Origin of the sequence: Streptomyces sp. NPDC101194 (assembly GCF_044767885.1) — a bacterium.
Lineage (GTDB): Bacteria > Actinomycetota > Actinomycetes > Streptomycetales > Streptomycetaceae > Streptomyces.
Window position 1 is genome coordinate 371,201 of the sequence record NZ_JBIWOS010000005.1, and the last position, 230,686, is coordinate 601,886.

Sequence of the window (230,686 nt, forward strand, 5' to 3'; positions counted from 1 at the left end):
GGCTCCTTCGGATGACGGAGGAACGAGCCTGCGAAGTGCCACCATCAGACCGCTTGGGGGGTATGACGTCAATGGTGTTGTCATAAGAGCTCAGCCGGCCTCCGGCCTCGGGGCACAGCGGTACAGCGGTCAGGCCGACGGGCGCTTGGCGCGGGCGGTGAGGCGTTCCCGGATTCGGCCCGCCGGAAGAGGGCATCGCGGCCCAGATCGTCCACGCCACCGCCGGCGGCGCCGTCCTGACCTGGCTGTCCGTGTCCGAGCCCGAACGAGACCCGGCACTCCTCGTCGCACTGCGCGAATCGGTGATCACCACCATCACCACCCGGGAACCGGCTGTGCAGGAACCCGGGCCGGCCGGCACAGCCCGTGCCCTGCGCGCAGCACTGCCCGGCCAGAACACCCTCAGCCACGCCGAACAGCAACTCCTGATGGAGTGGCTCCGGCGACTTGTCCGTACAGCCGCTCGGTCAACGGGCAAGGCGCCGGCAGCGAGCCGCCTCAACAAGCCGGACCGGGCGAGCACCGGGTGCGCCGGCCCATCGAAGTGGCCCCGGCCGCGCACCGGCAGCAGCCGCGGGCGTTCGGGGCGGCTCGCCGGGTGGCGATCGTCGCGCACGGTGATTCTCATGAATGTTCATCCGCGAGAGTTCTGCGAGAGCCCTGGAGTGATCACGCTTCCGCAGGTCGCCGTTCGCAACAGCCCTCTCGAGACCTGCATATCGTGCGAGACACCTCCGAGAGGCTTGAACGAGGTCCGCCCCCTCTCCCGTGCGGGTCGGCGCGAAGGTTCGCGCCGCACCCTTGGCAGGGTCGTATCCATGGCAGAGCTCAACGGCGGGGTCGAGGTCGTCGTCGACCTGACCGTGGAGATCGACGGCCCATGGAAGCCCACCTGCGTCGCCCAGGCGGTGCACAGGTTCTGTCCCTGGTCGCACGACGAGCTCGCGGGGCACCCACCGAAGCCCGCTCGGGCTCGCTCACCCCCTCACCGCTGCTCCCCATCGGCCGTGCCGCCGCGTACAGCATGAGCTCAGGGGCGATGGTGCAGCCACTGTCCGTCACGCCGGCGCTGAGCCTTATGACAACAGCATTGACATGTCATTGGGAACCTCGATTGCATGACCGTTCGACACACCCTCCCTCCCGCTTCGGAGCACCTCATGGCCAAGCCCGATCTGATCTTCACCCGCGGCCCCATCCACACCGGCGACCCCGCGCGCACCCGCGCGAGCAGCCTGGCCGTCACCGGGGAACGCATCACCGCCGTCGGCCATGACGAGGTGCGTGAACTGATCGGCCCGGACACCGAAGTCATCGATCTCCGAGGCAAGTTGCTGCTCCCTGGATTCCAGGACTCCCACATCCACGCCGTGTTCGGCGGAATGGAACTGGCCAAGTGCGATCTGACCGGCACGGTGGGCGTCGACGACTACCTCACCCGCATTCGCTCCTACGCCGACGCGCACCCGGACCACGCGTGGATCACGGGCGGCGGCTGGTCCATGGAGAGCTTCGACGGCGGACTGCCCACCCGGCAACTCCTGGACTCGGTGATCCCGGACCGCCCCATCCTCCTGACCAACCGCGACCACCACGGCGCCTGGGCCAACACCCGGGCGCTCGAACTGGCCGGTGTCACAAGGGAATCCGCCGATCCTGTCGACGGCCGGATCGAGCGCGAGCCGGACGGTACTCCGAGCGGAATGCTGCAGGAGGGCGCCACCGCCCTGGTCTCCCGGATCGTGCCGCCGAGCACGCCGGCGGAGCGCCTCGCCGGTCTGCTGCGGGCCCAGAAACTACTGCATTCCCTCGGCATCACCGGCTGGCAGGACGCCCTGCTGGGCGTGTTCGGCGGCAATCCGGACCCGTCCGACGCCTATCTGACGGCCGCCCGTGAAGGCACTCTCACCGCCCGGGTGACCGGGGCCCTGTGGTGGGACCGCGAGCGGGGGGCCGAGCAGATCGCCGAGCTGCTGTCCCGGAGGGAGCAGTTGAGCCACGGACGATTCCGGGCCTGTGCGGTGAAGATCATGCAGGACGGCATCGCCGAGAACTTCACGGCGGCCATGACCACCCCCTACCTCGACGGCTGCGGTTGCGCCACCGCCAACTCGGGTCTGAGCTTCGTCGACCCCGTCGCCCTGCGCTCGTACGTCACCGAGCTCGACGCGCACGACTTCCAGGTCCATTTCCACGCGCTCGGCGACCGGGCGGTTCGCGAGGCCCTGGACGCGGTCGAGGCAGCCGTCGAGGCCCATGGCCGGCGTGGCAACCGCCACCATCTCGCCCACCTCCAGGTGGTCCACCCCGACGATCTGCATCGCTTCGCGCGGCTGGGCGCCATCGCCAACATCCAGCCGCTCTGGGCCGCACACGAACCCCAGATGGACGAGCTGACCATCCCCTTCCTCGGACCCGAACGGGCTTCCTGGCAGTACCCGTTCGGCTCCCTCCTGCGCGCTGGAGCCACCCTGGCCGCAGGCAGCGACTGGCCCGTCAGCAGCCCCGATCCGATCGCCGGAATCCATGTCGCGGTGAACCGGATGGAGCCCGAGGCCACCGACAGGCGGGTCTTCCTTCCTGAGCAGCGCCTCGACCTCCCCACCGCGGTCGCCGCCTACACCGCCGGCTCGGCACATGTGAACGGGAACGACGACACCGGCACCCTGCTCCCGGGGCACCTGGCCGACCTGGTGGTACTGGACCGGGACATCTTCACGCTGCCCCCGGAGGAGATCGCCGAGGCCCAGGTCCTGCACACCTACGTCGGCGGCACGCCGGTGCACTCCGCCTGAGGAGGGCTACAGCCGCCGGGTTCGGGGTGCAGCCGCCCACGGCCGACCGGGGCTGTGATCAACGAAGGCCGGTCGGCGATCCAGCAGGGGCGATACTGCCCGCGCTCGCGCCGTCCGCGTGCTTCGCTGACCGACGGCTCAATACCGCGGCTGCACCGCGGGGCGCCTGGACCGTTTGTCGCCCGGACGCCTCTGCGGCAAGGAGCCTCGACATCCGCGCATCGTCACATGTACAACTTCGGGGCCGGCCCGGACAATGGGCTGCCCCTGAGCCGTCTCGTCATGGTGACGACGGTACGAGGCAGCGATCCGGCAACTCGCGAACAGCGCCATCCCCTCATCCGTTCACTGTCCTCCGGAGGACGCAGTGAGATGAACCCTGTTCCCGGCACTGCTGACAGGGGCGCTGCTCCTCGGTGCGCTCGGAGCCGCCACGGCGGCTGCTTCCACGAGCACGCTGCCCACGACCCGCATGCCGGCCGCAGGCAGCACGAACAGCCTGGCCAATGCGTGGAGCGCGCCCTTGAGTACCCGTGGCCGGTACGTCGTCGACGCCTCGGGCAACCGCTTCGAGCTCAAGTCCGTGAACCGCCACGGTACACAGGGGGCCTGGAACAGTTCCTGAGAGATCAACGGCCCGGCGAACATCATGACGGCGGGAAGAGCGATCAGATGCCGCTCGGTCTGGACCGCGCGCCGCTCAAGGCGATCCTCTCCGATTTATTTCCACGAGCCGAGCATCAACATCCGTCTGTCGTTCTCGAACGAGATACCAAGACGGACCGCATCGACAACGGGATCCGCCGCCACCTCACCGCCCGTGGGTGGGCGATGCAGCGCACCTTCCACTCCAAGCGCGGCTTCCTGCCCGAAACCGTGACGGACCGGCCGGGTGGGGCGCAGTCGCCCCGCCCGACCGACAAGGCGGGAGGCTGACCTTGACGGAGACCACGAACCAACTGCCCATGGGGAACGACGAAGGGTCTGGCGGCCCCGCAACGTACAAGTCCCCGCATGCCTACTGGGAACCGTTGTGGGCACAGGGACGCCGATACCGACAGCTCGACGACGCCGAGACCCGATTGCTGGCCGAGCACCTCGGCCCGGGCCGGGGGCGCCCCGCCCTCGACATCGGCAGCGGCGACGGCACCCTGGCCCGTCACCTCCACCACGGCCTCGGCTACCGCACCACCGGCATCGACTGCTCCCCCAGCGCCATAGCACTCGCCGCCGCCCAGGACACCGGGCCCGGCCCCCGTCCGGCCTGGCGATCCATGGACATCACCGCCGATGACCCCGGTTCCTTGCCCGACGCGGCGTACGCGGTCATCACCTGCCGCCTGGTCTACCGATGGATCGCCGACCAGCCCGCCTTCGTCGACCGCGTCCGCCACCTCCTGGCCCCCGGCGGGACCTTCTGGGCTGTCACCGAGATCGCGGGCCGCCGCGAGGACACCAGCCCCCTCCAGGACCTCGGAATCACCGCCGCCCAGGCCGAGACCCTCACCGCGGGCTGGTCCGTCGTCCGAACCGCCGACCTCGACGTCCTCCGCTGCTACGCCCTCCGCCCCTGACCGTCCCCTCTCTGCCGGAGTACCTGATGCTGGACATCGAGAAGCAGAACGTCGCCGCCTGGACCGCCTACGGCGAGCATCACAGAACCCGCGGCACCGAAGTCCCGGAGGTCGAGCGGTTGGCGTGGGGATACTGGCCGCAGGTGGGCCCGGGCGAGGAGGTCCTCGGCGACCTGGTCGGCTGCCGGGTCGTGGAGCTCGGCAGCGGGGTGGGGAAGTTCGCCGCCCACCTCGCCCGCCGCGGCGTCCGGGTCGACGCCGTCGAGGCGTCGTCCTCACAACACCAGCGGGCCGTCGCCCGCTATGACCGGCAGATGGCCGGCCTCCGGCTGATCCATGCCGACGCCGTCGAGCACCTCGGCCAAACCGAGCCGTACGACGTCGTCTATTCCATCCACGGCATCCCCTACGTCGCCCCTCATCGGCTGCTGCCCGCGCTGATTGCTGCCCTCCGGCCAGACGGTCGGCTCGTGTTCTCCGGCCTGCACACGAACTCACTCGGTGAAGGCCCGTCGACCACTGTTGCTGCCCGGCCCGAGATCCTCACCCTGGCCGGCGCCGCCCCGGTCACCGTCGGGATGTGGGTGCTCACCCCTGCCCTCTGGGAAGCCCTCCTCGTCCAGCACGGCTTCTTCGTCGACCGGATGGACATCCTCACCGCGCCCAACGGCGACAGTCCGCTGTCCTGCACGCTCGTCCGGGCCCAGCGCCGCTGACCTTGCCCCGCTCACAGACCCGGCACCCCCACGCATGCGAGCCGTCATCGGGGAACCGGACACTCGGGGGCCGGTGTGTGCGACTCCCGGCCTGTCTCGTACTGGGATGCGTCTTGTCCGTGACGCTGTACGTCCCGCCCCCGTGCCGGGGCCTCGTGAGCGTCGCTCCGAGGGTTCAGCTCTTCTTCGTCGTCCAGGCCCCTGATGAGAGATTGCCTGTCCGTCGGATCCATCGACCGGGCGCACCGGGCGTACTGGCAAACTGCTTGGTCATGAACGGACGTGAAATCGGCGGGCGGGGCGTCGACGCCGGCGTGACTCTCGGGTTGCTGGCTGCGTGGGCCGTGCATGACGCGGAGGAAGTGGTCCTGGTGCCGCGCTGGACTCGTGCCAGGGTGCCCGAGCTGCGGCGACAATTCCCTCAGGTTCCGGATCGGATATGGCAGCGTCTGGAGTCCATTGATGCGCACGAGTTCGCGACGGCCGTCGCCGGTATGGCCTTCGTGGTTGCCGCAGCGGCTGCCGACGGGCACCGCACCGGCGGGCGCTCCGCCTTCTACCAGGGGGCCCTCAACGGTTTCGGGCTGCACGGCCTGGTGCATCTGGCGCAGGCTGCGGTGGTGCGCGGCTGCACACCGGGCTCGGTCACCTCGCCGTTGGTGGTCATTCCCTTCACGCTTTGGGCCCGCCACCGACTGCGGCGGGCCGGCGTGCTGCGTCCCGCGCGTCCACGCGATGCCGTGCAGGGCCTCACCCTTGCCGCAACAGCCACGGTCGGGGCGCATTTGATGGCACGTCAGGTCGTCCGCCGGTACCGAACGCCGTCTCGATCTTGACCACCGGCTGGAGATGCGCCGGACGCGGCCACGACTTTCGCCACATCCTGCGCTCCGAGCAAAGGCACACCCGACCGGCATGAAGGCCGGGAAATGAGCCCGTCGCCCGACGATGCCCGGCAGGAGGCGTTCGCCGTGGCGTCGCGCTTCCGGGACGAGCTGCTTCGACTTCCCGCCCGCGCACGGGCGTTGCGCGCTGCCGCGCCCGGCCCGGGGAAGTGCGCCGGGCACAGCAGGCCTCCCCGGTCCGCGACCTCTTCCAGCACACGGCGCCGGCTTTCCCGCGCGCGAGGTTTTTCCTCTTCGAGGCCGGAGCAGTCGTCCGGCTCCGCAATCCGAAACCGTGCTCCCGCGCCGGAGTGGATGATTCGGAAGGCACGGAAGCGAGCAGGCGAGAACCATGGACTCCACTCCGCGAAACATCACCCCACCGTCCGCACGATCCTTCCGCCCGCGCGGGCGCGGGCCGTCCGCCAGGAAGCGCGGACTCCGCCGGCACGCCCTCGCCCCGTTGGCAGTCGTGTTCTTCGCCGCCGGCGCCGCCGGCTGCAACGACGACTCCTCCCCTTCGGCCGAACCCGCGGGATCGAGCAGGTCGGCCGACGACAGCACCTCCCCGGCTGCGCCCATCGCGCCGGGTGAGCACGCTCCCGCCGGAACCGCCGCTCCGAGCACCCCGAGCGCCCCGAGCGCCTCGGCCGCCACGTCCGCCCCGGCCACCGGAAGCGGGCCGGGGCGGTGCACGACCGAGGCGCTGACCATGAGCCTGAGGCAGGGCGACGCGGGCGCGGGCCAGATCCACTACCGGCTCACGCTGGTGAACAAGTCCTCGGACTCCTGCACCCTCACCGGCTTCCCCGGGGTCTCCCTGATCAGGCGCGACGGCAGCATGATCGGCGAGCCCGCCGACCGGGAGGGCGCCGCCGGCCGGGTCACCGTCATCCGGGCCGGGGACTCGGCCGAAGTCACCCTGCACACCCTCAACCGCGGGATCAAAGGCTCCGGGTGCTGGGACCGGCCCGACTATCTCCGGGTCTACCCGCCCGGTTCCCGGGAGGCCCTGACCCTGCGCACCTCCCAACCTCTCATCTGTGGCGGCCTCTTCAGGACGACTGCGGTGAGCGGCTGACGGAAGGGCGCCCGGCCGGGGCGGCGACATCGAGACACCCTCCCGGCCGCCGCCCCGGCCACGGACCACGACGGCATCGGGATCCGACGGTTCAGCCTTCCGCGTGGCGCCCCTTCCCGCACCCCGGGTCGGGCCGCACCCCCGATCCCTTCACGAAGGCGCCGGGATCGGTTCCGCCCCGTTCTCACTCTGTGGTCCGATTTGACATTAGCTCGCCTTATGGAGGATAAAGAGGATCCTTTGGGTTGAAGTTCACGCAGCGTGACATTCGTGGCGTGGCTACCGACGAACGTCTACGTGAATGAGTAATGCCGTGTCCCACGCCGCCGCAGTCCCTGACCAGCCGATCGACCCCGCCTCGGACTGGGAGGCCTGGCGCGCCGAGCGGCGGCGCTCCGTCACCTCGGCCACCGGGAATCTCGCCCTCGTCGAAACCCGCTGGGCCCCGGCCGGCGAGCGTCCCGACCTCGATGCGGCACGTGCCGGACAGTCCGATTCCGTGACCGTCACCACAGTCGAGCGCACCGACTTCGTCACCGGCCTGCCCGAGTACGGTCTCCGCTTCTGGGACGCGCAGTCCCCCGCGATCAAGAACTTCGACCGCACCGATGTCTTCCCGTACGACCCGGCCTGGGTGCTGGAGGCCTCGTACACCCCGGTGCCCGGTGCCAGGCGGGTCGGGTTCGAGCACATCCGGGACAACGGCGGCACCCGGGATCTCGTCGTGCCGGGAGACATCGAGCTCACCCTGGACGGCCGGGACTACACACTGAGCGCCTTCGACGACGACGGCACCCTGCTGCTCGTCTTCGGTGACCCCACCAACGGCGACGTCACCTACGGTGCCGGGCGCTTCCTCTTCGTCACCCGCACCGGCGAGGGCCGCGTCCTCCTCGACTTCAACCGTGCCTTCGTGCCGCCCTGCGGATTCTCCGACCAGTACAACTGTCCGATGCCGCCGCGGCAGAACCGTTTCCACCTGCCGGTCGAGGCCGGAGAGAAGCGCCCCGTCTTCCGCGACGGCTTCCCCGCGCAGCACTGATCGACCCCGCACTCCCCCGTCTCGTAGCACGAAAGCGCGTACTCCTCATGAGCATCAAGAAGACCTCCCTGTACAGCGGAGCCACCGCCGCCGCCCTCGCCCTGACCCTCACGGCCTGCGGCGGAGGCTCCCACACGGGCGGCGCCGGCGGAGGGGCGCACGACAAGAACGCCACGATCAACATCGGTTCGCTCTACGAGCCGCAGAACCTCGACAACACCGCGGGCGGCGGCCAGGGCGTCACGGAGGCGCTCAACGGAAACGTGTACGAAGGGCTGTTCAAGCTCACCGACGCCGGCAAGGTCGAGAATCTGCTCGCCCAGGACTACAAGGTCAGCGGCGACGGGCTCACGTACACCTTTACCCTGCACGACGGTGTGAAGTTCCACAGCGGCAAGAAGCTCACCAGCCAGGACGTCAAGTACAGCCTGGAGAAGGTGCTCGCGAAGGACTCGCAGTCCGCACGCAAGAGCAATCTGGAGGTCATCAGGTCCGTCGAGACGCCCGATGCACGCACCGTGAAGGTCCAGCTGTCGAAGAAGTCGATCTCCTTCGTCTACAACCTCTCCTACGTCTGGATCATCAACTCCGAGGCGAAGGGTCTCAAGACGACCGAGGACGGCACCGGCCCGTACAAGCTCGACAAGTGGACGCGCGGTTCCGCACTCAGCCTCGACCGGTTCGCCGGCTACTGGGGTGACGCCGCCGCCAACAAGCAGGTCGTCTTCCACTACTACAAGGACGCGACCGCTCTGAACAACGCGCTCCTGACCAACGCGGTGGACGTCGTCACGAGCGAGCAGTCGCCCGATGCCCTCGACCAGTTCAAGAGCAACCAGAACTACAAGGTCAACGACGGCAACTCGACCACCAAGCTGCTGCTCGCCTTCAACGACAAGGCCAAGCCGTTCACGGACGTCAAGGTCCGCCAGGCCGTCTCCTCCGCCATCGACGACAAGAAGCTGCTGGAGTCCGTCTGGGGCGGCTACGGCAAGCCCATCGGCTCCATGGTGCCGCCCACCGACCCGTGGTACGAGGACCTCACCGAGGTCAACGCCTACGACACCGCGCGGGCCAAGAAGCTGCTCGCCGAGGCGGGATACGCGAAGGGCTTCTCCTTCACGCTCGACACCCCGAACTACGACCCGCACCCCACCGCGGCGACCTTCATCAAGTCGCAGCTCGCCAAGGTCGGCATCACCGTCGAGATCAACACGATCACGCCGGACGAGTGGTACACGAAGGTCTACAAGAACCACGACTTCACGGCCACGCTTCAGGAGCACGTCAACGACCGCGACCTGGTCTGGTACGGCAACCCCGACTTCTACTGGGGCTACGACAACAAGCAGGTCACCCGGTGGGTCGAGGAGGCCGAGCAGGCGTCCACCACTGCTGAGCAGACCGAAATCCTGAAGAAGGTCAACCGCAAGACCGCCGAGGACGCGGCCAGCGACTGGCTGTATCTGTACCCGCAGATCGTCGTCGCCAACAGCAAGCTGTCCGGCTACCCGGTCAACGGTCTGAACTCCCAGTTCTTCGCCTACGACATCAAGAAGGGCTGATGGGCCGGTACCTGCTGCGCCGCCTCGCCTTCCTGTTGGTTTCGCTGGCGCTCGCGAGCGTCGTGCTGTTCGTACTGCTGAGGATGCTGCCGGGCGACCCCGCGAACGCACTCACCTCGGTGGGCGCGAGTCCCGAGCAGATCGCGGCGGCCCGGCACTCCATCGGCTCCGACAAGCCGCTGCCCGCACAGTTCATCCACTGGATCGGGCAGTTGGCGAGTGGTGACCTCGGTACGTCGTTCGTCAGCTCGCTGCCGGTCGGGCCCGAGATCAGCTCCCGGCTGAACGTCACCGTCCCGCTCACACTGGCCGCGTTCGCCCTGGCGGTTCTCATCGCCGTCCCGGTCGGCTTCCTGGCCGCACACCGACGACGGACCTGGTACGGCGCCCTGCTCAACGGAGTGTCCCAACTGGGCATCGCCGTACCCGTGTTCTGGCTCGGCATGATCCTCATAGCCGTCTTCGCCCTGAACGCCGGCTGGCTTCCCGCGGGCGGCTTCCCGCAGGACGGCTGGGCACAACCGGCCGAGGCGATCCGCTCACTCACCCTGCCCGTCGTCACCATCGCCCTCGTGATGAGCGCCTCGCTGATCCGCTACGTCAGGTCGGCCGCACTCGACGTGCTGGGCAGCGACCATCTGCGTACCGCACGAGCCATGGGCTCGTCGTTCGGACGGGCCATGTGGCGGCACGGGCTGCGCAACGCCTCCGTACCGGTGATCTCGATCCTCGGCATCGAGCTGGCGTCCACACTGCTGGGCGCGGTCGTCGTGGAGTCCGTGTACGCGCTGCCGGGTCTCGGCTCGCTGCTCGCCACCGGAATAGCGCAACACGACTATCCGGTGATCCAGGGTGTGCTGTTCGTCTCCACGCTCGCGGTGCTGATCATCGGCTTCGCGGCCGACTTCACACAGCGGATCATCGACCCGCGGCTGCGCGGCAGGCTCTCGGGAGGTGTCCGATGAAGCGGTCGGCGAAGCGCTCGTACACATTGACCATCGGATGCGTCCTGGCCGGCCTGATCGCCCTCCTCGCGCTGGTCTCGCTCTTCTGGCTTCCGTACGCCGCCGACGACACGTCCGGCGGACGGCTCACGGGCCCCGGTGCGGGCCATCTGCTCGGCACCGACAAGCTCGGCCGCGACCTGTTCACCCAGCTGATGACCGGCTCCCGGATCGCCTTCGAAGCGGGCCTGGGCTCGGTCCTCATCGCGGCCGCCCTCGGTGGCGCGTTGGGCGTGCTCGCGGCGTTCGCGCAAGGGTGGCTCGACGATACGTTCTCCGCGTTCCTCGACATCCTGATCGCCTTCCCGACGCTGCTGCTGGCGATGCTCATCGTCGCCGCCCGCTCGGCCACGCTGGGGTCCGCCGTGCTGGCGATCGGCCTCGCCCAGAGCGCGGTCGTGGCACGGCTGGTGCGGATCCTGGTCAAGCGGGTCCTGGCGCAGGACTACATCACGGCCGCGCGCACCTCGGGCACGTCGTGGGCGCGGATCGTGGCCGGGCACGTGCTGCCCAACATCTGGCCGACGCTCGTGGTGAACCTGGCCCTCCAGTTCGGCCTCGCGGTGCTGGCCGAGGCCGGTCTGTCCTACCTGGGGCTGGGGGCGCCGCCGCCCAACGCCTCGTGGGGCCGCATGCTCCAGGAGGCGCAGGCCACCTTCACCACGGCACCGGCAGGCGCGCTGGCCCCCGGCATCCTGCTCGTCCTGCTCGTCATCGGCGTGAACCTCGTCGCCGACGGACTGCGCGACACCCTCGACCCTGCGACCCGCCGGAGGAGCGCATGAACGTCCTCGACGTACGCGACCTCACGATCCGTGCGGCCGACGGGCGCGCCCTGGTCGACGGTCTCTCGCTGTCCATGGCCCCCGGTGACCGCCTGGGCCTCATCGGTGAGTCGGGCTCCGGGAAGTCGCTGACCACCCTCGCCGTGCTCGGCCTGTTGCCCGACGGCATGACGGCCACCGGCAGCGTCGAGCTCGTCGGCACCCAGATCGTGGGCGCGAGCGAGAAACAGCTCACGGGTGTACGCGGCCGGGACGCCGCCATCGTCTTCCAGGAGCCACTCACGGCACTCGATCCGCTGATGCGTGTCGGCAGGCAGATCGCCGAACCGCTGGCCGGAAGGCGAGGGCTGAAGGGCGCCGAGCTGAAGCGGGCCGTCGCCAAGGCGCTGGAGCAAGTGCGGCTGCCCGAGCCCGACCGCATCGCCCGCGCCTTCCCGCACGAAATCTCCGGTGGACAGCGACAACGCATCGCGCTCGCCATGGCACTGGCCTGCGAACCGAAGCTGCTCATCGCGGACGAGCCGACCACCGCTCTCGACGTCACCGTGCAGTCCGACATGCTCGACCTGCTCGACACCCTCGTCCGGGAACGGGACATGGCCGTCCTCTTCGTCAGCCACGACCTCGCGGTCGTCTCGAAGGTCGCCGATCGCGTCCTGGTCATGAAGGACGGTCGCGCCGTCGAGGAGGGCGACGTCCGCGAGATCGTACGTACCCCCCGCGAGGAGTACACCAAGGCGCTGGTGGGAAGCGCGCGGCAGCTGGAATCGGCTCTGGACCTGAGGAGTGCGCGATGACGCCGGTACTGGAGCTGAACGGAGCCTCCTTCAGCTACCGAGGACACACCGCGCCCGTCGTCGAGGACATCTCCCTCGCCGTCGAGACCGGGCAGAGCCTCGCTCTGGTCGGCGAATCGGGTGCCGGGAAGACGACTCTGCTGCGGTTGCTGCTCGGACTCGCCCGGGCAACCTCCGGTACCGTCCGGTTCGACGGCGGGGAGCTGAATCCGCGCGACAGCGAGCAGATGCGGCGATTCAGGCGCAGTGTGCAGTGCGTCTTCCAGGACCCGTACTCGTCGCTGGACCCGCGTCAGCGCGTCGGCAGCATCGTGTCCGAACCACTGCGTTCCCTCGGTATCGACAGCCGGGTCACCGCCGTGCCCAAGGTGGCCGACGCCCTGCAGCGGGTCGGACTGCCGGCCGATGCGGCGGAACGCTATCCACACGAGTTCTCCGGCGGCCAGCGTCAGCGCATCGCGATCGCCCGCGCGACCGTCTGCGACCCACGAGTGCTGCTCGCCGACGAGCCCGTCAGCGCACTCGACGTCACCACACGTGTCAAGGTCGTCGACCTGCTCGACGAGTTGAAGCAGGAGCAGGGACTGACTCTCGTCATGGTCTCCCACGACTTGTCGGTGGTCGCCTCGTTGTGCGAACGCACCGCCGTTCTGGAGAGCGGTCGCATTGTCGAACAGGGCAGTACCGCGCAGGTGCTGGGCGCTCCCGAGCACCCGTACACGCGTCGCCTCGTCGAGAGCGTGCCGCGACTGCCCGCTTGACCGACCGGTCCGCACCCCCGCTCCTCACGCGGCCGACCGCGGATCCTCACGCCCACGCGGTGTACCCCGATGTGCGGGCCGGCTCAGACCTGGCGCACCACGGGCACGGAGGCGAAGCCGTGGAGACCGGCGTCCTTGCGGGCCGTGCCCGGCGATGTCCCGGAGCCCACCACCCGACCGTCGATGACGGCCAGCCAGTCCCCCTCGGACGGCTGTGTACTCAATTCCTCCGCTCCGGCCGGTTCGAGTGCCCGGAGGATCTCGGGGTCGGGTTCCGTCGACACGGTGGCCGATGCCGGGCGCGGTGTTCCGGCCCGCCACTCGGCCACGGTCCGCTCACCGCCCCTGGCCCGCGCCCAGAACAGGTGTTGCAGCACGATCAACGGCCCCAGCGCCGTCAGCAGCGGGAACGCCCCGGTCAGCGCTCCCAGTCCGAACAGCAGGCTGACGGCACCGGACACCGCCAGCCCGACCCCGGCCGCGACCAGTCCGGCGACCCGCCCGAACGCCTTGACCGCCGTGAGCGGGAAGAGCACCAGGAGCAGCAGGTCACCCAGTCCCAGGGCCACTGGTGGGTCTCCCCGTGTCACGGCGAGCAGCGGGGCGAACGGCAGCCCCATGACCTGGTCGGCGAACCGGTCCATGAGCGAGGTGAGGCCGGTGGCCACCAGGTCGTAGCAGGCCAGTGCGCCCGCGAACCACGCCGCGTGGGCGGACCGCATGCCGCTCTGCACCCACATGTTGGCCACTCCCACCACGGCCACCGCGAGGAGTACGTCGGTGAGCACCATCACGGCGAGCGGCCGGTGCGCGACCGCGAGTCCTGCCGTGGTCGCGACCGAGGCCGCCGCGACCGCCCAGGCCCGGCCCCCGCCGGTCAGCGGTGAGAGGGTGAACTGCAGTGCCGCGCAGAGGAGCAGGCCGAAGACGGTCGCCACCGCGGCCCGGGGAAGCACCAGGTAGAGCAGCGGAGCAACCACCACCACGGCGTACATCACAGCGACATCGGGCAGTTCGTACCTGCCGACCGGCGGGCGTGGCATCCGTACCCGGGCGAAGTAGACGGCGCCCGCAGCGGTCACCGCCAGGACGCAGCAGTTGAGGCCCACCAGGGCGGCCGCGTTCATGCCGGGCTCGCCACACGCACGGCGGCCGGACGGGCCGACTCGAATGTGTGCTCTCGCAGGTCGGCGCGGACCGGCCCGGTCGGCGGAAGGCCGGCCGGATCGTCGTGGAGCACGATCGCGGCCAGCGCCAGGCCGGCCGCGGTGGCCCGGTCCTCCAGCCTGCCGAGCAGGGCGGCGCCGGGCAGTCGGCGGACCAGGACATGGAGCAACGGACCCTGTCGGCCTTCCTCCAGGACATAGCGGGCCGGCAGCGGGACGTCCGGCTCCGCCTCGAGCAGGTCCAGCAGCGAACGAGTGGGGACCGAGCGGCTCAGCGGCCCCGACCAGCGGCCGAGGACGGGCGAAGTCGCGGGCAGGTGCGACAGTTCGCACTCCGGCTCGGTCTCGGGCCGTCGGACCAGGTCACCGGTGGCATACCGCAGCAGCAGGGTGCAGTCCCGGTAGGGGACGTAAGGTGTCTGGACGATGGTGCCGACGCCGCCCGGCGGCGTCGGCTCGTGTGTGACGGGGTCGAGTACTTCCAGGTGCCCGAACTCGGTGGTGTGGTGCAGATGCCCCTCGGTGCACGACGTGCCGCCGGAGGGCACTGTCTCGGTCATCATGTAGGTCGTGGAGATCCTGGCCCCCAAGGCGGCCGCGGCCCGCTCCTTCAGGGGTTCGGAGAGCACTTCCCCGCCGACACCGATGAACTCCAGGCCGAAGTCCGAAGGCCGCCAGCCGCTTCGCTCCACCTCCTCGACCAGGGCGGACAGGTAGGACGCGGAGATCGTCAGGTGGGTGATCTGCGGGGCCTTGCCCCGCAGCCCGAGCGGGGCGGCGAGCCGGTCCAGCGCCACGGCCGGGTCCACGGTGCCGATCTGGACGAACGAGGCGCCGATCCGGGTCACCGACTCCTCCACGTTGAGCAGCGGCAGGGTCGCCCGCGAGCAGCCCGCGTACGCCATGGTGTGCCGGGGCCGCAGACCCAGTCCGAGCACGGCCGAGACGGTGCTCATGGCGACTGCTGTCTCCACCTCCGCCCGGGAGTACCAGACGGTGGTGGGAGTGCCACTGGTCCCCGTGGTGAGCGCCATGAGCGCGGGGACGGACGCGGCGGAGACGAAGGCGGCCGGCAGGCCGCGCAGGGCCGACTTGGACGTCACCGGGACCTGGTCCCAGGTCTCCGGGGTGAGCGTGACCGGGTCGAGGCCCAGGCTGTCGAAGGTCCGGCGGTAGTACGGCGTGTGCCGTGCGGCGGCCCGTGCGGTGGCTCGCAGGCTGCGCTCGGTGACGGTTCGTCGTACGGCGGGGTCGATGGCCCCGGCCTGCCCCGGCAGCAGTGCGGAGTCCGCTCCGGGCTCGCCGAACTCGGCCAGGGTCGTGACCAGGTCACGGGCGATGCGTTCGAGGTCCTGTGGGCGGATCCGCCGATTGCGCAGGATCGCCAGGCCGTACCGGAGTTGACTGAGGGCGGTGCCGAACACGTTGGCCTCCTGGTGCCTGGACCGGGGACGGAATTCCCGGTCCAGGCCGGGGCCGGTCGTCAGACCATGCTGGCGAACATCGCCGCGGTGAGCGTGCTGAAGGCGTACTTGATGTAGTGCTTGACCATGTTGGATCTCCCTTTTCCGGGCCGCCGACGGGCAGCTGGGCTCCTGGTTGCGCACTCCCGGCCGAAGTCGGCCGTTAGGTGAACGAGAGACTAGGGCAAGAGAGTTGATGCCTCAATGGCCTGCGCCGACCGCTTGACCTCCGGCCCGCGGACCGCACGCGGTCCCTCACCCCACAGTCCGGTGCCCCGGTCGAGCGACGTGTCCGCGATCCGGATGTTCGGCGCGCAAGCACCTTCCCCGGCGGGGCCGTCCTCACCGGGGCCGAGAGGGAGCGCGGACGGCCGGTCGTGGGGCATGGGACTGTGGTGGACGGGACCGGCGCTGCCGGGCCACGGGCGTTCGCCCCCGGGGCGAACCGGCCCACCGGCACGCGGATGCGTGCCGCCGTCCTCCACCCGGCGTTCGGCTTCCTCGGCGCCGGACAGGTCGCCTCCACCGCGTTCGCCTGTCCTGCCACCGCGGCAAGCACCGGGCTCGCGTTCACGTCAGGTCGACCCGCGGCGCGGAGGCGTCGTCGAGGAAGCCGCCCGACTGGTGCTGCCACAGCTTCGCGTAGGCGCCGTCCGACGCGAGCAGTTCCTTGTGCGTGCCCTGCTCGACGATGCGACCGCGGTCCAGGACGACGAGCCGGTCCATGGTGGCGACCGTGCTCAGGCGGTGCGCCACCACGAGCGCCGTCCGCCCCTCCATGAGCCGCCACAACGCCTCCTGGACGAGGATCTCGCTCTCGGAGTCCAGGGCACTGGTCGCCTCGTCGAGCAGCAGGATCGGCGCGTCGCGCAGGATCGCCCGCGCGAGCGCGACCCGCTGGCGCTGTCCGCCGGACAGCTTCACACCACGCTCGCCCACCATGGTGGCGAAGCCGTCCGGCAGCGCGTCGGCGAACTCCGTGACATGCGCCGCCTCGGCGGCACGGCGGATCTCGGCGTCGGTGGCGTCCGGCCGGGCGAACGCGATGTTGTCGCGCAGCGTGCGGTGGAACATCGCCGGGTCCTGGGGCACATAGGCGATCAGGCTGCGCACGTCGGCCTGGCGCAGTCTGCTGATGTCCTGACCTCCGATCAGAATCCGGCCGCCGTCGATGTCCGTCATCCGCAGCAGCAGTCGGCTGAGTGTGGTCTTGCCACCGCCGGACCGGCCGACGAGGCCGATCTTCGCCCCGCTGGGCACGGCCAGGTCGAGGCGCTCGAAGAGCGGCTCCGCACCCGCGTGGGTGAAATTCACCTGCTCGAAGCGGACATCCGAGGCCCGGGACAGCAGCGGCTCCGGCGACGCCGGATCGAGCACGGTCGGTGGCGTCAGCAGCAGTTCGGTGAACTGTGCGGCCTCCGTCATCGAGCTCTCCAGGCGGCGATAGATCTGGTTGAACTCGAACATGATCCGCGTCGCGTTGGTGTAGTACGTGAAGGCGAGGACGACCGTCTCCACGCCGTGCCCGCCCCCGCCGAGAGTGACCGCGAGCAGCAGGCCCATCGCGTTGGTCAGCACGGACATCGGCGCGACCAGCGTGTCGATGCGCAGATTGCCGTAGTCCCAGGAACGCAACGAGAGCCGCCGCGACTCCGCGACGCGCGACCGGTGCTCCGCGGCCTCGCGGCCCTCGGCTGCGAACGCCCTGACCGTGTCCATGTTCATCAGGCTGTCGGAGACGTGGCCCGACACCTGGGCGATCGCCTCCTCACGCTGGTCGACGAGAGCCTGGCGGCGGCGGATGAGAGGCGCCACGCACAGCGCCGTCAGCGCGATCATCGCCAAGAGCCCTACGACGAGAAGCGGTTCGTAGCGCCACAGCACCACCGATCCGAACACCAGCGGAACGAAGCTGCCCACGACCGAGAACGTCAGCGTGTCGACGAACTCCTCGAAGCGGGAGGCGAAGCTCAGGACTCGTTTGGTCAGCGACCCGGCGAAGTTGTCGTGGAAGAACGCGGCGTCCTTGGCGAACAGCTCGTCCATGCCGATCACGTACAGGTGCTCGATGCCGAGGGCATCGAGGCGGTTCAGGAAGTGCAGGCCGACACGCCACAGCGTCTCCGCGAGGAGGAGAACGCCGGCGAAGCCGAGGACGTACGGCAGCGTCGAGCCGATGGTGGTGGCGCCGTCGTCGGCGATTCGGCCGACGAGCTTCGCGACGACCAGCGGCGCGACGTAATTGATGCCGATGTTGCCCAGCGCGGGCAACAGCATCGCAGGCCCCGTCAGCCAGCGGAGCCGGGTCAACTCCCTTCCGTAGTATCGAAGTGCGAGCAGCACCGGACCCCTGCCCGGTGCCCTGTGCGATTCAGGCGATCCCATACCAACCCTGTGTGGTCGTGCGACAGCCCGCCATGTGCTTCTGCGGGGAGAGGCCGTTGCCTCACTGGCTGCGCGGAGCTTCGGTTTCGATCGAGCGCCCTCGCTCGGACCGGCTTGCGGCAAGCGGGGCACGACGGCAGAGCCCCGCGCAACTCGTGGCAACACATACGTGCGCGTAGGAGGAGGCGGGGCCGGGGACCCCAGTGTCCCGCGACGGCGCCCGAGGAGTCCAAGCGTTTTCTCGGCCATCGGCGAGCCCGCCCATGGCCGGGTCGTGACTTCGAACCGGCTCGTTCGGCCGGAGGCCGGACCGTACGGCGTCCGGCGCGTGCGATCCCAAGGCGACGCATCGTCCTCGTGCCGGACGTACGCGGGCTCGGGCCCCTCGTTCGGATCATGCCGCGCCCGCATGTCCCGTTGTTGTCAGCAGCCCCCGCCGAGAACGTCGCCGCCCCGTACGCAGAGCTCACGCCGGAGGACGTCGCCGTCCTGGTGGCACCGTGATCCCCCGCGGTCCCGGCAACGCTTCGCCGCCACGCCCCGGAGGAGGTTCGTGAGGCACCGGACGAACGGCGCGTTCGCTGACTGCAACGGCTCGGAGGTAGCCTGAAGCGAACCCGATCCCGTCCCAGCGCCGGGGAGGTCACATGATCACCGGTGACAGCCTCCGCCCCTGCAGGGCCGACGCGCCGCGCTACATGCCCATCGCCGAGCACGGATTGATCGGCGACCTGCGCACGGCTGCCCTCGTCGGTACGAACGGCACCATCGACTGGTACTGCTGCTCGCGGTTCGACGCGCCCAGCGTCTTCGCGGCGATCCTGGACGCCGACCGCGGAGGGGCGTTCGAGCTCGCACCGGATGTGCCCGCTCGGACGAAGCAGTTCTACTTCCCGGACACCAACATACTGATCACCCGCTTCTTCGCGGACGACGGCGTCGGCGAGGTCCAGGACTTCATGCCGATCGTCGACGACTCGCGCGAGGCGGACCGCCACCGCCTCATCAGGCGGGTTCTCTGCGTGCGCGGATCGATGCCGTTCACCGCGCGCGTGGCTCCCCGGTTCGACTACGGCAGACGTACGCACACTGTGAGTGCACAGCACGGTCACACCGTGTTCGACTCGCCGGATCTCACGTTGTCGCTGACCTCCAGCGTTCCGGTCGAGATCGACGGTCGGGACGCCGTTTCCTCATTCACTCTCGCCGAGGGACAGTCCGCAGTCTTCGCGCTCGACCGGATCGGCGGCAAGGTGGAGCCGCGGTCCTGCGCGGTGCTGGAGGCGGAGGAACTGTTCGGCGCCACGGTGCGGTATTGGCGCACATGGTTGTCGCACTCGCGCTACCGAGGGCGATGGCGGGAGATGGTGCACCGCTCGGCGCTCACCCTCAAGCTCCTCACATACGCGCCGACCGGCGCCATCGTGGCCGCCCCTACGACCAGCCTGCCCGAGCAGATCGGCGGCGAGCGCAACTGGGACTACCGATACGTGTGGGTGAGGGACGCCGCGTTCTGCATCTACGCGCTGCTCAGGCTGGGTTTCACCGACGAGGCCGAGGCCTTCGTGCGCTTCCTGTCCTCGAACATCTGCCTGAAAGAGAGCTCCAGCGGCCCGTTGCAGATCATGTACGGCATCGACGGCCGCAGTGAACTCCCCGAACAGGAGCTCCGCCACCTGGAAGGCCACCTGGGGTCGGCTCCTGTCCGGATCGGAAACAATGCCGTCAACCAGCTCCAACTGGACATCTACGGGGCCCTGATCGACTCGCTCTATCTCTACGACAAGTGGGGACAGCCGCTGACCAGTGACCACTGGGACGCCATCGGCATCGTGGTCGACTGGGTCTGCGACAACTGGGACCAGCCGGACGAGGGCATCTGGGAGACCCGCGGCAAGATCCAGAACTTCCTGTACTCGCAACTGATGTGCTGGGTGGCGATCGAACGGGCGATGCGTATCGCGACCCATCGGGGCCTGCCCGCGGACATGCCACGATGGGCCCACGCACGCGACGCGATCTACCGGCGGATCATGCAGCGTGGCTGGTCCACCGAGCGGAAGGCATTCGTCCAGCACGAGGGCGAAGACGTCCTCGACGCCGCCGTACTCATGATGCCGTTGGCGAAGTTCATCTCTCCGACGGACCCGAAGTGGCTCTCCACGCTGGACGTCCTGGGCGAGGGGCTGGTGTCCGACTCCCTGGTCTACCGCTACGACCCCCACAGCAGCCCGGACGGACTGCGGGGCGAGGAGGGCACCTTCTCGATCTGCACGTTCTGGTACGTCGAGGCACTCTCACGGGCCGGCCGCGTGGACGAGGCCCGGCTCGCTTTCGAGAAGATGCTCACCTATGCCAACCACGTCGGGCTGTACGCCGAAGAGATCGGCCGCACCGGCGAACAGGTCGGCAATTTCCCCCAGGCCTTCACTCACCTGGCACTCATCAGCGCCGCGTTCAACCTCGACAAGGCACTGGGCTGAGTCGCGCCGTACCCCCCGGTCCTCGACGCGGTACGGAGTCGGCGGCACGGTTCCCCCCGTGTACCCGATCGGCCTCGTCGGACCCGGAACCGGCGGTTTCGCGGCCGGGCCGGACGTCGGCACGCCGCTCGGCGCGCATCCCCCGGGCGCGACCGCCCGGAGCCGTCTGCCGAACGGTCGGGGACGGATCACGGGCGGCGCCCCCACGCGGAGATCATGGGGGCGGTGGCAAGGTCGAGGCGTCCGGTGGCGACGTTCGCCAGGTGGCGGTCGATCTCCGCGTCGGTGGCGAGCCCTTCCGCCACCAGACGACGGCGGATCTGTCGCACGGTGGCGGCCTCGAGGACGGCACAGGCCGGCGAGGTGATCGGGAAGTACGCGTCGGCCCGAACGTCCTCGAGCCCGGCCTCGCGCAGCAGCCGGGGCAGGGTTCGACCGTAGGCGAGGTCAGCGCCGCGTGACGCCATCAAGGCGCGGAAGCCGGATCGCAGCCGGTTCGCGAGCTGCTGTGCGGGACCGGACTCGTCCGGACACAGCAGCGGCTGCAACCCCGGGTCGGCATCCTCCAGGAGCAGCCAGCCGCCGGGGCGCAACGCCTGGACCATCCGACGCAGCGCCTCGGCGCGATCGGTGACGTGCACCAGGACCAGCCGGGCGTGCACGAGGTCGAAACCGCCGGGCGGCGGCGGGTCGGCCGCCACATCGTGCCGCAGCACCTCGATCACGCCGCCCTCGACGTCCTGGGTCCAGGACACGTCGACATCGGTGGCGACCACCTCGCCGCCCGGGGCGACTCGATCGGCCAGCCCGAGGGGTACGGAGGGACCACCGGCGCCGACCTCCCAGCACCGCATGCCGGTACCGATGCCGAGCCGGTCGACGTGCTGGAACGTCACCGGGTCGAACAGCTCGGCGAGGGCGCCGAACCGGATACCCGCCTCCGACTGTCTGTTGTCCAGCAGGTAGCCGGGGGTGATGTCGTGGTCAGCCATGTGGCGATTCTGGCAGACGGGCGCGAGCGGGCCGGGCCGGTCCCGGCCCGAAAGGCACGAGCCGGAACGCGGCGGGGTTCGGTCAGGGGTGGGCCGGGGACACGCAGGGAAGGCGGAGGCGGCAGTCCGGTCGCCGTGGCCGTTGTGGCGGGACACCTGCGGGGATCCGCACAGGTTGCGGGTGAGCTGTTCACCGGGGGCGTCGCGCAGGGTGGCGGGCAGGGTCCGGGGGGCCTTGCCGTGTTCGACCCAGGCCCTGAGCGCACCGAGGTCGTCGACGGTTGCGCCGCTGCCGTTGTTGAGGCCGCAGTGCGGCGTACCCGGGGCGAGGAAGAGGCGGTAGAAGTCGTCGACCGTGGTGCCGGCCGGGGCCTTGACGGATTGCGGGGAGCAGATGAGCCGGGGGGAGACGGAGGCGGGACCGCGCTGCGGCTGCGCGGACGCGGCCGACAGGCACACCGCCGCCATGACCAGCGGTACGTCGGTCGCCAGGACAGCCGGAAGTCGTCGTCCCATGGACGATTCCCCGATCAATGAGTACGGGTGTGCCGTTCACGGAGCGGAGGCGTGCCGTGTCGTGCGGGCACGTGCGTGCCCGGTGCCGGACGGTCGAAGGCGCTTGTTGGGGATCCGGTGCCGGTGATGCCGCTCGGCTCAGGGCCTGACGTGTCCCGTTCGCACTCCGAGCGAGATCCGTGGACGGTTGCCAACACGTGGTGCCGTCCGACGAGTCGGCTCACAGGGCCGTGGAGAAACAGGCGGTGGTGATCGCGCACAGCAGCATCGGTCGACCGTCACACCATCCCATAGTCACCGCCTTAACAGGTGACGACGTTGACATGAGTGCAATCGGGCTGTCAACGCATGCGGCCGGAGCGCGGTGATCGACGGGAGCGGAAATTCAGGGCAGGCCGGAGCGATGGGCTGTTAAGCTGCGAACAGCGATGGGCTGTTAAGCTGCGAACGACGTTGACCGTGTATCGAGGAGTCGCAGACGTGGTGGGTGACGACGACATCTCCGGGTGAGATCCGGATGTGACGGCCACCGGACGCGCCGAGGAGCGCCGCCGGAGTGGCCCGTTCGTCGTACCCATTTTCCCCATGTCTGCCCGGGGCGGAGCTGTCTTCGCTCCCAGCCCCTCTTGAGGTCATTTCCATGTCCGACGCCACCATCGTCTGCTCGAACCTGTCGTTCGCCTGGCCCGACGACACTCCTGTCTTCCACGACCTGTCCTTCACCCTGACCACCGGCAGCACGGGCCTGGTCGCCCCCAACGGCTCCGGCAAGAGCACCCTGCTCAAGCTGATCGCCGGTGAACTGCGGCCCGCCACCGGGTCGGTGTCCGTCAGCGGCACGCTCGGCTATCTGCCGCAGAGCCTCCCTCTGACCAGTGACCTCACCGTCGCCGAGGTGCTCGGCGTCGCCGCGGTGATCCGCGCCCTGGACGCCGTCGAGTCCGGCGATGTGGGCGAGGAGCACTTCGCCACCATCGGCGACGACTGGGACATCGAGGAGCGCACCCGCGCCCAGCTCGACCGTCTCGGGCTGACCGGCCTGGCCCTCGACCGCAGCCTGAGCACCCTCAGCGGTGGCCAGGTCGTGTCGCTCGGCCTCGCCGCACAACTGCTGAAGCGTCCAGACGTCCTGCTGCTCGACGAGCCGACCAACAACCTCGACCGGGACGCCCGGCACAAGCTGTACGACGTGTTGGCGGACTTCAAGGGACTTCTGCTGCTGGTCGCCCACGACCGCGCTCTGCTGAACCGCATGGACGGCATCGCCGAACTCGGCAGCTCACGACTGCGCTTCTACGGCGGCAACTTCGCCGCCTACGAAGAGGCCGTGCGCGCCGAGCAGGAGGTCGCGGAGAAGAACGTCCGCAACGCCGAGCAGGACCTGAAGCGGGAGAAGCGGGAGCTTCAGCAGGCCCGTGAACGCGCCGAGCGCCGCGCGAGCAACGCCGCCCGCAACCTCAAGAACGCCGGGCTCCCGCGCATCTTCGCCGGCAACATGAAGCGCGGCGCGCAGGAGTCCGCGGGCCGGGCCGGCCAGATGCACGCGTCCCGGGTCGGCGAGGCCAAGGCCCGTCTCGACGAGGCCGGGCGCGCACTCCGCGAGGAACAGCGCATCGTCCTCGACCTGCCGGACACTCAGGTGCCCTCAGGACGCAATCTCTTCCTCGGCAAGGGGATGCAGGTCCGCCACGACGGAAGGGACGTGTTCGTCGAAGGCGGCGTCGACCTCTCCGTGCGCGGGCCCGAGCGCATCGCCCTGACCGGGCCCAACGGCGCCGGCAAGACCACGCTGCTCCGGCTGATCACCGGCGGACTCACCCCGGACAGCGGGGAGATCATGCGCGGCGACGGCCGCGTCGCCCATCTCTCCCAGCGCCTGGACCTGTTGGACCAGGACCGCACGGTTGCGGAGAACTTCGCGGCGTTCGCACCCGAGCGGCCCGAGGCGGAGCGGATGAACCTGCTCGCACGCTTCCTGTTCCGTGGCCCCCGCGTACACCTGCCCGTCGGCGTGCTCTCCGGCGGCGAACGGCTGCGTGCCACCCTGGCCTGCGTCCTGTGCGCCGAACCGGCCCCGCAGCTGCTGCTGCTCGACGAGCCGACCAACAACCTCGACCTGGTCAGCGTGGGCCAGTTGGAGAGCGCGCTCAACTCCTACCGGGGCGCGTTCATCGTGGTCAGCCACGATGAGCGGTTCCTCGCCGAGATCGGGGTGAACCGCTGGCTGCGGCTGGCCGAAGGGACGCTCGCCGCGACGGGAGCCCCGGCGGTGTGAACCGTCGGCGTGTGCAGCGGCCCGCGTCCGAGGCCCCCGTGCCCGGCGGGCGTACCACCGATCACCTTTGGATGGCTCCCTGTGCCCCAGCCCGCTCTGCTCGCCCATGACCTCGTCCGCGACCTGGGCGGCCGCCGCGTCCTCGACGGCGTGTCACTGACCGCGTCCCCCGGCCACCGCATCGGCCTGATCGGGGAGAACGGCGCCGGCAAGTCCACCCTGTTGCGGGTGCTGGCCGGCGTGGACGAACCCGACGCCGGGAGCGTGTCGCGCCCGGTGGACCTCGGCTTCCTGCACCAGGAGATGCCGTTCGGCCCCGAATCCACCCTCGCCTCGGTACTGGACGAGGCCCTGCGCGAGGCCCGCGAGGACCTCGCGCAGCTCGAACGGCTCGGCGAGGCACTGGCCCGTGTCCCGGAGGACGACCCGGGCCACCCGGACCTGCTCGACGCGTACGGCAAGCTGTTGGAGCGCGCCCAGGACCGGGAGTCCTGGGACGCCGACCGCCGGGCGGCCCTGGTACTCGACGGCCTGGGCCTCGGCACGCTCGGCCGCGACCGGACGCTCGGCTCGCTGTCCGGCGGGCTGCGCGGCCGGCTGGCCCTGGCGGCGCTCCTCGTGCGGCGGCCGTCGGCGCTGTTGCTCGACGAACCGACCAACCACCTCGACGACGGCGCCGCCGCCTTCCTGGAGGAGCAGCTGCGCGGCCTGCCCGGGGCCGTGGTCGTCGCCAGCCACGACCGGGCGTTCCTCGACGCCGTGTGCACGGACCTGATCGACCTCGATCCGGCGGTGGACGGACCGGTCCGCTACGGGGGCAACTACAGCGCCTACGTGAGCGAGAAGCGCGCCGACCGGGAGCGCTGGGAGCGCCGGTACGCCGAGGAGCAGGAGGAGATGGAGCTTCTGCGGCACGCCGCGGGGGTGACCGTTCACAGGGTCGCCCCGGACCGGGGGCCGCACGACAGCGAGAAGATGGGCTACGGCCACCGGGCGGGCCGCGTGCAGAACCAGATCTCCCGCCGGGTGCGCAGCGCGAGCCGGCGGCTCGACGAGCTGGAGCGCACCCGGGTCGCCGAGCCGCCGCCCCCGCTGCGGTTCGCGGCGCCACGGCCGGCCACGCACACGCCGGGCGGGCCGGAACCCTTGGTGTCCCTGCGGGACCTACGGGTGCCGGGGCGGCTCCGCCTGTCCGGCCTGGAGCTGTCGGCGACCGAACGGCTGCTGGTCACCGGCGGCAACGGGACGGGCAAGTCGACCCTGCTCTCGGTGCTCGCCGGACTCCTCACGGCCGAGGGCGAGGTGCGCAGGCGGCGCGGGATGACGGTGGGGCTGCTCACGCAGGACACCGTGTTCGATCGGCCCGACCGCACGGTCCGGGACACCTACGCGCTGGAGCTGGGGCCGGAGCGGGCCGAGAAGGTGCCGCTGGTCCGCCTCGGTCTCCTGGCCGAGGCGGACCTGGACAAGCCGGTCGGGCAGGTGTCGGTGGGGCAGCGCCGCCGGCTGGCACTGGCGCTGCTGATGGCCCGGCCGCCCCAGCTCCTGCTGCTCGACGAGCCCACGAACCACCTCTCCCCTCGACTGTGCGACGAGCTGGAGGCCGCGCTGGGCAGCGGACCCGGAGCGATCGTCGTGGCCAGCCACGACCGTTGGCTGCGCCGCCGGTGGCAGGGCCGTGAGCTGCGGCTGGAGGGGGGACAGGGGTAGCCGGGAGGGGGCGGGAGCGCCGGTCCGCAGGGGTGAGCTCCGGCGGACCGGGGCGATACGCACCCACCACCGGGTGGAACGGTGACGAGCCTTGCACCTCACGATTGTCACCTGTCAGGATAGTGATGTGAATCTTGACCATGTCTTCGTGTGCGGGCACCCGGCGCTCGACTTCGCGGCCACCCTGCGCGCCCGGCGTTCGATCCGGTTCGAGATGTTCGTGACGCCGGACCGGCTCAACGCCTGGTACCTGGAGTCCGGGCTCGTGGACACGATCACGCCCGGCGAGGAGAGCGACGTCCGAGAGGCGGTCGCGGCGCGCGAGGCCGTCTACCGGCTCATCACCGACCGCCGCCTCGGCGAGGACTTCGACCGTGAGGCCCTCGCGGTACTCAACGCAGCCGCGCGCCGGGTCCCGGTCACTCCGCAGCTCACCCGGGCCGGCCGGCACACCGACGCGACGCCCGGGCAGGCCCTGGCCACCGTGGCCCGGCAGGCCGTCGAACTGCTCAGCGGCCCGGACGTCCCCCTGCTCAAGGAGTGCGGCAACCCCGAGTGCACCCGCGTCTACATCGACCGCTCCCGGGGCATGCGACGGCAGTGGTGCGGCATGGAGTCCTGCGGCAACAAGATCAAGGCGGCGGCCTACCGCGCCCGCAAGAAGACGGCGCCCATCGCGGCCGGGAAGTGACCCGGCGACGACATGTCGCCACCGGCCGGGATCCTGGGCGCCGCCGCCGTTGAACGGTACGCAGGTCTTGCGGCCGCGCTCCAGCCGCCCCGTCCCGGTCGACGCAGGGCGAGCCCCGCTGCCACGGCGACGTCACGCACGCCGACCACTGAACGGAGGCAGGCAGGCCGGTCCCCGCGCGGCAGTCTCCCGACGCAGCCGCTCCGCACCGCCGGCATCACGGCCGGCGACGTTCCGTCGCGTACTGCCAGGTGAGGCCCCGGCCGGGACGGGCCGGGCCAGGCACGTCGGCGGCTGCCTACAGCCCCAGGTCGAGGGCGAGGCACGAGTGGTACTTCCATGAACTCTCGGAGTCGTACGAGGCATCGGCTCCGGTCGGCAGGCCCTCCACCTCCTCGGTCATGTCCTCGAAGCGAACGCGCTCGGGGAGGCTGCCGTAGCGTGCGCGCCGCGCCGCCGCCGCGGCGGCGTCCGCCGCGATTCCCTTGTCCATGACCCATGCTCCACTTCATCGATCTTCTTCTGCCGAGCGGACCGCGCTGTGCCGTCGCCCTCGACATCCATCAGCGTGCACCTTCGCGCGTCACCGGTCAAGATGGTGACGCATAAGAGGTAGCCGACCGTCGCACCCTCGCCCGTGGCGCCGGGGCGCTCGACTCCGTCCGGAAACCCCCGACGAAAAGCCGGCCATGGACGATCAAGCGCCCCTCTCCTCCGGATCACCGGCCCTTCATCGGAGACGGTCGGCGTCGACAACGGCCTGCGCGAAGGCGGCCGGCGCCTCCTGCGGCAGGTTGTGGCCGACGTTCGCGACGGCTCGGTACTCGTAGGGGCCGGTGAAGTGGTGGCGGTGGGCGGGGCCGTCGCCGGGCGGGGCGAAGGGATCCAGGGCCGGGTCGAGGGCCACCGTGGGGACGGGAACGGGCGACTTGGCGGCGAGTTGCGCCTCATCACGGCCGCAGCGGTGGCCCCCCTCGATCAGGCCGATGTGCCAGCGGCAGTTGTGGAGGACGACGGCCGCGAAGTCGGGGTTCCTGAAGGCCCCGGCGGTGCACCGGAAGGTGGCGTCGTCGAAGTCCCAGTCGGGCGAGACGAGGGTCCACACGTAGCGGCACAGCGCGATGCGTTCGTCGACGTCCTCCATCGCCTTCTTGCCCCGCTCGGTCGCGAAGTACCCCTGGTACCACCAGTTGCGCTCGACGACTGCGGCGGCGGGTTCCAACTGCGCCGCTCGCTCGGTGATGACGTAACCGCCGGTCGAGACAAGGGCCTTGACGCGTTCGGGCCACAGGGTCGCGATGATGTCGGCGGTGCGCGAGCCCCCGGTCGAATCCGGCGAGCACCGCCTTCTCGATCTCGAGTGCTTCCATCAGGGCGACGATGTCGAGCGCGACGGCGGACCGTTCGGCGGTGCGAGGGGTGCGGCGGGACAGGAAGCGCGTACTGCCGTGGCCTCGCAGGCAGGGAACGATCACGCGGTATCCGAGGTCGACGAGGAGCGGGGCGACGTCGACGTGGCCGTGGATGGCGACCACGCGCCCGCCCTGCGCGGCCCGGACGTCGCGACACACCACACCGCTGCACGCACCCCCGCGGATCCGTCGATCCCGATCAGGGGCCACAGGACCCCGACTCCCCCTCGGCAACCCGCGGACGACCCGCGGCCCGTGACACGCATGCACCCACAGGGGCGCCACTCATCACCCTCTTGACCGGTGACGAAATTGCTTGCCATGATGTCGTCACCGCCTCAACCGGTGACGAACTGACAGACGTTCCGGACTTGAGGCCGTTCGAAGCCTTCGACCCGGATGGGGAGCACGAGCCATGGCAGTCACCTACACCGCTCATGTCGATGTCGACGGAGAGGGCCGCAACGGCGGTCGTGTCCGCTCCTCGGACGGTCTCCTGGAGGCCCGGCTCGCCATCCCCGAGGAGTTCGGCGGCGCCGGCGGCGCCACCAACCCCGAGCAGCTGCTGGCCGCCGGCTGGGCCGCCTGCTTCCTCGGTGCCCTGCGCAGCGCCGCCGCCACCCGCAAGATCCGGCTCACCAGCACCAGCATCACCGCAGGGATCACACTCACCCATGGCGACGACGGCGAGTTCTCCCTCGCCGCAGTCCTCAGCCCCGTCCTCGGCGGCGTGGATCAGGCAACCGCCGAGGAACTCGCGCACGCCGCCCACCAGATCTGCCCGTACTCCAAGGCCACGCGGGACAACATCCCCGTCACGCTCAACGCCTCCGGCACCGCCGGCTGACCCAGCCGCCGACCGCGGGTCCCGCGCCTTCCCCCGGTGCGGGTCCCGCCCCCCACTCGCTTCAGACGGGAACGGACGAGAACATGCTCCCGACGATCCACAACCCCGACAGCCCCATCGACGTACCCCCGCACACCACTTCCGTTCGCGCGTCCCCCGATCCCGCGGCCGTCGGGCCGCTGCCCAATCCCTCCGACCGGGAAGGATCGACCGGCACACAGGTCTGGACCTGGTCGTGGACCGTGGTGCTGTCGGGGTACGGTCCGGTGGCTCCGAGGTTCATCTGACGGCGACCGCGGAAACCCGGCCGGGGCCACGGCGTCCCCTGCGGAACTTGTTCTCCAGGTCCCCACCGGACCATGCCGAGCGCACGGTGAACCGTCGGCCCGCGGGTGGCCATCCTCCGCTGCGATGCCCCGACCGGCGCGCCACGCCGACCAGGATCCGGGCCATCCCCGGTCCGGCCTCCGGCCGTCCCTTCCGCTCCATCGCCGTGTTCGCCGATCAACGGCAGTGCGACCCCTGCACCACCAGCGCAGGAAGAAGCTGGTGGTCTCGTACCCGCCGAAGAAGCCGGGCTTCTTCCAGGCACGGGAAAAGGGCGCCGACCGGAGCAGATGCCCGTCGGACGCCCTTCCCGGCCGACGCCGCAACGTCGGCCTCGCTCTCCAGGACCTGCCGATCGATCCATCGGGACAGCCCTTGGGGTGCTGCGACACGATGAACCCGACCGTTCACCCCGATCAGTGCGGACCGTCGGGCGAACGGCACAGGGACGAGCCGTCGGCATCCGATATCTCGCACGAAGGCGGGAGAAGTCGCGGATCAGGACGATCCGCGCCCGACACGAGTCGCGCCCGGAGTTCGCACGCCTCCTGATGCAGCACGGCTCAGGCCGGTTCGGGTTGCGGTTCCGGCTGTCGCGCCGGTTCGGCCTTCGGCTCCCACAGTTTGGTGGTCCGTACGTAACCGCGCATCACCGATGCCATCGCCAGAACAAGAAGTGGCCCGAACACCCACGGGTATTCGGCCATCTCCATCGACAGATAGCGATATGACACCAGGAGCCCGGCAAAGACCGTTGCACCGTAGGCGACCAGCTGGATTCCCGCCCGGTCCCAGCCGCGTTCGTGCGAGCGCAGCGCCACCTCGATCGTGAGCGTGAACACCACACCGGCAATGATGTCCGCACCGTAGTGGTAGCCGAATCCCAGCGTCGCGCCGAGCGTGGCGATCAGCCAGAAGGTGCCTGCGAATCGCAGAACCCGCGGGCCCTTGCGGGAATGGAGGAAGATCGCGGTAGCCCACGCCGTATGCAGGCTGGGCATGCAGTTGCGTGGGGTGATCTCGTCGAAGGGCATGTGGTGCGGAGTGGTGACCGGCGGCGGCGTGCCCGGCCACAGGTCCGCCACCGCCCAGTGCCCGCCGTCGGCACCGTAGGCGAAGATCGGTCCGACCACCGGGAAGATCATGTAGATGGCCGGCCCGAGGAGGCCGATGACCAGGAAGGTGCGCACCAGATGGTGGCCCGGGAAGCGGCGCTCGACCGCCACGTGACGCAGCTGGTACATCGCGACGACGACCGCGGCCACCGGAAGCTGGGTGTAGACGGAGTCGAGAAAGAAGTCGCCGATCGAGCCGGTGGCCTCGACGATCCGGCCCACCAGCCACGACGGGTTGCCCAGCGCATGATCGGCCGTTGCCACGTACTGGTCGAGCACCGCCGGGCGGGTCTTCGACGTGATGAGCAGCCAGGTGTCGCCGGTCTTGCGGCCGGCCACCAGCAGCAGACCCAGCCCGACGCCCTTCAACAGCAGGACACGTTCCTGACCGGTGCGCCGCGTGACAGCGATGACCGTATAACCCAGAATCACCCACAACGCACCATTGCCGAAGGGGTGACCTTCGGTCACCTTGATATCGGCCGCCCACCGCACCAACAGGAAGGCGACGTCGATACCGATCGCGACACCAGCCGCGATGAACCGTTCCCGCCAGGTGAGCACCAGCATCATCAGCGCCATGCTGGCGTACAACAGGAAACCCGATTTGGGGGCGACCAGCACCTCTTGCGCCTGGCTGACGATCGGCCCCGGCAGACCGTAGTGACGTGCGGCGATCTCCAGCGCGACGAGGAAGCCGAGGACCACCACACCCGCCGTGGCCCACAGTATCGCCCGTGATCGACGCCCGGCGGCGAACGTAGTTCTGCTGCTTATTCGCGAAAGCGTCCGCGTTATTGTAGATATCAATTGTTTGGCCGATTTGTTAGACATTGGTTGCGTAGGGCGCTCTTCGTGCCGGATTGCATCGTTTTCCGGCGAGGGACGGCAATGAGGGTGTTCGTCGTAAGTTCGATCATGCTATCGGAGCGGTGCCGTGGGTTCACGGGTCACGGGTGGCGAGAAGACCGGTCGATCCCGGCTCGACGGTCCAGCGCTTCGGGAATGACCATGAAACCCCCGACGCCCGGCGGCGTCGAGGGCGGCACGGGTTGCCCGGCCGGATCCGGTCATGCATCACGGATTCGCCTGCAGAGCCTCCGGTGAATCCATCGGTCGGCACCATCCGCCGGCTGTCGTACGCCTCAGACCCTGCCGCCCGACGCCGTGTCCGACGACAGTCGTTGAGCGACGTAGATCGGAATCACGGACAGCAGGACGAGCAGCGCCGCGACCACGTTGACCACCGGGGCCTGCTTGGGCCGGGTCATGTTGTTGAAGATCCAGATCGGCAGGGTCTGGACACCGGGGCCGGCGGTGAAGGTGGTCACCACGATCTCGTCGAAGGACAGCGCGAAGGCCAACAGCCCGCCCGCGAGCAGCGCCGACCGCATCAGGGGGAACGTGACGTCGGCGAAGGCGCGGAAGGTGTGGGCGCCGAGATCCATGGCGGCTTCCTCATAGCTGCCGGGCATCCGGCGCAGCCGAGCCACGACGTTGTTGAAGACGACGACGATGCAGAACGTGGCGTGGCCGACGACGACCGTGAACAGGCCGAGGCCCACGCCCAGCGGCTCAAGCATCGTATGGAAGGCCGAGTTGAGAGAGATTCCAGTGACGATGCCGGGCAGCGCGATCGGCAGGACGACGGCGAACGAGATCGCTCCGCGACCGAAGAACGCGTGGCGCTGCACGGCGAGGGCGATCAGTGTGCCGAGGACCAGCGCGATCGCTGTGGCCGCGAGGCCCGCCTCGACCGAGGTCCGCAGGGCGGACCGCGCGCCGTCGCTGCGCCAGGCCGCGGCCCACCAGTCGAAGGTGAGACCGGATGGTGGCCAGCCTGAACTGCGGTCCGGATTGAGGGAGTTCAGCAGAACGAGCAGGAGCGGAAGATAGATGACCGCAAAGCCCAGCCCGGCGGCGACACGCACCATGATGCGGGCGGGGCGGGAGAGTCGCATGGCATGGGCTCCTCGTAGCCGGCGGTGGTCGGAGACGGCTGTGGCTGCCGTGATCAGAAACTGCTCAGCGCACCCGAACGGCGAACCGCGAGCAGGTAGAGCACGATGATGATCACCGGGACGGTGCCGACCGCCGCGGCCAGGGGCAGGTTCAGCGTCACGTTGGAGTAGACGAGATTGCCGATCAGCTGGGTCTTGCCGCCGACGATCTGCACAGTGATGTAGTCGCCGAGGCTGAGCGAGAAGGTGAAGACCGAACCGGCGGCGACCGACGGCAGCACCATCGGCAGCACCACGGAGCGAAAGGTGCGGGCGGTACGGGCACCGAGGTCGGCGGAGGCATCGAGCAGGCTGTCGGGCAATTGTTCAAGTCCCGCGTGGATCGGCAGGATCATGTACGGCAGCCAGAGATAGGTCAGGACGATGACGGTGGCGGGCAGGCCATAACCCGGCCCGCTGAGACCGAGGGGCCTCAGCAGCCAGTCGAGCGGCCCGCCCTCGGAGAGGATCAGCCGCCAGGCGTACACCTTCACCAGGTAGCTCGCCCACAGCGGCGTGAGGATCGCCACCACCAGCAGTGGCCGCCACCTGGGTCGGGCCACCCGCGCCGTGCAGAAAGCGACCGGGAAGGCGATCACGGCGCACAGGACGGTGACGCAGAGCGCCACACCGATGCTGCGCAGCGCCACCTGCCGGTACAACGGTTCCGTGAACAGCGCCGCGAAGTTGTCGGTGGACCAGACTTTCACGACGTTCGAGGTGAAGGGATCCGTGGTCCAGAACGCCGACAGGAACAGTGCGGCCAAGGAGCCGAGATAGGCGAGGACGAGCCACAGCAGTGGTGTGGTCAGCAGCAGGGACAGCCGCAACCGGGGCCGACGGTGCAGGGCCCCGGCGACCTTACGGACAAGTCCGGCGGCTGCGACGGAATCGGTCATGAGGTCAGCCCTCTGCTCTGCTTCATGGCCGGGTTCGCCCCGTGATCCGCGTCGTCATCGGCTTCAGCCCTTGATCTCGTTCCAGGCCTGCACCCACTTCGCGTACGGGACGCATGTGACGTCGGTGCGGCCGTCCAGGCACTGCGGGATGGGCGTGTTCCAGTAGTGGACGTTCTTCCAGTACGCCTCGTCCGCGGCGTGGAAGATCGCGCAGTGGTTCTTGTCGGCGGTCTCGGCGCAGGACTTCGCATTGGACGGGGCCTCACCGAAGTACTCGGCGACCTGGGCGTTCACCTTGGGTGAGATGATCCAGTCCAGCCACTTGTAGGCGCAGTTGGGATGCTTGGCTTTGGCTGCGAGCATCCAGGTGTCGGACCAGCCGGTGGATCCCTCTTCGGGGAGGACTGCCTTCACCTCGGCGCCTTCGGACCGGGCGAGGTTGGCGATCACCTGCCAACTGGTGCCCACCACCGAGTCACCGCTCTTGAAGGCGGAGATCTCCTTGAGGTAGTCGCTCCAGTACTCGCCGATGTTCGCGTTCTGTTTCTTCAGCAGGTCCACGGCCGCGTCGAACTGCTTCTGATCCAGGGCGTACGGGTTCTCGATGCCGAGATCCGGCTGTGTGGCCTTCAGGAAGAGCGCGGCGTCCGCGATGTAGATCGGTGAGTCGTACGCGGTGACCTTGCCCTTGTGCGCGGGCGCCTTGTCGAAGACCGCGGACCAGGAGTGGGGGGCGGGCGTGACCTTTTCCGTGTTGTACATGAGGAGGTTGGCGCCGCGGCCGTGCGGGATTCCGTAGGAGACGCCCTTCACCGAGTTCCAGTCCTGGTTCTTCAATCCCTTGAAGACGTCCGCGTAGTTGGGCACGAGCTCGGTGTTGACGGGGGCCGCGTCCCCGGAGGCGATGAGACGCAGCGAGGCGTCCCCGGAGGCGGACACGGCGTCGTAGCCGCCGGTCTTCATGAGGCTGACCATCTCGTCGGAGGTGGCGGCCGTCCTGGCATTGACCCGGCACCCCGTCCGCTTCTCGAAATCGCTGACCCAGTCGGCCTTCGGGTCGTTCGATCCGTCCTCGACGTACCCGGCCCAGGCGATCAGATCGACTTGTCCCTCCGTCCTGCCGATCTTCGACTGCGCCTTGAGGTCCGGGGGTTCGAGTCCGGTCGAGGACCGGCCGCCGCCCGAGTGCGAGGAGCCGCAGGCGGTGACCAGGAGCAGTGCGCCGATGGCGACTGCGGCCTTGAGGGGTCGGTTCGGGCGCACGAGTCCTCCATACGTATGAGGGCGGATCGGGACGGGACGTGCGGGCCGTGCTGTCATCTCACCGGGGCATGCGGTGTGGTCCTGACGGTGTCGCCGCCGGGTTGCGGTCGCTGCGCCTCGGGAACCCGGAACGTGTGGTGGTCGTGCCACAGCAGCCTGACCCGGGCCCCGCGGCAGGCCGCCACGTCCTCGGAGGAGGTCTCCAGGTTCTGCTGAAGGACGGTGAGGCTCCCTCCGGCATCGAGGTCCACCAGGAACCGGGTGGCGTCGCCGAGATAGAAGACTTCTGCGACGGTGCCGGTCGCGGTGGAGTGCTCGGGTCCGTCCGGCGCGGCGGACTCCTCGAGCATGCGGATCTTCTCCGGTCGGATGCTGTACGTACCCGAGGAGCCGACGACCCGTTCGGCGGCGTCTCCTGCGAGCAGATTGGAGATGCCGACGAAACCGGCGACGAAGGGGGTCGCCGGCCGCTCGTAGATCTCGGCGGGCGTACCGGTCTGCTCGATACGGCCCTGTCGGAAGACGGCGATCCGGTCGCTCATCGTGAGGGCCTCCTCCTGATCGTGGGTGACGAACACGAAGGTGATGCCGACATCCCTTTGGATCGCCTTGAGTTCGACCTGCATCTGCTCGCGCAGCTTGAGGTCCAGGGCGCCGAGCGGTTCGTCGAGAAGCAGCACGCGGGGCCGGCCGACCAGGGCCCTGGCGAGAGCGACGCGCTGACGCTGGCCGCCGGAGAGCTGTGAGGGCCGGCGTGCGCCGAGGCCGTCGAGCCGGACCTGCGCGAGGGCTTCTCGGGCCCGGTGCAGCCGTTCGTGTCTCGGCACCCTGCGGATCTTGAGGGCGTAGGCCACGTTCTGCTCGGCCGTCATGTGCGGGAAGAGCGCGTAGTCCTGGAACACCGTGTGCACGTCGCGCTCGAAGGGGGCGAGCCGGGTGACATCGCGGCCGGCGAGCTCGACGATGCCGGAATCGGGCGCCTCGAATCCGGCGATCATTCTCAGCACCGTGGTCTTGCCCGACCCGGACGGGCCCAGCATCGAGAAGAACTCACCGTCGGCTATCTCCAGGTCGACCCCGATCACCGCCTCGGTCCGGCCGAAGGTCTTGCTCAGCCCATGCAGTCGGATCGCCGTTCCTCCCATGGGCGGAAACCTCTCGTGTGCCGTTGAGCGTCGGTCGGGCGCCGCGCATAAAACATAAGAAGCCGTGGTTCAGATCTCAATGCCGCCATCCAGCGGAGAACGCGTCAACACACGAGCTTTACAAGGTGGTTGCCGTTGAAACCCGTGAGGCCCGAATTGCGCGCTACGCGAAGAGCCGTTTCCGCGCCGGCCCGACCCCGGGGACCGGCGTGCGCGCCGGTGAGCGGTTGATCGAGGGCGTCGGCAGGCTCCGCCTACGACATCGACCACTCGACGAGGCCCGCCGTCGGGCCTCGCCCGTACCCGTGCCCAAGGGCTGCCCCCTTGCACCTGACGGGCGCACGACCGACGGCCACGGCACCTCGCCGCGTTGTCGGCATGGTCGGCCCAGTGGCCCTCCCGAGGGCGCAGGGGCCGTTTTCGGCTGTGCCGCTGCCCCGAGGCGCATCGGACCCCGGGGCAGTCGGCCCGTCGCGACGACGTCGGCGTTACGGACCGGTCCGCCGCGCCGTGCCCGGGCGTTGCCGGTCCGCAGTCGTTCGATCCGGCGGGTCCGGCACCAGGCACCTGCTGCGACGCTCTCAGCCGGCGAAGCGGGCCATCCACGCCTCGACTTCGTCCGCCGACCGCGGCAGGCCCCCCGACAGGTTCTCGTGTCCGTCCTCGGTCACGACCAGGTCGTCCTCGATCCGGACGCCGATGCCGCGCCACTCCTCGGGCACGGTGAGGTCGTCCGGCTGGAAGTACAGACCGGGCTCGACGGTGAGCACCATGCCCGGCTCCAGCACGCCGTCGACGTATTCCTCGTGCCGGGCCTGCGCGCAGTCATGGACGTCCAGACCGAGCATGTGACCGGTGCCCGCCATGGTGAAGCGACGCTGGAGGCCGAGTTCGTACGCGCGGTCGGCCGGGCCTTCGATGAAGCCCCACTCGACCAGCCGGGCCGCCAGGTGGCGCTGGGACGCCTCGTGGAAGTCGCGGTACGCGGCACCCGGCTTGACTGCGGCCATGCCGGCCTCCTGGGCCTCGTACACCGCGTCGTACGCCTTGCGCTGCAGAGGCGTGAAGGTGCCGCTGATCGGAAGCGTGCGTGTGACGTCGGCGGTGTAGAGGGTGTGCGTCTCCACGCCGGCGTCGAGAAGGAGCAGGTCCCCCGGGCGCACCGGGCCGTCGTTGTCCGTCCAGTGCATGATCGTGGCGTGCTCACCCGCGGCACAGATCGATCCGTACCCCACGGAGTTCCCTTCGAGGCGTGCACGGCGGAAGAACGTTCCCTCGATCCACCGCTCGGACGACGCGACCGCCCGGGAGAGCTCACCGATCACATCGGTGAATCCGCGCACGGTGGAGTCCACGGCCTTGCGGAGCTCGGCGATCTCCCAGTCGTCCTTGACGAGGCGGAGATCACTGAGAGCCTCTTCGAGTTCGGCGTCACGCTCCTCCTCGGTGGTGACGACGGCCTCCAGGGACGGGTCGAGACCGCGGACGATCCGTGTCGGCGTACCGGAGGCGACGGCCAGGTCGTCGGCCGCCGTGCGGACGTCTCGGCAGGGCAGGCCGAGCACGAGCTCCGACTCGGCGAGGGAGCGGCGTCGGCCCATCCACAGTTCCGCCGTGGCGCCGACCCAGAATTCGTCGTTGTCCCTGCTGTCCCGCGGCAGCTGGAAACAGTAGGCGTCATGGCCGCCGTCGGCACGGGGTTCGAGGACGAGCGCGCCGTCCCGGGCCCGGTCTCCGGTCATGTGCACATAGCCGGAGTACGGGCGGAACGGGTAGGTGTCGTCGTTCGAACGGACCTTGAGATTCCCCGAGGGGATCACCAGGCGTTCGCCGGGGAAGCGTGCGGAGAGTGCGGCGCGGCGGCGGGCCGCGTACGGAGCCTGCTCGCCGAGCCGCAGGTCGTGCCGTTCGGTGTCCGCCCATCCCGTCCGCATCAGAGCGGACAGTTCCTCGGAGATCCCTGAGTAGAGACCGTTCTTTCGTGCTTTCGCCACGTCATACACCTTCTTCTGGGTGGGTTGCTCGGCGACGAGGGGCAGCGGGAGCCCAGCGGACGGGGCGAGCCCCCTCCCGGTGCGGCCCGGACACCCTCACTGCCGCCGGTCGCCGGCGGCTCTCGGACGGTAACCCGCACGACACGCTCTTGGTGCCGAAGACCGCCACTGGCACAGATCGGCCACGGTGTCGCGAGGAGTCGTCGATAATTCGGTGTATGACGAACGCGAAACTCGGCGAGGCCCTTCGGCTGCTGGGCGTCGGCCAGGATGCGGTCCAGGTCTATGTGGCGCTGCTGGAGCTGGCCCCCGCTCCGTTGAGTGCGATCGGGTCCGTGGCCGGTCTGCGCGGTGCGGAACTCGCCGCGGCGTACGACGTGCTGGTGGACGCCGGTCTGGCCAGTGCCGCCGAGGAGGGCGGGGACGTGGTGGCCCCGGTTCCGCCCGCCGCGGGCCTGGAGATCCTCGCCCGGCACCGGGCGGCCGAGGTCGAGGAGTCGCGCATCACCGTCGGGGGCGCGTTCGAGTCGTTCCGGCGACAGCGGCTCGCCGCGTACAACGACAATCTGGTCGAGGTCGTCACCGGCGACGCCATCGGTCCCAGGATCCGTCAGGCTTGGGCGAGCGCCCGCGAGCAGATTCGGCAGTTCGAGTCACCACCGTATTTCCCGTTGTCCGGGGCCACGGAGGACGCGCTGGCCACGCTCGCCCGCGGGGTGACGCAGCGTGTCGTGTACTCGCGGGAGTCGCTGGAGCATCCGGGCCATCTGAAGGACGTCATCGAGCCGTGCATCAAGGCCGGCGAGCAGGCCAGAGTGGTGCCGTCGGTGCCGGTCAAACTCGTGATCATCGACGAGGCGTACGCGCTCGTGTCGTTGTCGATCAAAGAGGCCGACGTACACAACACCATGCTGGTCGTGCAGCCGTGCGGCCTGCTCTCCGCGCTCGTGGCACTGTTCGAGCAGTCCTGGCAGAGCGCCCTGCCGTTCCACGGCCGCACCACCCGCCCGGGCGGCCTGCCGCCCGCCGACCGCCGCGTGCTGTGGCTCCTCGCGGGTGGAGCGAGCGACGACGTCATCGCCCGTGAGATGGGAATCAGTCGCCGCACGCTGTACCGCCGCCTGCAGATCCTGATGGCTCAGCTGGGCGCCGAGAACCGCTTCCAGCTGGCCCTGCAGGCCCAGCGCAGCGGGTGGTTGTGACCGGCAGCCGGTGGACCCCGCGCGCCACCGCAGAACCCACGCTGCCGCGTCCACGGCCGAGCGGACTCGGCCCGCCGGTGAGGACCCGCCCTGCGACGATCGGGCGAACGTCTTCCGCCGTCCCGCCCACCAGCACGGGGCGAGATCGCGGGGCAGTGAAGTCGGTCCGCACCGCGCCCGGCGAGAATTCCGCCCTGGGGCGTTCGCCGGGTCCGCGTGGGCCACGAGGCAGACGCCCTCCGTCCCCGGCGACGGGCCGCCGGTCGCCGCCGCAGGAGCGGCGGCGACCCCACGACGGACGAGCCTGCACTACCGGGCCGTGGTCCCCCTCGCCTGTTTGCAGCTCCGGCTCCCGTGACTCTGCGGACACTGCCCGGGTCCGTGCTCCGTCCTCGGCACGTCGTCGGTCCGGGAGCGGCCGCGTCGGTGCTGGTCCTTGCGGTCCACGGCGGACACGGTCCAGTGGTCGAAGTCGTAGACGACGGATGTGCCACCCACCGAAGCGGTGAACGTCGCGCCCCGCTTGTCCTGCTGCAGCCACGGGGTGTCGAACAGCTTGAACGCGTCGTAGTCGACCGGTGAGCCGTTCACGAGATGGGTGGTTCCGGGCGCCTCAGCCGCGGAGTCGAAGGTGATGTCCAGGTCGTCCCCGCTCAGGCTGTGGTAGACGAGCCGCGGATTCGCCTCGTCGACATGGCTCACATCCATGCTGGTGGTGGTCGTGAGCGCGCGCGCGAACGCGTCGAGGTCGGCGTACTCGGACGCGTCCGCCGACTCCAGCACCCAGCCGTTGCTGTCGGCCTGGCTGCGCAGAATGTCATAGCTGTAGCTGAGGGTGGCCGTCGGATGGTTCTGGGCTGTCTTCTTCACCTTGTCCGCGGGGTCGTTCGGTGTCTGGTGGTACCAGGTTCCGGGCTTCGCCAGCTTGTACGCGAAGTACATCGGCCCCGTGTCGGCGATCGTCCATCCGTCGACCTCACGCCGTTCCCGAATGGAACCGTTGGCGGGGAACAGTGCGTTGATGTAGTTCGAGGTCTGGTCGCCCGACGACTTGTAGACGCCGACCGCCGTGGGACCGTCCTGCATCACCCGCTGGTTGGCGGGTTGGTCATAGGCGCCGATCGAGGCGTTGCCCTGATCGACCGACAGCCGGAACAGCGGATTCGCGGCGTCGGAGTGCCAGCGGAGCACGACCGGCAAGTCCTCGATCCAGTTGTCGACGCGCCGGTAGTGGACCTCGGTGCCCAGGCCCCAGGTGGGACGCACGTAGCTGGTGCGGTAGATGTCCATGGCGTGGCCACTGGAGTTCTGGAGGTTGGTCTTGTGCGCGGTGTAGGACTTGTCGGTCTTCCGGCCGATCTCCACCGCTGCCGCGGGCGGTGTGTACTTCGTCCCCGGCCAGGCCACGAGGCCGGCGTACTCGAGGTTCGGACGGTACGCCGAGGGTGCCGGGTTGTCGGATTCGCCGACACCCTGCTGTGCACGGTGGGCGCCGAAGTACGTCCAGGCGAGCGTCGAGTGGTCGGCGGGCCGCCAGGTCGGATCGTTGACGGAGGACAGGTCGCCCTTGGCGCGGCTCTCCGACGAGATCATGTAGCCGTCGATCCAGTCGTTCGCCCACTCGAACCACATCACGTCCATCGCCATCCTCACCTGCTGGCGCAGTTGGGCGTCGTCGGCCCACTGGTACAGGGCGTTGAGGCAGAAGTACGTCATGAAGGTGTACTCCGGGCTCTGGTACTCCGCCCATCCGCTGCGCACGCCCGCGTTCACCATCTCGAGGATGTTGGCCTTGTTGGCGGCCTTCAGCTGTGCCCCGGAGTTGCCGTTGAGGTCGGCGAGGTCGGGGAAGTACTGGCCGACGAGGTACCCGGTGACGTAGTTGCTCATCCGCAGGTTCTCGGTCTGCGAGAGCTTCCCGTAGCCGTACGAGGCGAAGTAGCTGCGCACGTGCGCCAGCATGTCCGGGCTGAACCGGTCTCCGACCATGAGGTAGGAATACATCTTCGCCACGGTCTTGTACTGCTCGTAGTCGTAGCTCTGGAACTGGGCGTCGAGCTTGGAGAGGTTCGTCGTCACGTTCTCGTGGTCGGCGAGCTGCGCGGTGTACTGGGCCACGTTGACGGCCCCGCTCTCCTCCTTCATCGCCTTCGTCTTGTTCCACAGCCACTGCGTCCGGGTCTCCTGGGTGCCGGGGTAGGGGGCGGGCGACTCGGGCACGTACGGGCCGGTCGATGTCTTGAGCGGCGTGCTCAGCGCGCTGATGTTGCCGCTCGCGTCCCTGGCCCGCACCGTGAAGTCGTATCGCGTGGCGGGCATCAGGCCGGTGACGACGGCCGAGGTGGTGGTGCCGCTCACGGAGGCGACCTGGTAGCCGTCACGGAAGACGTCGTAGCCGGTCACACCGAGGTTGTCGGTCGAGGCGGCCCAGCCGAGCGAGACACTGCCGGAAGTCACCCCGGCGGTCAGCCGGGTCGGGGCGGTGGGGGGTTCCGTGTCGGTGACGCCCCCGGCCACCTCGTAGACGCCGAGGTTGTCGACGGTGATCGCCTCGTCGGTGCTGCCGGTGTCGACGCGCACCGAAAAGCCCAGCTCCACCGTGGAGATGAGCCGCTGCCCGCCGTTGGGAACGATCGTGAAGCGGTACGCGGGGAGGGCGGTGTCGTCGACCCGCGACAGGTGGCCGGAGGTACCGGTGTACGCGGAGGTGGTGGTGATGCTCACCGCGGGCACCGGAAATCGCGGCACGAGGTTGTTGTCGAAGTTGCCGAACTGGATCTGCGCGTAGATGTCCTTGGCGACGGGCTTGTCGCCGGCCGCGCTCCGCGCCAGGTCGTACTGGAGGACGAACTGCCGGGCGGGGCTGCCGACCGGCTCGCTGTAGACGGCGTTGATGCGGTCCTTCAGCGTGCCGGTGGACCACCGGTGGTAGAAGTAGCTGGAGAGGTTGGTGCCCTGGGAGGCGTCGCGGAGTTCGAGGGCGTTGTCGCCGTCGACCTGCACGATCTGCTGGGTGCCTCCCGATGTCTGGCTGGACATGGTCAGCGGACTCCTGCCGCTGTCGAATCCGGTGTCCAGGTCCGCCGCGAGCAGGTTCGTCGGCGGGTCGTCGGCTGCTACGGCGGTGGTGCCTGGTACCGCCAGCAGAAGAGCGACACACACGACTGTCACTCTTCGCGTCAGGATGTTCATGGATCATCCTTTCGGGGTGAATGGGCTACTTGACGGCTCCCGTGACGAGGCCCTTGCTCCAGAACGACTGCAACGACACGAACATGGCGACGACGGGCACGACGGACACCAGCGCGCCGGTGACGACGGTGGTGTAGCTGATGGGATAGCCCTGGAGCTCGCGCCAGCCGACGAGGCCCACCGTCACCGGCTGGAGCGACCTGTCGGCGAGCATGAGCGAGGGCAGGAGAAAGTTCGTCCAGATCGCAACGAACTGGAACAGGAAGATCGTGACCATCGCGGGTGCCATGAGCCGGGCGCACATCGCGAAGATGCGCAGCTCGCCTGCTCCGTCGATGCGGCCCGACTCGATCAGGGCGTCCGGTATCGAGGACGATGCGTAGATCCGGCTGAGGTACACGCCGAAGGGACTGACGATGCTCGGGATGAACACGGCCCAGAAAGTGTTGATGGTCCCCGTGTAACTGAACACGAGGTAGAGCGGGATGGCGAGCACGGGTGGGGGCAGCAGCACGGCTGCGAGTACCGTGCCGAAGACGGCCTCGCGCCCCAGGAACGGGAACTTGGCGAGTGCGTAGCCGCACATGGACGCCAGGACCGTGGAGACGATCCCACCGCCGACCGCGTACAGCAGCGAGTTGAGCAGCCAGCGCGCGTAGATCCCGCCCTGGGCCTCGAACAGGGTCCGGACGTTGTCGAAGAGGGCGAAGTGCCCTCCGAACCAGAAGCCGTTGCCCGAGAAGATTTCTCCGGTGCCCTTGGTGGCGGAGACGACAAGCCACCACACCGGGAGCAGGAAGTAGACGGCGAAGAGGGTCATGATGCCCAGCACGAAGAGGCGCGATGCCGGGTTGACCGTCGTGAGGGCCCCCGCCCGGGAACGCCGTGGCCTCGGTTCCCGGGCCACGGGCGCGGTTCGGGTGGGCGATTGCAGAGTGGCGGTCATCAGTCGACGCTCCTGGCCGATGCGCGGAAGACAAGGACGGACAGCACGCAGATCAGCGCGCCGAGTACCACGGACTGCGCGGCGGCGTAGTTGAAGTCGTTGGCCGACAGCGACCGCAACGCGGCCATGATCGGTGTGTAGGTGGACGACAGGTTCGGCGCCACGGACTTCATGGTGGCCGGCTCGTTGTACAGCTGGAACGTGCCGATGATGGAGAAGACGAGAGTGAGCAGCAGGGCCGGTCGGATCTGCGGCACCTTGATGAGCAGCGCGGCCTTCCAGCCGGAGCAGCCGTCGAGCGCGGCGGCCTCCATGGTCTCCTCGGGCACTGCCTGCAGGGCCGCGAAGAGCAGGATGGTGTTGTAGCCGGTCCATGCCCAGGTCAGGATGTTGGCGATCGAGAAGGGCAGGGCGCTGTCGGTGACGAAGCTGAAGTGGAGGCCCATCGATCCGAGGTATCCGGTGATGGGGCTCAGCGAGGGCGCGTACAGGAAGGACCACACCAGGCCGGCGATCACGCCGGGCAGCCCGTAGGGGATGAAGTAGGCGATCCGGAAGAATCGGCGCCCCTTCGTTGCGGACGAATCGATGAGCAGGGCGAGGAAGAGTGCGATGGCGAGCATGACGGGCACCTGGATGACACCGATGAATGCCACTCGGCCCAGGGACGAGATGAAGTCCGTGTCATGGAAGACCCGGATGTAGTTGTCGAAGCCGGCGAAGACGGACTCGGCTCCGGACAGGCCGAGGCCGGAGCGTTTTTCGGCGAAGAGGCTCTGGACCACGGAGTACCCGGTGGGGACCAGGTAGACGATCACGAAGAGCAGGAGGAATGGCAGGACGAAGGGCGCGGCTCGCCTCAGTTCACGCAGTCGGCGCCGCCGGATCGTCGAGGGGGGCATGGTCACGTCTTCCGTGGGGTGGCGGGTGTGCGGATCCAGCGGGGGCCGCGTCGGCGCGGCCCCCGCGCGGGGCTACTTGCTCACGGAGAATCCCTGGGACCGCAGGGCGGAGACCGTGCCCTTCTGGGTGCTGTTCAGAGCGTCCTGGATGGTGCCCTTCTTGGTGTGCACCTTGCCGAGGCCGTCACCGAGCGTCGTGGCCGTGGTGGACATGACCGGGCCCCACTGCCAGTCGGGGTTCACCTTGGCTGCCTCCTCACGGAACAGCTGGTAGATGGGGCGGCCGCCGTAGTAGCTCTGAGGGGCGTCCAGTGCCTTGTTGGCGAGCCCGGACTTGGAGGCGGGAAGGATGGCCGCGGAGTCGATCAGGTTCGAGACCGAACCGGAGTCGGTCGACATCCACAGGGCGAACTCGGTGGCCTCCTTCGGCCTCGCGCAGTCCTTCATCACGGCCGTGGCCGAGCCGCCCGAGTTGCCGACGGCGTCCTGTGTGCCCCACCGCGGCATGGGAGCGATGTCCCACTTGCCCGCGGAGCCGGCGGCGTTGTCCCGGATGAGGGAGGCGGACCAGACCGGGCCGACCTCCGCCCAGACCTTCCCCTTGCTCCATGCCGAGTACAGCGCGGCGTCGAAGGCGGGATGGGAGGTGACGAGGTTCTTGTCGAAGAGTCCCTGCCAGTAGTCGGCGACCTTGCCGTTCGCCGCGCTGTCCAGCGAGACGGACCAGGCGTCGTTCTCGGTGCCGAACCAGGGGGCACCGTCCTGCCAGGCGAAGCCGGCGTAGAGGTAGGGGTCGGTGGGGAGGTTCATGATGCGCGACGACGGGTCGGCGGCCTTCACCGCCGCTGCGGCGGTGGTGAACTCGTCCCAGGTCCTGGGGACTTCGATGTGCGCCTTCTTGAAGAGGTCGGCGCGGTAGAACATCGCCATCGGCGCGGTGTCGACCGGGATGCCGTAGGCCTTGTTGTCGACGCCGACGTTGCCCCACACCCAGTCGGCGAACTCGTCCTTCCGCGGTTTCACGTAGCCGCTGACGTCCTGCAGGACGCCGGCGGCGAGGAAGCTCGAGAAGGTCTCGTAGCCGACCTGTGCCAGGCAGGGGGCCTTCCCCGCCTTGGCGGCAGTGAGCATCTTGTTGTAGCCGCCCGCGCCGCCGTTGGTGATCGCCTCGTACTTCACGTGGATGTCGGGGTGCGACTTGTTCCACAGCTCGACGGACTTCTCGTAGCCCTGCGCCCACCCCCAGAAGGTGATCTCGGCCGGTCCGCCGGTGCTCGCTTCGGTACTGCCGCCGCCACTGCACCCCGAAAGCATGATGCCGGTGGCGGTGATGATGGCCGCCGCAGCGAGTCTCGCCTTGCGCATGACCATGACGTCCTCTCAATTCGGCTCTGTACAGCGCTGTTCGTTTCACTGAATGGATCGAGGGTGTCCTCGCGAACGGCCGGGGGCGTGCCCGGCTGGTCTTGCGGGACGTTCTGGCCTGCGTCGAGTACGTCGGGGGGTTCCCGATCCCGTGCCGGCGGGCGGGCGGCTGTGAAGCCCGCCCGGAGGGGCATGGTGGACGTACTGGCACATGGCCGGGCGCGGACGAGTCGTCCGCGGGGGCCGGATGACGGCTTGCGGTCCGAGGCCGGTCGAGCAGGCAACGGACTTCGGCGCGAAAGGTGTTCGCGCACTGTGCGGGCTCACCGGAACCGCGGTCGTCCACGCGTGTTCCGGCAGCTCGACGGAAGCCGCTCGCGAAGAGGTACGGCTCCGGTCTCCGAGGGGACAGGGTCACCGGGCCTTCCCGCGGTCGCGGCCGTGGCACTGCCTCCCCGTACGGGCACCTGGCCCGGATTCCGCCGCCGCATTCGCCGGACGGGAAGGAGTCTCACGCAGGGTCCTACGGTGACGGGTCTCGCGCGTCGGCGCACACGGTGTTTCCCTTCCCCGACGAGTGGGTCGATGGTGGGGATACTTGCATACAAGCATACGGCGTGCAACGATCATTTCGTGAATACCCCTCAACAACCCAGCATCCCTGAACGGGCGTTGGCCGGGCGCGATGCGGGACTGGCCCCGATCACCCGGGACGGGGCGCGGACCCGGACGTCCGACCGCGTCCACGAGGAGTTGGTCGCCGCGATCCGCGAACTCCGGCTCGCCCCAGGAGCATCCCTGTCGGAGACCGACCTGGCCGGACGACTCCATGTCAGCCGCACCCCTGTGCGCGAAGCCCTCGCGAGGCTCGTCGACGCGGGGCTCGTGCGGGTCGTGCCACAGGTCGGCACACGGGTCGGCCTGATCAGCCTGCGCGACGTCGAAGAGGCGCGCTTCGTGCGCGAGAGCCTGGAGGTCTCGGCCTTCGAAGTGGCCTGCGCCGACCCGACAGTGGACGTCACCGTGCTGCGTGAACTGCTCGAACGGCAGGAGAGCAGCTGCCGTGCCGAGGACTACGACGCGTTCTTCCTCGCCGACGAGGCGCTTCACTGCGAGATCTTCTCGCTCAGCGGCTATCCCGGGGCGTGGCAGGCGGTGCAGCGGATGAAGCTGCAACTGGACCGGCTTCGCCGGCTCTCCCTGCCGGACTCCGCCGCCATGCGCGAACTCATCGACGAGCACCGCCTGATCGTGGACGCTCTGGAGAACGCCGATCTGCCCGCGGGCCGCGCCCTGATCAGCCGGCACGCCCGGCGCGCCCTGGAACGCGGCCCCGCGCTGCGCGTCGAGTACCCGGGCTACTTCACCGATTGACATCGATCGGTTCACACGGCCGGACCGCCATCACGGCACGCCCACGGGCGTGGCGTCCTCCGGCCCTTTCCCTACCTGAAGGAAGGCGACGTCATGGACTTCGAGAACACGGACGGGCACGGCCGGCATCGGGTCGGGCAGGCATGACCATTCGGCTCTCCCTCGGCCACATCGACACCTACGACGCCCGGGTCGCGACCTTCGCCCACCAACTGGGGCTCACCGGTGTGCAGTTCCACACGCCGGATCTGCTGCCGGGGGCCGAAGGCTTCTGGAGCCTGACGGAGCTGCGGAACCTGCGGGACCGTTGCGACGCCGACGGACTGGCGATCGACGGCATCGAGAACGTCCCCCTCGCCCATTTCTGGAAGATCCAGCGCGGTCTGCCCGGCCGCGACGAGCAGATCGAGAACTACCGGAAGACCATCCGCAACCTCGCCGCCGTCGGGGTCGACATACTCGGCTACAACTTCCTCGCCACCTACGTATGGCGCACGGACATGGCGGCGAAGGGCCGCGGCGGAGCCAGGGTCACCGCCTTCGACCTGGCCGACGTCCCGGCGGGCAACGCGCTCGCCGGCTACCGGCTGACCCCCGACATGGCTCCGGACGAGCCGATCAGCGCCGAGATGATGTGGGCGAACCACCAGTACTTCCTGGACGCCGTACTGCCGGTCGCGGAGGAGGTCGGTGTGCGGCTCGCCCTCCATCCGGACGATCCGCCCACACCACAGCCGCTCGGGGGCATCGCCCGCATCTTCACCTCTCCGGCTGCCATCGGACGGGCCCGGGACCAGGCCGGTGGCAGCCCGTCATGGGGGCTGAACCTCTGCCTCGGCACCGTGTCGGAGATGGCCGGCGAGCAGAGCGTCAACGAGGTCATCGACCTGCTGGGACCGGCCATCTGCTACGTCCACTTCCGGGACGTCCGCGGCACGGTGCCGCGCTTTCGCGAGTGCTTCCTCGGCGAGGGCAACTTCGACCCGGCACGGGTGATCCGCCGGCTCGACGCCTCGGGATTCGACAGCTTCCTGATCGACGATCATGTTCCGGCCATGATCGGCGACTTGGACACCTGGGGGGACACGTCGTCGGAGGCGTACTGCAGCCGGGGCCGGGCGCACGCGATCGGATATCTGCAAGGTGTCCTGAACGGCCTGTCGCTCGACGAGTCGGCCGGATCACGCGCGATACCGGCGAACGGCCGACGGTCGGTGTGACCCCGTGATGTTCGCCCGGCCCGACCGGGGACACCCCGGTCGGGCCGCGCACGCGGCACGCCCTGCGCCGGGCACCCGTGGCGGGTGCGGCCGCTCCCCGGCGGTCGCCCGGCCCGCGGTCACGTCGACGGACCGCTCTTTGAGGGGCCGTCTTCCGGATCCGGCCTCTCGGACCCCCTGAGGACGAGCCGAGTGGGAAACACTCGGGTGACGAACTCCGAGCTGCCGCCGTTGAGTCGGGCGATCATCAACTCGGCGGCCGTACGCCCCATCAGCTCGATGTCCTGACTCACCACCGACACCGGAGGACTGCCGAGCAGCGCCGCCTCGAAGTCGTCGAAGCCGATCAGCGGCAGCCGCCGGCCGGCCTCCCGGAAGGCCAGCAACGCACCTATCGTCGCACGGTTGTTGGCCGCGAAGACGGCGTCGGCCGAGCCGTCGTGCAACAGGGTGCCCACCGCCCGCTGCGCCTGCTCCCTGGTGTGGGCCGTGGTGATCGCGGGCGAGTCCGCCATCCGGATCCCCTCCTCGGCGAGCGCCGCGGCGTATCCGGCGTGCCGTTCGCGCATGGTGTGGATCCCGGGCGAGTCGCCGACATACGCGATACGCCGCGCACCGGCGCGGCAGAGCGCCGAGGTCGCCTCGCGGGCTCCGCCCCCGTTGTCGGCGAGAACCGTGTCGGCGGCCGGGTACGACGCCGGCCGGTCGAGAAAGACCAGTGGCGGGATGGGCGAGGCGACCTCGGACCAGTCTCGGGCCGAGTGCTGCGGCGGCACGACGATCAAGCCGTCCACCTGCTGCTCCATGAGCCGGTCGACCAGACGATCGTGCCGCGGCCCCTCCTCGTTGGAACTCGCGATCGTGACGAGGTAGCCCGCGGCATCCGCCACGCTCTCGACGGCTCCGGCGAGTGTGGAGTAGTACGGGTTGGCGAGATCACTGATGACCAGGCCGATGGTCCTGCTCGTCCGGCCGGGCCGGATGCTCGCCGCCGAGAGGTTGCGGCGGTAGCCCAGCTTCACGATCGCCGCGCTGATCCGGGCCGCGAGTTCAGGATCGATGTTCGTCGCCCCGTTGACGTGACGCGAGACGGTCTTCAGGCTGACGCGTGCTTCGCGGGCGACGTCGTTCATGGTGGGATTGCGCGACACTGCTCTCTCTCCAGCCGACGGCAGTTGGCGGTCGATCGTACTAACGACTCGGGGAGCGATGGTTCGGCAGCTTGTGGCCCTGACGTGAGGGGATGTGCGTCGGGTGTGCGGGTCGGACCACAGGCCGCGCAGTCAACACCGGCTGGAAGAAGCGCCCCTCCTCGGCACCGTGCCACGTGACGTTGCCGAACCCGCGCTCTCGCACGAGTTCCGCCAACTCCTCCAGTGCCCAGGCCCGCGACGTCGCCCGCCGGACCCGTACCTGCCAGGTGTCGCCGTCCGGCAGCAGTTGCACGTGATCGAAGTCGTAGACGCCGTCGTCGTGCCAGTGCCAGAGCTGGAACGTGACCACCTGCCCGGCGTCGCTGTCCGTCACCTGCGGAACCGTGGACTGCCGCCGAGCCTGTCGGGCGTCGCCGTAGTCCTTTGCCGAGAGCACCAGTAGCCCGCCGTCTCGCACGACTCGACGCATGTTGTCCACCGCACGGCGGACATCGTCCTCGGTCAGCATGTGCGCCAGCGCGTTGTCCGCACTCAGCACGACGTCGAACGAGGCGTCGGCGAACGGCAGCGCGCGCATGTCCGCCGCCAACGTCGCTGCTGCCACACCGCGCCGCTGCGCTTCCGCAGCCGCTCGAAACGCGGCAGCCTGACTCAGATCGCTGCCCACGATGCGGTGTCCGTGCTCGGCCAGGCCGATCGCCTGCGTCCCGATCCCGCATGAGCAGTCCAGGACGTCCAGCGGCTCGGCACCGCCCAGATGCCGCCGGATCAGCGCGTCCAGGGCATTCCCCTGCCGCGATACCGACTTCGACCAGTCCGCGTAGATCAGGTGGTAGTCCTCGGTGAGCTGGTCATAGAAGTCCTGCGCTGAGTGGGAGGCCATGGCGGAGAACACTACAGCTGACGGCCTGCGGCCGTAACGTGAACATGGCCGCGCGGGTCGGGAAGTGCCGTAGCTGTCGTCGCGCGCCCGCCGGGGATTGCGGGACGGCCCTCAGGCCGTGCCCTCGAACCGTCGTCTGCCGTGCCACGCCCGGCAGACACGGCCCGGCCTCCGGCCCAACGACGCCGGTTCGAGACCACGCCCCAGGGTCTTGCGTTCGGATCAGGGCCGATGGACTCGCCGAGCGCGCCCGGCCGGTCCGGCCCGTCGCGCTCGGCGAGCCCGCCGTGCGGCCGGAACCGCCCGTGCGCCGAGCGGGCCGGGAACCGTACGGCCCGTACGCCCGAGGCGTTCAGCGGGCCCGTCTGAGGACCCGCGCCCCGCCCGCCGGCACCGTGACCCCGTCCTCGTGCACCGATCCGTCCAGCAGGTCCGTCCCCCCGCCGGGGACGGTCGTGTCGGTGTCGCCGTGGTTGATGAGGAAGACGTAGTCATGACCGGCCGAACGGCGCGTCACGGCCTCGATGCCGCTTCCGGCCGGAACCACCGTCCCCGCAAGCCGTTTCACGAGCCGCCCCACCAGGGACACCCGCGCGTCGTCGTCCAACTCCACGCCCACGTACCAGGCTTCCCCCTCGCCCCGATGCGCGCGGGTGATCGCCGGTGCCCCCGCGAAGTCGCCGCCCTCGTACCGGCAGACCGCTTCCGCGTCGGTGAGGTCTATCCGCTCGCTCCAGGTGGCCACCCGTACCGGTCCCGTGACCCCGTCGATGTCGACGAAATCCCCGTCCACCATCGGCGCGAACTCCTCCACGCGCACGCCGAGCAGTTCGCGGAAGGCTCCGGGATAGCCGCCGGGCCGCACCCGGTCGAGCGGATCGACGATCCCCGAGAAATAGGTGACGAGCACGGTCGCCCCCGCGTGCACGGCGGCGGTGAGCGCGGCCACGTCCTCGTCGCGGACCAGGTAGAGCATGGGCACGATGATCAGCCGGTAGTCCGACAGTTCGGCCGATGAGGGAACGACGTCGACGGTGACGCCCGCGTCGCGCAGACTCCGGTACCACCCGAGGGCGGACTCCATGTACGACAGGCCGTTGTGCGGATGCGACTCGCGGTCGGCCGCCCACCACGACTCCTCGGAGAAGAGCAGCGCGCAGTCCGCCGCCACCCGGCTGCCGAGCACCTCGGCACAGCGTGCCAGCTCCGCACCGAGCGCCTTCACTTCCCGGAACTTCCTGCTGCCGGACCCGGCATGCGGGAGCATCGCGGAATGGAACCGCTCGGCGCCCGCACGCGCGGCCCGCCACTGGAAGAAGCAGATGCCGTCGGATCCGCGGGCGAGGTGGGCCAGTACGTCCCGCCGGAGCTGCCCCGGGCGCTTCGCGGGGTTGACCGGGCGCCAGCTCGTGGCGCCGGTGGCCGTCTCCATCAGGAGCCACGGCCTCCCCCGAGACAGTCCACGGGCCCGGTCGGCCGAGAAGGACAGCTCTGCCTGGGCGTCGGACGTCGGTCTCAGGTAGTGGTCGCTGGCGACGAGATCCACATCGTCGGTCCACGAGCTGTAGTTCATGTTCTTCCCGGCGTCGAAGAGCACCAGGTTCGTGGTGACCGGCACGTCGGGCGTGACCCGCCGCAGGACGGCCGTCTCGGCCCGCAACTGCTCACGCAGCTGATCGGAGCCGAACCGGTCGAAGTCCAGCACCTGCGTCGGGTTCGAGTCGGTGAATGTCAGCCGCGGCGGCTGGATCTCTTCCCACGTCGAGTACGTCTGGCTCCACGCACTGGTCGTCCACGCGGCGTTCAGCTCGTCGAGCGAGTCCCCGTAACGGTCCCTCAGCCAGCTACGGAAGGCCACGGCGCTCGCTTCCCCGTAGCACCGGGAGTTGTGGCCGCCGAGTTCGTTGGAGACGTGCCAGAGCGCGAGCGCCGGGTGCTCGCCGTAGCGCTCCGCCATCTTCTCCACCAGCGCGAGCGAGTGCTCGCGGTAGATGCGTGACGACGGTGACCAGGCTTGACGTCCGCCCTGCGCCATCGTCCGCCCCTGCCGGTCGACGGGCAGCACCTCGGGGAACCGCGTGGTGAGCCACGGCGGGGGCGACGCGGTGGCCGTGGCGAGATCGACGGCGATGTCACCCTCGTGCAGCAGGTCGAGCAGCCGGTCCAGCCAGCCGAAGTTCCATCGATCGGGCTCCGGCTGCAACGTCGACCAGGCGAAGACACCCACGGTGACCAGATTGACTCCGGCCTCACGCATCAGCCGTACGTCCTCGGGCCACACGCTCTCGTCCCACTGTTCGGGGTTGTAGTCACCGCCGAACGCGACGGGCTCACCGCCGAACCGGGCAATGACGTTGGCGGGCCATCTGATCCACTCTGTCGTCACGAGCTTCTTCTCCTCACCGCCCGACGAACGAGCGCCCACGCGAAGGACCCCGACACGGCGTCGAGCGGCATCCGGGCGCGGCCCAGGAGCACCGCCCGAAAGTGCGCCGGAGTGCGGAACGGCCACAGACTAGCGGGCTGAGACAACGTTGTTTAGAGTGAAGTCGACGTCGCCGGAACGCAGTTCGCCCGGCCGTCCGTGCGGTGGTCGTCGACCGGAACCGCCCGTCGCAGCTGCCCCTGGATCATTTCGACGGCGGGGCTCGGCCAGGTATGAGGCCCAGGACCACATCGAGGGAGGGGAACGTGGCGGAGTTCGACGGCAAGGTCGCCATCGTCACTGGTGGATTCAGCGGCATCGGAGGTGCGACGGCCCGGGTGCTCGCCGCGCGCGGAGCCACCGTCGTGGCGGCCGGCATCCCACCGGAAGGCACGCACGAGGAACTGGCCCCCGGCGTCGAGCGCGTCGAGGTCGACGTCACCGACGAGGCCGCAATCGCTCGACTCGTCACCCGGGTGGCGGCGGCACACGGCGGGCTCGACATCCTCGTCGCCGCAGCCGGGATCCAGCGCTACGGCGTCGCGGCGGAGACCGGCGCCGACGAGTGGAACGAGGTGCTCGCGGTCAACGTGACCGGCGCCTTCCACGCCGTCAAGCACGCGCTCCCCCATCTGCGTGCCCGTGGGGCGGGCTCGATCGTGATCGTCTCCTCCGTGCAGGCCTTCGTCACCCAGACCGCCGTCGCCGCCTACACCACCAGCAAAGGGGCGCTCAACGCGCTCGCCCGGTCGATCGCCATCGACGAGGCGCAGAACGGGATCAGGGCCAACGCGGTCTGTCCCGCATCGGTGGACACCCCGATGCTGCGCGCCTCCGCCCGCGCCTTTTCCGACGGCAGTGACCGGGGCACGCAGGAACTCGTCGAGTCCTGGGGGCGGATGCATCCGCTCGGCCGGGTGGCACGACCGGAGGAGGTCGCTGAGGCGATCGCCTTCCTGGCCGGTGACCGAGCGAGCTTCATCACCGGCGTCTCGCTGCCCGTCGACGGCGGGCTGCTCGCCAACGCCGCGGTAGTGCTTCCCGGTTGATGGCGGACGTCACGACCGCAGGCGACGACGGAGGACTCCCGATGACAGCCAGGATCGCGATCCCCGGCAGAGCCAGGGTGGGTGAGGGACCGGTCTGGGACGCCCGGCTACGGCGCCTGCACTGGGTGGACATCCCCGCCGGGCACATCCACACCAGCGACCCGGTCACCGGGCGGACCACCAGTCTTCGGCTGCCGACACAGGTCGGCGCCGCGGTGCCGCGACGCAGTGGAGGCTTCGTGGTGGCGACGGCCGAGGGATTCGCGAGCGTCGATGCCGCCGGCGCGACGACGGCCCGGCACACGTTCCTGTCCGACGGCGAGCGCATGAACGACGCGAAGTGCGACCGGCACGGGCGGTTCTGGGCCGGCAGCACGGCGATGGACTTCCGAGAGGGCCGCGGCGCACTGCACGTCCTGTTGCCCGACTGGACGAGCCGTGTGGTCCTCGAAGGGCTCACCCTGCCCAACGGACTCGGCTGGAGCCCCGATGGCCGCACCTTCTATCTCGCCGACTCGGTGGCGGGCGAGATCCACGCCTTCGACACCGCTGACGAACACCCGTGGATAGGCCGTCGGCGCACACTTTTCCGGCTTCCCTCGCACACGGGCATGCCGGACGGGCTCACCGTCGACGCGAGCGGATGTCTGTGGGTCGCGGTGTGGGGCGGCGCGCGCGTGGCCCGGATCTCCCCCGACGGCGACCTGCTCGGCGAGATTCCGCTGCCCGTGCACCAGCCGTCCTCGTGCACGTTCGGCGGACCCCGCCTCGACGCGCTGTACATCACCTCGGCCCGGGAGGGTCTGGAACTCTCGGGCGACGACCCGGCGGGGTCCGTCTACGTCGTCGACGAAATGGGCGGCGCCGTCGGCATGCCTTCGGCCATGTTCGCCGGATGAGTGGATCGACCGGCCGAGCAGGGCCGGGGTGCGGGGTGACCGACGACCGCACGGGCACGATCCCCGCTCGACGGCCGGACGCGGTCGCGAACACTCCCGGCCCGGCACGTCCACGGCCCGACCTGCCGTCGAATCCTCCGTCACCCCGGCTCGCCCGACTCACCTCATCCGGGACGACGTTGCCTGCCCTCACAGCGCCCGGCCTCGATCGGTCGGCCCTCCGGTCGTCAGCCGAGCGGCATCGTGCAGAAGCCGGCACCGACGCGGAAGTTGCGGGGGCGGGCGGGATCGAGGTCCGTCGGGCCGAAGGTCCCGGAGCCGAGGATCGACGCCAGATGGTGTTCCGCGTCGTCCTCGGGGCGGTACCCGATGGCCTCCGCCTCCTCCAGTGACCACCATCGACGTGTGTTGCGGGAGATGCCCCACAGGACCCGGAACGCGGCGGGCTCGGCCTGCAGGCATGCCTCGACGAGCCGGGCCGCGTCGCCCGGCGACAGCCAGGCGGCCAGGTCCTCGGGGGCGAGCGGGCGCGGCCGGAAGGCGCCGATGCGCAGACACGTGACGTCGATGGCGAACCGGGAGTGGTAGAGACTGCCCAGCGCCTCGATCGCGGCCTTGCTGACTCCGTAGTAGGTGTCCGGGCGCGGTGATACGGCTGCGGGCAGGACTCCGTCGACCGCTTCGTCCCGGGTGCGGAACCCCGCGGCGTGAATGCTCGACGCGAGCACCACGCGGCGAACGCCCTGCCTCCGTGCGGCTTCGAGGACCCGCCGGGTGCCATCGATGTTGATGTCGGCGATCCGCTCCCACGACGTCTCCCCCGCCAGGCCACCCAGGTGCAGCACCGCGTCGACGTCCTGGCAGGCCGCGTCGATCGCGTCCTGGTCGGTGAAGGACGCCCGGACGGTCTCCACGTGCTCCTCCGGTCCGGCCGGCCCGGTCTCCGCGACATCCAGGAGACGCAGGGTCCGGCCTTCGCGGGCCAGGCGCGGGCGCAGCTCGCGGCCGATGCGTCCCGCGGCCCCGGTGACCAGGATCCGTTGCTCGATCACGGCGCCTCCCCTGCCCGGGGGTCGACGGCCGGCGTCTCCGGGGCCGGAACCTGATGGCCGTAGGGGCGGGGGGTCGCGGACGCGGGCACGTAGGGCGGCTGGTTGTAGGTGTGCTGTCGGCGGAAGGCGAGATCCGTCGGTGGACTCCAGTGCCGCCAACTTCCCGGATCCGTGTCCACGGCAGCGGACCTCGGGCCGACGCCGTTGCCGTTCTCGGCCGCGACGGCGTACTCGTACACGGTCACGTCCGCCGGGCGGGCCCGGCCCGGCTCGTCGCCCCCGGGAACGACCCCGGGCACGTGATCGACGTGTCGGAACCCGAATCCGGCGAAGACCTCGTGGTAGCTGGTTTCGCCCTTGCGTCGCCGGTGGAGCCGGTACCCGCCGGCCCCCAGCACCTCGCCCCATGTGGCGGTGACCGTGCCGAGGCCGAGCCGGAGCCTGAGCCCGTCCGGCGGATCGGGCGCCAGGCGGCTCGGGTGAACGGGATAGTCGGTGCCCGGAGCGGCCTGTCGCCGACCGTTCCGGGCGATGACGCGGACATGGCGTTTCTCGCCCTCGGCAAGACCGGTCAGGTGGACGGGGCTTCGTTCCGTCTCCGCGGCCGTCGCCCAGGTGCGGCCGCCGTCGGAGCTGAGCTGGACGGTGTAGCGGTCCGCGGCGGCTGCCGAGGAGAAGTGCACGAGCACGCCGTCGCCGACGGTCTCGGTCCGTACGACCTGCGAGGGTGGCGGCTCCGGCTGTCCGCCCGTCAACTCCCAGCGGTGGCGGCCTCGGGGCAGGGCCACGGTGATCGTGTCCTGCGACACGGTGAGAAGGCGTGCCGGCTCGCCGTCGATGTGGAAGCGGGCCGCGGCATCGAGGCCGCCGGGCACGTGCAGGCTCACCGAACTGTCCGACGGGGCGTGGTAGACGCCCCGGGCCTCGGCGGGGTCCCGGTAGCCGAGACCGATACCGAGTTCGTCGTCCTCGGTGGTCAGGACGAGTTCGGCGGTGCCCACGGCGCTTCCGCGGAAGAGGGTCAGTTGCCGCAGGCCGTCGTCGAAGAGCCGGATGGTCCCCGCCGTCCCCGAGAAGCGCAACCCCTGCTCGGCGAAGTCGACCGTCTTCGGCTCGTAGTGCACCGACGCCTCGTGCCGGAACACGAAGTCCAGGCTGTGCGGGGTCCGGATCCGGGTGCCCCAGGGGGTCGAGTGCGCGGGGGCCACTTCCAGGTCGTCGCGGTGGCTCACGACGGCCAGCGTGTTGCCGTTCGCGCCGTCGGCCCTTCCTTCCAGCCGCACGCCCCGGGACACGTCGGTCACGAAGGCGCCGTCGAGAGCTCCGTCCGTACGCACGCCGCGGACCACGTGGATGAACGGCAGCCGCTCGGCGAGGTGCGGGAAGCTGTTGGCGTCGTGGCCGGTGGCCTCGGTCAGCGCGGACCATGTCCACACCATGCGCTGGCCCGCGGCGAACGCGTCGTAGGTGACGAGGTAGTCGCTGCCGACGAGCAGGACGCTGCGGCTCAGATAGAGGCCGCCCACCGGGCCGTCCGGATCGGAGACGATCTCCGCGTACTGCGCGCAGCCCAGGTCGTGGAGGGGCCGGTCCAGGGTGTTCTGGCCGATCGAGCGGTACGCGCCGTCCTTCCAGACCGCGCAGGAAGTGGCGAAGGTGGCGTCGGGGGCCCTGCGGTCCCCGGCGTCCTCGGGGCCGTGGCCGCTGTAGGAGTGCCCGGCGGCGTAGTAGTAGATGTGCCCGCTGCCGTTGTCGTCGGCTGTCCCCCAGCGGTAGTTGGGGCCGCGGTCCACCTGTTGGAGGAAGACCGCGACCTCGCCGGACCGGTCGACATCGGCGCGCAGCGTGACGCCGTATCCGGTGTACTTCGTGCTCCTCAGCCGCGGATTGGTCCCCCGATCGCCGGCGGACCGCACCATGACCCGCCACGGGTCCGGTGCACCGGGCTGGCTGTCGAGCCGGTGGGCGGACTCGTCGCTCCCCCACAGCAGATGCTCGGCGAGAAGCGGACGGTAGCGTCGCAGGGCCTCGCCGAGGAGTCGCATCTCGACGGGCGGGCGCCGGGGCCAGAAGGCGTGGGCCCCCTGCGCGGGGTGCAGGCGGCGCAGTTCGCCGTCGGCGCCGGTCTCGACGGGGGCGGTCAGGGCGTTCACCAGCCATTCGCCGACGGCCGCGAACTCCGGTGTGGCCAGGCGGTTGCGGCCGTCGGTCAGCCTGCCGAGGAAATTGCCCTGGGTGACCGGGCGGAGGAAGGCCCACACGTAGGTGGCCAGGCTCTCGGTCCAGCGGCCGGCCCGCGACCCGTGGGCCGGCAGCGCCGGTCTGGTGTGGAAGACGCCGGCCAGTTCCACGAACTTCTCGAACTGGTCGAGCCACTGCGGTGCCGCCTCGTGGTCGGGGAACAGCCAGGCGAGGCAGGCGAGCGCCGCCTTTCCGTCGGCGAGGAAGTTCGGGTGGCCCGCGATCATGCGGCGCAGCGGTCCGATCTCCTCACCGGCCGAGACGTGAGCGGTCAGCAGCAGCAGCGCGTCGGCTCGTTCGCGGTCCGTCGCTTCGAGCCGGTCGGCGAGACGGTCGTAGCCGTCGAGCAGCCGGTCGTAGAGCGGACGTTGGCCGATGTTGAGGTAGCCCGGATGTTCGTTGATCCCGTGGGCGATGAGACTCGGTCCCTCCGCCCCGGTGAGGAGCGCGGCGACGAGATCGTCGGGCGAGGCCAGTTCGCCTTCGGAGCACAGCGGGGCGGGTCGCCTTCCCGAGTAGGTCAGACTCCAGTCCTTGACCCGATCCAGGCTGAGTGTGCCCTGCCAGTGGTGGAGGTGGCGCACGTACGAGGACGGGTAGCGCGTGCCCTTCTGGTCGCGCAGTACTTCGCGGTCGCGTTCGTGGTCGTAGAAGGCGATCGCCGTCCGGCGGGTCCCGCTGCGCAGGGGCCAGGTCCAGCGGAGCACGCCGTCGTGGCGAAACCGGAGTTGGAGGTGGTCCGCGGAGGCCCAGGACGCGTAGACGCGGTCGTCCCACCGGGCGTGGTCGCGGAGGAAGACACCCATCGCATCGCTTCCCCCGGCGTCCCAGAACGTGGCGTGCGGGCGGATGTTCCACGCGTGGCTCGGGGCGTACGGGCCGACGGTGAAGGCGAAGTCGATGTCCGGCCTCTCCCTGCCACCGGGTCCGGAAAACGACGGGTCCTCCCCGCTGTCGCCGAGCACGATCGGCTCGTCGATGCCGAGCCAGTGGTAGAAGTCCGGTGATTCCGGGGCAGCGTGGTCGTCGGGGGTCTGCGAGAACGGCCAGGTGGACGAGAAGCGGTGGGTCGGTGCCACGCCGTCCCAGCTCAGTTCCCATGCCGTCGTGCCGGAGTCGAGCTCCGCCATCTCCTCGGTCACGTCGATGAATTCGCAGCCCTGGAAACAGCCGACGGACGCCGTGTAGGAGGCCCCGCCGGTGAAGTGGTAGCGAAGTTCGTGGGTGACGAACAGCGGACCGGCTTCCACGAGACGTACTTCCAGGTGTTCGAGCCGCTCGGTGCCGCAGCGCACGGTGGACCCTCCCACCCAGCCGCGCCCTCGGTCGAGTTGGAGGACGGGGCCGGGCACGGCGTCGGGGGCGAACCGGCCCGAGGAGGGCAGCCGGATCCGGAGCGCTCCTCCGTCGACGACGGTGGACGTGTCGTCCTCGGTGATCCGGACCGGTCGCGGAACATGGGCCGTCGGCACCGACGGGTCGGCGCACAGAGTGAATTCGCGTGTCGCTCCGGAGGGCAGGTCGGCGAAGTAGCACACGACTGCGTACGTCAGGTGGCCGTCCGCCGTACTCACCCGCGAGAGCTGAAAGGGCACCGACCGGCCCGTCTCGTCGACCAGCCGGAGCTGTTCGGCGCGGAGCGACGGGGCGGCCCAGCGCACCGGATGGCGCAGCAGGGTCCTGGGCCAGGCGAAATCCGGGTGGCGCAGCGGGTCGGTGAGCCGGAACCGCACCCGGTCGCCGCCCGCGGGCCAGGAGGTGACCGGGCCGGTCATGATCCGTCCCCCTCCTCGGCCGGGACGGCGGGCGCTCCGCTGACGCCCTGCGTGCCGAACGCCGCGCCGCCGGCGACGCCTTCGACGAGGTGGCGCTGGAGCACCACGAACAGGAGCAGGATGGGTGCGGCCACGATGAACGTGCCGGCGGCGATGAGCGGCCAGTTCTGCGTGTACTCGCCGAAGAACGAGTACAGCCCGCGGGTGACCGGCCACAGGGCCGCGTCGGACAACATGACCAGCGGCAGAATGAGGTTGTTCCAGGCGTGGACGAAACCGAAGATGGCGAAGGTGGCCAGGGCGGGCTTCATCTGCGGCATGATGATCGTGAAGATGAACCGGACGTAGCCGCAGCCGTCCAGCGCTGCGGCCTCGTCGATCTCGCGCGGGATGCCCTTGATGTAGCCGACGAAGAAGAAGAACCCCGCGCCGGACAGGCTGGTCAGGATCAGGTACCCGGCCATGCTGTTGTACAGGTGGAGCGAGCGCGCTTCGATGAACAGCGGGATGAGGCCGCCGGGCAGGAACCCGGAGAAGATGAAGAATGTGTACAAGAGGTTGGAGCGCTTGAAGTAACCGCGCGAGATGGGGAAGGCCAGGAAGACTCCGAGGATCAGTGTGACCGTGTCGGGGATGACCGCGTAGATCAGGCTATTGATCATCTGCCGTCCGAAGTCGCCCTGACTCCACGCCGTCGAGAAGCTCTCCGTGGTCCACGGATCCGGCATCCCGGTGGGGTTCTGGAGGAACCCGGTGTACGTCTTGAACGCCTGCAGCAGCATGTACACGAGCGGCAGGGCGAACAGCAGGGCGGCGATCGCGAAGCAGAGCAGGTTCACCCCGGCGGCCTTGGCCGCCTTCGTGGACAGCAGTGGCACCTTCGGCTGCGGCGTACTGCTCCAGGCAGGGCCCTGATCGGTCCGGTCCAGGACAGCAGGAGAGGCCTTCACAGCGAGATCTCCCGTCGGCGCAGAGTCAACAGCAGTCCGCCGCCGATCACGACGGTCAGGACGAACTGCAGCATGGCGAGCATCGAGCCGTAACCGAGTTGGCTGTCGCCCCCGAACGCTGACTGGAACATGTACAGCCCGAGGGTCTTGGTGCCGAAGTTGCCACCGGTGAGGACCATGATCAGCGCGTACTCGCCCAGCGTCCCCATCGCCGTGAGGAACACGGTCACCGTGGTGGCCGGGGCCAGCAGGGGCCAGGTCACGTGCCGGAACACCCGCAGGCGTCCGGCGCCGTCCATGGCCGCCGCCTCGTAGACCGCCGGTGGGATGTTCCGCAGCCCCGCGATGTAGATGAGCATCGTGTAGCCGGAGAACATCCACACGTTCACCAGTATCACCAGCGGCAGGGCCAGCGAGCTGGACCCGAGGAACGCCGAGGTGGTGCCGAACATGCCGTGCATGACCTTCTCCACCGGGCCCGAGTAGGGGTCCAGCATGAGCGCGAAGACGGCGCCGACCACCGCGACCGAGAAGATCTGCGGCATGAAGATGATGGCGCGGTAGAGGGTGTAGGAGCGTCCGGGCCGGTTCAGCAGCAGGGCGAGGCCCAGACCGATCGCGGTCTGCAGTACGGTCACGCCGAGCACATAGGTCAGCGTGACCCGCACCGCGTCCCCGACCACGGACGACAGCGATGTGAAGGCCGCCGAGTAGTTGCACAGACCGCAGACGTTCAGAGGCGTGCCCGGGAGCCCGGAGTACCGGGTGAAGGAGTATCCGATGGTGGCGAGCGACGGATAGAGCCCGAACAGCAGCCACCCGGCTCCCGGTATCGCGATGCTGGCCCAGGGGATGAACCGCCGCGTCCGTTGGTTTCCGAAGGGACAGCGTGCCACGCCGAGCCTCCTTTCCGAGAGTGCGTTCGTTACTTGCCGACCGACTTGCGGTAGGCCGACGCCGAGGCGGACAGGAGGCTGTCGATGCCGTCGCTGCCGATCGGCTTCATCTTGTACAGGTCGGGACCGCCCGCCTCGATGGGCGCCCCGGCCGGGATCCACGGGTTGGTGAGCTGCGGGAAGGCGTCACTCATGTGACCGTTCAGCCAGTCCATCCAGGGCAGGCCGGTGTTCTGCAGCGCCGGCTGGGTGGAGATGGAGCCGGTCTTCTCCAGCCACTTCTTGTAGTTGTCGGGCTCGGAGAACATCGCGAGCCACTGCATCGCCAGGTCCTTGTGCGGCGCGGTGGTCGGAACCACCCAGGTGAGGTCGGGCTTGAACGCCACACGGTTGGCCGCCGGGTCGTCGGTGCCCGGGAGGGCGAAGAACCCGAGGTTGAGCTTCGGGTTGGCCTGCTGGATGGTCAGCCCGTCCCAGGAGCCGTCGAGCAGGAACGGGTAGTCGTCGGCCTTCGTGGCCCAGACGCCGGGCGCGGTCTGCTGGGACACGCCCGAGGCATTGGGCTCGATGTACTGCATGACCTCCGTGTGCCGCTGGGAGATCTCCTTGTAGACCGGGTCGGTCCAGGACTGCGTGCCCTTCCAGAATGCGGTGGCCCGGTCCTCGGACACCTTGACGGACTCCGAGGGCTGATGCCCCTTCATGATCATCTGATTCGCGATGCCCTGCCACACGCCGCCGTGCATGCCGCTCTGCGCGGACACGAAGATCGGTGTCATTCCGGCCTTCTTGAGCTTGTCGCAGGCGTCCAGGAATTCCTGGTACGTCGTGGGAATGGACAGGCCGTGCTTCGCGAGCAGGTCCTTCTTGTACCAGATCGCACCCGCACCGACGTACTCGGCGGCCATGACGCCGTAGACGCCGCCCTTGTATCCGACCGCGGCGGCCTGGACCTCCGGGTCGTACTGCTTCATGAACGGCTGGTCCTTGAGGTCGGTCAGTTGACCGGACGTGATGAGTGCGGCCGCCCCTCCGGGCTTGAGGTTGGTGTAGCCGGGGGCGTAGCCCTGCTGGGTCGGGGGGAACTGGGCCAGGACGTCGAGGGACTTGGACTGCAGCATGCTGTTCCACAGCTGCTGCCAGGCTCCGTTGGCGTTCGGGGCCGTCTGCAGCTTGACGGTGACTCCCGGGTGCGCCTTCTCGAACTTGGCGTTGAGCTCCTTGGTGAACTCGACCGCGCCGGGATTGGTCCACTCCGCGACCGTCAGCGTGACGTTCTGCTTCGTGCCGCCGCCGCTTCCGGAGGACGGGGTGGTGCAAGCGGCGAGGACGCCGCTCAGGCAGACGGACGCGGCGAGGATCGTGAAGGGGGTACGGGATCTCATGGGTCGGGCTCCTTCGGATGGTCGGTCAGGGGCGTTGGAGGGCACCGTCGGCGCGGCGCGGCGGCTTCCACGCACCACCGGGGGCGGGGAACCGGGGCGGGTACTTCAGGGCGAGGCGTTCGTCGAGGTCGATGCCGAGTCCGGGTGCGGTGCTCGGCCACAGGTGGCCGTCGCGGATCTCGGGGCAGCCGGGGAACACCTCCTGCGCGGCGGACCCGAACAGGTGCTGTTCCTGGATCCCGAAGTTCGGGCAGGCCAGGTCCAGGGCCAGGTTGGCGGCATGGCCGACCGGCGAGACGTCACCGGGGCCGTGCCACGCGGTCCGTACGCCGAACAGTTCGCAGGCGTTCGCGAGCCGCCAGGCAGGGGTGATGCCGCCGATGGCGGAGATGTGGACGCGGATGAAGTCGCAGAGCCGCTCCTGGACCACGGGCCGGTACTCGGCGGGGTTGGTGAACAGTTCGCCGATGGCGATGGGCGTCACGGACCGGCTGCGCAGGGTCCGGAGCCAGTCGATGTCCTCCGGCGCGACCGGGTCCTCCAGGTAGAACAGGTCGTACGGCTCCAGATCCTTCGCGAGCCGTACGGCGTCGGTGGGGTGGACCCGCTCGTGGACGTCGTGGATCAGCTCGACCTCGGCGCCCAACTCCTGGCGCAGATGGCCGAACAGCTCCCGGACGGTCCGCCGGTACGCCGCCGGGTCCCAGGCGTTCGGGGTCAGGGACGGGCGGGAGCCGGCCGGGGCCGCGGCGGCCGGCGCCCCGTAGGTGCCCGCGCCGGGTACCGCCACCTGACAGCGCACGTACCGGTATCCCTGGGACATCAGGTCGCGTACGTCGTCGGCGACCTCCTCGGCGTCCCGCCCCTGGGCGTGCGCGTACAGGGGCACCGCGGTACGGCACCGGCCGCCGAGAAGCTGCCACACCGGGAGGCCGGCCTGTTTCCCCTTGATGTCCCACAGCGCCATGTCCACCCCGGACAGCGCGTTGTTGAGCACCGGACCCGAGCGCCAGTAGCCGCTGACGTGCAGGGTCGACGCGATGTCGGTGATGTCCGCGGGGTCTCGCCCGATCAGCTGCGGCGCCAGGTAGTCGTCGACCGCGGTGGCGACCGCCGCCGCCCGTTGGGTGAAGGTGGCGCAGCCCAGTCCGTACAGGCCGGGTTCGCTGGTGTCGACCCGGACGACGACGAGCGTCGTCCCGGCCGGTGCGGTGAGGATGGCCCGGACCGAGGTGATCCGGACGCCGGAGGGCTGCGCCCACGGCGGCTCGATGGGTTTGTCGGGGGTGTCGCTCACAGGTGTGGCTCCTGGTTCTGGCCGGCGCCCGCCACGAGTGCGAGCGCCGGGTCGACGAGTACCGCTTCTCCACGCCGGGCCCGGTTCCCCGGCCGGGGAAGCAGGCCGTGTTCGTTCCGGTTCCTCGACCGGGATCTCTGGCTGTGCGTGCGGGGCCCGCGGAGCGGGCGGGAGTCCTGCACCGGCGGCCCGGCCGCCGGACTCCCGTCGGGCGGGCGCCGCGTACGGCCGGGCGCGGCTCAGCGCCCGATGCCCCACCGGGAGTCGACACGCCCGCCGGTGAACTGCGCGCCGGTGCCCCAGAACGGGGCGAAGTTGTAGCAACCCGACGTCGGGGGCGCCGACTGTGTCGTCCAGTAGGTGGCGCCGTGACCGGTCGTTCCGGCGTCCTGCACCTGGACGGCGAACGTGGCCCGGGTGATGCTCCCGGGACGCGCGGCTCTCACCTCGGCCGCCAGCTCCGGGAGTTGGCTCCAGGCGAGTGCGACCTCGTACCGGGTCAGCTTGTTGGCGTCGTCCCTGGAGACGAGCACCCGGCCCTCGGTGCCGTCGGCCTGCTGCGCGTCCATCGGGCCGAGCGGCGTCGGGAGCACCGCGTTGGTCGGGTAGAAGGTCTGGTAGTTGGTGCCCGGCGCCAGCTGCCGGTGCAGCTCGGAGCGGCCCCCGGTGGCCAGGGTGGCGACGTACAGGTGCGAGATCGACCGCAGGCACTTCTCGTAGTGCGGGTCGCCGGCCAGCAGGTCCTCGGTCTTGTCGGCCGTGGCGTCGAAGGCCAGTTGGACGCTGTCCGCCTGGAACGGAAACTTGTACTCGTCGGCCGTGAACGCCGGGTTGGACACCTGGAGATCGTCTCCGACCAGGGCCCTGACGTACAGGAAGGCATCGTCCCAAGCGGCCTGGAACGAGTAGGTCTTGCTGTCACCGGCCGCGGTCACGCTGGTCATCGTCACCGGTATGACGTCGTTCCACTGGCTGGCGCTCCCGCCGACGGTGATGTGCCGGAACGGGAGATAGGCGACCTGGACCGTCTGCGATCCCCTCTGGTGGAAGCCCGGCCGATGAGCCACGGTGACGTCGTATCCGACGGTGTACCGGTTGTTCTCGTCGGTCCGGAAATCCGTGACGGGGAAGGAGACGACGCGGGACTCCCCGGGCTTGATCCCGTTGACCGGAACCGTCCGCCGTCCCACCCGCCAGCCCGTCGGCGGGGTGATCCCCACCGAGGCGTCCAGCGCCTTCGGCGTGACGTTCTCCACCCGTACGTCGATGGTGCTCGTCGTGTCCAACGGCTTCACGAAGGACAGAGGGCTGATGTGCAGCGGCGTGGAGTAGTCGAAACACGCACCGTCGGTCAGCGCCTTGCGGAGCGCGGCCGGTGACAGGTCGCTGTCGAAGTACACGGCCTCCCACGGTTTCAGCGTCAGCGTGACACGGGACGACCTGCCGTCGGTGAGCCGGCGCCCGAGGTAGTCGTAGGCGCGGATGCCTCGGGCGTCGTTCAGGGTGAGTGTGCCGGTGTGACCGGCGCTCTGGTGCTCGTCGGTGCCGTCGTAGAGCTGGTCGGCGTAGACGGCGGCCCTGCCCTTGCCGTCCGCGCCGCGGAAGAGGAAGCCCCACGTGGACTTCGCGTCCGGGTACAGCTCCTCCTGCAGCACCGAGTCTTCGAGAAGGCTCGTCATCGTGGCGTAGGCGACCACCACGGGCCTCGGGGTCCTGGTCTTCGCGTCGTAGATGTTGAAGTCGTCGCCGGAGTAGCCCTTGTCGTAGGACAGGGAGAACCAGAAGATCCGGATGGCCGAGTCCTCCTCGGCACCGGCGAGCATGTGCAGCAGATAGGTGGGAGCCAGCGTCCGGGCCACCCCGTGGGCGGCCTCCTCGGGAGGCAGGTCGGCGAAGTTGTAGCGGGTGGCGGTGCCGAGCTCGGTCTGCCACTGCCCGGCGCGCCCCTTCGTGCGCGACCAGAGCTTGTCCATCTTGATCTGCGTCTTGGCCATCGCGTACTGCGTGGCGTCGGGGTAGCCGTAGGCGTGGTTGACCGAACCGTCGATGTAGCCGGTGTCCTTGGAGCCCTGGGCATAGACGATGTCACGGTTGTACGAGACCGAACCGCCGCCGATCAGGTTCACGTCCGGGTACTCCGGCTTCAGCCGTTCCCAGATCATCCGGCACATGTCCCGGTAGTCCTGTGCGTCGCCGGTCTTCCAGGTCCAGCCGTGGACCCACGGCTCGTTCCACAACTCCCAGTTGGGGACCAGGTCCTGCAACGGAGCGATCGCGTGGTAGACCATCTCGACATGGGCGGTCATGTCCTTGGGCCGGTTCTGGTAAAGCTTGAGCGGCTCGCCGTTCGGTCCCGGCTGGACGTTCCAGGACATGTTGTAGTTGATGCCGCCGAGGGTCTCGATCCCGTGCTCGTGCCAGTCGGCTATCTCGGCTCGGGCGACATCGATCTGCGGCTGCTGCCAGAACACCCCCGCTCTCGGGGACACGGTGTCGGGCTGGACGGAGGCGATGCCCCGGGTCCACTTCACGCCGATGCGCTGCGCGATCCGCTTGGTGATCTCCGGGGAGGATTCGGGCCGGATGCCCATTCCGAACACCGACTGCGGACGCCGTCCGGCGACCGTGGACCGGATCACGCCGAACCCGACGCTCTGCGCGAGCAACTGCGTCCCGGCCGCGTCCGTGACGGTCGCGGTGACCAGGTAATGGTCGGGGCCGAGCCGGCCGAGCGGGATCGTGATCGTGCTCGGGGCGCCGGCCGCCACCTCGAAGGGCTCCGTTCCACCTCCGGGCGACTGGTCCCGCGCCGAGACGGACCAGGCGATGGTTCCGCTCAGCGCGGTGGGGCTGGTCACGGAGACCAGCAGGTCGGGGGTTGCCGGGGCGTCTTTGTCGACCGGGTAGAGCCCGGTCGGGTCGGAGAAGGCGAGCGTGATCGAGGGGCCCGCCGCGGCGGTCGGCGGGGCACCCGGCGCGGCGGCCTGGGCACGCGGCGCCAGAACGCCGGTGGCAGCTGCCCCGAGGACGGTCGCCGCCCCCAGCCCCACGAGTGTGCGGCGGGACAAGTCGCCGGGAGCCGATGATTCCGCGGTGGCACGAGGATCTCGATCTTGGCTGTTCGACACGAGCGGACCTCTCCAGACGTCAGCGCGGGCAATCCGCGGGTGGCACCGGCCTGAGCACGCACAGACCGGAGGGGGGAACGGGAATCGAGTGCAGGCCGGGACCCAGGGTCCGTACGGACGAACCGGCGGGCCGGCCGCAGGCGTCCGCCGCCTCCAGACGGACCTCCACGGCACGGCCGTCCACGTCCAGGGCCACGTGTGCGGCAGCGGTGGAGTTGACGAGGGCGACCTCGGTGAAGGATTCGAGGCGCAGCGGGGCGACACGGCGTTCGGCGTAGTACGTGATCACGGCTCGCCTCCCGGCGCTCGCGATCACCGTCTCGTAGAGCTGGTCCGGCCGTCCCGCGCGGATCTCGCCACGGGTGAGGACGTCGCGGTGGTCCCACCAGAACCCGAGCCAGAAGGCTGTCGTCGCGCGGTGCTCGGCGGACTGCCCTGCCAGTGGCACGGAGATCTGCGGGGTCGCGTACAGGGCCGAGTGGAGTTGCCTGGCCGCTGTCTCCGCCGTGGCCCCGGGATCCCACATGAGCATGTCCGAGTGAACGGCTCCGGCCGTGGTGGCGGCGATGTCCAGCGTCCGAACACGGTTGGCGGTCGCGTCGGCCGGGCAGTCCTCGGCGCGCAGCAGGTTGCCGAAGCCGACCATGCCCGGACCGGTGTAGGGCTGCCTGAGTTCGACGAGCAGCTCGTCGCCGCGCAGTTCGCGCAGTCTCTCGCGCAGCTCGGTCAGGAGCAGTCGCATCGCCTCGCCGATGTCGCTGCCGGCCCGGCCTCCCTCCTCCTGCGCGTGGAGCATCGCGAAGTCCAGGAAGTCGATCTTCAGTCCGTCCAGGCCGTAGCGGCGTACGAGGTGCACGCAGGAATCGGTGACGAACCGCCTGACCTCCTCGTGTCGCGGATCGAGGACTCGGCACGACAGGCGCGGCACGGCGTGCGGGGCGAAATCCTTCATCTCCTCGTGCGCCAGGGTGCGTTCGCCGAGCAGCAGCGGGGCGATCCAGGCCACGTAGCGCAGTCCGAGGCCCTGAACGGTCTTGACGTGAGCGGCGAAGTCGGGGAATTTCGCCGGGTCCGGCGTCCAGTCGCCGCTCCCGGAGTAGCCGGGGCCCTGGGCCCGTTGCTGCCAGCCGTCGTCCAGCAGCAGGATTCCGCAGCCGGCCTCGGCCGCGCGCGCCGCCTCGGCCTCGACCCGCACCGCGTCCACGTCCCGGTGCAACGAGTACCAGGTCGAGTAGGCCGGGGTGCGGGCCGCGTCGGGCGTGGGCAGCGCGTCGCCGTCGCGGAGCCGCTGTGCCAGAGCCCGCATCGTGTCGGCGAAGGGGCGTCCCGCGGCCTGGAGGCGTACGCGGCAGTTGTCTCCCGGACGCAGATCCATGGCCAGCCAGACCCCGAAGCGGGCCGTGGCCTCCGCGACACCGAACCGGATCCTGGTCGTCGACGTGACCCGGTCGGACGCGAACGCCAGCAGCGCCGAACCGGCCGCGTCGTACAGGCAGCCCAGCGGCGCCGAGGCGACGAGACCGACGCTGCGCCAGCCGCTCGCCCAGTCCGCGACCAGGTGCCGGTCCCAGCCGGCAGCCGGGTGCCAGTAGCCGACGGCGTCGCCGATCGGGACGGCCAGACGCAGCAGCACCGGTCCGGCCGGGTCGGCCTGAAGGTGGACCACCGCGCCGTCCTCGTCGTGCTCCACCTCGGGGCGCGAGCCTCCGGTCAGCAGAGCGACCTCGACGCCGTGCACGTGGATCGCGTCATGGTCGGCCCACAACTGCGCCAGATCCATGATGTCGGCCATCTCCGGTTCCCTCCAAGGTTCGGCCCTTGAAACACAACGAGGTGAGACAACGTTGCCTTGAGGTGCAGCACACTCGCTCGGGGCACCTTCGCCTGCCTGAAGGTGCCGGCTTTACATCAGCAGCTTTCCCGTCGGTGTACGGGAGGATCGCCCCTGCTCAGATGACCGATGGCGATGAACCGGGGGCCGTCTACCAGTGCGACAGGAGCTCTCCCGGCACAGGGTCGCAGTCGCCGCCCTCCGTCGGTCGGTTCTGAACCATAGCCAGTCGAGACAACGTTGCCTAGGGGTTGGGAGCGTGCCTCTGAGCCTCGCGCGCACTGCAGCGTGATCAAACAGGGCGTCGCATCGCCCTGGACGGGTGAACGGGTACGCCTGCGCGCTGCCGATCCCGATGACTGGTCAGCCTTCACGCACTTCGCCGACGATGACGGGCCGTGAGGGAACCGGCTGGTCCCATCGCGTCCCGCCGAAAGCCTTCGCGCCCGGACGAAGGAGCAGACCGTTGCCGAGTGCGATGTCGACCGCTTCCGGTGGGCATCGGAACGAGGGCCGCGGCAGGGCTGGTCGGCACGGTCGGCTCACATCGCACGGGCCCTCGTTCAGGCCGGTTCGCGTCCGATGTCACGGTCGGCGTGGAGACGGCCCGTCACGGAAGAAGGACTGCCCTCAGCTGCGCGAGGTGGCACGCAGGCGCAAGCCGACAGGTGTGAGCCCCTCCAAGGTGGTGACCTGGTAGCCGGATTCCGGTGCGGACGGCTCGCTCAAGCGGTAGCAGCGGGCGGTCTGCGCGGTCAGGAGCGTCAGCATCGCCATGGCCAGAGCGGCCCCCTCGCAGCCGTGCGGCCCGGTACCGAAGGAGAGGAATGCCCCCGGCTTCGCCGGCGAGCCCGAGTCGTCGAGCCAGCGCTCGGGCTGGAACCGGTCCGGATCGGAGTGTTCCCGTGCGTCGCGGTGGGCAGTGTAGGGGCAGACGAGAACGGTGGACCCGGCGTCGATGGTGTAGTCGGCGAGCTGGGTCCGTCGCCTGACGCGCCGGGTCAGCAGCCAGCTCGGCGGGTACAGTCGGAGCACCTCGCGCACCAGCGCCTGGGTGTATTGCAGGCTGTCGAGGTGGGTACTGGTCGTCACGGCCGGATCCGCGGGCAGCAAGGCGGCTTCGGCCGCGACGCGGTCCGCCGCGTGGGGGTGCCGGGCCAGGTGGAGCAGGATCCATCCGGCCGCCCGGGAAGGTGTCTCGAAGGTGGCGACGGTGATTCCGGGGAGAGTGTCGAGGACGGCCTCTTCCGGCAGTGGGCCGTGACGGGAGGAGGGCCCGAGCATCTGTCCCAGCATGTCGTCACCGAGCCGGCCCGACGAACGGCGCCGGCGGACGATGGGCCGCAAGGCGTTGATGAAGGCGACTTGCTGCCGCGTGCGGAACCGCCGTGCCGGTGTGGGGACCCAACACGGCCACACCCAGCGCGAGGGGCGTACGAGCGCCTCCCGGGCCAGGAAGAGCCGTGCGGCAAAGGGCAGCAGGGTGGACGCGTCCTCGGAGAAGAGATAGTGCACGCCGATCTCTGCCAGGGCCTGCCGGACCAGGGGCAGAATCTCGACGTCCTGGCCCGTGGGCCACTGGTCGGCAAATCGAGCGGCTCCGGGCGCAATCTCACCGAGCCGTGCTTCAACCGCCTGCAGGCGTAGTCCGCGCATGCGGGCGGCATGAGCACGCGCACGCTCCTCAGGCGTCGGCGCTCCGCTCGACCGCTTCAACGGGCTCGACCGCTTCAACGGCGGGAAGAGAGGCGAAGATGCCTGGGCGAAGTCCTGCGCACGGCGCAGAACTGATTCACACGGCCCGGCCGCGGAGGCTACGTAGACACCCGGCTCCAGCTGCCAGACGTCCCCGCACTCGTCCGCACCACGGCGCACCAGTGCCAGCCGGTCGCGGGACCAGGCCGCGAAGCTCCCTTCGGGCAACCGCGGCGGCTCGTTCATTCGGCCCATGCGGCCCATGGGATCGTCCCTGAGTCTTGTAGCTGTCCAGGCCGATGTCGTCGGCAGCGTGGCCGGGAGCCGGCGGGCACCCCGGGGCGCCCGCCGGCCGTACGGTCAGCCCCGGTCGTCGCCGGCGTACGCATCCCACGCGTGGACCCCGTACGCACCGTAGTGGCGGGTGAAGGACAGCTTGCCCAGCAGCTTGGCGATCACGATGCACTCCTCTCGCCTGTCCGAGCCCTCCCGGCGGAGGGTTCGGCAAAGAAGTTCCCGCCGGCACCAAACGCCATATACGGCCATACTGCCACGCATGACATATATGCCATATACACCAGCCGCATACATGAATACGAGGCGCGTGCCTGCGGGCTGGGCCCCGAGGCAGCCGACGGCGTCCCTGGCCGACGGTCAGTGCCGCCCCTGACCGAGAGGGGTGGCGGCACCGGTCACCTCAGGCCCTCCGTCACTGCGCCCGACGTGCAGCGCTCGACAAGGCCGGTGGGGATGACGACCGTCTTGGGGCGCGACGTGTCCCCCGCGATGCGCTTGAACAGCAATTCGGCGCCGATCCTGCCGATGGCCCGCACGTCGTAGGAGACGACGGTCAGCGGCCGCGCCATCAGACCGGCGGTCTCGAAGTCGTCGAAACCGACCACGTCCAGGTCCTGTTCCAGCCGGTTCAACGCACCGAGGGCGCCGAGGGTGATCCGGTTGTTGAGAGCGAAGAGCGCGGTGGGCGGCTGCGGCGCCGAGAGCATCCGCTCGACCGCGGCCTCGGTGTCGTGCAGCGTGTGCAGGCCGTACCGGATCAGGTCGGGCCGATACGGCAGTCCTGCCCCCTCCAGCGTGCTCTCGGCAGCCGACAGCCGCTCGGCCATCGGATGGATGCTCAGCCAGTCCGACAGCACACCTATCCGCTCATGGCCGCGGGCCACCAGGTGCTCGATCGCGGCCCGCGCGCCCGCCGCGTTGTCGATGAGCACGGTGTCGGCGCGCAGATTGTTGGGCGGGCGGTCGAGGAAGACGGCCGGTGTGCCCATCTCGATCTCGGCGCGCAGGTAGGCATGGTCGGCGGTGCTCCCGGCGGGTACGACCAGCAGCCCGTCGACCCGGTGCTCGCACATCTGCAGCAGGAGCTTGCGCTCGCGGTCGGCGTCCTCCTCCGAACTGGCCGTGAGCAGCAGCGTGTCGTGTTCCAGGGCGCACTGCGCAGCCGCGGCGGCGATGCCCGCGTAGAAGGGGTTGGCCAGATCCTCGATGAGCAGGCCGACCGTGGCCGACGTACTGCGCGAACGCAGGTCCCGGGCCTTGTTGTTGCGCCGGAACCCCAGCCGGGTCACCGCGGTCAGAACGCGCTCGGCCAGCTCCGGGTCGACGGTGGACACCCCGTTCACCACGCGCGACACGGTCTTGAGGCTTACGCCCGCCTCGCGCGCGACATCGACCATCGTCGGGCGCCTCGGCCCGGTCGTGCTCGGACCCGGTGTACTCATGGACGGAACGCTCCTCTCGGCGACATGGCCCTGTGAGGGCGCCAACGTTGTCCCGCTGGGCAACCGCACAGCCGCCGAGGTCCCGCGGATCACCCTACGCCATGGACGGCCTCCGCCTCGATGGGCCGGATCCCGAAGGTGAACCGGGCCGGAACCGCGGCCAGATGGTGCCGTGGCTGGACGGACGGCCCGCACGAGCCACTGCCCAGACCGTGGTGTTCGAGGTCGATGTTGAGGTGGACGAGGCCGTCGGGCTCCAGACCTGCGGTGTGGGTCGCGCTCTGCAACGCCTGTGTGGACCAGGGTTTCACGGTCAGGTCGAACCACGGACTGCCGGTGATCTCGATACCGCCGCCACCGTCCCCGCCCGGACGGGAGCGGGTGAGGCGGGCCCAGCGGAGGTGTCTCCGGTTGCCGTTCTCCTGTGGGCGCACGTACGGGGTCTGCATGGCTTCGACGGTGCTCTCGTACCGACCGACCCGCACCGCGGAGTCACTGTCCCGGTAGGCCTCGCCGGGGCCGAGGCCGAACCAGGTGACCTGGTCGAACCCGCCCGGCAGGGTCATTGCCGCACCGAGCCTGGGCAGCGGGACGGGCCACGGCCGCGTCGGTGCGACGTCGACGGTCAGCACGAGCCGGTTCCCGTCCTCGGCCCTCCAGCGGTAGTCGACGAGCAGGGCGAGATCGGAGCCCGCCGGGGAGATCCTGGTCCGTACGGTGATCCCGTCCTCGTCGGTCCCGACGTCCAGGACCTTGTGCCGGAGGCGGTCCACTCCGGCCTGCTGCCATGCCGCGCCGAGGGAGGAGAACCGGTCGTTGTCGATCGGTGCCCGCCACACATCGACCCGGGGCCCGCTCACCGGCAGCTCACCGAGGCGCACCAGGGCCCCGCTGACCGCGTCGAACAGGCCGGAACCCAGAGAGATCGTGTCACCGTCGCGGCGCGGCAGCGAGACCCGGTCCCCGCCTCCACGTGCCGTCGGTGCCTGGGGCGGAGCGCCCTGCGCCGCACTGTCGGCATGCAGGCCGATCTGGGTCCAGGCAACGGTGTGACCCGCGTCGGCCCAGGGTTCGTTCGCGGCGAGTTCGGCGCTCACGGTCAGCCAGAGCTCTCCCGACCCGGCCGTCTCGACGGCCTTGGCCAGGGCCTCGGGCCGATCGACACGGTCCTGTGCGCCGGGCCCGATCACCGGTACGTCCCACTCTCCCCCGGCCACGAGGACACCCTCCGCCTCCAGACGCCAGGTCCACCTGAGGTATCCGGTGTCACGCGTGTGGTGGAGGTTGCGGATCACGATGGCCCGGTCCGACGCGGCCTCGATCCTGACCGGTTCGATGACCTTCGCGTACTCGACCAGACCGGGCGAGGGGGTGCGGTCCGGGAACAGCAGCCCGTCGATGACGAAGTTGCCGTCGTGGACGGGCTCTCCGAAGTCCCCGCCGTAGGAGTGATACAGGCTTCCGCCGTCGTCCCGCCGGGCGATGCCGTGGTCGATCCACTCCCAGACGAAGCCCCCGGCCAGTCGCGGATGTGCCTCGAACAGCTCCTGGTACTCCCGCAGCCCGCCGGGCCCGTTGCCCATGGCGTGGCCGTACTCGCACAGCAGCAACGGCATGGCACGCCGCCGCGCGTCGTTGGCCGGGTCGCCGGTCAGCGGTTCCTGCCCGCACGCGATCGCCGCCACCGTGGAGTGGTCCGGGTACATCACCGAATAGAGGTCGGTGCACACGCAGTTGTCCCAGTCGCCCTCGTAGTGGATGAGGCGGTCCGGGTCCCGTTCACGGATCCATGCGGCCATGGCCTCCAGGTTCGCGCCGGTGCCGGACTCGTTGCCCAGCGACCAGATCACGACGCTCGGGTGGTTTTTGTCCCGTTCCACCATCCGCTCGGCCCGGTCGAGCAGCGCCGCCCGCCAGACCGGGTCGGCACCGGGGTTGCTCCGCCAGGCGTTCTTCGAGAAGCCGTGTGTCTCCAGGTCGCATTCGTCGATCACCCAGAGCCCGTATTCGTCGCACAGGTCGAGGAAGGCCGTGTCCGGAGGGTAGTGGCTCGTTCTGACGGCGTTGATGTGATGCTGCTTCATCAGCAGCACGTCGGCGAGCATCGTCTCGTGCGTCAGTGTCCGTCCGGTGACCGGATGCCATTCGTGCCGGTTGACGCCGCGGAACAGCAAGGGCTTGCCATTGGCGGTCAGCACGCCGTCCTCGACCGCGATCCGCCGGAAGCCGATCCGGATCGGCACCCGTTCCGTCGCCGTCGCCAACTCACCGAGGTAGAGGTGAGGTTGTTCGTCGCTCCAGGGCGTGACCCCGGTGACGGTGTGCGGTCCGGCCGGGTCGGCGTCGACCAGCCCGAGTTCCGGGACGGTGAGCCGGGCCGCGCCCTCGACGTCGATGCGCAGCATGCCCACGCCCGTGTGGTGCTCGTAGTCGGCGTGGACGAAGAAGTCGGCGACGCCCCCGGCGGGCCGGGACAGCAGCCGCACCGAGCGGAAGATCCCCGACAGCCACCACATGTCCTGGTCCTCCAGGTAGGTCCCGGCGGACCACTGGTGCACCCGGACCGCCAGTACATTGCGTCCGGGGCGCAGCACGCCCGTGACGTCGAACTCGGTCGGCAGCCGACTGCCCTTGCCGTCGCCCAGCCGCGTCCCGTTCAGCCAGACCGCGAAGCACGAGTCCACGCCCTCGAACCTGAGAACCGCCGCTCCTCCGTCGGCGAAGCCCTCTTCGGCCTCGAACTCCCGTCGGTACTCACCCGTCGGGTTGTCGTCGGGCACCCGGGGCGGGTCGAGCGGGATCGGGTAGGTGATGTTCGTGTAGGCGGGGGCGCCGAAGCGGGTGGGCCCCGGCAGGCCGTCCATCTGCCAGCACGAGGGCACCGCGATACGGGTCCAGGCGTCCGCGTCGAACTCGGGGTCCTCGAATCCCGGGGTCAGATCGTGCAGCCCGGCGGCCGGCCGGAAGCTCCACGAACCGTCCAGTTCGATCACCGGTGCGTCGGAACGGAACGACGCACGGGGCCGTGCCCGGCCGTTGCCGGGTGACACGTCTTCGACGTATGCGTTCGCGGTGCAAGAGCGCTGCGTGTGCTCCATCGGTTCGGTTGTCCTTTCCCTGCGTTCGGATCAGTGCGTCCTGGGGGGTGGCGCCGTCGACGCGCGGACTTCGAGGGTGCTGGGCGTGATGTTCTCGCGTTGTGCCGGGGGCCGTCCGTCCAGGACGTCGAGCAGGATCCGCGCGGCCCGCCGGCCCACGTCGGTGCTGTGCAGGCTCACGCTGGTCAGTGCGGGGTCGACGAGCTCCGCGGCCGTGGTGTCGTCGAAGCCCGCCACGGATACGTCGGCCGGCAGGGCTCGTCCGTGTTCGCGCAGCCAGCGCATCGCGCCGAACGCCATGCTGTCGTTGAAGGCGAAGATCGCGGTGGGTGGCTCGGGTCGCGCCATCAGCCGTGCGGCCGCGGCGTAGCCGGACGCGGCGGTGAAGTCGCCGTGTTCCATCAGGTCGTCGGGGGTCGTACGGCGGGCGTCGGCGAAGGCACGGCGCAGGCCCCGCAGCCGGGCGGCCATGGCGAGCCGGTTCTCCACCGGGCCGTTGACGACGCCGATCCGGCGGTGTCCCAGGGCGAGCAGGTGCTGGGTGACGGCATAGGCGCCGCCCTCGTCGTCGGGATGGACGCGGTAGACGTCCTCGTCGGTGTAGCCGATGACGACGGTGGGATAGCCGGCCGACCGCAGCGCGGGCAGCGCCTCTCCGCCGGCCCCGGCCTCCACGAGCAGCCCGTCGACCTGACGGCGCCGGGTGAAGCGCCGGTGGGCCGAGGCCGCGTCGTCGGGCACCTCGGGGGTGGACAGCAGCAAGCCGTAGCCCCGGGCCGCGAGTTCCTGGTCCGCTCCCCCGACCAGGCGGATGAGGTGGTCGTTGGAGAACGCGAAGCCGGGGTTGTACGGAAGGACGACGCCGACGACCTCGGTGCGCCCGCTCGCGAGGGCGCGGGCACCCGCACTCGGCCGGTAGTCGAGCACACGCATGGCGGAGAGCACCCTGTCCCGAACGCCGTCGGTGACCGTCGGGTCGCCGTTCACCACACGGGAGACCGTCTGGTGCGAGACACCCGCCTTGGCCGCGACGGTGCGCAGGGTCGGCCGATCGGACACTCAGGGACCCCTATCCATGACCGTTCACTTGAAGCACATCGGATCATAGGGCGGTCCGTCAGCCAGTGGAAGCCGACTCACATGGATTGACGCGCCGCTTGAGCGACTCTATCTTCAACGACGTCAAGTGACCGGTCACTTGACGTTCGACCGACCGGAAGATGCTCATCGAGCAAAGGATCCTGATCATGAGCGACAGGACGCCGGAACGTAATCTCCCCTCACCCGGCAAAGGCGCGGTGACCCGCCGCCAGGCGCTGGCCTACGGCAGGAACGCCGCGATCGCGGCAGGACTGACCGGTGCGTTCTCCATGGAGAGCGCCGCCACCGCGACAGCGGTTTCCGACACCGCGCCAGGAGGCGTCGCCGCGTCGGCGATCGCCACCACCCCCTCCGTCAGCACGTCCGATGTCGTCACCTCTTGGACCGGGAACACGTTCTCCGGGGCCACCGAGTGGGTGCAGAACTTCATCTTCAACATCGCCGTCACCCCCGACGGTGCCGTCTACACCGTCAGCTTCTGGGACGAGGCCGGCAACTACGCCGGTATCTACAAGGACGGCCACCTCGTCGGGAACTGCAGAGGCGCCAACGGCGACGCGGTCGCGGTGAACCGGTCCTACGCCTACCTCACCGTCGGCAACGGCCTGACGCGCTTCAACCTGAACGGCACCGGCACGTCCTTGACGTTCAACGTGGGCAGCCCGCCGGCCGCAGCGGCCGCCTCGGCGGCACAGGTGGTGGCCACCGACCGGGTGTCCAACCAGGTGAAGGTCTTCGACGCGGCCACCGGATCGCTCCTGCGGAGCTGGAGCGTCAACAAGCCGGGCGCGGTCGCGATCGACGCCGCCGGTGGCATCTGGGTCGTCGAGAACATCACACGGGACACGAACGACGGACACTTCTGGCACGTCGATTCCGCGCGTCCGGCGCGGATCCTGCACTTCTCCAACACCGGGACCGCGCTGCCGGGAACCATCAACGGGCCTGCGAGCGACTGGATCCCGACCTCGCTGGCGATCGACGTCAACGGCGACCTGCTGGTCGGCGACAACGGCCCGCTCCGCCAGGTGCACACGTACGGCAGCCTGTCCGGGACGCCGGTGCTGGCGCGGAGCCTGGGCCTCGCCGGCGGTATCGGGGCCGGAACGCCGGGCCGCAACATCGCCGACAAGTTCTTCGGCATCACCGGGGTCGGCGGTGACTCGGCGGGCAACGTGTACGTCGCCATGTGCGAATTCGGCTCGTGGATACGCAAGTTCGACCCCGCCGGAAACGTGGTCTGGCAGCTCCAGGGGAGCGCCTTCGTCGACGCCGCCGACTTCGACCCGCAGTCCGACGGGCTGGACGTCTACACCAAGCAGTGCCACTACCGTCTCGACGTCACGAAGCCACCGGGACGCGACGTGGCCTGGCGCGGCTACTCCCTCGACTCCGTCAAGTACCCCGAGGACGCACGCCTGTTCCTGGCCGGTCACCAGCACCACGCCGCTTCTCCGACGCTGGTGCGCAAGAACGGCTCGCTGTACATGTACATCACCGGCATGTACTCCTCGCACCTGCTCATCTACCGCTTCGAGGGCGAGATCGCCAAGCCGTCCGGTGCCTTCTTCAAGCAGCACTGGACCGGCGACGATCCCACGTGGCCGCCGTACCAGCCGGCACAGGGCGAATGGATCTGGCGCGACCTGAGCGGGAACGGGAGGTTCGAGGCCGGCGAATACCTCCAGACGGGCACCGGCCAGAACTCCCCGGGCAACTGCTGGGTCTGGTTCGTCGACACCAATGGCGACGTCTGGGAGGGCGGGGACCGCAACCTGCGCCACTACCCCCTGCAGGGGTTCGACGCCCAGGGCAACCCGATCTACAACTACACCAGCATGGTGACGGTCCCCCTGCCCGCGCCGTTCACCACTGTCCGCCGCCTGCACTACGACGTTGCCGGCGACGTCATGTATATGTCCGGGTACACGCCCACAGCACCGTTCGAGAACGCCTACTGGAAGGAGGCCGGCAAGGTCCTGGCGCGATATGACCGTTGGAGCACCGGCAACCGAACGGCGACCTGGACGATGCTCCTGCCCTGGGACACCGCGGCGACACCGGGCGTGACCACGGTGGGCCTCGCGTGGGCGGGCGACTACATCTTCACGGTCGGTGTCCAGACCCGCGGCCAGGTCTGGGTCTGGAGGGCCGGCGACGGAAGTGCCGTCGGCAGCTGGCTCCCGGGCAGCAACGTCGGCGGAGTCGAACGGACCGGGTGGGTCGACATCCCGTACGGCATCTCCGCGGTCCGGCGCTCCACCGGGGAGTACCTGGTCAACGTCGAGGACGATCTCTTCAACAAGGTGCTGCTCTACCGCTGGGTCCCCTGAGCATCACGATGACCGGACCCTACGAGGAGTTGGGTGATGGATGCCGTGCGTGTGGCCTCGTTGGACGGTATCGAGTTGGCGGCCGCCGTGCACCGCTGCGCTCCGGGTGCCGGCGCGCACAGCGCGGTGCTCCTCGTCCATGGCGTCTCCGCCGACCTGGACGAGGGCGGGACGTTCGTCCGGCTCGCCGACCGTCTGTCCACGCACGGCATGACCGCCGTCCGGTTCAGCTTCCGTGGACACGGGGCCAGCGGCGGCACCCCCGAGGGAGTGACGATCGCCGGGGAGATGCTCGATCTGCAGGCGGTCGTCGAGTACGCAACGAAGGAGTACCCCGGCCCACTGGCCGTGGTGGCGGCCAGCTTCGGCGCCGTGGCCACCGGGCTGTCCATGCCCTGGCTCGCGAAGCGGCTGGTGGGACTGGTGCTGTGGAACCCCGTGCTCGATCTGCGACGTACGTTCCTGGAACCCGAACTGCCCTGGGGACTCGCGAACTTCGGCCCCACGGCGATGGCGGGAATGACGGAGAAGGGGAGTCTGCTCCTCAACGGAACCTTCCCTCTGGGACGCGTGCTGTTCACCGAGATGGCCCGGTACCGGCCGATCGAGGCCTACGCCACCGACAGCCCGCCGACGATGGTGCTTCACGGAGACCGTGACGGCCATGTCTCCTTCGACATCGCTCGGCGGACCGCCGAGGCGATTTCGGCCTGGGAGTTCCACGCCGTCTCGGGTGCCGCTCACGGTTTCCACACCCGTGAGCACGAGGCCGAGGCGGTCGCGGTGACGGCACGGTGGCTGAAGCACGCAGCAGCGTCGGCCGGACCCGCCCGCGGATGACATGGGACAGTCGCCACGGGCACAGGTCGGGGGTACCTCCGAGTGGCCTGTGCACCCCGTGTCCGTGCACCCGGCAGCAGCCCGGCCGGACGGAGGTACGAGCGGCAGCGATCCGGACGTCTGACAGACTCCGCTCCATGACGACAAGAGCCGTGCTGCGTATGGGGTCGAGCGACGTTCGGATGGTTGAGGATCCGTCCGCGACCGATCTCTACGATCTGCTCTCGGAGATGAACTTCAGGTACTGGGTCTCGGTTGAGAAGCCTGACCTGTCGCCGCCGGGGCAGCACTGCCTCCAGATCCGTATGGACGTGAGCATTCCCTCGGACGACGGTCGAGGGTACATCCTCGAATGCCGTGAGGGCCGATCCGATCGGCACGTCCGCGCCGTCGCCACCGACAGTGCGCCCTGGGACAGCGCGTTGTCGCCCGCCTTCGAACTGGTGGCAAAGGTGGTCGATGACTGGGTGCGGGCGCGTGACACCTGGCGTGAGGCGATGCCATGGGAGCGGGTGGACGTCGACATCGACTGATCAACCGGATCGCCCGGAGTGCCTCAGGGACGCGGATCCGGTGCCGGTTTACCGGACGTCGGCCCGACTCGCCACCGACGACGTCAGGGGCATCGGGCAGCCGCTGGTACCGGATGTCGGAGCCGTCACGCCTCGGTCGCAGGCCGGGGGCGGGGCCGTGCTCCTTGCGTGTACCGCGCTCAGTCGTCGCCCCGCGACGGCATGAGCCGCAACACCGTGCCCTCCCCGTCGGCCGAGAGCAGCAACGTGCCGTCGGGCGCGGCGGTGAGGCCGGCGAAGCGGCGCGCCGAGCCGGGCAGACCGCCCGCGAAGAGGGCGGGCTGAACCCGCGGACGAACGCCAGGGGGCAGTCCGACAGGCAACTCCTCCGCATCGACGCGGAGTTCGCCCGTGATGGGCGAGACGGCGAGAAGCCTGCGCCCCGCGGTGTCGACGGTGAACAGTTCGCCGTCCAACACCGTGAGCCCCTCCGGCGCGCCGAGCCCCTCGGCGACGACGACCGCGCCGTCCTCGCCGAGCCGGGACACCGCCCCCTGCCGGTCGTCGCTCACGTAGCAGCGGCCCTCGGCATCGAAGGCGACGTCCACGGGGTGCTCGAGACCCTCGGCCAGCACGGTGACCGTGTCCTGCGCATCGACGGCGAGGACGCGGCCTGCACCGGTCTCGGCGACGACGAGCGATCCGTCGGGCGCGACGGCGATGCCGAGCGGTTGGTCCAGTCCGCTCGCCCGCCGCCGAGAGTCGCCCCGCGCGGGATCGTACGTCCGCACCTCGCCGAACTGGGAGGTGAGATGCAGGAGTTCGCCGTCGGACACGACACCGTGCGCGAAGGTCAGCAGGGCGTTCGTGGTGACGCCGCCCTCCGTGGGTCCCTCCTGATCGCCCGCAGGGCTCGCGAGGCGGTAGTGGTCGGCGGCATGGACGGTCCCGCCGAGGTCGATCGTCACGCCGTAGGGGCCGTCGAAGCCGCGGGGCACGATCTCGCGGGTCCGTCCGTCGGGGTGCAGTTCGGTGACGCCGCCGCTCGCGTAGCTGGAGACGTACATCCGGTTCTCGGTGTCGAAGGCGGCGTTGTCCAGGCCGACGAGGCCGCTGGTGAGAAGCGTGCGGGTGCCTGTGCCGTGCAGGTCGACGCGGGTGACGAAACCTTCGGTGCCCCGGGACAGGACGTGCAGGACGCCGTCGAGGTCGAAGCGCACGGCGACGGGCTCGTGCACGTCCTCGGCGACGGTCTCGGGGGCCCCTCCGTCGGGAGGGATCCTCCATACCTGTCCGGTGACCATGTGCGGGTAGTACAGGTGCCCGTCGGGTCCTCGTTGCATGGCGTTGCCGAGGGCGAGTCCGTCGGTGAGGACGACCGGGTCGCCACCGTCGGGGAAGAGTTCCATCAGGCGGCCGTCGGGCTTCATCTCATTGACGAACAGCCGGTCGCCGATGCAGGTGATGCCGTTGGGGTTGGTGATCTCGTCGCAGACGAGGGTGTACGTGCCATCAGGACGGCGGCGCCAGACCCGGCCGGGAACCAGGTCGGCGATGTACATGGAACCGTCCGCGCCGAAGGCGAGATCGTCCGGCGACTGCACCGGACCGTCCATGGGAACGATCACCTCGACGTCCCCGGTGGCCGGGTCGACGGCGCTGATCTGTCCGGCGAGGAACTGCGCGACATGGAGTCGTCCGTCGGGCCCGAAGGCGATGCCGTTGGAACCCCACAGCCGGTTGGGCGGGTTGAGGCGGCGGGTCTTCCAGCGGCCGCTGGTGGTCCGGGCGCGACCGGTCGCGTCGAAGCGGTTGGGGAACGCGCTCACCACGTCCCCGCCTCGTCGTCGTCCCGCTTCCCGACGAGTACGTCGCTCGGACCGCCGTTCTCGCGCCAGTTCCTGAGCAGTTCGTGGAAGGCGACCGGGCCGTCACCGTAGGCCTGGCTCCGCTCCCTGGGCCGGCCCTCGTTGTTGTAGTAGCCGGGGGTGCACTCGGCGTGGAACGCGTACAGATCTGCGGCCTTGCGCCGGATCGTGGCGACCCACGCGTCCTGTGCCTCGACGGTCGGCTCGACGTACCTCGCCCGGCGCCGGCGGGCCTGCGCGACGACCTCGGCGATGTGTGTGGCCTGTTCGTCGAGGACGTGGACGAAGTTGACGGCGGCGGCGTTCTGCAGCGGCCCCATGTGGAACAGGTTCGGGAAGCCGTGGCTGTAGAACCCGTGCAGGGTCCTGGGTCCGTCCTTCCAGGAGTCGAGAAGGCTCGCGCCGCCGCGCCCGTACACGGGCAGCTTGCCCGACAGCACGCCGGAGACGCCGGTCTCGAAGCCGGTCGCGAAGATGATGCAGTCGACCTCGTACGCGGTGTTGCCGACCACGACGGCCCGGTCCGTGATGCGTTCGACGCCGTGGGTGTCGGCGGTGTCGACGAGAGTGACGTCGGGCCGGTTGAAAGTCTGCAGGTAGGTGTCGCTGAACGTGGGACGCTTGCACATGTAGCGGTACCAGGGCTTGAGCTTCTCCGCGGTCACCGCGTCCACGACGATGCTGTCGACGCGGCCGCGCAGCTCGTTCATCTTCTGGAAGTCTGCTGTCTCGTAGGCCCGTTCGCGTTCCTCGGCCGGAATGTGCGCGTAGCTGTTGGTGGGGATCATCTTCTCCTGGAGCCGGGCGCCGCTGGTCCAGGCGTCGTTCACGAGGTCCTGCGCCACGTGTGCTCCGGTGACGGTCCGGAGGAAGTTCTCCATGCGGCGCCGCTGCCAGCCGGGAGTCAGGGACGCGGCCCAGTCGGGGTCGGTGGGCCGATTGCCGCGCACATCGACGGTGGACGGGGTGCGCTGGAACACGTACAGGTGCTGGGCGTCGGCGCCGAGGTGCGGGACGACCTGGATGGCGGTCGCGCCGGTCCCGATCAGGGCGACGCGTTTGTCCGCGAGCCTGTGCAGTCCACCGTCGGCGCTCCCGCCGGTGTACGCGTAGTCCCAGCGGCTGGTGTGGAAGGTGTGGCCGCGGTACGTCTCGATGCCCGGGATGCCGGGGAGCTTGGGCCGGCTGAGGGTGCCGGTGGCGACGACCACGTGGCGGGCCCTGATGCGGTCTCCGCGGTCGGTGGCGACGAGCCACTCCGCCCCGTCCTCGTCCCAGCGCAGTTCGGTCGCCGCGGTGCGGAAACAGGCGTCGTCGTAGAGTTCGAAGCGGCGCGCGATCGCCCGCGCGTGCTGCCTGATCTCCTCGCCCGGGGCGTACTTCCACGCCGGGACGTAGCCCACCTCTTCGAGCAGGGGCATGTAGACGTACGACTCGATGTCGCAGTGGATGCCCGGATAGCGGTTCCAGTACCAGGTGCCGCCGAAGTCGGCGCCCTTTTCGATCAGGCGGACGGAGGCGACGCCCGCCTCGCGCAGCCGGGCTCCGGCGAGCAGTCCACCGAAGCCACCGCCGATTATCAGGACCGTCACCCGGTCGTCGAGCGGCTCCCGCGTCGGTTCACCGTCCGCGTAGGGGTCTTCGTCGAAGCGGCCGAACCCGCCCTCGGGTCGCCGATACTGTCCGCTGCCCTCCGGGCGTATGCGCCGGTCCCGTTCGGTGCGGTATCGGGCACGCAGTTCGTCGAGGTCGAAGCCGAGCTCCTGCGGGGCGTGGGGGGTGGCCATGGTTCTCCTGTGGGTGTGGGGCGAGGTCGGGGTCGTTCGTTCGGGTCACGCCGGGCTCGTTGCTCCGGTGCCGTGCTTCGCCGCGTTGTCGTCGGTCGCCGTGCGTCCCTCTTCCGCCTTGCGATCCATGTCACCGGGCCCCGCTCGCTGATCCGGCCTGATCCGAACAGAAAACCCTGGGCCGTGTCCTCGATCCGGCGTCTCTCGGCCGGAGGCCGTACAGCGGAAGGCAGTTGAGGACACGGTCTAAGGGCTGTCCCGAAATCCCTGGTGGATCAGCGCGCGGCGTCGGATGCGGTGCATCGCAAGGCGGAGGGACGTCCGCATACTGGATGTATGCGGATGTTCCGACAACGCGGCAAGGTGCCGTAGCCGTCGTCGCGCGCCCGCCAGGGATTACGGGACAGCCCTTAGGGGGCGGACGGTGACCGGTGCGAGAAACAGGCCGACGACGGCGTCGGCAAGGGTGTCGGCGGTATGGGTCCAGGACGTGTGGCGGGTGGCTGTGCCGTCGGCGAGTGCGCGCTCCCGCTCGGCGCACGTCTGCAGGATGAGGTGACGAGCCATGTCGGCCCGCTCGGCGCGGACTTGAAGGGGTACGTCGGTGATGCGGGCGGCAAGTCCTTCCAACGTCCTTCGCAGCGCCGGTCGTTCGAGTGCCTCGTCGATGGCGATCGCGCGCAGCACGGGGTCGGCCATGGCCTGGGCGGCGAAGCGGCCGTGCCACGACGGGACGCCGAGTTCGGCCAGGTGCTCGCAGGACGGGCGAACGAGACAGCCGACCCAGTCCCGGATGTCGTTGCTCGTGGCGCATCGCGCCAGGTGCCGCTCACGGATGGCTTCGGTGGCATCGGCATGGTCCCGCATGATGGCCCGGACCAGGCCGGACTTGCTGCCGAAGTGGTAGCTGACCGCAGTGTTGTTGCCGAGTCCGGCCGCGTCGCTGATCTGCCGGTTCGACACGGCGACCAGACCCTGTTCGGCGAAGAGCCGTTCGGCGGCCGCCATGATCGCCCGGCGGGTCCGCGCCGTCTGTGTCGCGTGCGGAACGGAGTGCGGCCGCGCCGTCCTCGTCGTCGGGATGTCGGTCACAGAGGGCCGCCTCCTTGATCCGTGTTCGCGGGATGCGACCTCAGTGAAGACACCCCCCGTTCTTAAGTCAATTGATTGACTTAAGTTTCGGCCAGCTCCGACCTGCGGCACATGGGTGGGACGGATCATGACAAAGTCGTGTGCCGCCCCCTTCCGCCGAGCCGGACGGCGGGCATCTGCATCACCTTCCGGTCCGTCGGTGGCCCGCCGAGCGTGTCTCATGGGCGACCATCACCGGTTGCGCACGATCGCGAGCGCGGAGCCCGGCACACAGCCGCCCGACCTGTGTCTTGATCGCGGCGGGACTCAGCTGCAGGTGCTCCACGAGTTCCGCTTTCGGGAGGCCACGAACGATGGACCCGAGGGCCTCCAACTGATGGTCGGGTCAGCCGAAGGGGCCCGGGGCCACGGCGATCCCGCACCGGGAAGAAGCGGCCATCGCCTTGGCCGAGCCGGAGATCGATCCGTGCCGGATCGACGGTCCGCGGACACTCCTGATTCCTCGGGTCATGTCGTGTTCATACGGTGTCGTCGGGGGCGAGGTCGGGTCGCAGGCGATGCCAGGTGGGGTGCCGGAGCAGGCCCGCCTTGGTGCGGGTCGTGTAGCGGACCTCGCCGACGAGGCGTGGAAGCACCCATCGTGCTCCGGCTGCTGCGGGCGGGGTGTCGAAGGGGCATTCGTCGACGGCGGCGGTCCGGAGGAGTGCCGCCAGTGCGGTGCGTTGCCTGTCGCTCCATCCAGTGCCGACGCTGCCGATGTATCGCAGACCGTGCTGGTGTCGCTCTCCCAGGAGCAGGGCACCGGGCAGGCCGGTGAGCCTGCCGCGGCCGGGCAGCCATCCGCCGACGATCACGTCGATGGTGCGGACGTGCCGGATCTTGATCCACGCGCGGGAGCGGACACCGGGCTCGTAGCGGGAGGTGAGGCGCTTCGCGACCAGGCCCTCCAGGCCCGCGGCCCGGGTCGTCTCCAGGGCCTGCGCGCCGTGCCCGACGACCGCCGCAGGGGTGGACCACTGGTCCCCGTCCAGGCCCAGATCCTCCAGTACGGTGCGGCGCTCGGTGTACGGCAGTCGGATCAGGCTGGACTTCCCCAGGTGGAGGGCGTCGAACAGGACCAGGTGGGCGGGGACGGACCGGGCCATGCGGGCCGCTTTCGCCGGGGATCCGGCGAGCCCCATCCGGGACTGGAGCCGCTCGAAATCGCTGCGTCCCTCGGAATCGAGCGCGACGATCTCTCCGTCCAGGACCGCGGGCCCGCCGAGGACGGATCCCAGCCGCCTGAGCTCCGGGTAGGCGCCGGTGATGTCTGCCCCGGACCGGGCCCGCAAGGTGACGGTGCCATCGCCCGGAAGGTAGACCACGGCCCGCTGGCCGTCGTGCTTCACCTCGAACGCCCACCGGTCGTCCTTGGCCGGCAGGCTGCCGGGGGTGGCGAGCATGGGATCGATCCGGGGCAACGGCACGGGGCGATTCGGGTCAGGAGGCACTGCGCTTCTTCGCAGCCGCCTTCCGGGCCGCGGTCTTCCTCGTCGTCGCGGTCTTCTTCGCGGAGGTCTTCGTGGCCGGTGCGGTCTTCCTCGCGGACGTCTTCTTGCGGGGTCGCATCTCGTGCACCGTCGCGGCCTCGCCGCGCGATTCCCTGGCGGCCTCGACCGAGGCGTTCAGGGCAGCCATCAGGTCCACGACCTTCCCGGGCTTCGGCTCCTCCCCTTCGGCCGGCTGCCGTGGTTCCTTGCCCTCCACCCTCGCCTCGAGCAGTTCCTCCAGGGCGTCGCGGTACTGGTCCCGGAATCCGGAGATGTCGTCGAGGGCCATGGTGTCGGTGAGCTGGACGGCCCGTTCGATCTCGTCCTCGTCCAGGCCGGTGACCTCGGGGGCGAGGGATTCGGGACTGCGGATCTCGTCCGGCCACCGCATGCTGTGCAGCACGATCGCCCCCTCCCGTACCCGCAGAAGTCCCAGGCGCTCGCGGTTGTGCCAGGCGAACTTCGCGACCGCGACCTTGTCGGAGCGCTCCAGCGCCTTGCGGAGCAAGGTGTAGGGCTTGGCGGCGACCTGGCCGTCGATCGCGAGGTAGTAGCTGTCACCGATCCGGATCGGGTCGATGCTGTCCGCGTCGACGAACGCCACGATCTCGATCGCCTTCGCCGTGGGCAGCGGCATCTCATCCAGCTCTTCGTCGGTGACCGGGACGGTCTCGCCCCGGGTGAGCTCGTAGCCCCTGCCGATCTCTTCCTGCGGGACGACTTCGCCGTCGAGTTCACAGACCTTGCGGGTACGGACCCGGCCCATGTCCTTCAGATGGACCTGGTGGAAGCGGACCGAGCGGTCCTCGGTCGCGGACACGACCTTGATCGGAATCGTGACCAGGCCGAAGCTGATGGCACCGGTCCACAAGGGCCGCGGCATGTCCACCTCCAGGCCCCCCTTGGGCAGTGTGGGAAGGGAAGCGGACCGGAGCGCCCGAGGAAGGGGATCGACCCCGTTCAGGGCCGGGGCGCGACCGGACCACTGCCCGTACCCTGATCCTCACGCCGGTCTCGCTCGCGCGCATCTGGATCAGGCACCTCCGGCCCCGCACACGCCGACCGCCCGTCCCGGGAGCGGCTCGAACGGGTCCGCCACCTGGCATCCGAAGGCGTCACGGTTCGGTGTGATGACGCTTTCGGAGCGCTACCCGGCGAGTGTCTGGGTGCCCAGGACGGAGAGGAGTTCGAGTCGATCGGCGTCCCGGCTGCCGGGCTCGGCCGTGTAGATCATGATGCGCAGGTCGCTTCCCGCGACGCTCAGCACGTCGCAGTCCAGCGTCACGACGCCCACCTGCGGGTGATCCACAGTCTTGCGCGACGCCTCGTGGCGACCCATTGCTCCGGAGTCCCAGAGATCCGCGAACCGCTCGCTGTTCGCACGCAGATCGGCGATCAGGTGTCGCAACCGCTGGTCCTGCGGATAACGGCTCGCTGCCGCGCGCAGGTCGGCCACCACCGCGGTCTCCGTCGCGAGCCGGGACTGCGATGTGTGGCGGACGCGACCGCCGGAGCCGAGGAAGGCGCGCCACGCGCCGTTGCGCTCCCGACCGTGCCGCTCGCCCATCAGCGCCGTGTACAGCGGGTTGGTCAGCAGCAGCGTCCACGACGCGTCGGAGACCGCGACGGGCGTCCCGGTCAGCCTGTCCAGCATCCGGTGCACGCTCGGCGTGATGTACGCCGGTACCGTGCCCCGCCCCGGCGGCACGAGCCCGGCGACATGGAACAGGTACTCGCGTTCGGGCGGGGACAGGCGAAGAGCCCGCCCCAGGGCCTCGATGACCTGCTCCGAGGGGGTTGGTCGACCGGCCCTGTTCCAGTCGGGTCACGTAGTCGACCGAGATCCCGGCGAGCATGGCCAGTTCCTCTCGGCGCAACCCGGCCGCGCGCCGATGCCCTCCGGCGGGCAGCCCCGCAGCCTCCGGGGGGACCCGGTCGCGCCAGCGCCTCACCGTTCGTCCGAATTCCGTGCTCGCCATGCCACCACTGTGCACCGCACCACGCCGGTCTTCCTGGTACTGGCAGTCCCAGGAAGAAGGGACTGCTGGCAGATCCCCACCGTCCGCCGCAGCCTGGAGGCATGACCACGACACTGATCACCGGGGCCGACAAGGGCCTCGGTTTCGAGACCGCCCGCCGCCTGACCGCCGCGGGCCACACCGTCTACATCGGCAGCCGGGACATCGAACGCGGCCGCCGAGCCGCGGAACGGCTGGGCGCGCGGACGGTCCAGCTCGACGTCACCGACGACGCGTCCGTTCAGGCCGCGGCCGAGAGCATCGAGGCCGATGGAGGGCTGGACGTACTGGTCAACAATGCGGGTATCGAGAAGCGGGACGCGGACAACAACGTGATCGGTGCCGCGGACGTGACCGCCGACGTGATGCGGCACATGTTCGAGACGAACGTCTTCGGCACGGTGCGCGTCACCCACGCGTTTCTCCCGCTGCTGCGGCGTTCCACCGCCCCGGTGGTGGTCAATGTCAGCAGTGGGCTGGCTTCCCTGACCCGCGTCACCGACCCGGACGCTCCGGCGTACGCCTACCCGGGCGTCGCCTACCCGGCGTCGAAGGCGGCGGTCAACATGATCACCGTGCAGTACGCGAAGGCGTTCTTGGGCATGCGGATCAATGCTGTGGAGCCTGGCTTCACCAAGACCGACCTGAACGGCAACACCGGCATCCAGACCGTCGAACAGGGTGCCGAGATCATCGTCCGCATGGCCCAGGTGGGACCCGACGGCCCCACCGGTGGCTACTTCGACGCAGCAGGCCCCCTCCCTTGGTAGGAACGATCCGACGTGAAGGATCCGGTCCGTCGCGAGGAGCACTTCACGTGGTGTGTCCCTCCCGCTGAAACCCTCAGCCACGGCTTCTGACGGAGCGCGAGAGTCGGCCGCTCGGCAGGTGTGCCGACCCGGGGCCCGGGTCGGCACCCGCGGCGAAGTCGTCACCGCGGGCAGCTGCCCCTCCGCGTGCGTACTGGGGTGGACGCCGCACCACGTCGTCCTCGTCGCGCACCTGCCGGAGGTGGCGGAGCCGTCGGCCGAAGCGGGTTCGTCCGGCCCCGCGAGATGCTGGAGCACATCGCCGGGGCCGCGTTCCCCGCGTCGCTCTCCGACGAGGACGCGCTGCCGGTCGGTACCGGACGACGCGCCCCGACCGACAGGGAAGGCCGAGCCCGCCGAGCCGGCCGCCGAACTTCCGCTCGCCGTCGGATGATCGGCCCGCCGGTGTGCATCCGGCCGACCAGGACATCACGGTATGGCTCGACCAGGGGTTCGGCGACTGCCCGGCGAGCGGCTTCAGGGCGCTACGGCCGGGTCAGCCACGGTCGGAATGACGTGCGAGAGGCCGTGAGAAGCGAGCGGTTCTCGGAACGCCTTCCAGATGGCCGGGTCGGCCAGGTTCGTGAAGAGCCCCTGGCAGGTGTTCGTTTCTCCTGTCACCAAGCCGTACACGACAGCCTTGCCGGATGCGCCCGGATCGAACAAGGGCCCTCCGCTGTCGCCGGGCGCAACCCGCGACCGTGCGGTTCCGGCGCAGATGAACTGCTTGTCCCACGTCCCTCCTTCGGTGTCGAACTTCGTGACGGGAAGCGTCGCTTCGCGCAGGCGTGACGGCTTGTCCGGTTCGGCTGGATCGGTACGCCCCCAGCCGGCGGCACGCAGGAGACGCCCCGCCTGCAGTTTCGTCCGCAATGCGGGAAGGGCTGCGCTCGCCTGGTCGGCGGGGCTGTCGAGCACGATGAGACCGAGGTCCGTGTTGGTCAGTGTCGAGAACTCGGGGTGGCTGTGGACGGTGAAGTGATCATCCGTCACCACCGTTCCTCCGGGTGCGCCGGAATCGGCCCGCCCCAGGACGAGCCGGATCTTGACCTTGCCCTGTTCGGCGAACCTGGCACAGTGCGCCGCCGTGGCGACGACCCGGCTGTCGACGAGCGCCCCGCCGCAGAAGTGCGACCAGGCCCCGTCGTCGCCCTGTTCTTCGATCTGCGCCACGAAGGGCCGCTTGCCGTCCGCGACCGGCTCTCCGCCGACGATCGCCCAGGCGGATGGCGTGGCAGTACACAGGAGTCCGAACGCACCGGAACTCGCGAGGGCGGCGGCCATCCGTCGGCTCATGGGGTTGCGCAAGGGTGCACTCACTTTCGTCTGCCACCGGGTACGGCACCGGCGGGCTCGTGCGGGGCACGGCACTTGGCCGTCGTTTCCGGCCCCGATCTTGTGCCCGCCGGCCCTCCGGCCGGTCTCGACCGCGCGTCAGGCGCGTCAGGACATCCACTCAGTTGTGTAACAGCCCTGCGGTGACAGCCATGAGCGGCCGCCTCCTGCATCCCATGGGCTGGTCCGGGCGAATCGCGTCATGCCCCTTCAAGGGCCGCGCGGTGCGGGGACGGCCGGCGCCATGGCACGGTCGAGCGCATCCGGCCTGTGAAGACGCGTCCGAGGGCAGAGCCCGTTCCTCGCCCGATCCCACGGCCAGGACCTGACCGCCCGTATCCATCGGTCAGTCTGTGGCCGATGAGTTCTCGTCCCGGCCCGTGCGCGACCACGTGAGCCCCTCCAGCTGTTCGATGCTCTGGTTGAACTCGACCAGCAGCGTGAGGAACTGCTCGGTTCGCCGGTCCGCCCAGCCCGAGGCTTCGATGAGGCGCGTGGTCCCGGCGCGGCTGACGGCACGGTCGGCCTCCAGGCGTTCCAGACCGAGCGCGGTGGGACGGAACTTGCGGGCCATTCCCCCGTCGGGATCGGGGATCCGTTCCACCAGGCCGTTCCGGAGCATGGCACTGACCTGGCGGTTGATGGTGGAGATACCGACCTGGAAGGTGTGCGCCAGCTCCTTGAGCGTGAGCGGTTCACCGACCTCGAGCCGGGTGAGCAGAACGTAGGCCGAGCGTTCCAGGCTCTGGCCGATGCGGGGGCCTCGCGCGGCGACGAAATGCCGGGACAGCAAGGTCAGCTCACGCTCCAGATCGCTCAGCCGACGCTCTCGCTCACTCAGCCCTCGCTCGTGCTCACTCATGTCCTTGGCCCTCTTCCACCGTCGGTTCCCGCTCATCATCGCGCATACCCCGCGCTCCGCAGCCACGATCAGCAGGATTTGTGCATTGTGCACACGATGCGTACAGTGCACATCATGTGCACAATGCTCAGCCAGCCCTGTGCGCCCGCCCCTCCCGACGCACCCGAGGCATGGAGCCCCAAATGAGCGCAGATCAGCCCGAGGCCGGACCCGCCGCCGCGCATCCGACCGCACGGACCTGCCCCTTCGACCCGCCCGCCGGGCTCGCCCGGCTCCGCACCCGCGGCGCGGGTTCGACGTCTTCGTAGTGGGTGACCAGCCGGGGAGGCGCTCCTTCCGGAGCCTCGGTACCCGGTGGTCCCGGGCAGTGACCCGGCGCACGGGTGTGCCGTGACGCGGGCGACCGTGCCGCACCCGGCGTCCGTACGTGCGGCAACGTGGCCGTCGGCACCGGATGCTCAGCAGGTACTCGAACCCCGCACACACGCCGACGAGCGGGCCCAGGCCGCCGCCAGGCTGCCGGAGGGCGGACAGACCCTGCCCCGTCCCCTTCCTCCCCACGGACCGGGGGCCGCACAAGACGGTCGCGCACGACGTGGTCACGCCGGACGCGGAGTTCGAGCCCATGGCCTCGACCCCGATCGGGACCGCTTCACCGGCGCCCACGGGGTGAACGGCCGCACCACCGCCGCCCCCGCCCGGAACACCCCGAAGAAAGCACCACGCCCGCTCCCAGAGCCGATCACAGGCCCCGCCCGCGACGTGCCGGTCGTCGGTGCGCCCGCGCCCCGGTGACCTCACCCGTTCATGCCCATGCGCGCCCCACGGGCGCCGACTCGTTCAAGGAGTTCTTCGTTGTCGGACACGTCCACCCGCACGCCGGGACCGGGTGCGGTCACCGCCGTGATCGCACTGAGCGGCGTCGTGGTGTCGCTCATGCAGACTCTCGTCGTACCGATCATCCCGCAACTGCCGCACCTGCTGAACGCCGAGCCGTCCGACGCGTCCTGGGTGATCACCGCCACGCTCCTCGCCGCAGCCGTGGTGACACCCATCTCCGGACGCCTCGGCGACATGTTCGGCAAGCGCAGGATCCTCATCGCCAGCCTGGTCGCGCTCGTCGCGGGCTCCGTGGTGTGTGCCCTGTCCGACAACCTGATCCCGGTGATCACCGGACGGGTGCTGCAGGGCCTGGCCACCGGTGTCATCCCCGTGGGCATCAGCATCCTGCGCGACGAACTGCCCGCCGCACGCGTGGGCGGCGCCGTGTCACTGGTCAGCGCGACCCTCGGGGTCGGTGGTGCGATCGGCCTCCCCGTCGCCGCCGCCATCGTCCAGTACGCCGACTGGCACGTCCTGTTCTGGCTCGCGGCCGGGCTGGGACTCGTGTGCCTCGCGCTGGTGGTCTTCCTCCTGCCCGAATCCCCCAACCAGGCACCCGGACGATTCGACACCCCCGGCGCGATCGGGCTCGCGGCCGGACTCGTGTGCCTGCTGCTGCCGGTCACCAAGGGCGGCGACTGGGGCTGGACGAGCACCACCACCCTCGGACTGTTCGCGGGCGGCGCCGTGGTCCTGGCGCTCTGGGCGGTCTACGAGACGCGCGTGTCCCAGCCGCTGGTGGACCTCCGGGTCACCGTTCGACGGCCCGTGCTGTTCACCAACCTCGCCTCGGTGGTCGTCGGCTTCGCCATGTACGCGATGTCGCTGACCCTGCCGCAGTTGCTCCAGTCCCCCGAAGCCACCGGTTACGGGCTCGGGCAGTCCACGCTCGCGGCAGGGCTCGCACTGGCGCCGGGCGGCCTGGTCATGATGGCCCTGTCACCCGTCTCCGCCCGCATCACCGCCCGGCGCGGCGCCCGCACCGCGCTTCTCATCGGCGTCGCGGTCATCGGCATCGGCTACGGCGCGGGACTGTTCCTGATGTCCCAGGTGTGGCAGATCGTCATCACCTCGATGATCGTCAGTGCCGGTGTCGGCATCGCCTACGCCGCGATGCCCGCCCTGATCATGGGGGCGGTCCCCGTGACCGAGACGGCGTCCGCCAACGGGGTCAACGCGCTCATGCGCTCGATCGGCACCTCCACGTCCAGCGCGGTGATGGCGGCGATCCTGGCGAACATGACCATGCGGCTCGGTCCGGTCGAGGTACCGGCCGAGAACGGATTCCGCTTGACCTATGTCGTCGCGATGCTCGCCACAGCCGTCGGGCTCCTCCTCACCCTCGCCATCCCGCGCATCCAGCGCTCCACCGCGGAGCAGGACGCCGTGACGGCCCCGGCGCGCCCCCGGGCCGTCACGGGAAAACACTGAACCAGCAGGTACGACGAAAGGACATGGTCATGGATCGCCTCAAGGACAAGGTCGCGGTCATCACCGGCGCGGGCAGCGGGATCGGACGGTCCGCCGCCGAACTGATGAGCCGCCAGGGCGCCCGGGTGGTGGTCGCCGACCACAACGCCCGGGCTGCCGAGGAAACCGCCGGAATCATCGCGGCCGCAGGCGGCCGGGCGCTGCCCGTCACCGTGGACGTCACCGACGAGAGCTCGGTCGCCGCCATGGTCGCCGCAGCCGTCGGCGAGTTCGGCGGACTGCACGTCCTCTGCAATCACGTCGGTGGAACCGACCCGCGCAAGGACCTGGACCTGCTGCGCATGGACATGGACGAATTCGACCGGGCCGTCGCCCTCAATGTGCGCAGCACCCTCCTGGGCGCTCGACACGCCGTGCCCCACATGATCCGCGCCGGTGGCGGATCGATCATCAACACGGCCTCCGTCGCCGCGCTCGTCGGTGACGTCCTGCAAACCTCCTACGGCGCCGTCAAGGCCGCGGTGGTCAGCATCACCAAGTCGATCGCCGTCCAGTACGGGCCGCACCGGGTGCGCTGCAACGCCGTCGCTCCCGGGGCTGTCATGACCCCCGCCCTGGAGAACAACCTGCCCGAAGACGTCATCGAGGCGTTGAAGAAGGGCAATGCCCTGCCGTACCTGGGCTCACCCGAGGACATCGGCCACACCATGGTGTTCCTCGCCTCCGACGAGTCCCGCTACCTCACCGGCCAACTCCTCGTCGTCGACGGCGGCATGAGCATGCAGTCCTCCGCCGCCCCCGGGCGACGTTCCATGCTCCCCGGCTGACCCCGGGTCCGGGCGCGGAGGCCGCGCCGAGCCCGGGACGACGGACCGTCCGTGCCGTGATCGGGCACTGATACGTCCTTCGCCCCGGGCCGGGCAGGCCGCCGGCCTGGCGAACCGGCACCGGGCCCACACGACCCGGGCGTTGCGCGGCACCGTCGGGATCCCACCCGAACAGCTGAGAACCCTGATCACTCCACCGGCCGACACGCCCTCGTAGCCCTCCGGCACAGGTGGACTCACGACGGACGGGGCACGTGCGGGCCGGGCCCCGGAACCGGCCCGCCCTCGTCGATCAGATGCCCTTCGCGCGAGCGACCCCGCCCGTGTAGGGCGCCAGTTCTGCCGTCAGCCAGCGGAAGACCTGCGGCACCTGACGTTTCCACAGTCCGATGGTGTGCGGCCCGCTCACCTCGGCCACCGCCACCCGTGTCGGGAACACCGCGGCCCGCCGCAGCGCGAGGCCGTCACGGTACCCGTCGTTGAGCCCGCCCGAGAGGTACAGCGCGACGGGCGGCGGGGTGGTGGCGTGGCGCAGAATCCACAGCGGGTTGTTGACGCGCCGCAGCTTCGGGTCCCGGGCCGTGAGGGAGACCCGTTCGGCGGCCGGGTCGTTGTAGCCGGAGAGGCCCACGGCGGCCCGGTAGCGGTCGGGGTGGGCGAGCGCCATCTTCACGGCGCAGTGCGCCCCGGCCGAGAACCCGGCCACCGCCCAGCCGCTCGCACGTTTCTGCGCGCGGAAGGTGTCGGTCACCATCCGCCGGACGTCCACGCTCAGCCAGGACTCGGCGTCCACGACACCCGGCACATTGGCGCACCCGGTGTCCTGGCGCGCCAGCAGGTTGGTCCGCGGCTCCACGAGGATGAACGGGGCGATCCGCCCGCTCCGCATCCCGGACTCCAGCTGCGACTGCACCTGCAGGCTGCCGAACCACGCCTTCGCCGATCCGGGGAAGCCTCCCAGGAGCTCGACCACGGGAAACTTGCGGTGCCGGAAGGCCGGCTGGCCGTACTGCGGCGGCAGCCACACGTAGACCTCGCCGCGCACCCCCGACACCCGGCCGTTCAGCTGGGTGACGCGAACACCGCGGCCCATCCGGGCGTCGTGCGTCAGGCTGAAGTCCTGGACGACCTTCGGCTCGTTGGCCAGGCGCCCGTGTTCCCCGAGCCCGTCGCGCCCGAGGCTCGGCGCGGCGACGATGTGTTGGCCGGTGCCGAGCAGATCGGCCCAGCTGTCGTAGAGGCCGTTGGTGTTGTTGACCATCACGAAGACGCTCAGCACCGCCGCCGCCTGCGCGGAGACGACCATCACGAGGCGGGCCGTGCCGCGCACCACGGCGGGACCGCGCACTCGGCCCCACAACAGCAGGGGCAACAGCACGGTGACCGCGACCAGCGCGATCGTGGCCAGGAAGAACGGTGTCCCCGTCAGGCTCATCACGCCTGGGAGGATGCCCTGCACGCCACAATGGTTTACCCGCTTTTCCACCTTTTTACGTCGGACGCGAAACCGGGGTACGCCGTGTTGACGCCGGGCGTCATCGGTGCGTGCCCCGCGGGCGCGGCGATCCCCTCGGGGAGCGTCGTCCGGTGCGTGCGATCACAAGGCGGCCGGAAGGTCTGGTAGCGAGCCTCTCGGCCGACACGGAAGGGGGCCACTGGCCCCTCAATGCCTTCACGGCAGTGCGTGCCGACAGCGCGACGGGGCACATCTCGCCGGAAACAGCACTAGCTGCCGCCCCCGCGCCGAAGCCGTGCCGACAGGTGGTGCTGCAGCGGCTGACCGACCGCGGCGAGGTCGTGGACGAAGTCGAGCGTGTCCTCGTCCGTCAGCGTGTAGCGGCGGCGGGTGGCTTCGACCTCCTTCGCGGTGGGAGCGAGAGCCACCTGATGGGAGCTGAGGTCGACCAAGCCGTCGCCCGCATGGCCGACCAGGATTTCCGCGACGCCGGTGGGCTGGGTGATCAGTGCCTCCACGCGCGCCTCGGGCTGCAGCCGCCACCAGCCGCTCTCCCGCGCCGACGGCCGTAGTGGCGTGCCGTCCGCGCCGAGCAGCCAGGATCGCGCCTCGTAGCGGAGGAAGGGCCGACCGTCATGACTGAACGTGACCTCCTGCGCGTACGCGAATTCCTCGGCGAGCGTCGGGTACCCGCCCCGGCCGCGGCCGACCCAGGTGCCGAGGAACCCGATCAGTGGTGCGAGCAGTGCGTGCGGCGCAGGCGCTTCGTCCGGTCGAAGGGCGTCGGGGTACGGATGCAACATGGGTGCGCTCCTGGGTGTGGGCCGGTACCGGGCGGAAGCCTAAGGTCTTTCGTCCGCAGCGGTCACCGACGGACACACGGAGCACCGCTCCGTGGTCGTGTTCAGTCGCCCCAACCCCCTTGCCCCTTCTTAATGAAAATGATTATCGTTGCGACGTCAGCAACTCGGACACCCAAGCTCAAGGGGGGCTTCCTTTGCGTACCTTCACACGCACTCTCACCGTCGCCGGATCCGCGGCCGCCGCCATTGCCGTCGGCGGTCTCGCCTCGGCCCACGCGGCGGGAACCACACTGTCCAAGGGTCATGTCGACGTGCTCGACGTCGAGTACGACGGTGTCGCGCTGGACCTGCACGTCCACGACGAGTCCGTGACACCGGACGTCGAGTACGGGCCTGCCGACGTGGTCCTCCAGGCGCTTCCCGCGTCGGCGTACACCGTCCCGACCGGCAGCTGCTATGCGCACCTGGGCACCGCGGGCTCCACCGTCTTCCGTCTGCCGCAGGTCCAGAACACGAATCTGCTGTGGCCGGGTCTTTCCGGTGAGCACCTCACCAGCGGTGTGTTCCAGAACAACAAGGTCCAGGTCAAGCTGGTCTCGGTGTCGGGTCCGGGCAGGATCACCGTCTACAAGGACGGCCTGTGCCCGAAGAGCAACCGCTACTACGACAGCGGTGACGCGACTCTCACCAACACCAAGGACATCGCGGCGGGCGAACACGACCACGCCAACTGGGCCTTCACCAAGGCCGGCACGTACACCGCGACCTTCCAGGTCAGCGGCACGCTCACGAACGGCACCAAGGTGGGCCCGGCCTCCGCGACGTACACCTTCAAGGCCGGTTCCTGACCCTGCGGCCGGCAACGGCCCTCCGGCTCCGCGCCGGGGGGTGGGTCGACCGGCAGCCGACCCGCTCCCCGGCGCAGCCGTGGTCCACCGATCCCACGCTCGAAGGAGACGCCCCGCATGCGGGCCTCACTGTCGCGAAACACCTCGAGAGCGGCCGCTCTCACCGCCGTACTGTCCCTGCTGGCCGCCGCACCCGTCGCGCTCGCCGCCGATGCTCCACCTCGCGAGGCACCTCCCGGAGAACGAGCCGTCCTGAACGGCGGACATCTCGACATGGCCGCCCGGCTCACGGACGGCGGGCTCGAATACCGGATCAAGGACGGTACGGTCCCGGGCGAGCCCGTCTGGCGTGAACCCTCCGATGTCCTGCTGCACTTCGATCCCCGGCACGAACTCGTCATCCCCCCGCGCGAGGAGGTGCCGCAGTTCGAGGGTTTCGGCGAACCCGGCGAACGCCTCTGGGTCGACAAGGACTTCGAGGTGAAGGAAGGGCTGCTGTGGCCCGGCTGGAACACCATGGAGATCCTGCCCTCGGACGTCGCGGGGCCGGTGAAGGTCACCTTCCCGAAGATCGAGGGGCCGGGCCGACTGGTCCTCGGCCGCTTCGAGGACGACCCGGAGTGGGGCATCCGTATCGGTGTCACCGTCGACAGTGCCCGCCCCGACCCCGGCTCGGTCGAGTTGCCCGCGTACTCCCACTCCCATCCATTGTGGATCTTCAATGCCGCGGGCATCTACCGGATCACGATGGAGATGAGCACCACCCTGCGGTCCGGGGCCGAGGTGACCGACCGGGAGACCCTGGCCGTGGCCGTGGGCGACGTGGACCCGTCGACGGTCGTGCCGGGTGACGGCAGCACGGGGCCCTCGCCGACGCCCACGTCCTCCTCGCCGTCCCCCTCTCCCACCGGCACTCCCCCGGTCGTTCCGACGGCGACCGCGTCGGCGACGCACACGGCGGCGCCCTCTCCGACGCACACCGCCGACGCTCCCTCGTCCGCGACCACCGGCGCCCCGACGTCGGGTGCCGGGGTGCCGGGTCCCACACCTCCATCGGCCGTCCCCGTTGGTCCGGGCACCCACTCCGGCGCCCTCCTCCCACCCGCCGGCACGGCCGGCCGTCTGGCCGCTACGGGCGCCGGAGTGGCGTTCCCGGTCTCGATCGCCGTCGGCGCGGTGACGGCCGGCGCAGTGATCGTCCTGTTCACGCGCCGTCAGCGAGCCGCACGATGAGCCGGGCGCGACGCATGCGTACGGCCGCCGTCCTCGTCATCGTGGCCACGCTGTGGGGAACCGGGTGCGGCCCGGGGGCGGACGGTGGATCCGGGAGGGCCGAAGTGACGGTCTCGACGACCACCGCGATCATCGCCGATCTGGTGCGCAACATCGGTGGCGACCGGGTCGACGTGGCGTCCGTGGTGCCGCACCGCGGCGATCCGCACTCGTACGAGCCGAGCCCCGGTGACGCGGCGAGGGTCGCGAAGTCGGACATCGTCTTCAGCAACGGCCTGCTCCTGGAGGAGCCCGGGATCATGAAGATGATCCATACCAACGCACGCGGGGGCGCGCCGAAGGTCCCCCTCAGCGAGAGCCTGGAGCAGTACGGCGGGACCGTCATCAAGCTGAAGGAGGACCTGGGCCTCGATGTGCTGTGGCTGGGCTGGGCGGTCGAGGGCGAGGTCGAGGGCGAGGGCTCCCAAGTCCGCACCACGGCGACCGAGTTGGAGGGTCCGGGTGATCTGCATGTCTATCTGACCGATACGCTCGGCAATCCGCAGAGCTACATCGACTCCACGGACGGCTTCGACTCCGAGGACTCCTTCACTCTGCCGCCCGAGGCACACACCCATGTCAACTGGGTGTTCAGCAGGCCGGGTACCTACCGGCTCACCGTGCGGGGGCGGACGGAAACCCTGGACGGCGGCACCGCACCGATCGGCAGCGGCACCATCACCTTCGTCGTCGGTGGCGTCGAGGCGCCGACGGGTACGACCGTGCTCGACGCCGGTCACGCGGACATCGCGCTCAACGCGCGGACCGGATCCGTGTACATACGCTCCGACGACCCGAGGACCGGCAGGCGTACGAACCATCCTGCGGATTCGGTCGTGGTGTCGGTACCCGATCGCGCGAAGGAGTCGGCACCCGGGGAGGGTGCTTTCCGGTTCCTCGGCAGGCCCGGCGCGGACATCTGGGTGCTGCCGCAGGCGGTCATCGGCAAGCACGTGCACGGCGAGATGGACCCGCACGCCTGGGAGGACGTGGGCAACGCCGAGGCGTACGTCAGGCGGATCGAGGCCGAGCTGATCAAGGCGGACCCGCGGGGCAGGGCGGAGTACGAGCGCAATGCCCGGCGGTATCTGCGGCGGCTGGCACGGCTGGACGACGAGGTGGCCGCCACGCTGGCCACCGTGCCCGGGGAGAACCGCAGACTCATCACCACGCACGACGCCTTCGGTTATCTCGCGAAGGCGTACGGCATGAGCGTCGCCGGCTTCGTGGTTCCCGTGCCGAGCCGGGAGCCGAGCGCCGCGGAGGTCGAGAAGCTCCGCGACACCATCCGGGAGAAGAACGTCCCGGCCGTCTTCCTCGAGCCGAATCTCGCGGCGCGAGCCGATGTCCTGCGCCGGGTCGCCGAGGACGAGGGCGTCGGTATCTGCACGATCTACGGCGACTCGTTCGACGACAAGATCCACGACTACATCGCGATGATGCGCCACAACGCGAAGGAACTGGCCCGTTGCCTGGGCCGGGAGGGGAGTTGAGTCCGATGGGGCTCGTACGGAACAGCAGGATCGCCCTCGCGGCGGCCGGCGTCCTGGCCCTCGGCGGAACGGCCGTCGCCGTGCCGCCGGTGGAAGGGGCCCCGATGCCGGTCGTCGCGCGGTTCACCCTGGACGACGGCGTCCTGGGGCTCGGGCCGGGCGGGGTGCTCGACATCGACGACACGCACCGCGTGGCCGGGCCCGACGGCACGGTCGGCTGGGAACTGACATCCGGCTGGGACACCACCGGACTGCCGGCCGGTCCGGCCCGCGGTGACGGTGTGCTCTGGTCTCTGACCGGTGTCGAGGGGCCGGGCACGCTGCGGGTCTACGAGCCGGGCGGCGCGCATGAGAAGCCGGCCGTCCGGTTCGACAGTGCCGATGGCCTGCCCGACGGCTACGACCTGCCGGCAGGAGGGCGCGGGAAGACACGCTGGGCCTTCGACACGGCCGGTACGTACCAGTTGACGTTCACCGCGCAGACGGAGACCGAGACAGGACCGCTCAGCGCCGAGACCCGCTGCACCGTGCGGGTGGGGGACGCGGTCGAGGTCGCTCAGGGACCGGCCACTCCCCCGTTGTCGCCGCCCGCCGATACCGTGCCCCCCTCCCCTGCCGCCCTCGTCGCCGGTGCTCCGGCGGACGCGGGCGAGGGCCGGCGCCCGACACCCACCTCCCCGGCGGGCGCCGGTCCGGCCCTCACGGCCCGAAGGGCGACCACGACGGGCGAGCCGGTGGAGACCGCGAAGAAGGTGCTCGACCAGGGGCACATCGACATCGCCGCACGCCTGGTCGACGGGGACTTGCAGATTCATGTCAAGGACGGCACGGTCCCGGGGAGGACCACGTGGCGCGAGCCGTCGTCGGTCGTCCTGCATGTCAAGCCGGAAGCCAAAAAGACCGTTCCCGCGGCCGAGGCCTTCTCTTTCCTGGGGAAGGCGGGCGATCCCGTCTGGCTGCTCGACCAGGTTCAGCAGCCCGGACTGCTGTGGCCGGGCTGGTCCACGGAGAACATGCCGGCCGGCGCGACGACCGGGGACGTCGAGTTCAGACTGGTCAGGGCCGACGGACCGGGGAATTTCGCGCTCTACAACTACGACGGTCTGTCGGGCGCGACCATCCGTTTCAACAGCGGGGACGGCGTGCCGGACACGTTCGGCGTACCGCAGAACACCCACGCGCACGGCGGCTGGGCCTTCAGCAAGGAGGGCGTGTACCGGCTGACGTTCACGATGGCGGGGAAACTGGCCGACGGTACGAAGGTGAGCGACACCGAGACGCTCACCTTCGCGGTCGGCGCGACCGACCCGCACGCGATCCCGGTGGGGAGCTCGACGGGCGGCAGCACCAGTGGTGCCTCCACCGGCGGCACCGAACCGGGCAGCACCGGCAGCGCCACGGACAGCTCCGGTACCACCGGCGGGAACGTGTCGGGCGGCACCGCGGACGGTACGTCCGGCGGCTCCTCCGGTCGTGGCGCCATGGCCTCCACGGGCGTGGGCTCCACGCTCCTGCTCGGCGGCGCGGCCGCCGTGCTCGCGGCCTTGGGCGCCGGGTTCCTCCACGTCACCCGCAGGCGCGCCGCGTGACCGCCGCAGAGACCCTGCTCAGGGTCGCGTCCCTCTCCGTCGCGCTCGGTGGCCGGACAGCCGTCCAGGACGCGTCCCTGACGGTGTCCGGCGGTGAACTGGTCGGTCTCCTCGGGCCGAACGGGGCGGGGAAGACCACGCTGCTGCGCGCCGTACTCGGACTCGCCGCGTCGTCCGCGGGCCGTGTCACCGCCGTCGGTCCGGTCGGCTATGTACCCCAACGCCATGAATTCGCCTGGGACTTCCCCATCGATGTGGCAGGGACGGTGCTCAGCGGACGCACCGGATCCGTGGGCTGGCTCCGGCGGCCGAAGGCGCACGATCGGGCGGCGGCCGACGAAGCGCTGGAGCTGGCGGGCCTGACCGATCTGCGCCGGCGCCCCATCGGTGAACTGTCGGGCGGGCAACGCCAGCGTGTGCTGGTGGCACGGGCGCTGGCCGGTGAACCGCGGCTACTGCTTCTGGACGAGCCGTTCACGGGTGTCGACGTGCCGACCCAGGAACTGCTCGACGAACTCTTCGGCCGGCTGGCCGCGAACGGCAGAGGGCTGCTGATGACCACCCACGACCTGGCCGCCGCGGCTCGCACCTGCACAAGGGTCGTGCTGCTGAACCGCACGGTGGTCGCGGAGGGCGGACCCGAGCTGCTGGCAGATCCCGAGCAGATGCTGCGGGCGTTCGGGCTCGACCGGGCGATCCGCACGGAACCGGGCGCCGCCGCATGAACGACTTCCTGGCCTTCCTCATCGACCCGTGGCAACTCCCCTTCATGCGGCGCGCCTTCACCGTCGCCGCGATCGCCGGACTCGTCTGCGGAGTGGTGGGTGTGTACGTCGTCCTGCGCGGCATGGCATTCATCGGGGACGCGGTGGCGCACTCGGCCTTTCCCGGAGTGGCGCTCGCCTACGCCTTCGAGGGCAATCTGCTGCTCGGCGGAGCGGCGGCCGGCGTGACGACGGCCGTGCTGATCGCCCTCGTCTCCCAGAACCGGAGACTCAAGGAGGACACCGTCATCGGCGTCTTCTTCGCCTTCGCCTTCGGACTCGGCATCGTCCTCGTCTCGACACGCGACAGCTGGACGACGGATCTGTCCTCCTTCCTGTTCGGCCAGGTCCTCGCGGTCGACGCGTCCGACGTCCGACGGGTCGCCGCCATCGGCGCCGTGCTCGTCGTGCTCGTCCTGGCGCTCGGCAAGGAACTGGTCGCGGTGAGCCTCGATCGCGAAACGGCCCGCGCCGCCGGACTGCCGGTTCTCGGTCTCGACCTGACGCTCTACATCGTGGTGACCGTCACGATCGTGATGTCCCTCGAAGCGGTGGGGAACATCCTCGTCCTCGCCCTCCTCATCACCCCGGCGGCCACGGCCCGGCTGCTGACCGAACGCCTGTGGGCGATGACACTGCTGGCCTCGTCCTTCGGCTGTCTGGGCAGCCTGACCGGGCTGTACGTCAGCTACGCGTTCGACCTGGCGGCCGGCGGCTCCGTCGTGGTGGTCCTGACCGGATTCTTCGCCCTGGCCTGGGTGCTGGCGCCGCGACACGGGCTGGCCGCCCGCCTGCGCAGGTCCGTGAACGGCGGTCAGGGACGGGCCGTCGGCTCCACCGCGGCCGGATCCACCTCGTCGGCCGGCAGCCCCTGAACGGGACCGACACCGCGCCGAGGTCCCGCGTGCCGGGCCCCGGTGACTCCGGGCCGGGCAGTGGCAGAGACCGGCCACTCCCGGCCCGCCAGGCATCTCGCCGTCCCGACGGCACGGCGGCCCATCCCGCGCTCGCGCCTCCGTCCACCCGGGAATCAGCGAATCACGGGCCACACCCACACGAGCAGCCTCGAAGGCACCTCTCGCCGCGCTCGAGAAAGCCTGTCGCCGGGCTGACCAGAATTGACCGTAACATGCCAAAAATCATGACGGTGCGCCTTGTTGCCTCAAGGGGGTTGTGCCTCAATGGTGAGCCGGTTCGCTGACGATGCGTCAGGGAACCGGCACCTTCCGGCGCGGCCCCGTGACGATGCGCGTCGGCAATCCCCCCACACGAAGGGCAACCACCATGAGGCTTGGCACAAGGCGACTCGGCGTCTGTTCCGCCCTCGCCGCAGGCACACTCGCGCTGGCACCCGCGGCCGACGCGGTCAGCCCCACCACCGCCACCATCTCCTTCGACTGCGGCGCCTACGGCTCTGGCAGCGCAACCCTCACCGCTGCTCAGAACGGGACGGCCGCGACCATCAACGTCTCGACGTCCGCCATCACCGCACCGATCAGCGTCGGGGCGAACTCGGTGAAATCGACGCTCACCCTCACCAACAAGGGTGCGGGAACCGTGACGTTCACCGGCAATGCCAACCCGGCCATACCCGCCGGCAGCCCCGTGTCCACGGGCCCGCTCAACGGCACCGTCGCCTCCGGGGACAGCCTGGCGGCCAAGTCCCTCAAGGTCGTGGTCTTCGGTATCACAGCGACCTGCAACGCGACATCCACCCAGTCGCCCGGACCGTTCGTGTTCTGAGCCGCGCCCCGGTCACTGAACGAGTTCCAGATCGCGCCGCCGGTGCGATCGGCCGGTTTCCCCGTCCAGGGGCGGGGAAACCGGTCGGCCGCTCGTCCGGGCCCGGCGCGCCCCCGCTGTCGCGGTGGAGGAAGGCCATGAAAGCTGGTCGTTCCACTGGTACGCGTAAGCCCGGAGGTGCACGCTCAGGGAGGTCTCGCGTGTGCCCCGACCCATGTCCGACGATGTGATCACCCGGGCCATGGCCCGGTAGGCGCGGGGACGGTCGGCGCGCTGCGCGCACGCCGCGAGCGGTGTGGTGGCGACCTGCCCGGCCGGCACGGTCGAACGGACGCCATTGCCCCGTGGTCGCGGACAGGGCCTGATCCCCTGGCTGCGGCCCCAGGACGGACGGGCACGCACCATCAGGGCACGAGGCCCCGGATTGTCGATCCGCAGCGCGAACCGGAAGGTGTCGCCGTCGTCGAGGACATGTGTGCGGGCGGTCCGGGCCGCCCGGGCCACAGCGCGCATCGCCCCGCATCGGTGGTCACCGGTCATCGGCCCCGAAGGCGAGGTGGCCGTGACCGCGGCCGGGCCGACCGGACCTTGGGACGGCGCCCCGTGGCCCGGCAAGCAGGGCCTCGACGGGGCGGAGACCGCCCAGCTCGCCGCCGCCCCGTGATGCCGGCGGCCACGGCGTGGGGCGGGGACGCCGGTCACCGGTGCGGCCGGCCCCGAAGGCGTGCGCGCACCCCGATCCGGGCTCACGGGAACGCGTCGGCATTCCGGGGCGACCCGCCCCCCCTGCGGGTCGTTCCCCGACGACACCCGCGTGCCGGTGGCGGGGAGTGTCCGGCACCGCCGCCACGGCGCCGGTGGGCGTGAGTGCCGCACCGCGTCAGCGCAAGGACGGTCCCGCCGCCGTGGTGTCCGGGTGGCCGGGAATCCGTCGCGACCGTGGCCCGACGCGCCACGTCCCGGCAGGACGGATGGCGCCTGGACGTCGCCCGCGGTTCACACGGCGCTGATGGACTCATCACCACCGGCACCCTGTACCGACCTGTTCAAGGAGACCTTCATGCGCGGACCGCGCCTGACACGCAACCACCTGATGGCCGCCAGTGCGGTCCTCGTCGCCACCGCCGCCGTGGCGGTCACCACGACGGCCGGCGCGTACGACACGGCGGAGCACGCCAAGGGCACCGTCAAGGGTGGGAAGGCGAAGAACGTCATCCTGCTCATCGGCGACGGCATGGGCGACTCGGAGATCACTCTGGCCCGTGACTACACCGTGGGCGCACATGGTCGTCTGAACATGGACAAGTTCCCGCTGACCGGCGCCTACACGACGTACGCGGTGCACGCGGACGGCACCCCGGACTACGTCACCGACTCCGCGGCCAGCGGCACCGGCTGGGCGACGGGCCAGAAGACGGTCAACGGACGGATCTCCAAGACGCCGGGCACGGACAAGGCCGTGCGGACCATTCTGGAGCTGGCGCAGAAGGGCGGCTACGCAACCGGTTCGGTGACCACCGCCGAGCTGACCGACGCCACCCCGGCCGTCCTGGCCTCGCATGCCACCGACCGTTCCTGCCAGGGCCCGGCCGATATGGCCAAGTGCCCCACCGACACGATCGCCAAGGGCGGACCGGGCTCCATCGCGGAGCAGAGCGTCAACCACAAGGTCGATGTCCTCCTCGGCGGCGGCAAGCAGCGCTTCGACCAGAAGGTGACCGACGGCACGTACAAGGGACTGACCGTCACCGAGCAGGCACGAAAGCTCGGGTACCAGGTCGTCGAGGACAACGCCTCCCTGAAGGCGGTCAAGGGCGACAAGCCGGTGCTGGGGCTCTTCGCGCCCGGCAACGTGCCGACCGAGTGGACGGGGAAGCCCGCCGCGGTCGGCGGGACCGACCCGCAGCGCTGCGTCACCTCCAACCCGAACCGGCCTGCGGGAACCCCGAATCTCGCCGACCAGACGACCAAGGCCATTCAGCTCCTGGAGGCGAAGCAGAAGCAGAAGCACAGCAAGAACGGCTTCTTCCTCCAGGTCGAGGGCGCTTCGATCGACAAGCAGGACCACGCGGCCGACCCGTGCGGCCAGATCGGCGAGACCGCGGCGTTCGACCGTGCGGTCGAGGTGGCACGCGCCTACGCCGCCAAGCACCCCGACACCCTGGTCGTCACCACGGCCGACCACGGCCACACCAGCCAGATCGTGCCCCTGGAGGCCCAGCCGCCCGGTCTGTCCTCCACGCTGGTCACCGACGAGGGCCAGCAGCTGAAGGTCAACTACTCGACCAATGCGCCCGGTCAGTCGCAGGAGCACACCGGCACCGAGGTCCGGATCGCGGCTCAGGGGCCGCTGGCCTACCGGGTCCTGGGCGTCACCGACCAGACCGACCTGTTCACCACGATCCGCGAGGCGCTGCGTCTGCGCTGATCACTCGTAGAGCGCCCATCGGCCCCGTCGGCGTGAGCAGCGCCTCGGCGGGGCCGCATGCGTGCTCCTGACGTTCCGGCTGCGGCCCGTCCGTGCTCCCGCCCCGGGCGAGCACACTGCGTCGGCGACATGGCACCCGGCACCGCTGCTCGGAGCGACGCGACCACGCATCCAGTCCGAGCCGCGCATTCGGTCTCCATGCGCGAGCCCTGGAGCAGCTCGACGCCCGAGGCCTGGCCGACGACCCGTTACGCCGTCGGTACGGACGAGGTGCGCAGCGCCGTCCGGCAGGGCTGGATGTATACGGACGTTCCGAAAACGCAGCGATGTGCCGCAGCCGTCGCGGCGCGCCCACCAGGGATCACGGGACAGCCCTTAGGGTCCACGACATGAATCACGATCGACGACCGATACGCCTGCCGCGCGTGGACGCCGCTCCCGTTCTCCGGACCGACTTTGCCGACCCCGTCGGCTGGGCTCGCCTGCTGCAGGCCCTGGAGATGCCCGTCACCTCCGAGGAAGGCTCGCAGGACGTCTGCGACCACGACCGGGCCATCTCGTATGTCACCCCGATCGACCAGGAGAAATACCGGGGCCTGCTTCCCGGAACGGTGCTCGCCGCCGCCCCCGACACCGGCCACGACCTGCCGTACGACCACCTCTATCTGGCCGACGCGGAGACCTTCGCCTCCGACGATCTGCCGTTGCTCGGCATCGACATCCATCTGGACGACGCGGACGATGAGCCCTGGCCGCGTGAGAAGCCCTTCCGCGTTCCGGCACTGCACGTGGCCGGCGTCGAAATCAACGACAGCATCGCCAACTTGTTCTTCCGCGAGTACCACGGCACCGACTGGTCGGACTTCGAGGTGCATGTGGCGGGGCCAGGGACGGCTGTGTACGAGGAGTTCCGCCAGATGGATGAAGAGGACGAGACAACTGACGGGGTGTGAGCCCGCCCCGCCCCACCCGGTCGGCGGCTCGGGCGGAGGCGGGTGCGAGGACGGCGGGGACGCGGGGTCGGTTCCGGGGCACGCTGTTCCGTCGGCACCCGGTCAGCCCGCGGCCGGAAGGAGACCGCGACGACCTGCGTCGGCCGGACGAACCCGCACAACGCGGGCTCCGTGGTCAACCCCGGAAGAATGTACGGAGCCGACCACTCAGTAAGGCACCGTGTCACACAAGGTCTCCGCCCAGGCAGAAGCACTGTGCTTGTTGGCCGCGCGCACCCTGCCGCAGATCTCGTCACCGGAGTACGGCCCCTTGATCGTGTAGCTGGTGCTGCCGGTTGAGTAGGTGGTGTCGACGTTCTTCTTGGTGAAGTTGCTGCTCGTGTTGGTGTAGCGGATGTCGTACCTGGTCGCTCCGGAGATCGCCGACCAGCTCACCTTGATCGGCATGTCGCACGCGCCGACACAGGAGTTGGTGTACTCGGCCTTGTAGCTCTTCAGGGCGGGCGGCCGCGACCCGGAGGGCGAGCCGCCGGAACCGGAATCTCCGCCGTTCGAGCCCGAAGAGCGGGACGACCTCGAAGAGCCGGACCCACTGCTCGTTCCGGTGCCACCGCTGCCGGAGTGGGTCTTGTCATCGGGTGAACCACTGGCTCTCGGCCCACGCGGCACCTTCTCGCCGGCCTGTGCCGTCTCGCCTCCCTGCCCCTTTTCGGCATCCTCACCCTTGCCGTCGCCCCCGCTCTTCCCGCTCGCCTCCTTGGCAGGTGAACTTCCGGGCTTGCCCGTCGAGTTGATGCCACCAGGAGTGGCACTCGCGCTGCTGCCCGGTGACTGGGCGCGTGTTCCGTCCTCGCCGCCGCCCGCGAAGGGCTGGAGCAGGACGACCGTGCCGCCGCCGACGGTGACGACGGCAACGATGGGCAGAACGATCAACCTGTGGCGTCGGCGGGGCCGTCGTTCGTGCTGCCGTCGTCGCGTCGTGGCGACGTCTCCCGCCGGGGCGACTTCGGGGGGCCCGCCCTTCGGCCGCAGCCCACACAGCCAGGCGGTGGCCCCGTCCCGGGCGAGGTGGTCGGGGTCACCGGTGCGAGGGCCGCGAGGTGGAGGGATCGCGGAACCTGCCGACCACGCCCGTCATCGACGCCGAGGCAGCGGCGCCGTGATTCCGGGTCTCGCCCCACGACCGGACCGGAACGACCCGGGCGCTCGATCGGGTGTCGGGGCAACGAGCGCCCGACCATTCTTCCGTATTGCGGAAAAATGACGGGCGGGCTTCTTGCCCGGCCGAGCATGCCATCGGCCGGGCGCCATGGGACGGAGAACCTCCTCGTCCCCTGTCCTGCACAGCTCTCACCTGTACGGGTGGTGCGTACCCGGGTGCGGTCGTACTGTCGATTCTGGAACCGCCGCTGGAAGAGGTGCACGGCCGCCGGCGATTCCCCTGCCGCGCGGACCTCCGCGTGCGAAGCGGTCGCGGTGTGAACGGATGAGCCGCGTGGGCTCGAAAAAGGCAGCTGGGGAGCCGACATGCAACGAGACAAATTCAGGAGCGCGGTCATGCTGTGCGCCGCCGCCGCGCTCGCGGCTGCGGCTGTACCGACCTCCGCCTCCGCGAAGTCGCCCTCGCACACTCGTGCAGTGGTCGTCGACTGTTTCTCCAACGCACAGGTACGCCCGGGCGAATTCCTGATCGCCTGCGGGGACGGCAACAACCGCCTGATCGCGCTGCATTGGAGCACATGGGGTCGGACGTCCGCCGTGGGGCACGGACTCGACGCGGTCAATGACTGTCAGCCCTACTGCGCTGCGGGCACATTCCACTCCTATCCCGTCACCGTGACGCTCGACCGTCCGGAGAGCTGGCAGAGGCATCCAGAGGTACAGCGATTCAACCGACTGCAGCTCGTCTACACCGGTGCCAAGCCGGCACAGACGCAACAGGTCGTGACATACAAGCTGTGGGACTGACAGTTCCTGACGACCATGTCTCAAGTCGACCGGCCACATGCGTGTGAACCTGCCCCTTCTGTGAGCATGTGCTCCCAAAAACTGTCCCGTGATCCCTCGTGGATCGGTGCGCGGCGCGGAACGCGGTGCATCGCAGGGCGAACGGACGTCCGCATACTGGACGCATGCGGACGTCCTGACAACGCGGCGAGGTGCCACAGCTGTCGTCGCGCGCCCGCCAGGGGGTTGCGGGACGGCTCTCCGGGGTGGCGTGCGTGATCCTTCGCGAGGGGCAGTGAGCGCAGGCGTCGGCCTGCGACCGGGCTATCCGGCGGCGGCAGCGGTGTTCGCCATCGGGATGGCCGGAACCACTCTGCCGACGCCGTTGTACGGGCTCTACCAGCACCGGATCGGATTCTCCGAGCTGATCGTGACCGTCGTCTTCGCCGTCTACGCCATCGCCGTCATCGGCGTGCTCCTGGTGGCGGGAAACTACTCCGACGAGGCAGGTCGCAGACCCGTTCTCCTGTCCGCCATGGTCCTGTCGGCCGGCAGCGCGGGATGCTTCCTCCTGCAGAACGGGCTGCCTCTGCTCTTCGTGGGACGCCTGCTGTCCGGCTGTGCGGCCGGCCTGCTGAGCGGCGCGGCGACAGCCGCCGTCATCGAACTGGCCGGTCCCGGACGCAAGGCGCGGGCCGGGTTCGCGGCCACCGCCGCGAACATGGGTGGTCTGGGCTGTGGGCCACTGCTCTCCGGCGTACTCGCGCAGTACACCCCGTGGCCGCTGACATTGCCGTTCTGGGTCCACCTCGGACTGGTGGCGGCCGCCACGGGGATCACCTGGTTCCTGCCGGAAACCGTGGCGGAACCGAAGAGGTGGCCGCCACTGAAGCCGCAGGGAGTCACGGTTCCTCACGAGGTCAAGGGCGTGTTCGCGCCCGCGTCGCTGGCGTCGTTCGCCGGCTTCGCGCTCCTCGGGCTGTTCACCGCGGTCGCGCCGAGCTTTGTCTCGCAGACACTGGGGGTGCACAATCTGGCCGTCTCGGGCGCCGTGGTGTTCTCCGTATTCCTCGCCTCGACCGTCGGTCAGTCCTTGACGCAACGCCTCGGCGCGCGTCTCGCGCTCCCCGTGGGGTGCGGCGTCCTCGTCGTGGGCCTGCTGCTGGTGGCTTCGTCACTGATCGCCGAATCCTTGCCCCTGCTCGTCCTGGGCGCCCTGTGCGGCGGCGCCGGCCAGGGGCTCGCTTTCCGTGCGGCACTCACCCTGATCAGCGACGCCGCCCCGGCACAGCACCGCGGCGGCACGATTTCGGCCTTCTTCGTCGTCGCCTACGCCGGGATCTCGGTGCCTGTCGTCGGTGTGGGCGCGCTGGCCACGTGGCTGGGCCTGCGCCAGGCCGGCCTCCTCTTCACCGGCTGTGTGATGCTGCTGGCGGCGGGTGCGGGCACGTACGCCGCACGCAGGCCACCGACAGAATCGCCGGCCGGGAAGGACCAGCGCACAGCTCCGTCCGCGTAACCCGGCAGGACAAGGACGCCGGCGCCCCCTGCTCGGCGCGACCGATCGCCGGGGCGGCCCGGTGCGAAGATCCTCCGGCTCTCCCCGGCGCGCGAGCCGATGTCCGCCGGACAAAGCGGCGGCCCCCTGCTCGCAGGAGGCCGCCGCTCGTGGTGAATCCGATCTCCCTCTGAGAGGAGCCGTTTCCGTGGTTCATGCTACGGCGGAATGCCGTGAGCGCCCACTCCAAGGAGACCTGCTGCGCGCGGTGCACTGCCGTTCCATGCCGCTCGTCCACGGCCTCGCACCGCGCCCACGCGAGCGCCGCCTCCTTGTGCCGCGGGACGCGGTTCGGTGCGGAGCAGGCATCGGCGGGGGTCGCGCTCCTTCGGCGTCCGGGGACGTCACACCTGGTCAGTGGCAAGGCCACCGGGCGGACGACGTCCACGGCCGACGGGTTCCGTCGGCCCGTGAGCCGACCACCCGGGGACCCGCGCAATCCCCTCACCGGACCTGAACGGAGCGACTCGCCGCGCCGCCGCCCTCATCGGAACGGGCGCGCCCTCGTGACTCCATCCGAGCACGCACCCGCGTCCGGCAGAGCGGGCGAGCCCCACGGCGCGGTCGTCGTGTCGACAGGCGGGAGACCTGGCGGATTTCTTCCCAGGGGGTAGGCCCGCGCGGCACTCTTGTTATACGTTCCGTCCAACAGCTTGCTAGACGTCACGTCTAACAAGCGGGGTGGCGTCCAGCTGCCGACGGTCTCCTCACGCGGGCACGGGAGAGGGCCACGGCCGGCCGACGTCGAGTCGTTCCGTCGATTCAAGGAGCCGCAGCATGGCAGGCAGCACCGTTCGGCCGGAGAACCAGGACCGGCTCCACGAGCACGACATCGCCCGTCGCCTGCTCGACTCGTCGGCGAAGTCGTCGTACGACCCGGTCACGGAAGTGGACTGGGACACCCCGCTGGACAAGGACTTCCACGGTGCGAGCCCCGAGTGGAGCACGCTCTACGGCACGGCCTACTGGCAGGAACTGACCGATGCGCAGCGCAAGGCGCTGACGCGGCAGGAGGCCGCCTCGGTGGCCAGTACCGGCATCTGGTTCGAGATGATCCTGCAGCAGATGGTGCTGCGCGACATCTATACCACTGATGCCACGGACCCCCGGTTCCAGTGGGCCCTCACCGAGATAGCCGACGAATGCCGACACTCCGTCATGTTCGCCCGTGGCGCGGCGAAGCTGGGTGCGCCGGCCTACCGTCCGCACCGGCTGGTGGTCGAACTCGGACGGGCATTCAAGACACTCGCGTTCGGCGAGGCCGCCTACGCGGCGATCCTGGTCGCCGAGGAGGTGCTCGACGTCATGCAGCGTGACTGGATGCGGGACGAGCGGGTCGCGCCGTTCGTCCGCACCATCAACAACATTCATGTCGTGGAGGAGTCACGACACATGAAGTTCGCCCGCGACGAGACCCGTAGGCATCTCCGGCACGCCGGTCCGCTGCGTCGGCACCTCAACGCCTTCGTGATCGCGGTCGCTTCCTACTACATCGTCACGAGCATGGTGAACCGGAGCGTCTACGCGAACGCCGGGCTGGACACGAAGCGTGCCGTGGCCGAGGCCGGGGCGAACGAGCACCACAAGTCCCTGATGCGGTCCAGCTGTTCGGGCCTCATGGAGTTCCTGGCATCGGCCCGGCTCCTCACCGGGCCCGCACTGTACTTCTACAAGCGCGCGAACCTGATCTGATCCGAGCCGAGCGACCCGGGCCGACGACATGACCTACGCCATCACACAGACCTGCTGCAGCGACGCCACGTGTGTCGCCGTGTGCCCCGTCAACTGCATCCACCCGACACCGCAGGAGCGGGCCTTCGGCAGCACGGAGATGCTGTACGTCGACCCGAGGTCCTGCATCGACTGCGGTGCCTGCGCCGACGCCTGTCCGGTCGACGCGGTCTTCCCCGTGGACGGCCTGCCCGAGGCGCAGAAGGACTACGCCGCGATCAACGCGGCCTATTTCGCCGAGGAGGAGCCGGAACGGGGCAGCACGGAACCGAACTTCCACATCTGGGGCCCTCCCTCGTTCGAGCGCAGCCTGCCGTCCGACTTCGCGCCTGTCCGGGTCGCGGTGGTGGGCACCGGTCCGGCCGGCATGTACGCCGTCGAAGACCTGCTGTTGCACACGAACGCCGAAGTGACGCTGATCGACCGGTTGCCGGTGGCCGGTGGTCTCGTGCGGTACGGCGTGGCGCCCGATCACCCCGCGACCAAGAAGGTGGGAGACACCTTCGCACGCTTCCACACGCATCCCCGGGTACGGATGCATCTGGGCGTCGAGATCGGCAAGGACATCACCGCGGACGAGCTCGCCGCGCATCACGACGCGGTCATCTACGCCGTGGGCGCGTCCTCGGATCGCCGACTCGGCGTCCCTGGCGAGGAGCTGACGGGAAGCGTCTCGGCGACCGCGTTCGTGTCCTGGTACAACGCCCACCCCGAGGTCGCACCGGACGCCATCGATCTCTCCGCCGAGCGCGTGGTCGTGGCGGGCAACGGCAACGTCGCCCTCGACGTGGCCCGCATCCTCGTCACGGATCCTTCGGAACTGGCCGATACGGACATCGCCGACCACGCCCTCGCGGCCCTGGGTACCTCCAAGGTGCGTGAGGTGGTCCTGCTCGGGCGGCGCGGCCCCGAGCACGCGGCCTACAGCGCCTCCGAGTTGCTCGCCCTCACACGCCTGCCCGGTGTGCAGTTGGTCGTGGACGACCACGATCCACGGATCGGCGCGGCGATCGACGGTGCGCGGCCCGGTGGGAAGGCCGCCTCGCTGCGCGGCGCGGTACGCGAGTCGGTGGACTGGTCGCGCGCGCCGGCGTCCGCGCGACGCATCGTCTTCCGCTTCCACTCCGCTCCCGTGGCGGTGCTCGGCGACACCGGCGTCCGGGCCACGCGTGTGACGGGTGGTTCGGGAGAGCTGGACATTTCGGCCAGGGCCCTGCTGCGGGCGGTGGGCTACCGCGGTGTGCCGGTGGCCGGGCTGCCCTTCGACGAAGCGACCGGCACGGTCCCTCACGAGAACGGCCGGGTGACGGGGATGCCGGGGACGTACGTCGTCGGCTGGATCAAACGCGGGCCTTCGGGCGGTATCGGCGCCAATCGCGTCTGCGCCGCCGAGACGGTCGGTACTCTCCTGGCCGACGCCGTCGCCGGCGTGCTGCCCCCGCCGACCGGTTCCGCCAAGGCGTTGCTCCGCCTCGCCCGGTCCCGCAGCCGTCATGTCGTCGACGCCCGAGGCCTGGCGGCGATCAACCGGGCCGAGTTGGCGCGTGGCCGCGGTGAGGGGCGTCCCCGGGTCAAATTCGGCACCGTGCCGGAACTGGTGGCGGCGGCGAAGGGCAACCGTTGGAGGATGCCGGGCTGAGCCCCGGAGAGGGACGGGCGCCCATCGGGTCGTGTCCGGTGAGGAACGCCGGTTCCTGACAGCCGTGTCCCGTCCGCCGGATCGCTAAGGGCAACGGAAGGTTGCGGCGCGCCTTCGGAGTACGGGCGGCGGCCCCCGGCGATCCGGACGCGGCCCGACGGGTGTGGTGAGGGGCCGCGCCGTCGGCCCTGTCGGACCCACGGGCGTGGCGCGCCGTCACGTCGGCATCGCGCGCCGCGAGGGCCCGTACCGCAGGCCACTTCGACCCATGCGCCCGCCGCGCGACGTGAGTGGGACGGTGCGCGGTCCTCGCCGTCCCCGACCGTCGTCGCGGGCAGCGGCCCACACCCGGCTGCTGCCGTACGACAGGGCGGGACCAGGGCGTTTCATGGGGCCATGGCCCGTGGAACGGGCGCCCGACAGGTGGCGCGAACGTACAACCACGTCCGCCGACACGCACTTCGGGGCCGGACACGGAGGCCGCGTGCCGACTGCCGGCTCTCCTGCCGTGCCCGCTCGCCCGGCCCCGGCCGGTGTCCCGTGTTCGCCTCGCCCGCCCGGCGGTTCCGCCCTGTCCACCCGGCGCCCCGGTCCTCCGGCTCCGGACGAGAAGGCTGCCGACCGCCCGCCGTGCCCGCTCGCGCTACCGTGTGCTACCAGCGTTGTTGCGACTTCTGCCCTGAGATACGACTCTCTCGGTACAAGTCGCGTCAGCGCCTGCCCTTGTCCGTTCCCGAGCCCGCTGCACATCCCTCTCATCTCCGCACCGTGCGTGCGGACCGCGCGACCCATGGAGAACATGTTGAGGACGAAGTTCCGTTCTCGTATCACCGCCCGGCTTGGGCGCACCTATCTGTCCAGGATCCAGAAGTACGGCATTGGATCCTCCACGATCCGGCTGCTCCCCGAAGACCTGCTGATGATGCTGCGCAGGGACGGGCTGGACCCGGTGGACAAGTTGGCCGGGCTCCGGGCGGATGCGCCGATATCCAAGGTCTCGCTGCCGTTCGGCATGGACGTCTGGGTGGTCACCGGATACGAGGAGTCGAAGGCCGTGCTCGGTTCGGGCGACGGGTTCAGCACCGACTTCGCCCACCTCGCCACGAACGCCGGAGTGGCGGCGGAACAGAGTCCGGGCGGGCTCGGGTTCAGCGACCCTCCGGTGCACACGCGGCTGCGCCGCATCCTCACCCCGGAGTTCACGATGCGCCGACTGCGGCGCCTGGCTCCCCGGATCGATGCCATCGTCGAGGAGCGCCTCGACATGATGGAAGCCCAGCAGGGGCCGGTCGACCTGGTGAAGGAGTTCGCGCTGCCGATCCCCTCCCTCACCATCTGTGAACTGCTCGGCGTGCCCTACGAGGACCGCCACGACTTCCAGCAGTTGGCCATGGACCGCTTCGACCTGTTCGGCGGGACGACCGCGCCCTTCGGTGCCATGTCGGAGTCACTGGCCTACTTCAGGAATGTGGTCGAGGCTCAGCGCGAGAGACCGGGTGACGGCCTGCTCGGCATGATTGTGAAGGAGCACGGCGACAGCGTCGACGACGAGGAACTCGCGGGTCTCGCCGACGGCGTGCTGACCGGCGGATTCGAGACGACCGCCAGCACGATCGCCCTGGGCTCACTCGTGTTGCTGCAGAACAAGGACGTCTTCGAGCGAATACGGACCGACGACACGATGGCCGCGCCCTTCGTCGAGGAGGTGCTGCGCTACCTCTCCGCGGTCCAGATCGCCTTCCCGCGGTTCGCCCGCGAGGACATCGAGATAGCGGGGGTGGTCATTCCGCAGGGCGACATGGTGCTCTGCTCGCTGAGCGGCGCCAACCGTGACGCGTCGTACGTCATGGACGACGGGCGCTTCGACCCGCACCGTCAGACCTCGGGGCATCTCGCCTTCGGCTACGGAATCCACCGGTGCATAGGCGCCGAACTCGCGCGCATGGAACTGCGATCCGCCTATCCGGCCCTGGCCCGGAGGTTTCCCCGGATGCACCTCGCCGTTCCGCCCCAGGAGCTGGCCTTCCGCAAGCTGTCCATCGTGTACGGCGTCGAATCGCTGCCGGTGCACCTGCACTGAGCGCTGGTCACCCCCGGCGCACCGGCTGCCCTCCGCCGGGGCGCGTCGTCGCTCCGGTCGTCGTGTGTGGGCCGCACGTATCACCCCTGCGGCATCCGTCGATCCTGTCGGGTCCGGGGCTCGGAGGTCGGTCCGTCCGGGATCGGACGAGGTGGGCTCCGATCCCTCTCACGGCCCCTGTGCCGCCCTCCTACCAGGTGACGGTGATCCGCTGAGGACTGCGGGACGTGGTGCCGCGTCGCCACTCGATCTCATCGGCCGGTCGTGCCAGCCGGAGGCCGGGAAAGCGGGCGGCGAGCCGGTGCAGGGACAGCTGGAGTTCGAGCCGCGCCAACCAGGCGCCCAGGCAGTAGTGCGGGCCGGCGCCGAACGACAGGGTGGGGGCCGCCAAGGGCGCGAACAGGTCGTCGAACGGCCGGGGCGGGAAGACATCGGGATCGCGGTTGGCCATGCCGCAGTCCGCCAGCACCACCGATCCTGCGGGGATGGTCACGCCGCCGACCTCGGTATCGGCGGCGGCGTGGCGTGCGGTCCCCCGGTCGTCGCCGAGCGGGACCAGGTGCAGCAACCGCTCGGCCACCGCCTCGGCGGCCCGTTCGTCCTCCCCGAGACGGGCCCAGCTCTCCGGCCGTTCGCCGAGCAGATAGAGCAGGGCGTTGCCCAGCATCGTCATGGTGCTGTCGTGCCCGCCCACCACCAGTCCGCACACGAGGTCGATCAACTGTCCCTCCAGGATGCCTCCCTCCTCGTCGGCCGCCCGTACCAGCACACTGGTCAGGTCGTCCCCCGGTGCGTTTCTCCGCTCGGCCAGCAGCGCGGCTCCGAACGCGGCGAACTCCGCCAGCGCCGACTCCATTTCCTCCTCGGGGTGGGAGCCGTCCGAGAACGCGTACTGGGTCCAGTGGCGCAGCCGCTGCCGCGCCGGGGTGTCGAGACCCATGAGCCGGCTGATCACCTCGACCGGGAGCGGAAGGGTGAAGGCGGCCACCAGGTCCACCGGTGGGGATCCGGCGGCGAGTTCGTCGAGGCGCTGTTCCACGATCGCGGCGATCCAGGGCCGCCATCGGGCGACGGCCCTCGGCGTGAAGGCGCGCCGCAGGGAGCGGCGCAGGCGCAGATGGTCCTCGCCGTCCTGGTTGAACATCAAATCCAGGCTCCCCACCAGACCGGCGTCCGCCGTCAGGGGCGGGGCGTCGGGTGTGTGGAGCCCCGCGCGTCCGAACCGGGTGTCGGTCAGGACCTTGCGCACGTCCTCGTACCGGCTCACCAGCCATGCCCGCGTCCCGTCGGGCAGGTCGACCTGCCGGGGCGGTCCGGGTGAGTCGAAGCCCAGGCGGTGCAGAGGCAGGGTCGGCAGGCCGGTCGTCGCGTCGGTGTCGTCGGAGCGGGGCATGGGACCTCCAGGCGTGCACGGGTACGTCGGGCTGCTGAGCACGGTCGTGCGGGCGGGAAGAGGGCGACGGGCAACGGGGGTCAGAGCTCGACCAGCACCTTGCCCCGACTGGCTCCCGTGTCCTGGTACAGGCTCCGGTAGGCGTCCGGGATGTTCTCGAAGCCCTGGTGGAGGGTGTGCCCGCAGCGGATCTCGCCCCGCCGGACCCTGCCACCGAGCTCGTCGTGGAGAGCACGCCAGTTCTGTTCGGTGAACCATTCCAGCGAGAAGATGCCGCGCACCGATGTACGGGGAAACATGATGTACGGCAGCAGCCTCGGCCCGAAGGCCTCCCGGCCGACCTGGGTGGCCCACTGCCAGCACACGGCCACCTGGCTGCCGACGTTGAGCATGGAGAACACGGCGTCGGTGACCGTGCCGCCCAGGTTGTCGAAGTACTTGTCGACGCCGTCCGGTGCGACCCAGGACAGGGCTTCCCGCACCGCGTCGCAGCTGTCCTCGTGGCGATAGACGACGACCGCGTCGAATCCCAGCTCGTCGAGGTAATCCGCCTTGTCCGCCGTCGAGGTGGTACCCACCACTCGCGCGCCGGCGAGCTTGGCCAGCTGACCGACCAGCGACCCCACGGTGCCGGAGGCGCCACTGATCACGACGGTGTCCCCCGGGCGGACGGACATGAACTTGGTCAGGGTGCCCCAGGCCGTCATCCCGGGACCGCCCATGACGCTCAGCGCGGTGGGCAGCGGAAGCGCGTCGTCGTACCAGTTCGGGTCCAGGCGGCGGAAGGCCGGGAAGACCATCGGGAACGTGCCGGTCTGCCACGGGGTCGCCGCGCCGTCGCTGATGAGATGGGTGCGCCAGCCGCCGAAGCCCTGCACCAGATCGCCGGGCCGGTGAGCCGCCCGTGGACCCGCTTCCAGCACCTCCATGATCGAGTCGGCCCCCATGTGGGCGCCGAGAGGGGTGTCCAGCGCGATGCCCTGGAGGTAGGGGTCCACCGATACGTAGCGCGTTCTCAGCAGCATCTCGTCCGGAGCGAGGTCGACGTCGAGTTCCTCCTCGACCAGCCCGTAGACCCGCTCGATGTCGGGGACGCCCTCGATGTGCGCACGTACCACCCATTTCCTGGTCCTCATCCCGTTCCCTTCCTGTCGGCGGGGGACAACCGGCCGACCGTGGCGGACCGCGCGTCCGGTCGAGGGCCCACCGGAACGACGAGATGGGTGGGGGGCGGCCCGCTCTCGTCGACGGACGCGGTGAAGGTCCTGCCGTCGTCCCGGCAGATGAACTGCATGACGTGCCGGCCCGCCGCCGCCGCGCGGATCAGGCCGCCCGTCGTCGCCCAGACGCCGGACTGGTAGAAGTTCCGCAGGCCCGGCAGGCCGGGGCCGTGCTTCTTGATGAGCGTCTCCAGCGTCTCCCCGCTCTCCACGAACGGCTGCCACCCGAGCACCGTGCCGTCGTGGTTGCCCGTGTAGCGGACCTGTGTGAGCGGGCTGGACACGTCGCGCACGGCGATCGCGTCGGTGATGCCGGGGTGGCGCCGTTCCAGGAACGCGACGAGTACGTCGCGGGCCCGCTTCTTGGCCGCGTAGTACCCGCGGCCGTGGCGCACCGGCAACGTGTGGAGTCTCTGTCCGCCGCGGGTCCGGGTGGCCTGCTCGGGTCCTTCGTCCAGGGCCCGCCAGGGAGCGATGTCGCAGAAGTAGGTGACGTACGCGATGCTCGTCCCGCGCGGGGAGAGTTCCGGGTAGTGCCTGCTGCGGAACTGGACGTTGATGCTGGGATGGCGGATTCCGGTCAGTTGGGCGGCTTCCGCCTCGTCGAGCAGATAGGTCGTGCAGGGGTCTGCCTCGGGAAAGTCGCGGCGCAGTCCGAGGAAGAGCGTGAAGTACCCGGGGAACACCATGCCGGGCTCGTGGATGGTTCGGGTGTAGAGGCGGCGGTAGGCGTCGTCCAGGTAGCGGCCGCCGAGCAGGTCCATCATCGTGGTGCGGCCGTCGCAGGCCGAGACGACGATGTCGGCGCGCAGTTCGCTGCCGTCGCTCAGCCGTACGCCGACGGCACGGTCGTCCTCGACGAGTACCTTCTCGACCTTGGCGTTGTAGGTCACTTCGCCGCCGAGTCCTCGGTAGCGCCGCTCGATGGACTCGGCCAGTCCGAACGAACCGCCTTCGGGGACGCCGGCGGAGAGGTTCGCGTGCGAGGCGAGCTGGAAGTGGAAGGGCAGCACGGGGAACGCCGGGTGCTTCTCGTAGAGGATGAAGTTGAACGCCTCACGCAGCAGGGGGTCCCGGAACCTGGCCGAGTAGTCGGTCATCAGGACGCCGATGGATTTGCGCACGACGTTGAAGTACGGCACGAACGACGCCAGCATGCGCCAGCGCTCCGGCATCGACATCAGCCCTACGGGCTTGAGGAACGGATAGACCGCGAGGCACTTGCGGAATGTGCGCAATTGCTTGCAGAAGTCACGGATCAGAGCGGAATCGGCGGGCGAGATGTCCGTCAGATGCGCCTGAAGCCGGTCGGGGTCGGAGTAGAAGTACACGGCCCGCCCGCACCGGCCCCGCACGACGTTGAACACATCGAAATGCCGCACCTGCTTGCCCTGCAACGCGCCCAGCTCCAGCCAGATCTGGTGCATCTCGTTGCCGGGTCCGCTGCCGAGGAGCCAGCTGACGCAGGGATCCAGCCTGAAGTCTCCGCGGTCCCAGGCCGTGCAGCAGCCGCCCGGAAGCTCGTGCATTTCGAGGATGTGGGTGCGGTAGCCGTTCATCAGCGCGTAGCAGCCGGTGGACAGGCCACCGAGCCCCGCACCGATGATGATCACCGACTCGCGTCGGGAGCGCGGCATGAACCTGCTCTTCTCGGTGTTCATGTGCGGGTGCCCCCGTTCGCGGACCATTGGTCGAGCTGGGGCAGGCTGCCCAGCTTTGCGGGGTGCCAGGGTTCCTCCCCGCGGCTCTCGGACGCCGTGAATCCGCGTCCCAGCTCGTCGCAGAGGTACTGGACGACGAAGCGGCCGGTCGACGCGGCACGGATCAGGCCGCCCATGCCGACCCACTGTCCGGCCATGGAGAAGCCGCGCAGGCCCGGCAGGCGCATGCGGTCCTTGCCGACGAGCCCGGTCGCGATGTCGTCGGCCTCGGAGAAGGCCTTCCAGGCCAGAATGGAACCGTCGTGGTTGCCGGTGTAACGCCGGGTCGTCACCGGGGAGGCGACGTCGACGAGCTCGATGCGCTCGGCCGTGCCCGGCAGGCGGCGCTCCAGGAATCCTCCGACGAAGTCGGCCACTTGGCGCTTCTGTGCCCGGTACTCCCTGCGGTCGGCAGTGCGCAGCGCTTTCCAGTGGGCGAAGTCGCTGAAGTAGGTGCAGTGGACCACGGATCTTCCGGGCGGGGCGAATCCGTCCGAGTAGCGGGAGCGCAGTTGGACCACCAGACTGCTCTGGAGCGCGCCGGGCAGTCGCGCGGCGTCCTCGCGGGAGAGCAGATACGTGGTGCTGTGCGCCCGGTCGGGGCCCAGGTCTCCCCGGATCCCGACGAAGGCCGAGACCACCGCGGGGAAGAGGGTGCCGGGGCGGTGCAACAGGTCGTTGTACAGCTTGTCGATCCGCGGCCCGGTGAAACGGCCCTGCAGCAGGCCGTGGATCGTGGTGTGGCCGTCACAGGCGGAGACGACGTGATCGGCGTAGTACCGTCTGCCGTTGCGCAGTTCGATGCCGATGGCACGTCCGTCCTCGACCAGGATCCGTTCGACCCGTGCCCGGTAGCTGATCTCGCCGCCCAGCGCCGTGTACCGCTCCTCGATCGACCGGGCCAGGCCCAACGAACCCCCTTGCGGGAATCCGGCGTTGTGGTGGTAGGCGCTGGCCATGTTGAACAGGTACGGAAGCAGGGGGAACCCTTCCGGGTCCTGGAAGAAGATGTTGCGGAACGCGCGGCGCAGCAGCGGGTCCTGGAACCGGTCGGCGAACTCGTGCATGGGTGTCGACGCCGTACGCCAGAACAGACGGAACGCGGGCAGGACGGTGCGCAACGTCTGCACCCGCTCGCGCACGCTCCGCAGGGCCGGGGCGGTCAGGAAGGGGTACAGCTCGATGTCGATGAACCGCCGCAGATCGCGGCAGAACGAGCGGATCAGCCGGGCGTCGCCGGGCGACAGATCGAGCAGGTGGCGCTCCAGCCGGTCCGGGTCGTTGTAGAAGACCACTGAGCGGCCGGTCTCGTCGACGACCCGGTTGAACATCTCGAAGTTGGTGATGGTCTTGCCGTCGAGCGCTCCCAGTTCGCGCCACACCTGGTGGGCGTCGTTGCCGGTGGCCGTGCCGATGAGCCACTCGATGCAGTAGTCGAAGATGTAGCCGTCGCGCGACCAGGCCGTGCAACACCCCCCCGGCAGCACATGCTTCTCGAAGATGCGGGACCGCATTCCGTTCATCTGTGCGTAGCACCCGGTGGACATGCCGGCGACACCGGCGCCGATCACGATGACCCGGGGGCTGCCTCCCGCTCCTCGCTCACCTGCGTTCCATCCGTCGCCCGTGTCACCGGCCATCGGCGCCACCCTCCTGGAGGATGCCGCGCACGAGCTCGGCGTTGCGCGCCACGTGCTTGGGGTCGAGCATGTCGGCGTGGACTCCGGAGCCGCGCAGCACGGCCGTGGCCGTGGTGGAGCTGCCGTGCCAGGTGCCACGGGCGCCCGCGGCGTAGAGCGCGGTCTTCTCCTCGTCCGTGACCACGCTGACGGTCGCGGAGACCGAACCGAGATTCGGTGTGCGTCCGCAGAACGCCAGGTACTCCGCGGCATGTTCGAGGGTCTCGCGAGCGACGATCTCCGACCCGGTGTGCTTGCGCAGATGCTCGGCCAGTTCCGCCTCGAAGATCTCGAAGTGCTCGCGGCCGGGCGCGTAGGGCTCCAGGATGCGGTGCGAGTCGAGGACGATCACATGGGCGACGTCGCGTCCCCGGCATTCGAGCTCCTTGGCCACCTCGAACGCGAGGTTGCCACCGAGGGAGTAGCCCAGCAGCAGGCAGCTGCCCTCGGGCCGCAGGGATTCGACGAGGTCGGCGTAGTGGCCCACCTTGTTCTCGCCGGGGACGTAGTTGAAGGCGATCAGACGGTACTCGGGCAGTTCGGCGGCGAAGGTCCGGTAGACGAGGCCGTGGCCTCCCGCCGGTGGGAAGCAGAACACCGTCCGTTCCCGGTCGCCGTTGAAGCCGAGGCAGGGCAGGTCGTCCGAGATCCCGCCGGTGGCGAGTCGCTCCACCGTGGCGGCCATCCCGTGCAGGGTCGTGACCTGGTACAGCAGACTCACGGGAATGGCCACGCCGAACTCCTGCCGGAGTCGGTGGATGAGCTCGATCAGTTTGATGGAGCTGCCTCCGGCCTCGAAGAACTCGTGCGTCAGGTTGACCTGTTCCAGCCCCAGAAGCTCCTTCCAGTGTCTGGCCATGCTCACCTCGAAGGGTGTGGTGAGTCTCTCCTCCGGCTCGTCGCGCGCGTCGAACCGAGGTGTGGGGAGGCCTGCGACGTCGACCTTCCCGTTGGCGGTCAAGGGCAGTTCCGGCAGGGCGACGAAGTGCGAGGGGACCATGTACGCGGGCAGCAGCCCCGCGAGGCGCCGACGGAGCGCGCGCCGGTCGAGCACTGCTCCTTCGGCCGGAACGCAGTAGGCACAGAGCACGTCCTCGCCCCGGGCGTCGGGGCGCACCGCCACGACCGCCCGGGCCAGCTGGGGCCACTGGGCGAGGTGGGCCTCGATCTCGCCGATCTCGATCCGATGGCCGCGGAGCTTGACCTGGTCGTCGACGCGCCCCAGCAGATGGACGAAGCCGCTCACGTCCCAGCGGGCCGCGTCGCCGCTCCGGTAGAGGCGTACGGGTTCGGCGCCCGGCTGCCGGCTCAGTGTCCGGGTCACGAAGCGCTGGGCGGTCTGCTCGGGGTCCCCCACGTAGCCGAGCGCGACACCGTCGCCGCCGATCCACAGTTCGCCCGGCACTCCGGGCGGCACGGGCTCGCCGTGCTGATCGAGCACATGGAGCGTGCTGTTGCTCAGGGGGCGCCCGATCGGCACCGTCCGCCCGGGTTCCAGGTCGTCGACGGGACCTTCGAAGCAGGCGCTGTCGATGGTGGCCTCGGTGACCCCGTAGGAGTTGATCAGGCGGGTACGCGGTCCGCACAGCTCGCGCAGGCGTCGGTACTCCCCCACCTTCCAGGCGTCGGACCCGACGACCAGCAGGCGCATGAAGTCCAGCCGGTGGCCCGCGCGTTCGCAGTGGTCCATGAGTGCCCGCACGACGGCGGGGACGAACTCCGCGCAGTCGACGTGCTCCTCCCGCATGGTCCGGTGGAGACGTTCGGTGTCGAAGAGCAGGTCCCGGTCGACCAGGACCAGATTGCCGCCGGAGCACAGTGCGCGCACCAGGTCCCCGGTGAAGACGTCGAACGACGGGGCCGCCATCTGGAGGTGCACCCGCACGTCACGGTCCAGCCGGTACTCCTTCAGCCACGCTCCGTACGACGAGGCGAGGTTCCGATGACTGACCTGCACGGCTTTGGGGTGCCCGGTCGAGCCGGAGGTGTGGATGACGTACGCCGGGGAGTCGAGGCCGGGCATGTCCTCGGCGCCTGGTGCGGGCTCCCGCAGGTCGTCCGGTGCGGGCTCGGACGCGTGGAGCTCCCGCAGGGTCAGCGTCTCGGCCGGCAGCCCCGGCATCCGGTCGCGGCAGGCATCGTCCTCGACGACCACGAGGGTGGCGGCCGCGGTCCGCACGGCCCGGGCGACCCGGTCGGCCGGATGGTCGGTCGGGACCGGGAGGTAGGCGCCACCGGCCCTGAGCACCGCCAGCAGCACGACGACGAGGTCGGGCGTCTTCTCCAGACACAGCACCACCACCGATCCGGCACCGGCTCCCCGTCCCCGCAGCCGCCGGGCCAGTTCTCCCGAGCGGCGGTCCAGTTCCGCGTAGGTCAGCCGAAGGGCGGTCCCGCGACGTGCCGGCACCGTGACGGCGACGGCGTCCGGGCACCGGGCCGCGACCTCCGCGATCAGCTGATGCACCGGGCGGACCCGGCCCCTCTCCCACTCCCCCGCGCCGGACGGCAGAGCGAGGTGCCGGGCGCCGCTCCACTCGCGGACCAACCGCTCACGCTCCTGGGAACCGAGCATCTCCAGCCGAGTGACGGGCCGTTCTGCCGGTGCCCGGGTCATGTTGTCGAGCAGCGTGGTGTAGTGCGTTGCCATCCGCCGCATGGTCCGGGGCAGGAACAGATCGGTGTTGTACTTGAGGACACAGTGGAACCGACGCTCCGCCTCGTCCTCGTAGACGGAGAGCGTGACATCGAACTGCCCTTCCTCCTCGGGGAGTTCGATGTACTCCAGTCGATAGCCGTACTTCTCGGTGGCGACCTTGTGGGTCAGCAGGATGAACATCGCCTGGAACACCGCGGAACGGCTGGGATCGTGCTGGAGCCCCAGCTCGTCGACGAGCAGGACGAACGGGTACTCCTGGTTGTCGAGCCCGCCCAGCACGGTCGCGCGGACCTGTTGCAGCAGGTCGGCGACCGATGGTTCGCCGGACAGGTCCACGTGCAACGGGAGCGGGTTGACGAAGTAGCCGTAGACGGAGGCGAACTCCTGGTCGGTCCGGCCGGTCACGGGACTGCCCACGATGACGTCGTCCTGACCCGAGTAGCGCTGGAGCAGTACGTAGTAGGCACCGAGCAGCACCATGAACGGGGTCACGTCGTGCTCGCGGGCCAGAGCGTGCACGCGGGCCGTGAGAGCCGCGTCCAGTACGAAGAACTCCGAGGCGCCGTTGTGTGTCTGCACGGCCGGACGGGGCTTGTCGACGGGCAGTTCAAGCACCGGCACCTCGGCAGGCAGATGAGAGCGCCAGTAGTCGAGCATGCGGTGCGCCGCCGGCCCGGCCAGAAAGCGGTTCTGTGCGTTGAGGAAGTCCAGATAGCGGGCCGTGACGGGCGGCAGCGAGGGCTCACGGCCTTGACGCAGCCCCTCGTACACCGCGAGGAGCTCCTCGATGAAGGTGAACGTCGAGATCGCGTCGGAGACGATGTGGTGCACCGCCTTCATGATCACCCAGCGGTCGGGGCCACGTTTGAAGAGCCGGAAGCGGAACAGCGGGTCGTGTTCGAGGTCGTACGGCCTGCGGTACTGGGCCACGATCGTCCGGTGGATGTCCTCCCATTCCTGGTCCTGCACGTCGAACAGCGCGACATCCGGGCTCCGGTCCGTGGACACCTGCTGCACCGGCACGCCGTCCACGGTGAGGAAGTTCGTACGCAGCGCGGGGTGACGTCGCACCAGGCAGCGGACCGCCTCGAACATCAGGTCGGGTTCGAGAGCGACACGGACCTCGACCGCGCCGCCGATGTTGTACGCGTAACCATCGGGATCGAGCTGCCTGAGAAACCACAGGGCCTGCTGGTTCTGCGTCAGTGGATGGCGCAGCTCGTCGTCGAACACCTCCACCGCGGCCTTGTCGTCACCGGCGGATTCCAGCGCCACCGCTTCGGCGAGACCGTCGTGGAGCTGTCCGATCAGTTCCTCGACCGGAGTACCGCTCAGCAGGGCCACCACGGGCGGGGCGACGCCGAGTTCGGAGACGAGCCGGGCGCGCAGCTCCATCGCCAGGAGCGAGTCGAGTCCCAATGCGTTGAGGCCTGCACGCGGGTCGATCCGGTCGGGCCCCGTCCGCAGCACCGAGGAGGCCACGTCCGTGAACCGCCGGGTCACCAACGCCAGGCGCCCGGTCGCGTCCGCGTCGCGGAAGGTGTCGAGGATGCCCTCGCCCGTGGCGTCGCCGGCGCCGGTACCGGCCGTCGCCGCGAGGTCGGCCACCAGCGCGGGCGGCGAACCGTACCAGGCCAGGAACACCGGCCAGTCGACGACTGTCGCGACGAGCAACTGGGCCCGGTCCTGGCCCATGACCCGCTCCAGGACCGCCATGCCGGCATCCGGTGGGAGCGAGCTCATCCCGCGGCTGCGGAGGTAGTGGTCGACGAGCCCGAGTTCTTCGATCATTCCGGTGGCCCACGGTCCCCAGTCCACGCTCAGCCCCGGCAGGCCCAGTGCCCGACGGTGCTGGGCCAGCGCGTCCAGGAACGCGTTCCCCGCGGCGTAGTTGGTCTGGCCCGCCGTGGTCAGCAGTGAGGCGATCGAGGCGAACAGGACGAAGTGGTCGAGCGGTTCGTCGCCGAGGTGCCGGTGGAGCAGGTACGCGCCGATCGCCTTGGGATCGTGGGCCTCGGCGAAGGTTCGCCGGTCCATGTCCGTGACGAGTGTGTCACGCACCTGGCCGGCCAGGTGGAACACCCCTCGTACGGGCGGCGGGGAGGTACGCCGACGCGCTTCGAGCCAGGCCGTGAACGCGGTCTCGTCGGTGATGTCGAGCGGTGCCAGGACGACACGTGCCCCGAGCGCCTCCAGTTCCCTGACGAAGGACACGGCACGACCCTCGGCGGTGTCGGGGTCGAGACCGCGCCAGGCGGAGCGCTCCGGGAGCGCGGTGCGTCCGATCAGGATCAGACCGCGCGCCCCGCGCTGTACGAGTGTCCGGCAGAGCAGTCTGCCGAGCGCACCGAAGGCACCGGTGACCAGGTAGTCGGCGTCGGCGCGCAGCCGCAGCGGAAGGGGACGGGTCAGCCCTTCGGCCCGCCGCATCCTACTGGTGAGACGGTGGTCTCCGCGCAGCGCGATCTCTTCCTCGTCATCGGTGAGGATCTCGTGCAGCAGCGCCCGGGCGTCGGCCCGGCATCCCTCGTCCCCTCCGCGGCCGGGATCCAGGTCGATCAGTTTTCCGCGGTGGGAGGTGAGCTCCTGATGTCTGAGCACTCGACCGATCCCCCATGCGGGTGCCCCCAGGGGTTCGACGGTCTCACCGGGCTCGACGTGCTGCGCACCGCGCGTCACGATGTGCAGTCGGCCTTCGGCCTCGTGGCGGAGCAGTGTCCGGGCGAGCGTGATCAGCGAGTAGGCCCCCGTGCCGCTGTGCCGTACGAGGTCCTGCCGTGAAGCCTCCGCGAGGTGCGGCAGGTCGAGGTTCCACAGATGCACGACGGTTCCGAAGCAGGGCCCACCGGTCGTGCCGTTCGCTCCTTCGTGGTCGTCGTCCCGGTCCTGGCCTTCCTCGCCCAGGTCGGCGAAGAGCCGTTCCAGATCCGCGGCCGAACCCGGCACGACCGTGAACTCCTTTCCGTCGTCGCCCCTTCGGTACGTCTCCCCCGGGCGCACAAGACGGCAGCGCTCACCGCGCGCGGCGAGCAGGGCGCTCAGGGCGTCACCGACGCCCTGCCGGTCGGCGAACACCAGCCAGTCGGCACCGCCCTGGGCGGCGGTTTCGGCTCCGGCCCCGATCCGGGCCTCGCCCTCGTCCCGCTCCTCGCACGGGCCTTCGCCCTCGGCGGAATCGAAGGGCCTGTCGATCCACGTGGTCTCGGCGAGCCAGGAATCGATCGTGCCGAGGCCGACCGTCGTGGACGCCTTCTCCACATCGGCTGCGCGAAAACCACCGATGCGGCCCAGGGACTCGCCGCCGTCCGCGTAGACGGCCATGTCCCCGACGAGCTCGTCCGCTCCGCCGCGGGTCACTGTGGCATGCACCCAGATCGGCCGGTCGCCGACCGGGGCGAGGCACACCTCGTCGATGGACAGGGGCAGGCGGATGCCGGAGGTCCGCCGGTCCGCGCCGTCGTCGAGGAGTTGCGTCGCGAGCAGGGACTGGAAGCAGCCGTCGAGCAGTACGGGATGGATGTGGTGCCGGGCCGCGTCGTCCGCGATCACCGCCGGCGGACGGAGCCGGGCGAGGACTTCGCCGGATCCGATCCACACCTCTTCGAGGGTCCGGAACGCGGGACCGTAGTGGTACCCCAGAGCGGCCAGCTCCGTGTAGCAGTCCGCACCGTCCAGCCTGCGTCGGCAGCGTGCTGCCAGGGCCGCGGTGTCGACGGGCGGGCCCGCGGGACGCGGCTGCCCGGAGCGCACGACGCCGCGCGCGTGCACCGCCCGCTCGTCCTCGCCCTCCGCCACCGAGGCGATGGTGAACGCGGCGTTCTGCGGCGAGAGCGTCAGATGTACGGCCCGGTCCTCGCCCTCGGGCAGGAAGAGGGCTCTGCGGAGTTCGATGTCCGTGAGCACGGCGTGCGTGCCACCGGTCAGGGAGCGGACTGCCTGCACGGCCATCTCCAGGTACCCCGCCGCCGGGAAGACCACGGTCGACTGGATGCGGTGGTCGTCGAGGTAGGGCAGCCGCTCGGTGTCGAGCGTCGAGTGCCACGTCGGTTCCGTGTGCGCCGTGCGGCGGCCCAGAAGGGGATGCTCGGCCCGGCCGAGGCGGACCTGCGCGACCGGGCCGGGCTCGGTCCAGTGGCGGTCGCGCTTCCACGGATAGCGGGGCAGGGGCACCGGACTGCCCACCGGGTGCAGGGCGTCCCAGGCGACGGGGACGCCGACGTTGTGCAGCTCCGCCAGCGATGTCGCGAAACGCTCCGGCTCGTTCTCGCGGCGGCGGATCGACGCGAGGGTGCGTACGGCCGTCCCCCTGCCGTCGAGGCACTCACGGATGGAGTGGCCGAGCACCGGATGCGGACCGATCTCCAGGAACAGCCCGAACCCGTCGTCGGCGAGCCGGTCGACGGCCGAGCGGAAGCGGACCGGGTGGCGGACGTTCCTCCACCAGTACTCCGCATCCAGCTCGCTGCCGTGCGCAGTGCCCTCCTGGGCCGTCGGATACAGCGGAACCGTCGCCGCCCGGGGTTCGAGCCCGGCCAGGGACGTCAGCAGCTCGTCCTTGATCGCCTCCATGCCCGCGCTGTGGTAAGGGACCTGTACCGTCAGAGGCTTGGCGAAGACCTGCTCGGACCGCAGCGCGTCCGCGAGCCCGGCCAGTGCGTCGCGGTCCCCGGCCAGCGTCACCGCCGAGGGACTGTTGACCGCGGCCACCGACACCCGGTTCCCGTACGCCGCCGCCCGGAACCGCGCCTCCGCCTCGGGCAGGCTGACGGCGAGCATGGTGCCGGTCCCGGTCAGCCTCTGCTGGAGCCGACTGCGGTGCACCACGATTCGCGCCGCGTCCTCCAGGGTGTAGACGCCCGCTTCGTAGAAGGCGGCGATCTCGCCGGTGCTGTGGCCGACCACGGCGTCGGGCCGCACACCGTACTGGCGCCACATGGCGGCGAGCCCCACCTGGACGGCGAAGTTGGCCGGCTGCGCGAGCCATGTCTCGCCCATGCGCGAATCGGCTTCGTCCGCCGTCATCTCCGCGATCAGGGACCAGTCCGCGAACCTGCGGATGGCCCGATCGCAGCGGGTGACCGCCTCCCGGAACACCTCGTCGCCCTCGAACAGCTGGCGGCCCATTCCCCACCACTGCGGTCCCATGCCGGTGAACACCCAGACCAGACGGCGCCGTTCGACATCGAGCTGCCCGCCGTGGACGACCCGCGGGTGGGGTTCGCCTCGCTCGAAGGCGGCGAGCCCCTCGTCCAGTTCGGCGCGTGAGGAGTACACGACGGAGAGCCGTGACTCGAGGTGCTGGCGGCGGCGGGCGAGCGTGTATCCGAGATCGGTCAGCGACACCTCCGGACCGTGGATCCCGGCCAGTTCGCGACGGATGCCCGCCGCCGTCTCGGGCAGGACGTCCGGGGTCCGGGCGGTCAACGGAAGGATGTTCCAAGCCCGTTCGCGGGCCACGGCCCGGGGCGCCTCTCGCTCGGGCGCCTCCTCCAGTACGACATGGGCGTTCGTGCCGCCGAAGCCGAACGAGTTCACTCCCGCCCGTGCCGGGCCTTCGTGCTCGGGCCAGTCGGTCGGCTCGGTCGGGATCCGGTACGGGGAGGTCTCCCGGTCGATGGCGGTGTTGATCCGCTCCAGATTGATGTGAGGCGGGATACGACGGTGCTTCAGGCAGAGAACGGTCTTGATCAGTCCGGCGATGCCCGCTGCCGCTTCGGTGTGCCCGATGTTCGTCTTGACGGACCCGACGTAGCAGGGGGCACCGGGCCTGCGTCCCACGGCGAGCGCCCGGCTCAGCGCATTCGCCTCGATCGGGTCTCCGACCGGGGTCGAGGTGCCGTGCGCCTCCACGTACTGCAGGGCGCCGGGGGTGATACCGGCTGCGGCGCAGACGCGTTGGACGAGGCCGAACTGGGCGTCCTCGCTGGGCACGGTGATGCCATTGGTGCGGCCGTCCTGGTTGACCCCCGTACCGAGGATCACCGCGTGGACGGGATCGCCGTCGCGTACGGCGTCGTCCAGCCGCTTGAGCGCCACCATACCGACGCCCTCGGCCCGTACGTAGCCGTTGGCGGCGGCGTCGAACGTGCGCGAGCGGCCGTCGGGCGACAGGAATCCGCCCTTCGTCTCGGCGATGGTGTACTGAGGTGCCATGTGCAGCAGGACGCCACCGGCCAGTGCGAGATCGGTCTCGCGGTTGTTCAGGCTCTGGCAGGCGAGGTGCACCGCCACGAGGGAGGAACTGCAGGCGGTGTCGATCGACAGGCTGGGACCCCGGAAGTCGAAGCAGTGCGACAGACGGTTCGAGACCATCGTCATCATGGTGCCGGTGGCGGTGTGCGCGGCCAGTGAGGCGAAGCCCAGATCGGAGAACTGGAGGATCTTGTAGTCCAGTGTGAACGCGCCGACGAACACGGCGGTATCGCTGCCGGCGAGCTCCGAGGGCCGCTGGCCGCCGTCCTCCAATGCCTCCCACGCCACTTCCAGCAGCTTGCGCTGCTGGGGGTCCATATGGTCGGCCTCGCGCGGGCTGATACCGAAGAAACCGGGGTCGAACTCGTCGAAACCCTCGATGTATCCCCCTCGGCCGCCGACCAGACGTCCGGGTTTCTCCCTGAACCGGCTGCGGAGCGTCGAGACGTCGTAGCGGTCCGCCGGTGTGGCGGTGATGCAGTCCTTGCCCTCCATGAGGTTCTGCCAGTAGGCGCGGTGGTCCGATGCACCGCCGGGCAGTCGGCAGCCCATGCCGATGATCGCTACTTTGTCGCTCACAGAGGCACTGTTCACGTCGGGCAAGGTCGTACTCCTCAAGTCGTGGCGCCGCGAGACGGCATGGATGCGAGAGGGGGTGCGGTGTCCCGGAAAGGAGAGGCGGCTCAGGCGGAACCGGGCCCGGCTCTCTTCGCGCGGCGCCAGGGATGGAGAAGGCTGGTGGCGATATCGGCGGTCGGTGGGAAGGACGCGGGGTCACCGATCCCGACCGCGATCGGCTCCCGGCCTGGCCGCCAGGTGTAGCTGCCGAAGAGGTGGTCCCAGATCGACAGGTCCGATCCGTAGTGGCCCGCCTCGGACAGGTCGACGCTGTGATGCAGGCGATGTTGTTCGGGGCTGGCGAGCACATGGTTGAACCGCCCGATGTGCACGTCGATGTTGGCGTGGACGAAGTAGCCCTGCGCGGCCACGAAAAGACCCACGACGAATACGGACTCCCGGGAGAATCCGATCGAGGCCAGAGCCAACTGCACGGCCCCCTGCGCGAGCATGATGTCGAGGACGTGATTGACACCGTTATTGGCGACATTCACTTTCTGCGGCACGTGATGCACGCCGTGCAGTCGCCACAATATCGAATTCGAGTGCCCCAGCCGGTGCACGAGATAGCTCGCCAGCGAACCGGTCAGCAGAGCTGCCGGAATCTCCTCCCAGAGATGGGGCGCTGACTCTTCGGGCGCCACCGCCGAAACGGCGGCCGCCACCAAATACTGCGCCAGGGCACTGGCCGCCATCGTCAGCAGGAAGTAAATACCGTACCAACGCCATTCGTCGGCGTTCGGGTGCCAGGCACGCTGATACGGAATCAGACGTTCGAGCGCCGTGAGGTAGGAAATGATGCCGAGCAGGAAGAGCGGGCTCACCCGCCCGGGGTCCCAGTCCAGCCGGAGAGCGGCCGTGGCCACGGAGAACGTGGCCACCAGGAGGAAGGGGTACGCCGACGCACGAAGGACGGCGCGTACCGAAAGCACGGCCGCACCCTCATTCCACACCGGGCCGGAACCCGGGTCCGCATCACCACCGGACGACTGTTCACCATTTTCCATCCACAGCACCTTTACGAAGGAAGCACGGAGAAATATGCAGACAGCGGAGCAGACCACACAAGAGGAACTGGCGTTTTCTTGCGGGCGCACGGAACCGGAGTGACGGACACCCGTGATCACACGCGCAGGAATTCGCACCTGGGACTGATGTGAACCGTGTTACGGACTTGGTGAGCTTGAGCGGGACCATCGAGCGGCCCCGCTCTTTTCCATTTCCCGTCCCGACGCCCTCAACCGTCGGATTCCAGCCTCGTCACGGCACTCCGGACACCCTCGACCGGTTTCGCCACCTCGTTTGATTTCCCATGAGGAGGGAGGACCAGCCGGGCGGAATGCGAATAATTCGACCAGCCGGCAAGCGCGTTGCTAATAATATTGACAGTCTATTGAGACTTTATAATTCGACCCGTCGGGCGGGGGTTCTTCGCGCGTCCGGCGCGGCCCCAGGGCTCCCGGAAGAGGCCGACGCATCGCCACTGCGTTCCGCTGTGGGCCGGTTCCCGCTCGCCCCGGCCGGAACGTCGGCGAGACCTTGCTCCGGTTTTGGCGACGCGGCGGTGCCGCGGGCACGGCATCCCGCACGCCCCGGCATCGGGCGGATGGGTGCGGGGAAGGCAGCCGGGTCCGTCCGTGGCTCATAAGTACCGGATCCGGAGCAGCGACAGGGTGTCGACCGCTGCCGCCGTCGCGCGACGCGTGAGAAGCCCCCGCTGGTGGGCCCCGGCGGCCACGCGGCGCGATGCCCGTGCTTCCCCGCACCCCTACCACCCGCCCGGCATCCGGTACCGCTCGGGCGGCGTCGGCCCGTCCGGGAGGGGCCTACCGCCTCCGCAGGGCGGCGGCGACGGCTTCCAGAACCTCGATGGGACGCAGCAGATCCGCGTAACCGATCGGCGGCCTGCCCGTACGCGCCATCTCCAGGAACGCTTCCAGCCCCGGTACGCAGTAGTTCGCGTCGAGGGCGAGAGTCTGTTGGGCCATGGCGTCCTGGGTGAACGTCATTCCATGGAACGGGATCTGGTGCGTTTCGGTCGGTTGGACGAAGTTCACGACGACGCGGGTGCCGCCGGCGGTGAACGACGCGGTGACGGTGGTGTCGGTGGTGCCCGTGCGAACGTCACAGATTTCGCCGGGGGCGAGCCGGAGAGCGAGATCCACCGGGTGGATGCCGTAGAAGAAGATCCCGCCGTACTCACCATCGGGATCGGCGGGCCCCGACGTCACCACCGTGTGCGGTGGCCCGCCGCGGGCGGACCGGGCCGCCAGCACGTCGGCGTCGGGAATCCAGCGGAGCGCCGAGAACGACGTGAGCGGCGCGTCGTGGGCGAGCGCGGTGTCGATGATGGCTCGGGCGTCGTCCACGGAGCAGGCCAGCGGCTTGTCGACGAACACCGGAAGCCCCTCGGCCAGGAAGGGGATCGCCTGCTCCCGGTGGTGCGCACCGTGCCGGTCGGCGACGACGACGGCGTCCACCAGCCCGAGCAGGTCGGTGGGTTCGTCGACGATCTTCGCTATACCTCCGGTGGACGCCAGCGCGTCGTTGCGCCGACCGTGCCCGCCGCTGAGGGCCACGACGCGGGCGTCGCCGCCCGCGCCGTGGACGTTGAGATGGCCGATGATGTGGTCGACATGGCTGTTCTCGGTGCCAACGATCCCGATGCGCATCGGGAGAGGTTACCTTCACGGTGACATGCCCGGTCAGCGCGTTCCGCCGCTCGTCGGGAGGCAGCCCCCGGATGCGTACGCCCGCGCCCCCGCTCGGCCGGCCCTCGGGTCGACCGCCGCGGCTTCAGGCGAGGGCCTTTGCCAGGACTGCGGCCGTCTCGGAGACCACGAGATCGTCCGCCTCGGCGTCGGCGTCGCGCTTGGTGGACAGGACTGCCAGCACGATCGGCCCCCGGCCCGGTTGCCAGGCGATGCCCACGTCGTTCGCGGTCCCGTAGCTGCCGGTGCCAGTCTTGTCCCCGACGGTCCAGTCGTCGGGAAGGCCCGCGCGCAGGCGTTTGCCACCCGTCGTGTTGGCCAGCAGCCACCCGGTCAATCGTTTCCGGTCCCCAGCTTCCAGGGCACGCCCGAGGACGAGCCGCGCATAGGTCTCGCCGATCGCGCGTGGACTGGTGGTGTCGGTCGCACGGCCCGGCTCCGCCGAGTTCAGTTCCGGCTCCCAGCGGTCCAGCCGGGTCACCGTGTCTCCGAGGGACCGGCAGAAGCGAGTGACGGACCTCGGTCCGCCGAGTTCCTCCAGGAGGAGGTTCGCCGCGGTGTTGTCGCTGAACGAGATGGCGGCCCCGCACAGGGCGTCCACCGTCATCCCGTGCGCGAGATTCTCCGGCTTGCCCGTCACCGGTGCGCCCTTCGCCCTCTCGATGTCCTGTTCCGTGTAGTGAATGACCTTCGACAGGAACGTGCCGTCGTGGTCCAGGTCCCTCAGGACGGCCCCGACGGCCGGCGTCTTGAACACCGAACACATGGGGAAGCGCTCATCGCCCCGATGCGCGACGCTCCTCCCCGTCACCGTGTTCCACCCGAACACCCCCAGCCGAACGGCATGGTCCCGCTCCAGGGCCTGCAGCTTCCGCCTCGTCGCACCGTCTGGACCGACGGCGTACGCGGCCGACGTCGAGGCACCGGCGGCCAGCACCGCCCCCAGGCCTCCGGTGAGCACCGCACGCCGTGACTCGTTCCTGTTCGGACTCAAGATATCCGTCCCTCCTCCTCGTTCACCTGCGCTTCCTGCACATGACGTGCTCCGCGAGCCCACCGGTTGCAAGCGTCGACGGCGAGGCCCGGTCCAGGCTCTGTTCGCTCGGCGCGGCGTCGCCGGTGCTGTCGCTCCGACCGACGCCGTGCGGGCGACGTGCCCTCGGCCCACGCCCGGCCGCTCCCCGAACGCACAGCCGGCACGTGCGGCCCTCGGCGCGCTTTTGCCACGACGCGGCTTCCATGCGATCGACGGCCCGGGGGCCGGGTCCCGTCGTTCGAGCGGCGTGTTCCGGCTCGGCCGAAATGCACGATGGACATGACCAAGTGCCCTGGATACTCTCGAACTTGGTCTAGACCTAACGGGGTGGAGTGCACCCGCCCCACTCGTCTCGCGCGCCCCCACACCTCCCTCAGGAGCGAAGCATGCGCAGAAGGATCACCTCGTTACTGCTCGGGCTCGGCATCGCCGGAGCCTCCGTCCTCGTCACCGGCGGCAGCGCCCAGAGCCACGGCTACACCGACGCCCCCATCAGCCGTCAGCAGCTCTGCGGCAATGGGACCGTGCGCAACTGCGGCCAGATCCAGTGGGAACCGCCGAGCGTGGAGGGCCCGAAGGGCTTCCCCGCCCGAGGCCCTGTCGACGGCACGATCTGCTCCGGCGGTATCGGTCGGTTCTCCGAGCTCGACGACCCGCGCGGCGGCACCTGGCCCGCGACCAAGGTCACCGGCGGGCAGAGCTACACCTTCCGCTGGCAGATCGAGGCACGGCACGCCACGACCGACTTCCGTTACTACATCACCAAGGACGGCTACGACCCCACCAAGCCCCTCACCCGGGCCGATCTGGATCCGCAGCCGTTTCTGACCGTCCCCTTCGGCGGCCGCCTGCCGGGTTCCACGGTCAGCCACTCCGGCGTCCTGCCCCAGAAGTCGGGAAAGCACCTGATCCTCGGCGTCTGGACGATCGCCGACACCGGGAACGCCTTCTACGCCTGCTCGGACGTGACCTTCTGAGCCGGCGCCCCGCATCCGTGCCCGCACCGGTTCGGTGAGCGTGCGGTCCTCACGGACGAGGACCGCACGCCCCGGTCACCGCACCGATGACGAGATCCGGTGCGGCACGCGGCGCGGTCCCGGTCGGCCGACGGCCGGACCGTCGGATCACCACGGCGTCCTCTCCCGGTGCGATCCGCTGAAGGACCGTCAGGAACTTGGCAGGGGCGACGGCGGTGTCCCTCGATTCGGCCGGTGCCTCGACGGGACGAGGCCGATGTCCCCGTCACTCGGCCGTGGCGAGCCGGTCCGGTGGCTGGACGGTGACGAGAGCGATCCCCCCGCAGCACACCGCGAGCAGCAGCAGCTCGGTGGCCGACGGCGCGGGCGCGGTGTTCAGCGCCCAGTCGCCGAGGCGCACCGTGAACGGGACGGCCAGCTGCACAGCGGCCGTGAAGACCGGTCCGCGCAGCAGGATGAGCCGGTGTTGTACGAGGTAGGCCGGCGCGTAGAGAGCCGCGCCCAGCACGACCACACCGCCGGTCGCGGCGGGTGTCGGCGGGTGGGCGACCAACGCGGGCAGTGCCATCGGGAGCAGCAGACAGGTCGCGGCGGCGAGCAGCACGGGCAGCACGGCGAGGGGCGGCAGCCCCGCCAGCCGTTCCCGGTACAGGAACCCGTACACCGCGAAGGCCGTGGTCGCGGCCAGCACCATCAGCAGTCCCGCCCCGTCCAGATCTCCCGCGTCCGCGCCGAGCGCCGCATAGCCGGCGGCCGCCGCGCAGGCGAGGATCGCCCCCGCCGCCTTGCGCGGCCCGGACCGCTCCCCGAAGAACACCGCGCCCACCGCCACCGAGACGCAAGGCATCAGTGCGACGACAAGGTTGGTCAGCGACGTTCCGATGCGCGGGATCGCGAGGAGGGTACCGGCCGCGTAGCCGGCGAAGCCGAGCAGGCCCAGCAGCCACACGGTGGCGGGGCGGGCGACGGCCCGGCGCAGATCGGCCCGGCCGGCCGCGCTGGAGACGGCGACGGCGGTGAGCACCGCGCAGCACACCGCGGTGCGGCCCACGGCGACGATCAGCGGATCCGTCCCGGCGACCAGGGCGCCGGAGAGCAGCCAGGTCCCGGCGAGCAGCAGGACGAGAGCACCCGGCACAGCACGGCCTTTCCGCGAACGATCGAGAGACGGACGGCGGAGCTCGGGTCGCCCGGTCCCCCGTGGCCACCCGTCCGATGGCTGTCACGACTCTCGTCCACCCCGAGGTGCCCCGCCTCGGATCACCATCATGGTGTGCCCGGCCGCAGCCGTCCACCGGCTCGTGCCCCCAGGCGCGGCTTCACTCCGGCCAGGGGGAATCCAGAATGGTGTCCACGAAGTCGCCCCGCTCGAATCCGGGTACGTACCGCTGCAGGACATCGGCCTTCACATTGCCGAAGGTGGTGTCCGGCTTGGGTTCGATGCCTTCGGTGAAGGCCCTGAGAATGCGCTGTTTGAAGTCGGGGCGGGGATGCAGGGCGACGATCGAGTCGCGGTCCGCGTCGCTGATGTCCCTGTACCCGATGCCGAGCACGTCGTACTCCACCCCCGCGGTCACCAGGGCGACCTCGGGTTCCATGTACTGAGGGATTCCCGGTGTCGTGTGGAGCGCGATCGACGTCCAAACGCGACGGATGCTGTCCTCGGGCACTCCACGGCTCTGCAGGAATCTCCGTGCCTCGTCGGCGCCGTCCACCTCGAACCGGCGTCCGCTGTCCCGGAACTCCTCGTTGAGGCCCAGGTCGTGGAACATGGCCCCGATGTAGAGCAGTTCCGGGTCGAATCCCAGTCCCTTGGTGCGACCCTGCAGGCTGCCGAAGAAGTAGACCCGGCGGGAGTGGTGGTAGATCAGGTCGTCGGTCGCGTCACGCACCAGTTCCGTGGCCTCGGCGGCCAGTCGGGTGTCGGGCACCGTCACTCCGGTGACGGATGCGAGGTCGGTGCTGCCGGCCATGTGAACTCCTTCTTCGTGCGACATGTCGGGTCTGCTCGTCCGATTCTTCAGCCGGTGGCCCTTCACCGCCAGGTCAGCCGTCGGCGACGTCCCCCCTGTCCGCCAGGGACAGATGGAGATGAGCCAGGTCGTGCGGGACGGGCCCGTCGTGACGGAAGAGAGGCGGGCTCTCCCCGTCGGCGGCCGTCGCCGGGGCGTCCGTGAGACGCAGACGCGTGCGCAGTCGCCCGTAGAAGTCGTGCGGACCGAGCCGGATCACACGCAGACGACGCGGTGCCGCGTACACCCCGAGCCAGTCTCCGGCGTGCAGTACGCCTCGCAATTGACCGTCGATCGTGACCGCTCCCTGCCCGGAATGGGCCAGAACCCGCACCGCGACCGGCTCGTCCGGCGCGACGACGACGGTGCGGTTGAAGGTCATGTGGGGGGCGACGGGTGTGAAGAGGACGGCGTCCATGCGGGGTGAGACCACCGGGCCGCCCGCGGCGAAGCTGTAGGCGGTCGACCCGGTGGGCGTGGCCATGATCACGGCGTCGGCCGAGTACGAGGCGAGGAGCCGACCGCCGATGTAGACGCCGAGACTCACCTGCCGGTCGCGCGCGAGTTTCTCGACGACGACGTCGTTCAGAGCCGTGACGTCCAGCGCCACGCCCCAGCCCTCCGCCGCGGCCTCGGCCTCCCGGTCCACCTGGGGAGGCGGCAGCATCGGGCGCCGTCCGTAACCCATCAGGGCGTCGATGTCCTTGGGCACTTCGAGTACGCGGGAGGCCCGCATCGTCAGCGTCATGCGTTCCTCGACATCGGCCTGCCCATGGTGGACGGCGTCGAGCGCCCGGACGACGTCTGCGGCCGGCACCTCGGTCAGGAAGCCGACCCGGCCCAGGTCGATACCGAGGACGGCGGCACGGTTCTTGGCCGCGATCCGGGCACCACGCAGAAATGTTCCGTCGCCGCCGAGCGTCACGATGAGATCGGGGTTGCCCGCGACATCCGCCTCCTCACGGCCGCCGCGGCGCCGCGCGTCGTCACGCCACACGTCGATCTCCATGCACGGAATGCCTTCGCCCGCGCACCAGTCGCGTACGACGTGCTCCGTGGCGACGGCCTCGGAGCGGCCTCGGTGGACAACGACTCCCACCCGCTCGACACTCATCCCGCTCCGACTCCCCGTGTTCCGACGATGTGGCGACGTCCTGGTCCCACCTTGACCGTTCATGGGTGTGCCTGCTCGGTCGCCGGGCCGACGGCCGGTCCCCCGTCAGGCGATCGGACCCGGAGCGATCCGCCCGCCGCGCGGGCAGACTGGTGGGGAAGAGTTCGTCCGCTCTTCGTGCGGGGGCGCGGCCGAGTCCGCCCGGTGGCCCGCGGGGTCGCGGCGCCCCACACCCCCCGTGGTCGTCACTTCTGTCCGGAGCAGGCCATGACCGCAGTCCGGGCGTCCAGGCGCAGTCGACGTTCCCTCACCGCGGCGGCCGGGGCCGTGGCTCTCGCCGCCGCCTGGATCGGCCTCTGCGCCGTCACCGGCTCCACGGCACCGGCCGCCGCTCTCCCTGCCCCCGATCATGTGGTGGTCGTGGTGATGGAGAACCACGCCTACACCCAGGTGATCGGCAGCTCCGACGCCCCGTACATCAACAACACGCTCAAGGCGGGTGGCGCGAACCTCACCCGGTCCTTCGGGCTCACCCACCCCAGCGAGCCGAACTACTACATGCTGTTCTCGGGCTCCGACCAGGGCCGCACCGACGACGGTTGCGTGGGCGTCGGTTCCCTGTCCGCACCCGATCTCGCGTCCGAGCTGATCGCCGTGGGAAAGACCTGGGCCAGCTACAACGAGACGCTGCCCAGCCAGGGTTCGACCGTCTGCAGCAGCGGCGACTACGCCCAGCAGCACAACCCCTGGTTCGGGTTCGCCAATGTGCCCACCGGCACCGCGAAGACCATGGCGCAGTTCCCGGCCGACTTCACGAACCTGCCGAAGATCTCGTTCGTCGTGCCGAACCTGTGCGACGACATGCACGACTGCTCGGTGGCCACCGGCGACGCCTGGCTCAAGGGCGAGCTGGGGGCCTATGCCGCCTGGGCCAAGACCCACAACAGCCTTCTGCTCGTCACGTTCGACGAGGACGACGGGCTGTCGGGCAACCGCATCCCCACCATCCTCTACGGAGAGCACGTCATCCCCGGCAGCTCCAGCGGTGCCACGTACAACCACTACGACGTGCTGCGCACCCTGGAGGACCTGGCCGGGCTGACGACACACGCCGGCCACGCGGCCTCGGCATCCGACATCACCGGCATCTGGAACTGACGACGATGTGTGCCGCGGCCTCCCGCGGCACCGAAGTCGCCGTGCCCGGCACCGTCCTGGCACCGGGCACGCTCGCCGACGACGTCCGCCGTGACCCCGGCCGGTCCGGGGCCACGCCTCGGCGGCCGGGGCGGGGACACGGTCCCCGGCCGTCCGGTGGGGTCAGGACTGCACGTCCTCCGGAATGCTGACCAGCCATCGGGTCTCCCCGCGGGGGCGCAGGTACAGCACCCAGTAGAGCGTGGCGACCGCCGTGATCCCGCCGGTCCACAGCAGGTACTCGGTCTCCTGCTGGGTCAGGATGTACGCGAGCACGGCGATCAGCAGCACCGGGATCGCGGGCCACAGCGGCATGCGCCAGGCCGGCGCCTCACGGTGCGCGCCGCGGCGGCAGAGCAGGGCGGCTACCGCGACCAGCAGGTACATGCCGGTGACGGAGACGCCGGTGACGCCGTACAGGGTGTCGAGGTTGACGAAGCAGAGCGCCGCTCCGGGAACGCCGACGACCAGCGTCGCCACCCACGGGGAGCCGAACCGGCCGAGGCGGGACAGCGCGGCGTTGACCGGCTCGGGCCAGGCCTTGTCGCGGGCGGAGGCGAACAGGACCCGTGAGTTCTGGATGACCATGACGATGCCCGCGTTGATGATCGCGAGAGCGACGCAGAGGCTGACGAACGTGCCGACGGCCGAATTGGACCAGGCGGCGACCATGGTGTTCAGGTCCCCGGAGGTCAGGGCCGCGAGGTCCGGGGCGCCGAGCGTGATGGCGATGACCGGGACGAGGATGACCGCCGTGGAGATGGCGAGCGTGGCGAGCACGGTACGGGCGACGTTTCGCCGCGGGTTCTCCAGTTCCTCCGAGAGGTAGACGGCCGTGGAGAAGCCCTGGGTGATGAAGAGCGCGATCGCGAGCCCGGAGACCACCATCATCGCGGTGACCGTGGATGTCGTTCCGCTCGACGAGGCGACCGACCCGTGCACCAGCGCGGAGGCCCCGCGCTCGGAGTGCGCGAACCCGAGGACGGCGACGACGCCTGCCGCGATCACCTCCAGGACGAGGAAGATCCCGGTGATCCACGCGTTGGCGCGCAGGTCCAGGAGACCGGCGAGGGTGGCGAGCACCATGACGCCCGCGCCCGCGGCGGGGGCCGGAATGTGCACGACGGGGGCGAGGTAGTCGGCCGTTCCCATGGCGATGACCGGGGGCACGATCATCACGACCAGCAGGGAGAGCACGAAGACGAGCCACCCGGCCAGCCGCCCGGCCATGGTCGACACCATGGCGTACTCGCCGCCCGCGCTCGGAATGAGGGTGCCGAGCTCCGAGTAGCAGAAGGCGACCGCGATACAGAGCAGTGAGCCGATGGCGATGGTGAGGGCGGTGTACGTGCCGAGGCTGGAGAACAGGTCCGGAACGACCACGAAGAGGGTCGAGGCGGGCGTCACGCAGGACAGCGTGAGCAGAGTCCCGCCCACGACGCCGATGGAACGCTTGAGCTTCTGTGGGGTGGGGCCGGTCGCCGGCGCGAGCGCCTGGGGAGCGCTGAGCGTTTCGGTCATCGTGCGATTCCGATCAACAGGTGCGGTGTCTGAGCACGGGAGCGGTATCGCCTCCAGACGAGGACGTGGTGAGTGGTTTCATCGCTCCCAGCGCGACATGCAATCCTGACGAGTTCCGCAGGTCAAGAGCTGTTCACCTTCGGAATTCGTTGTTTCGGAGGCAGGATTCGACTGTTTGGCGTTAAGAGTGCGTCAATCTGTTGGGGATCGGCGGGTACGGGAACCGCAGCCGGATCCCGGGGAAAGTTTTGCCCGTTCCGCATTCCGGAAGGGCGGGGGCCGGGAAGCCGGGGTGCCGCGGGTCGCGCATCCACCGTCTTGGTGCCAGCCTGGATGCATGGCTTGGGCGTCATGGACGACTCGCGGTGTGTTCTCCGGGCACGGTGGCGTGCTGACGGACGAGGCCGGCGTCCTGTCCGGGGATCTGACCGTTCACACGACCTGGGCCGATGACACGGCCCAGGTGACGGTGCAGTACACAGGGGCGATCGACTGGTTCACCATGTCGGGCAGTCCGGTGCCGTGCTGCTCGGAGGACGACAGCAGGCGTCTGCACGACGCGGTGGTGCGGTCCGTTCGGGAGGGAGAGGCGGCCACGGTTCCCAGACCGCCGCCCCGGAGCTCGCAACGGCCCACGGAGAGCGCCCAGGAGTGACGGTCGCGTCGGCCGGGCGCACAGCGCCACGCGAGGCTCCTCTCGGGAACGCCGGACACCGCGTCCGGCGGCGGCCGGACGGCCTTAGGATCCCCTGCATGAGCGGAGCGTTCAGCGGCTGGACAGAGCAGGCATTCGAGCTGCTTCTGCGGTTGGAGGGTGCACCTTCGCAGGAAGCACGCGAGAAACTCCGGAAGGACCGGGAACGCCTCGTGCGGCAACCCATGATCGCGTTGCTGAACGATGTGGCGGACGCCGACGGGGCGTACGAGGACTTCTCCGTCTGGGGTTTCCGCAAGGATCCGTGGTGGTGGCAGCATCAAGCGGCGGAGATCCGGATCGCGCGAGGTGTCCGGATCGGTCTGCGATTCGATCTCGACGGACTCCGGATCAGCGGTGGCTGGAGTTATCCGGATCCGGGGCAGATCCCGTTGTTCCGTGAAGCAGTTGCCGCGCGGGAGAGCGGACCGGAGCTGGTGCGCGCCGTCGAGGCCCTGGAGGCGCGAGGGTACGAGATCACCGGTGACGTCATGCGGCGCGTGCCGCGTGGTCACGACGCCGGTCATCCGCGCGCCGCTTTCCTTCGGCACCGCTCCGTCACCGCCGCCCGCCCCCTCGGCGGGGACTGCGCACAGCACACGGCGGCGCTGGTCGACTCCGTGCTCGTGGCGGCGGAGGAACTGGCACCCCTGCTGTCCTGGCTCGCCCGCCATGTGACCGTTCCGGGCTCCCGTCGGCCTGCCACCTGACATCGACGCCGCGTGCGACTCTTGTCGACGAACAGCCGAAAGGCGGCCCCTGACCGGTGGGTGGTCCGTTGCCGGAAAAGTCTCCGGCCTCTCGCCACCCGTCGGTCCTGAACCGCCTTTCGGTGCCCCTGTACGTCAGTACGCGCCGAAGACGTTGTCGATCGAACCGTACTTGTCGGCGGCGTAGTTGCACGCTGCGGTGATGTTGGCGACCGGGTCGTAGCTGTCCATGGACGTGCCGGGCACGTGGTAGGCGCGGAACGTCGGGTCGATGATCTGCAGAAGGCCCTTGGAGGGCGTTCCCGCGGCAGCGTTCGAGTCCCAGTTGTTGATGGCCCGCGGGTTACCGGAGGACTCGCGCATGATGTTGCGGTGGATGCTGTCGTAGCTGCCGGGGATTCCGTGCTTGGCCATGACGGCCAGCGCTTCCCTGATCCAGCCGTCCAGATTGTTCGCGTACGTCGCGGGCTTCGCCGCGGACGTGGTCGCAGCCGATGCGGCGGCGGTCTTCGCGGTGGTCGCGGCAGGGGCGGCTGCCCCGATAGTCAGCGTCATACCCGGGGCAATCAGACCGGGATTGTCACCGATGACATTTCGATTGTCCGCGTACAGCTTCTGCCAGCCACCGCTGAGGGAATGCGCTCTTGCGATCTTGGAAAGGGTGTCGCCGGCGACCACGGAATACGTCGCGGGCGCGGCCTTCTGTACGGAAACTCCCTCGGCGGTGGCGCTCTTCGACGCCACGGCCTTGGCTGCGGTGGCGGCCTGCGCCGGCGCGGCGGAGGCGAAGCCGGCACCCACCAGCGGAAGTACGAGGGCGACTCCGCCGGTGGCCGCGACAATGAAGCCGCGGGTCAGCGAAGTGGACTTGCGGCGACCGTGCTTACCCGTTGTGGACATGCTGAATTCCTCTCCGTCGCCTGCGAGGTGAGCTGTCGGGTTCGGACTGGAGATGTCCGGCCGCACGCGAATGCGACTTCACCCCGAGCCGTTCCGGATACCGGACCGGCGGCTTACCTGGGTCCCCCGCTCCTGCCGTACGTGAGTGGGTCGGATTCTCGGACGGCGGCAGGATTTGGCGTTCCGTCCGGATTGACGGTGACCGTAGGCGAGAAACACCAAAAGGAACAAGCCCCTATTTCTGGATCACATTTCATTCCAAGATCGATTAATGGAATTCGCCGTAATCCAGCTCACACCACGCAGCCGGATTTCCTTGCACAGAAGGGAAGCGCGCCGGTCGCCGAGACCTTCGAACCCCTCGAACGTGACTCACACCACGAAGCCGCAAAAGGGATATTTCCCTTGGTGTTCAAATGGTGCAGTAGGTAGAGAAAGCCCCTTTATTGACGAAGTTATTAATTTTTGACAAATCGGTCATACAGTGACATTGGGTCGCTCGCTCGAAGGCTCTTCGCTCCGGCGCACCCACGCATCGGCCCGACCACGTCCGACACGGCTCCGTCACCTCGGGGCTTTGCCTTTCGTCCTGCGGCTCGTTATCGTTCCGAGCGGCCCTGTTGTCTCCGATAGAGGTGGACGTTGCGCATCTGAGGTTCGCGAACATCGCGCCGTACGGCTCCCGCCGTACGCCTGTCACGCAGTAGCAGTGCTTTCCCCTGCCCGTGACCCCGCGTGGATGCGACCTCGGTGCCTCAGCCGTCCTTCGACCTTCCGGACCGCCGCACCCTCCTTCTCGGCACGGTCGCTGCGTGGTGCTCGCATACGAAGCCCCCTTCACCACGCTTGCGACTGCGAGGATCACCATGGCGACACCCACTGCCCCCAGCGCTTCGCTCACCTGCTCGGCGCTGTCCTTCCAGTGGCCGGACGGCACGACCGTCCTCGACGGCCTCTCGCTCAGCATCGGCCGCGGCCGTACCGGGCTCGTCGGTACCAATGGCGCGGGCAAGTCCACCCTGCTGCGACTGCTGGCCGGCCGGCTGCGTCCCACCCGGGGCTCGGTGACGGTCGGCGGGAGCCTCGCCTACCTGCCGCAGAACATCACCCTCGACACGACGCTGCGTGTGGACGCGGCCCTCGGCATCGCCGAGCGGCGCGCCGCGCTGCGCGCCATCGAGGCCGGGGATGTGGACGAGAGGCACTTCGACACGATCGGAGACGACTGGGACGTCGAGGAACGGGCCGTGGCGGCCCTGGGCTCCCTGGGACTCGGCAGCATCGAACTGGACCGCACCGTGGCCCAGTTGTCCGGGGGCGAGACCGTTCTCCTGCGCCTGGCCGCACTGCTGCTGGAACGTCCCGACATCCTTCTGCTGGACGAACCGACCAACAACCTCGATGTGCTCGCCCGGCGCAGACTCCACGAGGCCGTCGACAACTGGCGCTCCGGCGTGCTGGTCGTCGTCAGTCACGACCTCGAACTACTGGAGCGCGTCGACCGCATCGCCGAACTCCGGTCCGGCGCCGTGAACTGGTACGGCGGCGGCTGGTCGGCCTACCAGGAAGTCCTGAGCATCGAACAGGAGGCCGCCGGAAGGATGTTGCGCGCCGCGGAGGCGGATGTACGCCGCCAGAAGCGCGAACTGGAGGAGACCCAGGTGAAGCTGGCCCGACGTCGGCGCCAGGGCAGCAGGACGGCGGCCGACGGCGGGCTCCCGAAGATCATCGCCGGCCGCCGGAAGCGGTCCGCGCAGGAGTCCGCGGGAAAGCTCCGCGGCCTCCAGGCGGATCGGCTCAGCGAGGCACGCGACCGCCATGAGGAAGCGGCGGACGCGATCCGTGACGATGCCGAGATCCGTGTGAGCCTCCCCCGCACCGCTGTTCCCACCGGCCGCACCGTGCTGAGCCTGCACGAGCTGCGCCCCCGGTTCGGCAGGCTGCGCCAGGGCGACCTCCATGTGCACGGGCCCGAGCGAATCGCACTCGTCGGGCGCAACGGTGCCGGCAAGACGACACTGATGCGCACCCTCACCGGCGAGCTGGCTCCGCTGTCCGGCGAGGCCAGGACGTACGTACCGCTGCGATTCCTTCCGCAGCGGCTGGACGTGCTGGACGACGGGCTCAGCGTCGTGGCGAACGTGGGCCGGATGGCTCCCGGAGTCACCGACAACCACATCCGCTCGCAACTGGCACGCTTCCTGTTCCAGGGCAAGCGCGCGGAACAGCCGGCGGGCACCCTCTCCGGCGGAGAGCGTTTCCGTGCCGCGCTCGCCGCGGCGATGCTCGCCGCACCGGCCCCCCAGTTGCTGATGCTGGACGAGCCGACCAACAACCTCGACATCGCCAGCGTGCGGCAACTGACCAGCGCACTCGCGTCCTACGAAGGTGCGTTGCTGATCGCGAGCCACGACCTGCCGTTCCTCGAGTCGGTCGGCATCACCCGCTGGCTGGTCCTCGGGGAGGAGCTGCAGGACACCACCGCGGAGGAGGTGGGCGACCTGCTCGCGGCGTCGGAGGCGGGCTGAGCGGTCACGTGGCTCCGAGGAACACGTACGGAAGGGGGTGCGGGCCGCGTGAGGCCGAGGCCCGCACCCCGCGGGGGTCAGAGCCTGGCGATGATCTTGTTCATCTTCTCGATCTCGGCCGTCTGGGCGGTGATGACGGCATCGGCGAGCTTCTTCGCGTCGGCGTCGGCGCCCTTCTTCCGCTCGGCCTCGGCCATGGTGACCGCGCCCTCGTGATGGCCGATCATGAGCTGGGCGAACTTCTTGTCGAAGTCCTTGCCCTTGGCCGCCTCAAGGCCCCTCATGTCCTGGTCGGACATCATCCCGGGCATTCCGGAGCCGTTCGAGCCATGGTCCATGCCGGGCATGTCACCCATCGAGGCCGCGGGCAGCGGCTTGCCCCAGGACTTCAGCCAGCCCTTCATGGTGTCGATCTCGGGGTCCTGGGCCTTCTCGATCGCTGCGGCCAGGGCCTTGATCTCGGGGTCGGCGGCGCGGCCGTCGGCAAGCTTCGCCATCTCTATGGCCTGCTGGTGGTGCGGGATCATCTGCTGCGCGAACTCCACGTCCGCGGCGTTGAACGTACCGCCGGGGGCGACCGACGCGGAGGCAGTGGCGGAGCCGTGGTCCATGCCCGGCATGGACGAGCTGTCGGACGTGGAGCTTTCGGAGGAGCCACAGGCCGTCAGCGCCAGAGCGAGCGCGGCGACGGTGCCGACGGCCGCGAACGTGCGGCGACGGGTGGCGGAGGACGAAGAAACGGACATCATGCGTTCTTTCCAGGTGGATTGCGCCACAGCGGTGGCGCGCGAAAGGGACAGGGCGTATCCGGCCGCCCGGCCGCACGGCCGGGAACGGCGAACACCTGTCACGTCCGCGCGACGCAGACCTGGAGCAGTAGATCCCTGCCGGCGAGCGGCGGCCCCCGCCGTGCCGGTCCACGCACCGCCGTGCGCCGTCCCCCGGGCATCGACAGAGCCAGGGCCACCAGGCCCAGCGCCATGAGCAGCGGCAGCAGCCGGTCGCGTGCATGGGTGAATACGCACGACTCACCGCTCGTCCCCGGCGTGACGGCGCCGGCGTGCGCCGGACCGTGCTCGTCCGGCACGGCCGTGCGGGCTGCGCCCGTCGTCATCGACATGTGCATGTCCGAGGCCGCCACCGGGGCGCCGTGACAGCCCTCGGCGGCGCTCGCCGGGGCCCCGTGCATGAGGAACAGACCGCACAGGACGGCACACAGCACGAGCAGCCGGGACGCTCCCGGTGTGCACGCACGTCTGCGGTCCACGACTGCCTCGCATGCTCGGTCGTACGGGTTCTGAGATCCGAGCCCGACGATACCGCCAGAGGGTTTCCCCGTCCTGTCGTACCCCCTCCTCCCGCAGCCTGGTCGGCCTACGGCGCACGGCGGGCCCTCGGCCGCGCACAGGTGCGGGACGGCTCACTCGACGCTTCGGTCGCGGCTCCATGCGGCGTCGCGCAGCAGGCGCAGTCCGTTGAGGCCGACGATGACGGTCGCGAAACTCCTCGACCAGGCCCTCTTCCACGTCGAGCATCTGCGCATCGGCCTGCACGACGCCCCGGCCCAGGAAGCCGCGGGCAAGGTGACCGCCGCCCGCTGAACCCGCACTCGCCGCAGGTCGGGCCGGTTCCGCACCCGCCACCGGGCACGTCGCCCCGCGGCTCTTCCCGACCGCGTGACGTGTGCCCGGTGAAGCCCCTGGGCCGGGACGCCGTGGTCACCCGGCTTCGTTCCCCCGAGCGATGACGGACTCAAGGAATCCCCCGAGGATCTCGTCGAAGACCCCCGGTCGCTCCATGTTGGGGAAGTGCGCGGCGTCCTCGACGGTTGCGGCACGCCCGTCGGCGACCGTCCGCACGAGGCGCTGGGCCATACCGATGTGGTCGTCCGAATCGATGCCGCCGCTGATGGCCAGTACCGGAACCGTGATGCTCGCCGCCCGCGCCCAGGTGTCCGGCACGGGCACGCGCCAGTCGCGTTCGTCGCCGGTGTGTTTGGCGATCGTCCGCGCGGTCATCTCGCGCAGTCGGCGCACGACGGTGGGGTCGACATCGCCGAGCGTGCGGTGCGGGCCGGCGGCGAAGAGCATGGAGTCGTCGATCCAGCGTCCGATGTCACCGGCGGCCAGGGCGCGGGCCTGGTCGGCCAGGATCTCCACGGCCCAGGGGTCCTTGAACTCCGGCTCGCTCGATCCGGCACCCCCGACGACCAACGCACGCACCAGATCGGGGTGTTCGAGCGCGGTGTCGACCGCGGTCGCCGCACCCATCGACACCCCGACGAGGATCGCGGGACCGGCGTCGAGGTGGCGCAGCAGTGCGGCCAGGTCGTCCGTGTGACGGAACGGGCCGGCGGCGTTGGACGATGCGCCGTGTCCACGGGCGTCCGGCACGACCACCCGGTGGCGGCGCGCGAGAACCGGCACCTGGTCGTCCCACATGCCGTGGTCGAGGAAGCCGGCGTGCAGCAGCACCAGCAACGGGCCCGCCCCGGTGTCCCGATAGCGGAGAAGGCCGTCCTCGATCTCGAAGGAGAGAAGGTCTGAGGTAGCAATCATGACAACCAAGGTGTCACCCCTTTCATATATTGGCAACCGAGGTGTCATGATGGGCGGGTGACCGACAGCGACTCGCCCCTGGCCCCCGACGATCTCGCCCGGCGCCTCACGGAGGTGTTCGCTCTCGTCGGCCCGCTGTACAGACGGGTACAGCGCAAGGTGGAAGAGGCCGCGCCGATCGAAGGCCTCTCCGTCGGCGTGCGCGCCGTCCTGGATCTGTTGCGGGAGCACGGGCCCATGACGGTCCCGCAGATGGGGCGCGCACAGGCGCTGAGCCGGCAGTTCGTGCAGCGCATGGTCAACGACGCCGCGGCGGGACAACTGGTCGAGATCGTCCCGAACCCCGCCCACCAGCGTTCGTCACTGATCCGGCTCACCGACGGCGGCAGGGCGGCGATCGACGCCGCCCTCGCCCGCGAACAGGACCTGCTGCGCCGGGTGGACGGGAACCTGACCGACGCCGACGTGACAGCCTGCGTTCGGGTGCTCAGCAGGATGCTCGATCTCTTCGACAACGTCGACGTGGACTGAGTCGCCGCCCGGTCGCCGGTGAGCGACCGGCTCACGATGCGGGTGGCCGTGGCGGGAATCCGACGTCGGCGACGCATAGGAAGCACGGGGCAGGGGATTCGGTGCGGACAGTCGACCCGCCGTTGTCGTACCGGAGAATCCGTCCGACCGCCGGCCGATGTCCGGTTCCCATCCGCCGACAGCCGCACGGGCACGATCACAGCCCTACGCCCGCTCCCGGGGGCGAACCGTGAGGAGGACGGTCCGGCGCCCCGGTCGGCGGCACAGGCGAACGCGCGTCAGGCGCCGGTCCGTCGACGGGCTTCCGTCACCGAATGCGGAACCAATTCGCCGCGTCTACGCTCATACGTGGATCAATGCCGCCAACAGTCGTGGCGCGACAGGAAGCGAGATCCCATGGAGCGGCTCAAGGCATCGGGACTCGCTGGGGAACTCTCGGCGGAGTTCCTCGGCACGATGGTGCTGATCCTCTTCGGCTGCGGTGTCGTGGCCCAGGTCGTCGCGGGCGGCGCGCTCACCAACCCGCCCGGAGGCCTCGGGAATCATGACAGCATCGCCTGGGCATGGGGCCTCGGGGTGACTCTGGGTGTCTATGTGGCGGCCAGACTGAGCGGAGCGCATCTCAACCCCGCTGTCACACTTTCGCTCGCCGCTTTCAAGGACTTCCCCTGGAAGAAAGTGGCCCCCTACACGCTCGCCCAACTCGTGGGGGCCTTCATCGGGGCGCTGCTGGTGCGCTGGAATTACACCGAGGCTCTGGCCAAGGCGGACCCGGGACACACGATCAAGACGCAATTCGTCTTCTCGACGCTGCCCGCCAACGGGAACACCGCGCTACCGGTCCATGAATGGGGAGCACTGCGGGACCAGGTCATCGGCACCGCCATTCTCGTGCTGCTGATCTTCGCGGTCACGGATCTGCTCAACACACCGCCGGGCGCCAACATCAGCCCGTTCATCGTGGGTCTCATCGTGGTGGCCATCGGCATGGCATGGGGCACCAATGCCGGATACGCGATCAACCCGGCGCGCGACCTCGGGCCCCGGCTCGCGAGCTTCCTCACCGGCTACGGAGGGGCGTGGCGGGACCAGTACGGGAACCTCTACTTCTGGGTGCCGATCGTGGGACCGCTCGTGGGCGGTTTGATCGGCGCCTTCTTCTACAGGACGCTCATCGGCCGCTTCCTGCCGATCGCGGAACCGGAGCCGGAGGGCAGAATCCCCACGCCGCCGGAGAGGTGACGCCCGGTTCCTTCATCGGGCGCGACTCAGGAGAGGCAGCATGCCATGGCCGACTTCATCGGCGCGGTGGATCAAGGCACCACCAGCAGCCGCTTCATGATCTTCGATCACGGCGGAAACGAAGTGGCCAAGCACCAGTTGGAGCACGAGCAGATCCTGCCCCGCCCCGGCTGGGTGGAACACGACCCGGTGGAGATCTGGGAGCGCACCAACTCGGTGATGCAGAACGCCCTGCGCACCGGAGGTCTCGGTGCCACCGATCTCGACGCCATCGGGATCACCAACCAGCGCGAGACCACCGTCGTATGGGACCCCCGCACCGGTCGTCCGTACTGCAACGCCATCGTCTGGCAGGACACCCGGACCGACTCGATCGCCAAGGCCCTGGAGAACGAGGGGCATGGTGAGGTCATCCGGCGCAAGTCGGGACTGCCTCCGGCCACGTACTTCTCCGGCGGGAAGATCAAGTGGATCCTCGATCACGTCGACGGGGTGCGCGAGGCCGCGGAGCGGGGCCGCGCGGTGTTCGGGAACACGGACTGCTGGGTGCTGTGGAATCTCACCGGCGGTCCCGACGGTGGCATCCACGCGACCGACGTGACCAATGCCGCCCGTACGATGCTGATGGATCTGGAGACACTCGACTGGGACGACGAACTGCTGGGCATCTTCGACATCCCCAGAGCGATGCTGCCGGTGATCAACCCGTCCTCCGACGCCGAGGCGTACGGCCGCACGCGTACCTCCCGGCCCTTGCGGGCGGCGATCCCGATCACCGGAGTGCTCGGCGACCAGCAGGCGGCCACCGTGGGTCAGGTGTGCTTCGAGCCGGGCGAGGCGAAGAACACGTACGGCACCGGCAATTTCCTCGTGCTCAACACCGGCACGGAGCCGATCGGGTCGCAGCACGGGCTGCTCACCACCGTCGCCTACCGGTTCGGGCAGAACCCGGCCGTCTACGCCCTGGAGGGCTCCATCGCCGTCACGGGGTCCGCCGTGCAGTGGCTGCGCGACCAGATGAAGATCATCACCGTGGCCGCGGAGAGCGAGTGGCTCGCCCGGACGGTCGAGGACAACGGCGGGATGTACTTCGTGCCCGCGTTCTCGGGCCTCTTCGCCCCGTACTGGCGCTCGGACGCCCGCGGTGCCATCGTCGGCCTCGCCCGCTACAACACCAACGCCCATCTGGCACGGGCCACTCTGGAGGCCATCTGCTACCAGAGCCGCGACGTGGTGGAGGCGATGGAGCAGGACTCCGGTGTCCATCTCGACGTGCTCAAGGTCGACGGCGGGGTCACGGCCAACGACCTGTGCATGCAGATCCAGGCGGACGTACTCGGGGTGCCGGTCAGCCGCCCGGTCGTCGCCGAGACGACCGCGCTGGGAGCCGCGTACGCGGCGGGTCTCGCCACCGGTTTCTGGCGCGACGAGGGAGAGTTGCGGGAGCACTGGCAGGAGTCGAAGCGCTGGGAGCCGCAGTGGGACGACGGGCGGCGCGCCGAAGGGTACGCGGGCTGGAAGAAGGCGGTCGAACGCACCCTCGACTGGGTCACCGTGGACTGACGTCGGGGGCTCGACGACCGTACGGGCACGCCGCGGAGCACGCCCGTACGGTCCGGGCCGGTCAGACCCCGGTACGCAGTCCCGCCAGCATCTCGTAGACGGTTTCCGTGCCCTGGCGCAGGGCCTCGACGCCGATGTGCTCGTCGGTGCCGTGCATGCGCTTGAGCATGTCCCGGTTCACGGTGAACGGGTACATGCCGTAGACGGGGATGTTCTGCTCCCGGAACGGCACCGCGCTGGTGACCGCCTCGAACTGGCAGGCGGTGGCCCGTACTCCGGGATGCGTCCGGCGGACGGCTGTCCGCCAGGCGCGGAAGACGTCCGTGTCGTAGCTGGAGTCGGGCACCGCGAGATAGCCGCGCAGCCGGTCAAGAGCCTGCTGCTCGCTCTCGCCGGGGTTGCCGGCCACGGTCAGCGTCGCCCGGTTGCCGATCAGCGAACGCAGTTCGGCGACGACACGGCCGGGGTCGTCGGCCCCGGGCAGGAAGGCCGCCCGGAATTCCGCCGTCGCCGTGCCCGGCACGATGCTCGGGTAGTAGCCGGACTGCGCCGACGTGAAGGCGAGCGTGGTCCGCAGCATCGCGTTGTGCAGCTCCGGGGTCTCGCTGAGCCGTACCACCGCTTCGCCGGCCCGGTCCCGTCGCTGTTCCGTACGGGCATCGAGCATCTCGCGCACCGCCTCGGCGAGCGGCCGGTCCGTGGTGGCCGCGGCGAGTTCGGCGAAGTACTGCCGCGACAGCGCGTTGGGACGGATGTGGGCGCGCCAGTCCCCCAGCTGCTCCAACACCTCGCCGAGCCGTATCACGGCCTGTCCGGTGAACGGTTTGGACGTGTGGGTGGCGTACGAGGAGGTCTCCAGGCGCAGCAGCAGGGAGCGTTTGTCGTTGCAGGTGAGCGAGGCGATCATGGGGGTCCGGCCGTCGCGCTGGTTGAGCACCCAGCCGCCCTCGGTGACGACCGCGCCCGCCTCGATCCTGCCGGGGTGCTCCGCGAGGAACCAGCGCACCCCGTAGGGTCCCTGTTCCTCGTCGCAGTCGGACCAGAGGACGATGTCGCGGTCGAAGGCGGCACCTTCGCGCACATGACGCAGCAGAGCGGCGACGAAGGCGGCGTTGACGCCCTTCATGTCGAGGGAACCGCGGCCGTACAGCTTGCCGTCCTGGATGTCTCCGGCGAAGGGGTCCGTCGTCCACTTGTCGCCGATGGCGGGGACGACGTCGGAGTGGCCGAGGAGGACCAGCGGCTTCTTCCGGGTCGGTCCGCCGGCCGGTACGCGGGCGAAGAAGTGGACGTTTCCCTCCTTCGGGGTGGGCACGATCTCGGTGCCGACCCCGGCCGCGCGGAAGATGTCCTGGAGCATCCGGGCGAACGGCAGGGTGAGTGCGCCGTCTCCGGGGTTACTCGTGTTCTGCCGGATCATCGCCACAGCGAGGTCCACGGGGTCGGTGGGATCCCCGTCGAAGGAGACGTCGCCCCCCGCGGCCGGTGCGGCTGCCGATGCCCTGGGTGATGCCGACGCCATCGCGCCGAGCCCCAGCATCGTGCCCGCGACGGCCGTCGCACCGGCGCCGAGCACGGAGCGGCGTGACGGCCGGTTCGCGGAAAGACCGTCCAGGCAGGCGGATATGACCGCTGCCGGGTTCTCCTGGTGTGCGTAGTGGCCGCCCTCGACGGGCCGCGCGGTGCACTCGGCACGCGTCCAGTCGGCCCAGCGTCGTACGGTGACTTCGGGCACGTGCGGGTCGTCGGTGGCCCACACCGCGCGCAATTCGACGTGCGGCACGGGAGTGCGGCCGCCGTCGTAGCCCGCGGCCAGTCGCAGATCGGCGATGACGGGCGGCAGCAGCACCTCCTCGAAGTCGGGGTCCGCCAGCAGCTCCGGGTCGGTCAGTCCGGTCCCGGTGACGAAGGCGCGGGCGTCCTCCACCGTCACCTCGCCGCCGTCTCCGTGGAAGTCGCCGGGACACTGTCCTGCCACCACGCACAGCCGCGCGATCGGCACTCCGGCGTCGAGCAGCCGGCAGCACGTCTCGTAGGCCAGCAGCGCGCCGAGGCTCACACCGATCAGCACCAGTCGCCGCCCGCCGCGCGACGCACGCACCTCGGCCGCCACCGCATCGGCGTAGGCGGCCATGTCGGTGACGGGTTCCTCGTCGACCCGGGTGCCGCGGCCCGGAGGTGTGATCAACGCGAGTGCGGCGTCCTCGGGCAACCGGCCCCGCCAGCTCGCGAACGTCGAACCGTGGGCTCCGGTGGGTGCGAAGCAGACGACGAGAGTGGCGTCCGGGCCCGACGTCGGCTCTTCACCCGACATGTTCAACCATGGCATGCTCATGCCCGTTCCTCCTGCTGGATCTCGCGGCACAGTGCGGCGATCGCGGTGACGGTGGGCGCGCCGAGGATGCGGCGCAGGGGAACGCGTCGGCCGGCCGTGTTCGCCAGCCGGTTGGCGAGCCGTACGGCGAGCAGGGAGTGGCCTCCGGCGTCGAAGAAGTTCTGGTCCGCCGAGGCCGGTGAGGCGCCGAGCAGTTCCTGCCAGAGTGCGGCGACAGCCGCCTCGGTGGCGTCGGACGGGGCAAATCCGGCCGTCCGTTCCTGCCCGGCGTTCTTCACGAGTGTGCTCAGGGCGGTGCGGTCGAGCTTGCCGTTGGTGGTCAGCGGGAGGCGGGCGAGCTGCTGAATGCGGGCGGGCAGCATGTAGTCGGGGAGCCGCTCGCGCAGGTATCCGCGCAGTGCGGCGGGGGCCGCTTCCTCGTCGGCCGTGAAGCAGACGACGATGCGTGCCTCACCGCCCTCGGTCTCCGTGTACGCCCCCGCGTCGGTGACGTCCGGTGCCTTGCGCAGGGTGGCCTCGATCTCCTCCAGCTCGACGCGGTAGCCCCGTATCTTGATCTGATGGTCGGCGCGTCCGGTCATCTCCAGTACGGAGTCCGGGAGTTGGCGGCCGCGATCCCCCGTGCGGTAGTGAAGGACTCCGTCGCCGTCCGTGGTGAAGCGGTCCTCGCCGTCACCGCCGAGATAGCCGAGGGCGAGCGGCGGACCGGAGACCCACACCTCACCGGTCACGCCGGGCGGCAGCCGTCGGCCGAGCCGGTCGCGGACCGAGAGCACCGCACCCGCCACGGGGCTGCCGACGGGGACACGGTCGGCGTCCACGGGCAGGAGGGCGGTGTCGTAGGCGGCGACGTTGGAGGCGGTCTCCGTCATGCCGTACAGGTTGAGGAGCGTGGCGTCGGGCCAGATCTCGCGGAAGCGCAGGACCGTCTCGACCGGCAGGGTGTCGGCGCCACTGGTGACCAGTACGGGCCGGTGTCCGCCGGAGCGTTTCGCACTCTCCTCCAGCAGCCCGGCGATCAGCTGCGGGGTCAGGAAGAGATGGGTGATCCGCTCCTGCTCGACGGCGGCCGCGAACAGGACCGGGTCGAGGAGCTCATCGGTGCCGAGCACGACGGACGGGATGCCCTTGAGCAGCCCGCCGAGCAGTTCCCACGGCGAGGCGACCAGGGCCAGGGACTTCTGGACGGCCAGCACCGAGCCCTCCGGGAACGGATGATCCTGCCACATCCACTCCAGCCGCCCGCGGACCGAACGTCGGCTGATGCGTACGCCCTTGGGGTTTCCGGTCGTTCCGGACGTGTAGACGACATGGAACAGCGCGTCCTCGTCGGGCTCCTGCTCGGGGCCCTGGTGCAGCGGTCCCTCGGTCAGGGGCGCGAGCGTGACGCGGGGGGCGTCCAGCGTCGGGAACTGGTCGAGGCCGGGCTCGGCCAGCACGCAGTGCGGTCCTGTCTCCTCGACCATCCGGCGCTGTCGTCGTACGGGTATCGCGGGGTCGAGCCCGAGATAGGCGGCGCCCGTCTTCAGTACGGCGAGGACTCCGGCGACGGCAGCCGGGCCGCGCTGGGCCGCGAGTGCGACCAGCGTGCCGGGGCCGGTGCCCCGGGCGGCGAGCCGGGCGGCCAGTCGGCCGCTCCACTCGTCGAGTTCGCGGTAGGTGAGGCTGGTGCCGTTGTGGCGCAGTGCTACGGCCCGGGGATGGGCCGCCACCTGCTCGGCGAAGCGTTCCAGCAGGGTCGGCGTCGTCATCGGTGATCGTCTCCGGGCAGCAGATCGAGGGAACGGATGGTGGTGCGCCCCGCGCGCTCCGGGTCGGTCAGGGCCCGCAGCGCGATCAGCGTGGATTCCAGTACGTTGCGGGCGGCCGGGGCGTCGAGCAGTTCCTGCTGGTAGGCGTACTGCAGCAGCAGTCGGCCGGGGCCGTGCGGCTGGACGTACAGCGCGCAGTCGTACTTGGTGCAGCCGGTGTCCAGCTCGACGAAGCGGAAGGCGACGTCCGCCGCCGCGGTGGCGCGGGCCGGGTACGGCAGCATGTTGAGCATGGTCTGGAAGACCGGCGTCGCCGAGGAGCTGCGTGAGGCGGCCGGAAGCCGTCGCAGTGTCCAGCCGAAGGGGTGTTCCGCCGCGGCGTAGGCGTCGTACACCGTCTCCCGCACCTGCGCGGTGAACTCCGTGAGGGTCGATGCCGGTTCGACGCGCAGGCGCAGCGGCAGCATGGCGAGCACGAACGCCGGGACATCGGCCGCTTCCGGCCGCTCCCGGCCCGCCATGGGCGCGCCGACGATCACCTCGTCGGCGTCGCCGTAGTAGCTCAGAGCCAGTGCGTAGGCGGCCAGCAACGGCACGAACGCGGTCGCGGAGGCGGACAGCGCGGTGTCCCGCAGCCGCCGGGACAGCTGCTCGTCGAGGACCGTCTCGGTGATCGCGCCCCGGTAGGTGGGGGTGGCGGGCCGCTGCTTCTGCGCGATCTGCAGTACCGGGAGATCTCCCGCGAGCCGGCGCAGCCAGTACTCCCCCGCCTCGGCGACCTCCTCGGTGGCGAGGCGCGCGTCCAGGTGGTCGAGATAGCGGTCGTACCGGGTGGCGCGCTCCGCGTCGGGTTGTGGCGGCTGCTGTTCGTACAGTTCGGCAAGCCGTTGGAAGAGCACGGTCGCGCCCCAGCCGTCGAGGAGCAGTTCATGCATGGTGACGAGCAGCCGGTGCTGTCCGTCCGGCAGTCGGAACAGCTCGGTGCGCAGGGCGGGCTCGGCGAGGAGGTCGAAGGGCCTTGCCGCTTCCTCGGCTGCCACCGCTCGATAACCTTCGGGGGTGATGTCGCGGGCCTGTACGGGCAGCGGTACGTCCCAGTGCGGGTAGTGGTGCACCACTTCCTGCCCGCCCGCCCCGTCGGTCTCGGCGAACCGGGCGAGGAGCAGCGGGTTCTCGGCGAGCAGCAGGTGCCAGGCCCGTGCCAGCCGTGTCACGTCCAGCGGCCCGTCCAGCTCCAGGGAGCCCTGATAGCTGTAGTAGGGGCTGAGCGGGTCGAGACGCCAGTGGAAGTACACCCCGGCCTGCTGCGGGGTGAGCGGCCGGGTCCGGGGGGCGTCCGGGGCCCGCTCGGGTCGGACGTCGGCGGCCCGCTCGGGTCGGTGGCCGCCGAGTGCGGCGAGCGCGGCGGGGCTGCCGTCGCGCAGCACGTCGCGCAGGCCGGCCACCGACCCCTTCGTACGCAGCGCCGCGACGAGCCGCATGGCGAGCAGCGAGTCACCGCCCAGCTCCAGGAACGCATCGTTCCGGCCGACGCGCCCGGTGCCGAGGAGTTCGGCGATCAGGGCCGCGACGGCACTCTCCGCCTCGCCGCGCGGTGCTGTGTACGGGCGGCTGTCGGGGCGGGTACGGCGCGGTGGTACGGGGAGCGCCTGGTAGTCCGTCTTACCGTTCGGGGTGAGCGGGAGGCCGGGCAGGACGACGAAGGTGTGCGGGACCATCGGCGCGGGGAGCCGCTCGCCCAGATGAGCGCGGAGAGCCTTCTCGGCCACCTCGTCTCCGGTGGCGCTCACATACGCGACGAGCCGCGGCGGCTGTGCGGCGGCGGGGGCGTGGGCGCTCTCGCGGGCCACGAGGGCGACCGCGTCCTCGGGAGTGTGGAGAACGACGGCACAGGCGGCGATGCCGGGGTGGCCGCCGAGGACCGCTTCGATCTCGGCGAGCTCCATGCGCACGCCGCCGAGCTTCACCTGCCGGTCGACCCGGCCCAGGTACTCCAGCCCGCCGTCCGGCAGTACGCGCACGGCGTCCCCGGTGCGATAGAGGCGCCCACCGCGGTCGTCGAAGGGGTCGGCGAAGAAGGCGAGGGCGGTGCGCTCCGGATCACCGAGGTAGCCGCGGCCCACGACGACGCCGCCGACGAACAGTTCCCCGGTCTCCCCGTGCGCGCAGGCGTGCCACTCCCCCTCCTCGGCACGCAACACGTACAGTTCGGCGTTCCCGATGGGCGTGCCGATCGGCAGGTGGCGGACCCCGGCGGCCGGTGAGCCGAGTACGGCATGGGTGACATCGTCCGAACACTCGGTGGGACCATAGGCGTTGAGCAGTCCGATGCCGGGCATGGCGTCGTGCCACCGCCTGGCGAGAGCGGGCGGCAGCTCCTCACCGGTGGTGATCATCCAGCGCAGCGCACCGGGCCTCGTGCCCGCGCCCGCGTGGGCGTCGAGCAGGAAGCGGATCAGGGTGGGTACGGTTTCCAGCACCGTTGTTCCGCGGCTGCGCAGCCCTTCCAGCAGCAGCACGCCGTCCTGCGCCTGTTCGTCGCCGAAGACCTGGACGCGGCCACCGACGAGCAGAGGGGCGAGCATCTGCCAGACGGAGATGTCGAAGGCCAGGGGCGCGGTCTGCGCCAGCCGGTCGTCCGCGGTCAGCCCGAGGTCGTCGATCTTGGCCCACAGATGGTTGAGCATCCCCTGGTGCTCGACGATCGCGGCCTTGGGGCGGCCGGTCGACCCCGAGGTGTAGAGGACGTAGCGGACCTCGTCGGGTGCGGGCGGGGCGGTCCGGGTGTACGCGGTGCCCGTCGGTCGCGGCGTCGCGGTGGGGACCCCGGCCGCCCGCGCTCCCTTGACCAGTTCGCCGCTGTCCGCCGGTCCGCCGGTGGTCAGCAGCAGGACGGCGCCGCTGTCGGTGAGCAGGGACTCGACGCGGGCGGCGGGCCAGCCGGCGTCCACCGGCAGATAGACGGCGCCCAGCAGTTCGAGCGCGAGAAAGGCGGTGATGACGTCGCCGCCGCGCCGGCCGCCCACCGCCACGATCTGTCCGACCGTGACCCCGGCAGCGGCCAGCTGTGCGGCGATGAGGTGCATGTGCTCCGCCAACTCGGCGTAGCTCACGGAGACTTCGCCGTTCTCGATCGCTGTGCGGTCCGGGTGCGTGGCCGCATGCCGGTCGACGTACGCGTGGACTCCTTCGCGCAGCTCGTACGGCTCGCTGCGGGTCAGCGCCGCGGCGAGGGCCCGCTCCCGCGCCCCTTCGGCCAGCGGCAGCTTCGGGTAGTGCTCGGGCAGGCCGGTCACCGGGCCCCCTTCTTCTCCGCTACGACGAGCAGATAGTCGACGGGCACGCCCGTGCCCCGGTCGTCGGTGGTGTGGAAGTCCTCGGTCATCTCGACCATCTCCGCCCTCAGTTCCTTCCAGCGCGAGGGCGGCGAGATGGTGTTCTTCGCCGCGATGCAGGGCCCGAAGCAGTTCTCGAAGAAGGCGACCAGGTCCTCGGCCGTGGCGAACGGGTAGAAGAGTTCCCGGCGTTCGGACGTGATCGTGAATCCGGGGCCGAGCAGTTCGGCGAGATGGTCCGGCGAGCCCCACAGCATGGGCTGGCCCTGGTGACCGTTGGGCGAGGGGAAGTAGGCCGAGAGGATCTCCTGGAAGTGCGCGGTCCAGCTGCGCGCCGTCCAGTTGCACATGCCGATCCGGCCGCCGGGCCGCAGCACTCGCGCCATCTCGCCGGCGGCCGCGGCGTGGTCCGGTGCGAACTGGATCCCGTACGTGGAAGTCACCAGGTCGAACGTGGCGTCGGGGAACGGGAGCTCCTGCGCGTCGCCGCGGTGCAGCTCCACCTCGACACCGGCCTTCGAGAACCGCTCACGCGCGTCGGGGAAGAACTCGTCGGTCAGGTCCAGCCCGGTGACGACGGAGCCGCGCAGGGCGGACAGCAGCGCGACGTTGCCGTTTCCGGTGGCGACGTCGAGATGACGGGTGTCCGGTGCGGGGGCGAGCCGGTCGACCAGCTCCTCGGCGCCCGGCCGCAGCAGATCTGCGACATGCCGGTACTTGCCGTACGACCACATGGTGCGGTTGATCTCCTGGACGTTCCGATCGATGGTCATGCGGATCCCCCTCAGAGAGTGAGCCGGGAGCCCAGACCGGCGGTTTCGGCGCGGGCACGGATGCGGTCGGCGACGGCGACGTCGAGGATCGACATACCGAACGGGTTGCTGATCACGACCTCGTCCGGGGCCCGTCGGCCCGGGTGCCGCCCGGCCAGCACATCGCCGAGCGTGCCGTCGACGCGACGGGCGCCGGGTCGCGCGGTGACGCCTTCGCGCGGGGTGCCGTCGGGACCGAGCAGGGTTCCCGCCCGGTGCATCCGGCCCAGCAGTCGGCGCGGGTCGTCACGGACCAGGCTCCAGTCGTCGACGATCACCGTTCCGGCCGAGAGCACGGCAGCCTCGGTGAGGTCGTCCAGCGAGACGTGGCAGACGAGTGCTCCCGGCCGCAGCCAGTCGGGCTCGATGTATCCCTGTGTCACCGTCGTGACGGGCACGACGAGTTCGGCGTCGCGAACGGCTGCCCGTGGACCGTCGGCGAGCACCGTCTCGATGCCGTCGGCTCCGGGGAGCGACGCGATGTACTCGGCGACGGACTTCGCACGGTCGGGTGCCACGTCGTACAGGGCCATGCGGCGCAGCGAGGGCACGGTGCGCAGCAACAGCGAGGCATGCGCCTGTGCCAGCACCCCGCATCCGAGGAGAGCCAGCTGCCGCGGTTCGGGAACGGCCAGGTGGCGTGCGGCGAGCGCGGTCACCGCCGCGGTCCGCATCGCGCTGATGTACGCGGCCTCCATCAGCGCGAGGGGGCGGGCGGTCTCCGGGTCCAGGAGCAGGGTGAAACCCTGGGAACGCGGTATGCCGCGGCCCGGGTTGCCGAGCGAGGCGTTGATGGTCTTCATGCCGATGACCGGTGGCCCGCCGGTCTCCGTCAGGGCACCGGGCATGGCCAGCAGCCGGGCCGAGTCGCCCCGAGGGGTGGTCCAGCCGAGGTAGGCCTCCTCGGGAAGGACGGTCCGGCCGGCGCGGTGCAGCGTGAGCGCCTCGGCCACCGCCGCCACGATGTCCACGCCGCGGGCCGCCTCGATGACGTCCGCACGGGTCAGATAGCGGAAGTGGCTGTCGGGGTATTGCTCGAAGTCCATGGCGGGCGGAGCTCCTTGACGAGGGAATCGGAAGGGTGGGGCGGTCCGGACGGGGCGTTTCAGCCGCCGGTGCCACGCGGCCCGCGCAGCATCACGAGGGGGACGAGCGTGCCCAGCAGCAGTACGCAGGCGAGCGCGATCCAGCCGGCCGTGCCGAGGGCGAGCACGACGCCGGTCATCAGCACCGGGCCGGCCACCCGGTTGGCGACCGTCCGGCTGGTGTTGAACAGCACCAGGTAGGCGCTGCGCGCCCGCTCCGGTGCCAGGTCGAAGGAGAGTGTCCACGAGGCGCCGACCTGGAGCAGTTCGGCGAACGTCAGGAGGACGACGGCGGCGCCGAGGACCAGCAGTGCCTCCCGCGCCCCGAAGCCCGGCGCGGCGGCGAAGGCCAGGGCACCGAGTGCGAGCAGCAGCGCGGCGGTGGCGTACGAGTACCACGCCCGGCGCCTCGTGCTGTAGAAGCGGTTGAGCGGATATTGGAGTGCGATGCACAGCACGGTGTTGACGGCGTAGAGGATGCCGACGTAGCGCTCCGGGACGTCGGTCTCGGTGACGAGCCACAGCGGGAAGGCCACGTTGAGCACCGGCATCCACAGCGAAACCAGCGCGTTGTACGCGGTGAAGCCCAGCAGCCGGCGGTCCTTGAGCAGCTCCGCGACACGCGCGCTCCCGACGGGGGTCGCGGCCTCCTCGCCCCGTGCGGTGCCGTACACCGCGGCCACCACCACGTAGGCGACTGCGCCGCCGATCAGCAGTGGCCGGAACGCTCCCGGCGCCCCGGAACCCAGGGCGGCTCCGGCGATCAGGCCGCCCAGACTGATGCCGAGGTTGACGACGGTGCGCTGTACGGCCATCACCTTCGCGCGCAGGCTCTCGGGGGCCCGCGCACCGACGTACGACTGCACGAGTGGGGGCGAGGACTGCTCGGTGACGGCGATGACGGCGACCACGAGGAGAAAGCTCCACCAGCCGTCCACCCACAGATAGCCGACGGTGGCCAGCGCGCGGAGCAGCATCACGGCGATCAGTACGGGCTTCGGACCGAAGCGGCCGGCCAGCCGGGCGATGGGCACGGCGGCGGCGACGGCGACGGCTCCGCCGATGGTCAGGCCGGTGCCGACGGACGAGGTGCTGAGATGGGCGACCTTGACGAAGTAGATGGTCGAGACGGCGAGGAACAGCCCCGTACCGGTCCACTCGATCAGCGTGGCGCCCTGGACCAGTGGCAGGAACTGCCGGTAGCCGGTCCCCGTCCGACTCCGGTCGAGGGTGATGCTCGTGCCCATGGTCAGTGCTCCTGGTGCTTTCGGTCGAAGAAGAGTCCTTCGCTGCGCAGCCGTTTCACGGCGGCGGTGATCTCCTTGACGACGCCCTGCTCGGTCGCCCGGTCGTCGGAGTAGAGGGTGTCGCGGTACTTGCGGCCGCCGTCGGCGGCCAGGCACACCGGGAGCCGGCCGTCCGTGCGGTCGTTCTCCAGGTCGGTCAGCAGCGCGCGTACGGCACAGCCGCTGGAACCCCCGAGGACGATTCCCACGTCCTCGGCGAGGATGCGGCAGACGGCGATCGCCTCGATGTCGTCGACGTGCACGGCGCGGTCGTAGCTGTGCGGCCCCTGGAGGAAGGCCGAGGGCCGGCTGGACCCGATGCCCGGTATCAGGCGGCGTCCGGCGTTGCCGGCGACGGCGAGCGAGCCACGGACGTCCACCGCGATCGCGGCGACATCGGGCCGGTGCTCGCGCAGATGCGCGCTGATACCGGCCAGGGTGCCGCCCGTGGAGACCGGTACGTACACCGCACCGAGATCCGGCCCGGTCTGCTCGGTGATCTCGGGTCCGGTGGTGCGGCGGTGGATGTCGGGCGAGGCCCGGTTCTCGTACTGGTCGGGCCAGCGGAATCGCGGGTTCTGGGCGCACAGTTCGCCCACCCTGCGCAGGCGGCCCAGCAGGTAACCGCCCTGACCGTCGGGTTCGTCGACGACGACCACCCGGGCACCCCGGTCGGTGAGTGTTCTGAGGGTGGCGTGCGGGGTCTTCAGGTCGACCACCGCGAGGAAGACACAGTCGATCGACGGCAGCAGCCGGGCGAGAGCCAGGCCGAGATTGCCGGAGGTGGATTCCACCACCACGGTCCCCGCGGTGAAAGGCCGCTCGTCGTGCAGCGCCCGTAACAACCCCACAGCACTGCGGTCCTTCACCGATCCGGTGGGGCCGCGCTCCTCCAGTTTCAGCCCCAGACGTCGCGTCCGGCCCCGGTGGGCGACGTCCAGGTGAAGTAAGGGAGTCCTACGCAGGGCCCGTGCGAGAACGGGTTCGACACGCGGCACTGCTTCCCCCTGGGCGGTGCGTCGTTGACCATTTCCGTGGTTCGACCGGACTGCTTCGCTGCGCGCACTCAGACTTTAGGCATGCGCCCCCCGGTGTCACCACGCCCTCGTTCCGGGCCCTTGTCGCGCTTGGCGAGAAGCGCGCTTGACGCCTCACGCGCCACCTCGCCCCGCAGTGTCGATGCCAGCGCTGACGGACGTACGCCCCGGTGGCCGACCGCGCGCGGAGCGGGGTCGGCCACTCGAATTGGCCGGTTCGGTTCCGCCGCAGGCGGCGGGGCGTCGGCCCCGCACGGCGTGACGCGGCCGTCAGCAGATCCGCGGCAGCTGCTCCCCGACCGGCAGGTCGACCACTCGGGTGCCGCCCAGCCCGGTGCGGGCCACCACCATGCCGGGGTGGGCCGCCACCGCCTCGCCGATCACGACTGCGTCCCGTCCGAGTGGATGCGCGCGCATCGCCTCCAGGACCGCGTCGGCGCTCTCGCGCGGGACGAACGCCACCAGCTTTCCCTCGTTGGCGACGTACATCGGGTCGAGCCCCAGGACGGCGCAGGCATTCGCCACCGGCGGAGGGACGGGGACGGCCCGCTCCTGGAGCACCACTCCGGTGCCCGAGGCCGTCGCGATCTCGTTGAGGGAGGCGGCGAGCCCGCCACGCGTGGGGTCGCGCAGCACGTGCAGCTCGGGGGTGACCGCGAGCATGGCCTCCACGAGCCCGCCGAGGGCGGCGCAGTCGCTCTCGATCTCGACTCCGAATTCCAGGCCCTCGCGCACGCTCATGATGGCCACGCCGTGGACGCCGACCGCCCCGCTGACGATCACGACGTCGCCCGGTTCGACCCGCTGCGGACGCAGGTCGACGCCGGCCGGGATGAGGCCGATACCGGCGGTGTTGATGAAGATGCCGTCTCCGTGACCGGCCTCGACCACCTTGGTGTCCCCCGTCGCCACCTCGACACCCGCGTGCCGCGCGGCAGCACCGAAGGCGTCGGCGACACGCGCCACGACGGAGAGCTCGACGCCCTCCTCCAGGATGTATCCGCAGGACAGATAGGCGGCCCGCGCGCCGCTCATGGCCAGGTCGTTGACGGTGCCGTTGACCGCGAGGTCGCCGATGCTGCCGCCGGGGAAGAACAGCGGCCGCACCACGAAGGTGTCGGTCGAGAAGGCGAGGCGGGCGCCGCCCAGCCGCACGGACGCCGCATCGCCCATCTGCGCGAGCGTCTCACCGCCGAAGGCGGGGGCGAAGACGTGCTGGACGAGCTCTGCGGAGAGGGCGCCGCCACCGCCGTGCCCCATCACGATGCGCGGGTGGTCACGGAGCGGGGCCGGACACGTCCACGCCGCGGGATCGGGCAGCGGGACGCCCGAGGCTGATGCCGCCGCAGCGGTCGCGGCGCCGCGCATGGATGTCTCGATGGTCTCAGACAACGGGGATCGCCTCCACAGGCACCGTCTTGTCGATGTCCAGCCGTCGGTAGAGGTAGTACGCGGCGCATGCGCCCTCGCTGGAGACCATGGTGGCTCCTAGTGGGGTGCGAGGGGTGCAGGTGGTGCCGAACGCCTCGCACTCATGAGGCTTCAGCAAGCCCTGCAGCACCTCTCCGCTGCGGCACTGCGCGGGTTCGCGGGTGTTGATGCCGGTCACCGAGAAGCGGTACTCCGCGTCATGGTCCCGATAGCGCGGGGAGAGCCGCCAGCCGCTGTCGGGGATGACGCCGATGCCGCGCCAGGACCGGTCGGTGACCTCGAAGACGTCCTCCAGCATGCGCAGCGCGGCCGGGTTGCCCTCGGGGCGCACCGCGCGCGGGTAGGCGTTGTCCACGGTGTGTTCGCCGCGTTCCAGCTGGACCACGGTCCGGCGCACCCCTTCCAGGATGTCCAGCGGTTCGAATCCCGTCACCACGATCGGGACCCGGAAGCGTTCGGCCAGTGCGGGATACTCGCCCACTCCCATGACGCTGCACACATGCCCCGCGGCCAGAAACGCCTGCACCCGGCAGTCCGGCGACCTCATGATCGCCTCGATCGCCGGAGGCACCCGGACATGGGACACCAGCAGACTGAAGTTGCGGATGCCGAGCCTGCGCGCCTGATAGACCGTCATCGCGTTGGGAGGGGCGGTGGTCTCGAAGCCGATTCCGAAGAACACGACCTCCCGGTCCGGGTTCTGCTGAGCGATCTTCAACGCGTCGAGCGGGGAGTAGACGACGCGTACATCGCCGCCCTCGCTGCGGACCCGGAAGAGGTCACGGCCGGTTCCGGGAACACGGAGCATGTCGCCGAAGGAACAGAAGATCACCTCCGGACGGGAGGCGATCGCCAGTGCCTTGTCGATGACCTCCAGCGGGGTGACGCACACCGGGCAGCCCGGACCATGGATCAATTCCACCTGATTGGGGAGGAGTTGATCGATGCCGTGCCGGATGATGGTGTGGGTCTGGCCGCCGCAGACCTCCATCAGGGCCCACGGCCTGGTCACGGTGGAGTGGATCTCGTCGAGCAGTCGTCGGGCCAGTTCGGGGTTCTGGAACTCGTCGATGTACTTCACTGCCGCGCCTCCTGCGGTGTCTCACCCGAGCCGGGCGGCGGGGCTCCGCCCGCCTCGGCCGCCATTTCCCATGGATCGCCGAACTCTTCTTGCAGAAGTCCGAGTTGGGTGAAGAGTTCCAGGGTCTGCCGGGCCGATTCCTCGTCCAGCTTCTGCAGGGCGAAACCCACGTGGACGATGGCGTAGTCGCCGACCCGGAGGTCCGGCAGATACTCCAGACATGCTTCCTTGACCACTCCGCCGAAATCGACGGTGGCCATGCGGGTACCGTCCCGTTCCTCGATCTCCAGCACTCTGCCGGGCACCGCCAGGCACATGGCTTCTCCTCGCTGTGGTTGGTCACCTGCCCGGCCCTGCCGGGACACGCCGTCAGTGGGTGGCTTCGGTCTCCCGCGCCGGGTCGGAGCGGCCGTCGGGTGTTCGGGGGGCCCGGCTCCGCGCGGCGATCACCACCTGCCCCAGCGCCAGCCCTCCGTCGTTCGGAGGGACCCGGTGGTGGCGCAGGACGGTGAAACCGTGCCCGCGCAGCGTCCGGGCGCATTCCGAGGAGAGCAGGGTGTTGGCGAACACTCCGCCGGTGAGGGCCACGGTGTCCAGGCCGTGCCGCTCACGCGCGAGGGCGCAGGTTCTTTGGACGAGTGCGGCGACCGCGGCGTGGAAGCGCGCCGCGACGACTCCCGGTTCGGTGCCCGCGCGCACATCGCCGACCACGGCGGACAGCACGGGCGCGGGGTCGGCGATCAGCGCCTCCCCGCTGCCCGGGTCGGGCGCCCGCAGAGCGAAGCCGTATCCCTCGCGGTGGTCCCCGGCCGCCCGGAGCGCGGCCGTTTCGAGTTCGATGGCGGCCTGGGCTTCGTAGCCGGCCCGGTGGCAGATACCCGTGAGGGAGGAGACCGCGTCGAACAGCCGGCCCATGCTGGACGTGGGGACGCAGTTGAGGCGGCGCTCCAACTGTCGTTCCAGCGGCCCTAGTTCATCGGAGGGACAGGCCATCGTGCACGGCAGGTCCCGCGCCCACCCGATCCCCGCCGCGTGCAGATGGGCCAGGGCCATGCGGTAGGGACGCCGCACGGAGGCGTCACCGCCCGGCAGAGGAACGTACGCGAGATGTCCGAACCGGTGGTATCCGTCGTAGTCCGCCAACAGGATCTCTCCACCCCACACGGCTCCGTCGTCGCCGTAGCCGGTGCCGTCGAACGCGACACCGATCACCCGTCGGCTGCCGTCCAGGCCGTGTTCGGCCATCGTGGAGGCGATGTGGGCGTGATGGTGCTGGACGCGCACGACCGGCCGCCCTCCGGCCAGGCGCCGGGTCAACTGCCCCGAGCGGTATCGGGGATGGCGGTCGACGGCCAGGGTGCCCGGCCGCACCCCGGTGAGGGTCTCCAGTTGTTGCGCCGCGTGCGCGAAGGCGTGTTGTGTGGCGAGGTCGTCCATGTCCCCGATGTGGGCGGACAACCAGGCTCTGCGCCCCTCCGCCAGACAGAGGACGTTCTTGAGATCGCCCCCGGCGGCGAGGACCGCCGGTACCGGGAAGGGGAGTTCGACGGGCCGGGGGGCGTAACCGCGTGAGCGGCGTACGGTCAGTTGCTCCCCGTCGCAGACACGGACGACGGAGTCGTCGCACGGGACCCTGATCGGCCGGTCGTGGGTCAGCCAGGCGTCTGCCAGGCCGCCGAGCCGCTCCAGTGCCTCGGCGTCGTCGGTGACGATCGGTTCCCCGGCCACGTTGCCGCTGGTCATGACGAGCAGGCGCGGCCCGGCCGGGTCGCCGGGCAGACCGAGGAGCAGGTGGTGCAGGGGGGTGTAGGCGAGCATGACACCGAGGTCGGGGCTGCCCGGGGCGACGTTGTCCGACGGGACGGGGGCGCCCGGCACGGCGGCGGCGCGGGCTCGGCGCCGCAGCAGGACGATCGGCCGGGCGACGTCGGTGAGCAGGGCCCGCTCCTCGGCGTTCGCACGGACGACGTGTTCGATGTCGTCGATACCGCGGGCCATGAGGGCGAACGGTTTGTCACCACGCGCCTTGCGACGGCGCAGCTCGGCCACGGCCAGGGGGTTGGTCGCGTCACAGGCGAGGTGGTATCCGCCGAGACCCTTCACGGCGACGATCGCGCCGCGGGACAGGAGTTCGCGGGCCTCGGCGACCGGGTCCGCGGCGTGGGTGCGTCGCGGGGACGTGCCCGGATCGGGGTGCGGCACCAACAGGTCGAGCCGGGGGCCGCAGCGGAGGCAGGCGACCGGCTGGGCGTGGAAGCGGCGGTCGGCCGGGTCCGCGTACTCACGGGCGCAGTCGACGCACATGGGGAAGCCGGCCATGGTGGTGTGCGCCCGGTCGTACGGCAGCCCCGTGACGATGGTGAACCTCGGACCGCAGTTGGTGCAGGTGATGAAGGGGTGCCGATGTCGCCGGTCGGCGGGGTCGGCCAGTTCGGAGAGGCAGTCGGCGCAGGTGGCCATGTCCGGCGGAATCAGCGTGCGGGAGGGTCCGCCGGTGCGGGAGGCGACGATGGTGAAGCCGGTATCGCCCGCGGCGGGGACCTCCCGGTGCTCGACGGATTCGAGGACGGCCATCGGCGGCGCGTCCGTCGCGATCCCTTCGCAGAACAGGGCCACGACGGCGGGCGATCCCTCGACCTCCGCGACGACGCCCTCGGGAGTGTTGGTGACATGTCCGGCCAGGCCCATCGCGAGAGCGCGCGTGTAGACGTAGGGGCGGAATCCGACGCCCTGGACGACGCCTCGCACCGTGACCCGGCGACGTTGCGTCGGCTCGCCCGGGGCCCGGCCGGACCGTGGCGCCGTCACGCGCGGGTCTGCGCCGCGGCGGCGGACGCACCCGGTGCGGTGGCCTGCTCACCCCGACCGGAATGCGTGCGGGGCCGGTCCCGGCCGTCCTCGTCGTGCTCCGTGTGTGCGTGGGTGTGGGTGTGCGTGTGGTGGGAAGGGGACTGCCGGGCCATGACGGGCTGGTGGACCAGGGCTCCGCTCGCGGCGTCCAGCGCCCGGTCGAGGAGCGCCCCGACGCCGTCTCCGCTCCGGGCGGAGGTGAGGAGCACCGGCACCCCGGGGTTGACCTGCTCGACATGGGCGCGGAACGCGTCCTCGTCGAACTCCACCGCCTCGGCGATGTCTGCCTTGGTGACGAGGACGAGGTGGGCGAGCCCGAAGGCGGTGGGGTACTTCAGCGGCTTGTCCTCGCCCTCGGTGACCGAGGCGAGGACGACCCGCAGCGTTTCGCCGAGGTCGTACGAGGCCGGGCAGACCAGGTTGCCGACGTTCTCCACGAACAGGAGCCGGGTGTCCTCGGGCAGCCATCCGTCCAGGTGCCCGCTCAGCATGTGGGCCTCCAGGTGGCAGAGCCCGTCGGTGAGCACCTGCTTGACCGGGGCTCCGGAGCGGGCCAGGCGTGTGGCGTCGTTCTCCGTGGCCAGGTCGGCGGTCAGTGCCGCGACGGGGACGCCCTTCTCACGGGCCAGCACCAGTTCGCGTTCGAGCAGTGCCGTCTTTCCGCTCCCCGGGCTGGACAGCAGATTGACCACCGTTGTGCCCCGGCGGGCGAGTTCGTTGCGCAGGTGCTGCGCGGTCGTGTCGTTCTTCGCGAGTACCGCCTGCTGCAGATCGACCACACGGCACATGGTTCAGCGCTCCTCGGAAATCGGTTCACGGTGGTGTCCGTGCGCGGGGCCGTCGTTCCAACGGACGTCGGCGATCTGCAGTTCGCGGCCCGAGAGCAGCTCCGCGGTCGCTTCGCCGCACACGGGGCAGCACAGCATCGGCGGCATTCCGACCGCCCATTCGTCCGCACAGGGCGCGCAGCGCGCTCTCGCCCGTACGGAGTCGACGATCAGCTCCGCGCCTTCCAGCACGGTCCCGGCACAGGCCAGTTCGAAGCAGAAGGACAAGGCGTCCGGTACCACTCCGGCCAGTTCGCCGACCTGGAGCCGGACGGACGTGACGCCGACGGCGCCACCGCTTCGGGCCGCTTCTTCCACCTGGCCGACGACGGCCATGGCGATGGACATCTCGTGCATGGGTCTCCGTCCTGCCCGCTTCATTGGACCGGGCGTGGCCGCCGCCATCGGGTCGGCTCGCCGACGCCGCCCGCCAGGTACGTCATTCGGTGCAGCCCGGCTCCGTCCGGTGGCCCGGTGCCGTCACATGCACCGCATGCGCACGTAGCGCTTGATGTCGGGCAGTGCCTGGGCCAGGAGTGCGGCGAGGGCGGCGGCGACCGCGCCGCCGATGATGATCTTCTTCATGACGGTGTTCTTCTCCTCAGTTCACGGCCGTGCCGGTTGCCGGCTGTGTGATGGGCATGGTCTGTTCGTCGTCCCGCACCAGGCGCAGCACCATGTCCACGGCCTGCGGAACGGCCGCGGCCACGGGGGTGCTCAGGCCGATGCCCTCGTCGACGCGGGCGGGTTCGCATCCGACGACCAGCGTGCGTTGCGGGGGCCTGCAGCCCGTCCCGGCGCACAGGGTCTCCAGCAGGGTCAGGACCGTGTCGGGGGACATCCGGTGGCCGTCGAGCAGGGCCTCCTGCGGCTCGATCCGGCCGGGGCGGTCGGCCTCGATCAGATAGAGCGTCCCGGGATCGCCGCCGCGTCGGGTGGCGTCGATCAGGACGAGCGTGTCGTATCCGTCGAGGAGCTGGTACGCGAGATGGACTCCGCGCACGCCGATGTCCACCGCTTCGACGTGGGCGGGCAGAGGCTCCGCGGTCAGTCGTCGTACGGTCTCGACGCCGAAGCCGTCGTCGCCGAGGAAGATGTTGCCGACGCCCGCGACCAGAGTGGTCGCCCGCTGCGCCGAGGGCGGTGTCATGCGTCCTCCAGTGGTGCGACCTCGTCGGGCTGGAAGTAGAGGAACCGCCCCTGCTCACGCCGGATGTCCGCACCCGGATCGCCCTCTACCGTGACCGCGAGGTGGACTCCGCCGTCCACATCGTGGAGTACCGCCTCGACCAGCGCGCTGCGGCCCCGCAGAAAGAGGTCCTGGGCGTCGGTGCGGCGCAGGCCCGGCCGCAGGAGCACACGGCTGCCCGTGCCCACCGGGCGGCCGTCCACCAGGACCCGGTCGTTCTCCGGGTCGACCCCGTCGTCGGCGGCCGGGTCCCACCACGGCTGGTCGGGACGGACCAGGTCGTGGGGGTCGGCCTCTCCCGGGACTCGCGCACGGCCGTCCGGCGCGACGGCCGCGGGCGACCCCGGTTCGGTGGCCTCCCGCAGGGCCCGCACCGCGCCGTGCAGCCGCTCCAGGACCTCGGGGGGCATCGAGTCGGCGAGGTCGATCACCGCCGCCGCCCGGTCGTCCGTCCCCCGGGCCTCACGCTTCTCCTGGTCCGTCAGGGCCGCTGTGCGCAGGGCCAGGATCTCGTCGATCTCCGTGGAGTCGTACAGCGCTCCGGGGCTCTCGGGGGCGATGGCCGGATGGTCCTCCAGGATGATCGGGGACGAGAGCATCAGGTCCGCCCGGCCGGGCTCACCGGCCAGTACGGGCCAGGTGTGCAGGTTCCGGCAGCCCGCGACCGCTCCCGCCGCCCACTCGGGAGGGTCGGTCATGGAGAGGAACGCGCCCGCGTCGAGACCGAGGAGGAGGTGCGCGGCCACCAGCGATCTGGGCAGGGCGTCGTCGCGGTCGCCGTCATCGGCGTCCGGGGTCCATGTGCTGGTGTTCTCCACGACGGCGGTGAGCCGCATCGCCCGGTAGGGGCCGTCGAGTTCGGTGGCAAGGAGCCGCAGTGTCCCGCTGATCTCCTCACAGCGGCGCACCAGCCGGCCCACGGTCCGGCCGTCCTCGTCGCGTACGGTCTCGCTCTCCTCGCGCGCAGGGCGCGTGAACGGGACGACGACGCCGTCGCCGGTGAGCTCGGCCACGGTGGCGAGCACCTCGATCCGTTCCTCCACACCTTCGTCCCAGGGGACGAGGACCCGATCGGTGAGGTGGAGCTCGGGAACGGTCTCGAAGGTGCCGTCGTCGCAGAGCCGCTGCACGACGCGTCGTCGGGCGTGCAGAAAGCGCACCTCGGCCGCCAGGGTCGCATCGGCCTTCGGTTCCATCAGGCACTCGGTGTGCTGGAAGTCGTACTCGTCGGCGGCAGCCGTCCAGGCCGGCGGCACGAGCACTCCGAACTGCCAGCGGAGCCGGTTCTTGGCCGCCGACGCGCGGTACGGATACAGGACGTAGCCCTCGAAGAGGACGGCGTCGGCCACCCCGCGTGCGGTGGCGAATCGCGATTCCAACGCGGGGGTGAGTGTGGACGCGGTCATTGCGCCGCCCTTTCGGCGAGCCCTGCGAGTCCGACGCCGGTGCGGGCCCGGTGCTGCTGGAGGGCGTGGGGTCCGGCGGCGTCGAGAAGGGCCCGGACGGTCGCCTCCCAGGACGCCAGCGCGTGTCGGGAGCGAAATGCGAGCAGTTCGCTCATGGTCTCGCGAGAAAGACGGATCCAGCCGCACCCGGGGAAGTGCTGCTCGACCATTTCCTGCCACGCCGTCACCGGCATCCGGAAGGGCGCCTCCAGGTCCCAGGGCACCGGTTCGACCCGGAAGCCGCCGGAGCCGGTGAACGCGGTACCGGAGAAGAGCATCAGGAGCGGCACCTCACCGTCCGTCAGCGCGTTCAGATACCGTGTCGCGGCGATGTCCAGGTCATAGGTACAGGGCACGACGACGTCCGTCTCGGTCTCCCCGGTGAACGCCGGGACCATGACCGGGACCTGGGCGAACTGCACGGGCTGGAGCGTGCTGCCCCAGCGCGCGCGCTCACCGAACAGGTCCGCCAGCCCCTCGGCCTCGGCGGGTTCGTAGTCGCGCCGGGCGGGCTCGATGCGGATCTGGCAGCGCAACGCCATCGCGTGCACCCGGGCGCCCGGCGAGGCGGTGACCCGGAGGCGGAACACGAGGGTGGGGCCCGCGGCGTACGGGTCGGCGCGTACGCCGGTGCAGGTGAAGGTGAACTCCGTCATCGCGGCGCCTCCCCCGATGTTGCCCGGGAGCGGCGTTCGACGTGTGCGAAGAAGGCCCGGAGGTCGGCACGGGCCTCGGCTCCGCCGTCGAAGCCCTGCCACAACAGACGCATGCGTCCCACCAGTTCGTAGCAGATGTCGATCGGTACCAGATAGCACTCGACCCGGCCCTCGGAGCGGCGCAACAACAGCGCCTCCACATCCGGTTCCAGCAGTTCGGCGAGGCGGCTTCCGCCGAGCACCGTCTGCCAGATCGATGGATCGAGTTCGCTCTCGGTTGCTCCGGCAGGGCTCGGGTACAGCGCCACCAGCCGGTCCAGTGCGGCGTTGCGGAAGAAGAAGGCGACCCCGACCGGGATCTGCAGGAGTTCCCACGCGCCGTCGTCGAAGCGGTGGTCGTGGTCGGCCAGATAGCGGTCCGGGACGCTCAGGAACCGGCCCCGTGCGGCACCGGGCCGTTCGAACAGCAGGGCGCACGGTGTGCAGGCGCACGCCAGCGAACGCTGTTCGGTGTCCACCACGTGCCGGTGGTCCCCCTCGGTGACCCGTACTCCGCAGAGTTCGCACTGCTCCTGCCGGGGTCCACTCGGTGCCGCGAGCCGTCGCAGTGTGTGCAGGCCCGAGGTGGGGGCGGGCCGTCCGGCCCGCGTCGTGGGGGCGCTCATGGTGTGCCGGCCGGGGTCGCCCGGGTGGCCGGCGCGGCCTGCGGCGGACGGGTTCCGATCTGGAGGAGTGCCGGTTCCCGAGCGGCGGAGCCCGGCTCCTGCTCGACCGTGGTCACCTCCGGTGCGAAGCAGGCGAGGACGTTCTCGATCTGCTGCTGTGCCGCCGGCGCACCGCCGCAGCCGCAGCCGCCCGTGTCGGTGGCGCGCAGGCGCAGGGTGCCCGTGCTCTCGTCGAAGGTCACGACCTCGACGGGGTCGCGGACGGCCGCGAGGGCCCGGCCGATCCGTGTTCCGGTGTCCTCGGGGTGCAGGTCGTGCAGGACCAGGAGGCTCGAGACGAGCTCGTCGCCCAGGAGTTCGTCCAGCGTGTCGGCGGTTTCGCGGCCCGGGGCGGCCCGCAGCCCGTCGATGATCCGGGCCAGCCCGGCGCCGTAGAAGTCCATCAGGATCCGCACCAGCTCCTCGGCCGCCGCGACGCCCTTCGGGTCACCGGCTGCCGTCACCCGCTCGAGCACCTCGTCGATGCGCCGTCCGGCCTGCTCCGCGTCGAGCGTCCTCGCTGCCGCGCTCATCCGCCCAGTCCGCTCAGGCCGGTGGGCACGTGCATCTTCTGCACTGTTCTGCCGCCGCCGACGTACATGTGGACCCCGCACGGGAGACAGGGGTCGAAGCTGCGGACGGTGCGCATGATGTCGATGCCCTTGAAGTTCTCCGGCGGGTTCTCCTCGAAGATGGGCGTGTTCTGCACCGCGTCCTCGTACGGCCCGGGTGTTCCGTAGGTGTCCCTGGTGCTGGCGTTCCACGGCGTCGGCGGGTAGGGGTGGTAGTTGGCGATCTTGCCGTCCCTGATCACCATGTGGTGCGACAGCACGCCGCGCACGGCCTCGGTGAATCCGACACCGATGCTCTCGTCCGGGACGTCGAACTTCTCCCACGTCCCGGTACGTCCGGCGCGGACCTCCTCGAGCCCCTTCTCGGCGCAGTGCAGCGCGATCGCGGCCGCGTACGCCTGGAAGTAGGTGCGGGCGCGGTTGCGCTCCAGCGCGTTGCTCCACTTCGGGATCTGCCACTCGAAGGTGGTCTCGGGCTTGGTCATCGTGCGCGGCAGGTTGATGACGACGCTGTGGCCGGTGGCCTTGACGTAGCCGACGTCCACCAGCCCGGAGAGCGCGGTGGACCAGAGGCGCGCGATGGGCCCGCCGCCGGTGTCCAGGGCCAGGTGGTCCTTGCCGTCGAACCAGCGCGGCGACATCACCCAGCTGTACTTGTCGTCGAAGTTCCGCTTCTGCGGTGCGGGGATCGTGTGCTGGTTCCACGGGTGGCGCGGGTCGACCGGGTTGCCGAGCGGGTCGTGGGTGACGAACTGCTCCTTGCCCTGCCAGTCGTCGTAGTACGAACTGCCCAGCAGGATCCGGATGCCGAGGTTGATCTCGGTGAGGTCGTTGGTGACCAGCTTGCCGTCCACGATCACACCGGGGGTGACGAACATCCTGCGCCCCCAGTCGCTCATGTTGGCGTACGTGAAGTCGCAGTGCTCGGGGTCGTTGAGCGCTCCCCAGCAGCCGAGCAGCACCCGCCGGCGGCCGACCTCCTCGTACCCGGGCAGGGCCTCGTAGAAGAAGTCGAACAGGTCGTCGTGCAGGGGCACGACCCGCTTCATGAACTCCACGTACCGCATCAGGCGACTGAGGTAGTCCGTGAAGAGCTGGACGGAGGCGACCGTGCCCACGCCGCCCGGGTAGAGCGTGGAGGGGTGCACATGGCGCCCCTCCATGAGGCAGAACATCTCCCGCGTGTAGCGGCTCACCTGGAGGGCCTCGCGGTAGAACTCGCCCTCGATGGGGTTGAGCGATCGCATGATGTCGGCGATCGTGCGGTAGCCGTGCTCCCCGGCGTGCGGCGCCTCGGTGCGCTCGGCGAGCTCCAGGACGCCGGGGTTGGTCTCGCGGACCATCTTTTCGCAGTAGTCGACCCCGACCAGATTCTCCTGGAAGATGTTGTGGTCGAACATGTACTCCGCGGACTCGCCGAGATTGATGATCCACTCACCGAGGTGGGGCGGCTTCACCCCGTACGCCATGTTCTGCGCGTACACGGAGCACGTGGCGTGGTTGTCGCCGCAGATCCCGCAGATCCGGCTGGTGATGAAGTGCGCGTCGCGGGGGTCCTTGCCCCGCATGAAGACGCTGTAGCCGCGGAACACCGACGAGGTGCTGTAGCACTCCGCGACCCGCTTCTGCTTGAAGTCGATCTTCGTGTGGATGCCGAGACTGCCCACGATCCGGGTGATCGGGTCCCAGGCCATCTCCACCAGGCCGCTGCCGTCGCCGGCCGCCTTAGTTGTCGGTGCCATCGTGTGTGCCGTAGCCCTTCTGAGAAGCGTGCGGTGGGGTCGTCACCGGAAGGTGTGCGGTGCGGTCGTCGTGTGGGGCGTGGTCACCACGGGGGCCGGTAGCCGGTGCTCAGCCGGCCCCGCTTGTGCCGCCACTTCGGCTCCTTGTCCACGGTCTTCGCCGTGATCGTCCGGAGCCTGCGGACGACCGCCCCGTACGCGCCACTGGCGGTGCTGGAGAGCTTGGCGCCCGGGGGTTCGTCCATGAACGGCATGAACTTGTCGGGGAAGCCCGGCATGGTGCAGGCGATACAGATGCCACCGACGTTCGGGCAGCCTCCGATGCCGTTCATCCAGCCGCGCTTGGGTACGTTGCACTTGACGACGGGCCCCCAACAGCCGATCTTGACCAGGCACTTGGGCGAGTCGTAGGTCTCGGCGAACTCGCCCTGCTCGTAGTAGCCGGCCCGGTCGCACCCTTCGTGCACGGTGGCGCCGAACAGCCAGGTCGGCCGGAGTTTGTCGTCGAGCGGGATCATCGGAGCGGCTCCCGCCGCCTGGTACAGCAGATACGTCAGGGTCTCCGAGAAGTTGTCCGGCTGGATCGGGCAGCCGGGCACGCACACGATCGGGATGCCGGCCTTCGACCTCCAGTCCCAGCCGAGGTAGTCGGGCACGCCCATGGCGCCCGTCGGGTTGCCGGCCATGGCGTGGATCCCGCCGTACGTGGCGCAGGTGCCGATGGCGACGACCGCCAGGGCCTTGGGCGCCAGCCGGTCGATCCACTCGCTGGTGGTGATCGGCTGGCCGGTCTCCGGATTGTCGCCGAAGCCGCACCAGTACCCCTCGGGCTTGATCGTCTCGTTCGGGATGGAACCCTCGACGACCAGCACGAACGGGTCGATCTCGCCGCGCTCGCCCTTGAAGAACCACTCGATGAACGTGTCCGCACCACCCACCGGACCGCATTCGAAGTCGATCAGCGGCCAGTGGACCTCGACCTTGGGCAGGCCGGGCAGCGCGCCGGTCACGATCTCCTCGATGCTCGGCTGCATCGCGGCGGTGAGGGCCACCGAGTCGCCGTCGCAGCTCAGCCCCGCGTTGATCCAGAGGATGTGGATCGGGGAGTCCTCCTCGGTGGCCGCGGCCGATGCGTCCACGGTGTTCGACGTTGCTGCATCCATGAGGATGCCTCCCTGGAAAGAGACACACGAAGGCCGGCGGATCGGCCTTCACTGTTCTTCGTAGCAAGCACTCGGTGCGGGTGCCGCGCGGTGCGCCGCCAGTGCGGTGACGTCGTCATTCCGACAGGACCGGCCGGCCGCGGGCGGGCCCGGGGTCTTCGGTTCGGACCCCGCCGGTGGATTCTTGAGCACGAACGCATGGCGCAGCGCGTGGTAGGAGGACCGCGGGTCGAAGAAGATCCGCCGCATCTCGGCCAGCTCCGCCGCCCGGTGGTCGGCCAGGGGCCTGCGGGCCTCGTCCCGGTCCCGTTCGGACTTCTTGGCGGCGATGCGCGACAGGGCCGCCGGTGATTCGGCGAGCCGGCTCGCCAGCCGTACGACCTCGCTCGCGAAGGACTGCGCGTCGCAGTCGACCGTCCGGTCGGCCAGACCGAGCCGCACCGCGGACTCGGCGCTCACCGGCAGCGCCCGTTCGGTGAGGAGCTCGGCGGTGGCCTCCCCCACCCGGCGCGGCAACGTGTACGTCCAGTACTCGGAGCCGTACAACCCCATCAGGCGGTAGTGCGGGTTCAAAACCGCTCCCGACCTGCACCAGACCTCGTCCGCCGCGAGCGCGAGCATGACCCCGCCCGCGGCCGCGTTGCCGCCGATCGCGGAGACCACCAGCCGGTCGGTGGTGGTCAGCACGGACTCCACGAGGTCGTCCATGGCGTTGATGTTCGCCCAGGACTCCTCGCCGGGATCGGCGGCGGCCTCGATGACGTTGAGGTGGATCCCGTTGGAGAAGAAGTCCCGGGCGCCGCCCAGCACCAGTACCGAGGTGGGTCGCCGGCAGGCCAGCCGGTAGGCGTCGTGCAGGCGCCGGCACTGGGTCGTGCTCATCGCGCCTCCGGGGAAGGAGAACCTGAGGAAACCGGCCTGCCCCACCTCCCGGTAGCCGATGTCGCTCCAGCCGCGTCCGCGTTCCTCGTCGTGCAGCGGCGCAGGGTGCTCCGGCAGGGCGGGCAGACGTCCGGCGAGAGCCGTGACGGCCGGCAGTTTGAACGTGGCGTCCCCGCCCGGCCTGCGGCGCGGGCGAAGTTCGGGGATCCACACCGCGCCGTCGGTCGTCGCGCGGCAGACGGCCTCCCCGCGTACGGCCACCAGTTCGCCCGGCCTGCCGCGCAGTGCGTGCTCGGGGTGTCCGCCGTGGAGGAACCACTCGCCCCCGAGCAGTTCGTCGAGCACCCCGGGGCAGGAGTCGGCGGCCCGCAGCTTGCGCAGGACCACCGCCGTGGAGTCCGACCGCCAGTCGATGCGGCGGTGCTCCTGACGGAGGAATGGCCGGGTGCGGATACGCGGCTCCTGGTCGCCGCCGGTCTGCGGACGGGGAACGTACGTGCCGGACGCGAAGCGCTCGACGGCACGGTGCACGGCCCGTGACGCCGCGTCGGAGACCTCGTTGCGGTACAGGTCGCTCTTGCCCACCGCCGGCACCGGAAAGGTCTCCGAGGCCCAGATGTCCCCGGCATCCATCTCCTCGCCGGCCTGCAGGACGGTCACGCCCCAGGTGTCCACGCCCTCCTGGACGGCCCGGTCGAGGGAGGACGGCCCGCGGTCGCCAGGGGGGCCGGGGTGAACCACCAGGCAGGTGTGCGCCGCCCATACGTCCCGAGGGATGGCGGTCTTCAGCAGCGGAGCCAGGACGAGGTCGGGCACGAACTCGCGCACCGCCCGCCGCAGCGACACGTCACGCGCGGACGCGTCCGAAGTCGCGAGCTCCACCGCGACGTTGTGGCCGCGGTCTCTCAGTTCGGCATGAACACGTTGAGTGAGGCTGTTGAACACGCTCGCCACGAGCAGAATATGCACAACAGCCTCCCAACGCCCCACTCCGTCCCGGTCCGGGCGGATTCCGATCATGCGATGGTCGGCCACCCCGGCATGTCACCACCATGCGACCGGCCGCGAAGTCACCCGAAAGCGAACACATCGGCCACCACTCAGGGGAACCCGGACGCGAGCCCTTCCCGTTCCGGGCCCAACTGCCCACCCACCGGCGGCCGGTCGGGTCCGCGCGGCATGACCCGCCCCGGCGGCCTGTTATCTTTACGTGACTTCGCGACGCAACTCTCGGTCATGCTTTGGCCTTGGCTGCGGCGGAGTGGGCGAGGGGGACCGACTGGCCGCCCTCCGGGCGTTCCGGTCCGATCAGCAGCCGCACGGCCTGAACTGAACCTGAGGTTGCACATGCCATACACCGGCCGGGACGAATGATTGCGCCGCCCGCCGTCCGCGGGCAGGCGTCCGCCGGGCCCCGGAAGGACCGGCCCGCACGGCGTACGGCGGCAAACGAGCAGTGACCACTACACGTGTACGGGCACGGTCGAAGTCAGCGGCCGGCCCGGCCTGTCATGGCTGGACGGAATGACACAGCACAACATATTCAGCAGAGCGGCGCGTCGCGCCCGGTCCTTACGCATCCCTGGGACCGGACGCCGGAAACCGGCGAAGCGGCCACGCCCGCGCCTGCCGCGCAGACCCGACTATCCGCGCGCGGGCCGATGCGGCTGGAGGAGATGGGTGCCCTCCTGGCGGTTGGTGACGGGCTCGTTCCTGATGCTCGTCGCAACGCTCGCGACCGTGGTGGGCATCGCCTACGCGCGGACGGACATCCCTGAGGACCTCAACGCCTTCGCCACCCAGCAGGACACCGTCTACTACTGGGCCGATGGATCTCCCATGGCCCGTACGGGCTGGGTGAGCCGCCAGGAGATGCCCCTGTCCAAGATCCCGGACGATGTCCGTTGGGCCGTACTGGCGGCGGAGAACGCCGACTTCTACTCGGACCACGGCATATCGGCCCAGGGGATCACCCGCGCGCTGTGGCGCACGGCCGGCGAGGGTGACACCCAGGGCGGCTCGACCATCACCCAGCAGTACGTCAAGAACGTCTACCTCTCGCAGGACCAGTCCTTCTCCCGCAAGTTCACCGAGATGCTGCTCGCGGTCAAGCTCGACCGTCGTGTGAGCAAGGACAAGATCCTCGAGGACTATCTGAACACCAGCTGGTTCGGCCGGGGCACCTATGGTCTCCAGCGTGCGGCCCAGGCGTACTACGGCAAGGAGGTCACTCAACTCGACGCCGGCGAGGGCGCGTTCCTTGCTTCGCTGCTCAAAGGGGCCTCGCTCTACGATCCCGCCGTCAGCCCCCGCAACCACGCCCGCGCCGTCCAACGCTGGAAGTGGACGCTCGACCGAATGGTGAAGATCGGCAGGCTGAGCCCGGCCGAACGCGCCCGGTACACCACTTTTCCCGAGCCGAAGCCCCCTCACAAGCCGAACAGCACCGCCGGGCAGAACGGATACCTGCTCCAGCTCGCCGAGTCGTACACCAAACGCGCCGGGCACATCTCCGACGCGCGCTTCGACCTCGGCGGCTACCAGATCTACACGACGTTCGAGAAGCCGCGGATGAACGCCCTCACGCGGGCCGTGAAGGAGGCGCGCGAGACGCTCGACCCCGAGCGGCGCAAGGCCGATCGCCATGCCCGGTTCGGGGCCGCGTCCGTCGCCCCGGACGGCCGGATCCTCGCCGTGTACGGCGGGCCGGACTTCGAGCGGCAGGCCTTCAACGAGTCCAACGCGAGCACCGTCCCGGCCGGTTCGGCATTCACCCCCTTCGTCTACGCCGCGGGGCTGGAGCACGGCGTCACACGCAGACGCAACGGCCCCCGGACCACCGTCACACCCTCGACCCTGTACGACGGTGACGACGACATCCCCGTCATGACCACCGAGGGACCGTACTGGGACCGCAGCGGCAAGATGGTCAAGGGCCACAACGACGGCAACCGCTCCTACGGCCGCATCAGTCTGCACGACGCCCTGGCCAAGTCCGTCGACTCCCCGTTCCTCCAACTCGGCATGGATGCGGGACTGAAGAAGGTCCGCCGTACGGCCGAGGCATCCGGGCTGCTTCCGTCGAGCTTCGGTCCGCCCGTCCCGTCGTTCTCGATGGGCAACTCCACACCGAGCGCCATCCGTATGGCCGACGCCTACGGCATGTTCGCGGCGCACGGCATGCACACCGATCCGTACTCGGTCCGCAAGGTCACACGCAACGGCGAGCCGGTCCGGCTCGATCTGCCGCGGCCCGAGCGCGCCGTGCGCTCCGCCGTCGCCGACGAGGTCACCGCATCCCTCGCACGACCGATCGGGGAGAACGGTGTCGCGTCCGGCTCACCGGTCGCCGCCAAGGCCGGAACCACCGAGGACGACACCGCGCGCTGGTACGTGGGATACGACCGGGTCGCCGCCACGGCCGTGGTCATGTACCGCATGGACCTCACGAAGAGCCTCGCGCCTCTGCCGCTCAAGGGGGTCGGCGGCGCCTCCGCGACCGGCAAGAAGCTCCCGTCCCGGATCTGGAACACCTACACGGAAGCCATGACGAAGTGACAGACACCACATCAGAGCCCGTCGTTCAGCGCATACGGGCTCGGCTGACGCCCCGTGTCGCACTCGGGCTCACGGCATGTCTCCTGGCCTCGGGGACCGCGGCGCTCGTCCCGTCGGTGTCCGGCGACTCGGACGGCCGGACACCGCAGCAGGGCACCAGCACTGTGGCCGCGCCCACGCCCACCGCGCGGGCGCACCGTGATGGTGACGGCAGGAGGACACAGGAGAAGTGGGACGGGAAGGTCAGGATCCTGGGTGACGGCTCCACGTCGTACACCGGGCCGCAGCCGGGTCAGTTGAAGGCCGAGCGCCTCAAGCCGGGCCAGAAACCTCCCCAGTTCGTGGTGTTCTCGTGGGACGGCGCGCTGGAAGGCGACGATCGCATGTTCTCGCGCTTCCGCCGTGCGGCGAAGGAGAGCAACGCGCACATGACGTTCTTCCTCACCGGCATCTACCTGCTTCCGAAGGAGAAGCGGGATCGCTACGAGCCGCCGCAGCACAAACGCGGCGCGGCTGCGATCTCTTACCCGACGCGCGAGCACATCCGTATGACGCTGGAACAGCTCGGCGACGCCTGGCGGGAGGGCAACGAGATCGGGTCGCACTTCAACGGCCACTTCTGCGACAAGAAGGGGGGTGGGGACTGGAACACGTCCGAGTGGATCAGTGAGATCAACCAGTTCTACTCGTTCGTTCAGAACTGGAAGACGAACACGGGCTTCACCGACCTCGATCCGCTGCCTTTCGACCCGACCCGCGAAGTCGTCGGCGGGCGGGCTCCCTGTCTCGAAGGCCAGAAACCCCTTATTCCCGCGACCAAGCCCTTCGGCTGGCGCTACGACGCCAGTTCCCCGGGGGACTTCCAGATCTGGCCGTCCAAGAAGAACGGCGTCTGGGACCTTCCACTGCAGATGCTGCCGTTCCCCGGGAAGGACTTCCAGGTGCTGTCCATGGACTTCAACTTCCTCTACAACCAGTCGGAAGGCAGCACCGAGGGCGACCCCGCGAAGTTCCCCACGTGGCGCAAGGAGGTGCGGGACTCCTATGTCGCGGGATTCGAGCGGGTGTTCAACGGCAGTCGCGCACCACTGTTCATCGGAAATCACTTCGAGGACTGGAACGGCGGGATCTACATGGATGCCGCCGAGGAGACGATGCGGGAGGTCTGCCCGCGCAAGGAGGTGCGCTGCGTGTCCTTCCGTGAGCTGACCGACTGGCTCGACGCACAGGACCCCGAGGTCCTCGCCGAGTGGCGCACGCTCGACCCCGCCCAGCCGCCGAACTGGAAGCAGTAGGCGGACGAACGCGGGATGCGGAGCTCCGGCGGGACGACTCACGTGACATGACGAGTCGTCCGGTGCCGGGCTCCGCGGTCCGCCGGGTGCGGGCGTCGTCGACGCCCGGGGTCAGCCCGCCTTCTTGACGAACTCCGTGGTGTACGTCTTGTCGAGGTCCACCTTCGCGTTCTTCAGGTTCGGGTTGAAGGCCTTCAGGACCCGCTCGACGGTGGCGGGGCCGTCCGCGGGCATGACACCGTCCGTGGTGAACATGGGCAGGGTGCTCTTGATCGCCTCCGCGTAGAGGGCCTTGCCGCCGCCCTGGGCGTAGTCGGCGGGCATCTTCGCGGCGATCTCGTCCGCGCTGTGCGTGGACATCCACTTCAGCGTCTTGACGAAGGCGTTGGCCAGCTTCTGGACGGTCTCCTTGTGGTTGTTGACCCACTCGGTCTGCATGTAGAGGCTGGAGGACGGGTAGGGGCCGCCGAGCGCCTGCTGGGAGCCCTCGGGGGTCCGCATGTCGATGAGGACCTTGCCGAGCTTCTTGTCCAGGATGGTGGCGACGGTCGGGTCGGTGGTCATGCCGCCCTGGATGGATCCCTGCTGAAGCGCGGAGATGAACGTCTGCCCCGCGCCGACGGCCACGGGCGTGAATTCGCTGGTCTGCACGTCATTGCTCACGGCAAGGTACTTCGTCAGGAAGTCGGTCGAGGAGCCGAGGCCCGTCACTCCGAGCTTCTTGCCCTTGAAGTCCTTCGCCGACTTGATGTCACCCGCCGCCTGGTTCGAGACGATCTCGACCTCGCCGGGGGCATGGGAGAACTGGACGACCGACTCGACGTGCTTGCCCTTCACCTGAAGGTCGAGGGTGTGGTCGTAGAAACCCACCGTGCCCTGGACATCGCCGGAGACCAGTGCCGTCTCGGCCTGGACGCCTGCGGGCTCGGTGAGGAGCTGGACCGACACCCCCTCCTCCTTGAAGTAGCCGAGCCGCTCGGTGAGCATCGCCGGCAGGTAGATGACCTTGTCCAGGCCCCCGACCATGATCTTGACCTTGTCGTTCTTGTCGCCGGAGGCCGAGGTCGAGTCACCGCCACAGGCCGTCAGGGTGGTCAGGGCGAGCGCCCCTGCGACAGCGACGGCCGAGATCCGGGTGGATGTGCGCATCTGATTCACGTCCTTGTGAAGAAAAAGTCGGGTGTACGGGTGTGCGGCGGGCGTCAGCGGGCGGTGTCGGCGTCGGCCGGCTTCCAGCGGAAGAGCCGCCTTTCGAGGAAGGTCAGCAGGCCCTCGGCCAGCAGCGCGACGATCGCGAGGATGACCATCGCGGCGTAGACGCCGGCCGCGTTGAACGTGCCCTGGGAGGCGGCGACCAGCAGTCCGAGCCCCTTGGTGGCACCGATGTACTCGCCGACGATGGCGCCGATGAGCGCGAAGCCGAAGCTCACATGCAGGCTGGTGAAGATCCACGACGTAGCCGAGGGGATGACCACCTGAAGGGTCACCTGACGGTTGCTGGCGCCCAGGATGCGGGAGTTGGCGACGAGATTGCGGTCGACCTCCCTGGCTCCCTGGAACGCGTTGAAGAAGACGGGGAAGAACACGAGGACGACCGCGGAGGCGACCTTCGAGGCCGGGCCGAGGCCGAACCAGATGAGGAAGATCGGGGCGAGCACGATGCGCGGCAGTGCGTTGAGCACCTTGATGTACGGGCCGAGGACGTCGGCGGCGAAGCGGACGCGGCCCAGTGCGATTCCGAGCAGCACACCGGCGATCACACCGATGACCCAGCCGAGCAGCGCTTCGTAGAGCGTGTACCAGATCTGCTCCCACAGGGAGCCCTGTGCCGTGCCGTCGACGACCCAGGTGCGGATCTGCTCCCAGATCTTCGACGGCATGGAGAAGTTGAACGGGTCGATGACCGCGGTCCTGGCCAGCCACTCCCACAGCCCGATGACCGCGATGAGCACCGCGACCCGGCTCCCGAGCACGAGGAACTTGCGGTTCCGGGCGGCCCGGGCCCTGGCTCGGGTCCGTTCGGTCTTGGTGACGGGGGCGCTCGCGGTGATGGTTTCAGGCGACATTGAACGCACCCCTCTCGCGGGTGATACGGACCTCTTCACCGAGTGAGGACCAGATCTCCCGGTAGATCTCGATGAACCGGGGTTCCAGACGCACCTGCTCGACCTTGCGAGGGCGGGGCAGGTCGATCTCGAAGACCTCCTTGATCGTGGCCGGTCCCGCCGTCATGACCACGACCTTGTCGGCCAGCGCGATGGACTCCTCCAGGTCGTGGGTGACGAAGACGACGGAGGCGCCGGTCCCGGCCCACAGCTCCAGGAGTTCGTCCGACATCAGGGCCCTGGTCTGCACGTCGAGGGCGGAGAAGGGTTCGTCCATCAGCAGGATCTCGGGGTCGTTGACGAAGGTCGCCGCGAGGGCGACGCGCTTGCGCTGCCCGCCGGACAGCTGGTGGGGGTAGCGGTCCTCGAAGGAGGACAGCCCGACCCGGGCGAGCCACTCCCGGGCCCGCTCCTTCGCCTCGGGCTTCGGTACGCCGCGGAAGCGGGGGCCCGCCATCACATTGGACAGGACGGTCCGCCAGGGGAAGACCGCGTCCTGCTGGAAGACGAAGCCGACCTTGTCGCCGATGCCGCGCACCGGTTCACCACCCACCAGCACCTCGCCCTCGGTGGGCTCCTCCAGCCCGCTGACGAGGGTCAGGGTCGTCGACTTGCCGCATCCGGTGGGGCCCACGACGGCGACGAACTCGCCGCGCCCGATCGTGAGGTCCAGATCCCGTACGGCGGTGTGGAGCGTCCCCGACGGGGTCCGGAACGCTTTGCTCGCCCCCCGCAACTCGATGGCGGGGCTCGTTTCGCTGTTCATGGAGCGGGACGCTAGGGGCGGCCCGGGAACGTGGGCACCCTTGCGCCCACAACTCCGGCTTCTGCCCATAACCCGCGGTTCTGCTCGTTCTGCTCGCGGTGCGACAACGAATACGCCACGAGGACTGGTCATGCGCGTCGGTGACGTTTACCTTGCGTTCACACGAGGACGAAACGGAGCATCAGGTTCCTGGTTGACGGAAGGCAGAGGGCGAGCGCATGCGGATTCACTGGCCCCGCCGTGTCTTCGCCCAGGTCCTGCTCACCCAGGTGGCCATCACCACGGGCGTGATCATGCTCGTCACCGGGCTCTTCCTCGCGCCCCTGAGGCACCAGCTCGACGACCAGGCCATGCGGCAGGCCCTGTCCATCGCCCAGACGGCCGCCGCCGAACCCGGTCTGGTGCGCAACCTGACGAGTACCGAGCCCACCCCCACGGGGCCGGTGCAGGCCGAGGCCGAGCGGATGCGGCGGGCCACCGGAGCGCTCTACATCGTGGTCATGGACACCCGCGGGGTGCGCTGGTCCCACACCGAGACCGAGCAGATCGGCAAGCATGTCTCGACCGACCCCAGCACCGCGCTGTCCGGCCGGGAGATCATGCAGATCGACAACGGAACCCTGGGACGCTCGGCACGCGCGAAGGTCCCGCTGCGGGACAGCGGGCGCGTCATCGTGGGCGCGGTCTCGGTGGGCATCGCCTACGACAGCGTCCACACACGGCTGCTCGGAGCCATCCCCGGTCTGCTGCTCTACTCCGGGGCTGCGCTCGCCGCCGGTGTGCTGGCCGCGCTGGCCGTCTCCCGGCGGCTGCAGCGCAGCACCCACGGCCTCGCCTTCGCCGACATCTCCGCGTTGCTGGACGAGCGCGAGGCCATGCTGCACAGCATTCGCGAGGCGGTTCTCGCCCTCGACGCCCGGGGCCGGATCCGACTGCTCAACGACGAGGCGCAGCGGTTGCTGGAACTGGACCAGGAGGCCGTCGGACGCACCCTGGGCGAGGTGCTGCCGCCGGGCCGGACGTCGGAGGTTCTGGCGGGACGGGTCGACGGCGCCAACCTGATCACCGTCTGCAACGGCCGCGTGCTGATCGCCAATCGCATGCCCACCGGTGACGGCGGAGCCGTCGTCACCCTTCGCGACCGCACCGAGCTGGAGCTGCTCGGCCGCGAGCTGGACTCCACCCACGGGCTGCTGGACGCGCTGCGCGCCCAGGACCACGAGCACGCGAACCGGCTGCACACCCTGCTCGGGCTGCTGGAGCTCGGAAGGCACGAGGCCGCGGTGGAGTTCGTCGCGGAAGTGGCCCATGGTCACCGGGCATCGGCGGAGCAGGTCGCGGAACGCGTCAACGATCCGCTGATCTCGGCGCTGCTGGTGGGCAAGACGGCGATCGCGGCGGAGCGGGGCGCGTCCCTGCTCGTCTCGCCCGCCACCCGGCTCCCGGACGTGGTGGTGGACCCGCGCGATCTGGTGACGGTCCTCGGCAACCTCATCGACAACGCCCTGGACGTCGCCACGCTCATCGAGGTCGAGCTGCTCGCCGAGGGCACCACCGCGGTCCTGCGGGTCAGCGACAACGGCCCCGGGGTGCCGCCCGACATGCGCGAGCACATCTTCACCGAGGGCTGGTCCACCAAGGAGTCCCCGGCGCACCGCGGACGCGGGCTCGGTCTGGCGCTGGTGCGCAGGCTGGCCGAGCGCTACGGTGGCGCGGCTCGCGTCACGGCCCGGGCCGGTGGTGGCGCCGTCTTCACCGTCGTCCTGCCCGAGGCACTCAGCGTCCGGCCGTTGACCGAAGTGGGAGATTTGCGATGATCGATGTCCTGGTGGTGGACGACGACTTCCGTGTCGCCGAGATCAACGCTGCTTATGTGGCGAAGGTTCCCGGTTTCCGCGTCATCTCCCGTGCGCACAGCGCCGCACAGGCGCTGGCCTTCCTGGAGCGCGAACACGTCGACCTCGTCCTTCTCGATCACTATCTTCCGGACGAGACGGGGCTGACCCTCGTCCGGCGGCTGCGCCAGCTCGGCCATCCGGCCGATGTGATCATGGTGACCGCGGCCCGTGACATAGCGACCGTGCGGGCCGCGATGCGGTACGGCGCGCTGCAGTACCTGGTCAAACCGTTCAGCTTCGCCGGTCTGCGGTCCAAGCTGGAGAGTTACGCCACCCTGCGCCGGACCCTCGAAGGCGTGGGGAGCGGTCGCGGCGAGGCGGGCCAGGAGCAGGTCGACCAGATCTTCAGCGCGCTGCGCACGGCGGAGTCCGGCCCCGCGGCGGGTCTGCCCAAGGGCCACTCCGCACCCACGGCCGATGTCATCCGCCATGTCCTGTCGGCCGCCGACGAGCCACTGTCCGCACACGAGGTCGCCGCACGGGCCGGTCTGAGCCGCTCCACCGCTCAGCGGTACCTCAAGTACCTGGAAGGCGCGGGCCGCATCAGCCTCAGCCTCAAGTACGGTGACACGGGCCGGCCGGAACACCGTTACGCCTGGTCGAAGGCGGGCTGAGGAACGCACGGCGGTACGGCCGCTCCGGTCTCAACCGTCCGGCCGGCCAGGCGCGGGGCGGGGCTGGGCGGGGCGGGGCGGGGCCACCGTCCGGCGGAGGGTCGGCCTCGGGATGTCCCGTGCACGGACGCCGAGGTCGCCCGGCGAGAGCGCGGCCGCAGGCATGACCCATGCGGCGCGGCGTCGAACGGATGGCTCGGCGCGCCGATCGCCGCGATGGCGGGTACGCGGACCCCTGCGTTCGTGCGCCCCTTGCCGAACGGTACCGGGCTGGTAGCGTTCGCACCGATCGTCCCAGCCGACCGGTGCGCCATCCGATGCGACAAGGGCTGATGCATGAACCGAGACGAGACGAGCAATCCGTTCCCGGGCCGACCGGACGAGGAGTCCCCGACGAGCGCGTCCACGGCGAGCCCTCCGGACGCGCCGCTGGTGGAACTCACTCCCGCGGCCGCGGATCTGGTGCGCCGGTTGCGCACGACCCACGGTCCGCTGATGTTCCATCAGTCGGGCGGTTGCTGCGACGGCAGTGCGCCCATGTGCTACCAGGACGGTGAGTTCCGCACCGGCGGCTCCGATGTGCTGTTGGCCTCGCTCGATGTCGACGGGGTGTCGGAGCGTGTGCCGTTCTGGATGTCGAGGAGTCAGTTCGAGGTGTGGGCGCACACACGGCTGATCATCGATGTGGTGGAGGGGCGGGGCAGCGGATTCTCCCTGGAGGCCCCGGAGGGCGTGCGCTTCCTGATCCGGTCCCGACTGGTCGGCTCCCGAGGAGGCGCGGCGGCCGGCCGTACGCCGGAATGACAGGACTCCGGGGGGGGCGACCCCGGTCACTCCGTGTCCCGAACCGCGACGATTCCGTTGAACACTCCCACGTACGCCGTTCCGTCGGGACCGATCGTGATCGGCGCCCAGTTGTTGTCGTACGAGGGGCCGGTGCCGGTGAGCTTCTTCCAACGGCGTTCGCCGGTTCGGAAGTCCACTGCGGTGAGGTACCAGGCGTCGATGCCCAGGCTGTTGGGCTCCTTCTCGTAGAAGTACAACAGACCGTTGGCGGTGGAGAGTTTGGGCACGGTCGAGGGTGAACGCACGTCGCTCTGCCACACGGTGTCGCAGCCGCTGCCGTCCGCACGGACGTCGATCCGGGTGACGCCGCCCACGACGCTTCTCCCGAGCAGCAGGGACGTGAGGTTCTCGTAGCCGTAGTTGTTCTCCACGACGAGGCTGTTGCCCCAGCTGATCATGGAGTTGTCGGTGGTCGAGGCACCGGAACCGAAGACCGGGACCTTGCAGACGAGCCGCCTGTCCGCAGACACGTCGACGGCGCGGCGGTAGACCAGGACGTTCATCCGCTCGTCGGCGTTGTCGGTGATCGCGACATAGTCCTCGCCGTCGCCGAAGAGATCCGGCGTGGTGCCGGAGCCCTGGTTGACCGAGCCGGGTTTGGTCCCGGTTCCACGGTCGTAGGTCTGGCGCCACTGCACCCTCGGGGTTCCGTCCGCCGATGCGGCGAAGCTGTAGAGGGCGTGGTCGGAGACGATCGAGACACCGTCCTCGGCGACGGAGAACGAGTTCTGGATCTCCTCCCCCGCCAGCCGTACCGAGCGGATGACCGACGTTGCGGGGTCGACCGTACCGACCCTGCCAAGCCGGGTCACCCACCAGATCCGGCCCCGCCAGTCGGGCATCACGGAGGTGACGGGATCGCAGGTGCCGCTGGGGAAGAGGTTGGTCCAGCTGACGCAGTCGTGCGGCACCTGTCCGGTCAGGTCCCAGTCGTCGACGACGACGAAGCGCCAACTCCCGTCCGTCGCACGCTCGTGAGCGATCCGCAGGATGTGCTGACGGGAGTCGGCGAGGACCACGCGGTCCTGCTCGTCGAGGTAGAAGTAGGCACCGCCCGACGTGTCCTTGAAGATCTTCGAGAAGTCGAGGCGGGTGATGGCCTCGACGGTCGAGGAGCGCTGCGGGAGCTTGTACTCGGCCAGGGTGTCGAGGGTGCGCGGATCGAGGAGCTTGAGCAGGAACCCGGTGAATGTGCCGCACACCGTGATCAGCCGGCCCGCCGAGTCGAAGGTGGCGGTGGCGCATTCCCCGCCGACCGGGGCGATCTTCTCGCTGCGCACTGCGGGGCTCCGGCCGAGAGGGCCCGGGTACGGATGGGTGCCGCTGCCCGCCGCGTCGGCGTGCATGGTGCTGCGTCCGTTGGGAGCGAGAAAGGGGTGCTGCGGTGGTGCCTGCCCCGGTACGGGCGAGGCCGTGGCCGGTGCCCCTTCGTAGTCACCGACCAGGCGGTGTCCTGGCGCCCTGGGGATCTCGCCCGCCGAGGCAGCGGTGCCCGGCACCAGAAGTGCGGCGGCGCAGAGGGCGAACGCCAGGACCAGCGCGCGGGCACGGGCTCTTCGGGAGGAAGAAGACATCGGACTCCTCGGTCGGGTACGGGGGTCGCGCCGCCGCCCGACGCTAGAGCCACTGCCTTGAGGTGTCCATGGAAGTGAGCGCGGTTTCCTGCCCGCTTCACGGCACCGCAACACGGCACATCCCGAGACGACCGGGGTCGGCACAGGGCCTGACTCCCGTTCAAAGCAAGTCTGTTCGCCCGTGGCCACCGGCGCACACCCCCCGCCGGATCGTGTGCGCCCGGCCGAGGAGGTGGCGCGGGTGTTCGTCCTCGACGGACGCTTCGCCGCCCGGACCCCGGGCCCGGGACCGCCCGGCGGCACTCCGGGAGATGTCCGGTGACCGTGCCCGCCGGGCCCGGTCACCGGACGGGACGCCGAAGTCAGGGCTTGAGACCGCTGACGACGTCGGCCGTGGCCGTCAGCCCGTTCTGAATGGTCGGCCCCATGCTCGTCCCCGCGAGGAAGAACCCGAGCATCGCGCAGATCACCGCGTGCGAGATCTTCAGCCCTCCATTACGGAGGAAGATCACCGCAAGGATCAGCAGAAGCAACACCAGTGAGATCGAAATAGCCATGGCCAACCTCCTCAGCCGCGCCGGAATTGCGGCATTCGGCCGCCAGTGTGGCCCAGCGGGGAGACCATCCGGCGGACTGGCGTGTCCGCCATACGGGTGTTGACTGGCTGTCACATTGCGATCGATGCGCCCTGGTCAGCCGCCGAGGGGTGCGAAGCCGGTCCGAACGTCCCTGTCGTGGGTACGCAGGAAGTGCTCCAGCCCCGCCAGGTCGTCGGTGTTGAGGTGATCGACGTCGGCCGCCAGCAGTTCGGTCCAGACCGCGTCGCGTTCCGGCCCCGGCACGTCCGGGGTGGCCCAGAAGCGCACACGTCGGCCGCCCCGGTGGGCAGCGGCGACGAGGGAACGCAGTTTGTCGCGTTCGGCCGCGGGGAAGGGGCCCGCTCCGCGCCAGACGAAGCTGTCGCTCCAGCTGCCGCTGATGAGCGGGATGAACGAGGCGTCGGCCGCGGTACCGAGGTCGTCGGGACGGCCGTCGTAGAAGGCGTACCGCGTGCGCTGCGCCTCCATCGGGGCGCGGGCCGCACGGTCACCGGAGATGACGGCCGTGACCGCTGCGGGCCGCACCCGGCCGTGATGATAAGTCGTCAGCATCCTTCGAAAGAGGCCGAGTTGCCGGTGCAGTTCGAGGTAGGCGGCCGCCCCGTCGGTCTTGATGTCGATCAGCAGCTGCACGGAATCGCGGTAGCCGGGGTGGACCGTGCCGTGGTGGGCCCGGACCCTGGCCAGCAGCGGGTCGAGGTAGAGCGAGGCGAGGGTTCGGGCGGGGTCGAGGTCGGCGACCTCGTGGGCGACCAGCAGCTCCCCGTCCACCAGGAAGACATCGGCCTCGACGCTGGTGAAACCGTGGGCGAGTGCGTCGTGGAGGGGGTGCGTGTGCAGATAGTCGTTGTGTGCGTGGGCCCGGCGCAACGGACGCGGGCCGCGCCGGCCCGCATCCGAGGGCGCGGCTGACGCATCGGACGCGGCGGCCGTCTGCAGAGTCGGCATCGCGCCTGCGGCCGCAGTGGCGAGCGCGGTGCCGACGACGCTTCGACGGGTCGGGAAGGCCATGGGTTTCTCCCGGGGACGAGGGGTGGGCCGGACGGTCGGACGCGACCGAGTATGGAACCGGATCTCCCTCAACAGGTCCCCTTCGCACAAGAGTTGACTGGATCGACGCGCCGTCGTCGCCTGCTGTTCCCCGGGTCGGGCCGGGACCGCCCGGCGTGGGTCGCTGCCGCCGTTTCAGCTCAGGAGGTTCAGCCGGGTCCCGACGGTGCCGCCGGGGATGTCGACGCAGGCACCTCCTGTGCCGTTGATCGATCCGGCCGACGAGTCGCCGATGCCGTCCTCGTACTCACCCCCACGCTCTGCCCGTACACCTCGGCATCACTGGATCAGGTGCTGCTGACGCTGGTGGAGCGGAAGGCGGACCTGACGGTACCGCCGCCCGACGTGCCGGTGGGGAGATGTCCCGCCCGGTCGGACGGGCCGAATGACCGACCGGTCGGGAACTCCCCGGACAAGGCGTGGGCACCACGCGATGGGCAGGGACTCATGCGGTCGGACCCGTGGACTCCCGCGATGCTCCCGGCCCGGAGATCTCCTGCCAGCCGATCGTGCGGTCGCACCAGCGTTCCAGCAGCACCCGGTCGTGGCCGACGGCCAGCAGTCCGGCCCCGTGCTTGCGTCGGTACGCCTCGACCACCGCGACCAGTGCGGCCGTCGTCGACGCGTCGAGCATCGCGGTCATCTCGTCGCAGATCAGCCAGCGTGGCCGCAGGACCAACGCCCGTGCCAGGCAGGCGCGCTGCAGCTGGCCGTCGCTCACCTCGTGCGGGCGCCGGTTCAGCAGCTCGGTCGTGAGCCCGACGGCCGGTGCCAGCTCGGCCACCCGGTCCGGTACCTCCGTGCGCCGCCCCGTCGCCCGCAGCGGTTGGGCGATGAGTTCGCGCAGACTGAGCCGGGGGTCGGCCGAGAGCCGGGGCTGCTGGAAGACGACGCCGACTGCCGTGCGCTGGGCACGCGGGGCGCCGTACCGCCAGCCCCGTACCGGTCGGCCGTCGAGCGTGACCGTTCCTGCGTCCGGCCGGTGCAGCAGGGCGGCGACCCTGGCCAGGGTGGATTTTCCGCAGCCGCTCGGGCCGAGCAGCCCGACGGACTCCGAGGGGGCGATCGCCAGCGAGGCATCGCGGACGACGGGCTCGCGGGGATCGTATCCGGCGGTGACACACGTGAGTTCAAGCATGGGCGGACTCCTCCGCGCCTGCCCGCGCACCGTGGTGGCAGGCGAGACGACCGTCGAACCGGGGCGGTACGGCGCACCGGTCGTCGGCGCGATCGCAACGGGGCGCGAACGCGCAGCCCTCGGGAAGCGCTCCGAGTTCCGGTGGCATCCCGGGGATGGGGGTGAACGCACGCTCGGGCAGGGCGTCGAGGAGACCGCGGGCGTACGGGTGACGCGGACCCGGCTCACCGAAGAACCGGTCGGCGTCGTCGAGCTCGATGATGCGGCCCGCGTACATCACGGCGACCCGGTCGGCGATCCGTTCGGCCGCGGCCAGGTCATGGGTGATGATCAGCAGCGCCCGGCCCCCGTCGGTGTGACGGCGCAGTTCGTCCACGGTCCGCTCGACCAGATCGCGGTCGAGTCCGGTGGTCGGTTCGTCGGCCAGGAGCACGGGCGCGTCACCGATCAGGGCGAGCGCGGTGGCGGCTCGCTGGGCGAGTCCGCCGGAGAGCTGGTGCGGGTGGTTGTCCAGGTGGTCGGCCGGAAACGCGGCACGTGCGGCGGCCTGCTCCGCCGCCGCACGCAGTGCCGGCTTGCGGATGCCGGTCAGTTCGCGGACGGCCTCCTCCAGTTGGGCCCGCACCGTACGGACCGGGGTGAGGTGGGCCGCGGGGCTCTGCGGTACGAGCGCGACGCGGCGGCCCCGTACCGTGCGGGCGAGCGTGCGCTCATCGGCGGTGAGGAGCTCGGTGCCGTCACCGAGCACCGCCGAGCCCGTCGTGCGCGCGTTGCCGGGGAGCAGCCCCAGCAGTGCGGAGGCGAGTACGGACTTGCCGCAGCCGCTCTCGCCGACCAGGGCCAGGCACTCCCCCGCGGCGAGGTCGAATCGGGCGTCGCTGACGGCCGCGACGTGCCGTCCGCCGCGCATCCGGAAACGGACGGAGAGCCCACGGACGGAGAGCACCGGGGCCCGCGTGCCCGGCGCCTGGAGGTCCGGGTCGGTCTTCACAGCATCAGCTCCGATCGGCGTCGGGGGTTGATCCGATCCCGCCATGCGCCGGCGAGACCTGCCAGAGCGAGGGTCGGAATGATCAGGAACAGACCGGGGAAGAGCGTCGGCCACCAGTCCCCGGCGAGCAGCGAACCGCGCGCCTGCTGCACGAGGTTGCCCAGGCTCGCCTGATGGGTGGGGAGTCCGAGCCCCAGGAAGGAGAGGGCGGACTCGTGCCACATGGCGTGCGGCACCATGAGTACCGCCGCGAGGCCCGCCTGCGGCAGCACGGCGGGCAGCAGATGCCGGACGACGACCCGCCCGCGCGAGGCACCGCCGGATATCGCCGCGTCGATGAACGGCCGCGAACGCAGCGACAGCACTTCGGACCGGACGATCCGGGCCGTCGAGAGCCAGTGCGTGAGGGCGACGGACACGATCACCGGTCCGACGCCGGGCCGGAACATCGCGACGACGAAGATGCCGAGCAGCAGATGCGGTACGGACGAGAAGGTGTCCACGAGCCGCATGACGATCCGGTCGATCCACCCCCCGGACGCGGCGGCGAGCGCGCCGACCGCGGTCCCGATGACGGTGGCGGTCAGCCCGGCCACGACACCGACGAGCAACGAGACACGGAGCCCGTAGACACATCGCAGGAGCAGGTCGCGGCCGACGTCGTCGGTGCCGAACGGGTGCTCCCAGGAAGGTGGCCGGAGTTTCGCCGTGAGGTCGACGGCCTGCTGGTCGAGCTGGACCAGCGGCGGTACCAGGAGGACCGCGAGCAGCACCGCGGCGACGATTCCGGCGGAGCTGACGACACGGATGCGGCGGGTGGTGCGGCGGGCGTTCCCGAGGACGAGTTCAGCCATCGAAGCCCACTCTCGGGTCGGCGAGCGCGTACAGCAGATCGGAGAGGAGGTTGCCGAGGACGACAGCCGCGGTGGCGAGCACCGTGAGTGCCGCAAGCAGCGGGAAGTCGACGGAGGTGGCGGCCTGCACGGTGGCGGCGGCGATGCCGGGCCAGCTGAAGACCGTCTCGACGAGCAGGGCGCCGGTGATGAGTTCGGGGACGCGGGAGCCGATGAGGGTGAGCATCGGCAGCATCCCGGAACGCAGCGCGTGGCCGAGCAGCACGGTACGTTCGCGCAGCCCGCGGGCACGGGCCCCGCGCACCGGGTCCTCGTCGAGCGCGTCGGCGACACCCTGGCGTACGTAGAGGAAGAACCAGGGCAGTTGGGAGATCCCGAGCACGGCCGCGGGGAGCACCAGATGGGTGGCGACCTGGCCGAGGGTGACCGTGTCGCTGGCTGCGTCGGTGAGGCCGCCGGCCGGGAGCGCATCGAGTTTCAGGGCGAAGAACCAGATGGCGAGCAGTCCGAGCCAGAAGGCCGGGGCGGCTTCGAGTGTGTACGCGGCCGAGCCGGCACACCGGTCGAGGAGGCCGCCGGGCCTGCGCCCGGCCAGCACGCCGAGGCCGGTTCCCAGGACGACTGCGACGAGGAAGGCGGTCGCGGCGAGCAGCACGGACCAGCCCAGGCGTTCGCCGATGACATCGGCGACCGGTTGGCGCATCACGCTGGAGTCGCCCAGGTCGCCGCTCAGCGCGGAGGTCAGCCAGTTCCACCAGCGGGTCACGAGGGGCTGATCGACGCCGAGGTTGGACCGCAGCTGGTCGAGGTTCTCCTGCGAGGCCGTGAGGCCCGCGGTGCCCGCGTACGCCTTGACCGGGTCGAAGGGGGAGGCGGCGGCCACGGCGAAGACACCGAACGTCACGACGGCCAGGACGGGGACGGCGAGCAGTACCCGCCGACCCGCCATCCTGCCCATCGGCCCCCAGGGGAGGCGGTGGCTCACTTCTTCGGCGTCCAGTCCTCGACGTTCCACCACGGGCCGGAAGCGAGACCGTGGTCGTGCGGTTCGACCTGGGTGGTGAGGGCGCCGAAACGGTCCTTCACGACGTAGAGGTGGTCGATGTGGGTGAGGAAGGTGTAGCCGGGGTTCTTCACCAGCTCGCGCTGGACGGTGTCGTAGGCGGCCTTGCGTGCGGCCTTGTCACCGCTTCTGCGACCCGCTTCGAGCGCCTGGTCGACGGCCTTGTTGTCGTACCACGCCATGTTGTTGAAGCCGTCGCCCGCGAGCGAGGACTTCAGCAGCGTGTACTGGTCGAAGTCGGGGTCGGCGGGCGATCCCCCTCCGGCGAGGACCGCGTCCTGCTTCATCCGGGGCTCGATGACCTCCCAGGTCCCGGCCTCGGTGGTGATGTCGATGCCGGCCTTCTTGGCGTCGGAGGCATAGGCGAGCGCGTGGTCCTGGCGGAGCTTGTCTCCGGTGAGGTACCAGAGCGGGAACGCCGCGCGGACGCCGTCCTTGGTGCGGATGCCGTCCTTGCCGGGCTTCCAACCGGCCGCGTCGAGGATCTTCTTCGCGGCGGCCAGGTCGTGGGTGCGCTCGGTGCCCTTGGTGAACCACTCGCTGTCGGTGGGCACGGGACCGTAGGCGGGCCTGCCCTCGCCGTTGAGGATGGAGTCGACCATGGCCCGGCGGTCGACCGCGACATCGAGGGCACGGCGGATCGCGGTGTCGCCCGCGACCTTGTTGTGGGTGGGCAGGGTCACCGTGCGGTAGTCGTACGTCGTCGCGGCGTACGTCCGCATACCGCTGCCGCGGGCGAAGCCCTTGGCCAGGTTGGGCGGCAGGATCGCGCCGTCGAGTTCACCGGAGCGCAGCCGGGTGGCGCGCACGTCGTCGTCCTTGATGATCGCCATGGTGAACTTCTTCACCTTCGGCGCGCCTCCCCAGTAGTCGGGGTTGGCCCTGAAGCTCAGCTTCTCGCCCTTGGACCACTTGGTGAGGAGGTACGGGCCGGTGCCGACGGGGTGGGTGGTGAAGGCGCCGGTGTTGACGTCCTGCCTGCCCGCGACGTGCTCGGGAGCGATGGGCAGAACCGTGCGCTGCGCGAAGGGCGCATAGGGGTACTTGAGCGTGAAGACCACAGTGTCGTCGCCGGACGCCTCGACGCTCTTCACCGCGTCGAGTTCGGTCCGGGACGCGTTGTTGGTCTTCTCGTCGAGGATGGTGCGGTAGGTGAAGACGACGTCCTTGGCACCGAACGGCTTCCCGTCGCTGAACTTCACGCCGCTGCGGAGCCTGTACGTGTACGTCAGTCCGTCGTCGCTCACCTCGGGCAGGGCCGTGGCGAGCGCGGGCTTCAGTCCCATGTTCCCGTCGAGGGCGAGCAGCCCGTCGAAGATCTTGGAGTTGCCGTCCTTGCCGTAGCCCAGGAGCGGGCTGAGGCTGTCGGGCTCGTAGGCGATGCCGACCACCGCCGAGTCGGTACCCGAGCCGGAGCCGCTGCCGTCCGGGCCACCCGGTTGTGAACAGGCCGCCGCGGTCAACGACAGCACGGTCGCCAGTGTCACGGCGACCGCTCCCCGTATCGATCGGGCCGTCATACTCTGCACATCCCTTATTGAAGATCGACTGTTGTTGCGAGTCAGTCGCAATTAAACAGCAGGTAAAGGGATGCTCGGTACCCCGTCGCACGGGAGAACGACGGAGCGGAGGTGCGTGTGCACACACCTCCGCTCCCAAGTCCCCCTGTATCGGGACCTGTTCCCCCGCGTCCGGTTACGGCGCGGGCAGTTCCACGATTTCGGCGACGGCCCCGCGGTGGTGTCCGGCCGTCCCGTAGGCGATGGAGTCGGCCTTGGCGCGCTTGAGGTACAGGTGCGCCGGGTGCTCCCAGGTCATGCCGATGCCGCCGTGCAGCTGGATGCATTCCTCCGCCGCGCGCACCGCGACCTCGGAGCAGTAGGCCTGTGCGACGGCCACCGCCAAAGGCGTGTCGGGGCTGCCGGTCGCGAGGGCGTCCGCGGCGCTCCGCGCGGCGGCGCGGGCCGAGACGACCTCCAGCCAGAGCTGCGCCATGCGGTGCTTGAGGGCCTGGAAGGAGCCGATCGGCCGGTTGAACTGGTGCCGTTCACGGGTGTGGCGGACCGTCTCGGTCAGGCACCACTCGGCGATTCCGAGCTGTTCGGAGGCGAGCAGGCCGGCACCGGCCGACAGCCCTCGGCGCACGGCGGCGACCGCGGACGCGCCGTCGGCCAGGCGGGTTCCGACGGCTCCGGCGAGGGTGACGGTGGCGAGCGGGCGGGTCAGGTCGAGGGGGACGACGGGTTCGACGGTGACGCCTTCGGCGTCGGTCTCCACCGCGTACAGGCCGTCGGTCGTGGGCACCAGCAGCACATCGGCCGCGGTCGCGTCGGCGACGGCGGTCACCCTCCCCTCCACCGCGTCGCCGACGACGCCGGCCGGTCGCACAGCTCCGGGCGCCGGGGCGGAGAACGGCACGGCGAGCACCGCGACCCTGCGCCCGGTGGCGAGGTCGCCGAGGAGTTCGTCGACCGGCCCGTCCTGCGTCGGCAGCGCCAGAAGCGTCTCGGTGGCGACGACCGCGCTCGTCAGATACGGGGCGGGGGCGACGCTGCGCCCCAGCTCCTCCAGCACCACCGCGGCCTCGCGATGGCCCGCGCCCTGTCCGCCCAGCCTCTCCGGCACCAGCAGCCCGGCGGTGCCGATGTCGGTGGCGAGGGCCTTCCAGAGCCGCGGGTCGTAGGGCGTGTCGGACTCGACGCGGGCGAGCACCGCCGACGCGTCGCACCGGTCGGTGAGCAGCGAACGCACCGCTGCCCGCAGATCGTCCTCGGCCTCGGAGTACAGCAGATCGGGCGCCCGGGTCTCTTCGGTCGGTGCGGTCATCGGGCCAGGTCCTTCCAGGCGACGTCCTTGTCGTTGCGCGGTTCGACGGGCAGGCCGAGTACGCGCTCCGCGACGATGTTGAGCAGTACCTCGCTGGTGCCGCCCTCGATGGAGTTGCCCTTCGAGCGGAGGTATCGGTAACCGGCGTCACGTCCGGTGAAGTCGACGAGCTCCGGGCGGCGCATGGTCCAGTCGCTGTACAACAGGCCTTCCTCACCGAGGAGTTCGACCTCAAGACCGCTGATCTCCTGGTTGAGCCGGGCGAAGGACAGCTTCATTCCGGAGCCTTCGGGACCGGGCTGTCCGGCGACGAGCTGCTGGCGCAGCCGGGTGCCGGTGAGCCTGGCGACCTCGGCCTCGACCCACAGGGTCAGCAGGCGCTGGTGAAGGTCGTGGGTGCGCAGGTCGGGCCGTTCCCGCCAGGTGCGGGCGACCGGGCCGATCATGCCGCCCTCGCGCGGGATGCGCGCCCCGCCGATGGAGACCCGCTCGTTCATCAGCGTGGTCCGGGCGACCTTCCAGCCCTCGCCGACCGGACCGAGACGTCTGCTGTCCGGGATGCGCACACCGGTGAGGAACACCTCGTTGAACTCGGCCTCGCCGGTGATCTGACGCAACGGCCTGACCTCGACGCCGGGGTCGGTCATGTCGCAGATGAAGTAGCTGATGCCGAGGTGTTTGGGCAGGTCCGGATCGGTGCGGGCGATGAGGATCGCCCAGCGGGCCAGATGGGCGCTGGACGTCCAGACCTTCTGCCCGTCGACCACCCAGTCCTCGCCGTCGCGGACCGCGCGGGTGCCGAGCGCGGCGAGGTCGGAGCCCGCGCCCGGTTCGCTGAAGAGCTGGCACCAGACCTCCTCGCCGACCCACAACGGCCGCAGGAAGCGCCGTTTCTGCTCGTCGGTGCCGTAGCCGAGGATGGTGGGGGCGGCCATGCCGAGACCGATGCCGATCCGGCGCGGGTCGTTGTCGGGCGCGCCCGCAGCGGCGAGTTCGGCGTCCACGACGGGCTGCAGGGAGCGCGGCGCGTCGAGACCGCCGAGGCCGACCGGGTAGTGCACCCAGGCGAGTCCGGCGTCGAAACGTGCCTTGAGGAAGTCGGTGCGGTCGGTGGTGGCCGGGGGGTGTGCGGCCAGCAGGTCCTGGGTGCGGCGGCGGAGTTCGGCGGCGTCGAGGGCCTTCATCGGGCGGCTCCCGACGGGAGGACGACGATCCGGCCGGTGCTGCTGCCGTCGGCGACCCGCTGCACACCGGCCGCGGCCCCGGCGAGTCCGACCCGCTCGCTGATCAGCGGCTTGATGGCACCCTGAGCCGTCAGGCGGGTCAGCTCGTCGTGACAGGCGCGGACGGCGGCCGGGTCCTTGGTGTTGTACAGGCCCCAGTGGAGCCCGACGATCGAGTAGTTCTTGACGAGGGCGTGGTTCAGCGCCGGGGCGGGGACGGCACCGCTCGCGAAGCCGACGACGATCACCCGGCCCTCGAAGGCGACGCATTTCACGGACTTGGCGTAGGCGTCACCGCCGACCGGGTCGTACACCACGTCGGCGCCGCGTCCGCCGGTGGCTTCCTTGACCGCGGCGACGATGTCCTCGCTGTGGCGGTCGACGACCAGGTCGCAGCCGAGCGCGGCGGCGGTTTCGGCCTTCCCGGGGCCGCCGACCACACCGATGACGGTGGCTCCGGCGGCCTTGCCGAGCTGGACGGCCGCGCTGCCGACACCCCCGGCCGCCGCGTGGACCAGGAGGGTCTCGCCCGCCCGGAGGTGCGCCCTGCGGTGCAGGCCGAACCAGCCGGTCTGGTAGCCGATGTGCAGGGCGGCGGCCTCGGCGTCGTCCAGAGCCTCCGGGGCGGGCAGGAGCGCCGACTCGTCCGCGACGACGTACTCGGCGAATCCACCGTTCGGCAGAGCCGGGGTGGCGAGCACCCGCCGCCCGTCCGCCGTCCTGCCGCAGATCTCCACACCGGGGGTGAACGGCAGGGGCGGGCGCACCTGGTACTGGCCGCGGCAGAGCAGCGCGTCGGGGAAGTTGATGTTCGCCGCGAGCACCTGGATGAGCACCTGTCCGTCACCCGGCGCGGGCCGGTCGGTCTCTTCGAGCCGCATCACCTCGCCCGGTTCGCCGTTCCGGTGCACTCGCCATGCCTGCATGAGGGGCCTCCACAACACTGTCGGCATTACCACTGCTTCGGCGCATACTAAGCGGTCGCTTGCTCCTCTGGAAACAACCTGCCCCTGCCGGTTCCGGCCCCGGACGCACAGAGACGCGCCCGGTCCCACCCGAAGCTCTTCGGGCGGGACCGGGCGTGGGACGGTTCCGTGAACCGGGGGCGGGCGGCGGGATCTCGCCCCTGCCGCCCGCCGCCGGGCCTCAGTCCTGCCCGGTCACCACCACTTCGGCGATCTGCGGCGCCGCCGACCCCGTACGCCACAGGAGGCGTACCGAGTCGGCCGTACGCGCCGCCGCGCCCACCTGGCTGTAGGGGCCGTCGAGCGCGCCGATGGTCTGCCAGGTTCCGTCGGTGCCCCGCAGCTGGACGTCGGCGCGGCCGGCGGATCCGGCCGGCTGCAGCACGGTGACGGACCGTACGGAACGAGCGGCGCCGAGCGCCACCTCCAGCGCCTCCCCCGCCTCGGGGGCGCGCGCCGCCCGGTAGACGGTTGCGGGGTCTCCGTCGGAGGCCGCCCGCAGCGAGGATCCGGTCGCCGCGGGCGGTCCTCCGGTGACGGCGCCGTCCGCGGTCCCCACCGCGAACTCCCGCACGACGAGCCAGTTCTCCTGGCCGGCGGTCGCCCGTGCCCGCACATAGCGCGCCTCGGTCCCGGCGGGCGCGGTCGCGGTGACGTCCGGCTTTCCGGAGAAGGCCGTGAGCTGCTGCCACTGCTGTCCGTCGGCCGAGTACTCAAGAACCCCTTCGTGGATGTAGTCGTCGGCGCTGCCGGGTTTGGCCATGGCGAGCGTGATGTCGCCGATCTCCCGCACCCGGCCCAGGTCCAGGGTGATCCCGTCACCGGCGGCGGGCGCCCCGTCGCTCCAGAAGTAGGTGGAGTCGTCGCCGTCGAGCATCCGCGCCGGCGTGTTGCTCTGATACGTGCCCAGGCCGGTCGTCACCGAGGGCCGCCCGCTCACCCCGAGTATCCGGTCGTGCTCGGCGTTCGCCGCGTCGACGAAGCGGTCCAGCACCCCGTCACCGACGAGGACCGGTACCTTGCGGCCGTCGAGGCCGGTGTAGGTGAAGGACTTCGCCGCGGTGACCTGTGCGGCCAGTCGCTGCCGGAGTTCCCATGCCTGCGCCCCCTTCCCGGCGCGGGCGGCCTCGACCATGCTCAGAGCCGTACGGGCGGCGACGGCCCAGGACTTGGTCGCGTCCAGCCAGGGGCCGGAGTCGGCGAGGAAGCCCCGGTCCGGAAGACTGCTGCGCAACCGGTCGGGGGCGGAGCCGAGCGCGCCGAGCACCGAGGCGAGGCGGGCGGCGTCACCGGACTTCCAGTAGTCGGCGAACTCCGCGGCCAGCTCGGGAGCCTGGTCCTTGTTGAGCGCCGAGCTGTAGTTGACGTCCGCGAAGGCCCGGAGTGCCTTCGCGGTACGGGGGTCGCCTCCCGCGTACTCCTCGAGTCCCTCGCCCCACGAGGTGCGTGGGTCGTACGCGGCGTCGTTCCACGCGTAGTCGGCGACGGTGTACAGGGCGATCTTCGAGGCGTAGGGCTGGATCATCGGGTTGGCGGTGATCCCGGCCAGCTTGCCGGGCAGCCCCTTCTCCCGGCCGTTGAACGGGCCGAGCAGCAGTCGGTCGGTCGCGTAGTCGTTGACCGGATAGTTGTCCCACGTCAGGATCGGGTGACCGAAGACCGTGTGGGCGGCCTCGGCCTGGGCGACGGTCATGGTCGGGGCGACGACTCCCACGCCCGTCCATTCGACGAGGACATCGGGGTCGAGCTGCTCGGACAGCGCCTTCTTGTACGGGGACGCGGAGACGTTGTAGTACTCGGTGGGAACCATCTGGAGCGGCTGGGCTCCCGGGTGGGTGGCGATGAACTCCTTGTTGACCCGATTGAGCAGATAGGCCTGGGCCGCGCCCGCCGCAGCGCCGCCGGTCCCCCATTTCGCCTTGTCCTCGGCGCAGTTCCAGTCCGTGTAGCTGATGTCGTCGAGCGGCACCGCGAAGGTCCGTACACCGATGTCCCAGATCGTCTGGAACTTGTCGACCAGCGCCTTGGCGTCGGCGTCCGAGCTGTAGCAGACGGAGAGGCCGGGTGAGAGCGCGTAGGTGAATTCGACGTGCCGCTGGACGGCCCGGTCGGTCAGCTCCTTGATCTGGGCCAACCGGTCGGCGGGGTAGGCGTCGCGCCATTTCGCGCGGAGATACGGATCGTCCTTCGGCGAGTACACGTAGATGTTCATCTTGTGCTCGCCGTAGTAGTCGAGCTGGTCGAGCCGGGCCTCGTGCGACCACGGAGTGCCGTAGAAGCCCTCGATGACTCCGCGCAGCGCGGTGCCGGGCCAGTCGCGCACGGCGAGCCCGGCGATCTCGGCACCCGGATGTCTCTCCTGCGGCAGGATCTGGCGCAGGCTCTGTGCGGCGTAGTAGGTGCCGGTGGTGTCCTTGCCCGCGAGGACGATGCGTCCGGCGCCGATGCCGAGGACGTAGCCGTCGGCGGGCAGTGCGGACGGGCCGTCGACGTGCAGGGCGGTGAGCGCGTCGGCGTCGCCGACATGGACGGTGAGCCCGCTCCTGCCGGGCTTGTCCGCGCGCACGACGCGCTGCGCTCCGGCCCGGCGCAGCGCGCTCTCCACCACGCGCAGGGAGGGCTCGTCCGAGGTCGCGCCCGCCACCAGGGTGACGGTGGGGCTGATGGTGATCCGGTCGGATCGCTTCTTCACGGACTGCGGGGTCGGCGTGATGACCGGAGTGTCCCGGCCCTCGTCGGCCTGCGCCTGACGGGTGGTCCGGGTGCTGTCGGCCGCCTGGGCGGACGGCACTGCGGTCAGCAGGCCGCCCGCGAGCAGGGTCGCCGCCGCGCCGAGCGCGGTGAGACGGGATGGGCGAGGCGTCACTGGTCCTCCATTGATCACTCAAGTCACCGGAGTCGCGCAACACAACAACACCGAATTCAACATCATGAGGCTTACATGTCAATGGTCTGGACAACATTAACTCTCTGACCTGGGGCTTTACATTCAGAACCGCGATTCACGACACATTGGCGATGCACTCACGTGCCGACACCGAAAAAGACGACCGCGACGGACTTTGCATGATCATGCGAGATTATGCATACTCTTCCTATGTCTAAGGTCCTCACCTCCCTCCCTGCCGGCGAGCGCGTCGGCATCGCCTTCTCCGGCGGTCTCGACACCTCGGTCGCGGTCGCGTGGATGCGCGACAAGGGCGCCGTCCCGTGCACCTACACCGCCGACATCGGCCAGTACGACGAGCCCGACATCGCCTCGGTGCCCGGTCGCGCGAAGACCTACGGTGCAGAGATCGCGCGCCTGGTCGACTGCCGCGCGGCACTGGTCGAGGAGGGCCTGGCCGCGCTCACGTGCGGGGCGTTCCACATCCGCTCGGGCGGACGCGCCTACTTCAACACCACGCCGCTCGGCCGCGCCGTCACGGGCACCCTGCTGGTCCGGGCGATGCTCGAGGACGACGTACAGATCTGGGGCGACGGCTCGACCTTCAAGGGCAATGACATCGAGCGGTTCTACCGGTACGGCCTGCTCGCCAACCCGCACCTGCGGATCTACAAGCCCTGGCTGGACGCGGACTTCGTGACCGAACTCGGCGGCCGCAAGGAGATGTCCGAGTGGCTCGTCGCCCACGACCTGCCCTACCGGGACAGCACGGAGAAGGCGTACTCGACGGACGCCAACATCTGGGGCGCCACCCACGAGGCCAAGACCCTGGAGCACCTGGACACCGGCGTGGAGACGGTGGAGCCGATCATGGGCGTGCGGTTCTGGGACCCCTCGATCGAGATCGCCACCGAGGACGTGACGATCGGCTTCGACCAGGGCCGGCCGGTGACGATCAACGGCAAGGAGTTCGCCTCCTCCGTCGAGCTGGTGATGGAGGCGAACGCCATCGGCGGCCGGCACGGCATGGGGATGTCGGACCAGATCGAGAACCGGATCATCGAGGCCAAGAGCCGCGGCATCTACGAGGCGCCCGGCATGGCCCTGCTGCACGCCGCGTACGAGCGCCTGGTCAACGCGATCCACAACGAGGACACCCTCGCCCAGTACCACAACGAGGGACGGCGCCTCGGCCGGCTGATGTACGAGGGCCGCTGGCTGGACCCGCAGGCCCTGATGGTGCGGGAGTCGCTCCAGCGCTGGGTCGGCGCGGCCGTCACCGGCGAGGTGACGCTGCGACTGCGGCGCGGCGAGGACTACTCGATCCTCGACACCACGGGCCCGGCGTTCAGCTACCACCCGGACAAGCTGTCCATGGAGCGCACCGAGGACTCGGCGTTCGGCCCGGTCGACCGCATCGGCCAGCTCACCATGCGCAACCTCGACATCGCCGACTCGCGCGCCAAGCTGGAGCAGTACGCCGGGATCGGCCTGATCGGCACCGCCAATCCCGCCATCGGCGCCGCCCAGGCGGCCGCGACCGGACTGATCGGCACCATGCCGGAGGGCGGCGCGGAGGCCATCGCCTCCCGCGGCGAGGTCTCCGGCGACGACGAGATGCTGGACCGCGCCGCGATGGAGTTCGGCACGGACTGACCGGTCCCGTCGAGCGGAAGGGCTCGACACCCCCGAGGGGAAAGCACCACAGGAGAAGGCCGGCGCGGCGCCCATGGCGCCGAGCCGGCCTCTTCGTCGTCTTGGGGCCGAACACCGGCCCCCGCCTGCGGCGACACCCGGTCGGCAGCCGCGGCGATCGGCCAGGACCGGCCGGATTCGGCCGGCCCCGTTCCCGCCCCGCACTCCCCCTTCCCGACGTCGCTCATCTCTCACCCGAGCGCGACATACCCCCAGGGGTATCAGTGTTAATCTGAGGGAGAGATACCCCCCGGGGTACACCGTACGGAAGGAGTCGTGTCGTGTTCTTCGTCGACACCATGGAGACAGCGGGCCTCGGCAACCGCAGCTATCTGGCGGGCGGGCAGCGAGCCGCCGTGGTCGTGGATCCGCCGCGCGACATCGACCGGGTCATCACAGCGGCCGCCCGGCGCGGCGTGCACATCGCCCTCGTGGTGGAGACCCATCTGCACAACGACTACATGACCGGCGGCCTGGAGCTGGCCCGCGTCACCGGTGCGCGGTACCTGGTGCCCGCCGCGGCGGAGGTCTCCTTCACCCGGGTCCCGGTGGCGGACGGCGACAACACCCCGGTCGACGAGGGGCTCACGCTGCGCGCGCTCGCCACTCCCGGCCACACTCCGCACCACACGTCCTATGTGCTGGAGGAGGAAGGCCGGGCAGTCGCCGCCTTCACCGGTGGCTCGCTGCTGATCGGAAGCGTGGGCCGGCCCGATCTGGTGGAGCCTCGGCTCACCGCCGAACTGGCGCGCGCCCAGCACGCCTCCGCGCACCGGCTCGCCGCCGAGCTCGAAGACACCGTGCCGGTTCTGCCGACGCACGGCTTCGGCAGTTTCTGTTCGTCCGCCCAGGCCGAGGGGGCGGCCACGACGATCGGCGAGGAGCGCAGCCGGAACGATGCACTGATCAAGGACGTCGACACCTTCGTCGCGGAACTGCTCGCCGGCCTCGACGACGTGCCCGCGTACTACGCGCACATGGGACCGGCCAATGCGGCAGGCCCCGATCCCCTCGATCTGACCCCGCCGGACGCGGCCGACGCCGAGGAGATATCCCGGCGGCTCGCCGCGGGCGAGTGGGTGGTGGATCTGCGCAGCCGGCTGGCGTTCGCCGAGGGCCATGTCGCCGGATCGTTCAACTTCGAGGGGGAGGGACAGCTCGCGACGTATCTGGCCTGGCTGATCCCCTGGGGCAAGCCGGTCACCCTGCTCGCGGGCACGGCCGCGGATGTCGCGCACGCGCAGCGGGAGCTGTCACGCGTCGGCATGGGACGCCCGGTGGCCTCCGCCACCGGCCGCCCCGACGACTGGGTACGCGCACCGGCGGAGCTGCGGTCGTTCCGCAGATCCGACTTCGCGGGTCTGGCAGCCGCACGGGCGCACGGAGAGGACCCGGTGGTTCTCGACGTGCGCCGGGACGCCGAGCACCGCGGCGGAGCACTCGCGGGGGCAGTGCACATCCCCGTGCACGAGTTGCCGCGGCGGCTGGACGAGGTGCCGCCGGGCGTCGTGTGGGTGCACTGCGCGGGCGGGATGCGGGCGGCGATCGCCGCGTCACTGCTGGATGCGGCAGGACGCGAGGTGGTGGCCGTGGACGACGGCTTCGACGGAGCGGCGGCAGCGGGCCTGAGCCTCACCGTCCCTCTCTCCGCCGACCCGGCCGCCGCCACGGCCTGACCACCCGACGACCGCACACCCGCACCCGCACCCGCACCCGCACCCGCACCCGCACCCGCACCCGCACCCGAGGAGTGTTCTCCATGTCTTCCCTGATGTCCTTGTTCCGGCGCGGCCCCGGCCGTGTCACCCCTGCCGAGGCCGCCCGAATGACCACCGACGGTCCGGCTGTCCTGTTGGACGTACGCGAGTTGCCCGAGTGGAACGCCGGTCACGCTCCGGGGGCGATCCATGTGCCGCTGTCCGGGCTCGCCGAGGGCACGTCGCTGCCCGACTCGGCGACGGGCCGTCCGGTGGTGGTGATCTGTCGCTCCGGCAACCGGTCCCGGCAGGCGGCCCGGATCCTCGCCGACCGCGGCGCGCAGGCGGTCGACGTCGTGGGCGGCATGACCTCCTGGGCCGCCGAGGGGCTGCCGGTGCGCGATCGGCGCGGGGCGGCGGGCACCGTCGCATGACCACGCTCGTTCTGGCGCTGCTCGCCGGAGCGGTGGTCGGTCTGGCGCTCGGTGGACTGGGCGGCGGCGGGAGTGTTCTCGCCGTCCCCGCGCTGATCTACCTGCTCGGCTTCACCCCGGCCGCCGCCACCACTGCCGGGCTCCTCATCGTCATCGCCACGTCTCTCACCGGGCTCGTCGCCCATGCCAGGGAGGGCAGGGTCCGCTGGCGTACGGGCGGGCTCTTCGCGGCGGCCGGAATCGTCCCGGCCGCCGTCGCCGGAGCGCTGTCGGTGCGGATCCCGTCCGGGGTACTGACGGCCGCGTTCGCCGTGCTCGCGGTGGTCGCCGCGGTTCGGATGCTCCGGCCGCGGGCCGAGGCCGCGCCGCAGGGCCCGGTGCCCGCCGGACGGGCCGCGGGCGCGGGCGCCGGGCTCGGCGCCGTGACCGGGTTGCTCGGCGTGGGCGGCGGTTTTCTCGCGGTACCCGCCCTGGTCACCGTGCTGGCCCTCCCGATGACCGCGGCGGTCGGTACCAGCCTGCTGGTCATCACGGTGAATTCCACGGCCGCCCTGGTCACCCGCCTCGCGACACCCACCGCGCTGGACTGGGCGGTGATCGCCCCCTTCACGGCGGCGGCGGTGCTCGGAGCGTGGGACGGGCAGCGGCTGGCCGCGAGGGTGTCCACGGCCGGACTGCAACGGATCTTCGGCGCCGTCCTGCTGGCCGTGGCCCTGTTCATGCTCGTCGACGCCGTGGCGTGAGAGCCACGACGTCGATCCGTCGGCCGGCCGGGGCCGTCCCCGGCTCAGGCCAGTGAGAGAAAGAGCTTCTCCAGCCGCGTCCGCATCTGCTCGCGATCGGCCGGCTCACCGCCACCGTCGGCCATGCAGTGCTGCAGGCCCGTGGCGATGATCGCGAAACCGGCCCGGTCGAGCGCCCGCGAGACGGCCGCCATCTGCGTGATGACGTCCTCGCAGTCCCGGCCCTCCTCGATCATCCTGATGATACCGGCGAGCTGGCCCTGAGCGCGGCGAAGGCGGTTGAGGACCGACTTCAGTTCGTCGGCCGCCATGTCGAGTTCCACACATCCTCCTCCTGATACCCCAAGGGGTATTCTAACCTGAATGGGCAAGGGAAGGACCGAGTCCCTCCCCCAGCCCCGGTGAACGAAAGGAAACACTGCTCGTGACCAGCCCCGTCTCCCTCTCCCCCGCCCAGGCCGCGGCCCGTCTCGCGGAGTTCACCGTCATTGACGTGCGGGCTCCCGGCGAGTACGCCTCCGGGCACGTTCCCGGTGCCCTGAACATTCCGCTGGACCGCTTCCCCGAGGCCGTGCCCGCGCTGAAGTCCGCCGCGGCCCGCGGCTCGCTGCTCGTGGTCTGCGCCTCCGGTGTCCGCTCGACCCGGGCCTGCGACATTCTCGCGGCGGCGGACATCGAGGCCGTCACGCTGTCCGGCGGCACCTCGGCCTGGGAGGGCGAGGGGCGTGATCTCGACCGTCCCGCCGGAGCACGGGCGACGTGGCCGATGGATCGTCAGGTCCGGCTCGCCGCCGGTTCGCTCGTGGTGGCCGGCCTGCTGGCCGGGGTGCGCTTCCCGGCCGCGCGCTGGATCTCCGCCGGTGTCGGCTCCGGGCTCGTCTTCTCCGCCGTGACCAACACCTGCGGCATGGCGGCCGCCCTGTCGAAGCTGCCGTACAACCGCGCCCCTCGCTCGGCGGCGAACCTGGACGCGACGCTGGACGCCCTGCAGAGCTGAGCCGCCGCGCACGGGGGCGGCCCCCCGTACGAGAATCGCCCTCCGCGGCTCAGGAGCCGGCCACGCGCCCCGCGTGACCGGCTCCTCCCGTCGAGAGGGGACGGGATCAGACCTCGTCCCGGACGAGGGCGAGCAGCCGGTCCAGTACGCGCGGTCCGCCCGCGCGCAGCCCGTCGTGCTCGAACTCGTCGGTGACCCAGGTACGGAGCCCGCGGATCGCCGCCGCCGTGCGCAACGCGTGCCCGGTGTCGACATACATGTCGTCGTGGTAGACGGCGGCGGCGACCGGTACCTCGTTGGCGGCCAGGCGCGCGCGGTCGTACAGCGGTGCCCAGTCGGTACGGGCGGCCAGCAGTTCGGCGGTCTCGCGCAACGGGCGCAGCGCCGGATCGACCTCGAAGTGCCAGGGGTGGATGCTCTCACCGGTGAAGAGCACCGGGCCGTCGCCCTTGAGCGCCTCGGCCGCGTCGAACTGCGGGAACTCGGCACGGACCCGCTCCGCGGCCCAGGCGGTGGGCCGCTCGTCCTGGCCGTAGATCGCCTCGTGCATCAGCGCGTACAGCGGATGCCCGGCGAACGAGGCCGCCGTGCGCATGGCTTCCTGGAAGGTGTCGGACAGCTCGGTGCCGTGCGGCGTGCGGACGAAGGCGTTCTCCAGCAGATAGTGGAGCCGGTGGCTGCCGTCGCCACCGCCCAGCATGATCCCCAGGGACTGGAACCCCTCGGGCGTCAGACGGTGTCCGGCGCTGTCGGGGCGGTGCTCCGCGAGGTGAGCGGTGATCTCCCGGGCGCGACCGACATCCTGCGGGTAGCGGGCGTAGTGGGCCGCGACCTTGCGCTCGATCCGCGGGTAGGCGGCCCGGTAGACGTCGTCGGCGTGTGCGTCGAGCGAGGGCAGTCCACCGGTGATGAGGACGGTCCTGAGCCCTTCGGGCGCGGCCGACAGATAGCGGACGGCGCAGAAACCGCCGAAGGACTGGCCGAGTACCGTCCACGGTTCGCCGCCGGTCAGCTGCGGGCGGATCAGCTCGCAGTCGCGCACGATGTTGTCGGAACGGAAGTGGGCGAGGTAGTCGGCCTGCTCGCGCGGACCGCCGCGCAGCGGCAGGGTCTGCCGGTTGGCCGGGGTGGAGAGGCCGGTTCCGCGCTGGTCCAGGAGCAGCACCCGGAACTCCCGCACGGCCCGTCCCAGCCATGCCTCCGTACCGATGAAGCGCCGGGCGCCGAAGCCCGGACCGCCCTCCAGATAGACCAGCCAGGGCAGTTCCTCGTCGGCCCTGCCGCTCGCCACGGCTTCTCGGCCGAAGATCTCGATCTGCTCACCGCCCGGATCGGTGTGGTCGAGCGGGACCGTGAAATAGCGGTCGGTGAAGACGATGCCGGGGTGCCGGTAGCTGCTCACAAGGTGCTCCTGAATCAGATGTTCCACGCACAGTTCAGCACACGGCCCGCGACACGGACGGTCGCGGTCCGTGTGCGGCCCGCCCGGAGGCCTCCTACCGTGCAGGAATGATCCGGTTCGAGCAGGTCGGCAAGGTCTACCCGGACGGTACGACCGCGGTCGACGGACTGTCCTTCGAGGTCGCCGAGGGGGAGCTGGTCACCCTCGTCGGCCCGTCCGGCTGCGGCAAGACGACCACGATGATGATGGTCAACCGGCTGATCGAGCCTTCGTCCGGCCGGATCCTGGTCGGTGGCGAGGACGTCTCCGGCGTGGACCCGGTGAAGCTGCGCCGTCGGATCGGCTACGTCATCCAGCAGGTGGGGCTCTTCCCGCACCGCACGATCCTCGACAACACCGCGACCGTCCCCTCGCTCGTCGGCTGGAAGCGGGCGAGGGCCCGTGAGCGTGCGGCCGAACTGCTGGATCTGGTGGGCCTCGACCCGAAGACCTACGGCTCCCGCTACCCTGCCCAGCTCTCCGGTGGCCAGCGCCAACGAGTGGGCGTGGCAAGGGCATTGGCCGCCGATCCGCCGGTGCTGCTGATGGACGAGCCGTTCGGCTCGGTCGACCCGGTGGTGCGGGAGCGGCTGCAGAACGAATTCCTGAGCCTGCAGGCCACCGTCAGGAAGACGGTCCTGATGGTCACCCACGACATCGAGGAAGCGGTCCGGATGGGTGACCGCATCGCGGTGTACGGAGCGGGGCGCATCGAGCAGTTCGACAGCCCGGGGGCTGTGCTCGGATCTCCCGCGACTCCGTACGTGGCCCGGTTCGTCGGCGCCGACCGGGGCCTGAAGCGTCTGTCGGTCACCACGGTCGAGCCGGACGATCTGGAGGAGCCGCCGGTCGCCCGGTTGGACGAGCCGGTCCGGTCGGCGGCGGCCCGCCTCAGCGGTGCGGGTGCGCGTTGGGCGGTCGTGCTGAACGGCGAGGGCGACCTGCACGGCTGGGTGGCGGCGGACGCGCTGCGCATCGCCGGGGAGTACGGCACGGTCGGGGACCTGGCCCGCAGGATGGACGCCTGGGTACCGGTCGGGGCTCCGCTGAAGCGGGCTTTCAGCGAGATGCTCCAGCACGACGCCGGATGGGTCGCGGTGCTGGACGGCTCACGGTTCCTCGGCGTGCTGACCCCGGCCAAGCTCCACGAGGCACTGCGCCGCTCGGTGGACGCCGAGGCACAGGGTGTAGGACGGGACGAGGTGCGGTTCGACTCGGTGGCGGACGCGTAGGGCGCGCCACGCGCCGGTCAGGACTCGCGCCGCCGCCCGCGCCGGCAGCGGCTGCCGCCCTTCGGGCGGACCAGCAGTCCGGCGACGACCGGATGGCGGCGCGGTGCCGAGCGGTCCTCGTAACCCCGGCGCGGTGCCTCGTCGACCCTACGTTCGGTGTGGGTCGGCGCTGCGACCGCCGTTCCCGAGGCGCCCTCGTCCGCGCACCGCCCGCCCCCGTACGGTGTGATCAACCATTCCCCGCGGTGATCACTCACCCCGCGAAGAAGGCGGTCCCCATGTCCCTGTTCGATCTGCCGCTCGACGAGTTGCGCGACCACCGCAGCCGCTCGGTGGAACCGGAGGACTTCGACGCGTTCTGGTCGCAGACACTCGACGAGGCCCGGTCCCATGATCTCGGCGCCCGGTTCGAACGGCGTACGGATACGGGGCTGACGACCGTGGACGTGTACGACGTGACGTTCGCGGGCTTCGGCGGCCATCCGGTCAAGGGCTGGTTCGTCCTGCCCGCGGGCACCACCGAACCGCTGCCGGTGGTCGTGGAGTTCATCGGATACGGCGGCGGGCGGGGACTGGCCCACACCCATCTTCTCTGGGCTTCGGCCGGTTTCGCCCATTTCGTGATGGACACCCGGGGCCAGGGCAGCGGCTGGCTGGTCGGCGACACCCCCGACCCGGTGGGCAGCGCCCCCTCGTTCCCCGGTTTCATGACCCGGGGCATCGAGGATCCGCACGCGTACTACTACCGGCGTGTGTTCACCGACGCGGTACGGGCGGTGGAGGCGGCGCGCTCGCATCCCCTGACCGATGCGACACGCACCGCGGCCATCGGTGAGAGCCAGGGCGGTGGCATCACGCTCGCCGTCGGCGGACTGATACCCGACCTCGTGGCGATCGCGCCGGACGTCCCGTTCCTGTGCGACTTCCCCCGGGCGCTCACCGTCACCGACCGCACCCCGTACCGCGAGGTGGGCAATTACCTCAAGACGCACCGGGGCCGGGCGGAGCGGGCGCGGGCCACCCTCTCCTACTTCGACGGAGTGCACTTCGCCGCGCGCGGGCAGGCACCCGCGCTGTTCTCGACCGCCCTGGAGGACATGACCTGCCCGCCCTCGACCGTCTTCGCCGCCTTCAACGCCTACGCCCATCAGGACAAGGCCATCGAGGTGTACGACTTCAACGACCACGAGGGCGGCGGACCGTTCCAGCAGGCCGTGCAGCTGGGCTGGCTGCCCGGCAGGCTCAGGGCCTGACCCGCGAAGCCGTGGCGCCGCGGCCGGGGAGGTCCGCCCGCCGGCGAACCTCTCCGGTCGCGGCACGGCGCGTACCGGCGTAGAGCGCCGGGCTCGTCGGACACCGTCTCAGGGCCGGATGAGGTTCTTGGACTCCAGATACGCACGTGCCACGTCCTCGGGCAGCCGCCGCCAGCTGTCGACCCGCTCGTCGAGCCGGGCCAGGTCGGCGGTGGTCAGTACGGTGTTGAGCTTGCCCAGCGCCTTGCGTACGCCTTCGCCGCCCGCCCGGGACCGGTTGACGACGGGGACGAGGTAGTCGGCGTTCTGCAGGTGCTTGTCGTCGGCGAGCAGGACGAGGCCGAAGTCGTCCAGGGTGGCGTCGGTGGTGGTGGTCAGCACCATCTGGTCCTGCCCCTTCCGGACGGCCTGTTTGGCCTGGGTGGTGCCGACGCCCTTGGGGTCCACGGCGGTGACGCGGATGCCGTAGGTCTTCCGCAGCCCCGGTGCGCAGTAGGGGCGCTGAACGCATTCGTCACCGGCGGCCAGCCGGACGGGCAGCCCTGACCGGCCCAGATCGCTGAGGGTCTTCAGACGGTGCTTCGCCGCGTACGGAGCGGCGACCGCGAAGGCGTTCTGGTCGACGGCGCGCCCGGGGTCGAGCACGATGAGACCGCGCGGTCCGGCGAGGGCGCGCAGGGCCCTCATGGTGGCGGCGAGGTCGGGCGAACCGACCGGGGCGGCGTCCGCGCCGTTCTCCCTCGTGTTCAGCCAGTCGGCGAAGGTGGCGGCGTACTCCGGCACGACATCGATCTGGCCGCTCTCCAGCGCCGGTTCGTAGATCTCACGATCGGCGACGGAGATGATCTTCGTGGAGTAGCCCGCCCGGCCGAGCAGAGCGGCGTACATCCGGGCGAGGAGATCGCTCTCGGTGAAGCCGGCGGAGCCGATGGTGAGGTGCTTGCTGTCGCCCGGCGGTGCGGTGACCTCGCCCCGGTCCTCCAGGGAGGGACCCGTCGCGCAGGCGCTCGCCGGCAGGAGCGCCAGCAGCACGGAGAGTGCCGGCAGCGGCCTCATCCCGGTCCCCCGTCGCGGCCCCGGTCGGGGGCGAGCCGCCGCACCGCTTCGAAGAGCCCTTCCACGACGAGGGCGAAGGCGGCGACGAGAACGGCCCCGGCCACGACCTGCGCGGTCGAGGCGAGGTTGAAGCCCGCGGTGATGATGCGGCCGAGTCCGCCGCCGCCCGCCAGGGCCGCGAGGGTCGCGGTGGCGACGAGTTGGACGGCGGCGATCCGTACGCCGGTGAGAATCAGCGGCAGGGCGAGCGGCACCTCGACACCCAGCATCACCTGGCTGCCCGTCATGCCCATCCCCCTGGCCGCCCGCACGACGTCGCGGTCGACCTCTCGCATTCCCACGTAGGCGTTGGTGAGCAGCGGCGGTACGGCGAAGAGCACGAGGGCGACGACGGTCGGCCACTCGCCGTGCCCGCCGATCGGGGTGAGGAGCAGCAGCACCAGCACGGCGAAGGTGGGAACGGCCCGGCCGATGTTGGAGAGGTTGACGGCGAGCGCGCCACCCCTGCCGAGATGGCCGAGGACCAGGGCGACGGGCAGTGCGATCAGACAACTGATCAGCAGGCAGACGACGGTGAGGAACAGATGCTGGCCGAGCCGGTTCCAGATGCCGTCGTCGCCCGACCAGTGCGCCGCGGTCGTGAGCCAGGCCCAGGCGTCGGCGAGGGTGCTCACGGCCGCCTCCGGGTCCACGGCGTCAGGATGCGCTGCAGGAGGAGGAGCATCAGGTCGGCGGCGACGGCGATGAGGACGCAGAGGACGGAGGCGGTGAGCACCTGGGCCTTGAAGTACGTGTTCATCCCGGAGTAGATGAGGTTGCCGAGTCCGCCGTACCCGACGATCGCACCGACCGTGACCAGGGAGACCGTGGAGACGGTCGCGACACGCAGTCCGGCCATGGCGGCCGGCAGGGCGAGGGGGAGTTCCACGGCGACGAGCAGCCGCACCGGCCCGTATCCCATGCCGCGCGCGGCCAGCCTGGTCTCCTCGGGCACGGCCCGCAGTCCGGCCAGGATGTTCCGGACGAGCAGGGTGAGCGAGTACAGGACGAGTCCGGCGACGACGAGCGACGCGGAGAGTCCGTACACCGGCAGCAGCAGCGAGAACATGGCGAGCGAAGGCACGGTGTACAGGATCGTCGTCACGCCGAGAACCGGGCCCGCGACCCAGCGCCGGTGCCGGGCCGCGAGGGCGAGCGGAACGGCGAGGGCCAGCCCGATGAGTACGGAGACCGCGGTGAGCTGGAGGTGCTCGACGACGGCGTCGCGGAGGATCTCGCGACGGCTGCTCAGATAGGCACCGCAGAGCCACTCATTGCGCGCGAGGCAGTCGTCGGGAGGCACGGTCACCCGTCCATTGGAGCGTGGGCAGGCCGGCGCACGCGCGTCCTGATCGGCTGTCCGGGCGCCGTGCGGGCCGGCAGGCGTGCGAGGCGGGCGCCCCGGAGGGCGGCGGCGCCTGCGGGACGGGCGGCCCTTCGGCCTATTCGGAGGCCGCCGCCTGCGCCGCGGGCCGCTGGACCTTCTGGACCGTGACATCGTCCGGTCCGAGCCGCCGCCCGTCCGCGGAGTGGATCTCCAGGGCGCGGGGCGGGCGGCCGTGCCGCAGATCGACCATCTCCGAATGCGGTTCGCCGGCTTCGAAGAAGTGCCCCTCGCCCCACTGCCGCAGCGCCACGATCACCGGGAAGAGATCGCGGCCCTTGGTCGTCAGCACGTACTCGTGGTACGCGCTGCCGTCGGCCGCCGGGACCATGTCGAGGATGCCGCCCGCGACCAGGTCGCGCAGGCGCGCCGCGAGGATGTTCTTCGCCACGCCGAGACTGCGCCGGAACTCCCCGAAGCGGCGGCTGCCGTCGAACGCGTCGCGGACGATCAGCAGCGACCACCAGTCGCCGATCGCGTCGACCGAACGAGCCACCGGGCAGTCGCTGTCGTTGAAGCGTGTCCGCTTGACCATGCCGTTCCCCTTCGCACCATCGGTTGCAACATGCTACCAGCCAGCACTACGGTCAGCCTGGTAGCAACTTGCAACCGATTCGATCGAGGAGTGCCCCATGGCCGACAGCGGGACGACGACGAGAGCCGGGAACACGAGCGGGGGGACACCGGCGAGCGCGCCGTCCGGACTCACGACGCTGCTGTTCGCGGTCGCGTCCGGTGTGGCGGTGGCCAATGTCTACTTTGCGCAACCCCTTCTGGTCACCCTGAGCCGGGACTTCGGGATCGGCGCGGCGACCGTCGGCATCGTCGTCACCCTCACCCAGATCGGCTACGGGCTCGGACTGTTCCTGCTCGTTCCGCTCGGCGATCTCGTCGACCGGCGGACCCTCGTCGTGACCCAGCTGGCACTGCTGGCAGCGGCGCTCATCGCCACCGGCACCGCCACCGCCGCACCGATCCTGCTGACCGCCCTGGCCGCCGTGGGCCTTCTCGCCGTGGTGACCCAGACCCTCGTGGTCTTCGCCGCATCGCTCTCCGCCCCGGAACGGCGCGGCCGCGCGGTCGGCCTGGTCACCAGCGGAATCGTCATCGGAATCCTGCTCGCCCGTACGGTCTCCGGTGCGCTGGCCGACCTCGCGGGCTGGCGATCGGTCTACCTCACGTCCGCGGCGCTGACGCTCGTGCTCGCCCTGGCCCTGTACCGGGTGCTGCCGCGACGCCCGGCGGCGCCCTCCGCCCTGCGGTACGCGCGGCTCCTGCGCTCGACGCTCACGCTGTTCGCCGAGGAACGCGTACTGCGGGTCCGCGCCCTGCTCGCCCTGCTGATCTTCGCCGCCTTCAGCACCTTGTGGAGCTGTGTCGCGCTCCCGCTGAGCGCACCGCCGCTGTCGCTGTCGCACACCGCGATCGGAGCGTTCGGGCTCGCGGGTGCGGCGGGCGCGCTCGCCGCGGCCCCCGCGGGGCGCCTGCACGACCGCGGTCTCGCCGGACGGACGACCGGTATCGCCCTCGGCCTGCTCACCGCGTCGTGGCTCCCCCTCGCCCTCACCCGGCAGTCGCTCTGGGCGCTGGCGATCGGCGCGGTCCTCCTCGACCTCGCCGTGCAGGCCGTCCACGTGACGAACCAGAGCCTGATCTACGCGGTCCGCCCCGACGCCGGAAGCCGTCTGATCGGCGGATACATGATCTTCTACTCGGTCGGCAGCGCCACGGGCGCCCTCGCCTCGACGACCGTCTACGCGAGGGCCGGATGGGGCGCGGTGTGCATCCTGGGCGCCGCGTTCAGCGCACTCGCGCTCGTCGTCTGGGCGGCGACCCGCACGGGCATGCCCGCAGCAGGCCCGACGGGGGCGTCCACCACGCCCGCCGGCTGACCGTGCGGGTGCCGCGCGTGCCCGCCTCGCACGGCCGTGTCGCCACGGGGGAGACGCCGCGCACCGGCGGCGCCTCCCCCGTGCGGTCGTCAGTGCTGCTCGGCCGCCGGTTCCAGCACGAATACCGGAATCTGCCGGTCGGTCTTGAGCTGGTAGTCGGCATAGTCGGGGAACGCGTCGACGGCGCGCTGCCACCACACCGCCTTCTCCTCGCCGGTGACCTCACGGGCGTTCATGTCCTGCCGGACGGGGCCGTCCTGCAACTCCACCCGGGGGTCGGCGACGAGGTTGTGGTACCAGACGGGGTGCTTGGGAGCGCCCCCCTGCGAGGCGACCACGGCGTACGTGCCGTCGTGCTCGACCCGCATGAGCGGGGTCTTGCGGATCTTGCCGCTCCTGGCCCCGCGGGTGGTCAGGATGATCACCGGCAGGCCTCGCAACGTGGTCCCCTCGGTACCACCGGAACCCTCGAACAACTCGACCTGATCACGGACCCACTGCGCGGGGCTCGGCTCGTACTCGCCCTTGAGAGGCATGGCATCTGTCCCATCGTCGGCATTCGGTGGTGCTCGTACGCGGACACGCGGATCCCGGTGTGTCCCGTCGTTCCGAGAACTCTTTCATCATCGCGCCCGCCCGGGACAGGCGCGCAACCGCGTGTCATGACGAGGGCCGTGGCGGGTTCAAGGGTGCGTCGGGCTCAGCCGCAGCTGCAGCATCGCTTCGAACCTGGCCTCCGGATCGTCGAGGTCGATGCCCGCCACCACGGCCAGCCTCTTGAGCCGGTACCGGAACGTGTTGGGGTGGATGTGGACGGCGGCAGCGGCGGCGGCCACATCGCCGAAGGTGCTCAGCCAGGCCTCCAGGGTGTCCGTGAGGGCGGTGTGGTGCTGGGCGTCGTAGGCGCGCAGCCGGACGACCGGGCCGTCGGGAAGGTCGTCCTCGGCGGCGATCCGGTCCGTCAGCTCCTCCAGCAGCGAGGCGGCGTAGACGTCCGACAGTCGTGCGGACCGCCGCGGGGAGCGGCCGGACCCCAGGACCCGCAATGCCCGGTCCGCGTCGGCGCGGGAGCGGCGCAGCTCGGCCGGGCGGGCGGCGAGTCGGCCTATGCCGATGACGGCGGGGACCCGGTCGCCCACGCGGCCGAGGAACGCATCGGCCACCCGTAGCGCGTGCTCGTCCGAACTCGTGGGCAGGACCGCGTAGGTGACGCCCCCCAGTGAGGCCGCGGCCGTCCGGGGATGGATCGCGGCCAGATGCAGGGCGAGGGCCTCGGCGACGCGGTGGCCCGCGGCCACCCGGTCGGGCGCCGATGGCTCACCGGTCACCGCGAGTGCCAGTACGCAGGCGGGCTGGGCGGACAGGCCCAGCCGCACGGCGGCCTGCGGAGCGTGGGGCCCGCCCTCCAGGACCGTGGCGAGCAGGTCCGCGCGCAACCGCCGTTCGACGTCCTCGCCCGTGCGGTGGCGCAGCAGATGCAGTGCGGCCACCTTCGCGGCCTCGTGCAGGGCCTGCGTGCGGTCCTCGCTCAGCGGTCCGTCGACCACGACCCAGATCGATCCGAGGATCTCGCCGCCCGCGCGGACGGCGATGGCGACCCTGGGCTTGTCGGAGATGCCGGCCACATAGACGGGTTCCTCCTTGCGGTAGATGGCCTGGAACGCGCCGAGTTGCTCCAGGGCACGCAGCTTCTCGGCGGGCACCTGGCGGTCGAGGATGGTGGCGATCCTGGCGTCGTCGCCCTCGTCCTGCCTGCTGGAGAAGGCGAGCACCCGTCCCCCGCGGTCCTCCACGGTGACCGGGCCGTCGAGCAGCCCGGCCGTCGCGTTGGCCAGCGCGAACAGGTCACCGGCGAGCGGCTCGGCGCCGTCGGCCTCGTCGGGGCCACCGACCGTGCCGAGTTCGTCGGCGGCGAGCAACGAGCGCAGCAGCGCGGCCACCTGGGCCCAGGATGCGCCGGGCGTCAACCCGAGAACCGTCAGGCCCGTGCGCGCGGCCGCCTCGGAAACGGGCCCTTCCACCGGGACCGGTGACCGGACCACCACGGCCACCGCGCCGAGCCCGGCCGCCCGGTCGACCAGGGCGGCGACCGGCTCGGCGCCGTACACCCCGACGCCGAGCACCACCGCGCCGGGCAGCCTGGCGGGTTCGTCCAGCGGGTCCTGGATGAGCACTCCGCTGACGGTGCGGGCCGGGTCGGCCTCTCCGGCCACCACCTCGATCAACGTCGAACCCAGATCGCTCAGGATACGGCCGAGCACGGCTCGTGGCTGCTCCGTCATCGTCACACGGTAGTTGATCGGAGTTCGTCCACGGCGAGCGCGGCCACCTGCCCGATCACCCGGTCCGCCCGGGGGTTGCGGAAGTCGGGGATGTCGGACCGGGTGAAGACGGCCACCGCCCAGCGCCCGCCGCCGGGGGCCTCGACGACCCCTGCCTCGTTGCGCCAGCCAGGCAGCGTGCCGGTCTTGCCGGCGACGCGGAATCCGTCGTCGAAACCCGACGACAGCCGGTGCGGCCAGATCTGCTGCGACATCACGGCCCGCACCTCGGCGCACGCCTCGGCCGGACCGGCCTCGTCACGCCAGACGAGAGCGAGCAGTTCGGCGATGTCACGGGCCGTGCCCCGGGTGGTACGCCGGGGAACGCACACCGCCAGTTCCATGAGCTTCTCCGGCTCCTGCGCGATCAGTGCCGCCATCCTCGCGTGCGCCTCGATCTCGGTGGTCACACCGAGATCGGCGAAGAGCGAGCCGGTCAGCTCCAGACAGCCTCCGACCAAGTGGGTCCGTCTCCGCCCCAGTTCGGCGAGCATCGCGTTCACCGTGTCGAGTCCGACCCGGTCCAGCACGACATCGGTGGCGGCGTTGTCGCTCATCGTCATCATCATGTGGACCAGGTCCCGCAGGCTCATGCCGACCGGGTCGGCGCAGCCCGAGGTGCCGATGCCGCCGTCGCGGTACTTCGGATCCACCTCGTGGCGCTCGGTCCGCTCCAGCCGTCCCGCCGCCGCCTCACGGGCATAGGCGAGAGCGACCGGGATCTTGAAGACGGAGGCGAGGCAGACCGGTTCGTCCGCCGCGACGGCGATCGTCCGTTCGCCGTCGATGTCCCGGGCGAAGAGGAATCCCTCGACACCGGCTTCGTCGAAGGCCGTCCGGATCCGTGCCTCGACGGTGTCGGACCGGGTGGTGGTCATCGGCTGATCCATTCGGCGGTTTCCGTCACTTCGTCCAGTTGCCCGGGGACCGGTGAGAGTCCGAGGCCGGGCGCGCGGGGCACGTCGAGGTGGCCGTCCTTCAGCACGAACGGTTCGGTGATGTCGGTCCGGTAGTACCGGTCGGAGGCAGAGGTGTCACCGGGCAGGGTGAAGCCGGGCAGCGCGGCGAGGGCGACGTTGGCGGCCCGGCCGAGGCCGGTCTCCAGCATTCCGCCGCACCAGACGGGGACACCGTGCGCGGCGCACACGTCGTGGATCCGCCGGGCCTCCAGATAGCCGCCGACCCGCCCCGGTTTGATGTTGACGACCGAGCAGGCACCCATCGCGATCGCGTCGGCCGCCGAGCGGGCCGAGACGATGGACTCGTCCAGGCAGATCGGGGTGCTCACCCGCTCGGCCAGTGCCGCGTGGCCCCGGACGTCCTCCTCGTCCAGGGGCTGTTCGATCAGCAGCAGCCCGTACGGGTCGAGCCGGGCCAGTTGTGCGGCGTCGGCGAGGGTGTACGCGGTGTTGGCGTCCACCTGGAGCAGTACGTCGTCGCCGAAGCGCTCCCGGACCGCGCGCACCGGTTCCACGTCCCAGCCGGGTTCGATCTTCAGCTTGATCCGCAGATAGCCCTCGGCCAGATAGCCGTCGACGGCGTCGAGCAACGCGGGGATCGAATCCATGATCCCGACCGACACCCCGGCCGGCACCCGTTCGGCCGTTGCCCCGAGCCATTGCCCCATCGACAGTTCGTGGGCGCGCAGCCAGGCGTCCAGCACCGCGGTCTCCAGCGCGGCCTTGGCCATCCGGTGCCCCTTGAACGCGGCCAGTGCCGGGGCGACCGCCCAGGGATCGAGCGCCGGAAGGGCGGCGAGCGCGGGCACGAGATACCTGCGCAGCACATCCGCGGCGGCCTCGGTGTACTCCGAGGAGTACAGCGGATCGGCCATGGTGACGCATTCGCCGTAGCCCTCGTGGTGCTCGGTCTCGACCCTGATCAACAGGATCTCCCGGGTGGTCAGGGTGGCGAACGAGGTCCGGAAGGGTGCGACCAGCGGCATCGCGATCCGGCGCAGTTCCACACCGACGAGCTTCATGCCTGCTTCTCCTGACGTTTGTCGATCACGTACCAGCCGTCCCGGGTGAATCCCGCGACGGTGTGCCCCTCGGCCATCAGTCCGCCGAGCACCTCGCGCAGCGCGTATCGCCATGCGCGGGCCAGGGGTGGGTCGGTGCGGCGCATCGTCTCGATCTCGGCGGGGATCCGGACCAGGACGGTGTCGCCGTCCCGGCGCCCGACGGCGGGGCCGCCGTCGGGTTTGGCGTCCAGGCCGACCACCGCGTGTTCACCCGCGGTGTCGACCGTGACACGGCGGGGGGTGCCCGCGGCGGATCCGACGGCGTGTTCGCCGGTCAGTTCCCAGAGGACCATCAGACGGTCCGTCTCCGTTCCCGCATTGACCTCGTCCTGCATCGCGCCGTAGAAGTCGGCCAGGTACTCGCTCGGCACCGCCCCCAGTTTGGCCAGGTTGAAATAGGCGTTGCGGCTGATCAGCGGGTCGAAGGTCCAGGTGACCGCGGTGATGCCGCGGCTCAGGGCCCAGGCCCGCTGATGCAGTTTGACGGCGTGGCCGATGTTGCGGCCCCGGGCGCTGTCGTCCACTCCGGCGATGTGCGAGTGCAGCCCGGCGGTGGCCAGGAAGCCCAGGCAGAATCCGACCATCCGGCCGTCCTGGTGGACACCGACGACATAGCTGCCGGAGTGGGCGAAGACCCGCAGCAGCTCCGGGGTGATCAGCGGATTGCCGGGGTCGGGCCGCCAGACCCGGTCCAGCACCTGGCAGGCCGTCCGCATCTCGTCCAGTCCGTGCAGCTCCGTGACGGTGACGCCGGCCCGATGCGCCGCGAGTTCCGCGGCGACGGCCGCGGCGGCGGCCTCCGTGCCGTTCACGATCTCACCCCGCCCGTCGGCGGCTCGTGCACGAGCGAGGCCACCAGGTGGGCGACCAGTGCCGCGCGGCGGGGCAGTTCGGCGACGACCACATGCTCGTCGTCCGCGTGTGCCCCGCCGCCCACGGCTCCGAGGCCGTCGAGGGTGGGCGTGCCCGCACCGGCGGTGATGTTGCCGTCGGAGCCGCCGCCGACCGCCACCCCGCGCAGGGGGCCGAAGCCCAGCTCCCGGTAGCGCCTTCGGGCCAGTTCGAACAGTTCCGCCGAGGCGCTCTGCTGCAGCGGCGGACGGTCCGGACCGCCGGACAACGTGAGCGAGGCGCCCGCGAGCACCGGGGGGAGGTCCCGCACGGCACGGTCCACCCGCTCCTGCTCGGCGGCGGTCTCCACCCGTACGTCGACCAGCAGCCGGGCACCGTCGGGCACTGTGTTGCGGGTGGTGCCCGAGGAGGCCACGGTCGGCGTCACCGTGGTGCCGGTGGCCGGGTCGGCGAGCGCGGACAACGCCAGTACCTGATGGGCCAGTTCGACGGTCGTGTTGACGCCGCGGTGGGGTTCGAGACCGGCGTGCGCCGCGCGTCCGGCGATGTTCAGTTCGTAGCCGGACACGCCCTTGCGCGCGGTCTTCAGTGCGCCGCCCTCGCTCGCCTCCAGGACGAGTACGGCCCGGGTGCGACGGGCCTCGGCCTCGATCAGATCGCGCGAGGTCGGGGATCCGATCTCCTCGTCACCGGTGAGCAGGACCGACACCCCGTCCAGGTCGTCGAGCACCGACAGCGCGTGGAACAGTTGCGCCACGCCGGCCTTCATGTCGAAGCAGCCGGGTCCGGTCAGCCGGCCCCCGGCCACTTCGAAGGGGTGGCCGGCCAAGGAGCCCACCGGCCACACCGTGTCGAAGTGGCCGAGCAGCAGCACCCGGTCGCCGGAGCCGAAGCGCCAACGCAGAGCGGGCCGACCCGAGCCGTCCAGCCACTCGGGCGCCGCGCCGGTCAGCCGGGTCCCGAGCCCGGCGACGACCCGGGCGCAGTCGGTGACGGCGGCCAGGTCCTCACTGGGCGACTCGGTACGGACCAGTGCCTCGATGTCGGCCAGCAGGCCCGGCAGCCCCGCCTCCAGGGCGGTGGCGATTGCGCTCACGTCAGCCCGCCTTGGGGGTCGCGCGGCCACCGTGGTGGAGGTAGGGCGTGCCGTCGGCGAGTGTGTAGAAGACGACCGGGACCCAGACCTTCAGGCCCGGTCGCCGCACCACGAACACCCCCGGCTCGACCGGGTGCAGCTCGTACTCCTGTTCCGTGTCGGAGATGAGTTCGGCGAGCGGTCCCGTGATCCGGTCGAGCATCACCAGGCCGCCGTCCCGCTCCACGATCTCCACCCTGCTGGAGAGCCGCCGGTAGACGCCGACGTGGTCGGCGGGGTCCACCGCCACCGGATCCGTCGCCGGCCGGATCGTGCCGCGCATCGTCACCCCGGCCAGCTCCTGGACGATCTCCGCGAACACGTCCCGGTAGAGGCTCGCGGTGTCGCCGCCATTGGTGAGCAGGCAGATCGCCAGATCGGCCTCGGGCAGCACCCGCAGGAACGCGCTCTGTCCGATCGTGCCGCCGTCGTGCCCGTACACCCGCTGCCCGTCCCAGTTGTCCAGAAACCAACCCAGCCCCCAGGCGTTGCCCAGGATGTACGGGTCGGGGAGTTCGACCTGCGGTGTCTGCATGGCGGTGGCGCTCTCGGCCGAGAGAATCTTGGTGCCGTCCTCGGTGACGCCGTTGTCGAGGTGCAGCCGGGCGAACTTCAGTACCTCGCGCGGCGTCGAACAGATCAGTCCGGCCGGTCCGGCCGAACGCATCAATCCCCACTGCGCGGCCTGCACCGGCGGGTCCCCCAGGTGTCCGATGGCGGCCCGGAAGCGCAGCGCCTCCTCCGGCAGGGTCACGGTGTGCGTCAGGCCCAGCGGACGGAACAGGCGCTCGCGCATCAGCTCGTCCCACTGGACGCCCGTGACGACTTCCAGGACCCGGCCGAGGAGCGTGAAGCCCGCGTTGCAGTACGACATGGTGGCGCCGAGCGGGTGGTTGGGCATGGCATCGCCGAGCTGCGCGACGTACTTCTCCAGGCAGTCGTCGCCCCGGCCGGTGTCGGTGAACAGGTCGCCGTCGATCCCGCTGGTGTGATCGAGGAGGTGACGGAGCGTCACATCATTGGTCAGCTCCTCGTTGGCCAGCCGCAGTTCGGGAAGTACGGAGACGAGGGGTGCGTCCAGTTCGAGCAGGCCCTCGTCGACCAGGGCCATCGCCACGGTGGTGGTCCACACCTTGGAGATCGAGCCGATCTGGAACAGGGTGTCGGTGGTCGCCCCGATCCCGGCGTCGGTGTTGGCCAGTCCGACGGCGGTCTCGGCGATCAGTTCGCCGCGGTGCAGGATGCCGAGACTGGCGCCGGGAACGAGGTGACGGGCGGTCAGTTCGGTGAGGCGGGCGGCCCATCGGGCTGACAGGTCGGTGGTGTCGGTCATGTTCGGCTCCCATTCCGTTTGGTTCAGCGACTTCGGGGGTTCGGGGTGCTCGGCGGCTTCAGCGGTCGGTGTGCGTGGTGACCCACTCGATCAGCCGGCGGGAGTAGTCCTCCCGGTGCGAGGGGCGGCCGTCCAGGAGGAAGAGGTGCGAGCTGCCGGGGTACACGACCAGCCGGACCGGCACGTCCCGGGTGCGCAGCGCGTGGAACCACTGCTCGGCCTGACCGACCGGGCAGGTGTCGTCCGCGCCGCCGTGCAGGATCAGGGTGGGCGCGCGGACCGCGTGCGCGTGGCTGATCGGCGAGAGCTCCGTCAGCCGTTCCGGATCGCCGATCTCGAAGTCGGCGATCAGGTGTCCTTCCTCGGAGGTGCCGGCCATGCTCCTCAGGTCGACCAGGATGCCGCCCGGGACGACGGCGGCGAAGACGTCGCTGCGGGCGGAGAGCCAGCAGCTCAAATAACCGCCGTAGCTGTAGCCGGTGAGCGCGATCCGTTCCGGGTCGACGAGCCCCTCGGCGACGAGGGTGGCGACCGGTTGCAGGACGTCCTGCTCGTCCGTCTCGCCCCAGGCGCCCACGGCGGCCGTGTAGAACGCCTCGCCGTAGCCGTCGCTGGCACGGACGTTCAGCGTCAGGACGGTCCAGCCCAGCGAGGCCAGCTCCTGGTGGTAGAGGTGGGCGGGGTCGGAGTGCGGTGCCCAGGCGTTGTGCGGGCCGCCGTGCACGTCGACCAGCAGCGGCCCGCCCGCGGGCGTCTGCGCGGCCCGGGTGATCATGCCGTGCACCACGGTGCCGTCCGCGATGGTGAACTCGCGTTCGGTGACCGGGTGGAGGGCGATCTCGGGCAGCGACCGGGTCATGTGGTCGGTCAGTCGTACGGACCGCGCTCCGGCCGACGGCCCGCCCGGTTCCCCGGACGTCCAGCCGTCCAGGTCGAGCAGTTCGATCTCGGCGAAGCTCGACGCGTCGGAGACCACCACCGCCGCCCGCCCGGCCTTCGTGGCGACCGAGCAGCCGCTGACCCCGGTGCCGACGGGCAGCGGAGAGGCGCTGATCCCTGCCGCGTCCACCCGGTACAGGCGGGTGGCGCCCCGGTCGCGGGCACAGAACACGATGGCGTCGCCGTGGAACTGCGGCAGCGCGCCCGGATAGCCCGGCCCGCCGGGCAGGACATTGCGGTCCAGGGCGGAACCGACCGACACCGGCGCCGATCCGTCCAGGGGCTGGCGCAGCAGCTCCTGATGGCCGACGCCGAACGTGGTCCGGCCGACGACGAGCAGAGCGGATCCGTCGGGGAACCAGCTCACCGGCCCGGCCAGTCCCTCGGCCGGGCCGATCCGGCGGGGCTCGGGCGTGTCGTCCCCGACCTCTACGACATGGGCGGCCGAGGTCCCGAGCACGGCCGCGTCCGGGCCGCTCTGCGCCGGGTAGGCGAGCTGTGTGCCGTCGGGCGACCAGGTGGGCGTGCCGACGTGCCGGTCGCCGTGCGTGAGCTGCCCGACCTCGCCCGACTCCACCTCCACCACGAACAGTTGTGTCCGGACCGATCCGATCATCCCGGCCCCGTCCGCCTTCCAGCCGAGGGCGTCGATGACCACGGGTGCGGTCGCCTCGCGTCGGGTCGCGCGGGCCGAGAAGGCGATCCGCGACCCGTCCGGGCTCCAGACCGGTGTGCCCGCTCCCGCCGGGCACCGGGCGGGCGTGGTGAGCGGTACGGCCTCTCCGCCGTCGGCGGAGAGCAGATGGAGCTGCCCCTCGCGCAGGAACGCCAGCCGCGCCCCGTCCGGGGACCAGCGCGGCGTGGTGTCCGCGGGGCCGTGGGTGAGCCGCCGGGCCGGGCCTCCCCCGGCGCGCACCTCCCACACGGAACGGACCACGCGGTCGTTCTCGGCGTCCTGGGTGGCCAGGGTGTAGGCGACACGTTCCCCGTCGGGAGACAGCGTGGGATCACCGGGGATCTCGAACCGGTACAAGTCGTCGATCTTCAGCGGTCGGGTCATGACGCCTCCTCGGCGAGGGCGAGAGTCGGTACACAGGAGATCAGGTTCCGGGTCGTCGGGTGCTCCGGGCGCTCCAGCACCCGGTCGGTGGGGCCGCACTCGACGAGGCGTCCGCCGTCCATCACGGCGACCTGGTCGGACAAGTAGCGGACGACCGCGAGGTTGTGGGAGATGAAGACCATCGCGAAGCCCAGCTCGCGCTGGAGTCGACGCAGCAGATTGAGCACCGCGCCCTGGACCGACACGTCCAGGGCCGAGGTGATCTCGTCCGCGATCAGCACGGCGGGTCGGGCCGCCAGAGCCCTGGCCAGGGCCACCCGTTGGCGCTGCCCGCCCGAGAGCGCGTCCGGGGTGAGCGTCGCCCGCGCGGGGTCGATGCCGACGAGCTCCAGGTAGTGGGTCACTTCCGCGTCGCGTGCCGCGCGGCGTTCACGGGCCGATGCCCTGCGGACGGTCCTTTCGCGCCGGCCGGACCACGGGGCCGGTGCCGTGCGGGCGAGGGCTCCGCCCGGGTCGGCTCCGCGATGCGACGCCGACGCTTCGGCGACCGAGGCCCCGATCGTCATGCGCGGGTCGAGCGAGGCATACGGATTCTGGAACACCAGCTGCACCGGGCTGCGCCCGCGCTGTCGCCCGGCGTCGCGCCCGGCGACCAGTACCCGCCCCGAGTGCGTCGGGGCAAGCCCGACGACGGCCTTCCCGAGGGTCGATTTACCCGACCCCGAGCCGCCCACGAGTCCGGTGACCGTTCCCTCCGGCACCAGCAGGTCGACGTTCTCCACCGCGGTGAAGCGACCGTAGCGCACGGTGATTCCGCGCAGTTCGAGTGAGCTCACGGCGTTGCCTCCACTCCGTTCGAGGTGGTCCGAGCGGGCGTGCCGACCGCCACCGCGTCCACCGGGTACCAGCAGGCGACCCTGTGGCCGGGTCCGGACGGGGTGAGGTCGGGGACCTCGTCGTGGCAGCGGTCTCGGGCGCGTTCGCAGCGCGGTGCGAAGGGACAGCCCGGCCCCGCCTCCCCCGGTTCGGGCGGGCGGCCGGGGATGGTCGCCAGT

General features: G+C 70.3%; 175 protein-coding genes, 4 pseudogenes and 1 riboswitch (1 of these 180 only partly in view). Of the genes and pseudogenes, 67 read left to right on the top strand and 112 right to left on the bottom strand.

All coding sequences use genetic code 11. From position 1 onward, the window contains the following. Positions 1 to 818 precede the first annotated feature (818 nt). The 13 genes from ACIRP2_RS21475 to ACIRP2_RS21535 all read left to right on the top strand — a co-directional run bounded on the left by ACIRP2_RS21475 (position 819) and on the right by ACIRP2_RS21535 (position 13,004). Positions 819 to 1,028: a hypothetical protein gene (locus ACIRP2_RS21475; protein WP_404252510.1), complete on the top strand. Its 210-nt coding sequence runs from the start codon at positions 819 to 821 to the stop codon at positions 1,026 to 1,028. Positions 1,029 to 1,160: 132 nt separating this feature from the next. Next, the gene (locus tag ACIRP2_RS21480; protein ID WP_404252903.1) at positions 1,161 to 2,795 is read left to right on the top strand and encodes an amidohydrolase; all 1,635 of its coding nucleotides are present in this window, start codon (positions 1,161 to 1,163) and stop codon (positions 2,793 to 2,795) included. Between the two features lie 672 nt (positions 2,796 to 3,467). Beyond that, positions 3,468 to 3,731 carry a hypothetical protein gene (locus ACIRP2_RS21485; RefSeq protein ID WP_404252512.1) on the top strand — a complete coding sequence of 88 codons (264 nt, stop codon included), beginning with the start codon at positions 3,468 to 3,470 and terminating at the stop codon, positions 3,729 to 3,731. Positions 3,732 to 3,733: 2 nt separating this feature from the next. Beyond that, on the top strand, positions 3,734 to 4,369 hold the full coding sequence (locus ACIRP2_RS21490) for a class I SAM-dependent methyltransferase (protein ID WP_404252514.1): 636 nt from the start codon (positions 3,734 to 3,736) through the stop codon (positions 4,367 to 4,369). Positions 4,370 to 4,395: 26 nt separating this feature from the next. After that, positions 4,396 to 5,085 carry a class I SAM-dependent methyltransferase gene (locus ACIRP2_RS21495; protein WP_404252516.1) on the top strand — a complete coding sequence of 230 codons (690 nt, stop codon included), beginning with the start codon at positions 4,396 to 4,398 and terminating at the stop codon, positions 5,083 to 5,085. A gap of 272 nt (positions 5,086 to 5,357) precedes the next feature. Further along, a complete protein-coding gene (locus tag ACIRP2_RS21500; RefSeq protein ID WP_404252518.1) occupies positions 5,358 to 5,921 on the top strand; it encodes an HXXEE domain-containing protein in 564 nt (187 codons plus the stop codon). 520 nt (positions 5,922 to 6,441) lie between these two features. Then, positions 6,442 to 7,050 (top strand): DUF4232 domain-containing protein, encoded by a 609-nt coding sequence (locus ACIRP2_RS21505; RefSeq protein WP_404252905.1) that lies wholly within the window; start codon positions 6,442 to 6,444, stop codon positions 7,048 to 7,050. 301 nt (positions 7,051 to 7,351) lie between these two features. Beyond that, entirely contained in the window at positions 7,352 to 8,092 is a 741-nt protein-coding gene (locus tag ACIRP2_RS21510; RefSeq protein ID WP_404252520.1) for a DUF1684 domain-containing protein, read from the top strand. A 47-nt stretch (positions 8,093 to 8,139) separates the two neighbouring features. Next, a complete protein-coding gene (locus tag ACIRP2_RS21515) occupies positions 8,140 to 9,657 on the top strand; it encodes an ABC transporter substrate-binding protein (RefSeq protein ID WP_404252522.1) in 1,518 nt (505 codons plus the stop codon). Next, positions 9,657 to 10,622: an ABC transporter permease gene (locus ACIRP2_RS21520; protein WP_404252524.1), complete on the top strand. Its 966-nt coding sequence runs from the start codon at positions 9,657 to 9,659 to the stop codon at positions 10,620 to 10,622. The genes ACIRP2_RS21515 and ACIRP2_RS21520 overlap by 1 nt, the downstream gene beginning before the upstream one ends. Further along, positions 10,619 to 11,446 carry an ABC transporter permease gene (locus ACIRP2_RS21525; RefSeq protein WP_404252526.1) on the top strand — a complete coding sequence of 276 codons (828 nt, stop codon included), beginning with the start codon at positions 10,619 to 10,621 and terminating at the stop codon, positions 11,444 to 11,446. The genes ACIRP2_RS21520 and ACIRP2_RS21525 overlap by 4 nt, the downstream gene beginning before the upstream one ends. After that, the gene (locus ACIRP2_RS21530) at positions 11,443 to 12,243 is read left to right on the top strand and encodes an ATP-binding cassette domain-containing protein (protein WP_404252528.1); all 801 of its coding nucleotides are present in this window, start codon (positions 11,443 to 11,445) and stop codon (positions 12,241 to 12,243) included. The genes ACIRP2_RS21525 and ACIRP2_RS21530 overlap by 4 nt, the downstream gene beginning before the upstream one ends. Continuing rightward, positions 12,240 to 13,004 carry an ABC transporter ATP-binding protein gene (locus tag ACIRP2_RS21535; protein ID WP_404252530.1) on the top strand — a complete coding sequence of 255 codons (765 nt, stop codon included), beginning with the start codon at positions 12,240 to 12,242 and terminating at the stop codon, positions 13,002 to 13,004. The genes ACIRP2_RS21530 and ACIRP2_RS21535 overlap by 4 nt, the downstream gene beginning before the upstream one ends. An 83-nt stretch (positions 13,005 to 13,087) precedes the next feature. On the opposite strand, the gene ACIRP2_RS21540 is transcribed toward ACIRP2_RS21535, so the two are convergent. From ACIRP2_RS21540 to ACIRP2_RS21550, 3 genes are all read right to left on the bottom strand, one after another. Next, positions 13,088 to 14,131 carry a hypothetical protein gene (locus tag ACIRP2_RS21540; RefSeq protein WP_404252532.1) on the bottom strand — a complete coding sequence of 348 codons (1,044 nt, stop codon included), beginning with the start codon at positions 14,129 to 14,131 and terminating at the stop codon, positions 13,088 to 13,090. Further along, positions 14,128 to 15,594, bottom strand: a complete 1,467-nt coding sequence (locus tag ACIRP2_RS21545; protein ID WP_404252534.1) for a phenylacetate--CoA ligase family protein — start codon at positions 15,592 to 15,594, stop codon at positions 14,128 to 14,130. The genes ACIRP2_RS21540 and ACIRP2_RS21545 overlap by 4 nt, the downstream gene beginning before the upstream one ends. A gap of 609 nt (positions 15,595 to 16,203) precedes the next feature. Next, a complete protein-coding gene (locus tag ACIRP2_RS21550; RefSeq protein ID WP_404252536.1) occupies positions 16,204 to 18,018 on the bottom strand; it encodes an ABC transporter ATP-binding protein in 1,815 nt (604 codons plus the stop codon). A 647-nt stretch (positions 18,019 to 18,665) separates the two neighbouring features. On the opposite strand from ACIRP2_RS21550, the gene ACIRP2_RS21555 reads away from it, so the two are divergent. Then, positions 18,666 to 20,501, top strand: coding sequence for a glycoside hydrolase family 15 protein (locus ACIRP2_RS21555; protein ID WP_404252538.1), 1,836 nt, complete (start codon positions 18,666 to 18,668; stop codon positions 20,499 to 20,501). Between the two features lie 188 nt (positions 20,502 to 20,689). Here the strand turns inward: ACIRP2_RS21555 and ACIRP2_RS21560 are convergent, their stop codons facing one another. After that, the gene (locus ACIRP2_RS21560) at positions 20,690 to 21,493 is read right to left on the bottom strand and encodes a methyltransferase domain-containing protein (protein WP_404252907.1); all 804 of its coding nucleotides are present in this window, start codon (positions 21,491 to 21,493) and stop codon (positions 20,690 to 20,692) included. Between the two features lie 120 nt (positions 21,494 to 21,613). Further along, positions 21,614 to 22,009, bottom strand: a pseudogene (locus ACIRP2_RS21565) (tannase/feruloyl esterase family alpha/beta hydrolase); the annotation flags it as partial. A 640-nt stretch (positions 22,010 to 22,649) separates the two neighbouring features. On the opposite strand from ACIRP2_RS21565, the gene ACIRP2_RS21570 reads away from it, so the two are divergent. The 3 genes from ACIRP2_RS21570 to ACIRP2_RS21580 all read left to right on the top strand — a co-directional run bounded on the left by ACIRP2_RS21570 (position 22,650) and on the right by ACIRP2_RS21580 (position 26,685). Next, entirely contained in the window at positions 22,650 to 24,284 is a 1,635-nt protein-coding gene (locus tag ACIRP2_RS21570; protein ID WP_404252540.1) for an ABC-F family ATP-binding cassette domain-containing protein, read from the top strand. 81 nt (positions 24,285 to 24,365) lie between these two features. Further along, positions 24,366 to 25,994 (top strand): ABC-F family ATP-binding cassette domain-containing protein, encoded by a 1,629-nt coding sequence (locus tag ACIRP2_RS21575; protein WP_404252542.1) that lies wholly within the window; start codon positions 24,366 to 24,368, stop codon positions 25,992 to 25,994. A 127-nt stretch (positions 25,995 to 26,121) separates the two neighbouring features. Next, positions 26,122 to 26,685 carry a CGNR zinc finger domain-containing protein gene (locus ACIRP2_RS21580; protein ID WP_404252544.1) on the top strand — a complete coding sequence of 188 codons (564 nt, stop codon included), beginning with the start codon at positions 26,122 to 26,124 and terminating at the stop codon, positions 26,683 to 26,685. A 298-nt stretch (positions 26,686 to 26,983) separates the two neighbouring features. On the opposite strand, the gene ACIRP2_RS21585 is transcribed toward ACIRP2_RS21580, so the two are convergent. Both ACIRP2_RS21585 and ACIRP2_RS21590 read right to left on the bottom strand, forming a co-directional pair. Then, complete coding sequence (locus tag ACIRP2_RS21585) at positions 26,984 to 27,178, bottom strand: hypothetical protein (protein ID WP_404252546.1); 195 nt, start codon at positions 27,176 to 27,178, stop codon at positions 26,984 to 26,986. A 237-nt stretch (positions 27,179 to 27,415) separates the two neighbouring features. Then, a pseudogene (locus ACIRP2_RS21590) lies at positions 27,416 to 28,211 on the bottom strand (alpha/beta fold hydrolase); the annotation flags it as partial. A gap of 301 nt (positions 28,212 to 28,512) precedes the next feature. Between ACIRP2_RS21590 and ACIRP2_RS21595 the strand changes: the two are divergent. Together ACIRP2_RS21595 and ACIRP2_RS21600 are read left to right on the top strand one after the other, a co-directional pair. After that, positions 28,513 to 28,944, top strand: a complete 432-nt coding sequence (locus ACIRP2_RS21595) for an organic hydroperoxide resistance protein (RefSeq protein WP_404252548.1) — start codon at positions 28,513 to 28,515, stop codon at positions 28,942 to 28,944. An 83-nt stretch (positions 28,945 to 29,027) separates the two neighbouring features. After that, positions 29,028 to 29,231 (top strand): hypothetical protein, encoded by a 204-nt coding sequence (locus ACIRP2_RS21600; RefSeq protein ID WP_404252550.1) that lies wholly within the window; start codon positions 29,028 to 29,030, stop codon positions 29,229 to 29,231. 603 nt (positions 29,232 to 29,834) lie between these two features. On the opposite strand, the gene ACIRP2_RS21605 is transcribed toward ACIRP2_RS21600, so the two are convergent. The 6 genes from ACIRP2_RS21605 to ACIRP2_RS21630 all read right to left on the bottom strand — a co-directional run bounded on the left by ACIRP2_RS21605 (position 29,835) and on the right by ACIRP2_RS21630 (position 37,687). Further along, entirely contained in the window at positions 29,835 to 31,097 is a 1,263-nt protein-coding gene (locus tag ACIRP2_RS21605) for a phosphatase PAP2 family protein (RefSeq protein ID WP_404252552.1), read from the bottom strand. A 434-nt stretch (positions 31,098 to 31,531) separates the two neighbouring features. Then, complete coding sequence (locus tag ACIRP2_RS21610) at positions 31,532 to 32,347, bottom strand: ABC transporter permease (RefSeq protein ID WP_404252554.1); 816 nt, start codon at positions 32,345 to 32,347, stop codon at positions 31,532 to 31,534. A gap of 53 nt (positions 32,348 to 32,400) precedes the next feature. Then, on the bottom strand, positions 32,401 to 33,285 hold the full coding sequence (locus ACIRP2_RS21615) for an ABC transporter permease (RefSeq protein WP_404252556.1): 885 nt from the start codon (positions 33,283 to 33,285) through the stop codon (positions 32,401 to 32,403). Between the two features lie 63 nt (positions 33,286 to 33,348). Further along, the gene (locus ACIRP2_RS21620; protein WP_404252558.1) at positions 33,349 to 34,548 is read right to left on the bottom strand and encodes an ABC transporter substrate-binding protein; all 1,200 of its coding nucleotides are present in this window, start codon (positions 34,546 to 34,548) and stop codon (positions 33,349 to 33,351) included. A 53-nt stretch (positions 34,549 to 34,601) separates the two neighbouring features. Then, entirely contained in the window at positions 34,602 to 35,693 is a 1,092-nt protein-coding gene (locus tag ACIRP2_RS21625; protein ID WP_404252560.1) for an ABC transporter ATP-binding protein, read from the bottom strand. Between the two features lie 581 nt (positions 35,694 to 36,274). After that, positions 36,275 to 37,687: an aminopeptidase P family protein gene (locus ACIRP2_RS21630; protein WP_404252562.1), complete on the bottom strand. Its 1,413-nt coding sequence runs from the start codon at positions 37,685 to 37,687 to the stop codon at positions 36,275 to 36,277. A 218-nt stretch (positions 37,688 to 37,905) separates the two neighbouring features. Between ACIRP2_RS21630 and ACIRP2_RS21635 the strand changes: the two genes are divergently transcribed. Then, the gene (locus ACIRP2_RS21635; RefSeq protein ID WP_404252564.1) at positions 37,906 to 38,889 is read left to right on the top strand and encodes a LuxR family transcriptional regulator; all 984 of its coding nucleotides are present in this window, start codon (positions 37,906 to 37,908) and stop codon (positions 38,887 to 38,889) included. 309 nt (positions 38,890 to 39,198) lie between these two features. Here the strand turns inward: ACIRP2_RS21635 and ACIRP2_RS21640 are convergent, their stop codons facing one another. From ACIRP2_RS21640 to ACIRP2_RS21655, 4 genes are all read right to left on the bottom strand, one after another. Then, positions 39,199 to 42,081, bottom strand: a complete 2,883-nt coding sequence (locus ACIRP2_RS21640) for a fibronectin type III domain-containing protein (protein WP_404252566.1) — start codon at positions 42,079 to 42,081, stop codon at positions 39,199 to 39,201. A 25-nt stretch (positions 42,082 to 42,106) separates the two neighbouring features. Beyond that, positions 42,107 to 43,027 carry a carbohydrate ABC transporter permease gene (locus ACIRP2_RS21645; RefSeq protein WP_404252568.1) on the bottom strand — a complete coding sequence of 307 codons (921 nt, stop codon included), beginning with the start codon at positions 43,025 to 43,027 and terminating at the stop codon, positions 42,107 to 42,109. Beyond that, positions 43,027 to 43,929, bottom strand: coding sequence for a carbohydrate ABC transporter permease (locus ACIRP2_RS21650; protein WP_404252909.1), 903 nt, complete (start codon positions 43,927 to 43,929; stop codon positions 43,027 to 43,029). Before ACIRP2_RS21650 ends, ACIRP2_RS21645 begins: the two co-directional genes overlap by 1 nt. Positions 43,930 to 44,001: 72 nt before the next feature. Beyond that, positions 44,002 to 45,294: an ABC transporter substrate-binding protein gene (locus ACIRP2_RS21655; protein ID WP_404252570.1), complete on the bottom strand. Its 1,293-nt coding sequence runs from the start codon at positions 45,292 to 45,294 to the stop codon at positions 44,002 to 44,004. 633 nt (positions 45,295 to 45,927) lie between these two features. Between ACIRP2_RS21655 and ACIRP2_RS21660 the strand changes: the two genes are divergently transcribed. Further along, entirely contained in the window at positions 45,928 to 46,668 is a 741-nt protein-coding gene (locus ACIRP2_RS21660) for a GntR family transcriptional regulator (protein WP_404252572.1), read from the top strand. 143 nt (positions 46,669 to 46,811) lie between these two features. Beyond that, entirely contained in the window at positions 46,812 to 47,888 is a 1,077-nt protein-coding gene (locus ACIRP2_RS21665; RefSeq protein ID WP_404252574.1) for a mannonate dehydratase, read from the top strand. Positions 47,889 to 48,007: 119 nt separating this feature from the next. Here the strand turns inward: ACIRP2_RS21665 and ACIRP2_RS21670 are convergent, their stop codons facing one another. From ACIRP2_RS21670 to ACIRP2_RS21680, 3 genes are all read right to left on the bottom strand, one after another. Next, positions 48,008 to 49,021 carry a LacI family DNA-binding transcriptional regulator gene (locus tag ACIRP2_RS21670; protein ID WP_404252576.1) on the bottom strand — a complete coding sequence of 338 codons (1,014 nt, stop codon included), beginning with the start codon at positions 49,019 to 49,021 and terminating at the stop codon, positions 48,008 to 48,010. Between the two features lie 58 nt (positions 49,022 to 49,079). Beyond that, complete coding sequence (locus tag ACIRP2_RS21675) at positions 49,080 to 49,925, bottom strand: class I SAM-dependent methyltransferase (protein WP_404252911.1); 846 nt, start codon at positions 49,923 to 49,925, stop codon at positions 49,080 to 49,082. A 352-nt stretch (positions 49,926 to 50,277) separates the two neighbouring features. Then, positions 50,278 to 52,311, bottom strand: a complete 2,034-nt coding sequence (locus ACIRP2_RS21680; RefSeq protein WP_404252578.1) for a beta-galactosidase — start codon at positions 52,309 to 52,311, stop codon at positions 50,278 to 50,280. Positions 52,312 to 52,616: 305 nt separating this feature from the next. On the opposite strand from ACIRP2_RS21680, the gene ACIRP2_RS21685 reads away from it, so the two are divergent. Together ACIRP2_RS21685 and ACIRP2_RS21690 are read left to right on the top strand one after the other, a co-directional pair. Next, positions 52,617 to 53,399, top strand: a complete 783-nt coding sequence (locus ACIRP2_RS21685; RefSeq protein ID WP_404252580.1) for an SDR family NAD(P)-dependent oxidoreductase — start codon at positions 52,617 to 52,619, stop codon at positions 53,397 to 53,399. A 41-nt stretch (positions 53,400 to 53,440) separates the two neighbouring features. Next, on the top strand, positions 53,441 to 54,298 hold the full coding sequence (locus ACIRP2_RS21690; RefSeq protein ID WP_404252582.1) for an SMP-30/gluconolactonase/LRE family protein: 858 nt from the start codon (positions 53,441 to 53,443) through the stop codon (positions 54,296 to 54,298). 227 nt (positions 54,299 to 54,525) lie between these two features. Here the strand turns inward: ACIRP2_RS21690 and ACIRP2_RS21695 are convergent, their stop codons facing one another. The 12 genes from ACIRP2_RS21695 to ACIRP2_RS21750 form a co-directional block, all read right to left on the bottom strand. Continuing rightward, positions 54,526 to 55,350 (bottom strand): NAD-dependent epimerase/dehydratase family protein, encoded by an 825-nt coding sequence (locus tag ACIRP2_RS21695; protein ID WP_404252584.1) that lies wholly within the window; start codon positions 55,348 to 55,350, stop codon positions 54,526 to 54,528. Beyond that, positions 55,347 to 59,366 carry a hypothetical protein gene (locus ACIRP2_RS21700; protein WP_404252586.1) on the bottom strand — a complete coding sequence of 1,340 codons (4,020 nt, stop codon included), beginning with the start codon at positions 59,364 to 59,366 and terminating at the stop codon, positions 55,347 to 55,349. The genes ACIRP2_RS21695 and ACIRP2_RS21700 overlap by 4 nt, the downstream gene beginning before the upstream one ends. Further along, positions 59,363 to 60,316: a carbohydrate ABC transporter permease gene (locus ACIRP2_RS21705; RefSeq protein ID WP_404252588.1), complete on the bottom strand. Its 954-nt coding sequence runs from the start codon at positions 60,314 to 60,316 to the stop codon at positions 59,363 to 59,365. The genes ACIRP2_RS21700 and ACIRP2_RS21705 overlap by 4 nt, the downstream gene beginning before the upstream one ends. Further along, positions 60,313 to 61,212, bottom strand: coding sequence for a carbohydrate ABC transporter permease (locus tag ACIRP2_RS21710; protein ID WP_404252590.1), 900 nt, complete (start codon positions 61,210 to 61,212; stop codon positions 60,313 to 60,315). Before ACIRP2_RS21710 ends, ACIRP2_RS21705 begins: the two co-directional genes overlap by 4 nt. Positions 61,213 to 61,241: 29 nt before the next feature. Continuing rightward, positions 61,242 to 62,597: an ABC transporter substrate-binding protein gene (locus ACIRP2_RS21715; RefSeq protein WP_404252592.1), complete on the bottom strand. Its 1,356-nt coding sequence runs from the start codon at positions 62,595 to 62,597 to the stop codon at positions 61,242 to 61,244. Between the two features lie 25 nt (positions 62,598 to 62,622). Then, positions 62,623 to 63,894 (bottom strand): enolase C-terminal domain-like protein, encoded by a 1,272-nt coding sequence (locus ACIRP2_RS21720; RefSeq protein ID WP_404252594.1) that lies wholly within the window; start codon positions 63,892 to 63,894, stop codon positions 62,623 to 62,625. Between the two features lie 239 nt (positions 63,895 to 64,133). Then, complete coding sequence (locus ACIRP2_RS21725) at positions 64,134 to 66,962, bottom strand: hypothetical protein (RefSeq protein WP_404252596.1); 2,829 nt, start codon at positions 66,960 to 66,962, stop codon at positions 64,134 to 64,136. A gap of 79 nt (positions 66,963 to 67,041) precedes the next feature. Beyond that, complete coding sequence (locus ACIRP2_RS21730; RefSeq protein ID WP_404252598.1) at positions 67,042 to 68,814, bottom strand: alpha-galactosidase; 1,773 nt, start codon at positions 68,812 to 68,814, stop codon at positions 67,042 to 67,044. A gap of 669 nt (positions 68,815 to 69,483) precedes the next feature. After that, the gene (locus ACIRP2_RS21735) at positions 69,484 to 70,509 is read right to left on the bottom strand and encodes a cytochrome P450 (protein ID WP_404252600.1); all 1,026 of its coding nucleotides are present in this window, start codon (positions 70,507 to 70,509) and stop codon (positions 69,484 to 69,486) included. Positions 70,510 to 71,240: 731 nt separating this feature from the next. Beyond that, the gene (locus ACIRP2_RS21740; RefSeq protein ID WP_404252602.1) at positions 71,241 to 72,287 is read right to left on the bottom strand and encodes a LacI family DNA-binding transcriptional regulator; all 1,047 of its coding nucleotides are present in this window, start codon (positions 72,285 to 72,287) and stop codon (positions 71,241 to 71,243) included. An 89-nt stretch (positions 72,288 to 72,376) separates the two neighbouring features. Beyond that, on the bottom strand, positions 72,377 to 75,385 hold the full coding sequence (locus ACIRP2_RS21745; RefSeq protein WP_404252604.1) for a glycoside hydrolase family 2 TIM barrel-domain containing protein: 3,009 nt from the start codon (positions 75,383 to 75,385) through the stop codon (positions 72,377 to 72,379). A gap of 30 nt (positions 75,386 to 75,415) precedes the next feature. After that, positions 75,416 to 76,444: a LacI family DNA-binding transcriptional regulator gene (locus ACIRP2_RS21750; RefSeq protein WP_404252606.1), complete on the bottom strand. Its 1,029-nt coding sequence runs from the start codon at positions 76,442 to 76,444 to the stop codon at positions 75,416 to 75,418. 188 nt (positions 76,445 to 76,632) lie between these two features. On the opposite strand from ACIRP2_RS21750, the gene ACIRP2_RS21755 reads away from it, so the two are divergent. The 3 genes from ACIRP2_RS21755 to ACIRP2_RS21765 all read left to right on the top strand — a co-directional run bounded on the left by ACIRP2_RS21755 (position 76,633) and on the right by ACIRP2_RS21765 (position 80,192). After that, complete coding sequence (locus ACIRP2_RS21755) at positions 76,633 to 78,819, top strand: hypothetical protein (protein ID WP_404252608.1); 2,187 nt, start codon at positions 76,633 to 76,635, stop codon at positions 78,817 to 78,819. A gap of 36 nt (positions 78,820 to 78,855) precedes the next feature. Beyond that, positions 78,856 to 79,659: an alpha/beta hydrolase gene (locus tag ACIRP2_RS21760; RefSeq protein WP_404252610.1), complete on the top strand. Its 804-nt coding sequence runs from the start codon at positions 78,856 to 78,858 to the stop codon at positions 79,657 to 79,659. A 161-nt stretch (positions 79,660 to 79,820) separates the two neighbouring features. Then, the gene (locus tag ACIRP2_RS21765; protein WP_404252612.1) at positions 79,821 to 80,192 is read left to right on the top strand and encodes a hypothetical protein; all 372 of its coding nucleotides are present in this window, start codon (positions 79,821 to 79,823) and stop codon (positions 80,190 to 80,192) included. A 179-nt stretch (positions 80,193 to 80,371) separates the two neighbouring features. Here the strand turns inward: ACIRP2_RS21765 and ACIRP2_RS21770 are convergent, their stop codons facing one another. The 6 genes and pseudogenes from ACIRP2_RS21770 to ACIRP2_RS21795 form a co-directional block, all read right to left on the bottom strand. Next, a complete protein-coding gene (locus ACIRP2_RS21770; protein ID WP_404252614.1) occupies positions 80,372 to 82,000 on the bottom strand; it encodes a hypothetical protein in 1,629 nt (542 codons plus the stop codon). Next, the gene (locus ACIRP2_RS21775; protein ID WP_404252616.1) at positions 81,997 to 83,826 is read right to left on the bottom strand and encodes a flavin-containing monooxygenase; all 1,830 of its coding nucleotides are present in this window, start codon (positions 83,824 to 83,826) and stop codon (positions 81,997 to 81,999) included. The genes ACIRP2_RS21770 and ACIRP2_RS21775 overlap by 4 nt, the downstream gene beginning before the upstream one ends. Positions 83,827 to 84,222: 396 nt before the next feature. Continuing rightward, on the bottom strand, positions 84,223 to 84,834 hold the full coding sequence (locus ACIRP2_RS21780; protein WP_404252913.1) for a TetR/AcrR family transcriptional regulator: 612 nt from the start codon (positions 84,832 to 84,834) through the stop codon (positions 84,223 to 84,225). Between the two features lie 602 nt (positions 84,835 to 85,436). Beyond that, the gene (gene ligD, locus ACIRP2_RS21785) at positions 85,437 to 86,360 is read right to left on the bottom strand and encodes a non-homologous end-joining DNA ligase (protein ID WP_404252618.1); all 924 of its coding nucleotides are present in this window, start codon (positions 86,358 to 86,360) and stop codon (positions 85,437 to 85,439) included. 37 nt (positions 86,361 to 86,397) lie between these two features. Beyond that, the gene (locus ACIRP2_RS21790) at positions 86,398 to 87,330 is read right to left on the bottom strand and encodes a Ku protein (RefSeq protein WP_404252620.1); all 933 of its coding nucleotides are present in this window, start codon (positions 87,328 to 87,330) and stop codon (positions 86,398 to 86,400) included. Positions 87,331 to 87,594: 264 nt separating this feature from the next. Next, positions 87,595 to 88,426 (bottom strand): annotated as a pseudogene (locus ACIRP2_RS21795) (helix-turn-helix transcriptional regulator). Positions 88,427 to 88,527: 101 nt separating this feature from the next. Between ACIRP2_RS21795 and ACIRP2_RS21800 the strand changes: the two are divergent. Continuing rightward, positions 88,528 to 89,235, top strand: a complete 708-nt coding sequence (locus ACIRP2_RS21800; RefSeq protein WP_404252622.1) for an SDR family NAD(P)-dependent oxidoreductase — start codon at positions 88,528 to 88,530, stop codon at positions 89,233 to 89,235. 516 nt (positions 89,236 to 89,751) lie between these two features. Here the strand turns inward: ACIRP2_RS21800 and ACIRP2_RS21805 are convergent. Next, a complete protein-coding gene (locus ACIRP2_RS21805; RefSeq protein ID WP_404252624.1) occupies positions 89,752 to 90,558 on the bottom strand; it encodes a S1 family peptidase in 807 nt (268 codons plus the stop codon). A 397-nt stretch (positions 90,559 to 90,955) separates the two neighbouring features. Beyond that, a complete protein-coding gene (locus ACIRP2_RS21810; protein ID WP_404252626.1) occupies positions 90,956 to 91,471 on the bottom strand; it encodes a MarR family winged helix-turn-helix transcriptional regulator in 516 nt (171 codons plus the stop codon). Between the two features lie 182 nt (positions 91,472 to 91,653). Here ACIRP2_RS21810 and ACIRP2_RS21815 point away from each other — a divergent pair, with 182 nt between their 5' ends. From ACIRP2_RS21815 to ACIRP2_RS21825, 3 genes are all read left to right on the top strand, one after another. After that, positions 91,654 to 91,779 carry a hypothetical protein gene (locus ACIRP2_RS21815; protein WP_404252628.1) on the top strand — a complete coding sequence of 42 codons (126 nt, stop codon included), beginning with the start codon at positions 91,654 to 91,656 and terminating at the stop codon, positions 91,777 to 91,779. A 505-nt stretch (positions 91,780 to 92,284) separates the two neighbouring features. After that, positions 92,285 to 93,784 (top strand): MFS transporter, encoded by a 1,500-nt coding sequence (locus ACIRP2_RS21820; RefSeq protein ID WP_404252630.1) that lies wholly within the window; start codon positions 92,285 to 92,287, stop codon positions 93,782 to 93,784. A 29-nt stretch (positions 93,785 to 93,813) separates the two neighbouring features. After that, positions 93,814 to 94,611 carry an SDR family NAD(P)-dependent oxidoreductase gene (locus ACIRP2_RS21825; protein WP_404252632.1) on the top strand — a complete coding sequence of 266 codons (798 nt, stop codon included), beginning with the start codon at positions 93,814 to 93,816 and terminating at the stop codon, positions 94,609 to 94,611. A 292-nt stretch (positions 94,612 to 94,903) separates the two neighbouring features. Here ACIRP2_RS21825 and ACIRP2_RS21830 read toward each other — a convergent pair whose 3' ends face one another. Next, positions 94,904 to 96,046, bottom strand: coding sequence for an alpha/beta hydrolase (locus ACIRP2_RS21830; RefSeq protein WP_404252915.1), 1,143 nt, complete (start codon positions 96,044 to 96,046; stop codon positions 94,904 to 94,906). Positions 96,047 to 96,336: 290 nt separating this feature from the next. Beyond that, a complete protein-coding gene (locus ACIRP2_RS21835) occupies positions 96,337 to 96,870 on the bottom strand; it encodes an FABP family protein (RefSeq protein WP_404252634.1) in 534 nt (177 codons plus the stop codon). A 194-nt stretch (positions 96,871 to 97,064) separates the two neighbouring features. On the opposite strand from ACIRP2_RS21835, the gene ACIRP2_RS21840 reads away from it, so the two are divergent. From ACIRP2_RS21840 to ACIRP2_RS21880, 9 genes are all read left to right on the top strand, one after another. Next, positions 97,065 to 97,718, top strand: a complete 654-nt coding sequence (locus ACIRP2_RS21840; protein WP_404252636.1) for a choice-of-anchor M domain-containing protein — start codon at positions 97,065 to 97,067, stop codon at positions 97,716 to 97,718. 117 nt (positions 97,719 to 97,835) lie between these two features. After that, positions 97,836 to 98,951, top strand: coding sequence for a choice-of-anchor M domain-containing protein (locus ACIRP2_RS21845; protein WP_404252638.1), 1,116 nt, complete (start codon positions 97,836 to 97,838; stop codon positions 98,949 to 98,951). 14 nt (positions 98,952 to 98,965) lie between these two features. Next, positions 98,966 to 100,483: an anchored repeat ABC transporter, substrate-binding protein gene (locus tag ACIRP2_RS21850; RefSeq protein ID WP_404252640.1), complete on the top strand. Its 1,518-nt coding sequence runs from the start codon at positions 98,966 to 98,968 to the stop codon at positions 100,481 to 100,483. A 5-nt stretch (positions 100,484 to 100,488) separates the two neighbouring features. After that, positions 100,489 to 102,072: a TIGR03773 family transporter-associated surface protein gene (locus ACIRP2_RS21855; protein WP_404252642.1), complete on the top strand. Its 1,584-nt coding sequence runs from the start codon at positions 100,489 to 100,491 to the stop codon at positions 102,070 to 102,072. Beyond that, entirely contained in the window at positions 102,069 to 102,797 is a 729-nt protein-coding gene (locus ACIRP2_RS21860) for an anchored repeat-type ABC transporter ATP-binding subunit (RefSeq protein WP_404252644.1), read from the top strand. Before ACIRP2_RS21855 ends, ACIRP2_RS21860 begins: the two co-directional genes overlap by 4 nt. Beyond that, the gene (locus ACIRP2_RS21865) at positions 102,794 to 103,711 is read left to right on the top strand and encodes an anchored repeat-type ABC transporter permease subunit (protein ID WP_404252646.1); all 918 of its coding nucleotides are present in this window, start codon (positions 102,794 to 102,796) and stop codon (positions 103,709 to 103,711) included. The genes ACIRP2_RS21860 and ACIRP2_RS21865 overlap by 4 nt, the downstream gene beginning before the upstream one ends. 409 nt (positions 103,712 to 104,120) lie before the next feature. Then, positions 104,121 to 104,579: a hypothetical protein gene (locus tag ACIRP2_RS21870; protein WP_404252648.1), complete on the top strand. Its 459-nt coding sequence runs from the start codon at positions 104,121 to 104,123 to the stop codon at positions 104,577 to 104,579. Between the two features lie 1,060 nt (positions 104,580 to 105,639). After that, the gene (locus ACIRP2_RS21875; protein ID WP_404252650.1) at positions 105,640 to 107,007 is read left to right on the top strand and encodes an alkaline phosphatase; all 1,368 of its coding nucleotides are present in this window, start codon (positions 105,640 to 105,642) and stop codon (positions 107,005 to 107,007) included. 389 nt (positions 107,008 to 107,396) lie between these two features. Then, positions 107,397 to 107,960 (top strand): DUF6924 domain-containing protein, encoded by a 564-nt coding sequence (locus tag ACIRP2_RS21880; RefSeq protein ID WP_404252652.1) that lies wholly within the window; start codon positions 107,397 to 107,399, stop codon positions 107,958 to 107,960. Positions 107,961 to 108,167: 207 nt separating this feature from the next. Here the strand turns inward: ACIRP2_RS21880 and ACIRP2_RS21885 are convergent, their stop codons facing one another. Further along, entirely contained in the window at positions 108,168 to 108,893 is a 726-nt protein-coding gene (locus ACIRP2_RS21885; RefSeq protein WP_404252654.1) for a hypothetical protein, read from the bottom strand. A gap of 594 nt (positions 108,894 to 109,487) precedes the next feature. On the opposite strand from ACIRP2_RS21885, the gene ACIRP2_RS21890 reads away from it, so the two are divergent. From ACIRP2_RS21890 to ACIRP2_RS21910, 5 genes are all read left to right on the top strand, one after another. Next, on the top strand, positions 109,488 to 109,928 hold the full coding sequence (locus tag ACIRP2_RS21890) for a hypothetical protein (RefSeq protein ID WP_404252656.1): 441 nt from the start codon (positions 109,488 to 109,490) through the stop codon (positions 109,926 to 109,928). A 274-nt stretch (positions 109,929 to 110,202) separates the two neighbouring features. Further along, positions 110,203 to 111,426 (top strand): MFS transporter, encoded by a 1,224-nt coding sequence (locus tag ACIRP2_RS21895; RefSeq protein ID WP_404252658.1) that lies wholly within the window; start codon positions 110,203 to 110,205, stop codon positions 111,424 to 111,426. A gap of 816 nt (positions 111,427 to 112,242) precedes the next feature. Next, the gene (locus tag ACIRP2_RS21900; protein WP_404252660.1) at positions 112,243 to 113,157 is read left to right on the top strand and encodes a diiron oxygenase; all 915 of its coding nucleotides are present in this window, start codon (positions 112,243 to 112,245) and stop codon (positions 113,155 to 113,157) included. Between the two features lie 28 nt (positions 113,158 to 113,185). Then, the gene (locus ACIRP2_RS21905) at positions 113,186 to 114,835 is read left to right on the top strand and encodes an FAD-dependent oxidoreductase (RefSeq protein ID WP_404252662.1); all 1,650 of its coding nucleotides are present in this window, start codon (positions 113,186 to 113,188) and stop codon (positions 114,833 to 114,835) included. A gap of 799 nt (positions 114,836 to 115,634) precedes the next feature. Then, entirely contained in the window at positions 115,635 to 116,915 is a 1,281-nt protein-coding gene (locus ACIRP2_RS21910) for a cytochrome P450 (protein ID WP_404252917.1), read from the top strand. Positions 116,916 to 117,105: 190 nt separating this feature from the next. Here ACIRP2_RS21910 and ACIRP2_RS21915 read toward each other — a convergent pair whose 3' ends face one another. The 8 genes from ACIRP2_RS21915 to bla form a co-directional block, all read right to left on the bottom strand. Next, positions 117,106 to 118,308, bottom strand: coding sequence for a cytochrome P450 (locus ACIRP2_RS21915; protein ID WP_404252664.1), 1,203 nt, complete (start codon positions 118,306 to 118,308; stop codon positions 117,106 to 117,108). Positions 118,309 to 118,388: 80 nt separating this feature from the next. Further along, positions 118,389 to 119,444: an MDR family NADP-dependent oxidoreductase gene (locus ACIRP2_RS21920; RefSeq protein WP_404252666.1), complete on the bottom strand. Its 1,056-nt coding sequence runs from the start codon at positions 119,442 to 119,444 to the stop codon at positions 118,389 to 118,391. Next, entirely contained in the window at positions 119,441 to 121,189 is a 1,749-nt protein-coding gene (locus ACIRP2_RS21925; RefSeq protein ID WP_404252668.1) for a phytoene desaturase family protein, read from the bottom strand. The genes ACIRP2_RS21920 and ACIRP2_RS21925 overlap by 4 nt, the downstream gene beginning before the upstream one ends. Then, positions 121,186 to 122,868, bottom strand: coding sequence for a phytoene desaturase family protein (locus ACIRP2_RS21930; protein ID WP_404252670.1), 1,683 nt, complete (start codon positions 122,866 to 122,868; stop codon positions 121,186 to 121,188). Before ACIRP2_RS21930 ends, ACIRP2_RS21925 begins: the two co-directional genes overlap by 4 nt. Beyond that, complete coding sequence (locus tag ACIRP2_RS21935; RefSeq protein WP_404252672.1) at positions 122,858 to 132,361, bottom strand: amino acid adenylation domain-containing protein; 9,504 nt, start codon at positions 132,359 to 132,361, stop codon at positions 122,858 to 122,860. The genes ACIRP2_RS21930 and ACIRP2_RS21935 overlap by 11 nt, the downstream gene beginning before the upstream one ends. An 80-nt stretch (positions 132,362 to 132,441) precedes the next feature. Further along, positions 132,442 to 133,383: a sterol desaturase family protein gene (locus ACIRP2_RS21940; RefSeq protein ID WP_404252674.1), complete on the bottom strand. Its 942-nt coding sequence runs from the start codon at positions 133,381 to 133,383 to the stop codon at positions 132,442 to 132,444. An 819-nt stretch (positions 133,384 to 134,202) separates the two neighbouring features. Further along, the gene (locus ACIRP2_RS21945; protein ID WP_404252676.1) at positions 134,203 to 135,048 is read right to left on the bottom strand and encodes a Gfo/Idh/MocA family protein; all 846 of its coding nucleotides are present in this window, start codon (positions 135,046 to 135,048) and stop codon (positions 134,203 to 134,205) included. A 124-nt stretch (positions 135,049 to 135,172) separates the two neighbouring features. Then, positions 135,173 to 136,084: a class A beta-lactamase gene (gene bla / locus ACIRP2_RS21950; RefSeq protein ID WP_404252919.1), complete on the bottom strand. Its 912-nt coding sequence runs from the start codon at positions 136,082 to 136,084 to the stop codon at positions 135,173 to 135,175. A gap of 425 nt (positions 136,085 to 136,509) precedes the next feature. On the opposite strand from bla, the gene ACIRP2_RS21955 reads away from it, so the two are divergent. Further along, positions 136,510 to 137,100 carry a lytic polysaccharide monooxygenase gene (locus ACIRP2_RS21955; protein WP_404252678.1) on the top strand — a complete coding sequence of 197 codons (591 nt, stop codon included), beginning with the start codon at positions 136,510 to 136,512 and terminating at the stop codon, positions 137,098 to 137,100. 265 nt (positions 137,101 to 137,365) lie between these two features. Here the strand turns inward: ACIRP2_RS21955 and ACIRP2_RS21960 are convergent, their stop codons facing one another. The 3 genes from ACIRP2_RS21960 to ACIRP2_RS21970 form a co-directional block, all read right to left on the bottom strand. Continuing rightward, positions 137,366 to 138,238, bottom strand: coding sequence for a DMT family transporter (locus tag ACIRP2_RS21960; protein ID WP_404252680.1), 873 nt, complete (start codon positions 138,236 to 138,238; stop codon positions 137,366 to 137,368). A 181-nt stretch (positions 138,239 to 138,419) separates the two neighbouring features. Beyond that, entirely contained in the window at positions 138,420 to 139,073 is a 654-nt protein-coding gene (locus tag ACIRP2_RS21965) for an HD domain-containing protein (protein ID WP_404252682.1), read from the bottom strand. 73 nt (positions 139,074 to 139,146) lie between these two features. Then, positions 139,147 to 140,226, bottom strand: a complete 1,080-nt coding sequence (locus ACIRP2_RS21970; RefSeq protein WP_404252684.1) for an NAD(+)/NADH kinase — start codon at positions 140,224 to 140,226, stop codon at positions 139,147 to 139,149. Positions 140,227 to 140,493: 267 nt separating this feature from the next. Between ACIRP2_RS21970 and ACIRP2_RS21975 the strand changes: the two genes are divergently transcribed. Next, complete coding sequence (locus ACIRP2_RS21975; protein ID WP_404252686.1) at positions 140,494 to 141,384, top strand: alkaline phosphatase family protein; 891 nt, start codon at positions 140,494 to 140,496, stop codon at positions 141,382 to 141,384. A 162-nt stretch (positions 141,385 to 141,546) separates the two neighbouring features. Here ACIRP2_RS21975 and ACIRP2_RS21980 read toward each other — a convergent pair whose 3' ends face one another. Beyond that, on the bottom strand, positions 141,547 to 142,944 hold the full coding sequence (locus ACIRP2_RS21980; RefSeq protein ID WP_404252688.1) for an APC family permease: 1,398 nt from the start codon (positions 142,942 to 142,944) through the stop codon (positions 141,547 to 141,549). Between the two features lie 337 nt (positions 142,945 to 143,281). On the opposite strand from ACIRP2_RS21980, the gene ACIRP2_RS21985 reads away from it, so the two are divergent. Both ACIRP2_RS21985 and ACIRP2_RS21990 read left to right on the top strand, forming a co-directional pair. After that, entirely contained in the window at positions 143,282 to 143,599 is a 318-nt protein-coding gene (locus ACIRP2_RS21985) for a hypothetical protein (protein ID WP_404252690.1), read from the top strand. Positions 143,600 to 143,697: 98 nt separating this feature from the next. Further along, positions 143,698 to 144,348, top strand: a complete 651-nt coding sequence (locus ACIRP2_RS21990; RefSeq protein WP_404252692.1) for a DUF2461 family protein — start codon at positions 143,698 to 143,700, stop codon at positions 144,346 to 144,348. Between the two features lie 135 nt (positions 144,349 to 144,483). Here ACIRP2_RS21990 and ACIRP2_RS21995 read toward each other — a convergent pair whose 3' ends face one another. Continuing rightward, positions 144,484 to 145,248, bottom strand: coding sequence for a transglycosylase SLT domain-containing protein (locus ACIRP2_RS21995; RefSeq protein WP_404252694.1), 765 nt, complete (start codon positions 145,246 to 145,248; stop codon positions 144,484 to 144,486). A 4-nt stretch (positions 145,249 to 145,252) separates the two neighbouring features. Then, positions 145,253 to 145,411, bottom strand: a riboswitch (cyclic di-AMP (ydaO/yuaA leader). 703 nt (positions 145,412 to 146,114) lie between these two features. Here ACIRP2_RS21995 and ACIRP2_RS22000 point away from each other — a divergent pair. Continuing rightward, positions 146,115 to 147,776 (top strand): ABC-F family ATP-binding cassette domain-containing protein, encoded by a 1,662-nt coding sequence (locus ACIRP2_RS22000; protein ID WP_404252696.1) that lies wholly within the window; start codon positions 146,115 to 146,117, stop codon positions 147,774 to 147,776. A 77-nt stretch (positions 147,777 to 147,853) separates the two neighbouring features. Here the strand turns inward: ACIRP2_RS22000 and ACIRP2_RS22005 are convergent, their stop codons facing one another. Then, a complete protein-coding gene (locus ACIRP2_RS22005) occupies positions 147,854 to 148,522 on the bottom strand; it encodes a DUF305 domain-containing protein (RefSeq protein WP_404252698.1) in 669 nt (222 codons plus the stop codon). 101 nt (positions 148,523 to 148,623) lie between these two features. Beyond that, positions 148,624 to 149,043, bottom strand: coding sequence for a hypothetical protein (locus ACIRP2_RS22010; RefSeq protein ID WP_404252700.1), 420 nt, complete (start codon positions 149,041 to 149,043; stop codon positions 148,624 to 148,626). A gap of 226 nt (positions 149,044 to 149,269) precedes the next feature. On the opposite strand from ACIRP2_RS22010, the pseudogene ACIRP2_RS22015 reads away from it, so the two are divergent. Then, positions 149,270 to 149,377 (top strand): annotated as a pseudogene (locus tag ACIRP2_RS22015) (transcriptional regulator); the annotation flags it as partial. A 117-nt stretch (positions 149,378 to 149,494) separates the two neighbouring features. Here ACIRP2_RS22015 and ACIRP2_RS22020 read toward each other — a convergent pair. Then, positions 149,495 to 150,334: an alpha/beta fold hydrolase gene (locus ACIRP2_RS22020; RefSeq protein ID WP_404252701.1), complete on the bottom strand. Its 840-nt coding sequence runs from the start codon at positions 150,332 to 150,334 to the stop codon at positions 149,495 to 149,497. Between the two features lie 57 nt (positions 150,335 to 150,391). On the opposite strand from ACIRP2_RS22020, the gene ACIRP2_RS22025 reads away from it, so the two are divergent. From ACIRP2_RS22025 to glpK, 3 genes are all read left to right on the top strand, one after another. Beyond that, on the top strand, positions 150,392 to 150,865 hold the full coding sequence (locus ACIRP2_RS22025) for a MarR family winged helix-turn-helix transcriptional regulator (RefSeq protein WP_404252703.1): 474 nt from the start codon (positions 150,392 to 150,394) through the stop codon (positions 150,863 to 150,865). Positions 150,866 to 151,261: 396 nt separating this feature from the next. Next, positions 151,262 to 152,107 carry an MIP/aquaporin family protein gene (locus tag ACIRP2_RS22030; protein ID WP_404252705.1) on the top strand — a complete coding sequence of 282 codons (846 nt, stop codon included), beginning with the start codon at positions 151,262 to 151,264 and terminating at the stop codon, positions 152,105 to 152,107. A 45-nt stretch (positions 152,108 to 152,152) separates the two neighbouring features. Then, positions 152,153 to 153,670 (top strand): glycerol kinase GlpK, encoded by a 1,518-nt coding sequence (gene glpK, locus ACIRP2_RS22035; RefSeq protein ID WP_404252707.1) that lies wholly within the window; start codon positions 152,153 to 152,155, stop codon positions 153,668 to 153,670. Between the two features lie 61 nt (positions 153,671 to 153,731). Here the strand turns inward: glpK and ACIRP2_RS22040 are convergent, their stop codons facing one another. From ACIRP2_RS22040 to ACIRP2_RS22145, 22 genes are all read right to left on the bottom strand, one after another. Then, positions 153,732 to 156,005 carry a M20/M25/M40 family metallo-hydrolase gene (locus ACIRP2_RS22040; RefSeq protein WP_404252709.1) on the bottom strand — a complete coding sequence of 758 codons (2,274 nt, stop codon included), beginning with the start codon at positions 156,003 to 156,005 and terminating at the stop codon, positions 153,732 to 153,734. Then, entirely contained in the window at positions 156,002 to 157,756 is a 1,755-nt protein-coding gene (locus tag ACIRP2_RS22045; RefSeq protein WP_404252711.1) for an AMP-binding protein, read from the bottom strand. Before ACIRP2_RS22045 ends, ACIRP2_RS22040 begins: the two co-directional genes overlap by 4 nt. Next, a complete protein-coding gene (locus ACIRP2_RS22050) occupies positions 157,753 to 161,052 on the bottom strand; it encodes an amino acid adenylation domain-containing protein (protein ID WP_404252713.1) in 3,300 nt (1,099 codons plus the stop codon). The genes ACIRP2_RS22045 and ACIRP2_RS22050 overlap by 4 nt, the downstream gene beginning before the upstream one ends. Then, complete coding sequence (locus tag ACIRP2_RS22055; RefSeq protein WP_404252715.1) at positions 161,049 to 161,864, bottom strand: class I SAM-dependent methyltransferase; 816 nt, start codon at positions 161,862 to 161,864, stop codon at positions 161,049 to 161,051. The genes ACIRP2_RS22050 and ACIRP2_RS22055 overlap by 4 nt, the downstream gene beginning before the upstream one ends. Positions 161,865 to 161,875: 11 nt before the next feature. Further along, positions 161,876 to 162,949 (bottom strand): ornithine cyclodeaminase family protein, encoded by a 1,074-nt coding sequence (locus ACIRP2_RS22060; protein WP_404252717.1) that lies wholly within the window; start codon positions 162,947 to 162,949, stop codon positions 161,876 to 161,878. Between the two features lie 59 nt (positions 162,950 to 163,008). Continuing rightward, on the bottom strand, positions 163,009 to 164,235 hold the full coding sequence (locus ACIRP2_RS22065; RefSeq protein ID WP_404252719.1) for an MFS transporter: 1,227 nt from the start codon (positions 164,233 to 164,235) through the stop codon (positions 163,009 to 163,011). Positions 164,236 to 164,237: 2 nt separating this feature from the next. Beyond that, positions 164,238 to 165,272 carry a pyridoxal-phosphate dependent enzyme gene (locus tag ACIRP2_RS22070; RefSeq protein ID WP_404252721.1) on the bottom strand — a complete coding sequence of 345 codons (1,035 nt, stop codon included), beginning with the start codon at positions 165,270 to 165,272 and terminating at the stop codon, positions 164,238 to 164,240. 309 nt (positions 165,273 to 165,581) lie between these two features. Next, the gene (hypE, locus tag ACIRP2_RS22075) at positions 165,582 to 166,679 is read right to left on the bottom strand and encodes a hydrogenase expression/formation protein HypE (protein WP_404252921.1); all 1,098 of its coding nucleotides are present in this window, start codon (positions 166,677 to 166,679) and stop codon (positions 165,582 to 165,584) included. A gap of 16 nt (positions 166,680 to 166,695) precedes the next feature. Beyond that, a complete protein-coding gene (hypD, locus tag ACIRP2_RS22080) occupies positions 166,696 to 167,823 on the bottom strand; it encodes a hydrogenase formation protein HypD (protein WP_404252723.1) in 1,128 nt (375 codons plus the stop codon). Then, a complete protein-coding gene (locus tag ACIRP2_RS22085; RefSeq protein WP_404252725.1) occupies positions 167,820 to 168,140 on the bottom strand; it encodes a HypC/HybG/HupF family hydrogenase formation chaperone in 321 nt (106 codons plus the stop codon). Before ACIRP2_RS22085 ends, hypD begins: the two co-directional genes overlap by 4 nt. Before the next feature lie 52 nt (positions 168,141 to 168,192). Next, positions 168,193 to 170,631 (bottom strand): carbamoyltransferase HypF, encoded by a 2,439-nt coding sequence (gene hypF, locus ACIRP2_RS22090; RefSeq protein WP_404252727.1) that lies wholly within the window; start codon positions 170,629 to 170,631, stop codon positions 168,193 to 168,195. Continuing rightward, positions 170,628 to 171,461 (bottom strand): hydrogenase nickel incorporation protein HypB, encoded by an 834-nt coding sequence (hypB, locus tag ACIRP2_RS22095; protein ID WP_404252729.1) that lies wholly within the window; start codon positions 171,459 to 171,461, stop codon positions 170,628 to 170,630. The genes hypF and hypB overlap by 4 nt, the downstream gene beginning before the upstream one ends. A 3-nt stretch (positions 171,462 to 171,464) precedes the next feature. Further along, the gene (gene hypA / locus ACIRP2_RS22100) at positions 171,465 to 171,857 is read right to left on the bottom strand and encodes a hydrogenase maturation nickel metallochaperone HypA (RefSeq protein ID WP_404252731.1); all 393 of its coding nucleotides are present in this window, start codon (positions 171,855 to 171,857) and stop codon (positions 171,465 to 171,467) included. 123 nt (positions 171,858 to 171,980) lie between these two features. Continuing rightward, a complete protein-coding gene (locus ACIRP2_RS22105; RefSeq protein ID WP_404252733.1) occupies positions 171,981 to 172,085 on the bottom strand; it encodes a DUF6893 family small protein in 105 nt (34 codons plus the stop codon). A 16-nt stretch (positions 172,086 to 172,101) separates the two neighbouring features. Next, the gene (locus tag ACIRP2_RS22110; protein WP_404252735.1) at positions 172,102 to 172,650 is read right to left on the bottom strand and encodes a hydrogenase maturation protease; all 549 of its coding nucleotides are present in this window, start codon (positions 172,648 to 172,650) and stop codon (positions 172,102 to 172,104) included. Then, positions 172,647 to 174,095, bottom strand: coding sequence for a hypothetical protein (locus ACIRP2_RS22115; protein ID WP_404252737.1), 1,449 nt, complete (start codon positions 174,093 to 174,095; stop codon positions 172,647 to 172,649). The genes ACIRP2_RS22110 and ACIRP2_RS22115 overlap by 4 nt, the downstream gene beginning before the upstream one ends. Next, on the bottom strand, positions 174,092 to 174,790 hold the full coding sequence (locus ACIRP2_RS22120) for a DUF6084 family protein (RefSeq protein ID WP_404252739.1): 699 nt from the start codon (positions 174,788 to 174,790) through the stop codon (positions 174,092 to 174,094). The genes ACIRP2_RS22115 and ACIRP2_RS22120 overlap by 4 nt, the downstream gene beginning before the upstream one ends. Then, a complete protein-coding gene (locus ACIRP2_RS22125; protein WP_404252741.1) occupies positions 174,787 to 175,455 on the bottom strand; it encodes a DUF5947 family protein in 669 nt (222 codons plus the stop codon). The genes ACIRP2_RS22120 and ACIRP2_RS22125 overlap by 4 nt, the downstream gene beginning before the upstream one ends. Beyond that, positions 175,452 to 176,027 (bottom strand): hypothetical protein, encoded by a 576-nt coding sequence (locus ACIRP2_RS22130; RefSeq protein WP_404252743.1) that lies wholly within the window; start codon positions 176,025 to 176,027, stop codon positions 175,452 to 175,454. The genes ACIRP2_RS22125 and ACIRP2_RS22130 overlap by 4 nt, the downstream gene beginning before the upstream one ends. Next, positions 176,024 to 177,808, bottom strand: coding sequence for a nickel-dependent hydrogenase large subunit (locus tag ACIRP2_RS22135; RefSeq protein WP_351076501.1), 1,785 nt, complete (start codon positions 177,806 to 177,808; stop codon positions 176,024 to 176,026). Before ACIRP2_RS22135 ends, ACIRP2_RS22130 begins: the two co-directional genes overlap by 4 nt. Before the next feature lie 83 nt (positions 177,809 to 177,891). Continuing rightward, entirely contained in the window at positions 177,892 to 178,971 is a 1,080-nt protein-coding gene (locus tag ACIRP2_RS22140; RefSeq protein ID WP_404252745.1) for a hydrogenase expression protein HypE, read from the bottom strand. A gap of 48 nt (positions 178,972 to 179,019) precedes the next feature. Beyond that, positions 179,020 to 180,822, bottom strand: a complete 1,803-nt coding sequence (locus tag ACIRP2_RS22145; protein WP_404252747.1) for a hydrogenase maturation protein — start codon at positions 180,820 to 180,822, stop codon at positions 179,020 to 179,022. Positions 180,823 to 181,377: 555 nt separating this feature from the next. Between ACIRP2_RS22145 and ACIRP2_RS22150 the strand changes: the two genes are divergently transcribed. Further along, positions 181,378 to 183,411 (top strand): transglycosylase domain-containing protein, encoded by a 2,034-nt coding sequence (locus ACIRP2_RS22150; protein WP_404252749.1) that lies wholly within the window; start codon positions 181,378 to 181,380, stop codon positions 183,409 to 183,411. Further along, positions 183,408 to 184,706 carry a hypothetical protein gene (locus ACIRP2_RS22155; RefSeq protein ID WP_404252751.1) on the top strand — a complete coding sequence of 433 codons (1,299 nt, stop codon included), beginning with the start codon at positions 183,408 to 183,410 and terminating at the stop codon, positions 184,704 to 184,706. The genes ACIRP2_RS22150 and ACIRP2_RS22155 overlap by 4 nt, the downstream gene beginning before the upstream one ends. Before the next feature lie 111 nt (positions 184,707 to 184,817). On the opposite strand, the gene ACIRP2_RS22160 is transcribed toward ACIRP2_RS22155, so the two are convergent. From ACIRP2_RS22160 to ACIRP2_RS22170, 3 genes are read right to left on the bottom strand one after another with little or no spacing between them, the layout of a single operon-like run. Further along, the gene (locus ACIRP2_RS22160) at positions 184,818 to 185,855 is read right to left on the bottom strand and encodes an ABC transporter substrate-binding protein (protein ID WP_404252753.1); all 1,038 of its coding nucleotides are present in this window, start codon (positions 185,853 to 185,855) and stop codon (positions 184,818 to 184,820) included. A 53-nt stretch (positions 185,856 to 185,908) separates the two neighbouring features. Continuing rightward, the gene (locus ACIRP2_RS22165) at positions 185,909 to 186,772 is read right to left on the bottom strand and encodes an ABC transporter permease (protein WP_404252755.1); all 864 of its coding nucleotides are present in this window, start codon (positions 186,770 to 186,772) and stop codon (positions 185,909 to 185,911) included. Continuing rightward, positions 186,762 to 187,577 carry an ABC transporter ATP-binding protein gene (locus tag ACIRP2_RS22170; RefSeq protein ID WP_404252757.1) on the bottom strand — a complete coding sequence of 272 codons (816 nt, stop codon included), beginning with the start codon at positions 187,575 to 187,577 and terminating at the stop codon, positions 186,762 to 186,764. The genes ACIRP2_RS22165 and ACIRP2_RS22170 overlap by 11 nt, the downstream gene beginning before the upstream one ends. 218 nt (positions 187,578 to 187,795) lie before the next feature. Between ACIRP2_RS22170 and ACIRP2_RS22175 the strand changes: the two genes are divergently transcribed. The 3 genes from ACIRP2_RS22175 to ACIRP2_RS22185 all read left to right on the top strand — a co-directional run bounded on the left by ACIRP2_RS22175 (position 187,796) and on the right by ACIRP2_RS22185 (position 190,893). After that, the gene (locus tag ACIRP2_RS22175; protein WP_404252759.1) at positions 187,796 to 189,394 is read left to right on the top strand and encodes an ATP-binding protein; all 1,599 of its coding nucleotides are present in this window, start codon (positions 187,796 to 187,798) and stop codon (positions 189,392 to 189,394) included. Further along, positions 189,391 to 190,089, top strand: a complete 699-nt coding sequence (locus ACIRP2_RS22180; RefSeq protein ID WP_404252761.1) for a response regulator — start codon at positions 189,391 to 189,393, stop codon at positions 190,087 to 190,089. Before ACIRP2_RS22175 ends, ACIRP2_RS22180 begins: the two co-directional genes overlap by 4 nt. A gap of 432 nt (positions 190,090 to 190,521) precedes the next feature. Then, positions 190,522 to 190,893 (top strand): DUF779 domain-containing protein, encoded by a 372-nt coding sequence (locus ACIRP2_RS22185; protein WP_404252923.1) that lies wholly within the window; start codon positions 190,522 to 190,524, stop codon positions 190,891 to 190,893. A 26-nt stretch (positions 190,894 to 190,919) separates the two neighbouring features. On the opposite strand, the gene ACIRP2_RS22190 is transcribed toward ACIRP2_RS22185, so the two are convergent. From ACIRP2_RS22190 to ACIRP2_RS22245, 12 genes are all read right to left on the bottom strand, one after another. Beyond that, positions 190,920 to 192,509: a hypothetical protein gene (locus tag ACIRP2_RS22190; RefSeq protein WP_404252763.1), complete on the bottom strand. Its 1,590-nt coding sequence runs from the start codon at positions 192,507 to 192,509 to the stop codon at positions 190,920 to 190,922. A 362-nt stretch (positions 192,510 to 192,871) separates the two neighbouring features. Then, entirely contained in the window at positions 192,872 to 193,066 is a 195-nt protein-coding gene (locus tag ACIRP2_RS22195) for a hypothetical protein (protein WP_404252765.1), read from the bottom strand. A 135-nt stretch (positions 193,067 to 193,201) separates the two neighbouring features. Continuing rightward, a complete protein-coding gene (locus ACIRP2_RS22200; RefSeq protein ID WP_404252767.1) occupies positions 193,202 to 194,119 on the bottom strand; it encodes a phosphatidylinositol-specific phospholipase C/glycerophosphodiester phosphodiesterase family protein in 918 nt (305 codons plus the stop codon). Positions 194,120 to 194,603: 484 nt separating this feature from the next. After that, positions 194,604 to 195,296 carry an ABC transporter ATP-binding protein gene (locus tag ACIRP2_RS22205; protein WP_404252769.1) on the bottom strand — a complete coding sequence of 231 codons (693 nt, stop codon included), beginning with the start codon at positions 195,294 to 195,296 and terminating at the stop codon, positions 194,604 to 194,606. Further along, positions 195,289 to 196,206 carry an ABC transporter ATP-binding protein gene (locus ACIRP2_RS22210; RefSeq protein WP_404252925.1) on the bottom strand — a complete coding sequence of 306 codons (918 nt, stop codon included), beginning with the start codon at positions 196,204 to 196,206 and terminating at the stop codon, positions 195,289 to 195,291. The genes ACIRP2_RS22205 and ACIRP2_RS22210 overlap by 8 nt, the downstream gene beginning before the upstream one ends. Before the next feature lie 77 nt (positions 196,207 to 196,283). Beyond that, complete coding sequence (locus ACIRP2_RS22215) at positions 196,284 to 197,141, bottom strand: ABC transporter permease (RefSeq protein WP_404252771.1); 858 nt, start codon at positions 197,139 to 197,141, stop codon at positions 196,284 to 196,286. Then, positions 197,134 to 198,099 (bottom strand): ABC transporter permease, encoded by a 966-nt coding sequence (locus tag ACIRP2_RS22220; protein ID WP_404252927.1) that lies wholly within the window; start codon positions 198,097 to 198,099, stop codon positions 197,134 to 197,136. Before ACIRP2_RS22220 ends, ACIRP2_RS22215 begins: the two co-directional genes overlap by 8 nt. A gap of 23 nt (positions 198,100 to 198,122) precedes the next feature. Beyond that, positions 198,123 to 199,724, bottom strand: a complete 1,602-nt coding sequence (locus ACIRP2_RS22225; RefSeq protein WP_404252773.1) for an ABC transporter substrate-binding protein — start codon at positions 199,722 to 199,724, stop codon at positions 198,123 to 198,125. Positions 199,725 to 199,899: 175 nt separating this feature from the next. Continuing rightward, complete coding sequence (locus tag ACIRP2_RS22230; protein ID WP_404252775.1) at positions 199,900 to 201,030, bottom strand: acyl-CoA dehydrogenase family protein; 1,131 nt, start codon at positions 201,028 to 201,030, stop codon at positions 199,900 to 199,902. Next, positions 201,027 to 202,214 (bottom strand): acyl-CoA dehydrogenase family protein, encoded by a 1,188-nt coding sequence (locus ACIRP2_RS22235; RefSeq protein ID WP_404252777.1) that lies wholly within the window; start codon positions 202,212 to 202,214, stop codon positions 201,027 to 201,029. Before ACIRP2_RS22235 ends, ACIRP2_RS22230 begins: the two co-directional genes overlap by 4 nt. Further along, positions 202,211 to 203,179, bottom strand: a complete 969-nt coding sequence (locus tag ACIRP2_RS22240) for an NADPH:quinone oxidoreductase family protein (RefSeq protein ID WP_404252779.1) — start codon at positions 203,177 to 203,179, stop codon at positions 202,211 to 202,213. The genes ACIRP2_RS22235 and ACIRP2_RS22240 overlap by 4 nt, the downstream gene beginning before the upstream one ends. A 220-nt stretch (positions 203,180 to 203,399) precedes the next feature. Beyond that, positions 203,400 to 206,084, bottom strand: a complete 2,685-nt coding sequence (locus tag ACIRP2_RS22245; protein WP_404252781.1) for a beta-N-acetylglucosaminidase domain-containing protein — start codon at positions 206,082 to 206,084, stop codon at positions 203,400 to 203,402. A gap of 231 nt (positions 206,085 to 206,315) precedes the next feature. On the opposite strand from ACIRP2_RS22245, the gene argG reads away from it, so the two are divergent. The 4 genes from argG to ACIRP2_RS22265 all read left to right on the top strand — a co-directional run bounded on the left by argG (position 206,316) and on the right by ACIRP2_RS22265 (position 210,674). After that, positions 206,316 to 207,761: an argininosuccinate synthase gene (gene argG / locus ACIRP2_RS22250; protein ID WP_404252783.1), complete on the top strand. Its 1,446-nt coding sequence runs from the start codon at positions 206,316 to 206,318 to the stop codon at positions 207,759 to 207,761. Positions 207,762 to 208,081: 320 nt separating this feature from the next. Continuing rightward, on the top strand, positions 208,082 to 209,476 hold the full coding sequence (locus tag ACIRP2_RS22255) for a rhodanese-like domain-containing protein (protein ID WP_404252785.1): 1,395 nt from the start codon (positions 208,082 to 208,084) through the stop codon (positions 209,474 to 209,476). 95 nt (positions 209,477 to 209,571) lie between these two features. Beyond that, positions 209,572 to 209,931 carry a rhodanese-like domain-containing protein gene (locus ACIRP2_RS22260; RefSeq protein WP_404252929.1) on the top strand — a complete coding sequence of 120 codons (360 nt, stop codon included), beginning with the start codon at positions 209,572 to 209,574 and terminating at the stop codon, positions 209,929 to 209,931. After that, positions 209,928 to 210,674 (top strand): sulfite exporter TauE/SafE family protein, encoded by a 747-nt coding sequence (locus ACIRP2_RS22265; RefSeq protein ID WP_404252787.1) that lies wholly within the window; start codon positions 209,928 to 209,930, stop codon positions 210,672 to 210,674. Before ACIRP2_RS22260 ends, ACIRP2_RS22265 begins: the two co-directional genes overlap by 4 nt. A gap of 44 nt (positions 210,675 to 210,718) precedes the next feature. Here ACIRP2_RS22265 and ACIRP2_RS22270 read toward each other — a convergent pair whose 3' ends face one another. Further along, entirely contained in the window at positions 210,719 to 210,997 is a 279-nt protein-coding gene (locus tag ACIRP2_RS22270; protein ID WP_351083362.1) for a metal-sensitive transcriptional regulator, read from the bottom strand. 101 nt (positions 210,998 to 211,098) lie between these two features. On the opposite strand from ACIRP2_RS22270, the gene ACIRP2_RS22275 reads away from it, so the two are divergent. Next, positions 211,099 to 211,671, top strand: coding sequence for a rhodanese-like domain-containing protein (locus tag ACIRP2_RS22275; RefSeq protein WP_404252789.1), 573 nt, complete (start codon positions 211,099 to 211,101; stop codon positions 211,669 to 211,671). A 106-nt stretch (positions 211,672 to 211,777) separates the two neighbouring features. Here ACIRP2_RS22275 and ACIRP2_RS22280 read toward each other — a convergent pair whose 3' ends face one another. After that, a complete protein-coding gene (locus ACIRP2_RS22280) occupies positions 211,778 to 213,073 on the bottom strand; it encodes an alpha/beta fold hydrolase (RefSeq protein ID WP_404252791.1) in 1,296 nt (431 codons plus the stop codon). A gap of 107 nt (positions 213,074 to 213,180) precedes the next feature. Between ACIRP2_RS22280 and ACIRP2_RS22285 the strand changes: the two genes are divergently transcribed. Both ACIRP2_RS22285 and ACIRP2_RS22290 read left to right on the top strand, forming a co-directional pair. Beyond that, entirely contained in the window at positions 213,181 to 214,344 is a 1,164-nt protein-coding gene (locus ACIRP2_RS22285) for an ABC transporter ATP-binding protein (RefSeq protein WP_404252793.1), read from the top strand. 278 nt (positions 214,345 to 214,622) lie between these two features. Next, entirely contained in the window at positions 214,623 to 215,597 is a 975-nt protein-coding gene (locus ACIRP2_RS22290) for an acetylxylan esterase (RefSeq protein ID WP_404252931.1), read from the top strand. Between the two features lie 108 nt (positions 215,598 to 215,705). Here ACIRP2_RS22290 and ACIRP2_RS22295 read toward each other — a convergent pair whose 3' ends face one another. The 4 genes from ACIRP2_RS22295 to ACIRP2_RS22310 all read right to left on the bottom strand — a co-directional run bounded on the left by ACIRP2_RS22295 (position 215,706) and on the right by ACIRP2_RS22310 (position 218,611). Continuing rightward, positions 215,706 to 216,653, bottom strand: a complete 948-nt coding sequence (locus ACIRP2_RS22295) for an ABC transporter substrate-binding protein (protein WP_404252795.1) — start codon at positions 216,651 to 216,653, stop codon at positions 215,706 to 215,708. Then, the gene (locus ACIRP2_RS22300) at positions 216,650 to 217,327 is read right to left on the bottom strand and encodes an ABC transporter permease (RefSeq protein ID WP_404252797.1); all 678 of its coding nucleotides are present in this window, start codon (positions 217,325 to 217,327) and stop codon (positions 216,650 to 216,652) included. Before ACIRP2_RS22300 ends, ACIRP2_RS22295 begins: the two co-directional genes overlap by 4 nt. Then, a complete protein-coding gene (locus tag ACIRP2_RS22305; RefSeq protein ID WP_404252799.1) occupies positions 217,324 to 218,001 on the bottom strand; it encodes an ABC transporter permease in 678 nt (225 codons plus the stop codon). The genes ACIRP2_RS22300 and ACIRP2_RS22305 overlap by 4 nt, the downstream gene beginning before the upstream one ends. 133 nt (positions 218,002 to 218,134) lie before the next feature. After that, positions 218,135 to 218,611 carry a winged helix-turn-helix transcriptional regulator gene (locus ACIRP2_RS22310; RefSeq protein WP_404252801.1) on the bottom strand — a complete coding sequence of 159 codons (477 nt, stop codon included), beginning with the start codon at positions 218,609 to 218,611 and terminating at the stop codon, positions 218,135 to 218,137. Positions 218,612 to 218,708: 97 nt separating this feature from the next. Between ACIRP2_RS22310 and ACIRP2_RS22315 the strand changes: the two genes are divergently transcribed. Beyond that, positions 218,709 to 219,968 (top strand): MFS transporter, encoded by a 1,260-nt coding sequence (locus ACIRP2_RS22315; RefSeq protein WP_404252803.1) that lies wholly within the window; start codon positions 218,709 to 218,711, stop codon positions 219,966 to 219,968. A gap of 89 nt (positions 219,969 to 220,057) precedes the next feature. On the opposite strand, the gene ACIRP2_RS22320 is transcribed toward ACIRP2_RS22315, so the two are convergent. The 10 genes from ACIRP2_RS22320 to ACIRP2_RS22365 form a co-directional block, all read right to left on the bottom strand. Continuing rightward, positions 220,058 to 220,504: a nitroreductase family deazaflavin-dependent oxidoreductase gene (locus ACIRP2_RS22320; RefSeq protein WP_404252805.1), complete on the bottom strand. Its 447-nt coding sequence runs from the start codon at positions 220,502 to 220,504 to the stop codon at positions 220,058 to 220,060. A gap of 147 nt (positions 220,505 to 220,651) precedes the next feature. After that, complete coding sequence (locus ACIRP2_RS22325) at positions 220,652 to 222,250, bottom strand: PucR family transcriptional regulator (RefSeq protein ID WP_404252807.1); 1,599 nt, start codon at positions 222,248 to 222,250, stop codon at positions 220,652 to 220,654. A 2-nt stretch (positions 222,251 to 222,252) separates the two neighbouring features. Continuing rightward, positions 222,253 to 223,167, bottom strand: coding sequence for a serine hydrolase (locus ACIRP2_RS22330; RefSeq protein WP_404252809.1), 915 nt, complete (start codon positions 223,165 to 223,167; stop codon positions 222,253 to 222,255). After that, positions 223,164 to 224,270: an o-succinylbenzoate synthase gene (gene menC, locus ACIRP2_RS22335; protein ID WP_404252811.1), complete on the bottom strand. Its 1,107-nt coding sequence runs from the start codon at positions 224,268 to 224,270 to the stop codon at positions 223,164 to 223,166. Before menC ends, ACIRP2_RS22330 begins: the two co-directional genes overlap by 4 nt. Next, positions 224,267 to 225,124 carry a GNAT family N-acetyltransferase gene (locus ACIRP2_RS22340; RefSeq protein WP_404252813.1) on the bottom strand — a complete coding sequence of 286 codons (858 nt, stop codon included), beginning with the start codon at positions 225,122 to 225,124 and terminating at the stop codon, positions 224,267 to 224,269. The genes menC and ACIRP2_RS22340 overlap by 4 nt, the downstream gene beginning before the upstream one ends. Further along, positions 225,121 to 226,260: a M20 family metallopeptidase gene (locus ACIRP2_RS22345; RefSeq protein ID WP_404252815.1), complete on the bottom strand. Its 1,140-nt coding sequence runs from the start codon at positions 226,258 to 226,260 to the stop codon at positions 225,121 to 225,123. The genes ACIRP2_RS22340 and ACIRP2_RS22345 overlap by 4 nt, the downstream gene beginning before the upstream one ends. 1 nt (position 226,261) lies before the next feature. Next, a complete protein-coding gene (locus ACIRP2_RS22350) occupies positions 226,262 to 227,632 on the bottom strand; it encodes a serine hydrolase domain-containing protein (protein WP_404252817.1) in 1,371 nt (456 codons plus the stop codon). A gap of 58 nt (positions 227,633 to 227,690) precedes the next feature. Then, positions 227,691 to 229,631 (bottom strand): prolyl oligopeptidase family serine peptidase, encoded by a 1,941-nt coding sequence (locus tag ACIRP2_RS22355; protein WP_404252819.1) that lies wholly within the window; start codon positions 229,629 to 229,631, stop codon positions 227,691 to 227,693. Beyond that, positions 229,628 to 230,467 (bottom strand): ABC transporter ATP-binding protein, encoded by an 840-nt coding sequence (locus tag ACIRP2_RS22360; protein ID WP_404252821.1) that lies wholly within the window; start codon positions 230,465 to 230,467, stop codon positions 229,628 to 229,630. Before ACIRP2_RS22360 ends, ACIRP2_RS22355 begins: the two co-directional genes overlap by 4 nt. Beyond that, positions 230,464 to 230,686 carry the 3' portion of a dipeptide/oligopeptide/nickel ABC transporter permease/ATP-binding protein gene (locus ACIRP2_RS22365; RefSeq protein WP_404252823.1) on the bottom strand. 1,694 nt of this gene lie beyond the right edge of the window, so the window shows 223 of its 1,917 coding nt (coding positions 1,695-1,917); the start codon falls outside the window, past its right edge; the stop codon is at positions 230,464 to 230,466. The genes ACIRP2_RS22360 and ACIRP2_RS22365 overlap by 4 nt, the downstream gene beginning before the upstream one ends.

Coding starts and splice junctions, on each gene's coding strand:
- ACIRP2_RS21475 (WP_404252510.1), top strand. CDS start 819: ATGGCAGAGCTCAACGGCGGGGTCGAGGTCGTCGTCGACCTGACCGTG.
- ACIRP2_RS21480 (WP_404252903.1), top strand. CDS start 1,161: ATGGCCAAGCCCGATCTGATCTTCACCCGCGGCCCCATCCACACCGGC.
- ACIRP2_RS21485 (WP_404252512.1), top strand. CDS start 3,468: ATGCCGCTCGGTCTGGACCGCGCGCCGCTCAAGGCGATCCTCTCCGAT.
- ACIRP2_RS21495 (WP_404252516.1), top strand. CDS start 4,396: ATGCTGGACATCGAGAAGCAGAACGTCGCCGCCTGGACCGCCTACGGC.
- ACIRP2_RS21500 (WP_404252518.1), top strand. CDS start 5,358: ATGAACGGACGTGAAATCGGCGGGCGGGGCGTCGACGCCGGCGTGACT.
- ACIRP2_RS21510 (WP_404252520.1), top strand. CDS start 7,352: ATGAGTAATGCCGTGTCCCACGCCGCCGCAGTCCCTGACCAGCCGATC.
- ACIRP2_RS21515 (WP_404252522.1), top strand. CDS start 8,140: ATGAGCATCAAGAAGACCTCCCTGTACAGCGGAGCCACCGCCGCCGCC.
- ACIRP2_RS21520 (WP_404252524.1), top strand. CDS start 9,657: ATGGGCCGGTACCTGCTGCGCCGCCTCGCCTTCCTGTTGGTTTCGCTG.
- ACIRP2_RS21525 (WP_404252526.1), top strand. CDS start 10,619: ATGAAGCGGTCGGCGAAGCGCTCGTACACATTGACCATCGGATGCGTC.
- ACIRP2_RS21530 (WP_404252528.1), top strand. CDS start 11,443: ATGAACGTCCTCGACGTACGCGACCTCACGATCCGTGCGGCCGACGGG.
- ACIRP2_RS21535 (WP_404252530.1), top strand. CDS start 12,240: ATGACGCCGGTACTGGAGCTGAACGGAGCCTCCTTCAGCTACCGAGGA.
- ACIRP2_RS21540 (WP_404252532.1), bottom strand. CDS start 14,131: ATGAACGCGGCCGCCCTGGTGGGCCTCAACTGCTGCGTCCTGGCGGTG.
- ACIRP2_RS21550 (WP_404252536.1), bottom strand. CDS start 18,018: ATGGGATCGCCTGAATCGCACAGGGCACCGGGCAGGGGTCCGGTGCTG.
- ACIRP2_RS21555 (WP_404252538.1), top strand. CDS start 18,666: ATGATCACCGGTGACAGCCTCCGCCCCTGCAGGGCCGACGCGCCGCGC.
- ACIRP2_RS21560 (WP_404252907.1), bottom strand. CDS start 21,493: ATGGCTGACCACGACATCACCCCCGGCTACCTGCTGGACAACAGACAG.
- ACIRP2_RS21570 (WP_404252540.1), top strand. CDS start 22,650: ATGTCCGACGCCACCATCGTCTGCTCGAACCTGTCGTTCGCCTGGCCC.
- ACIRP2_RS21585 (WP_404252546.1), bottom strand. CDS start 27,178: ATGGACAAGGGAATCGCGGCGGACGCCGCCGCGGCGGCGGCGCGGCGC.
- ACIRP2_RS21595 (WP_404252548.1), top strand. CDS start 28,513: ATGGCAGTCACCTACACCGCTCATGTCGATGTCGACGGAGAGGGCCGC.
- ACIRP2_RS21600 (WP_404252550.1), top strand. CDS start 29,028: ATGCTCCCGACGATCCACAACCCCGACAGCCCCATCGACGTACCCCCG.
- ACIRP2_RS21610 (WP_404252554.1), bottom strand. CDS start 32,347: ATGCGACTCTCCCGCCCCGCCCGCATCATGGTGCGTGTCGCCGCCGGG.
- ACIRP2_RS21615 (WP_404252556.1), bottom strand. CDS start 33,285: ATGACCGATTCCGTCGCAGCCGCCGGACTTGTCCGTAAGGTCGCCGGG.
- ACIRP2_RS21625 (WP_404252560.1), bottom strand. CDS start 35,693: ATGGGAGGAACGGCGATCCGACTGCATGGGCTGAGCAAGACCTTCGGC.
- ACIRP2_RS21635 (WP_404252564.1), top strand. CDS start 37,906: ATGACGAACGCGAAACTCGGCGAGGCCCTTCGGCTGCTGGGCGTCGGC.
- ACIRP2_RS21640 (WP_404252566.1), bottom strand. CDS start 42,081: ATGAACATCCTGACGCGAAGAGTGACAGTCGTGTGTGTCGCTCTTCTG.
- ACIRP2_RS21645 (WP_404252568.1), bottom strand. CDS start 43,027: ATGACCGCCACTCTGCAATCGCCCACCCGAACCGCGCCCGTGGCCCGG.
- ACIRP2_RS21650 (WP_404252909.1), bottom strand. CDS start 43,929: ATGCCCCCCTCGACGATCCGGCGGCGCCGACTGCGTGAACTGAGGCGA.
- ACIRP2_RS21655 (WP_404252570.1), bottom strand. CDS start 45,294: ATGCGCAAGGCGAGACTCGCTGCGGCGGCCATCATCACCGCCACCGGC.
- ACIRP2_RS21665 (WP_404252574.1), top strand. CDS start 46,812: ATGACCATTCGGCTCTCCCTCGGCCACATCGACACCTACGACGCCCGG.
- ACIRP2_RS21670 (WP_404252576.1), bottom strand. CDS start 49,021: ATGAACGACGTCGCCCGCGAAGCACGCGTCAGCCTGAAGACCGTCTCG.
- ACIRP2_RS21675 (WP_404252911.1), bottom strand. CDS start 49,925: ATGGCCTCCCACTCAGCGCAGGACTTCTATGACCAGCTCACCGAGGAC.
- ACIRP2_RS21690 (WP_404252582.1), top strand. CDS start 53,441: ATGACAGCCAGGATCGCGATCCCCGGCAGAGCCAGGGTGGGTGAGGGA.
- ACIRP2_RS21700 (WP_404252586.1), bottom strand. CDS start 59,366: ATGACCGGCCCGGTCACCTCCTGGCCCGCGGGCGGCGACCGGGTGCGG.
- ACIRP2_RS21715 (WP_404252592.1), bottom strand. CDS start 62,597: ATGAGATCCCGTACCCCCTTCACGATCCTCGCCGCGTCCGTCTGCCTG.
- ACIRP2_RS21730 (WP_404252598.1), bottom strand. CDS start 68,814: ATGGCCGACATCATGGATCTGGCGCAGTTGTGGGCCGACCATGACGCG.
- ACIRP2_RS21735 (WP_404252600.1), bottom strand. CDS start 70,509: ATGCGCGGACTACGCCTGCAGGCGGTTGAAGCACGGCTCGGTGAGATT.
- ACIRP2_RS21740 (WP_404252602.1), bottom strand. CDS start 72,287: ATGAGTACACCGGGTCCGAGCACGACCGGGCCGAGGCGCCCGACGATG.
- ACIRP2_RS21745 (WP_404252604.1), bottom strand. CDS start 75,385: ATGGAGCACACGCAGCGCTCTTGCACCGCGAACGCATACGTCGAAGAC.
- ACIRP2_RS21755 (WP_404252608.1), top strand. CDS start 76,633: ATGAGCGACAGGACGCCGGAACGTAATCTCCCCTCACCCGGCAAAGGC.
- ACIRP2_RS21760 (WP_404252610.1), top strand. CDS start 78,856: ATGGATGCCGTGCGTGTGGCCTCGTTGGACGGTATCGAGTTGGCGGCC.
- ACIRP2_RS21765 (WP_404252612.1), top strand. CDS start 79,821: ATGGGGTCGAGCGACGTTCGGATGGTTGAGGATCCGTCCGCGACCGAT.
- ACIRP2_RS21775 (WP_404252616.1), bottom strand. CDS start 83,826: ATGGCCACCCCCCACGCCCCGCAGGAGCTCGGCTTCGACCTCGACGAA.
- ACIRP2_RS21780 (WP_404252913.1), bottom strand. CDS start 84,834: ATGGCGGCCGCCGAACGGCTCTTCGCCGAACAGGGTCTGGTCGCCGTG.
- ligD (WP_404252618.1), bottom strand. CDS start 86,360: ATGCTCGCCACCCCCGGCAGCCTGCCGGCCAAGGACGACCGGTGGGCG.
- ACIRP2_RS21790 (WP_404252620.1), bottom strand. CDS start 87,330: ATGCCGCGGCCCTTGTGGACCGGTGCCATCAGCTTCGGCCTGGTCACG.
- ACIRP2_RS21800 (WP_404252622.1), top strand. CDS start 88,528: ATGACCACGACACTGATCACCGGGGCCGACAAGGGCCTCGGTTTCGAG.
- ACIRP2_RS21805 (WP_404252624.1), bottom strand. CDS start 90,558: ATGGCCGCCGCCCTCGCGAGTTCCGGTGCGTTCGGACTCCTGTGTACT.
- ACIRP2_RS21810 (WP_404252626.1), bottom strand. CDS start 91,471: ATGAGTGAGCACGAGCGAGGGCTGAGTGAGCGAGAGCGTCGGCTGAGC.
- ACIRP2_RS21815 (WP_404252628.1), top strand. CDS start 91,654: ATGAGCGCAGATCAGCCCGAGGCCGGACCCGCCGCCGCGCATCCGACC.
- ACIRP2_RS21820 (WP_404252630.1), top strand. CDS start 92,285: ATGCGCGCCCCACGGGCGCCGACTCGTTCAAGGAGTTCTTCGTTGTCG.
- ACIRP2_RS21825 (WP_404252632.1), top strand. CDS start 93,814: ATGGATCGCCTCAAGGACAAGGTCGCGGTCATCACCGGCGCGGGCAGC.
- ACIRP2_RS21830 (WP_404252915.1), bottom strand. CDS start 96,046: ATGAGCCTGACGGGGACACCGTTCTTCCTGGCCACGATCGCGCTGGTC.
- ACIRP2_RS21835 (WP_404252634.1), bottom strand. CDS start 96,870: ATGTTGCATCCGTACCCCGACGCCCTTCGACCGGACGAAGCGCCTGCG.
- ACIRP2_RS21845 (WP_404252638.1), top strand. CDS start 97,836: ATGCGGGCCTCACTGTCGCGAAACACCTCGAGAGCGGCCGCTCTCACC.
- ACIRP2_RS21850 (WP_404252640.1), top strand. CDS start 98,966: ATGCGTACGGCCGCCGTCCTCGTCATCGTGGCCACGCTGTGGGGAACC.
- ACIRP2_RS21855 (WP_404252642.1), top strand. CDS start 100,489: ATGGGGCTCGTACGGAACAGCAGGATCGCCCTCGCGGCGGCCGGCGTC.
- ACIRP2_RS21865 (WP_404252646.1), top strand. CDS start 102,794: ATGAACGACTTCCTGGCCTTCCTCATCGACCCGTGGCAACTCCCCTTC.
- ACIRP2_RS21870 (WP_404252648.1), top strand. CDS start 104,121: ATGAGGCTTGGCACAAGGCGACTCGGCGTCTGTTCCGCCCTCGCCGCA.
- ACIRP2_RS21875 (WP_404252650.1), top strand. CDS start 105,640: ATGCGCGGACCGCGCCTGACACGCAACCACCTGATGGCCGCCAGTGCG.
- ACIRP2_RS21880 (WP_404252652.1), top strand. CDS start 107,397: ATGAATCACGATCGACGACCGATACGCCTGCCGCGCGTGGACGCCGCT.
- ACIRP2_RS21890 (WP_404252656.1), top strand. CDS start 109,488: ATGCAACGAGACAAATTCAGGAGCGCGGTCATGCTGTGCGCCGCCGCC.
- ACIRP2_RS21900 (WP_404252660.1), top strand. CDS start 112,243: ATGGCAGGCAGCACCGTTCGGCCGGAGAACCAGGACCGGCTCCACGAG.
- ACIRP2_RS21905 (WP_404252662.1), top strand. CDS start 113,186: ATGACCTACGCCATCACACAGACCTGCTGCAGCGACGCCACGTGTGTC.
- ACIRP2_RS21910 (WP_404252917.1), top strand. CDS start 115,635: ATGTTGAGGACGAAGTTCCGTTCTCGTATCACCGCCCGGCTTGGGCGC.
- ACIRP2_RS21915 (WP_404252664.1), bottom strand. CDS start 118,308: ATGCCCCGCTCCGACGACACCGACGCGACGACCGGCCTGCCGACCCTG.
- ACIRP2_RS21920 (WP_404252666.1), bottom strand. CDS start 119,444: ATGAGGACCAGGAAATGGGTGGTACGTGCGCACATCGAGGGCGTCCCC.
- ACIRP2_RS21925 (WP_404252668.1), bottom strand. CDS start 121,189: ATGAACACCGAGAAGAGCAGGTTCATGCCGCGCTCCCGACGCGAGTCG.
- ACIRP2_RS21930 (WP_404252670.1), bottom strand. CDS start 122,868: ATGGCCGGTGACACGGGCGACGGATGGAACGCAGGTGAGCGAGGAGCG.
- ACIRP2_RS21940 (WP_404252674.1), bottom strand. CDS start 133,383: ATGGAAAATGGTGAACAGTCGTCCGGTGGTGATGCGGACCCGGGTTCC.
- ACIRP2_RS21945 (WP_404252676.1), bottom strand. CDS start 135,048: ATGCGCATCGGGATCGTTGGCACCGAGAACAGCCATGTCGACCACATC.
- ACIRP2_RS21955 (WP_404252678.1), top strand. CDS start 136,510: ATGCGCAGAAGGATCACCTCGTTACTGCTCGGGCTCGGCATCGCCGGA.
- ACIRP2_RS21965 (WP_404252682.1), bottom strand. CDS start 139,073: ATGGCCGGCAGCACCGACCTCGCATCCGTCACCGGAGTGACGGTGCCC.
- ACIRP2_RS21970 (WP_404252684.1), bottom strand. CDS start 140,226: ATGAGTGTCGAGCGGGTGGGAGTCGTTGTCCACCGAGGCCGCTCCGAG.
- ACIRP2_RS21975 (WP_404252686.1), top strand. CDS start 140,494: ATGACCGCAGTCCGGGCGTCCAGGCGCAGTCGACGTTCCCTCACCGCG.
- ACIRP2_RS21980 (WP_404252688.1), bottom strand. CDS start 142,944: ATGACCGAAACGCTCAGCGCTCCCCAGGCGCTCGCGCCGGCGACCGGC.
- ACIRP2_RS21985 (WP_404252690.1), top strand. CDS start 143,282: ATGGCTTGGGCGTCATGGACGACTCGCGGTGTGTTCTCCGGGCACGGT.
- ACIRP2_RS21990 (WP_404252692.1), top strand. CDS start 143,698: ATGAGCGGAGCGTTCAGCGGCTGGACAGAGCAGGCATTCGAGCTGCTT.
- ACIRP2_RS21995 (WP_404252694.1), bottom strand. CDS start 145,248: ATGTCCACAACGGGTAAGCACGGTCGCCGCAAGTCCACTTCGCTGACC.
- ACIRP2_RS22000 (WP_404252696.1), top strand. CDS start 146,115: ATGGCGACACCCACTGCCCCCAGCGCTTCGCTCACCTGCTCGGCGCTG.
- ACIRP2_RS22005 (WP_404252698.1), bottom strand. CDS start 148,522: ATGTCCGTTTCTTCGTCCTCCGCCACCCGTCGCCGCACGTTCGCGGCC.
- ACIRP2_RS22020 (WP_404252701.1), bottom strand. CDS start 150,334: ATGATTGCTACCTCAGACCTTCTCTCCTTCGAGATCGAGGACGGCCTT.
- ACIRP2_RS22030 (WP_404252705.1), top strand. CDS start 151,262: ATGGAGCGGCTCAAGGCATCGGGACTCGCTGGGGAACTCTCGGCGGAG.
- glpK (WP_404252707.1), top strand. CDS start 152,153: ATGGCCGACTTCATCGGCGCGGTGGATCAAGGCACCACCAGCAGCCGC.
- ACIRP2_RS22040 (WP_404252709.1), bottom strand. CDS start 156,005: ATGAGCATGCCATGGTTGAACATGTCGGGTGAAGAGCCGACGTCGGGC.
- ACIRP2_RS22045 (WP_404252711.1), bottom strand. CDS start 157,756: ATGACGACGCCGACCCTGCTGGAACGCTTCGCCGAGCAGGTGGCGGCC.
- ACIRP2_RS22055 (WP_404252715.1), bottom strand. CDS start 161,864: ATGACCATCGATCGGAACGTCCAGGAGATCAACCGCACCATGTGGTCG.
- ACIRP2_RS22060 (WP_404252717.1), bottom strand. CDS start 162,949: ATGGACTTCGAGCAATACCCCGACAGCCACTTCCGCTATCTGACCCGT.
- ACIRP2_RS22065 (WP_404252719.1), bottom strand. CDS start 164,235: ATGGGCACGAGCATCACCCTCGACCGGAGTCGGACGGGGACCGGCTAC.
- hypE (WP_404252921.1), bottom strand. CDS start 166,679: ATGCGCGGCGCCGCGACCGCTGCGGCGGCATCAGCCTCGGGCGTCCCG.
- ACIRP2_RS22085 (WP_404252725.1), bottom strand. CDS start 168,140: ATGTGCCTGGCGGTGCCCGGCAGAGTGCTGGAGATCGAGGAACGGGAC.
- hypB (WP_404252729.1), bottom strand. CDS start 171,461: ATGTGCCGTGTGGTCGATCTGCAGCAGGCGGTACTCGCGAAGAACGAC.
- hypA (WP_404252731.1), bottom strand. CDS start 171,857: ATGCACGAGATGTCCATCGCCATGGCCGTCGTCGGCCAGGTGGAAGAA.
- ACIRP2_RS22105 (WP_404252733.1), bottom strand. CDS start 172,085: ATGAAGAAGATCATCATCGGCGGCGCGGTCGCCGCCGCCCTCGCCGCA.
- ACIRP2_RS22110 (WP_404252735.1), bottom strand. CDS start 172,650: ATGACACCGCCCTCGGCGCAGCGGGCGACCACTCTGGTCGCGGGCGTC.
- ACIRP2_RS22115 (WP_404252737.1), bottom strand. CDS start 174,095: ATGACCGCGTCCACACTCACCCCCGCGTTGGAATCGCGATTCGCCACC.
- ACIRP2_RS22120 (WP_404252739.1), bottom strand. CDS start 174,790: ATGACGGAGTTCACCTTCACCTGCACCGGCGTACGCGCCGACCCGTAC.
- ACIRP2_RS22125 (WP_404252741.1), bottom strand. CDS start 175,455: ATGAGCGCCCCCACGACGCGGGCCGGACGGCCCGCCCCCACCTCGGGC.
- ACIRP2_RS22130 (WP_404252743.1), bottom strand. CDS start 176,027: ATGAGCGCGGCAGCGAGGACGCTCGACGCGGAGCAGGCCGGACGGCGC.
- ACIRP2_RS22135 (WP_351076501.1), bottom strand. CDS start 177,808: ATGGCACCGACAACTAAGGCGGCCGGCGACGGCAGCGGCCTGGTGGAG.
- ACIRP2_RS22140 (WP_404252745.1), bottom strand. CDS start 178,971: ATGGATGCAGCAACGTCGAACACCGTGGACGCATCGGCCGCGGCCACC.
- ACIRP2_RS22150 (WP_404252749.1), top strand. CDS start 181,378: ATGACACAGCACAACATATTCAGCAGAGCGGCGCGTCGCGCCCGGTCC.
- ACIRP2_RS22160 (WP_404252753.1), bottom strand. CDS start 185,855: ATGCGCACATCCACCCGGATCTCGGCCGTCGCTGTCGCAGGGGCGCTC.
- ACIRP2_RS22165 (WP_404252755.1), bottom strand. CDS start 186,772: ATGTCGCCTGAAACCATCACCGCGAGCGCCCCCGTCACCAAGACCGAA.
- ACIRP2_RS22170 (WP_404252757.1), bottom strand. CDS start 187,577: ATGAACAGCGAAACGAGCCCCGCCATCGAGTTGCGGGGGGCGAGCAAA.
- ACIRP2_RS22175 (WP_404252759.1), top strand. CDS start 187,796: ATGCGGATTCACTGGCCCCGCCGTGTCTTCGCCCAGGTCCTGCTCACC.
- ACIRP2_RS22180 (WP_404252761.1), top strand. CDS start 189,391: ATGATCGATGTCCTGGTGGTGGACGACGACTTCCGTGTCGCCGAGATC.
- ACIRP2_RS22190 (WP_404252763.1), bottom strand. CDS start 192,509: ATGTCTTCTTCCTCCCGAAGAGCCCGTGCCCGCGCGCTGGTCCTGGCG.
- ACIRP2_RS22195 (WP_404252765.1), bottom strand. CDS start 193,066: ATGGCTATTTCGATCTCACTGGTGTTGCTTCTGCTGATCCTTGCGGTG.
- ACIRP2_RS22200 (WP_404252767.1), bottom strand. CDS start 194,119: ATGGCCTTCCCGACCCGTCGAAGCGTCGTCGGCACCGCGCTCGCCACT.
- ACIRP2_RS22205 (WP_404252769.1), bottom strand. CDS start 195,296: ATGCTTGAACTCACGTGTGTCACCGCCGGATACGATCCCCGCGAGCCC.
- ACIRP2_RS22210 (WP_404252925.1), bottom strand. CDS start 196,206: ATGCGCGGCGGACGGCACGTCGCGGCCGTCAGCGACGCCCGATTCGAC.
- ACIRP2_RS22215 (WP_404252771.1), bottom strand. CDS start 197,141: ATGGCTGAACTCGTCCTCGGGAACGCCCGCCGCACCACCCGCCGCATC.
- ACIRP2_RS22220 (WP_404252927.1), bottom strand. CDS start 198,099: ATGGGCAGGATGGCGGGTCGGCGGGTACTGCTCGCCGTCCCCGTCCTG.
- ACIRP2_RS22225 (WP_404252773.1), bottom strand. CDS start 199,724: ATGACGGCCCGATCGATACGGGGAGCGGTCGCCGTGACACTGGCGACC.
- ACIRP2_RS22230 (WP_404252775.1), bottom strand. CDS start 201,030: ATGACCGCACCGACCGAAGAGACCCGGGCGCCCGATCTGCTGTACTCC.
- ACIRP2_RS22235 (WP_404252777.1), bottom strand. CDS start 202,214: ATGAAGGCCCTCGACGCCGCCGAACTCCGCCGCCGCACCCAGGACCTG.
- ACIRP2_RS22240 (WP_404252779.1), bottom strand. CDS start 203,179: ATGCAGGCATGGCGAGTGCACCGGAACGGCGAACCGGGCGAGGTGATG.
- argG (WP_404252783.1), top strand. CDS start 206,316: ATGTCTAAGGTCCTCACCTCCCTCCCTGCCGGCGAGCGCGTCGGCATC.
- ACIRP2_RS22260 (WP_404252929.1), top strand. CDS start 209,572: ATGTCCTTGTTCCGGCGCGGCCCCGGCCGTGTCACCCCTGCCGAGGCC.
- ACIRP2_RS22265 (WP_404252787.1), top strand. CDS start 209,928: ATGACCACGCTCGTTCTGGCGCTGCTCGCCGGAGCGGTGGTCGGTCTG.
- ACIRP2_RS22285 (WP_404252793.1), top strand. CDS start 213,181: ATGATCCGGTTCGAGCAGGTCGGCAAGGTCTACCCGGACGGTACGACC.
- ACIRP2_RS22290 (WP_404252931.1), top strand. CDS start 214,623: ATGTCCCTGTTCGATCTGCCGCTCGACGAGTTGCGCGACCACCGCAGC.
- ACIRP2_RS22295 (WP_404252795.1), bottom strand. CDS start 216,653: ATGAGGCCGCTGCCGGCACTCTCCGTGCTGCTGGCGCTCCTGCCGGCG.
- ACIRP2_RS22310 (WP_404252801.1), bottom strand. CDS start 218,611: ATGGTCAAGCGGACACGCTTCAACGACAGCGACTGCCCGGTGGCTCGT.
- ACIRP2_RS22315 (WP_404252803.1), top strand. CDS start 218,709: ATGGCCGACAGCGGGACGACGACGAGAGCCGGGAACACGAGCGGGGGG.
- ACIRP2_RS22320 (WP_404252805.1), bottom strand. CDS start 220,504: ATGCCTCTCAAGGGCGAGTACGAGCCGAGCCCCGCGCAGTGGGTCCGT.
- ACIRP2_RS22325 (WP_404252807.1), bottom strand. CDS start 222,250: ATGACGGAGCAGCCACGAGCCGTGCTCGGCCGTATCCTGAGCGATCTG.
- ACIRP2_RS22330 (WP_404252809.1), bottom strand. CDS start 223,167: ATGACCACCACCCGGTCCGACACCGTCGAGGCACGGATCCGGACGGCC.
- menC (WP_404252811.1), bottom strand. CDS start 224,270: ATGAAGCTCGTCGGTGTGGAACTGCGCCGGATCGCGATGCCGCTGGTC.
- ACIRP2_RS22350 (WP_404252817.1), bottom strand. CDS start 227,632: ATGACCGACACCACCGACCTGTCAGCCCGATGGGCCGCCCGCCTCACC.
- ACIRP2_RS22355 (WP_404252819.1), bottom strand. CDS start 229,631: ATGACCCGACCGCTGAAGATCGACGACTTGTACCGGTTCGAGATCCCC.